General features: G+C 71.9%; 169 protein-coding genes, 1 tRNA gene and 2 pseudogenes (1 of these 172 only partly in view). 100 read left to right on the top strand and 72 right to left on the bottom strand.

The genetic code is table 11. The features are described from left to right. The 4 genes from WMF27_RS25395 to WMF27_RS25380 all read left to right on the top strand — a co-directional run. Positions 1-155 carry the end of a DNA-processing protein DprA gene (locus WMF27_RS25395; RefSeq protein ID WP_437766303.1) on the top strand. 817 nt of this gene lie to the left of the window's left edge, so only the last 155 of its 972 coding nucleotides appear in the window; its start codon lies off the left edge, out of view; its stop codon occupies positions 153-155. A gap of 127 nt (positions 156-282) precedes the next feature. After that, positions 283-2,877: a type I DNA topoisomerase gene (topA, locus tag WMF27_RS25390; protein ID WP_437766304.1), complete on the top strand. Its 2,595-nt coding sequence runs from the start codon at positions 283-285 to the stop codon at positions 2,875-2,877. Positions 2,878-2,914: 37 nt separating this feature from the next. After that, the gene (gene trmFO / locus WMF27_RS25385; RefSeq protein WP_437766305.1) at positions 2,915-4,348 is read left to right on the top strand and encodes a methylenetetrahydrofolate--tRNA-(uracil(54)-C(5))-methyltransferase (FADH(2)-oxidizing) TrmFO; all 1,434 of its coding nucleotides are present in this window, start codon (positions 2,915-2,917) and stop codon (positions 4,346-4,348) included. A gap of 157 nt (positions 4,349-4,505) precedes the next feature. Continuing rightward, positions 4,506-5,993: a DUF2330 domain-containing protein gene (locus WMF27_RS25380; protein ID WP_437766306.1), complete on the top strand. Its 1,488-nt coding sequence runs from the start codon at positions 4,506-4,508 to the stop codon at positions 5,991-5,993. Between the two features lie 7 nt (positions 5,994-6,000). Here the strand turns inward: WMF27_RS25380 and WMF27_RS25375 are convergent, their stop codons facing one another. The 5 genes from WMF27_RS25375 to WMF27_RS25355 form a co-directional block, all read right to left on the bottom strand. Then, entirely contained in the window at positions 6,001-6,324 is a 324-nt protein-coding gene (locus WMF27_RS25375) for a YetF domain-containing protein (protein WP_437766307.1), read from the bottom strand. Further along, positions 6,278-8,176 carry a serine/threonine-protein kinase gene (locus WMF27_RS25370; RefSeq protein ID WP_437766308.1) on the bottom strand — a complete coding sequence of 633 codons (1,899 nt, stop codon included), beginning with the start codon at positions 8,174-8,176 and terminating at the stop codon, positions 6,278-6,280. The genes WMF27_RS25375 and WMF27_RS25370 overlap by 47 nt, the downstream gene beginning before the upstream one ends. A gap of 198 nt (positions 8,177-8,374) precedes the next feature. Then, positions 8,375-8,776, bottom strand: a complete 402-nt coding sequence (locus tag WMF27_RS25365; protein ID WP_437766309.1) for a hypothetical protein — start codon at positions 8,774-8,776, stop codon at positions 8,375-8,377. 346 nt (positions 8,777-9,122) lie between these two features. Beyond that, complete coding sequence (locus tag WMF27_RS25360; protein ID WP_437943034.1) at positions 9,123-14,147, bottom strand: HAMP domain-containing protein; 5,025 nt, start codon at positions 14,145-14,147, stop codon at positions 9,123-9,125. Between the two features lie 523 nt (positions 14,148-14,670). Further along, positions 14,671-15,267, bottom strand: coding sequence for a hypothetical protein (locus WMF27_RS25355; protein WP_437766311.1), 597 nt, complete (start codon positions 15,265-15,267; stop codon positions 14,671-14,673). 779 nt (positions 15,268-16,046) lie between these two features. Between WMF27_RS25355 and WMF27_RS25350 the strand changes: the two genes are divergently transcribed. Beyond that, positions 16,047-16,970 carry a CBS domain-containing protein gene (locus tag WMF27_RS25350; RefSeq protein WP_437766312.1) on the top strand — a complete coding sequence of 308 codons (924 nt, stop codon included), beginning with the start codon at positions 16,047-16,049 and terminating at the stop codon, positions 16,968-16,970. 92 nt (positions 16,971-17,062) lie between these two features. Here WMF27_RS25350 and WMF27_RS25345 read toward each other — a convergent pair whose 3' ends face one another. From WMF27_RS25345 to WMF27_RS25330, 4 genes are all read right to left on the bottom strand, one after another. Continuing rightward, positions 17,063-17,611 (bottom strand): hypothetical protein, encoded by a 549-nt coding sequence (locus WMF27_RS25345; RefSeq protein WP_012237734.1) that lies wholly within the window; start codon positions 17,609-17,611, stop codon positions 17,063-17,065. 10 nt (positions 17,612-17,621) lie between these two features. Next, a complete protein-coding gene (locus WMF27_RS25340) occupies positions 17,622-18,128 on the bottom strand; it encodes a YtxH domain-containing protein (RefSeq protein ID WP_437766313.1) in 507 nt (168 codons plus the stop codon). A 379-nt stretch (positions 18,129-18,507) separates the two neighbouring features. Further along, a complete protein-coding gene (locus WMF27_RS25335; RefSeq protein ID WP_437766314.1) occupies positions 18,508-19,080 on the bottom strand; it encodes an OmpA family protein in 573 nt (190 codons plus the stop codon). A gap of 126 nt (positions 19,081-19,206) precedes the next feature. Continuing rightward, complete coding sequence (locus WMF27_RS25330; protein ID WP_437766315.1) at positions 19,207-21,744, bottom strand: PAS domain S-box protein; 2,538 nt, start codon at positions 21,742-21,744, stop codon at positions 19,207-19,209. Positions 21,745-22,047: 303 nt separating this feature from the next. Here WMF27_RS25330 and WMF27_RS25325 point away from each other — a divergent pair, with 303 nt between their 5' ends. After that, on the top strand, positions 22,048-22,551 hold the full coding sequence (locus WMF27_RS25325) for a hypothetical protein (RefSeq protein WP_437766316.1): 504 nt from the start codon (positions 22,048-22,050) through the stop codon (positions 22,549-22,551). A gap of 8 nt (positions 22,552-22,559) precedes the next feature. On the opposite strand, the gene mug is transcribed toward WMF27_RS25325, so the two are convergent. Beyond that, positions 22,560-23,072, bottom strand: coding sequence for a G/U mismatch-specific DNA glycosylase (gene mug, locus WMF27_RS25320; protein ID WP_437769806.1), 513 nt, complete (start codon positions 23,070-23,072; stop codon positions 22,560-22,562). 332 nt (positions 23,073-23,404) lie between these two features. On the opposite strand from mug, the gene WMF27_RS25315 reads away from it, so the two are divergent. From WMF27_RS25315 to WMF27_RS25275, 9 genes are all read left to right on the top strand, one after another. Next, positions 23,405-26,587: a hypothetical protein gene (locus WMF27_RS25315; protein WP_437766317.1), complete on the top strand. Its 3,183-nt coding sequence runs from the start codon at positions 23,405-23,407 to the stop codon at positions 26,585-26,587. 163 nt (positions 26,588-26,750) lie between these two features. Continuing rightward, the gene (locus WMF27_RS25310) at positions 26,751-28,193 is read left to right on the top strand and encodes a sigma 54-interacting transcriptional regulator (RefSeq protein ID WP_437766318.1); all 1,443 of its coding nucleotides are present in this window, start codon (positions 26,751-26,753) and stop codon (positions 28,191-28,193) included. A 59-nt stretch (positions 28,194-28,252) separates the two neighbouring features. Further along, complete coding sequence (locus WMF27_RS25305; RefSeq protein WP_437766319.1) at positions 28,253-31,468, top strand: hypothetical protein; 3,216 nt, start codon at positions 28,253-28,255, stop codon at positions 31,466-31,468. A 989-nt stretch (positions 31,469-32,457) separates the two neighbouring features. Beyond that, positions 32,458-33,336 (top strand): hypothetical protein, encoded by an 879-nt coding sequence (locus WMF27_RS25300; protein ID WP_437766320.1) that lies wholly within the window; start codon positions 32,458-32,460, stop codon positions 33,334-33,336. 19 nt (positions 33,337-33,355) lie between these two features. After that, positions 33,356-36,688, top strand: coding sequence for a hypothetical protein (locus WMF27_RS25295; RefSeq protein WP_437766321.1), 3,333 nt, complete (start codon positions 33,356-33,358; stop codon positions 36,686-36,688). Between the two features lie 58 nt (positions 36,689-36,746). Further along, positions 36,747-37,349 carry a hypothetical protein gene (locus WMF27_RS25290; RefSeq protein WP_437766322.1) on the top strand — a complete coding sequence of 201 codons (603 nt, stop codon included), beginning with the start codon at positions 36,747-36,749 and terminating at the stop codon, positions 37,347-37,349. Positions 37,350-37,486: 137 nt separating this feature from the next. Continuing rightward, complete coding sequence (locus WMF27_RS25285) at positions 37,487-38,410, top strand: MYXO-CTERM sorting domain-containing protein (RefSeq protein WP_437766323.1); 924 nt, start codon at positions 37,487-37,489, stop codon at positions 38,408-38,410. Between the two features lie 211 nt (positions 38,411-38,621). Further along, complete coding sequence (locus WMF27_RS25280) at positions 38,622-40,091, top strand: alpha-amylase family glycosyl hydrolase (RefSeq protein ID WP_437766324.1); 1,470 nt, start codon at positions 38,622-38,624, stop codon at positions 40,089-40,091. A 44-nt stretch (positions 40,092-40,135) separates the two neighbouring features. Next, on the top strand, positions 40,136-40,978 hold the full coding sequence (locus WMF27_RS25275; RefSeq protein WP_437766325.1) for a glutathione S-transferase family protein: 843 nt from the start codon (positions 40,136-40,138) through the stop codon (positions 40,976-40,978). Between the two features lie 50 nt (positions 40,979-41,028). Here WMF27_RS25275 and WMF27_RS25270 read toward each other — a convergent pair whose 3' ends face one another. Further along, positions 41,029-42,069 (bottom strand): phosphatase domain-containing protein, encoded by a 1,041-nt coding sequence (locus WMF27_RS25270; RefSeq protein ID WP_437766326.1) that lies wholly within the window; start codon positions 42,067-42,069, stop codon positions 41,029-41,031. A gap of 487 nt (positions 42,070-42,556) precedes the next feature. Between WMF27_RS25270 and WMF27_RS25265 the strand changes: the two genes are divergently transcribed. Together WMF27_RS25265 and thpR are read left to right on the top strand one after the other, a co-directional pair. After that, positions 42,557-42,784, top strand: a complete 228-nt coding sequence (locus WMF27_RS25265; protein ID WP_437766327.1) for a M2 family metallopeptidase — start codon at positions 42,557-42,559, stop codon at positions 42,782-42,784. Between the two features lie 27 nt (positions 42,785-42,811). Next, the gene (thpR, locus tag WMF27_RS25260) at positions 42,812-43,399 is read left to right on the top strand and encodes an RNA 2',3'-cyclic phosphodiesterase (protein WP_437766328.1); all 588 of its coding nucleotides are present in this window, start codon (positions 42,812-42,814) and stop codon (positions 43,397-43,399) included. Between the two features lie 64 nt (positions 43,400-43,463). On the opposite strand, the gene norR is transcribed toward thpR, so the two are convergent. Then, positions 43,464-45,041, bottom strand: coding sequence for a nitric oxide reductase transcriptional regulator NorR (norR, locus tag WMF27_RS25255; protein ID WP_437766329.1), 1,578 nt, complete (start codon positions 45,039-45,041; stop codon positions 43,464-43,466). A 331-nt stretch (positions 45,042-45,372) separates the two neighbouring features. On the opposite strand from norR, the gene WMF27_RS25250 reads away from it, so the two are divergent. Next, complete coding sequence (locus tag WMF27_RS25250; RefSeq protein ID WP_437766330.1) at positions 45,373-45,831, top strand: globin domain-containing protein; 459 nt, start codon at positions 45,373-45,375, stop codon at positions 45,829-45,831. 28 nt (positions 45,832-45,859) lie between these two features. On the opposite strand, the gene WMF27_RS25245 is transcribed toward WMF27_RS25250, so the two are convergent. Further along, positions 45,860-46,273 (bottom strand): secondary thiamine-phosphate synthase enzyme YjbQ, encoded by a 414-nt coding sequence (locus tag WMF27_RS25245; protein ID WP_437766331.1) that lies wholly within the window; start codon positions 46,271-46,273, stop codon positions 45,860-45,862. 64 nt (positions 46,274-46,337) lie between these two features. After that, positions 46,338-46,925 carry a pyridoxamine 5'-phosphate oxidase gene (gene pdxH / locus WMF27_RS25240; protein ID WP_437766332.1) on the bottom strand — a complete coding sequence of 196 codons (588 nt, stop codon included), beginning with the start codon at positions 46,923-46,925 and terminating at the stop codon, positions 46,338-46,340. 212 nt (positions 46,926-47,137) lie between these two features. On the opposite strand from pdxH, the gene WMF27_RS25235 reads away from it, so the two are divergent. The 9 genes from WMF27_RS25235 (at position 47,138) to WMF27_RS25195 (ending at position 60,047) form a co-directional block, all read left to right on the top strand. Next, entirely contained in the window at positions 47,138-48,688 is a 1,551-nt protein-coding gene (locus tag WMF27_RS25235; protein WP_437766333.1) for a serine/threonine-protein kinase, read from the top strand. 29 nt (positions 48,689-48,717) lie between these two features. Further along, positions 48,718-49,860 carry a hypothetical protein gene (locus WMF27_RS25230; RefSeq protein WP_437943033.1) on the top strand — a complete coding sequence of 381 codons (1,143 nt, stop codon included), beginning with the start codon at positions 48,718-48,720 and terminating at the stop codon, positions 49,858-49,860. Positions 49,861-50,772: 912 nt separating this feature from the next. Next, positions 50,773-52,266: a PQQ-dependent sugar dehydrogenase gene (locus WMF27_RS25225; RefSeq protein WP_437766335.1), complete on the top strand. Its 1,494-nt coding sequence runs from the start codon at positions 50,773-50,775 to the stop codon at positions 52,264-52,266. Positions 52,267-52,511: 245 nt separating this feature from the next. Further along, positions 52,512-52,703 carry a hypothetical protein gene (locus tag WMF27_RS25220; protein ID WP_044965791.1) on the top strand — a complete coding sequence of 64 codons (192 nt, stop codon included), beginning with the start codon at positions 52,512-52,514 and terminating at the stop codon, positions 52,701-52,703. Positions 52,704-52,744: 41 nt separating this feature from the next. After that, positions 52,745-54,931 carry a hypothetical protein gene (locus WMF27_RS25215; protein WP_437766336.1) on the top strand — a complete coding sequence of 729 codons (2,187 nt, stop codon included), beginning with the start codon at positions 52,745-52,747 and terminating at the stop codon, positions 54,929-54,931. 157 nt (positions 54,932-55,088) lie between these two features. After that, complete coding sequence (locus WMF27_RS25210) at positions 55,089-56,597, top strand: FAD-binding oxidoreductase (RefSeq protein WP_437766337.1); 1,509 nt, start codon at positions 55,089-55,091, stop codon at positions 56,595-56,597. Positions 56,598-56,601: 4 nt separating this feature from the next. Then, positions 56,602-57,141 (top strand): crossover junction endodeoxyribonuclease RuvC, encoded by a 540-nt coding sequence (ruvC, locus tag WMF27_RS25205; RefSeq protein WP_437739495.1) that lies wholly within the window; start codon positions 56,602-56,604, stop codon positions 57,139-57,141. Between the two features lie 295 nt (positions 57,142-57,436). Continuing rightward, on the top strand, positions 57,437-58,135 hold the full coding sequence (locus tag WMF27_RS25200) for a LolA family protein (RefSeq protein ID WP_437766338.1): 699 nt from the start codon (positions 57,437-57,439) through the stop codon (positions 58,133-58,135). 340 nt (positions 58,136-58,475) lie between these two features. Beyond that, a complete protein-coding gene (locus WMF27_RS25195) occupies positions 58,476-60,047 on the top strand; it encodes a PrsW family glutamic-type intramembrane protease (RefSeq protein WP_437766339.1) in 1,572 nt (523 codons plus the stop codon). Between the two features lie 8 nt (positions 60,048-60,055). Here WMF27_RS25195 and WMF27_RS25190 read toward each other — a convergent pair whose 3' ends face one another. Further along, a complete protein-coding gene (locus tag WMF27_RS25190) occupies positions 60,056-60,625 on the bottom strand; it encodes a serine O-acetyltransferase (protein ID WP_437766340.1) in 570 nt (189 codons plus the stop codon). A 238-nt stretch (positions 60,626-60,863) separates the two neighbouring features. Between WMF27_RS25190 and WMF27_RS25185 the strand changes: the two genes are divergently transcribed. From WMF27_RS25185 to WMF27_RS25160, 6 genes are all read left to right on the top strand, one after another. After that, positions 60,864-61,571 carry a response regulator gene (locus WMF27_RS25185; RefSeq protein ID WP_437766341.1) on the top strand — a complete coding sequence of 236 codons (708 nt, stop codon included), beginning with the start codon at positions 60,864-60,866 and terminating at the stop codon, positions 61,569-61,571. Between the two features lie 177 nt (positions 61,572-61,748). Then, positions 61,749-62,519, top strand: coding sequence for an energy transducer TonB (locus WMF27_RS25180; RefSeq protein ID WP_437766342.1), 771 nt, complete (start codon positions 61,749-61,751; stop codon positions 62,517-62,519). 57 nt (positions 62,520-62,576) lie between these two features. Beyond that, on the top strand, positions 62,577-63,287 hold the full coding sequence (locus tag WMF27_RS25175) for a MotA/TolQ/ExbB proton channel family protein (protein ID WP_437766343.1): 711 nt from the start codon (positions 62,577-62,579) through the stop codon (positions 63,285-63,287). Beyond that, a complete protein-coding gene (locus WMF27_RS25170) occupies positions 63,238-63,699 on the top strand; it encodes an ExbD/TolR family protein (RefSeq protein WP_437766344.1) in 462 nt (153 codons plus the stop codon). Before WMF27_RS25175 ends, WMF27_RS25170 begins: the two co-directional genes overlap by 50 nt. A 4-nt stretch (positions 63,700-63,703) precedes the next feature. Continuing rightward, the gene (locus WMF27_RS25165) at positions 63,704-64,141 is read left to right on the top strand and encodes an ExbD/TolR family protein (protein WP_437766345.1); all 438 of its coding nucleotides are present in this window, start codon (positions 63,704-63,706) and stop codon (positions 64,139-64,141) included. A gap of 237 nt (positions 64,142-64,378) precedes the next feature. Next, a complete protein-coding gene (locus WMF27_RS25160) occupies positions 64,379-67,276 on the top strand; it encodes a carboxypeptidase regulatory-like domain-containing protein (RefSeq protein WP_437766346.1) in 2,898 nt (965 codons plus the stop codon). On the opposite strand, the gene WMF27_RS25155 is transcribed toward WMF27_RS25160, so the two are convergent. Then, positions 67,266-67,616, bottom strand: a complete 351-nt coding sequence (locus WMF27_RS25155; protein WP_437766347.1) for a hypothetical protein — start codon at positions 67,614-67,616, stop codon at positions 67,266-67,268. The genes WMF27_RS25160 and WMF27_RS25155 overlap by 11 nt on opposite strands. Before the next feature lie 10 nt (positions 67,617-67,626). On the opposite strand from WMF27_RS25155, the gene WMF27_RS25150 reads away from it, so the two are divergent. Next, on the top strand, positions 67,627-68,781 hold the full coding sequence (locus WMF27_RS25150) for a T9SS C-terminal target domain-containing protein (protein ID WP_437766348.1): 1,155 nt from the start codon (positions 67,627-67,629) through the stop codon (positions 68,779-68,781). A gap of 129 nt (positions 68,782-68,910) precedes the next feature. Here the strand turns inward: WMF27_RS25150 and WMF27_RS25145 are convergent, their stop codons facing one another. Further along, positions 68,911-69,558, bottom strand: coding sequence for a hypothetical protein (locus WMF27_RS25145; RefSeq protein WP_437707773.1), 648 nt, complete (start codon positions 69,556-69,558; stop codon positions 68,911-68,913). A 206-nt stretch (positions 69,559-69,764) separates the two neighbouring features. Here WMF27_RS25145 and WMF27_RS25140 point away from each other — a divergent pair, with 206 nt between their 5' ends. Both WMF27_RS25140 and WMF27_RS25135 read left to right on the top strand, forming a co-directional pair. Further along, entirely contained in the window at positions 69,765-71,153 is a 1,389-nt protein-coding gene (locus WMF27_RS25140; protein WP_437766349.1) for a sigma 54-interacting transcriptional regulator, read from the top strand. A 958-nt stretch (positions 71,154-72,111) separates the two neighbouring features. Further along, the gene (locus WMF27_RS25135; protein ID WP_437766350.1) at positions 72,112-73,416 is read left to right on the top strand and encodes a GRAS family protein; all 1,305 of its coding nucleotides are present in this window, start codon (positions 72,112-72,114) and stop codon (positions 73,414-73,416) included. Between the two features lie 119 nt (positions 73,417-73,535). Here the strand turns inward: WMF27_RS25135 and WMF27_RS25130 are convergent, their stop codons facing one another. The 4 genes from WMF27_RS25130 to gltB form a co-directional block, all read right to left on the bottom strand. Continuing rightward, the gene (locus WMF27_RS25130) at positions 73,536-73,946 is read right to left on the bottom strand and encodes a hypothetical protein (RefSeq protein WP_437766351.1); all 411 of its coding nucleotides are present in this window, start codon (positions 73,944-73,946) and stop codon (positions 73,536-73,538) included. A gap of 159 nt (positions 73,947-74,105) precedes the next feature. Then, positions 74,106-75,101: an MDR/zinc-dependent alcohol dehydrogenase-like family protein gene (locus tag WMF27_RS25125; protein WP_437766352.1), complete on the bottom strand. Its 996-nt coding sequence runs from the start codon at positions 75,099-75,101 to the stop codon at positions 74,106-74,108. 9 nt (positions 75,102-75,110) lie between these two features. Beyond that, positions 75,111-76,550 carry a glutamate synthase subunit beta gene (locus WMF27_RS25120; RefSeq protein WP_437766353.1) on the bottom strand — a complete coding sequence of 480 codons (1,440 nt, stop codon included), beginning with the start codon at positions 76,548-76,550 and terminating at the stop codon, positions 75,111-75,113. After that, on the bottom strand, positions 76,543-81,150 hold the full coding sequence (gltB, locus tag WMF27_RS25115) for a glutamate synthase large subunit (RefSeq protein ID WP_437766354.1): 4,608 nt from the start codon (positions 81,148-81,150) through the stop codon (positions 76,543-76,545). The genes WMF27_RS25120 and gltB overlap by 8 nt, the downstream gene beginning before the upstream one ends. A 229-nt stretch (positions 81,151-81,379) precedes the next feature. Between gltB and WMF27_RS25110 the strand changes: the two genes are divergently transcribed. Further along, positions 81,380-82,219: a metallophosphoesterase family protein gene (locus tag WMF27_RS25110; RefSeq protein WP_437766355.1), complete on the top strand. Its 840-nt coding sequence runs from the start codon at positions 81,380-81,382 to the stop codon at positions 82,217-82,219. Continuing rightward, the gene (locus tag WMF27_RS25105; RefSeq protein ID WP_437766356.1) at positions 82,220-82,960 is read left to right on the top strand and encodes a 4'-phosphopantetheinyl transferase family protein; all 741 of its coding nucleotides are present in this window, start codon (positions 82,220-82,222) and stop codon (positions 82,958-82,960) included. 28 nt (positions 82,961-82,988) lie between these two features. Here WMF27_RS25105 and WMF27_RS25100 read toward each other — a convergent pair whose 3' ends face one another. After that, complete coding sequence (locus tag WMF27_RS25100) at positions 82,989-84,608, bottom strand: metallophosphoesterase (protein WP_437766357.1); 1,620 nt, start codon at positions 84,606-84,608, stop codon at positions 82,989-82,991. Positions 84,609-84,874: 266 nt separating this feature from the next. Here WMF27_RS25100 and WMF27_RS25095 point away from each other — a divergent pair, with 266 nt between their 5' ends. The 5 genes from WMF27_RS25095 (at position 84,875) to WMF27_RS25075 (ending at position 91,048) form a co-directional block, all read left to right on the top strand. Beyond that, positions 84,875-86,113: a YncE family protein gene (locus WMF27_RS25095; protein WP_437766358.1), complete on the top strand. Its 1,239-nt coding sequence runs from the start codon at positions 84,875-84,877 to the stop codon at positions 86,111-86,113. Beyond that, a complete protein-coding gene (locus WMF27_RS25090; RefSeq protein ID WP_437766359.1) occupies positions 86,110-86,865 on the top strand; it encodes a c-type cytochrome in 756 nt (251 codons plus the stop codon). The genes WMF27_RS25095 and WMF27_RS25090 overlap by 4 nt, the downstream gene beginning before the upstream one ends. Continuing rightward, positions 86,862-87,494 carry an endonuclease III domain-containing protein gene (locus WMF27_RS25085; protein ID WP_437766360.1) on the top strand — a complete coding sequence of 211 codons (633 nt, stop codon included), beginning with the start codon at positions 86,862-86,864 and terminating at the stop codon, positions 87,492-87,494. The genes WMF27_RS25090 and WMF27_RS25085 overlap by 4 nt, the downstream gene beginning before the upstream one ends. A 226-nt stretch (positions 87,495-87,720) precedes the next feature. After that, positions 87,721-88,782, top strand: coding sequence for a 3-oxoacyl-ACP synthase III family protein (locus tag WMF27_RS25080; RefSeq protein ID WP_012237684.1), 1,062 nt, complete (start codon positions 87,721-87,723; stop codon positions 88,780-88,782). A 640-nt stretch (positions 88,783-89,422) separates the two neighbouring features. After that, the gene (locus WMF27_RS25075; RefSeq protein ID WP_437766361.1) at positions 89,423-91,048 is read left to right on the top strand and encodes a protein kinase domain-containing protein; all 1,626 of its coding nucleotides are present in this window, start codon (positions 89,423-89,425) and stop codon (positions 91,046-91,048) included. 76 nt (positions 91,049-91,124) lie between these two features. Here WMF27_RS25075 and WMF27_RS25070 read toward each other — a convergent pair whose 3' ends face one another. Further along, complete coding sequence (locus WMF27_RS25070; protein WP_437766362.1) at positions 91,125-91,994, bottom strand: BON domain-containing protein; 870 nt, start codon at positions 91,992-91,994, stop codon at positions 91,125-91,127. Between the two features lie 208 nt (positions 91,995-92,202). Between WMF27_RS25070 and WMF27_RS25065 the strand changes: the two genes are divergently transcribed. Then, positions 92,203-93,918 carry a MutS-related protein gene (locus WMF27_RS25065; protein ID WP_437766363.1) on the top strand — a complete coding sequence of 572 codons (1,716 nt, stop codon included), beginning with the start codon at positions 92,203-92,205 and terminating at the stop codon, positions 93,916-93,918. 49 nt (positions 93,919-93,967) lie between these two features. Continuing rightward, positions 93,968-94,951 (top strand): aldo/keto reductase, encoded by a 984-nt coding sequence (locus WMF27_RS25060; RefSeq protein WP_437766364.1) that lies wholly within the window; start codon positions 93,968-93,970, stop codon positions 94,949-94,951. Between the two features lie 25 nt (positions 94,952-94,976). Here the strand turns inward: WMF27_RS25060 and WMF27_RS25055 are convergent, their stop codons facing one another. After that, entirely contained in the window at positions 94,977-95,336 is a 360-nt protein-coding gene (locus WMF27_RS25055) for a phage holin family protein (protein ID WP_437766365.1), read from the bottom strand. Positions 95,337-95,485: 149 nt separating this feature from the next. After that, positions 95,486-96,838 carry an argininosuccinate synthase gene (argG, locus tag WMF27_RS25050; protein ID WP_437766366.1) on the bottom strand — a complete coding sequence of 451 codons (1,353 nt, stop codon included), beginning with the start codon at positions 96,836-96,838 and terminating at the stop codon, positions 95,486-95,488. A gap of 202 nt (positions 96,839-97,040) precedes the next feature. On the opposite strand from argG, the gene WMF27_RS25045 reads away from it, so the two are divergent. Continuing rightward, positions 97,041-97,904, top strand: coding sequence for a GNAT family N-acetyltransferase (locus tag WMF27_RS25045; protein ID WP_437766367.1), 864 nt, complete (start codon positions 97,041-97,043; stop codon positions 97,902-97,904). A 245-nt stretch (positions 97,905-98,149) separates the two neighbouring features. Here WMF27_RS25045 and WMF27_RS25040 read toward each other — a convergent pair whose 3' ends face one another. The 3 genes from WMF27_RS25040 to WMF27_RS25030 form a co-directional block, all read right to left on the bottom strand. Further along, complete coding sequence (locus tag WMF27_RS25040; protein WP_437766368.1) at positions 98,150-100,303, bottom strand: anthranilate synthase component I; 2,154 nt, start codon at positions 100,301-100,303, stop codon at positions 98,150-98,152. A 91-nt stretch (positions 100,304-100,394) separates the two neighbouring features. After that, positions 100,395-102,584, bottom strand: a complete 2,190-nt coding sequence (locus WMF27_RS25035) for a chorismate-binding protein (RefSeq protein WP_437766369.1) — start codon at positions 102,582-102,584, stop codon at positions 100,395-100,397. A gap of 97 nt (positions 102,585-102,681) precedes the next feature. After that, positions 102,682-103,962, bottom strand: coding sequence for an isochorismate synthase (locus WMF27_RS25030; RefSeq protein WP_437766370.1), 1,281 nt, complete (start codon positions 103,960-103,962; stop codon positions 102,682-102,684). A 700-nt stretch (positions 103,963-104,662) separates the two neighbouring features. Here WMF27_RS25030 and WMF27_RS25025 point away from each other — a divergent pair. From WMF27_RS25025 to WMF27_RS25015, 3 genes are all read left to right on the top strand, one after another. Then, entirely contained in the window at positions 104,663-106,066 is a 1,404-nt protein-coding gene (locus WMF27_RS25025) for an ABC transporter substrate-binding protein (RefSeq protein WP_437766371.1), read from the top strand. A 123-nt stretch (positions 106,067-106,189) separates the two neighbouring features. Then, positions 106,190-107,122 carry a carbohydrate ABC transporter permease gene (locus WMF27_RS25020; protein WP_437766372.1) on the top strand — a complete coding sequence of 311 codons (933 nt, stop codon included), beginning with the start codon at positions 106,190-106,192 and terminating at the stop codon, positions 107,120-107,122. 1 nt (position 107,123) lies between these two features. Next, complete coding sequence (locus tag WMF27_RS25015) at positions 107,124-108,002, top strand: carbohydrate ABC transporter permease (RefSeq protein WP_437766373.1); 879 nt, start codon at positions 107,124-107,126, stop codon at positions 108,000-108,002. A 28-nt stretch (positions 108,003-108,030) separates the two neighbouring features. Here WMF27_RS25015 and WMF27_RS25010 read toward each other — a convergent pair whose 3' ends face one another. The 3 genes from WMF27_RS25010 to WMF27_RS25000 are packed head-to-tail and all read right to left on the bottom strand — an operon-like array spanning position 108,031 to position 109,648. Continuing rightward, entirely contained in the window at positions 108,031-108,567 is a 537-nt protein-coding gene (locus WMF27_RS25010; RefSeq protein WP_437292931.1) for a hypothetical protein, read from the bottom strand. After that, positions 108,564-109,271, bottom strand: a complete 708-nt coding sequence (locus WMF27_RS25005) for a DUF4166 domain-containing protein (RefSeq protein WP_437766374.1) — start codon at positions 109,269-109,271, stop codon at positions 108,564-108,566. The genes WMF27_RS25010 and WMF27_RS25005 overlap by 4 nt, the downstream gene beginning before the upstream one ends. Beyond that, positions 109,271-109,648 (bottom strand): hypothetical protein, encoded by a 378-nt coding sequence (locus WMF27_RS25000; protein ID WP_437766375.1) that lies wholly within the window; start codon positions 109,646-109,648, stop codon positions 109,271-109,273. Before WMF27_RS25000 ends, WMF27_RS25005 begins: the two co-directional genes overlap by 1 nt. A gap of 367 nt (positions 109,649-110,015) precedes the next feature. Here WMF27_RS25000 and WMF27_RS24995 point away from each other — a divergent pair, with 367 nt between their 5' ends. The 5 genes from WMF27_RS24995 to WMF27_RS24975 all read left to right on the top strand — a co-directional run bounded on the left by WMF27_RS24995 (position 110,016) and on the right by WMF27_RS24975 (position 116,319). Beyond that, the gene (locus WMF27_RS24995; RefSeq protein WP_437766376.1) at positions 110,016-111,095 is read left to right on the top strand and encodes a hypothetical protein; all 1,080 of its coding nucleotides are present in this window, start codon (positions 110,016-110,018) and stop codon (positions 111,093-111,095) included. 59 nt (positions 111,096-111,154) lie between these two features. Continuing rightward, positions 111,155-111,814 carry an RNA polymerase sigma factor gene (locus WMF27_RS24990; RefSeq protein WP_437766377.1) on the top strand — a complete coding sequence of 220 codons (660 nt, stop codon included), beginning with the start codon at positions 111,155-111,157 and terminating at the stop codon, positions 111,812-111,814. Continuing rightward, positions 111,811-112,965, top strand: coding sequence for a hypothetical protein (locus tag WMF27_RS24985; RefSeq protein ID WP_437766378.1), 1,155 nt, complete (start codon positions 111,811-111,813; stop codon positions 112,963-112,965). Before WMF27_RS24990 ends, WMF27_RS24985 begins: the two co-directional genes overlap by 4 nt. Before the next feature lie 534 nt (positions 112,966-113,499). Then, a complete protein-coding gene (locus tag WMF27_RS24980; RefSeq protein ID WP_437766379.1) occupies positions 113,500-115,425 on the top strand; it encodes a hypothetical protein in 1,926 nt (641 codons plus the stop codon). A gap of 264 nt (positions 115,426-115,689) precedes the next feature. Further along, positions 115,690-116,319, top strand: coding sequence for a hypothetical protein (locus WMF27_RS24975; protein ID WP_437943032.1), 630 nt, complete (start codon positions 115,690-115,692; stop codon positions 116,317-116,319). Positions 116,320-116,392: 73 nt separating this feature from the next. Here WMF27_RS24975 and WMF27_RS24970 read toward each other — a convergent pair whose 3' ends face one another. From WMF27_RS24970 to WMF27_RS24960, 3 genes are read right to left on the bottom strand one after another with little or no spacing between them, the layout of a single operon-like run. Further along, positions 116,393-121,321, bottom strand: a complete 4,929-nt coding sequence (locus tag WMF27_RS24970; protein WP_437943031.1) for a translocation/assembly module TamB domain-containing protein — start codon at positions 121,319-121,321, stop codon at positions 116,393-116,395. Positions 121,322-121,326: 5 nt separating this feature from the next. Continuing rightward, positions 121,327-121,695: a hypothetical protein gene (locus WMF27_RS24965; protein ID WP_437766382.1), complete on the bottom strand. Its 369-nt coding sequence runs from the start codon at positions 121,693-121,695 to the stop codon at positions 121,327-121,329. A gap of 21 nt (positions 121,696-121,716) precedes the next feature. Further along, positions 121,717-121,881, bottom strand: coding sequence for a DUF1328 family protein (locus WMF27_RS24960; RefSeq protein WP_012237660.1), 165 nt, complete (start codon positions 121,879-121,881; stop codon positions 121,717-121,719). Between the two features lie 427 nt (positions 121,882-122,308). On the opposite strand from WMF27_RS24960, the gene WMF27_RS24955 reads away from it, so the two are divergent. Then, entirely contained in the window at positions 122,309-123,616 is a 1,308-nt protein-coding gene (locus tag WMF27_RS24955) for a DUF362 domain-containing protein (protein ID WP_437766383.1), read from the top strand. Between the two features lie 46 nt (positions 123,617-123,662). On the opposite strand, the gene WMF27_RS24950 is transcribed toward WMF27_RS24955, so the two are convergent. The 3 genes from WMF27_RS24950 to WMF27_RS24940 form a co-directional block, all read right to left on the bottom strand. Next, positions 123,663-124,247 carry a Uma2 family endonuclease gene (locus tag WMF27_RS24950; RefSeq protein ID WP_437766384.1) on the bottom strand — a complete coding sequence of 195 codons (585 nt, stop codon included), beginning with the start codon at positions 124,245-124,247 and terminating at the stop codon, positions 123,663-123,665. A 107-nt stretch (positions 124,248-124,354) separates the two neighbouring features. After that, positions 124,355-124,789: a hypothetical protein gene (locus WMF27_RS24945; protein ID WP_437766385.1), complete on the bottom strand. Its 435-nt coding sequence runs from the start codon at positions 124,787-124,789 to the stop codon at positions 124,355-124,357. Positions 124,790-125,172: 383 nt separating this feature from the next. Continuing rightward, positions 125,173-127,224: a B12-binding domain-containing radical SAM protein gene (locus tag WMF27_RS24940; RefSeq protein ID WP_437766386.1), complete on the bottom strand. Its 2,052-nt coding sequence runs from the start codon at positions 127,222-127,224 to the stop codon at positions 125,173-125,175. A gap of 405 nt (positions 127,225-127,629) precedes the next feature. On the opposite strand from WMF27_RS24940, the gene WMF27_RS24935 reads away from it, so the two are divergent. The 3 genes from WMF27_RS24935 to WMF27_RS24925 all read left to right on the top strand — a co-directional run bounded on the left by WMF27_RS24935 (position 127,630) and on the right by WMF27_RS24925 (position 130,705). Next, positions 127,630-128,112, top strand: a complete 483-nt coding sequence (locus WMF27_RS24935) for a DUF6484 domain-containing protein (RefSeq protein ID WP_437769807.1) — start codon at positions 127,630-127,632, stop codon at positions 128,110-128,112. Positions 128,113-128,163: 51 nt separating this feature from the next. Then, the gene (locus tag WMF27_RS24930; RefSeq protein ID WP_437766387.1) at positions 128,164-129,195 is read left to right on the top strand and encodes a synaptic vesicle VAT-1 family membrane protein; all 1,032 of its coding nucleotides are present in this window, start codon (positions 128,164-128,166) and stop codon (positions 129,193-129,195) included. 556 nt (positions 129,196-129,751) lie between these two features. Continuing rightward, positions 129,752-130,705, top strand: a complete 954-nt coding sequence (locus WMF27_RS24925; protein WP_437766388.1) for a hypothetical protein — start codon at positions 129,752-129,754, stop codon at positions 130,703-130,705. A gap of 91 nt (positions 130,706-130,796) precedes the next feature. On the opposite strand, the gene WMF27_RS24920 is transcribed toward WMF27_RS24925, so the two are convergent. The 3 genes from WMF27_RS24920 to WMF27_RS24910 form a co-directional block, all read right to left on the bottom strand. Beyond that, entirely contained in the window at positions 130,797-131,291 is a 495-nt protein-coding gene (locus WMF27_RS24920) for a hypothetical protein (RefSeq protein WP_437766389.1), read from the bottom strand. A gap of 252 nt (positions 131,292-131,543) precedes the next feature. Continuing rightward, positions 131,544-132,278 carry a sigma-70 family RNA polymerase sigma factor gene (locus tag WMF27_RS24915; RefSeq protein WP_437766390.1) on the bottom strand — a complete coding sequence of 245 codons (735 nt, stop codon included), beginning with the start codon at positions 132,276-132,278 and terminating at the stop codon, positions 131,544-131,546. Further along, entirely contained in the window at positions 132,275-132,583 is a 309-nt protein-coding gene (locus WMF27_RS24910; protein ID WP_437766391.1) for a hypothetical protein, read from the bottom strand. Before WMF27_RS24910 ends, WMF27_RS24915 begins: the two co-directional genes overlap by 4 nt. 167 nt (positions 132,584-132,750) lie before the next feature. Between WMF27_RS24910 and WMF27_RS24905 the strand changes: the two genes are divergently transcribed. The 4 genes from WMF27_RS24905 to WMF27_RS24890 all read left to right on the top strand — a co-directional run bounded on the left by WMF27_RS24905 (position 132,751) and on the right by WMF27_RS24890 (position 136,448). Next, a complete protein-coding gene (locus WMF27_RS24905; RefSeq protein ID WP_437766392.1) occupies positions 132,751-134,319 on the top strand; it encodes a protein kinase domain-containing protein in 1,569 nt (522 codons plus the stop codon). 79 nt (positions 134,320-134,398) lie between these two features. Then, positions 134,399-134,707, top strand: coding sequence for a hypothetical protein (locus WMF27_RS24900; RefSeq protein ID WP_437766393.1), 309 nt, complete (start codon positions 134,399-134,401; stop codon positions 134,705-134,707). Next, positions 134,704-135,825 carry an AAA family ATPase gene (locus WMF27_RS24895; protein WP_437766394.1) on the top strand — a complete coding sequence of 374 codons (1,122 nt, stop codon included), beginning with the start codon at positions 134,704-134,706 and terminating at the stop codon, positions 135,823-135,825. Before WMF27_RS24900 ends, WMF27_RS24895 begins: the two co-directional genes overlap by 4 nt. Further along, entirely contained in the window at positions 135,822-136,448 is a 627-nt protein-coding gene (locus WMF27_RS24890; protein WP_437766395.1) for a hypothetical protein, read from the top strand. Before WMF27_RS24895 ends, WMF27_RS24890 begins: the two co-directional genes overlap by 4 nt. A gap of 171 nt (positions 136,449-136,619) precedes the next feature. Here the strand turns inward: WMF27_RS24890 and WMF27_RS24885 are convergent. From WMF27_RS24885 to WMF27_RS24875, 3 genes are all read right to left on the bottom strand, one after another. Further along, a tRNA-Thr gene (locus tag WMF27_RS24885) sits at positions 136,620-136,691 on the bottom strand. 48 nt (positions 136,692-136,739) lie between these two features. Beyond that, positions 136,740-137,699 carry an alpha/beta fold hydrolase gene (locus WMF27_RS24880; RefSeq protein ID WP_437766396.1) on the bottom strand — a complete coding sequence of 320 codons (960 nt, stop codon included), beginning with the start codon at positions 137,697-137,699 and terminating at the stop codon, positions 136,740-136,742. Between the two features lie 125 nt (positions 137,700-137,824). Continuing rightward, positions 137,825-138,604, bottom strand: a complete 780-nt coding sequence (locus WMF27_RS24875) for a peroxiredoxin (protein WP_437766397.1) — start codon at positions 138,602-138,604, stop codon at positions 137,825-137,827. Positions 138,605-138,684: 80 nt separating this feature from the next. Between WMF27_RS24875 and deoC the strand changes: the two genes are divergently transcribed. The 3 genes from deoC (at position 138,685) to WMF27_RS24860 (ending at position 142,200) form a co-directional block, all read left to right on the top strand. Further along, positions 138,685-139,638 (top strand): deoxyribose-phosphate aldolase, encoded by a 954-nt coding sequence (gene deoC / locus WMF27_RS24870; protein ID WP_437766398.1) that lies wholly within the window; start codon positions 138,685-138,687, stop codon positions 139,636-139,638. 64 nt (positions 139,639-139,702) lie between these two features. Beyond that, positions 139,703-141,229, top strand: a complete 1,527-nt coding sequence (locus WMF27_RS24865) for an aldehyde dehydrogenase family protein (RefSeq protein ID WP_437766399.1) — start codon at positions 139,703-139,705, stop codon at positions 141,227-141,229. A gap of 131 nt (positions 141,230-141,360) precedes the next feature. Further along, on the top strand, positions 141,361-142,200 hold the full coding sequence (locus WMF27_RS24860) for an aldehyde dehydrogenase family protein (protein WP_437769808.1): 840 nt from the start codon (positions 141,361-141,363) through the stop codon (positions 142,198-142,200). 80 nt (positions 142,201-142,280) lie between these two features. Here WMF27_RS24860 and fmt read toward each other — a convergent pair whose 3' ends face one another. Both fmt and WMF27_RS24850 read right to left on the bottom strand, forming a co-directional pair. Next, entirely contained in the window at positions 142,281-143,216 is a 936-nt protein-coding gene (gene fmt / locus WMF27_RS24855; protein WP_437766400.1) for a methionyl-tRNA formyltransferase, read from the bottom strand. Positions 143,217-143,294: 78 nt separating this feature from the next. Further along, the gene (locus tag WMF27_RS24850) at positions 143,295-144,128 is read right to left on the bottom strand and encodes a formylglycine-generating enzyme family protein (RefSeq protein WP_437766401.1); all 834 of its coding nucleotides are present in this window, start codon (positions 144,126-144,128) and stop codon (positions 143,295-143,297) included. Positions 144,129-144,571: 443 nt separating this feature from the next. Here WMF27_RS24850 and lon point away from each other — a divergent pair, with 443 nt between their 5' ends. Next, on the top strand, positions 144,572-147,025 hold the full coding sequence (lon, locus tag WMF27_RS24845; RefSeq protein ID WP_437766402.1) for an endopeptidase La: 2,454 nt from the start codon (positions 144,572-144,574) through the stop codon (positions 147,023-147,025). A 285-nt stretch (positions 147,026-147,310) separates the two neighbouring features. Beyond that, a complete protein-coding gene (locus tag WMF27_RS24840; protein WP_437766403.1) occupies positions 147,311-148,471 on the top strand; it encodes an FHA domain-containing protein in 1,161 nt (386 codons plus the stop codon). A 245-nt stretch (positions 148,472-148,716) separates the two neighbouring features. Here WMF27_RS24840 and WMF27_RS24835 read toward each other — a convergent pair whose 3' ends face one another. Then, positions 148,717-149,769, bottom strand: coding sequence for a hypothetical protein (locus tag WMF27_RS24835; RefSeq protein ID WP_437943030.1), 1,053 nt, complete (start codon positions 149,767-149,769; stop codon positions 148,717-148,719). A 119-nt stretch (positions 149,770-149,888) separates the two neighbouring features. Beyond that, positions 149,889-150,599 carry a hypothetical protein gene (locus tag WMF27_RS24830; protein WP_437766405.1) on the bottom strand — a complete coding sequence of 237 codons (711 nt, stop codon included), beginning with the start codon at positions 150,597-150,599 and terminating at the stop codon, positions 149,889-149,891. Positions 150,600-150,746: 147 nt separating this feature from the next. Between WMF27_RS24830 and WMF27_RS24825 the strand changes: the two genes are divergently transcribed. Beyond that, entirely contained in the window at positions 150,747-151,457 is a 711-nt protein-coding gene (locus tag WMF27_RS24825) for a hypothetical protein (RefSeq protein ID WP_437766406.1), read from the top strand. Between the two features lie 64 nt (positions 151,458-151,521). On the opposite strand, the gene tssG is transcribed toward WMF27_RS24825, so the two are convergent. The 5 genes from tssG to WMF27_RS24800 form a co-directional block, all read right to left on the bottom strand. After that, entirely contained in the window at positions 151,522-152,655 is a 1,134-nt protein-coding gene (tssG, locus tag WMF27_RS24820) for a type VI secretion system baseplate subunit TssG (protein WP_437766407.1), read from the bottom strand. Beyond that, positions 152,619-154,388, bottom strand: coding sequence for a type VI secretion system baseplate subunit TssF (gene tssF / locus WMF27_RS24815; protein ID WP_437766408.1), 1,770 nt, complete (start codon positions 154,386-154,388; stop codon positions 152,619-152,621). Before tssF ends, tssG begins: the two co-directional genes overlap by 37 nt. Positions 154,389-154,461: 73 nt before the next feature. Next, positions 154,462-154,881 (bottom strand): type VI secretion system baseplate subunit TssE, encoded by a 420-nt coding sequence (gene tssE, locus WMF27_RS24810; protein WP_012237628.1) that lies wholly within the window; start codon positions 154,879-154,881, stop codon positions 154,462-154,464. Between the two features lie 46 nt (positions 154,882-154,927). After that, the gene (tssD, locus tag WMF27_RS24805; protein WP_437766409.1) at positions 154,928-155,413 is read right to left on the bottom strand and encodes a type VI secretion system tube protein TssD; all 486 of its coding nucleotides are present in this window, start codon (positions 155,411-155,413) and stop codon (positions 154,928-154,930) included. 138 nt (positions 155,414-155,551) lie between these two features. After that, positions 155,552-156,064: an Hcp family type VI secretion system effector gene (locus WMF27_RS24800; protein WP_437292882.1), complete on the bottom strand. Its 513-nt coding sequence runs from the start codon at positions 156,062-156,064 to the stop codon at positions 155,552-155,554. Positions 156,065-156,606: 542 nt separating this feature from the next. Here WMF27_RS24800 and WMF27_RS24795 point away from each other — a divergent pair. Next, complete coding sequence (locus tag WMF27_RS24795; RefSeq protein WP_437766410.1) at positions 156,607-157,524, top strand: hypothetical protein; 918 nt, start codon at positions 156,607-156,609, stop codon at positions 157,522-157,524. A 298-nt stretch (positions 157,525-157,822) separates the two neighbouring features. Here WMF27_RS24795 and WMF27_RS24790 read toward each other — a convergent pair whose 3' ends face one another. Both WMF27_RS24790 and WMF27_RS24785 read right to left on the bottom strand, forming a co-directional pair. Continuing rightward, positions 157,823-158,515 (bottom strand): hypothetical protein, encoded by a 693-nt coding sequence (locus WMF27_RS24790; RefSeq protein ID WP_437766411.1) that lies wholly within the window; start codon positions 158,513-158,515, stop codon positions 157,823-157,825. A gap of 90 nt (positions 158,516-158,605) precedes the next feature. Continuing rightward, a complete protein-coding gene (locus WMF27_RS24785; protein WP_437766412.1) occupies positions 158,606-159,898 on the bottom strand; it encodes a type VI secretion system-associated FHA domain protein in 1,293 nt (430 codons plus the stop codon). A 225-nt stretch (positions 159,899-160,123) separates the two neighbouring features. Here WMF27_RS24785 and WMF27_RS24780 point away from each other — a divergent pair, with 225 nt between their 5' ends. From WMF27_RS24780 to WMF27_RS24730, 11 genes are all read left to right on the top strand, one after another. Then, entirely contained in the window at positions 160,124-162,010 is a 1,887-nt protein-coding gene (locus tag WMF27_RS24780; protein ID WP_437769809.1) for a transglycosylase SLT domain-containing protein, read from the top strand. 36 nt (positions 162,011-162,046) lie between these two features. Beyond that, entirely contained in the window at positions 162,047-164,752 is a 2,706-nt protein-coding gene (gene tssH / locus WMF27_RS24775; protein ID WP_437766413.1) for a type VI secretion system ATPase TssH, read from the top strand. Positions 164,753-164,878: 126 nt separating this feature from the next. After that, positions 164,879-165,637: a type VI secretion system lipoprotein TssJ gene (tssJ, locus tag WMF27_RS24770; protein WP_437766414.1), complete on the top strand. Its 759-nt coding sequence runs from the start codon at positions 164,879-164,881 to the stop codon at positions 165,635-165,637. Positions 165,638-165,818: 181 nt separating this feature from the next. After that, entirely contained in the window at positions 165,819-167,180 is a 1,362-nt protein-coding gene (gene tssK / locus WMF27_RS24765; RefSeq protein WP_437766415.1) for a type VI secretion system baseplate subunit TssK, read from the top strand. 34 nt (positions 167,181-167,214) lie between these two features. Beyond that, a complete protein-coding gene (locus WMF27_RS24760) occupies positions 167,215-167,892 on the top strand; it encodes a DotU family type IV/VI secretion system protein (protein ID WP_437274698.1) in 678 nt (225 codons plus the stop codon). Positions 167,893-167,933: 41 nt separating this feature from the next. Next, positions 167,934-171,650, top strand: a complete 3,717-nt coding sequence (gene tssM, locus WMF27_RS24755; protein WP_437766416.1) for a type VI secretion system membrane subunit TssM — start codon at positions 167,934-167,936, stop codon at positions 171,648-171,650. Positions 171,651-171,995: 345 nt separating this feature from the next. Further along, positions 171,996-172,970 carry a type VI secretion system-associated protein TagF gene (tagF, locus tag WMF27_RS24750; protein WP_437766417.1) on the top strand — a complete coding sequence of 325 codons (975 nt, stop codon included), beginning with the start codon at positions 171,996-171,998 and terminating at the stop codon, positions 172,968-172,970. Positions 172,971-173,138: 168 nt separating this feature from the next. Next, the gene (gene tssA / locus WMF27_RS24745) at positions 173,139-174,818 is read left to right on the top strand and encodes a type VI secretion system protein TssA (protein ID WP_437943029.1); all 1,680 of its coding nucleotides are present in this window, start codon (positions 173,139-173,141) and stop codon (positions 174,816-174,818) included. 162 nt (positions 174,819-174,980) lie between these two features. Beyond that, positions 174,981-175,472: a type VI secretion system contractile sheath small subunit gene (gene tssB, locus WMF27_RS24740; protein ID WP_061619036.1), complete on the top strand. Its 492-nt coding sequence runs from the start codon at positions 174,981-174,983 to the stop codon at positions 175,470-175,472. Between the two features lie 3 nt (positions 175,473-175,475). Then, positions 175,476-176,960, top strand: a complete 1,485-nt coding sequence (gene tssC / locus WMF27_RS24735; RefSeq protein WP_437766419.1) for a type VI secretion system contractile sheath large subunit — start codon at positions 175,476-175,478, stop codon at positions 176,958-176,960. 152 nt (positions 176,961-177,112) lie between these two features. Then, positions 177,113-177,703: a TIGR00730 family Rossman fold protein gene (locus WMF27_RS24730; RefSeq protein WP_437766420.1), complete on the top strand. Its 591-nt coding sequence runs from the start codon at positions 177,113-177,115 to the stop codon at positions 177,701-177,703. Between the two features lie 36 nt (positions 177,704-177,739). Here the strand turns inward: WMF27_RS24730 and WMF27_RS24725 are convergent, their stop codons facing one another. Next, a complete protein-coding gene (locus tag WMF27_RS24725) occupies positions 177,740-178,300 on the bottom strand; it encodes a helix-turn-helix domain-containing protein (RefSeq protein ID WP_437766421.1) in 561 nt (186 codons plus the stop codon). A gap of 90 nt (positions 178,301-178,390) precedes the next feature. Between WMF27_RS24725 and WMF27_RS24720 the strand changes: the two genes are divergently transcribed. The 4 genes from WMF27_RS24720 (at position 178,391) to WMF27_RS24705 (ending at position 182,088) form a co-directional block, all read left to right on the top strand. After that, positions 178,391-179,203 carry an SDR family NAD(P)-dependent oxidoreductase gene (locus WMF27_RS24720; protein ID WP_437766422.1) on the top strand — a complete coding sequence of 271 codons (813 nt, stop codon included), beginning with the start codon at positions 178,391-178,393 and terminating at the stop codon, positions 179,201-179,203. Continuing rightward, a complete protein-coding gene (locus WMF27_RS24715) occupies positions 179,200-180,225 on the top strand; it encodes an S-adenosylmethionine:tRNA ribosyltransferase-isomerase (protein WP_437766423.1) in 1,026 nt (341 codons plus the stop codon). Before WMF27_RS24720 ends, WMF27_RS24715 begins: the two co-directional genes overlap by 4 nt. 213 nt (positions 180,226-180,438) lie before the next feature. Continuing rightward, positions 180,439-180,996: a chlorite dismutase family protein gene (locus tag WMF27_RS24710; RefSeq protein WP_437766424.1), complete on the top strand. Its 558-nt coding sequence runs from the start codon at positions 180,439-180,441 to the stop codon at positions 180,994-180,996. Positions 180,997-181,212: 216 nt separating this feature from the next. After that, positions 181,213-182,088, top strand: a complete 876-nt coding sequence (locus WMF27_RS24705; protein ID WP_437766425.1) for a peptidoglycan recognition protein family protein — start codon at positions 181,213-181,215, stop codon at positions 182,086-182,088. 175 nt (positions 182,089-182,263) lie between these two features. On the opposite strand, the gene WMF27_RS24700 is transcribed toward WMF27_RS24705, so the two are convergent. After that, positions 182,264-183,886 carry a hypothetical protein gene (locus WMF27_RS24700; protein ID WP_437766426.1) on the bottom strand — a complete coding sequence of 541 codons (1,623 nt, stop codon included), beginning with the start codon at positions 183,884-183,886 and terminating at the stop codon, positions 182,264-182,266. A gap of 364 nt (positions 183,887-184,250) precedes the next feature. On the opposite strand from WMF27_RS24700, the gene WMF27_RS24695 reads away from it, so the two are divergent. From WMF27_RS24695 to argC, 6 genes are all read left to right on the top strand, one after another. Further along, the gene (locus WMF27_RS24695; protein ID WP_437766427.1) at positions 184,251-184,898 is read left to right on the top strand and encodes a TetR/AcrR family transcriptional regulator; all 648 of its coding nucleotides are present in this window, start codon (positions 184,251-184,253) and stop codon (positions 184,896-184,898) included. A gap of 98 nt (positions 184,899-184,996) precedes the next feature. Beyond that, positions 184,997-186,535: an FAD-dependent monooxygenase gene (locus WMF27_RS24690; RefSeq protein WP_437766428.1), complete on the top strand. Its 1,539-nt coding sequence runs from the start codon at positions 184,997-184,999 to the stop codon at positions 186,533-186,535. Between the two features lie 47 nt (positions 186,536-186,582). Beyond that, positions 186,583-186,984 (top strand): group II truncated hemoglobin, encoded by a 402-nt coding sequence (locus tag WMF27_RS24685; protein ID WP_437766429.1) that lies wholly within the window; start codon positions 186,583-186,585, stop codon positions 186,982-186,984. A 220-nt stretch (positions 186,985-187,204) separates the two neighbouring features. Then, positions 187,205-190,246: a hypothetical protein gene (locus tag WMF27_RS24680; RefSeq protein WP_437766430.1), complete on the top strand. Its 3,042-nt coding sequence runs from the start codon at positions 187,205-187,207 to the stop codon at positions 190,244-190,246. An 18-nt stretch (positions 190,247-190,264) separates the two neighbouring features. Beyond that, positions 190,265-190,435 (top strand): hypothetical protein, encoded by a 171-nt coding sequence (locus tag WMF27_RS24675; RefSeq protein WP_437766431.1) that lies wholly within the window; start codon positions 190,265-190,267, stop codon positions 190,433-190,435. Positions 190,436-190,489: 54 nt separating this feature from the next. Then, positions 190,490-191,440, top strand: coding sequence for an N-acetyl-gamma-glutamyl-phosphate reductase (argC, locus tag WMF27_RS24670; protein ID WP_437766432.1), 951 nt, complete (start codon positions 190,490-190,492; stop codon positions 191,438-191,440). A 22-nt stretch (positions 191,441-191,462) separates the two neighbouring features. Here the strand turns inward: argC and WMF27_RS24665 are convergent, their stop codons facing one another. Then, positions 191,463-192,431: a LysR family transcriptional regulator gene (locus WMF27_RS24665; protein WP_437766433.1), complete on the bottom strand. Its 969-nt coding sequence runs from the start codon at positions 192,429-192,431 to the stop codon at positions 191,463-191,465. 76 nt (positions 192,432-192,507) lie between these two features. Between WMF27_RS24665 and WMF27_RS24660 the strand changes: the two genes are divergently transcribed. Next, the gene (locus WMF27_RS24660; RefSeq protein ID WP_437766434.1) at positions 192,508-193,176 is read left to right on the top strand and encodes a glutathione binding-like protein; all 669 of its coding nucleotides are present in this window, start codon (positions 192,508-192,510) and stop codon (positions 193,174-193,176) included. 163 nt (positions 193,177-193,339) lie between these two features. Beyond that, the gene (locus WMF27_RS24655; RefSeq protein ID WP_437766435.1) at positions 193,340-194,890 is read left to right on the top strand and encodes a hypothetical protein; all 1,551 of its coding nucleotides are present in this window, start codon (positions 193,340-193,342) and stop codon (positions 194,888-194,890) included. A gap of 68 nt (positions 194,891-194,958) precedes the next feature. Here WMF27_RS24655 and WMF27_RS24650 read toward each other — a convergent pair whose 3' ends face one another. Together WMF27_RS24650 and WMF27_RS24645 are read right to left on the bottom strand one after the other, a co-directional pair. Continuing rightward, complete coding sequence (locus WMF27_RS24650; RefSeq protein WP_437766436.1) at positions 194,959-196,122, bottom strand: PAS domain-containing protein; 1,164 nt, start codon at positions 196,120-196,122, stop codon at positions 194,959-194,961. A gap of 227 nt (positions 196,123-196,349) precedes the next feature. Then, on the bottom strand, positions 196,350-197,180 hold the full coding sequence (locus tag WMF27_RS24645; protein WP_437766437.1) for a hypothetical protein: 831 nt from the start codon (positions 197,178-197,180) through the stop codon (positions 196,350-196,352). 147 nt (positions 197,181-197,327) lie between these two features. Between WMF27_RS24645 and WMF27_RS24640 the strand changes: the two genes are divergently transcribed. After that, a complete protein-coding gene (locus tag WMF27_RS24640; RefSeq protein ID WP_437766438.1) occupies positions 197,328-198,230 on the top strand; it encodes a nucleoside hydrolase in 903 nt (300 codons plus the stop codon). A 19-nt stretch (positions 198,231-198,249) separates the two neighbouring features. Here WMF27_RS24640 and WMF27_RS24635 read toward each other — a convergent pair whose 3' ends face one another. The 8 genes and pseudogenes from WMF27_RS24635 to WMF27_RS24600 form a co-directional block, all read right to left on the bottom strand. Beyond that, entirely contained in the window at positions 198,250-198,948 is a 699-nt protein-coding gene (locus WMF27_RS24635; RefSeq protein WP_437766439.1) for a transcriptional regulator, read from the bottom strand. Between the two features lie 233 nt (positions 198,949-199,181). Next, a pseudogene (locus tag WMF27_RS24630) lies at positions 199,182-199,604 on the bottom strand (phosphotransferase); the annotation flags it as partial. 114 nt (positions 199,605-199,718) lie between these two features. Further along, on the bottom strand, positions 199,719-200,933 hold the full coding sequence (locus WMF27_RS24625) for an efflux RND transporter periplasmic adaptor subunit (RefSeq protein WP_437766440.1): 1,215 nt from the start codon (positions 200,931-200,933) through the stop codon (positions 199,719-199,721). A gap of 3 nt (positions 200,934-200,936) precedes the next feature. Further along, on the bottom strand, positions 200,937-203,333 hold the full coding sequence (locus WMF27_RS24620; protein WP_437766441.1) for an ABC transporter permease: 2,397 nt from the start codon (positions 203,331-203,333) through the stop codon (positions 200,937-200,939). Continuing rightward, positions 203,333-204,094, bottom strand: coding sequence for an ABC transporter ATP-binding protein (locus WMF27_RS24615; protein ID WP_437766442.1), 762 nt, complete (start codon positions 204,092-204,094; stop codon positions 203,333-203,335). Before WMF27_RS24615 ends, WMF27_RS24620 begins: the two co-directional genes overlap by 1 nt. 131 nt (positions 204,095-204,225) lie before the next feature. Beyond that, positions 204,226-206,235, bottom strand: a complete 2,010-nt coding sequence (locus WMF27_RS24610; protein WP_437943028.1) for a PAS domain-containing hybrid sensor histidine kinase/response regulator — start codon at positions 206,233-206,235, stop codon at positions 204,226-204,228. Beyond that, entirely contained in the window at positions 206,225-207,355 is a 1,131-nt protein-coding gene (locus WMF27_RS24605; protein WP_437943027.1) for a hybrid sensor histidine kinase/response regulator, read from the bottom strand. Before WMF27_RS24605 ends, WMF27_RS24610 begins: the two co-directional genes overlap by 11 nt. A 114-nt stretch (positions 207,356-207,469) precedes the next feature. Beyond that, entirely contained in the window at positions 207,470-208,816 is a 1,347-nt protein-coding gene (locus WMF27_RS24600) for an adenylate/guanylate cyclase domain-containing protein (protein ID WP_437766445.1), read from the bottom strand. A gap of 377 nt (positions 208,817-209,193) precedes the next feature. On the opposite strand from WMF27_RS24600, the gene WMF27_RS24595 reads away from it, so the two are divergent. Next, complete coding sequence (locus tag WMF27_RS24595; RefSeq protein WP_437766446.1) at positions 209,194-209,709, top strand: Hsp20/alpha crystallin family protein; 516 nt, start codon at positions 209,194-209,196, stop codon at positions 209,707-209,709. Between the two features lie 25 nt (positions 209,710-209,734). Here WMF27_RS24595 and WMF27_RS24590 read toward each other — a convergent pair whose 3' ends face one another. Next, complete coding sequence (locus WMF27_RS24590) at positions 209,735-210,097, bottom strand: hypothetical protein (protein ID WP_437766447.1); 363 nt, start codon at positions 210,095-210,097, stop codon at positions 209,735-209,737. Between the two features lie 415 nt (positions 210,098-210,512). Between WMF27_RS24590 and WMF27_RS24585 the strand changes: the two genes are divergently transcribed. Genes WMF27_RS24585 through WMF27_RS24575 form a run of 3 tightly spaced genes read left to right on the top strand, consistent with a single transcriptional unit; the run spans position 210,513 to position 216,258 of the window. After that, the gene (locus WMF27_RS24585; protein ID WP_437766448.1) at positions 210,513-212,225 is read left to right on the top strand and encodes a serine/threonine-protein kinase; all 1,713 of its coding nucleotides are present in this window, start codon (positions 210,513-210,515) and stop codon (positions 212,223-212,225) included. A gap of 2 nt (positions 212,226-212,227) precedes the next feature. Then, the gene (locus WMF27_RS24580) at positions 212,228-215,011 is read left to right on the top strand and encodes an FG-GAP repeat domain-containing protein (protein WP_437943026.1); all 2,784 of its coding nucleotides are present in this window, start codon (positions 212,228-212,230) and stop codon (positions 215,009-215,011) included. Further along, positions 215,008-216,258 carry a PEGA domain-containing protein gene (locus WMF27_RS24575; RefSeq protein WP_437766450.1) on the top strand — a complete coding sequence of 417 codons (1,251 nt, stop codon included), beginning with the start codon at positions 215,008-215,010 and terminating at the stop codon, positions 216,256-216,258. Before WMF27_RS24580 ends, WMF27_RS24575 begins: the two co-directional genes overlap by 4 nt. 162 nt (positions 216,259-216,420) lie before the next feature. Here the strand turns inward: WMF27_RS24575 and WMF27_RS24570 are convergent, their stop codons facing one another. Both WMF27_RS24570 and WMF27_RS24565 read right to left on the bottom strand, forming a co-directional pair. Further along, positions 216,421-222,804 (bottom strand): DUF4215 domain-containing protein, encoded by a 6,384-nt coding sequence (locus WMF27_RS24570; protein WP_437766451.1) that lies wholly within the window; start codon positions 222,802-222,804, stop codon positions 216,421-216,423. 367 nt (positions 222,805-223,171) lie between these two features. Next, entirely contained in the window at positions 223,172-224,068 is an 897-nt protein-coding gene (locus tag WMF27_RS24565; RefSeq protein ID WP_437766452.1) for an SDR family oxidoreductase, read from the bottom strand. A 329-nt stretch (positions 224,069-224,397) separates the two neighbouring features. On the opposite strand from WMF27_RS24565, the gene WMF27_RS24560 reads away from it, so the two are divergent. The 3 genes and pseudogenes from WMF27_RS24560 (at position 224,398) to cobT (ending at position 226,993) form a co-directional block, all read left to right on the top strand. After that, entirely contained in the window at positions 224,398-224,565 is a 168-nt protein-coding gene (locus WMF27_RS24560) for a hypothetical protein (RefSeq protein WP_437766453.1), read from the top strand. Positions 224,566-224,581: 16 nt separating this feature from the next. Continuing rightward, a pseudogene (locus WMF27_RS24555) lies at positions 224,582-224,959 on the top strand (cyclohexanone monooxygenase); the annotation flags it as partial. Positions 224,960-225,145: 186 nt separating this feature from the next. Beyond that, positions 225,146-226,993, top strand: a complete 1,848-nt coding sequence (cobT, locus tag WMF27_RS24550) for a nicotinate-nucleotide--dimethylbenzimidazole phosphoribosyltransferase (protein ID WP_437766454.1) — start codon at positions 225,146-225,148, stop codon at positions 226,991-226,993. On the opposite strand, the gene WMF27_RS24545 is transcribed toward cobT, so the two are convergent. Both WMF27_RS24545 and WMF27_RS24540 read right to left on the bottom strand, forming a co-directional pair. After that, entirely contained in the window at positions 226,945-227,910 is a 966-nt protein-coding gene (locus tag WMF27_RS24545) for a hypothetical protein (protein ID WP_437766455.1), read from the bottom strand. The genes cobT and WMF27_RS24545 overlap by 49 nt on opposite strands. A 457-nt stretch (positions 227,911-228,367) precedes the next feature. Further along, positions 228,368-230,275, bottom strand: a complete 1,908-nt coding sequence (locus WMF27_RS24540; protein ID WP_437766456.1) for a c-type cytochrome — start codon at positions 230,273-230,275, stop codon at positions 228,368-228,370. Positions 230,276-230,686 lie beyond the last annotated feature (411 nt).

Genomic DNA, 230,686 nt, shown 5'->3' with positions numbered 1-230,686 from the left:
TCGACGCCCTGGACGCCCGGCCGGCGCACGTGGATGAGGTCTGCGAGAGGACGGGGCTTCCGCCCAGACGCGCCGTGGAGGCACTCTTGACGTTGACGCTCCAGGCCGTAGTAGTAGAGGGGCCCGCCGGGTTGTTTCGGCGGGCTCTTCGTTGAAGGGGCGCGTCGGCTCACCCTGCCCAGTGCGGTTTCGGGTGGCCGCCTCCTCGCGGGGGGGCCTCCCTCGCACCGAAGGGCGCCCTTCAATCCTCACAAGCCCGATCTCGTTGCTCAGAAGGTGGTGATGGCCAAGACGCTCGTCATCGTGGAGTCGCCGGCGAAGGCGAAGACCATCAAGAAATATCTCGGCAACGGGTACGAGGTGTTCGCCTCGAAGGGGCACGTCAAGGACCTGCCAAAGAAGCAGAACGCCGTCGACGTGCAGAACGATTTTGCCGAGACCTACGAGGTCATCGAGGGCAAGGAGAAGGTCCTGGAGGAGCTGAAGTCCGCCGCGAAGAGGGCGGACGAGGTGCTCCTGGCGACCGACCCCGATCGCGAAGGGGAGGCGATCGCGTTCCACATCTCGGAGGAGATCAAGAACCCGAAGCTGAAGGTGGCGCGGGTCGAGTTCCACGAGATCACGAAGAAGGGGGTCGACCACGGCGTCCACAACCCCCGCAAGCTCGACGAGAACCTGTACGACGCGCAGCGTGCGCGGCGCGTGCTCGACCGCATCGTCGGCTACGACGTCTCGGCGCTCGTCTGGTCGAAGCTCGCGTTCGGCCTCTCGGCGGGGCGGGTGCAGTCGGTCGCGCTGCGGCTCATCGTGGACCGCGAGCGCGAGGTCGAGGCGTTCGTCCCGGAGGAGTACTGGAACATCGCGGTCGGCCTCGGCGCGGCGAGCCCGCCGCAGCGCGCCCCGTTCGTCGCGAAGCTCGCCTCCGCCGACGGCAAGAAGCTCGAGGTGACGAACGGCGAGGTCGCCGGGAAGGTGCGCGCCGACCTCGAGACCGCCCGCTACAAGGTGGCGAAGGTCGTGCGGCGCGAGCAGAAGCGCAACCCGCCCGCCCCGTACACCACCTCGAAGCTCCAGCAGGACGCGACGAACTACCTGCACTTCGGCGCCAAGCGGACGATGCAGATCGCCCAGGCGCTCTACGAGGGCATCGACCTCAAGCGCGACGGCGGCCCGGTCGGCCTCATCACGTACATGCGTACCGACTCGACGCGCGTCAGCGACGACGCGGTCGCCGAGGTGCGGGGCGTGGTCGCGAAGCGGTACGGCAAGGAGTTCGTCCCCGAGCGCCCGAACGTCTACAAGTCGAAGAAGAACGCGCAGGACGCGCACGAGGCGATCCGGCCGACGAGCGTCGAGATCCACCCGGACTCGATCAAGAAGTACCTCAAGGACGAGCAGTACAAGCTGTACAAGCTCATCTGGAACCGCTTCGTCGCCTCGCAGATGACCCCGGCCGTGTACGACCGCACGACGGTCGAGATCGACGTCGCGCCGACGGTCGCGGCGCCCGCGTACCGGAGCTACCTCGCCCGGGCGACCGGGCGGATCCTCAAGTTCGCCGGCTGGCTGCAGGTGACCGAGGGCCAGCAGGAGTTCGCCGGCGAGGAGGAGAGCGCAGGCGCCGCCGCGGAGGGCGGCGCCGCAGCGCCGGCGCCCGAGGCGACCGCCGCCGAGGCGGAGCGCGCGGCGCCGGGGCCGTCGGCCGAGGAGGACTCGGAGGCGCTCCTGCCCGACATGAAGGAGGGCGAGGCGCTCGCCGTGTTGCCCCCGGGGGTCATCACCGACCAGAAGTTCACGCAGCCGCCGCCCCGCTACAACGAGGGCTCGCTCGTGCGCGAGCTGGAGAAGCGCGGCATCGGCCGCCCGTCGACGTACGCCGAGATCATCAGCAAGGTGCAGCAGCGCGCGTACGTCGAGAAGCGGGACGGCGGCGCCTTCCAGCCGACGCTCCTCGGGAAGTTCGTGGTCGACGGCCTCGTCCGGTCGAACCTCGACATCATGGATCCGAACTTCACGGCGCAGATGGAGGAGGAGCTCGACGCCGTCGGCGCCGGCAGCCTGAAGCGCGAGCAGCTGCTCAAGACCTTCTACAAGAAGTTCAGGGAGCAGCTCGACAAGTCGAAGAAGCTCGCGCCGTGGAAGCCCGAGGCGGAGAAGACCGACATCGTCTGCGACGAGTGCGGGTCGATGATGCTCAAGAAGTGGGGCAAGAACGGCTGGTTCTTGAGCTGCGAGCGCTACCCGAAGTGCAAGGCGACGCGCGACCTGTCCGACGCGCGGGGGACCGCCGCCGTCCGCGAGACCGACATCTCGTGCGACAAGTGCGGGAAGCCGATGATCATCAAGACGGGCCGCTTCGGCGACTTCCTGTCCTGCACGGGGTACCCGGCCTGCAAGAACACGCGCCCGATTCCGCTCGGCGTCGCGTGCCCGAGCTGCGGCGGCGATCTCATCGAGATCCGGCCCCGCAAGAAGGGCGGGCGCACCTTCTACGGCTGCTCCAACTGGAACGCCGAGCAGAAGTGCGAGTTCAAGCTCTGGCAGAAGCCGGTGCCGGTCCCGTGCCCGCAGTGCGGCGCGAAGTTCGTCACCCGCACCGCCGGCAAGAAGGCGATGCTCGTCTGCGCGACGAAGGACTGCGGCTTCAAGCAGGAGATCGTCGAGGGGGAAGGGGAGGACGGCGCCGCCACCCCGGACGCCGCGGCGGTCGCCGCGGCGGTCGTCGCGAGCGCCGCCCCGGCGCCGGCCGTCCGGCCCGCGCCGGCGGAGCCCACGCCGGCCGTCCGGCCCGAGGCCGCGCCGCAAGGGGCCGGCGCGGCCCCCGGGGCCCCCGAAAAGCCCGCGCGGGCCGTGCGCGCCCGCCGCACGGCGAGCTAGGAAGCCCGCAAGACCCCCCCCCACCTAGGTGAGCTGTATGAACGGAGCGGAGAGCCCGCACGACGTCGTCGTCGTCGGAGGCGGCCTGGCCGGTTGCGAGGCGGCGTACCAGCTCGCGCAGCGCGGGCTGCGCGTGCGCCTCGTCGAGATGAAACCTCACCGGCGCACGCCTGCGCAGACGAGCGATCGGCTGGCCGAGCTCGTGTGCTCGAACTCGCTACGCGGCGCCGCGCTGAGCAACGCGGTGGGGCTCCTCAAGGAGGAGCTCCGGCGCGTGGGCTCGCTCGCCTTGCGGTGCGCCGACGAGACCTCGGTGCCGGCCGGCGGCGCGCTGGCGGTCGACCGCGAGCGGTTCGCCGAGGCGATGACGCGGGCGATCGAGGCCCACCCCCGGATCACCGTCGAGCACCGGGAGGTGACGGAGATCCCCGCCGACCGGCCCGTGATCCTCGCGACGGGGCCGCTCACCTCCGACGCCCTCGCGGCGAGCCTCGCCGCGGCCGTCGGCGCCGAGCACCTCGCCTACTACGACGCGATCGCGCCGATCGTCAGCGCCGACTCGATCGACTGGTCGCGCGTGTGGAAGCAGTCGCGCTACGGCAAGGGGGGCGCCGTCCGCGGCGACCGGGCCGCGCAGCGGGAGCAAACCGCGCAGCCGGAGCGGGCCGCGCCGCCGGAGGACGCGGCCGAGCGCCGCGACGACGCCGAGGCCGGCGACGAGGCGTACGTGAACTGCCCCTTCGACGAGGCGCAGTACAAGGCGTTCGTCCAGGCCCTCGTCGCGTCGGAGAAGGTGGAGGCCCGCGCCTTCGAGGAGGTGCGCTACTTCGAGGGGTGCCTGCCCTGCGAGGTGATGGCGGCGCGCGGCGAGCAGACGCTCGCGTTCGGGCCGATGAAGCCGGTGGGGCTCACCGATCCGCGCACCGGCCGGCGCCCCTACGCGGTGCTCCAGCTGCGCCCGGAGGACGAGGCGGCGACGGCGTACAACCTGGTCGGCTTCCAGACGCGCATGAAGTACGCCGAGCAGCTGCGGGTGTTCCGGATGGTGCCCGGCCTCGAGGAGGCCGAGTTCCTCCGCATGGGCTCCGTGCACCGCAACACCTTCGTCGACGCGCCGGCGCTCCTCGGCCCCGCGATGGAGCTCCGCGCGCTGCCGGGCGTGCACCTGGCCGGCCAGATCGCGGGCGTCGAGGGCTACGTGGAGAGCGCCGCGGCCGGGTTCGTGTGCGCGATCCTCCTCGCGCAGCAGCTGCGGAACGAGCCGCTCCGGCCGCCGCCGCCCACGACGGCCCTCGGCGGCATCCTCATGCACCTCGGCAGGAAGCAGCCCACGTATCAGCCGTCCAACATCACCTGGGCGCACATCGCGCCGCTCGATCCGGCGCACGGCAAGCTGCGCAAGCGCGCCCGCTACGAGGTGATGGCCGAGCGCGCCCTCCGCGACCTCGACGCGTGGTGGGCCGCGGGCTGACGGCGGCTCACCGCGCTCTCGCATGGCGAGCGGCGCGCCAATCGTGCGCAGGCTGCCCGCCGCGCGCAGGCTCGGATAGCCTGGCGGTGGTGCGCCGCGCGCCGCCCGCGCGCTTCGAGAGCCCGCCCGCGCGGACCCGCGCCCATGGAGGTAGCCGATGAAACTTCGCTTGTTCGCGCTCCTTGCGCTCGCCGTTCCTTCCGCGACGCTCCTGTCGCCGCGCGAGGCGCTCGCCTGCGGCGGGTGCTTCGCCCCGCCCACCGAGACGACGGTCGTCAACGCGCACCGGATGGTGCTCTCCGTGTCGCCCGTCCAGTCGGTGCTCTGGGATCAGATCCAGTACTCGGGCGATCCGAGCGCGTTCGGGTGGGTGCTCCCGGTGAAGCGCGGGGCGATCCTCGAGGAAGGCTCGGATGCCTGGTTCGAGACGCTCGACGCGGCCACGTCGGTGCGCATCACGGCGCCGAGCTCCACCTGCGCCCGTAGCGGCGGGGGCTGCGGCTCGGACCTCAGCTCCGCGGACGCGGCGGGGGAGGCGTTCGGCGGCGATGACGTCGTGGTGCTCCACCGCGGCACCGTCGGCCCGTACAACACCGTGACGCTCGCCACCGATACGCCCGGCGCGCTGAACGCGTGGTTCGACGAGAACGGCTTCAACGTCGATGCGTCGACGCGGCCGATCCTCGACGCCTATGTCGACGAGGGCTTCGACTTCATCGCCATCAGGCTCCAGCCGGGCAAGGACGTGAAGGAGATGACGCCGGTGCGGGTCGTCACGCCGGGGGCGAACCCCGCGCTCCCGCTCCGGATGGTCGCCGCCGGGACGGGCGCGAACGTCGCGATCACCCTCTTCACCATCAGCGAGGCGCGGCTCGCCCCCGAGGGGTTCGCGGCCGCGGCGGTCCCCATCGACCTCCTCGCGTGGGACTTCGCCTCGCAGGAGTCGAACTACGGCGTGCTCCGCGAGAAGGCGATCGCGGCGTCCGACGGCGGCCGCGCGTTCCTCACCCCCTACGCGCAGCAGGGCTCGCTGTTCTCGCCCGTGTCGAGCCCCGCGGCGCCGTTCGGCGTGCGCTACACCACGAGCGGCTCGACCACCCCGGTCGACACGATCGCCGCCGCGTTCGCCCAGCAGGGGCTCGCCAACGGCGAGACCGGCGAGGTCCAGGACGCCGCGTGCGCCGTGCGCTTCGCCGAGATCGCGACCGAGAGCCGCGCCGTGGCGAACCCGTGCCCGGCCGGCGTCCCGCTGTCCGATCCGCGCTGCGGGGAGGTCGCCTCCGACCAGATCGACGCGCGCGAGCTCGCGTGCGGGGCGCTCGACGACCTCGCGATCGCGATGGTCGGCCTGCACCCGAAGGACGTCTGGCTGACGCGTCTCGAGGCGAACCTGCCGCGCGCCGCGCTCGACACGGACCTCGTCCTGAGCCCCGCGCCGCAGGAGCGAGTCGACAACTGGCTGCGCGCCCGCGTCAGCGTCCACGCCGACGTGCTCTGCGGCGCGGCGATCCCGGTCCTCGACGGCGACCGCCCCTCGCGGACCCGCGGGCAGGGCACGCTCGTGGGCATGACGCTCGGCGCCCTCGCCCTCGCGGCGGCGATCGCCCGACGCGGCGCGCGCCGCCTCGCCTCCCGCCCCGCCTGACCGGCGCTCACACGCCTTCGTCCCGCGTCCTGGCCCGGGCGACGGGCAGGGCGTGGCCCTGCTCCGGGACGATGGTGAGCGCGCCGTCCGCCTCCAGGATGGCCCATCGCACCTGGGAGAGGTGCTCCAGCCCGCTCTTGTGCATCTCGGACAGGATCTCCTCCGGCTGGATCCGCTCGCGATTGCACGCCTCCTCCAGGATACGGCCCTTCGCGACCAGCACCGTGGGCGAGCCGTCGATGACCTCGGACGCCGCCCCGCCCGCAGGGCCGGTATCCGGGCCGCTACGGCGCCGCTGGAGCGCTCGAAGAGCCCTCCGCCGCGCCGGCATCCGCGGCCGGCGGCCCCTCCTCGGTGGTCGCCGGCCGGTGGACGCCCGGCTCCTTCTCGGCCGTCCCGGCGTCATCGTAGACCTCCACGGCGCTCGTCGGCGCCTCGGCGGCCGGCGGGCAGGCCGCTTCCCCGCCTTCCCGGCCTCCGCCAGCCGGACAGGCGGCGCTCCCCGGCGCCTGCGCCGAGCCGGCGGAGACCGGCTGCGCAGGCGAGGCCGGCGCCTCCGCGCCCGCGCTGGGCCCGGACGACCCGGGCGGCGCGCTCGCCGCCGGCGCCGGCGGCTTCCCGGCCGCGGCCGGCGCGCTCGCCGCCGGCGCCGCGATCGCAGCCCGCGTGGCGGCCGCGACCGGCGCCTGAGGCGCGGGGACCGCGGCCTTCGGCGCGCGCGCCGGGCGCGACGTCGTGGGTACGACCGGCGGCGCCGCGCTCTCCTGCGCCGCGCCGGCCGGACGGGACGCCTCGAGCGCTGGCGGCGCCGGAGACGGCGCCGCGGCGACCATCGCCACGGGCTGGACCAGCGGCGCCGGCGTCGGCTCGCCCGCGCGACCCGCCGTGCCCAGCGCGACGCTCCACACCCCCGCTCCCGCCAGGGCCACGAGCCCGGCCGCCGCGACGCCGCGGAGCGGAAAGCGCTCCCGCCACGACGACCGCGGCGACGGAGACGCCGCCCCCGGCAGATTCACCATCGCGGTCGCCTCGGACCACGCGCGCTCCCCGCTCTCCTCGATCCCCTTGCGCTCCGCCGTCCCCGGCGCGCCGTGACCCGCCGCCGCCGCCCCCGGCGCCCTCTGCGCGGCCGTCACGGGCTGCTGCAGCTCCAGGGAGTCGTCCGCGCGGCGCGAGTGCAGCGTCGGCGCGGAGCTCACCGCAGTCAGCCGCGGCGACGGCGACGGGATCTGGCTGGCCCGCTCGTCCAGCCATTGCGCGCGGAGCGACGCGCCGCACACGTCCTCCGAGACTCCCCTCGAGACGAGCCACGCCGCGAGCGCGCTGCCCAGCTCGCGCATGCTCCCCCAGCGATCCGCCGGATCCTTGCGCAGCCCGCGCTCGATGATCGACCACAGCGCCGGATCCGAGCCGCACCGCTCGACGAGCGAGCGCACCGGATCCTGGACGATCGCGCGCAGCGTCCCGAACCCGTGCTCCCCGGCATACGGCGTCTCGCCCGCGATCGCCTCGTACAGCATCGTGCAGAGCGCCCAGATGTCCGCGCGATGATCGATGTGGCCTTGTCCCAGCGCCTGCTCCGGCGGCATGTACTGCGGAGTCCCGATCACGGCCGCGCCCGTCGATCCGGACTCGGGCTCGGTCCACGTCACCTTCGCGATCCCGAAATCGACGACCTTGGGCCTTATCCGCCCGTCGCCCTGATGCGCGAGCATCACGTTGTCCGGCTTGAGATCCCGGTGAACGACGCCCCGCTCGTGGGCCGCGTGCATCGCGCTCGCGACCGGCAGCAGGACCGCGAGCGCCACCTCGGGATCGAGCCGGTGCTCGCGGCAGAGCACGTCCCGGAGGGCCTCGCCCTCCAGGAGCTCCATCACGATGTACGGGGTGCCGCCCGCGGTCTTGCCGAGATCGAAGACACGCACGATCCCGGGGTGGCTGAGCTTCGCCGCGGCCCGCGCCTCGCGCAGCAGGCGCTCGGCGATCGCGGGAGAGCGCATCTCCGGCCGCAGCACCTTGATGGCCACATTGGCCTCGAGCGCCGTGTTCGTGGCGACCCAGACAGACCCCATCGCGCCCTCTCCCGCTTTGCCGAGGAGCTGGTACTTCTCGCCCACCACCGTGCCCACCTCGAAGCATTCGCCTGAGGTGTGCTCGAACGCCTGGGTCATGTTGCTCGACATGCGCTCTCCTGCCGTCTGCTCCGGCCATGCGCCGCTCGCCACGCAACGGCACGCGCCGAGTCTGGAGCATCGCGTGTGCCAGGCGATCGGCTCGGGGAGCTCCTGAAACCCTGCGCGGGCGCGCCAGCGGCAGCGCGCCAGCGGCAGCGCGCCTCAGCGAGGCAAGTTGCCACGTGCCTTCCGCCTTCCCGCGACCGCTCAGATGAAGCTGTCGTAAGGACGCCGCTGCGAGCTCTCGCTCCGGACGTCCTCGGCGCCCGCATACTCGAGGATCAATTCCAGGATCTCTGCGTCTCGCTCGGAGGAAGCATTTACGCCCACGAGGATCGCACCCTGTCGCAGGCCGCTGTCGTAGATGCTCGCCCGGTGCTCGGGAATGCCGGCGCTGACGAGCGCGTCGACGAGCCCGCCGGCCGCGCCGCGCGCGCCAGCCCCGGCGAGCGCGGCCCCGATGGGCCCCGCCGCCACGAGCCCCAGGCCAGGGAACGCCACGCTCGCGCCGAGCCCCACGAGCGCGGCCGAGACCGCCCCCGCCGTTCCGTCGCTCCCCGCGTCGCCCATGACAAGGCTGATGGTGTCACGCGTGTATCCGCAGCTCATCACGCGCTCAACCGACCTCTCGGCGTCCGACCACGTCCTGACAAGACCGGTCACCAGCTTTGGCCTCACCTACAGCTCCTTTCCTGATGAACGTCCTCGCGCGCGTGCCCTGCCTGTATTCTGGAAACCCACATCGCCACAGCAGGCGACAGCAGGCGGCATGCCAAATGAAAATGCGGGAAATGCTCGGTACTCTGCGCCGTCGATCGCCCGTGTGCCGCGCAAGAGCTTGCGCAGGTGCGCCACACGGAGGCGTCATTGCAGCACGGACGAAACCGCCGGGCGTGCTCGGGGGCGATCGCAGGGCGTGGTGTGGAGAGCGGCGGTGACGGGAGATGAAGCGAGCTCAGCGATGCAGCCATATGCGGAGCTGCGCCAGCAGCTGCTCCGTGTCGACCGGCTTCGATGTGTAGTCGGTCGCGCCCGCCTCCAGGCACTTCTCCCGGTCGCCTTTCATCGCCCTCGCCGTGACGGCGATGATCGGTAGCGTCTGGAATGCCGGCTGTTTGCGGATTGCGCGGATCGTGTCGTATCCGTCCATCTCCGGCATCATGATGTCCATGAGCACGACGTCGATGCCGCTCGTGCTCCCCAGGCGCTCGATGGCGGCCTTCCCCGTCTCGGCGGTGAGGGTGGTCATCCCGTAGCTCTCGAGGACGGTCTTCAGCGCATAGATGTTGCGGAAATCGTCATCGACGATCAGCGCACACTTGCCGGAGAGCGCGGCGGCCGACTCGTGGAGCTGCTCCACGATGCGCCGCGCCGGCTCCGGCAGATCCGAGAGCCGGCGGTGCAGCGCGAGCGTAACCTCGTCGAGCAGGCGCTCTCTCGACTGGACGTGCTTCACGGGCAGCTTCTGCGCGAGCCGGGAGAGCTGCGCCTCGCCGTCCCCGGCGACGCCGGCCGGCGCGTACACGATGACCGTGAGATCGGCGAGGCGCCCTGCGCGATCGAGGCGCTCGATGAGCTCGAGGCCGGGCATGTCCGGCAGGTGCAGCTCGATCACGATCGCGTCGAACGCCTCGCGATCGAGCGCGTCGAGCGCCTCCTGGGCCGTCGTCGCGCTTTTGACCGTGACCGCCGCGTCCCCGAGCAGCTCGGTCGCCGGGGCGAAGGAGGCCCCGTCCGGCGCGACGACGAGCAGCCGGCGCCGCGGCGAGCCGATCAGCCCGGCGAGCCGCGCGAACGCCTCGTCGAGCGCCGTCCTGCTGCTGAGCGGCTTGTTGAGCAGGCCCACCGCGCCCATCCGCCGCGCGCGGCTCCGCTCCTCCTCCGTCTCTGTCGTGATCACCTGGACCGGGATGTGCCGCGCCGAGAGATCGCGCTTCAGGCAGTCGAGCACGCGCCACCCGTCGACGTCGGGCATGTTGATGTCCAGCGTGATCGCCGCGGGCCGGATCTCTCGCACCAGCGAGAGCGCGATCGCGCTGCGGAGCGCGACGACCGCCTTGAAGCCGTGCTCCCGCGCGACATCCACGAGGAAGCGGGCGAACACGGTGTCGTTCTCCACGATCAGGATCGCGCGGTCGCCGGGGCGGACGCTCTCGCTGTCGTCGATGATCTGGACGTCCGCGCTCGCGGACGTGCGATCCGACGGCCGGCTGCTGTGGACGGCATCATCGATGGACGGCGGCGCGTCGAGGACGTGAGTCGGCTGCCGCCGCGCCGCCCGCACGGGCCGGAAGGTGCGCGGCAGGTAGAGCGTGAACGTGCTGCCGCGGCCCGGCGCGCTGACCAGCGTGAGATCGCCGCCGAGCATCCCCGCGATCTCCCGGCTGATCGCGAGCCCGAGCCCGGTGCCGCCGTACTTGCGGCTCGTGCTGCCGTCCGCCTGCTGGAACGCCTCGAAGACGATCTGCTGCTTGTCCGGCGCAATCCCGATCCCTGTGTCATGGACGGAGAGCGCGATCACCGCGTCGGCGCGGTTGAGCACTTCGTTCTCACCGCTCCAGCCGCCGCGGGCCACTGTCACCTCCAGGACCACCTTGCCGCGCTCGGTGAACTTGAAGGCGTTGGAGAGCAGGTTCTTGATCACCTGCTGAAGCCGCTTCGCGTCGGTGAACATCGACGCCGGCAGCGTCGACGAGAAGGAGAGCTCGAAATCGAGCTTCTTCGCCTCGGCGACGTGCCGGAACGTGCGGCGCACGTAGTCCGACAGGTCCGTGAAGCCGATCTCTCCGACGTCGACCACGACGGTGCCCGACTCGATCTTCGTGAGATCGAGGATGTCGTTGATGAGCCCGAGGAGATCGGTGCCTGACGCGTGGATCGTCTTCGCGTACTCGACCTGCCTCGCGGTGAGGTTCTGGTCGTTGTTCCTGGAGAGCTGGTCCGACAGGATGAGCAGGCTGTTCAGCGGGGTCCTGAGCTCATGGGACATGTTGGCCATGAACTCCGACTTGTACTTGGACGTGAGGGCGAGCTGGCGCGCCTTCTCCTCGAGGGCCTGGCGGGCCTGCTCGACCTCGTGGTTCTTCCGCTCGACCTCGACGTTCTGCTCCGCCAGGAGCCGCGCCTTCTCGCCGAGCGCGGCGTTCGTCTCCTGGAGCTCCTCCTGCTGGCTCTGGAGCTCGCGCGCCAGCGACTGGGACTGCTTGAGCAGGTCCTCGGTGCGCATATTGGCCTCGATCGTGTTGAGCACGATGCCGATCGACTCGGTGAGCTGGTCGAGGAACGCCTGGTGGGTCGGGCTGAAGCGCTCGAGCGACGCGAGCTCGATGACGGCCTTCACCTGCCCCTCGAAGAGCACGGGCATCACGATGATGTTGACCGGGGGCGCGTCGCCGAGGCCGCTCGTGATCGTGATGTAATCGGGGGGGGCGTTGACGAGGAGGATCTTCTCCTTCTCGAGCGCGCACTGCCCGACGAGCCCCTCGCCCAGCTTGAACTGGTTGTCGACGTGCTTGCGCTCCTTGAACGCGTAGCTCGCGAGCAGCTTCAGGACAGGCTCCTCGCCGGAGGCATCCATGATGTAAAAGACGCCCTGCTGCGCCGTGACGACGGTGGCGAGCTCGGACAGGATCCTCCGGCCGACGGTGAGCAGATCCTTCTGCCCCTGGAGCATGCGCGAGAACTTGGCGAGGTTGCTCTTGAGCCAGTCCGTCTCGCTGTTCTTCAGCGTCGTGTCCTTGAGGTTCCGGATCATCTCGTTGATGTTGTCCTTCAGCGCGGCGACCTCGCCCTGCGCCTCGACCTTGATGGACCGGGTGAGATCGCCCTTGGTCACGGCGGTGGCGACCTCGGCGATCGCGCGCACCTGCGTGGTGAGGTTCGCCGCGAGCTGGTTCACGTTGTCGGTGAGGTCCTTCCACGTGCCGGCCGCGCCGGGCACGCTCGCCTGCCCGCCGAGCTTGCCCTCGACGCCGACCTCGCGCGCCACCGTCGTCACCTGATCCGCGAACGTCGCGAGCGTCTCGATCATGCCGTTGATGGTGTCCGCGAGCGCGGCGATCTCCCCCTTGGCGTCGACGACCAGCTTGCGCTTGAGATCGCCGTTGGCGACCGCGGTCACGACCTTGGCGATGCCGCGCACCTGGTTCGTCAGGTTGCCGGCCATCGAGTTCACGTTGTCGGTGAGGTCCTTCCATGTGCCTGCGACGCCGCGGACGTCGGCCTGCCCGCCGAGCTTGCCCTCGGTGCCGACCTCGCGGGCGACGCGGGTGACCTCGGAGGCGAAGGAGCGGAGCTGATCGACCATCGTGTTGATGGTGTTCTTGAGCTCCAGGATCTCTCCCTTCACGTCGACCGTGATCTTCTCGGAGAGATCGCCGTTGGCGACGGCGGTGGTGACGGCGGCGATGTTGCGCACTTGGGAGGTGAGGTTGCCGGCCATCGAGTTGACGGAGTCGGTGAGGTCCTTCCATGTGCCTGCGACGCCGCGGACGTCGGCCTGCCCGCCGAGCTTGCCCTCGGTGCCGACCTCGCGGGCGACGCGGGTGACCTCGGAGGCGAAGGAGTTGAGCTGGTCCACCATCGTGTTGATGGTGTTCTTGAGCTCCAGGATCTCGCCCTTGACGTCGACGGTGATCTTCTTCGAGAGATCGCCCTTGGCGACGGCGGTGGTGACGGTCGCGATGTTGCGCACCTGGGCCGTGAGGTTCGACGCCATCGAGTTGACGGAGTCGGTGAGGTCCTTCCATGTGCCTGCGACGCCGCGGACGTCGGCCTGCCCGCCGAGCTTGCCCTCGGTGCCGACCTCGCGGGCGACGCGGGTGACCTCGGAGGCGAAGGAGTTGAGCTGATCGACCATCGTGTTGATGGTGTTCTTGAGCTCGAGGATCTCGCCCTTGACGTCGACGGTGATCTTCTTCGAGAGATCGCCGTTGGCGACGGCGGTGGTGACGGCGGCGATGTTGCGCACCTGGGAGGTGAGGTTGCCGGCCATCGAGTTGACGGAGTCGGTGAGGTCCTTCCATGTGCCTGCGACGCCGCGGACGTCTGCCTGCCCGCCGAGCTTGCCCTCGGTGCCGACCTCGCGGGCGACGCGGGTGACCTCGGAGGCGAAGGAGCGGAGCTGATCGACCATCGTGTTGATGGTGTCCTTGAGCTCGAGGATCTCTCCCTTCACGTCGACGGTGATCTTCTTCGAGAGATCGCCCGTGGCGACGGCGGTGGTGACGGCGGCGATGTTGCGCACCTGGGAGGTGAGGTTGCCGGCCATCGAGTTGACGGAGTCGGTGAGGTCCTTCCAGCTGCCGGCGACGCCGCGGACGTCGGCCTGCCCGCCGAGCTTGCCCTCGGTGCCGACCTCGCGGGCGACGCGGATGACCTCGGAGGCGAAGGAGCCGAGCTGCTCGACCATCGTGTTGACGGTCTTGGCGGTCCGGAGGAACTCGCCGTCGAGCGGCCTGCCGTCCACCTCGAGGGCCATCGTCTGCGAGAGATCGCCCTTGGCCACGGCGCCGATGACGCGCGCCGTCTCGGCGGTGGGGTGGACGAGATCGCCGATCAGCGCGTTGATGCACGCGATCTCGTCGGCCCATGCGCCGCTCACCTCGCCGATGAAGGCGCGCTGGGAGAGCTTGCCCTCCTTGCCCACCGCGCGGCTCAGGCGGGCGAGCTCCTTCGCGAGCTTCTCGTTGCGCTCGACGACGTCGTTGAACGTATCGGCGATCTTCCCGTCGAGCCCGAGCCAGTGGACGGGCAGCCGCACCGAGAAATCGCCCTTCTTCAGGCCCGTCAGCGACATCAGCAGCGTCCGCCGGTCGAGCTCGTCGCTCTCGAGCGGCGCGGCGGCGCGGGGGCGCTCGGCCGGGCGGGCCTTCCTCGCGGCGCCGTGCTGCAGCCCATCCCCGGACGCGGCCTTCTTGCTCTTGCCATTGCCGGCTCTCGCCTTGCGGGCCGCCTTGTCGAGGTCGCTTCGCTGCTCCATGCCGCTGTTCTCCTGGCCCCGCCCGCGGGCAGGACCGATCGGTCAATAAGGGAAATGAGCGCGCGCCCCGGGCGCGGAGGGGCCCAGGGGCGCAGGAGGCCATCGGACCCGGCGCCCCGGCGTGATCCCAGGGCGCCGCGCGAGAGGACGGCAGGAGGACAGGCCCTCTCGCGTGGATGGCGGCCTCATCGGTCGAGGCTGCGCTGGGGCTCCGCGCGACGCTTCCCGCAGGCGAGGAGCGGGGCCCTCGCTGCCAGGCCGCGAGGCGGCCGCCGGGGGCCCCTCGGGTTCAGGCTTCATGGCACGTCGGCCATGCGCTTCTGCTCCCACCGCGCAGCAGCATGGGCTCGTATTACTAGCAGGCGCTCAGCTGGGCAAGCTTCGCGCCACGCGCAGCACGCAGCGCGCGCGTGCGGCGCGCAAGGCGCGCGTGCGGCGCGCAAGGCGCGCGTGCGGCCGCGGCGGGACAACGCGGGAAAGAAGGGCCCCCGCGCCGACGCGGCGGCCCTCCGGGGCCGGCGCCTCAGGCCACGTCGGATTTGGGCGAGCGGCGCTTCGTCGGGAGATCGTTCGGCTTGTTGCGCGGCGTGATGATGCTGTAACGCCCTGCCTCTCCCACCCTCTCGTGGACGCCCGACTCCATGGCATCTCTCGCGGTCCTGAGCGGCGGCAGCCATCGCGACACGTTCGCGAGGCACGAGGTGCGCTCGGGAAAGGGAGAGTGACGGGGCGGCGGCCTCTCGGTCGCTCCGCGCAGCGGCCGCTCCGACGCCGCGTCGTGCATCCGCTCTTCGGCGGCGTCATGCGGCCGCTCCGGCGGCCCGTCATACGGCCGTTCCACGGCGGTGTCATACGGCCGCTCCGCGGCGGCGTCGCACGGCCGCTCCGGCGTCGCGCCGTGCGTCCGCTCCGAGGGGGAGCCGTGCGGCGGTGCGAACGGGGCGGCGCTCTGCGCAGGGAGCGTGCCGGAGGAACTGCGCCGCTTCGCGGTCGTCGCGGCGATCCGGTGCCGGAGATCCTCGACGTGCTTCGCGAGCCGCTCGGTCTCCTGCGTGAGCCGCGTGAAATCCTCCTCGGTGAGCCGAGTGAAATCATCGACCTGGCTTCTGCGCTCTGACATAAACGATCCTTTGCCGCGTCTCTTCAGCCGATCTCGACGCCCCGTCGGCTCCGCTGCTCATCGCCTGTCATCGCCTGTGCACACCGCATGCCGCGCCGCTCGGGTCGGTCGCACGCACCCGGCGGGGGTCGAGCGACGCTGGCGCGGATCGCCGCAATGGGGCGCGCCTGCCTCCATCCGTCCTCGCGAGCTCTGGTCGGCGAGCGGCGGAGATCGGACTGGGCACGCGGGGGCGGGTGCGGCGGCACGCCCTGTGCCGTGGGGACGCCGCACACACGATGGATGAGCCCGGCGCGCCTCGCTCGGTCACAGCCCTCTCCGCCGCTCTCCAGAGCGCGGCGGGGAGGCCCGTGTCCTTGAGGCTCCACGCCACGGAGGCGCGCGCGGCGCGGGTGCGCTGGTGAAGGAGTGGACGCATGCAGAACTCGAACGTTGAATCGCTCGGCGCCCGGCTGGGGAGCCCGGATATGGCGCCGTGACGGTGTGCGCCCACGATGTAGCGGAACGCCACACCGCGGCATTCAGGCGACGTGTGATGAGCCCGGCATCCGCTGCGTCCCTCGGAATGGCTCCGCGCGCCGCCCCCTCGCAAGCGAGGCGCAGGAAAACGGCATGTGATTTGCAATAAAATCAGAAAAATCTGGGACAAGTGCCCGTCAGCCGAGCGGTCGATCGCGCGACGAGGTGTTCGCCACGCCCCGGGGGAGGGGGCAGTGGCACGTCGGAACTGCGCCTCCCGCCATGTGCAGGTGCCTGCGGGAACCCAGGAGCAAGACACCATGAAGTCGGTCATCAGGATCACGCGGCTCGGCGGTGTTGATGTGTTTGCGCATGCGGCGTTCGGCCTGCTGCTCCCGATCGGGGCGCTCCAGTGGGGGGCGCGGTACGGCTGGAGCGGCGCGCTCTTCGGCTGCGCGCTGGGCGCGGCGCTGCTCGGGTGCGTGGGGCTCCAGGCGCTCGTGCGTGGGATCGTGGCCAGGCAGCTCGGGCTGAGGCTGCGGGAGATCCAGCTCTCGCCGCTCGGCCCGATCGTCAGCCGCTCACGTCCTGCTGCGGGACGGGCGCAGGGCGGCGCGCTCGGCCTGGCGGCGAACGTGGCCCTCGCGGCGCTCTTCGCGCTGGCCGTCGAGGCCCAGCGCGGGGTGGGCGAGCTCGGGTGGATCTCGGTCCTCAAGGCCGCCGAGGCGCCCTCGCGCGAGGCCGCGGTCGTGTGGATCGCCAGCGCCAACCTGGGGATCGCCCTGCTCGGCCTGCTGCCGGCGTTGCCGCTCGAGGGGGGGCGCGCGCTGCGCGAGGCGCTCTCGCCGCTCACCGGCGCCTGGCTCGCGACGTCGATGACGGCGGCGCTCGGGCAAGCGGCGGCGGCGGCGCTGTTCTTCATGGGCCTGTTCGGCGGTCAGCTCGTCGTGGCCGCGCTGTCGGCGCTCTTCTTCGTGGAGGCGCGGCGGGAGTGGCGCGCGGCGCAGGCGGCGATGGCGCCCGCGGCGCCGCCCGAAGAGCCTCCGAGCGAGGGCAGGGCGGTCCAGCTGTGGCCTGGCGAGCTCGTGGGCGACGCCGCGCGGCGGATGCTCGCGAGCCAGGAGCCGGACTGCCCGGTCGTCTACGAGGACCGCGTGATCGGGGTCGTGACGCGCACGGACGTCATGCGCGCGCTGGCCGGGGGCTCGGCGGGATGCCCGGCCCCCTCCGGGATCGCGAGGTAACGGGCGAGGGTGATTCGGACACAACGACGCTCGAGCGAAGCGCCCCGCCAACCCGGAGAGGGGGGCGGGGCGCTTGTCGGCAACCGCGAAGCTCAATCGCCTCGAACGAAATTGAGCTTGAAGGAGACCACGAGCACGAGCGCGTCCTGACTGATGCGGCGCTTGCCCCAGGCGACCCCGATGTGCAGCCCCTCGATCGGATCGAGGTTGGAGGGGAGCCCCACGGTGTGCGTGAGCGTCTTCGTGAAGTTCCACTCAGGCCGCTTGTTCGCGAGCGCCGCGTTGACCGCCTTCATGACGGTGTGGTCGAGGATCGAGGGGATGCCGCGGATGTCCGCCTCCTCGAGCTCGACGTTGAACGCCAGGACGCTCCCCTTGTTCCTCTCGATGATCTCGGGGCAAATCAGCACCTTGAGCTCATCGAGCCGGATGGTGGGGTTGACGCCCGCGATGGACCACTGGAGCTCCGCCGGGCAGGTGACCCGCAAGCCCAGGTCGTCGGCCAGGGCAATCTCGGTCGCCTTGCCCAGGTACAGCCAGCGATCGGTCGTCTCGTCGTCGTCCAGGTGGATCTTCACCGGGAGGAACTCGCCCAGGATCTGCGCGAGATCCTCCCGGGTGATGATGGCTTCGAGCCACACGGCCAGCGCCTCAGCTCAGGTGATGGCCGCTCTCGCCGCCGTGGGACAGCCCAGCTCCCTCGATGCCGTAATGCGAGTTCGCGGAGCTCGCGTCGGACGGCGCGACCGCGCCCTTCACCGCGTCGACCGCGCTGCCGACCTTGTCCTGGACCTTGCGCTCGGCCTGCTCGACCCCGCGGGTCGCCTGGCGCTTCAGGCCGTCGAGGCGGGTCAGGAGCTCGCGGCGCAGCGCCTCGCCCGACGTCGGCGAGAGCAGCAGGGCCACGCCCGCGCCCACCGCGAGGCCGGCGCCGAAGAGGCCGATCGCCGTGAGCGGGCTCCGCTTGCGCGAGAGTCCGACCCAGCCGAGCACGTCGTCGAAGCCGAGCGCCCCGACCGTGGCGGCGACGCCGGCGACCGCCTTCGCGACGTCGAACGCCGTCGTCCTGGCCGCCGTCGCGGCGACGCCCGCGCCGGACGCCGCCGACTCGACCACACCCTTCGCAGTCCCCACCGCGCTGTTCATTCGGTTCGTCATGGCTCTTGTCTCCTCGTGACGGACATGACATCCGCCGGTTCGTGTCGGGAAACCATTGCAGGGCCCGGACCAACCGAGAGCTTGCGCCCGGAGCGCCTGTCCCCGGGGCCGCGGCGCGCCGCCGTGGCGCTTGCGTGACGAAACGCCACAGCTGTCGTGACGCGCCTCGGGCGCGACACGCGCCGTGAACCGTGAACCGTGAACCGTGAACCGTGAAGACGAGCGCCGGTGAACCAAGGGCCGCGGCGCGCGGCGCCGTCACCAACGGAAGAGGTGGGGTTGGAGGAGGAGAGCCGCCCTGCCGAGAGGGAGAGCGCCAGCTGCAGCGCCGCTCCGGCAGGGCTCCGAGCCGCGTCCGCGGAGCGGGCGAGCGCGCGCGTCACCGGGGGGCATGGGCGACGCCGATCAGCGCGACGTCGACCCTGCGATCATAGCCATAGGAGTACATCGGTTGAGCTCCGACCGCCCCGGCGGCGCCGGTCGCGCGCGTCGTGATGCGATCCGCGGGGATGCCCTCCTCCACGAGGATCTCCTTCACCCGCGCGGCGCGGCGGAGCGAGAGATCCTGGTTGTACGCCGCGGTGCCGCGCGGATCGGCGCGGCCGACGAGCTCTATCCTCGCGCCCTTCAGGCTCGATGCGCGCAGGCAGTCGACGAGCGCCCGGAGCTCCACGTGCTCCTGCGGGAGCGGCTCGGAGGAGTCGAAGGCGAAGCTCGTCTTGGGAAGGCGGCAGACGTCGGCGATGTCGGCCCCGAGGGTGAGGTCGATGAATCGATCTTCGCCTTCCCTGAGATCGGGCCATTCAACCTTGTAGACTCCATCCGGGCCCGGGTTCGGCAACCTCGGCTCAGGCCGAGCCTGCTCCGGGGGAGGCGCCGCGGCGCACGCGGTGAACAGCGAGAGCGCAAGCGCGCCCAGGCAGAGCCTGGGCAGGTTGGACATCGACAGCATGGGAACCCTCCTTTCGAGGTCGGCCGCGATAAGCCGCCTTGTGTTTCGAGGAGGTCGTTCAAGCTCCGTGCCTGTCCGGCGAGCGAGGCGCGTCGCCGCGCGCCACGCCCCGCGCTCGAGGCGGGCTCATCCGGGGGATGAAGGCTCTCTGGCCTCGATCTTGGGCCAGGTGAACCGGAAGGTGGCGCCGGCGCCGACGGCGGACTCGACCCAGGCGCGCCCGCCCTTGCTCTGGACGATCTTCTGCACGACCGACAGGCCGATGCCGGTGCCCTCGACCTTGTCGCGCGCCTTCAGCGTCTGAAAGATGCCCCAGATGCGGTCGTGGTACTCGGGCGCGATGCCCGCCCCGTTGTCGGAGACCGAGAACTCCCAGAACGGCCCGGCGTTGCGCGCGCTGATGCGGACCTCCGGATCGGTGCCCCCGGCGTGCTTCAGCGCGTTGCCGATCAGGTTCAAAAACGTCTGCTGGAGCGGAGCGCGCTCCGTGACGAGGACGGGCATGTCGGGGGCGATCTCCACGCGCGTCTCCGGCGGGGGCGCGAGCAGCTCGATGACCTCCCGGAGGAGCTTGCCCACGTCGATCGCCTCGGGCTTCTCGCGGGCGCGGCCCGCCCGCGAGTAGCTCAGGATCCCGTCGATGAGGTTCTCGAGCCGGTGGACGCGCCCGCGCAGCAGATCGAGCTGCTTGCGGCTCTCCGCCGTCATCTTGTCGTTCAGGTCCTCCTCGATCCACTGCGAGAGGTTGGCGATGCCCCTGAGCGGCGCCTTGAGGTCGTGGCTCGTGACGTACGCGAACTGATCGAGCTCCTTGTTGCTGCGCTCGAGCGCCTGGACGAGCCGCTGCCGCTCCTCCTCGGCGCGCTTCTGATCGTCGATGTCCGTGTACGTGCCGAACCAGCGGACGATGCGGCCCGACCCGTCGCGCGCGGCGACCGCCCGGCCGATGAACCAGCGGTACACGCCGTCCGCGCGCCGGAGCCGGCACTGGCTCTCGTACGGCTCGCCCGTGCGGAGCGCCTCCCGGAAGGCCTCGATCGCCCGCTCGTGCTCGTCGGCGTGGATGATCCGGCTCCAGCCCTCGCCGCCGGTGTCCTCCGCGGTGAGCCCGGTGTAGTCGTACCAGCGCCGGTTGAAGTACTCGTGGTGGCCGTCCGGGCGGTTCGTCCACACGAGCTGCGGCATCGTCTCGGCGAGCAGCCGGAACTGCGCCTCGCTGTGCTTCAGCTCCTCCGCGAGCGTCTCGACCTCCTTGCGCACGGTGACCTCGCGCTCGAAGAGGAGGGCGTTGTCGACGCTGAGGGCGGCGCGCCGGGCGAGCTCCTCGGCGAACTGCACGTCGACCTTCGTGTAATGCCGGCCCGACTCGGCGTGCGCGAGCGTGATCGCGCCGAGGACGCGGCCGCGCGCCGCCAGCGGCACGACCAGGTACGACCGGAGGCCGAGCTCGCGCGCCATCCGGAGGTGCTCCTCGTCCCGCGCGTTCTCGACGAGCAGGGAGTCCGGGATCTCGGACGCCCACTCGACCTCGCCCGTCCGCAGCACCTTCGGCACACCGCGGCTCGCCGCGGGATCGACAGGATAGCTCTGCTCGATCCGGCGGACGAGCTCCGCCTTCCGAGGGTCGGTGTGCTGGACGGCGACGCGCTGGATCGCGCCGTCCTGGCCCTGGATGTCCACGGCGCACCAGTCGGCGAGCAGCGGGACGACGAGCCGGGCCAGCTGCCCGAGCGTCTCGCGGAAGTCGAGCGAGGACGAGAGGATCTCGCCCGCGCCGGCGAGGAGGCTGACGTTGGCCTCGGCGCGCTTGCGCTCGCTGATGTCGAGCACGTAGGTGAGGTTGCGCCGCTGCGTCTCGATGCGGGCGGACCCGACGAGGACCGCCACGCGCTTGCCGTCCTTGCGGATGTACTCCTTCTCGAACTGCCTCGTGACGCCGTGGAGGCTCAGCTCGTTGATCGCGTCGTGGTGGACATGCTCGTACTCCGGCGGGGAGAGCTCCTGCCAGCTGAGAAGCCCCGCCCTGAGGTCCTCGCGGGTGTAGCCGATCATCGAGAGGAAGCAGTCGTTCGCCTCGATGACGCGCCCCTCGTAGTCGCTGAAGAGCAGGCCCATCATGCTGGTGTCCATGATGCGCCGGAACACCTCGTCGCTCGCCTGGCGCTCCAGCTGGCGGAGCGCGGCCTCCTGCCGCTTGATCTGCTCGGCCCTCCGGTGCAGCTCGACGAAGACCGCCACCTTCGCGCGGAGGATGTCGGGATTGAACGGCTTGACGACATAATCGACCGCGCCCTCGCGGTAGCCGCGATACCGTCGGTCCTCGTCCTCCGGCAGCCCCGAGATGAAGATAATCGGCGTGTGCCTCGCCCGATCGAGCCCCCTCACGCGGGCGGCCGTCTCGAAGCCGTCGATTCCGCGCATCTTCACGTCCATGAGGATCAGCGCGAACTCCTCGCGGTTGAGGTGCTCCAGCGCCTCCTCGCCGGATTGCGCGGTGACGAGCCGCTGGCGCAGCGGATCGAGCACGGCCTCGAGGGCGAGGAGGTTCGCGCGGTGATCGTCGACGAGCAGGATGCTCGCCACGGGCTCGGACGGGAGGGGAGCGCCCGGCTGGACCGAGGACTTCACCTGAAGCGGGCTCAGCCCTGGCTTTCGGTCGGGCATGACGAAGACGGTTAACGGCGCCAGGACCTTCTGGCAAGCGAAAGCGGCGCGCGCGGCGAGGGCCATTCTCCGCCATTCTCCTGCTCGAAGCGGGTATCTCCGGCTCGCCGCGGCACCTCCAGCGCGCAGCGACAACGCCGCCAGCGCGCAGCGACAACGCCGCGTGGGATCGGGCTCCGCGCCGCCACGCTGTGGCGATCCGTCACGCGCGCCGAACGGAGCGGACCGTCGTGGATGCGACGCCGCGGCCGGCGGCGCATGGCTGGCATGGGGCCTGCTGGACGTGCCGCAGAGGGAGCACGTATGCGATTCGGACTCAAGCTGGCTTCATTCGTGGGAGCGCTCGCGGGCGCGCTGCCGTCGCCGGCGGCGGCGGCCGACGGAGCGGGGCTCTTCGCGCTCCCGCCGAGCCGGCTCGACGCGGCGGACGGCGCGGGGGTGCCGACCTCCGCGCCGCCTGTGATGTCCGGAGCGACGTTCGTCCATCGGATGGCGCGCGCGATGATGGCCGTGCTGTCGCCGCCTCCGTCGGAGCTCCGCGTGGCGCCCCTCGTGGGCCGAGGCGGCGGCGGAGGGCTCCGCCTCGTCCTGCCCGTGTGCGAGGACGGCTGTTCGCGTTACGCGTCCCGCGCCGTCCTCCTCGTCGCGCAGAGCGCGCCCGACTCGCCGTTCGCGTGGCTCGCCGCGGTGACCAACCGCGGCGGGCGATCGCCCGAGGGGCCGCCCGGCCTCGCGGCCGTCCGGGAAGAGGCCCGCCGCGCGCGCGCGAAGGTGCCTCAGGAAGAGGCGAGCGCGCTGCCCGAGTAGGCGCCCGCTCACCGCGAGGCCCGGGTCGACGTGACCGCCTCGTGGAGGGCGCGGAACATCGCCGCGAGCCTGTCCGGCTGGTAGCTGGCGTTGAGCCCGCTGGGGTTCGGCAGCACCCAGAGCCGCGTTGCGCCGAGCGTCTCTGGCTGGGGGCCGGGCGCGGCCCGGGGCCTGCCGAAGGCGCCTCGATAGGCGCCGATCCCGAGCACGGCGAGGAAGCGAGGGCGGTAGCGCCGCACCGTGGTCTCGAGCCGCCGCCCGCCCGCGGCGAGCTCCTCGGCGGACAGCTCGTCCGCCGACGCGGTCGCGCGCTCGACCACGTTGGTGATCCCGACCCCCAGCTCGAGCAGCTCGCGCTCCTCGGACGGGGAGAGCACGCGATCGGTGAATCCGCCGGCGTGCAGCGCCGGCCAGAACCGGTTGCCGGGGCGGGCGAAGTTGTGCCCGACGGCGGCGCTGTAGAGGCCCGGGTTGATGCCGCAGAAGAGGACGTCGAGGTCCGGGGCGATGACGTCCGGCACCGTCTTGCCGGCGGCGGCGACGAGCTCGTCGCGGGTGGGTCGTCGGGGGCGGGGAGGGGAGTGCACAGGCCTTCCGGGCGGGCGCAGGGCGCCGCGGGCAGTGGTCGAATTGGAACATGAAGGCGGGAAGGCGGGAAGAAAACCTCAATGATTTTCCCGCCTTCCCGTCTTCATGTGGACTCTCTCCGGGTAACGTCGACCACTGCCCGAGGGCGAGGAGCGCTGGAGCCGGGAACGGCGGGCGCGCCCGCCGGGGGGGAGGGCGCGGGGGCGAGGACGTGGATCGACGCTGGACGGGGGCGCGACAACGGATACCGTCGTGCTTTCCCCGGATGCTGGCGCGCTCGCTCGGTCTGATCTCGGCTCTCCTCGCGGCCGCCTGCGCGCGTGCGCTCGAGCCGAGCCCCGCGAGCGGCGCGGGGGCTGCGCGGGCCGCGCGTGCGCCGGGCGCGATCGGCTCCGCCAGCGCTGCCCCGCCGGGGGCGCGCTATTTCCAGGCGCTCTCCGAGGGCGTGTTCCGGGCAACGCACGACGGACCGGCCGCGGCCGTCGCGGCGCGCGTCGTCACGGAGGGCGCGCGGCTCGAGCTCGGCGGAGACGGGCGCGTCGCCGCGGCGGCGTGGGAGGCCGATCTGTGGGCGTCCGGCGAGCCCGTCGTCGGATCGCTCGCGATCGCGCCCCACCTCGGCGGGGGCTTCCTGCACTGGACCCGGCGCAGGGCGTTCCGCTCGCGCGGCTTCACGGGGCCGCTCGCGGAGGTGGCGCTCGGCGGCGGCGGCGGCGCGGTGCGGGGCGCCCGCAACGGCCTGCGAGGCGTCGTGGTCTTCACGGAGCGGGGGCCGCGGGAGCTCCTGCCGGGCGAGGCTCGGGGCCGGGCCCTCGACATGCCGGCCATCCAGGATCTGGCCGCGCTGGACGCCGCGCGCGCGGCGCGCCTCGACGTCTTCGGCCGCGCCGCGACCACGGCGGACGGCGGCAGGACGTGGCTCGACGCCGGCCAGCGGCTCGGGCTCGCCACGCGCGCCCTGAGCGTCGCCCCGGACGCGCTCTCGCTCGACACGGCGCTCGGGCGCGTGGCCGTCCTCCCGGACGGCTCGCTCGGCCGGCCCGACGGCGACCTCCGCTCGAGCTGGCCGAGCGGGTCGTTCCAGCTGCTCTTCGCGGGCGCCCAGGCCGCCTCGCGCGACGCCCCCGTCCTCGACGATCTCGCGCCGCTCGCGGCGGCCGTCTCCGCGGGCGCGCTCTTGCCCGACGGGACCGCGCTCGGGGTGTTCGAGGGCGGCGTCGCGCGGATCGACGTGAGCGCGGGCGCGGTGCGCGAGCGGTTCTCCGGCTGGCTCCCGGACGGGCTGGGCTGCGCGCCGGTGCCCGCGAAGGACGGGCCGCTCTTCCTCTGCGTGTGGGACGATTACGACGGCTACGGCAGCTACGTCCTGCGCTCCGAGCGCGGCGAGGCGCCGCGGATGGAGCGCGCCTTCAGCGACGAGGGGTTCTTCGTGGCCGACGACGGCGGCGCGCTCGGCTACGTCGGCGGCTGCGCTGCGTCGCCGCGGGTCGCCAGCGACGAGGAGCGAGATCGCCGCTACGGCGAGGTCGTGATCCACCCGAGGATCTGCGTGCGGCGCGGCCCGGACGACTGGGTCGAGCACGCGGTCGAGCTCGGCGAGTCGCAGGCGCTGGTCGGCTGGGCGCCGCGCCGGGACGGGAGCGCGATCGCGCTGCTGACGGGCGAGCGCGACGCGCGGCTGCCAGCGCCCGCCGGGGCGCCGCGGGGCCGCGACGAGGGGGGTGCGCGGGTCGTGGAGCTCCGCGGGCACCTCCCCGGCTGGTACTGGACGCCGCCCCCGCGCGACGGGACACGGGTGCTCGTCGACAGGCGCTTCCGCGCGCGCGAGGACGGCGGGGTCGACGGGTGGCTGTCGTCGGTCGAGTGGTCCGATGCCGTCGGGCAGGGGAGCCAGGGCGTCACGATCGCGGACGACGGGACGGTCTCGCCGCACGCCCTGCCGCCCGATCCGGCGGGGATGGTGGTGACCGGCGACCACGGCGTGCTCGTCACGGCCGGCGCGGAGCTCTACGAGACGCTCGATCACGGCCGCACGTGGCGCGCCGCCGGGCGCTCGCCGGTGCCCCCGCCGTCGTTCCAGGGCGGGTGCTCCGCGCTCGGCTGTGCGTTGAGCGGCGTGGTGCGGCTCGGCTGGGGCGCGGGCGAGCCGTCGCCGGCCATCGCCGCCGCGCCGGGCCCCGGCTGCGGGGCGGCGGAGGCCGGCCGCGCGGGCGCCGCCGGGGCGGACGCGGCGGCTTGCGCGGGCGGCGTCGGCCGGATCGACGAGCCGCCGGAGGCGCTGCCGTCGCTCTCCTGTGCGCCGATCGAGCTGCCGGCGCTGCGCCCGCGCGCCGCGCTCGAGGCTGGCCCGGAGCGATGGACCGTGCCGACGTCGTATGGCGAGGCGCTCGATGTCGTCGCCGACGCGCCGGCGCCTGGGCGCGCCGCGCGGCCGGCCGAGGAGGCGCCGCCCGCCGAGGAGGCCGCGCCCGAGGAGGCGCCGCCCGGCGGCGCGGCGTCGGGCAAGGGCGGCGCCGCGCCGGGAAAGCGAGGCCCGAAGGTCGCGGCGGTCCGGACGCACAGCGTGCTCTACCTCCCGCCGTTCGATCTGCGCGGCGAGGCGCTGCGGCTGAACGCGACCGAGCTCGCGCCGAGCGGCGGGAAGCGCGGCGCGTCGATCCCGCTGCTCGCTGCGAGCGGCGAGGTCGGGCTGCTCGTCCTCGCCGCCGAGGGGGGTGAGCTGCTGCTCGGCCCGCAGGGCGCGCGGGCGTTCCCGGCGTTCGAGCCGCGCCGAGGTTACGCGGACACCGCGCCGGGGCGGGCCCCGGGTCTCCTGCTCGGTCCGGGCCGCGCGCTCGTGCTCGGCGAGCTCCGGCGCCGCGTGGCCGTCGAGGAGCACACGCCGGAGCCCCGGCGGCCTGCGCGCCTCGTGGCGCTCGACCGCGAGGAGCTCCGGGGCCGGCCGATGACCCTCGCGTGGCGCGACGACGGCGAGGCCGGCGTGCTGGTGCTCGACGGCGCGGCCCCCGAGATCGCGGGCGCGGCGGTGCTGGACCGCATGGGGGGGACCGTGGGCGAGGTGGTCGCGCTCGCGCCCTGGGCGACGCTGACCGCCGCCAGCGACGCGCGCTGCCGCGCCCAGCGGGGCGCGTGGCGCGCGCTCGTGGCGCTCGACCCGGAGCGCGCGCTGCGCCTCGATCCGAGGGCGCTGCCCGCGATCGCGCTCGGGAACCAGGGCCTCGCGCAGGTGCGCTGGGGGCGCGAGCGCGTCTGCCTCGAAGCGCTGCACCTCGCCGCCTCCGACTCGAGGCGGCGCGCTGAGCGCGCGGAGGACGCGGCGCTGATCGCGCGGTGGACGGCCGCGCGGGGGCAGGGGGCCGGCGCCGGCGCAGGACAGGGCGCCCTGCGAGCGCAGGCGACGACGCAGCGCCTCGTGTGCTCCGTGGGCGCGCGGCCCGAGGGCGGCTGAGGCGCGGCGTGGATGTGGGTCAGCCGCTCCGAAGACCCCTCCGCGAGCACGATCGGCTCGGACGAATGATGCGCCCGGCGGACGGATAGGTTGGTACCATCACCATGTCCAAATGCACGGCGACGGGACAGAGCGGTCGAAGGACATCGACAGTACAGCGTCAATGCAATTTCGTGCTCCGTTCTTCCGGCAGAGCAGCGCCGGGGCGGGGCTCGTGTTGCTCTATGCCGACAACTACGAGCAATTTCGTCCTGCGTACCCCGTGCTCGAGCAAGGCTCGGTCCTCGGCCGCGATCCGACCGCGGATGTGTCCGTGCCGACGCGCAGCGCTTCGCGCCATCATGCCCGGATCGAGCGGCGGGGCGGCGTCTGGCGGCTGACCGACCTCGGCGGCCGCAACGGCACGCTCTGCAACGGCGAGTTCGTCACGGAGGCGCCCATCGCGCACCTCGACCAGGTCCGGGTCGGCGACGCCATCTTCAAGTTCGTCGAGCGCGACGTCGAGAGCTACGCCCGCTACCGCATCGACGGGGCCTACGTCGAGGCGCCGGGCTCGCAGGAGGGGCCGCCGAGCTTCTCGATGGGGCGGATCGTGGGCGGCTACCGGACCCGGACCCTCGCCCGCAGCCTGTACGAGATCGCGCGCAGCGAGCTCTCGGTGCTGATCCGCGGTGAGAGCGGGACGGGAAAGGAGATCTTCGCCCAGCAGCTCCACGACTGGAGCGGCCGGCGCGGCCCGTTCCTGGCCGTCAACTGCGCCGCCATCCCCGTCGCCCTCGTCGAGGGGGAGCTCTTCGGGCACCGGCGCGGCGCGTTCTCGGGCGCCGACCGCGACAGGGCGGGCCTCCTCCGCGCGGCCCACGAGGGCACGCTCTTCCTCGACGAGATCGGGGACATGCCGGCGGAGGCCCAGGCGAAGCTCCTCCGGGTGATCCAGTCGAAGGAGTTCACGCCGCTCGGCGGGACGCAGGCCGAGCGGATCGACGTGCGGATCGTCGCCGCCACGCACCGCGATCTCGACAAGCTCCAGCAGACGGGCGCCTTCCGCGCCGATCTGTTCGGTCGCCTGAACGAGCACAGCGTGACCCTGCCCCCCCTCCGCGAGCGCAAGGAAGACATGTTCTTGCTCTGCACCGCGCTCGCGGCGCGCCACGGCCGGTCCGAGATCCGGCCCAGCATGGTCTCCATGGCGGCCCTGCTCCACCACGATTTCCCCTACAACGTGCGGGAGCTCGAGGCGCTCCTGAAGCGCTGGGCCGCCGCGGATCGCGGCGCCGAGTTCGGCATCCAGGATCTCAGCGACAGCATCCGCGATCGGATGAAGACGTACGGGGCCCGGGGCGCTTCCCTCGCGGGCCCGCTCGCGGAGGATTCCCGCGCCACGGTCTACCCGCAGTACGACGAGGAGCCGGCGGAGGACGTCGCGTCCGCGCCGGGCGGGCCGCTGCCGCCGAGGACCGCCCCGGAGGAGAGCGTGCTCCGGGAGCTCCTGGCGAGGCACCAGGGCAACGTCGCCGCCGTGGCGCGCGTGCTGGGGAGGGATCGCGTGCAGGTGCACCGCTGGATGAGGCGGTACAACCTCAAGGCCGACGCGTTTCGCGGGTAGCATCGCGCTCGGCGCCGCGCAGAGCGGCACGACTCGCGCCCGCCGAGGCCCGCACCCGCATGACCGCCGAAGACGTCGTGGCTCCTCTCCTCGCCGCGCTCGCGCTCGCGGCGTGCGGCGCGGCCGAGCCGGCGACCGCGCCGCCCGGCGCGGCCGAACCGCCTCCCCGCGCTCCCGCGACCGTCGCGCTCGGCCCGGCCCGGTACGTCGCGCAGCCCCACCTCGGCCTGATCGAACGCGTGGTCATCGACGGCCGGGAGGTCGACAGGGTGATCGTCAACGGCCAGCGCGCCGAGCTGCACGGCCTCGAGCGGCTCGAGCCGCTGGGCGCGGACCGCGTGGCGCTCGCCGGCGGCGCGGTGTTCCCCGCGTGGGCCCGGCCCGGCGCGCGCGCGGTCGGCGTCGCGCGCGTCGCGCGCTACCTGTTCTGGAGCGGCGGCGACCTCTACGCCGCCGAGAGCTTCGGCGGGGAGCTCCGCAAGCTCGCGACCCTGCCGGGCGACGTCGCCGGCGCGTTCCCGTGGCTCGACGGCATCGGGCTGCTCACCGCGGCCGGGAGCTTCGTCGTCCAGGGCGCGAGCGGCGCGCTGCGGCCGCTCGGCTCGCCGTCCCTCGTCGCGGCCGCGGCGGCCAGCGAGCGCCGCGCGCTCGTCCTGACCGTCTTCGGGCGCGCGCTCCTCACGCTGGACGCGGGCGCTTCGTACCGCGACGTCACGGCGGAGCTCGGCGATGCGATCGCGCTCGACGTCCGCGGCGAGGAGATCGTCGCCTCGCTGGCCTTCGGCCTCGAGCGCGCCGTCGAGCCGAGCGGTCGCCTCGGCGAGCCCCGCGCGCGGCGCGCGCCGCCGGCGGACGGCATCGATCCCGGGTGGCTCGGCCGCTCGCCCTTCGAGCAGCTCGCGGACGCCGTCGCCTCGGGCCTGCCGCTCGCCGACGGCGGGGCCGCGCTCGCCGTGGACGGCCTCATCGGCCGCGTCGACCTCGCCACCGGCCGCGCCTCGTCCGTCGCGCCGCTCCCGCCGGGCAGCGGCGAGTGCGCGCCGTTCCGCGCGGGCGACGCGCTGCTCGCCGTCTGCGCCGGCCCGGAGCGCGCGAGCGTCGTCGACCTCTCCAGCGACGCGCGCGCGCTCCGCGTCGAGCGCTCGTTCGAGCTCCTGCCCGAGCCGGCGCGGGCGACCGATCGCTTCGTCGGCGTCGACGGCGAGGCGCTCGGTTACGTCGGGCCATGCGAGGGGCCGCCGAGGCCGCGGATCGATCTCCGCGCGCTCTCTCAAGGGGCGATCGCCGGCGACGCGACGCAACAGAGCGCGGTGTTCTGCGTGCGGCGCGGGCCGGGGGACTGGGTCGAGCACCGCCTCGACGCGGCGGACGCAAGCGACGTCCTCGCCTGGATCCCGCGCCGCGGCGGGGGTGCGGTCGCCCTCATCGCGCGCCCCGGCACGTTCCTGCCGGACGGCGAGCGCGTCGAGGTGCGCGGCGCGCTGCGCGTCGTGCGGATCGCGCGGGGCGAGCCGCCGCTCCTCTGGCCTCCGTACGGCGAGGAGCGGGCGGAGCTGCTCTCGCGCGCGCTCGCCGTGCGCGCGGACGACGCCATCGAGGGCTGGCTCCCCGTGCACGGCTACGCGGCCGATCCCGCGCCGATCACGATCGACCCCGCCGGCCGGCTGCGCCGCCACGCCGTGCCGGCGCGCGCGCGCTCGATCGCGGCGTCGGGCCCCTTCGCGCTCGCCGAGACCGAGGACGGCGGGCTCTTCGAGACGATCGATCGAGGACAGCGGTGGGCGCCCGTCGCGCCGCCGCCCGGCGGCGGGGCCGCGCGCCTCGACGCCTGCTCGGCGGTGGGCTGCAGCCTCGGCACGCTCCTCCGGCTCGGGTGGGCGTCGGCCCCGCGCTCTGGCGGCGGCGGCGGCGTCGGAGGCCGCGCCGCGCCGCCGCCCGGCGCGGCGGTGGCGGAGCCGCCCCCTGCGCCACCCCGGCCCGACCGCGACAGGGCGGCGCGGCCCCCGGCGCCGCCGCCCCTCGCGCGGCTCGCCTGCACCTTCGCGGGGCCGCTCGACGCCGCGCGCGTGCCGGAGTCGTCCGGGTTCGGCGCCGTCGCCGCGCCGCCCTCGCGCATGGCGGGCACGCTGCGGCTCGGCACCCTCGGGATGCTGGCGCTGCCGTCGTTCAACGTCGGCCTGCCGGGCAGCGTTGCCCGGTCGGGCAGCGGCGGCCTGCCGGGCGCCTCCTTGGCCGACGCGGAGCTCGCCTGGATCGCGCCGCTCGACCTGCGCGCCGAGATCCGCCGCGCCACCGTACCGCTCGCGAGCGCCGGGCTCCAGCTCGCGTACCGGCCGTACGAGGCGCCGATCGGGCTCGTCATCGATCGCGACGGTCGCGTGGCCCCGGTCGCGGCCGGCCCGGCGGAGGTGTGCCTCGCCGGCCTGCTGGACGCCGCGCGCGTCACGCGGCCGATCGGCGGCTGCGCCCCCCAGCCCGCGGTGGGCGTCGATCTCGGCGATCGGGCGGTGTTCCTGAGCCCGCGGCACGACGGCCTCGCGGTGAGCTCGGTCGATCTCCGCGGCGCGCGCGGCGAGGCTCCTCTCGCGCGGCCCGCGGGCGGCGGGCCGCCTCCGGCGATCCGGGAGCTCCACGTGCAGCGCACCGCGCGCGCGACGGCGGCGCAGCGGGCGCGCTTCGCCTTCGGCGCAGGCGCTCGCGCGGGCGCGCCCGTCTTCGTGGCGGTGGCCGGAGACGGCGGCGCGGTGCTCTCGGCGGTCGACCCCGTGCTCGGCACCCTGGGGCCCGAGGAGGCCCTCGCCCCGCTCGGCGCGCTCGGCGCGGGCGGCGACCCCGCGTGCGCGCCGCGCGCCGGAGAGGCGCGCGTGGTCCTGTCGTTCGACACGGAGATCGGCCTCGTGCCCGGCGCGCTGCCGGGGATCACCGCGGCCGGGACGGCCGGCGTCGCGGTGATTCGGTGGTCGCGCGAGCGCGCGTGCCTCGACGCCGTCGAGCTCGTCGTGCGCGACGAGCGCTACGAGGGCGGCCTCGGCTTCCACGAGCCGCCCGGCGCCGTGAAGAAGCTCATCGCGCGCTTCGCGGGGCCGACGCCCGCGGCGCCGCTCGGCGCGCACGGCGGGCCCGTCGATCGGCGCGGGCGCGGCGGGCTTGGCCCCGCGGCGGCGCGGCGGAGCGAGCCGGCGCAGGGCGCCGGCGGCGGCACGCTCGTGCTCGTCCTGTACGGCCAGGAGAGCCGGCAGCCGGTGCAGTGCAAGGCGGTCGTGGGCGGGCGCTGAGGCGCGTGCGCCAGCGGCGAGCGCGACGAGGTGCTCGCCGAAACCTCCGAAGAGCCAGCCGACGAAGCAGGCGTCCGGCGCTGCGGTACCCCACGGATCGTGTGCACCGAAAACGGCACCCACAACGTGGTTGCTATCGGCGCCGGGGGAATCTCGGCGCTCAAAGGCTACTTCATAGGACCAATCTGCAAGGCGCCGTAGGACTGAATATGAGCGAAAAAGATAGGGAAGGAAACGCGCCGGGCTCCGGCACGGAGGGAATGGGCGTCGCTTCGGCTCCGCGCGAGTCGCGACCGAGCGGAGCGCCAAGGAGCTCGCGACCGCCCTCGCGTGCGCCGGCAACATCATGGCTCTGCTCGCGGCGCCGCGGGTCCTTGCTCGCGTGTGCTCCGGGGCAAGGCGTCTGTCTGCTCGAGACGAGATCGCGAAGGCGATGATCACGTTGATCGAGCGAGAAATTAGCCGCCAAGGCGCCAAGGACGCCAAGGACGCCAAGAACAAACCACAATCTTGGCGTCCTTGGCGCGCTTGGCGGTTCAAATTCCTGTTCTTTTCTGGGGTTTCAACCCGTTTGTCGTTCTAGGCTGGTAGGACACAGCCGTCCGGTGGTCGCGGCACGGTCGTGAGCCCTAACGAGACCGCAATGCGCCGGTCCCGGTGAGGCGGCGTACCTCCGCGAGACCACCGTGCGGTGGTCCCGGCAAGGCGGCGGACCTCCACGAGACCGCCGCGCGGTCGTCCCGGCAAGGTGGCGGATCTCCACGAGACCACCGCGGGGTGGTCCCGGCAAGGTGGCGGACCCTCGCGAGACCGCCGTGCTGCGGTCGCCGCCGCGCCGTCCGCCATCGCTCGGCTGCGCCGGGCCATGCATGCGGTGCGGTGTGCGCAGGCGGAAGGCGCGCCCTGGCTGCTCGCACGGAACCTCTTCCCGGCCCCCTCGCCCAGCGCGTACTTTACAGTCGAGGACGCGCACCCAGCGAGGAGATGCGATGCCGAGAGCACCCGCAAAGAAGCAGCCCGCCGGCAAGAACAGCGACAAGAACAACCAGAAGACGCCCGCCGCGGCGCCTGACCGCGAAGGCGCCGCGCCCGCGCTCCCGGGCTCGGCCGAGGCAGCCGCCGAGTTCATGGAAGAAGCGCGGCGCATCCCCGCGCGCGAGATCCGCCCGCTCCGCGCGGACGTCGCGCTCGTCCACCACAACGTCCGCGCGGGGCTCGACGCGGTGGGGCCGCACGAGGCCGAGCTGCTGAAGCTGCCCGCTCCCTTCGACCTCGGCGCGATGAAGTCGCTCGGCCGGCTCGCCCTCGGCCTGGTCTATGCCGCGGCGCAGGTGGACCGCTCGTCGCCGGGCACCACGAAGAAGCTCCTCCAGCGCGCGCACGAGCTCCGCGACCTCCTGCTCAGCGCGGCGGTGGCCCTCATGAAGGCGGGCGTCCTGCCGGCCCAGCGCGTGAAGAAGATCATGGCAGGCAGCGGCGCGCGCGACATGGTGCAGGACTGCGTGGATCTCGCCCAGCTCTTCCGCGATCACGCCGCGCAGGTCAAAGGCAAGACCGCGATCACCAGGGCGCAGATCGACGAGACCGCGGCCACCGGCGATGAGCTCCTCTCGCTCCTCAAGCCCAAGGGGGCCAAGGCCAAGGCGCCGGAGCCCGTGAAGAGCGCGGTGGAGGCGCGCGATCGGCTCTGGACGCTCCTCGGCCGGCGTCACGAAGAGCAGCTCCGCCGCGCCGGCATGTGGCTGTGGATCGGCGAGGTCGACGCGCACGTGCCGCCGCTGCTCGCGCGCACCGCGCGCAAGGCGAAGAAGCCGAACGGCAGCGGCGCGTCCGGCAGCGACCGAGGCGGCGCGCCGGACGAGGGCTGATCCCGGTGCGGGCCAGGAAGTGACGCCCCGCGCGCTCGTCGCTGTCCTCGCCGCCGTCCTCGCCGCGTGCAGCGCCGCCCCGGAGCGCCCTCCGCGCCCTGCGCAGCCGCGGGCCGCGGCGCTCGCCGACCCGCTCCCGCTCTCGCCCGCGCGCTACGTCCTCACCGAGGACCTCGGCGTCCTCCTCGACGCCGCCGCCGGGGCCGGCGAACGCGCGCCCGCGCCCCGCCCGGAGCCCGCGCTCTTCGAAGGGCGCCGCGTGCGCCTCGATGGCGGCGTCGTGCTCGCCGACGCCCCCGCGGCCGAGCTGCTCCGCGGGTTCCGGTCGATCCCGGCGCGCCTCGGGGGCGGGTTCCTCCTGTGGTCCGAGGGCCGCGTCTACCGCGCCGCCGACTTCCTCGGCGGGCTCACGCCCATCGCCGACGTCGGCGCCCCCGGCGGCGCGCGGCCGTACCTCGACGCGATCCTCCTGCGCAGCGATCGGGGGCTCCTCGAGATCGATCCCTCCACGCTCGCCGTTCGCCGCTTCGGCGCCGCGGGCGTGGTCGACGCGGTGGCCGTCGACGCGCGCCGCGCGGCGCGCCTCGACCTGTTCGGCCGCGCCTCGGTCACCCTCGACGGGGGCGCCACCTGGATCGACGTGCTCGAGACGCGCGGGCTCGCCACGTCGCTCCTCGAGGAGCAGGACGGCGGCAGCGCTGTCGCGCTCCTCGGTCCGCTGGGCGGCGCCGCGCTCCGCGTGAGCGCCGCCGGCCTCGTACCCGCGGCGCCCGCGCCGCCGCAGGCCGGGCCGAGCGCCTCGCTCTCGCTCCCGCCTGCGCGGGACCCCTCGCTCGGCGCCTCCTCGGTCCGCGCGCTCGCTCCAGCGGGGCTCGCGCTGGCCGCGGCGACCGGCGCGCTCCTCCCGGGCGGCCGGTTGCTCGTCGCTCGCGACGGCGGCCTCGTCGTGTTCGCGGCGGCGACCGCCCAGCCCCTCGCGGAGGCGGAGATCGAGAGCCTCGACCCGAGCTATGCGCGCTGCCAGCCGTTCCGGTCGGGCGGCGACGTCTTGCTCGCGTGCGCGCACGAGGCCGCCCAGGTGCTCCGGCTCGAGACGACGCTCTCCGCGCCACGCCTGGAGGCCACGTTCCCGCCCCGCAACCGAGGCCCCGATCCGATCGCGAGCCCGCCGGGCGCGTTCGTCGGCGACGATCGCGGTCGCCTCGCCTTCATCGGCCGGTGCGGCAGCGTCCCCCCTGGGCTCCACGACTTTCCGGAGAGCCCGGGAGACGCCGGCCCGACGGACGACGAGGCGCCGTGGCTCCCGCGCTTCGCGCGGCTTTCGCCGGACGAGCCGCGAGAGGACGCCGCGCGCCGCGAGCCCGCGGAGGAAGGCGTTGCGCGCGTGTGCGTGCGCGTCGGCGGCGGCCGCTGGGTCGAGCGCCGGATCGAGGGCGAGGACGCCGACCGCCTCTACCGCTGGATCGCCGGCGAGCGCGGGACCGTCACCGCGCTCGTGCTGGAGGCGCCGGAGGGGCCGCGGCCGCGGGCCTCCGAGGAAGAAGAGGAAGAAGAGGAGGAAGAGAGCCGGACCCCCGAGGGCGAGGAGGAGGACGGCGCGCCGCGGGGATCGCCTCCCGGCCCCCCCGCGCGCGGGCGCGACCGTCGTCCTGCGGGTCCGCCCGAGGGCGTCCGCGTGGTCCGCGTGCGCGATCGCGACCCGGCGCTCGCGGGCGGCGCCTTCCCGGCGCTCGCGGGCGGCGCCTTCCCGGGGTCCGCCGGCGCCGCATCGCCGCGCCTCGTCGACACCGATTTCTGGGAGGACGACGACGGCGCCGTGCGCGGCTGGCTGCACCTGCCCGAGGAGGCCGACGGCGTCTCGCCCGCCCGCGAGGCGCTGCCGGAGGCGGGCTCACCCGCGCGCGCCCGTCGCGCGGCGCGGCTGCTCTCGCGCCGCCGCGGCGGCCGCATCGCCGGCCTGCGCATCGACGCGCGCGGCGGTGTCACGGTCTTTCCCCTCCCGGCCGGCGTCCAGAACGTCGTCGTCGGCGGGCGGTTCGCGCTCGCCGCCACCGGCGACGACCCGCCGGCCTTCTTCGAGTCGACCGACGGCGGCCGCTCGTGGCGCCCGGCCGAGGGCCCGCCCGCACGCCAGATCGAGCCTCCCTTCGACGAGGGCGCCCCCTTCGCCTGCTCCCCGATCGGCTGCGCGATGGGCGAGCACGGCCTCGTCCGCCTCGGCTGGGGCGGCCCTCCGCCCTCGCCGCGCAGCGCGCCGCCGCCCTTCGCTCCTGCGGTGAACCCGGCGCTCCGCGCCGCGTCTCCGCCGCTCGTCTTCTGCCGCCTCGACGACGACCCCTCGTCCTTCCCGCCGCCGTCGGCCGCCCCGGCGCCGCCCCCCTCGGGTCGCCGCGCTCCCCGGGGCACGCCCGCGGCAGGGGGCGAGCCCGCGGCGGCCCGCCCGCCCGGCGGCGCGCCCCCCGTCGTCTCGCTGTCGACCGCCCCGTCCTCGCCCCTGGGTGCGTTTCGCGACGGCACCTTCACCGCGAGCGTGCTCCTGCCGTTCGCGCGCGCCGGAGCGCCGCGCCGCCTGTCGCTCCGCGACGGCTCGCTCGGCGCGGCGTCCGGCGACATCGTCCCCGTGCTGCTCGCGCCCGGCGCCAGGGCGCCCGCGGATCTGCTGCTGCTGTTCGACGCGAGCGGCCCGCACGGGCGGCGCGGCCTCCGCGTGCGCGCGGGCGCCGAGCCCCCGGCGCTCCTGCCGTTCGACCACGCCGGCACGATCGCCGCCGCGGTCGAGCTGCCGGGCGGCGAGCTGCTCGCCCTCGACGCCGGGAGGCGCAGCTTCGTCGTCGCCGTGCGGCAGGGCGCCTTCCCGGCGTTCGGGCTCGCGCGTGTCCCCGAGCTCGCGGGCGCCCGCCTCACCCTGGGCCGCCGGCTCGACGCCCCTTTCGTGGCCCTCGTCGGCTACTCCGTCGCTTCCGGGGAGGTGGTCGCGGGGCCGATCGACGTCGCCCGTGGCCAGATCGGTCCGCTCGAGCCGCTCGGGACCCTCGCGTCGCTCGCGGAGGTGGGCGCCGGCGGCTGCGGCGGCGCGCGACCGTCGCACCGGTTCATCGCCGAGCTGCCCGCCGCGCTGCGGGTGGCCTCGAGGAGCGGGGCGCCGCTGTTCGAGGGGGACGCCCCCGCGTCCGCGCTGCTCTCCGGCGGCGGCGGCGCCCTGTGCGTCGAGGCGATCGAGATCCGCGCCGCGGCCCGGGGCGGGCTGGACCTCGGTGTGGTCTTCGGCCCCGACGGCGCCGCCGCGCTCCGCGACGGCGGGGGCGGCGGCGGCGTGAGGCTCCGCTGCGAGCTCATACGAAACCGGCCATGACGGGCGGCGAGCATCCGGAGATTCCGCGTCGGCGGGCCTCTCGTGCTAGGGTCCGCCAATGCCCGCCCTTCGATCCTTGGCTCTGCCGATCGCGGTGGCCGCGTCGATGCTCGCGCTGAACGCATGCTCTGAGCGGCCCACCAGCTTCCCCGATCGCGACGGTGTCATCGCCGCCCAGGCCGAGTGGTGCTCCGCGCTCGCCAAGCTCCAGCGCACCGGTGCGTCCTGGGAGCACCTCAACGCGTGCAAGGCCGCCTACCCGACCTCGTCGCCCACGTACCTCCGCGCGATGACGAGCTGCTTCTCGCGCCGCATGGAGGCCGCCACCGAGAGCTCGCCGGACCGGAGCCAGATCATCCTGGAGTGCAACGACGAGGTGGCCGTCAAGCTCAACCCGGACGAGCCCACGGCGGCGCCGGTCATCGAGTCCCGCTGCGCGCGCATGGCCCGCTGCGAGCGGGTGCCCGTCCCCGCGTGCAAGAGCGCGTTCAGCAAGCTCGAGGGGGCCCAGCGCGCGATGTTCACCACCATCTACAACGCCGCCGGCCGCTACGAGATCGTCGACTGCCTCGAGAACGCGAGCTGCACCGACAACGAGGAGGCGGGCCGCCAGGCCTGTTACAAGCCCACCTCCGACGCGCTGCTCTGGTTCCCGGACTGAGCCCCGCGCGCTCGCGGTCGTCGCCTCGTCCACGCTGGCGGTGATCTTCTCGTCCACGTCGCCGGTCCTCTTCGTCCGCGCCGCCGGCCCTCTCGTCCGCGTCTCGTTGCCACGAAATCCCTGGTAGCGTGCCGCGCATGCGAACCGCCCGATCTCGAACCGGTCCCCTGTCTCAGCTCGGCGCGCGGCGTCCGCGCGCCGAGCGTCCCCACGCCCGCCCCGCCGCGACCCGGCCCGGCGCGGCGCGCCGCCTCTTCCTCGCCGCGCGCGTCGTCGCCGCCGCGCTCGCGCTGATCGGGGCGTGGCTGCCCGCGAGCGCCGCGCACGCGGCGGGCACCGTCACCATCGTCGACCGCTCGCCCAAGGAGGACAGCGGCCGATGGAAGCTCAAGATGACGATGAACTACGGAGGGATGCCGCACCTCGGGCACATCCCGATGCTGTTCTCGTTCACGCCGACGATGCACTACGAGCGAGCGCTCACCGACAAGTCGCCCGAGACCCCGGTCCTCGTCCGCATCCCGCTCCAGAACCAGCAGTCGATCAACGAGAGCATGGACGTCGGCTTCTCCGACGGCAGCGGCAAGGTCTTCGCGATCACCAAGTTCGACTTCGTCCTCCGGCGCGATCGTGGCTTCGAGGCCGGCGAGTACGAGCTCGTGATCAAGCGCGCGAGCGACGGCGTGCAGATGGGGCAGAAGCAGAAGATCACCCTGCAGGGCGACAACCCCGTCATCGATCGCCGCGCGATCGTCTTCAGCGGCGAGAAGAAAAAGAAGGACGAGAAGGCGGACAAGGCCGAGGCCGGGAAGAGCGACGAGCCCGCCCAGGATGAGGCGTCCGAGGGCGCGCCCGCGGAGGGCGCCGACGAGGCGGAGGCGCCCGTCGACGACGCGCCGCCGGACGAGGCGCCGCCGCCGGTGGAGCCCAAGCAGGGCGGCTGCGGCTGCCGGCTCTCGCCCGACGAGGCCGCGACGCCCCTCGCCCTGCCGCTCGTCGCCCTCGGCGCGGCCGCCGCGCTCGCGCGAAGGCGCGGCGAGCGCCGCGCGCGCCGCGCCTGACGGCGCCCGCGCCGCGAGCGCCCGCGCCGCGAGCGCCCGGGATCGGGCGAGGCGGCCTCTGTGCTGGACGTTTCGCGCGCGGCCTGGGCCGGCCGCGCCTGCAGCACATCGTGATCGCGCTTGCAGGGACCACCCGAGCGCGCAGACAATCCCCGGCCGACGCCCGCTGTCCGCGACTCCCTCGCGGGCCCCGCCGTCCCCAATCCAATCGATGAGCTCCCTAGTCCCTGCCCACCAGCACCCCCTGCTGTACGCGATCTTCGTGCGCGTGTGGCTCCACGAGCTCTCGCGCGCCGCCAAGGCCAGGGTGACGCTCGCCAGCGTGCCCGACGCGGCGCTCGACCGGCTCGCCGCGCTCGGGGTCGACTACGTGCACCTGATGGGCGTCTGGACGCTCGGCGAGGAGGGCCCGCGCCGCTCGCTCACCGATCCCGACCTGCGCGCCGAGTACGACCGCGTGCTGCCGGACTGGACCGAGGCCGACGTGGCCGGCTCCCCGTTCGCTGTCGCGCGCTACGAGGTGAACCCCGCGTTCGGCGGCGACGCCGGCCTCGCGGATCTGCGCCGGCGCCTCGCGGCGCGGGGCATCGGGGTCATCCTCGACTTCGTGCCCAACCACGTCGCGCGCGATCACCACTGGGTGAAGGAGAAGCCCGAGTTCTTCATCGCCGGCGACGACGGCGCCCCGCTCAGCGGGCGCGACCCCTACATCCCGCCGTGGCCCGACACGGCCCAGCTCGACTACCGCCTCGCGGCGACGCGCGCCGCGTCCGTCGAGGCGCTCCGCGGCGTCGCGTCGCGGTGCGACGGCGTCCGCTGCGACATGGCGGTGCTGGTGCTCGACGACGTCTTCCGGCGCACGTGGTCCAAGCGCCCGCCGGTGGAGCGAAAGGCCGAGGCCACCGGCGAGTTCTGGGCCGAGGCCATCGACGCCGTCCGCCGCGACCACCCGAGCTTCGTCTTCATCGCCGAGGCCTTCTGGGACCTGGAGTGGCGCCTGCAGATGCTCGGGTTCGACTACACCTTCGACAAGAGCCTTTACGATCGGCTGAGCCACGCCTCCGCGTCGTCGGTCCGCGGCCACCTCGCGGCGACGCCCGACTACCAGCGGCGGAGCGTCCGCTTCATCGAGCACCACGACGAGCCGCGCATCGCCGCCGTGCTCCCCCCGGATCGGCGCCGGGCCGCCGAGTTCATCGCGGCGACGGTGCCCGGGATGCGGTTCATCCACCACGGCCAGCTCGAGGGGCGGACGGTGCGCGCCTCGCTGCACCTCGCCCGCGCCCCCGAGGAGCCGGTCGATCAGGCCTGCCTCGCCTTCCACGAGCGGCTGCTCGCGGCCGTGCGCCGCCCCATCCTGCGCACCGGGAGCTTCGCCACGCTCACCGCGCGCGGGCCGGGCGCCGACGCGTTCGTCGCCTACCGGTGGGAGCCGCTCCCGGCCTGCGGCGCGCCCCGGAGCGCGGCGCCCCTCGTGGCCGTGATCAACTTCGCCCCGTCGCGCAGCGGGTGCCGCATCCCGCTCGACATCGCCGGCATCGCCGGCCGCAAGGTCCTGCTCGCCGACCTCATGACCGGCAACGAGCACCCGCGTGACGGCGACGAGCTCGTCGATCTGTCGCGCGGCCTCGGCGTCGAGCTCCCCGCGTACGGCATCCACCTCTTCGAGATCCGGCACTGAGGCGCGCTTCGCGCCCGGGTCGTCCAGGGCTCTTGGAGATCCTGATGTCCGATCCTGGCGCGGGCGCGCCCCTCCGCCTCATCACCATTCCCTGGAGCCACTTCTGCGAGAAGGCGCGGTGGGCGCTCGATCGCGCCGGCGCGCGGTACCGGGAGGACGCCTACCTCCCGCTCGCCCACGCGCTCCCTTCGCTGAGGGCCGGCGGGCGCCGCTCCGTCCCGGTGCTCGTCTCGCCGGCGGGCGTGCTCGCCGACTCGACCGACATCCTGCGCTACGCCGACACGCTCGTGCCGCCGGAGCGCGCGCTCTTCTTCCAGGGTCCCCGCGAGCCCGACGCGGGCCGCGCCGAGGTCGAGGCGCTCGAGCAGCGCTTCGACGCCGACCTCGGCCCCGCGACCCGCCGCGTCGCGTACTTTCACCTCCTGCCCGACGCGGAGGGCGCGTTCGCCCTGATGGGCGGGTCGTTCCGCTCGCTCGAGGGCGCCGGCGCGGCGCCGCCCTGGTGGTTCGGGCGCGGCACCTTCCGCGCTTACTACCCGGTCGCGCGGGCGGTCATGAAGCGCGTCATGCGCATCGACGCCGCGTCCGCCGAGCGCTCGCGAGGCAAGCTCCGCGCGGTCTTCGACGCGGTGAACGAGCGCCTGCGCGACGGGCGCCCGTACCTCGTCGGAGACCGCTTCTCGGCCGCCGATCTCACCTTCGCCGCGCTCGCCGCGCCGCTGCTCGCGCCCGAGCACCACCCGTCGCCGCTCCCGCCGCCCTCCGAGCTGCCGCCCGAGCTCCGCGCGCTCGCCGAAGGGCTCCGCGGCGAGCCGGCCGGCGCCTTTGCCCTGCGCATGTACCGCGAGCACCGGCGCGCGAGGCCCGGGCGAAGCGCCGGCGGGTGACGCTCGACGCCGCCCGGCCGCGGGCCGGCGCGCTCGCGCGAGCGGCGCGCTCACGCGAGCGCCGGCACGCCCGCGATGAGATCCCGCGCCGCAGGCCCTGCCTTCAGCGGGTCGCGGTGCGCGCCGAAGTGCCGCGCGTGATCCCGGATCGCGCCGATCGCGGCCTCGGGGGCGAGGCCGTGCCGGGCGCGCAGCCACGCTGCCAGCACGACGCCCGCGCGGCCCGCGCCGGACGCGCAGTGCACGACGGCGGGCGCGCCGCTCGACTCGGCGCGCCTGAGGGCGTCGAGCGCGCGCTCCAGCGCGCCGGGCGAGGGGAGCGCGCCGCCGTCGAGCGGCACGTGCGTCACCCGGAGGAACTCGCGCTGGTAGCGGCCAAGGAGCGGGATCCGGTGGAGCGCCAGCTCTCCCTCGTCGAGCAGGCAGAGCACCTCGCGCATCCCGTGCCGCGCCATGAAGGCGAGCCACGCCTCGACGGGCGCGTCGCTCGGATCCGGGTGAGCTGCCGGGCTCGGCGGCGCGACCACGGACGAGCGGATCCCGGAAGCCGACCAGCTCGCCGTCCCGAAGCCGGGCCGCTCCGCGCCGTGGACGATCCGGTCGAGCGGCGACGCGGGCGCGAAGTTGAAGGGGGCCGGCGTCGCCTGCTCGTGCGCGCTCCGGTAGAACAGCTCGAACTCCGCGACCGACGCCTCGAGCTCGGGGTCGTCGATGGAGCCTGGCCGCACGCGCCGCACCTCGGCGATGGCCTCGGCCGCCGGCCTGCCGAGCGACACGAGGCGGCACGCCAGCACGACGCCGGTGCGCCCGACGCCGCCCTCCCCGTGGACGGCGATCGGCCGCGGCGCCCGGTCGAGGAACGCCACGGCGCGGAGGAGGTCCACGCTCGGGATGCGCGTGAAGTCGGCGAGCGGGCAATGCAGGTGGATGAGCGGGCCCACCGCCGCAGGCGGCGGCGCCCGACGCGAGAGCGACACCAGGCTGCGGAAGCCGAGCTCCGCGAGCTCCTCGACCGCCTGGGGCGCGTGGGGATAGGCCATGCCGGCGAGCTCGCCGGGGATCACGAACGAGAAATTTTCGAGCTCACTCATGGCCATCGCTCAGTGCGCAGGAGGTCGTGGCGCGCGCCTCGGGGTGGGGCATCCGTCTGCACCTCACCTCGAGGTCGCAGCTCGTCGCAGCGCTTCGCCGCCTCGCGCTGCGAGGCGACCGGGAGCGGCTGCTCCGGGCCGTCGGGCGGCGGCCGCTCGTCCGTCCTGCGGGCGAGCGGGGCGCCGGGCGGGCGGCGGCGGCGAGGCCGAGGACCGCCGAGAGCGTGGGCCTGGGCGCAAGGGCATTCCTCATGGTGGGTGAGCATTGTAACGGCAGTTCACCGCCGCATGGCAGCCGTCACCGCGGGGCGGTTCGCCCAGGTAGCGCCGACCCGCGCGAATCGCGGACGGTACGGGTGAATCGCGGACGGCGCGGGGAGCTGGATGGTGCGGCTGACTCCGGAGGGGCGGCTCGCCGGGGCCGCGCCCCGACGATCGCACGTCGCTCCTGGTTCCCTCGGCACGGTCCGGCGTGTATGAAGGGCCCGTGGTCCGCTTTGCCCTCGCCCCGACGGCCATCGCGCGTCCGCTGATGCTCGTCGCGCTCGGGCTGGGCGCGGCGCGCAGCGGCGCCATGCGCTCGCTCGGCGCGAGCCGCCCGCGGCGGGCGGTGACGGGGGAGACCGCGGCCGATCCGGGCGCCCTGCTGGAGTGCTTCGAGCCGCTCCGGAGGTGGCTCGAGGAGCAGAACGAGCGTGAAGTCTGTGGGTGGTAACTGAGCGTGGGTGAGCGTAGGTGAGCTGTGCGCGTCTTCGTCGCCGTTGATCCGGGAGCCGAGCTCCTCGCCAAGGTCGGAGATCTCCTGCGGGAGATCTCGCCGCGGGCTCCGTCCGCCAAGTGGGTGGAGCCTGCCGGGCTGCATATCACGCTCGCCTTCATGGGCGAGATCGGAGAGGAGCGCCTGCCGCTCGTCATCGCCGCGGCCGGGAGCGTCGCCGCGTTCCACAGGCCGCTCACGTTGCGCATCGAGAAGGGCGGCGCGTTCGGAACGCGGCGTCGCCCGCGCGTGCTCTGGCTCGGCGTGGGCGGCGCGGTAGGCGCCCTCACCGCGATCCACCGCGACCTGGAGCAGACGCTCTCGATGTCGACGGGCTACGTCCCCGAGGACCGGCCGTTCGAGCCGCACCTCACCCTCGCCCGCTCGCGCGATCCGCGCGGCGATCCGGCGCTCGACGCCTGCGCTCAGGCGGTCGGCAGCGTCGACTTCGGCGAGACGCGGATCGAGGAGATCATCGTCTACCAGAGCGAGCTGACGCCGAAGGGGGCGCGCTACACGGCGCTCGCGCGCGTGCCGCTCGAAGGGATCGGCGCCCCCGAGCCGGCGCGCTGAGCGTCGTCTCCGTGGAGGCGCTGCGCTCCGTCCCTCGAGGAGGACGGCGTCTCGCTCGGGCTCCTCAGCGCTTGCGCGGCCCGGCCGGAGGGATGAGCCCGAGGCGCACCGCCTCCTTGTAGGTGAACGATCGGCTCAGCCCGAGCAGCCGTCCGGCCGTCGCCGCGTTGCCGCCTGCTGCCCGGAACGCTCGGGCGAACGCCTCGCGGCGGGCCCTCTCGAGCGCCTCTGCCAGCGGCTCCACGGGCTGCCCCAGCGGCGCGTCCGCGAGCCGCAGCCGCTCCCCGGGGAGCTCGATCCGCGGGGCGAGCGGGCGCTCCGGCGCGGCGCCGTCGATGTCGTCGAGATCCTCGCGCCGCACGATGAGCGCCCTGCCGGCCGCGCTCTTGCCCTCCGCGATCGTCCGGCGAAGCACGGCGCGCTCCACGGCGTTCTTCAGCTCGCGGACGTTGCCCGGCCACGCTCCCTGCGCGAGCGCGCCCAGCGCCGCCTCGGTGAAGCCCACCCGCCCCGCGCCGAGCTCGGCCGCGAGCTCGGCGGCGAAGCGCTCGCAGAGGGCGGGGATGTCCTCGCGCCGCTCGCGCAGGGGCGGCACGCAGATCGGGTAGACCCAGAGCCGATGGAACAGATCGGCGCGAAAGCGCCCCTCGGCGACCTCCCGCCGGAGATCGCGGTTCGTGGCCGCGACGACCCGCGCGTCGACGCGGCGCGCCCGGTCCTCGCCCACGGGCTGGATCTCCCCCTCCTGCAGCGCGCGCAGGAGCTGCGCCTGGGCCGAGAGCGGGAGCTCGCCGATCTCGTCGAGGAAGATCGTCCCGCCGTGCGCCGCCTCGAACCTGCCAGCGCGCGCGGCCGTGGCGCCGGTGAACGCGCCTCTCCTGTGGCCGAAGAGCTCCGATTCGACGAGCTGCGCGGGGAGCGCCGCGCAGTTGACGATCACGAGCGCCCGGCTCGCCCGGGGCGATCGCTCGTGCAGCGCGCGGGCGACGAGCTCTTTCCCCACGCCCGTCTCGCCCGTGACGAGCACCGGCACCGACAGCGGGGCGAGCACCGCGATCTCGCGCTCGATCCGCTGCATCCCGGCCGGGCGGCTCGCCGGCGCGCTGCGGCTCGACGCCGGGCCGATCGCGCGGCGCGCCTCCGGGCTGGCGTCGAGCGACCCGGCGCCGGCGTCGAGCCGCAGCGCGCCGGCGCAGAGCCCCGCGAACACGCGCGCGTCCTCGTCGCGCAGGCCGCGGAGGCCGTGGGGATCGCAGGCGTCCAGCGTCAGCAGCCCGGCGAGGCGGCCCTGCACGTGCAGCGGCACGGCCATGCAGGCGTGGATCGGATGGATCTCTCCGGGGTTACCGAGCAGCCAGCCGCTGTAGGGGTCAGGCTCGCTCGGGTCGAGGAACCGGATCGGCCCGGCCGCCTGCGTCGCCCTGTGGAGCCGCGGGTGCTCCGCGGGCCGGAAGCTCATCCCCAGGGCGGCCGGCGACAGCCCGATCTGCGCGGCGACGCCGACCGAGCCGTCCTCCGCCGCCGTGAGCACCGAGAGCGCGTCCGCCGCCGTCACCCGCGCGAGCGCGCGCAGGATCCGCTGCAGCGCCTCGTCGCGGGCGGGCGCTTCGGACAGGCTGAGCACGGCGTCGAGCAGGGTCACGCGGGTTCCTCGAGGAGACGGAGGCGACGGAGGTTTCCTGTCGGAGACACCGGCAGGAGACACCGTGGGGTGCAGCGGAGCAAGGCGCGCGTCGGGGCGGCGCGCGGGTGGGCGCCGCCGGAGCGGCAGCCCTCGGCAGCCGGCGGCGGTTTCCCACGGGAAACCGCCGCCCGTCGCCGGGCGCGCCGACCCGGCGAGGATCGGCGCGATCCTCGGAGAAACGCCCCTGGCACGGCCCGTGCGAACGTTAACGTTCTGGCGCGCGCCGATGGGCGAATCGACCGCCGACGACGGGTAGCACGGGCACGGCGCCCGTGCCTGGAGGTTTGTCATGGGATTGAACGTTGGCTTGCTGCGGGAGAGCTTCGAGCTCGTGATCGAGAGGGCGCCCGACCTCACGCACCGTTTCTACGGGATCCTGTTCTCTCGGTATCCGCAGGTGAAGCCGCTCTTCGGGCGCAATAGCCAGGAGCAGCAGGAGAAGATGCTCACCGAGGCGCTCGCCGCGGTCATCGACCGGCTGGAGGACGCGTCGTGGCTCGAGGAGAAGCTCATGGCGATGGGGGCAAAGCACGTCGACTACGGCGTCACGGACGCGATGTACCCCTGGGTCGCCGACGCGTTGATCTCCGCGATGGCCGAGGCCGCGGCCGCGGACTGGTCCCCGGCGCACCAGGATGCGTGGGCCGACGCGCTCGGCGCGATCGCCTCGCTCATGCAGCGCGGGGCGAGGGAGTACGGCGGCGCGAGGCCCGACGCGCCGCCCCCCGCGGCGCACGCGGGCGGCTAGCTCTACCGCGGGAAGTCGGCCGGCGGCGTCACTCCCCCATCGCCTTCACGACGACGCGCTTGCGCCGGCCGCCGTCGAACTCCGCGTAGAAGATCTGCTGCCAGGGCCCGAGATCGAGCTTCCCCGCGGTGATGGGCACGATCACCTGGTGGTGCACGAGGATCGATTTGAGGTGAGCGTCGCCGTTGTCCTCGCCGGTCCTGTGGTGCTTGTAGTCGGGCCCCTCGGGGGCGAGCTGCTGGAGCCACGCCCAGATGTCCTCCCAGAGGCCCGGCTCGTGGTCGTTCACGAACACGCCTGCGGTGATGTGCATGGCGCTCACGAGGACCATGCCCTCCTGGATGTCGCTCGCGGCGACGACGGCCGCGACGCGCTCGGTGACGTTGATGAGCTCGCGCCTGGCCTTCGTCTCGAAGTAGAAATAGTCGGTCTTCGACTTCATGGCTTCTCCCCGGCGCGGGTCACGGAGCGTGACGGAGCGCCTGTGATCGACGATCGCGCCGCGTTCAGGGATAGAGCCGCTCGACGCGCCAGCCGTCGCCGTGGCGGACGTACACCACGCGGTCGTGCAGGCGGTTCTCCTGGCCGTACCAGAACTCGACGCGCTCCGGCACCACCCGGTAGCCGCCCCAGAACTCCGGCCGAGGCACCGGCCGGCCCTCGAAGCGGCGCTCGATCTCGCGCACCCGATCGAGGAGCGCCTCGCGCGAGGGCAGCGGCGCGCTCTGCCGGGACGCCCACGCGCCGATCTGGCTGCCCCGCCCGCGGGTCTCGAAGTAGGCGTCCGACTCCGCGTCGCTGACCCGCTCGATCCGCCCCTCGACGCGGATCTGCTCCGCGGCCTTCGCCCAGTGGATGCACAGCGCGGCGAACGGGTTCGCCGCGAGATCCGTCGACTTGCGGCTCTCGTAGTTGGTGAAGAACACGAACCCGCGATCGTCGATGCCCTTCAGCAGCACCATCCGCGCCGAGGGGCGCCCGGACGCGTCCGCCGTGGCCAGCGTCATGGCGGTCGCGTCGGTCGGTTCGGTGGTTTGCCGCTGCTCGAGGAGCTCGCGCGCGAGGACGAACGGATCGGTCGGCTCGGTGATCATGGTGAAACGGTGCTCATGGTGAAATTGCGTCATGCATATACAAGCAGAGCGCGCCGCTGGCGAATCCGCGATGCGCGCGAGCTCGGGTGGCCGTTGGCCGGGTGGCAATGGCGGCGCGGCGGCTTCCCTCGCCCTCGCTGATTTCCGGCAAAGCTCGCGTTGTCGCGCACGCGCTGTTTTGATACTAGCGGAGGGGCGGAGCGAGGGCGTGCATGGTCGTACCGGTGAGCGTGGGGGACGTCCTCGCGGAGAAATACGAGGTCGAGCGCGTCCTCGGTGAAGGCGGGATGGGCGTGGTCGTCGCCGCCCGCCATCTCCTGCTCGGCGAGCGGGTCGCCATCAAGTTCCTGCGGCCCCAGGCCCGCGAGCGCGCGGACCTCGTCGCCCGCTTCCTGCGCGAGGGGCAGGTCGCGGCGCGGATCCGGAGCGAGCACGTGACGCGCGTGTACGACGTCGGCACGCTCGCGCACGGCGAGCCTTACCTCGTGATGGAGTACCTCGAGGGGACCGACCTCAAGGCCGTCCTGCTCGATCGCGGGCCGCTCCCGGTCGCGCTCGCCTGCGACTACCTGCTCCAGGCGTGCGACGCGCTCGCGGAGGCGCATGCGCTCGGCATCATCCATCGGGACCTGAAGCCGGGCAACCTGTTCCTGACCCAGCGGGCCGACGGCAGCCCGCTCATCAAGGTCATCGACTTCGGCATCTCCAAGATGGCCCTCGCGGCGGAGGCGACCGCGCCCAAGGCGCACGACATGACCGAGAGCTCGACGATGCTGGGCTCGCCGTTCTACATGGCGCCCGAGCAGATGGTCTCCTCGAAGAGCGTCGATGTGCGGGCCGACATCTGGTCGATGGGCGCCATGCTCTATCAGCTGCTCACGGGCGCCGTCCCCTTCCGGGGCGACTCCCCGATGGCCATCTACGACCGCATCCTGGAGGGGCCGCCTCGGCTCGACACGCAGCGGCCCGACGTGCCCGAGCGCCTCGGCTGGGTGGTCCAGCGCTGCCTCCAGAAGAGCCCTGCCGATCGCTTCGGCAACATCGCCGAGCTCGCCGCCGAGCTCGCTCGGTTCGCGCCGCCGCACGCGCAGCACCTGGCCGATCGCGCCGCGCGCGTGCTGCAGATCCGCCTCGACGCGGGCGCCGAGGCGGGCCGCGCGCCTGGGCCGCCCCGGCGCTCGAGCTCCACGTCGCCAGGGCCCGCCGGCGGGAGGCCGTCGTCCAGCGACCCGGATGGGAAGGGCGTGGCGGCCAGCTCCGCGTGGGCTGGCGCGCCCACGGCGCTCCTCTCGGACGGCGCGGCGACGGATCGCTCCTGGGGCGGCACGCGCGCCTCGTCGGGCCAGGGCGGCGGGGCGCGCGCCCTGGGGATCGCGGCGGCCCTCGCGGCGGCGCTCGTGGGCGCCGCGGGGCTCGCCTGGCTCGTGTGGTTCGCGCTCCGCGTCCCCGCGTCGGGTGTGGCGCCGCTCGCCGCGTCGGCGCCCTCGGAGGCGCCGCTTTCGCCGGAGGCACCCTCGCGCGACGCGGCGGCGCCCGCGGCCGATCTGGCTGCGGGCAAGGCGGCCGAGCTCCTCGACGGCGGCCCTGCGCCGCCGCCTCAAGCGCCCGTGTCCGAGGTCGCTACCGCGCGGCCGACCGCGAGCGGGCCTGCTGCGCCGCGGCCGCCGGGGTCGTCGAAGGGCGCGCGGCCGTCGGGGCGGCCCCCGCCGCCGACCCGCCCCACATCGACCGCGCCGCAAGACTTCTTTTCCGATCCGCGATGACGTCCCGTGAGCCCAGGAGAGGTGCCGTCTTGCTTTCCCATCGTCGTCTCTCGAGCTCCTGTCCGGCGTCCGGCTGCCCTGCTGCGGTCTCCCGCGCGCCGCTCTCCGGGTCGGGTCGCCGTCGAGCGGTGGCGCTCCTGTCGGCGCTCGTTGCGCTCGCCTCGCGCGCGCCGGCCGCGGGCGCCGCCGAGCCGACCCGGGAGGAGCGCGCCGCCGCGGTCGCGCTGTTCGACGAGGGCCGCGCGCTGATGGCCGCGGGGAACCACGCCGAGGCCTGTCCGAAGTTCGCCGAGAGCCATGCGATCGACCCGGGCATCGGCACCCTCTTCAACCTCTCCGACTGCTACGAGCGCACCGGCAAGCTCGCGACGGCGTGGATCGGCTTCCGCGACGTCGCGGCCGCCTCGCTCTCGGCCGGGCAGACGGAGCGCGAGCGGGTGGCGCGCGCCCGGGCCGCCGCGCTCGAGCCGCGGCTCTCCCGCCTGCAGATCGTGGTCCCGCCGGCGGCGTCGATCGCGGGGCTGGGCCTCACGCGGGACGGGGTCGCTGTGGGCAGGGCGCTCTGGGGGACGGCGGTGCCGCTCGACCCGGGCGAGCATCGGATCGCCGCCGCCGCGCCTGGGTACGAGCCGTGGGAGCTGAAGGTCACGATCGACAAGCCGGGCGTGGTGAGCGTCACGGTGCCGGCGCTCGAGCGCGCCACGGAGCCGGCCTCCGCCCCGGGATCGAGCGGCGCGCCGCCGCCTCCGGTCCGTCCGCCGGCGAGCGACCCGCCTTCGGCGCAGGGCGGGACCATCCGCAAGCCGCTCGGCATGGTGGGGGTCGGGCTCGGCGTGGTCGGGCTCGGCGTCGGCACGGCGCTCGGCTTCATGGCGAAATCGACGTTCGACAAGGCCACCGACGGCGGCCATTGCGACGAGGCGGGCCGCTGCGTCGATCAGACGGGCCTCGATCTGCGCGACGACGCGGTGGCGAAGGGCAACATCGGGACGGCGGTGTTCATCGCGGGCGCGGCCCTCGCCGTGGGCGGGGCGATCCTCTGGATCACCGCGCCGTCTGCGCCTGACGCCGCGGCGGCGTCCGCGCGCGGCCGCGGGCCGACGGCCTACGCCCCCTGGAGCGCGCGCGTCGGCCTGGGCCCCGGGAGCGTGTGGATCGCGGGCACTCTCTGAGCGGAGCGCCACAGGAGCAGGAGGGGCGTCGTCGCGGCGGGGGAGCTCGCGGGACGCCCTACGGCGTCCCGCGTCGAGCCGGGTGAGCCGACTGGCACCGATGACAGAGGAGAGCCGGAGTGAGCGAGGGCGCCCGGAGATACCGGCGTTCAGCGCGGCGCCTCGATTGACACGGATCCCCTCTCCGACAGGGCGCCGTGCGGCGAGCTGACCGATGATGCCGAGTCGGCCGGCATCGATTGCGGTGCACGGGTCAACCACAGCACGTCTCTCCGCCGGGGCTCGTCCGGCGCGGTGAGCCAGGCGCCGTCGCGCCATGGCGCGGCGCGGCTGGCCTGCTGGTGACGCTGCGCGCCGGCCAGCGAGCGCCGGCGGCGAGGGCGCGGCGAGCGATGATCCGTCGCAGGCGATGATCAGAAGGGGCCTGGACGGGAATATAGCCCCGGCCCCGAGTGGACCTCGGGGACTCGCACGTACCGCCCTGTTTCAAATATTCACCTCGACGAGTGAGCAGCGCATCGATGGCCCACGCTGGCGTGCGCCAGGCGCATTTCATCTGAACGGCTGATCAAATCATGGGCAATGCCGCTCGACACCGCTCGAGGGGTGCTGTTCTCCCATGGCTCGATGGCGGTGGCGACCGGGCGAGCGAGCCTGTCGAATGCCCTTGAGCCCACCGGCCCTGGGGAGAAGAGGGCCGCCGGCGCCTCCGAGCTCGCATCGCGCAAACGTGCGCCGTCGGCCGACCAGCCGAGCGCGTGTTGACGTCCTGCAGGCATGATCCGTCACCTGCTTACCCCGGGCTCCGATGTCCTGTTCTTTCGCTCGGCGGTAGTTCATGAGTGCGCCACGGCGCTTGTCATGTATAGAATGCGTCTCATGACGAAACAGCGTTCAACCTTGGCTTTGTGGATGACCTTCGCGCTGGGTGGCGGCGCGTGTCTCGCGCTGGGCGCCGGTGCGTGCAGCGACGACGGGGCGACCAGCTCTGGCGACACCGCGACGAGCGGGGGAAGCCAGGGCTCCTCCGGCTCGCAGACGGGCACGGGGGCCGGCGCTGGCTCCGCCTCCAGCTCCGGCGCAGGCGCCGGCTCTGCTTCCGGCTCCGGCTCTGGTTCCGGCGCCGGCGCCGGCGGTGGCAGCAGCACCACGTCGTCGTCCGGGGCCACCACGGGACAGGGCGGCTCTGGCGCCGGCGGCGGCGACCCGGTGGCGTGTGATGCCAGCGCGGCGCCCGACGTCGGGAAGCTGGCGCTCGCTTCGGTCGTCGCCGGCGTGGACAAGCTGGTTTACGCCGCTCAGCCGAAGGGGTCGAGCGACTGGTATCTCGTGCTGCAGACCGGGCAGATCCGCGTGTTCTCCGGCGGCCAGCTGCGCAGCGGGGCCTTCCTCGACGTGAGCAATCAGATCTTGCTCAGCTCCGGGGGCTTCGACGACGAACGCGGGCTCATCAGCATGGCGTTCCCGCCCGATTACGCGACGAGCGGCAAGTTCTACATCATGATGACGGCGACCACGGGCACGAACATGAACCGTGACATGGTGGTCGAGTACAAGCGGTCCAGCGATCCTTACGTGGCGGACGCAAACTCGGCGAAGACGATCGTGCGGCTCGACGCGTCCGCGGTGAATCACAACGGCGGCCATATCGTGTTCGGGCCCGACGGCATGCTCTACGTCGGCACGGGCGACGGGGGCGGGTCCTGCAACAGCGACAAGCCTGGCGGGTCGCAGGACCCGGCCTCGCTGTTCGGCAAGATCCTGCGCCTCGATCCGAATGCTGCCGAGCCGTACGCCGCGGCCGGCAATCCCTTCGACGGCACGGCGTCGCGGGTCTGGCACTATGGTCTGCGCAACCCGTATACCTTCACCTTCGACCGGGGGACGGGCGACCTCTTCATCGGCGATGTCGGCCAGGATAGCTACGAGGAGGTCGACTACGTTCCTGCCGGCACCTCGGGGCTGAACTTCGGCTGGCCGAAGTGGGAAGGCACCCACGCGGATACCTGTCAGGGGCGCACCATGCGCACGGGCGATACGCACACCCCGCCCATCGCCGACATGGATCGGCGGCAGAGCGCGACAGGGCCGTACCGCGACTACAAGTCGGTCGTCAGCGGATTCGTGTACCGGGGCAGCCAGGTGCCGCAGCTCCGGGGCGTCTACCTGTTCGGCGACTACACCGGCGGGAAAATGGGCGCGCTCATGCAGTGCGGGGCGCAGACGTCGCCCATCACGGTCATCAACAAGAACCCCGATCCGAACGCGCCGAACGCTCCGGCATTCGCGCGTCAGGGCAGCCTGCCGACCTTCAACGCGCTCACCGCGATCGTCGAGGACAACGACGGCGAGCAATACTTCGTCGCGAACCGCAACAGCCTGGTGAAGATCGTTCCCGGGACCTGACCAGCCCGCCCAGGGCGCGGGCGCCGGAATCTCGCGCCCGGCCCTGGATCCAGCGCGCGAGCTCCCGCACGCTTCTGCATGTTCTTGCACGTGGGCGGCCACGCGCGCCCGCTCCGCCTCCGCCGACGCAGCCAACCCCGCGCCGCCGCCGTCGCGCCGCCTCCGATGGCAGCGGACGGCGCGCCCCCCTTCCGAGCGCCCAGCGGATGTGCTTCGCTTGCCCCCGCTCGTTCAGGAGGAGTCCCATGAAGAATGTCTTGACAGTGCTTGTTGCGCTCGGCGCCCTGTGTCTCTTCGGCTGCGAGGGCAAGCCCCAGGCGACGCCCGAGGCGAAGCCCGCGGCCACGACCGAGGCGGCGAAGCCCGCGCCCAAGGCCGAGCCGGAGAAGGCGGCGCCGGCCGAGACCGCGAAGCCGGCGAGCACCGGCGGCTGGTGATCGGCGCGGCGGCTCGGCCCGCTGCCCTGCGGCGCAGGCGCATGGCCGCGGTCCGCCTCGCGCTCACGCTCTCGCTCGGCCTGGCCGCCGCGGCGTGCGACGGCCGCCCTGCGCCCCCGGTCCACGGCGGCGGCCCCGATCCGGACCCGCTCGAGCCGCTGCGGCGCTTCGAGGCGGCGCGCCGAGCGGAGGCCGATTTCTCCCGCGCGCCCGGCTCCGACCGGCTGTTCGGGCCCGACCCGATCGCGCTCCGCCCCGTGGGTCCGCTCGGCCGCCCCGCCGCGCCGGGCGCGCCCGCGCTGCTCTCTCCGCTCCGGGGCCGCGACGCGCTCGTCCTGCTCGACGCGTCGCTTCGCGAGCTCTCCCGCGCCCCCGCGCCGGCCTCGCCGACGGGGGTCGCGGTCACGCCCACCGGCGAGGTCTTCGCGAGCGGCGAGGCGTCGCCCTCGCTCTTCCGCTATGCCGTCCGCGGCGCCTCGCTCGAGCCCGCGGGGCGCATCGAGCTCGCGGGCCTCCACGGCGTCCGGGACGTCGCGGCCGGCCCCGAGGGCCTCCTTTACGCGCTCGACGAGCGCGCCGGCACCCTCGTCACGCTGCGGCCCGGTCACACCGGCGCGGACGGGCGCATCGAGGTCGAGCGCTGGGACGAGCCGATCGGCGCTGGCCCGTTCCGCGTCATGCGCCTCGCGCATCACCTGATCGTCGATTGCCTCCTCGACCAGACGCTCGTCGTGCTCCCGGTCGGCGCCGACGGCCGCCCGCTCCCGGGCGGCGCGGCGCGCGTCCGCCACGACGGCCCGATCTGGAGCTTCGACGCGCTCGAGACGGGCGGCGCCGCGGGCGGGCTCCTGCTCGCGGCTGGCGGGGTCGAGGATCACCCGCTCGACCGGACCGGCGGCTCGTTCGGATACATCGACTCGTTCGTCTTCCTCTACCGCGTCGCGGCCGGCGCCCGGCCCGAGGTGACGCGGCTCTCGGCCGTGAACGTCTCGGAGCTCGGCGTCCTCACCCCGAAGGCCGTCGCGCTCTCGGCGATCCCCGGGTCGAGCGGCGTGCGCTTGATCGCGACCGGCTACGGCGGCGATCGCCGGGCCGAGCTCCTCTTCCGCTTCCGCGCCACGGACGCCGGCCTCGCGAGCGCGCCGGAGGTCTCCACCCGCCCGCTTTCCCCCGGCGTGGCCGCCATGGCCGCGCTGGGCGGCGGCGCCTTCGCCTATGCGAACCCGTTGCTCGACGCGTGGCTGCTCGACGCGGGCGACGGCGCGGTCGTGAAGCAGCCGGTCCGGGACGGCGGCGAGGACGCCCGCTCCGACGAGATCCGTCTCGGCGAGGCGCTCTTCTTCACCTCGCTGATGGCCCCGTGGAACAAGGCCGACGGCCCGCTCAGCCGGTTCACGTGCGAGACGTGTCACTTCGAGGGCTACGTCGACGGCCGCACGCACCACACGGGTCGAGGCGACGTGCGCGCCACGACCAAGCCGCTGCTCGGTCTGTTCAACAACCGACCTCACTTCTCCCGCGCCCTCGATCCGGATCTCACCGCGGTGGCGGACAACGAGTTCCGCGTCGCCGGCGCGCTGAGCGGCCACGACCCATGGTTCTCGATCTCGAGCGAGGGCGCGCCGTGGCTCGCCGATCTCGGGCTCGCCGACGCCGGGCGCGACGCGCGGCCGCCCGAGGCGCTCCGCCGCGCGCTCATGAGCTTCCTCATGGCGTTCTCGCACCGCGCGAACCCCGCCGTCCTCGGCCGAACGAGCTTCACCCCGCTCGAGCGCGACGGCGCCCGGGTGTTCCGGGACCGCTGCGCTCGCTGCCACGCGCCGGTGCTCCGCAGCGACGACCCCGGCTCCGCGGCCCCGCTCGAGCGCTGGGAGGCGCTCGTGCTCGCGCCCGAGGGCCCGATCGTGTGGGGGAGGGCCGGCTACGAGAAGACCGGCGTCGTGCCGTACGTGCACGAGGACGGCGCGCGGGTGCCGTCGCTCCGGCGGCTCTACAAGAAGCGGCCCTACTTCACGAACGGCTCCGCGAAGACGCTGCGCGATGTGCTCGAGCGGGCGCGCTTCGAGGACACGGGAGGCCGCGCCGCCGCCGATCACCGCAGCACGGCCGCCGCCGCCGCCGCTGCGCCGGGCGCCTTCTTCCACGACGGCGCGCCCGCGGGCGAGGGCCTCGTCGCGCTGGACGCCGGCGCGATCGAGGCGCTCCTCGCCTTCCTCGATCTGCTCTGATCGCGCGGCGCGCCCGCTCGCCCGCGGGCAGGCAGACCGTGGGCGCGCCGCGCGGAGCGCGCGTGTCCGCGTGGACCCGATCCCGGCGGCGGCGAGCCCTGAGCCCGCCCGCGCGGATCCCCCAGCATCGCCGTGCGATCCGCGGTAAATGGGGGAGATGCGACAGCACCCCACGTTCCCCCGCCCGTCCGCGTCGGCCATCGACAAGGCGCGCCGGCTCCTCGAGCGCGCGCTCGGGCCGTCGAAGGTCATCACGTCGGCCGACGGGTGCGCGGCCTACGGGAGTGACGAGTCCGATCAGCCGCCGGTGAGCCCGGACGCGGTCGTGCTCGCGTCCTCGGCGGCCGACATCGAGAAGGCGGTGCGGGCGGCGAGCGAGGCGGAGGTGCCGGTCGTGCCGCGCGCCGCTGGCAGCGGCAAGTCGGGCGGCGCGGTGCCGGTCGGGGGCGGGATCGTCATCGCCACGATCGGCATGAACTCCATCAAGGAGATCAGCCGCGAGGAGCAGATCGCGGTCGTCGAGCCGGGCGTCATCCTCGCCGACCTGCACGCGGCCGTCGAGGCCGAGGGGCTCTTCTACCCGCCCGATCCGAACTCGCTCAAGATGTGCGCGCTCGGCGGCAACATCGCCGAGAACGCGGCCGGCCCGCGCGCCTTCAAGTACGGCGCGACGCGCGAGTACGTGCTCGGGCTCGACGCGATCCTCATCGACGGCACGCGCCTCCGCACCGGCCGGCGCACCGTGAAGGGCGTGACGGGGTACGACGTCACGGCGCTGCTCGTCGGCAGCGAGGGCACGCTGGCGATCACGACGGAGGCGACGCTCCGGCTCATCGCGAAGCCCCCGTCGGTCATGACGCTGCTCTGCCTGTTCCCGGACGTGCGCGCCAGCGGGCGCGCGGTGAGCGCCCTGGTCGCCGCCGGCGTCGTCCCGCGCTGCCTCGAGCTGCTCGATCGCCCCACGCTCGACGCGGTGCGCGCGCGCGGCGTCGGGGTCGACGAGCGCGCGGGCGCGATGCTGATCATCGAGGTCGACGGCGAGCCCGCGGACTGCGAGGTCCAGGCCGAGCGGGTGGGGGAGGTCTGCATGGATGCCGGGGCGCTCGACGTGCTCGTCGCGCAGGACGAGGCGCAGCGCGAGCGGCTCTGGGAGGCGCGCCGCCAGCTCTCGCCCACGACGCGCGCCATGGCGCGCTACAAGATCTCGGAGGACGTCGTGGTCCCGCGCGACAAGATCCCGGCGCTGCTCGACGAGGTCGCGGAGATCTCGGCGGCGACCGGCGTCCGCATGCTGACGTACGGCCACGCCGGGGACGGCAACCTCCACGTCAACCTGCTCTGGAACGACCCGGATCTCGTCCCCCAGGTGGAGACGGCGCTGTCGCGCCTGTTCCGCGCGGTGATCGCCATGCGCGGCACGCTGAGCGGCGAGCACGGCATCGGGACGTCGAAGGCGGACTTCCTCGCGCTCGAGCAGTCGCCGGAGCTCATCGCGATCGAGCGCAAGATCAAGGCGGTGTTCGACCCGAAGGGCCTGCTCAACCCGCACAAGATCTTCCCGCGGCGGACGCTCGAGGCGGCCGAGCGGGGCGAGCGAGACGGGGGGCCCGAGCGCGCGCCGGGCTTCCCGACCCACGTCGTGGCGCCCTCGCACGGGGCCTGCTGAGCCGATGCGGGTCCTCGGCATCGATCCCGGCTCGCGCCACCTCGGCTGGGGCCTGCTCGTGCGGCACGGCACGCGCATCGAGCACGTCGCGCACGGCGTCATCGACATCGACACGAGCGGGACGTTCGCCGCCCGGCTCGTGGAGATCGACGACGAGCTCGGCAAGGTGATCGCGTCGCTCGCGCCCGACGCGGCCGCGGTGGAGAGCCTGTTCTTCGCCAAGGACGCGCAGAGCGCGGCGAAGCTCGGCCACGCGCGCGGGGTCGTGCTGCTGCGGCTGGCGCGCGCGGGCGTGCCGATCTCGGAGTATCCGCCGGCGCTGGTGAAGCGGACCATCGTCGGCCGGGGCGCGGCCGAGAAGGCGCAGGTCGCGCAGGTGATGACCGCGGTCCTGCGCCTCGCCGCGCCCCCGCGGCCGGACGCTGCCGACGCGCTGGCCATCGCGATGACCCACCTCAGCGCCGCGGGCTTCGCGGCCGCGCTGGCGGCGTCGGGCGCGCCCGCCCCGCGCCGCGCCCGGCCGCGGCGGGCGCGCCTCGGGTGAGCGTGGGCCGGCGCGGCTCCCTGGTTGCGCATGGGGACGAAAGGCGCGGCGCCTCGGTGGACTGCGTGACTGGGGGCCGGCGGGCGCGGCCATGGCGGTCCTGGCGCACATCCCGTGTGCTATGGAGCCTGCATCGGACGCTCCCGCGCCGCGTCCAACATGAAAATGTGCGGCGCGCCCCGGCTTCAGCGAGGGGGCGGCTGCCAGGGCACGGAACCGGCGGCGCCCCGCCGGCGCCCCCGTCGCCGACGAGCGGGGGCGAGACGCCTCTGGACATCAAAGGAGATCGGGAAGGATGACGCGAACCTCACTCAACCGCCTCGCCGCCGCGTGCCTCATCGGGCTGACGGCGCCCCTCACGGTCGTGCTCGCGACGCTCGCGACCGCCGGCGAGTCCCAGGCCGCGGGTCCCACCGCCGAAGAGCTCGGCAGGCGCGTCCAGCAGTTCTACGACTCCACGAAGACCTTCAAGGCGAGCTTCACCCAGACCTACACGATCAAGGTCCAGGACGTGAAGAAGGTCTCCACCGGCAAGGTGACCTTCGAGAAGCCGGGCAAGATGAGCTGGATCTACGACGCGCCGAACGGAAACCGCGTCGTCTCCGACGGCATCACGATCAAGGTCTACGAGAAGGACAACGAGCAGATGTTCGAGACCGCGGTGAAGGGCTCTCAGTATCCGGCGGCGCTCGCGTTCTTGATGGGCAAGGGGCAGCTCACGAAGGATTTCTCGCTGCGTCTGCTCGATCCTGCGCAGATGAAGTTCGAGGGCGGCTATGTCCTCGAGGGGACGCCGAGGGAGGCGACCCCTGCGTATCAGAAGATGCTCCTCTACGTGGACGGGCAGACCAACCAGGTCCGCCGCGTGCTGATCCTCGACGCGCAGGGCAACCGGAACCGGTTCGATTTCTCGTCGCCGGTCGTGAATCAGCCGGTCGGGAAGGCCGAGTTCGATTTCACGCCTCCGCCGGGCACCCGCGTCGTCCGCCCCTGACGTCCTCCCGCCGCGTTCCCGGCGCGGAGAAGCCGCTGCCGCGTTACCCCGCCGACCCCCGACAGCTCACGGAACCCGTGGAAGCGGAGCGTCACAGCCTCCGCGCTCCTCGCCGGCAGCGCGCCGCGGCGAAGCTGCTTGGATATATGCCCGGCGCGTCCGTGCCGTGGTAGAAATATTCCGTGATACTTCGATCCCACGGGCGTGAGCGACAGCTCCGAGGCTGGCGTCGCCCGCCGCGGATCGTCACCGCTGCTTTCGGCTCCACGCGCGCGGCGGGGATTCGCCTCGGCTGAACGGTCACCCGCTGTCACGAGGCTTTCGCGAGAGCGCTCGATCCATGAACAACCCCCACGGACATCGTCCCGATTCCCCCGGCGTGCCGCAGCAACCCCGGCCGGCGGAGCGCTTGAGCGAGCGCGCGCAGGGCCCTTCGGGGTATCCGGCGCAAGGTGCGGGGCAGAGCTCCATGGGGCAACCGCCGCACGGGCAGCAGGGCCACGGGCAGGCGCCGCAGGGGTACGCGCACGCGCAGCCAGCGCAGGGCTACGGGCAGGGGCACGTATATCCCCACCAGGGGCCGCAGGGCTATGCGCAAGGGCCGCAGGGGCACGCGCATTCGCAAGGGCCGCAGGGCTATGCGCAAGGGCCGCAGGGGCCGCAGGGCCACGCGTACGCGCAGGGGCCGCAGGGGCACGCGTACCCGCTGGCACCCCAGGGCTACGCGCGGGGGCAGCAGGGGCACGCGTACGCGCATCACCACGCAGGCTACCCGCCGGCCGTTCGGAGGTTCGACCCGGACCGGCGGCTGCGCATCGCCGGGCTGTGGCTGTGGGCCATCGGCCTCATCGCGGGCGCGGTCCTCAACGTGCTCTTCACGCTCCTCGGCGTCATCGAGTCCGGGGGGAGCATGCTGAGCGCCATGCTCGTCGGGGCGCTCTTCGCGTTCCCACCGCTCGTCCTTTACCTGTTCGTCCCGATGATCATCGATCGGTACGATCCCGAGCCGTGGTGGTGCCTGCTGATGGCGTTCCTCTGGGGCGCGCTCGCGGCGACCGGCTTCTCGATCCTGATCAACACGGGCGTCCACATCGGCGTCTCAAGCAGCTTCGGCGAGCCGGCCGGCGAGCTCGTCAGCGCATCGGTCAGCGCGCCGTTCGCAGAGGAGCTCTTCAAGGGGCTCGGCGTGTTCGGCTTCTTCTACTTCCTGCGCCGGGAGTTCGACGGGATCGTCGACGGCATCATCTACGCCACGTTCTGCGCGCTCGGCTTCGCCGCGGTGGAGAACGTGCTCTATTACGCGCGCGCCTCGATGCAGGGCAGCGACGTCCTCGCCGGCACGTTCGTCCTGCGGGGCGTCTTCACGCCCTGGCTCCACCCGCTGTTCACGTCGATGACCGGCATCGGCTTCGGGCTCGCCCGGGAGTCGTCGAAGACGTGGGTTCGCGCGGTGGCCCCGATCGGCGGCTACCTGCTCGGCGTCGCGCTGCACGCGGTGTGGAACTTCCTCCCCACCGCGCTGGGGCGCGCGATGGGCGACATCTTCATGCCGTGGCTCCTGCTCTGGCTGTGCTTCGTCGCGTCGTTCTTCGGGATCATCGTGGCGCTCGTGATCCGCAAGGGCTGGGTGATCCGGGATCATCTGCGCGACGAGGTGGCGCTCGGCATGCTCACCCAGGACGAGCTCGAGCTCGTCTGCTCGCCGATCGGCCGGCTCCGGTGCACCCTGGGCTGGCGCGGCGCCACGGGGCGGAGCTTCATCCGGGCCGGCGCGCGGCTCGCGCTCAGCAAGTGGCACACGGCGCGCGCGCTGCAGGGCCGGAACCGCACCCTGAGCGCCGATTTCATCGGCCCGCTCCGGCAAGAGATCGCGCAGCTCCGGCAAGAGCTCCTCGTCCGGGCGCCTCGATAGAGCGGCGGTCAGCTCTGAGAGGTGTTGGTCCCGTCCGCGGCCGGGCGCGCGGCGCGGTCCTCGCGCCGCTGCACGGGCTTCGCGGGGATGCCCACGACCGTGGTGTTCGGCGCGACATCGTGCACGACCACGGCGTTGGCGCCGATCCTGGCGCCGTCACCGACCGTGACCCCGCCGACGATCTTCGCCCCCGCGCCGATGAAGAGGTCGCTCCCGAGCACCGGTGTCTGCCGCCGATCGGCGCCGATGGTCACCTGGTGCTCGATGAGCACGTTCGATCCGCCGCGGACGTTGCCGTTGATGACAACGCCGTTCGAGTGGATGAGCACGAACCCGGGCCCGAAGTCCGCGCCGCGCCCGATCACGCAGCCGCCGGCCAGGTTGGTCGCCTTGTTGAGCACCATCTCGAGCACCGGCATCCGGTGCGCTCGCGCCGCCTGCGTGAACCTGTAGAGGACCATCGCCGCCGTGCCGTCGGTCGCCAGCGTCTTCAGGAGAGTCGGCAGTGGATCGCCGCCGTAGCACCATGTGGCCTTCTGGCGCACGTCGGCCGCGATGAGTCGCAAAGTCCGCAGCATCCCGGCGAGATTAGCGCATCTCGCCCCGCCCGTGCGACCTTTCGCCGCGTGCCCGCGGGGCACCTCCCTCGTCGCGCGCCGCGCCCGCGTGACCTTTCGCCGTGCCTGCGCTCCCCTGCTACAGCCCGCCGTGCGTCCGCCGCGCCTGCGTGCCAGCGCGGTCTTTTCGCCGCCGCACCGCCCTGTTGCCATCCGGTCATCGGGCCGTCACATCGCTCGGGTACACGCGCTCTTCACCATGGCGCGGATTTTGGTCATCGAGGACGAGCCGGCGCTCCAGAAGGTGCTCGATTACAACCTCAGGCAAGCCGGGCATGAGGTGCTCCTCGCGGGGCAGGGCGGTGAGGGGGTCCGGATGGTCGTGGACCAGCGGCCCGATCTCGTCTTGCTCGATCTCATGCTGCCCGACGTCCCCGGGACCGAGGTGTGCCGTGCTCTCCAGCAGAGCGATGGCGCCCAGCGGATCCCCGTGATGATCGTGTCGGCGCGCGGGGACGAGGTCGACCGCATCGTCGGCTTCGAGCTCGGCGCCGTCGACTACATCGTCAAACCGTTCAGCGTGCGGGAGCTCGTGCTGCGCGTGCAAGCCGTGCTCCGCCGCGCGAAGTCCTCCGGGGACGGGGAGCGGAGCATCGAGTTCGGGTGCCTGCGGATCGACGAGGGCGCTCACCGCGTGTGGGTCGAGCGCGAGGAGGTCGAGCTGACGCTCCTCGAGTTCAAGCTCCTCGTCGCGCTGTACGAGGCGCGCGAGCGCGTGCAGACGCGCACCGCGCTCCTCGACGGCGTCTGGGGCATCGACGTGAGCATCACGACGAGGACCGTGGACACCCACGTCAAGCGGCTTCGCGACAAGCTGCGCCGCGCCGGCGACTATATCCAGACCGTCCGCGGTATCGGCTATCGATTCGCCGCTTCGCCCGATCTCCCCGAGAGCCGCAGCGCCTGAGCGGCCTGCCGGGCGAGCACGACAATCGTTGCCCCACCGTCACCGGGCCGCAACGACAGCCAGTGTACCGTGCAGACGGTGATTCACATGCTGGGCGACCTTGTTGAAGCCTGCCGGTCCCTCTCATGAGGTCCGGCGGAGCTCCGGTGTCGTCGCCGGCGTGTGCCGGGAGCCTCGATGCATCTTGAGACGTGGAATGCTGGGGAGGCCGATCCTGAGCGGGCGAAGCGGCTCGCGATCGGGGTTGCGGCTGGGCTCCTGCTGTTCGCTGCCATCGCGCTCGCCGCCGCCCGCCTGAGCGGCGCGATCGCGCCCCCTCCGCCCGAGGAGGAGGTCGTCGAGGTCAAGCTCGCCACCCAGCTCCCCGAGGCGCCCCCCGTGGCCCCGGCGCCCGCGCCCCCGCCGCCAGCGGCGGAGGCTCCGGCGCCTCGCCCCGCGGCGCCCCGGCGCCCGGCGCTCGTCGCGCCGACCGCGGTGCCCAGCGAGGCGCCGGCGGAGGCGGACCCGAGCCAGGCCAAGGCGAGCGACGACGACACCTACGGTGAGCCGGGAGGCGTACCGGGCGGCGTGCCTGGCGGCGTCCCCGGCGGCGCGGGGACGGCCGCCGTGGCTGCGCCCGCGCCGCCGCCACCGCCGCCCCCGCCTCCGCAGCCGAAAGGGCCGATTCACCTCCCCGAGAACGCCTCGCCGCCTGTCGCGCTCTCCAATTCGCTCCCTCCCATCCCCGAGGCGGCGCGGAGCGCGGGGATAGAGGCCACCGTGGTCGTCAGGTTCGTGGTGACCGAGACCGGCGAGGTCACGAACGTCACCATCGTCCGTGGCCATCCGCTGTTCGACGACGTGGTGCTCGCGACGGTGAAGACGTGGCGCTACCGGCCGGCGATCCACGAGGGGAGGCCGGTGTCGACCTTCAAGACGGTCCGGATCCCGTTCAAGGCGAAGAGATGACGTCGAGCGCGCGGCCGCGGACGCGGCCTCTCGCCCGAGGAACGAAGGAGGTTAACCATGATGCAGTTTGATCTCGGGCACATCTGGGCGAGCATGGGGCTTTTGAGCAAGCTCGTCGCGTTCGCCCTCGTGCTCATGGCGCTGGCGAGCGTCGCCGTCGTGGTGGAGCGGCTCATCGCGCTCGCGCGTCAGGCGTCGGAGACACGGCGCTTCGCCAGGGAGGCGCGCCCCGTGATGGAGGCCTGGGACACCGCGCGGCTCGTCTCGATCGCCGACGGGTACGGACGCTCCGCGCTCGCCCGGCTCGTCGGTGCGGCCGTGCGTCGCTTCCAGCGCGCCGTCGAGGCCGGCGAGGGCGGCGTGCCGCCGGTGGAGCTCGCGCGCCGCGAGGTGTCGCGGCGCCGGGAGGCGATCTCCGCCGACCTGCGCCGCGGCCTCTCGGTGCTCGCGACGGTCGGCTCGGTGGCCCCGTTCGTCGGGCTGCTCGGCACCGTCATCGGCATCATCACCGCCTTCCAGACCATCGCCTCGACCGGCTCGGGCGGCCTCGGCGCCGTGAGCGCCGGCATCTCCGAGGCGCTCATCGTCACCGCGCTCGGGCTCGCGGTCGCCATCCCGGCGGTGCTTTGCTTCAACTACCTCACCACCCGGATCGCCGCTGTGGAGCTCGCGCTCGAGCGCAGCGCGGGTGAGCTCATCGACGAGATGGAGAACGAACATGGGCGTTCGAGCGGAGAGCAGTCGCTCGGGTCGGCAGCAGCCGCCTGAGCCGGAGATCAACGTCACGCCGCTCGTCGACGTGGTGCTCGTGCTCCTCATCATCTTCATGGTGATCGCGCCCCAGATGGAGCACGGCGAGCGGGTCGAGCTCCCGGCGGTGTTTCAGCCGGATCCGAGGTCGAAATCGAAGCTCGACCCGATCTACGTGACGATCACCGGCGCAGGAGCCGTGTTCCTCGAGAAGGAGGCCGTCGCCGACCTCGGCGCGCTCGGCGAGCGGCTGCGGGCCATCCGCGCTGCCGAGCCGGAGCGCCGGGTGGTCATCAAGGGCGACTCCTCGGTGAGGTACGGCCGCGTGCGGGAGACCTTCGCGCTGTGCCAGGAGGTCGGGTTCGCCGGGATCTCGCTGCAGGTGAGCCAGCGGGGCGGCGGGGCGTCCGCGGAGCCGGAGGAGGGATAGCGCCGTGGGGATGAGCGTTCCGCAGGGCGGGGGCAAGAAGGGCGGTGTCGCGCCGAGCATGAACGTGACGCCGCTCGTCGACGTGGTGCTCGTGCTCCTCATCATCTTCATGGTCGTGACGCCGCTGCTCGCCAAGCAGTTCTGGCTGAATCTGCCCAAGAAGGACGATACCGCGAAGCTCGCGCCGCCTCCCGTCGACGCCGACAAGCCCGTGGTGCTCACGGTGGATCAGCGCGGCGTCCTCCGCATCAACCAGGCCGAGGTGCAGCGCGGCGAGCTGAAGGAGCGGCTCGCGCGCATCTTCGCGGCGCGCTCGGACAACGTTCTTTACTTCGACGCGGATGACGAGGCCGTCTACGCGGTCGCCGTGGAGGCCATGGACGCCGCGCGCATGGGCGGGGCCAAGACGATCGCCGTCCTGACGGAGAAGCCCGCGCGCTGAGCCAGGGCAGAGGCCCGATGAGGTGAAGTCGAGGCGCGCGGGAGCCGCCGCCGCGTCGCTCGAGCGCGCGAGCGCGGCGGGGTGCACGGGAGAGGGCGCGGGTTGGCCCTCTGCTCTCCTCATCAGACGGGCGCGCGTGCGCCCGGCCATCGAATCGAGAGTCGCGCCCGGGCTCGGAGCGCGCGGAGGGACAGGTGCATGAGTCGCAGAAGGATCTCGGGGGTAGTCGCAGCGCTGGTGACATCGCTTTGCTTGGGGGCCACGGCCTTCGCGCAGGGCGACCCCGGAGCCGCTGCGCCGCAGCCGGACGGCGCGGCGCCTCAGGCCGGCGGCCCTGCGGCGGAGGACGTCGGGGGGCTCGACGAGCCGAGCCCGTCGCGCCCGCCGCCCGAGGGGAAAGGCGTCGTGTGGGGCGTCGTCACGGACACCGCCACGAAAGAGCCCTTGCTCGACGCCCAGGTCTCCGTCGTGGGGACGAAGCTCAAGGCGATCGCCGACCTCGACGGGCGGTATCGCCTGGCGCTCCCGCCGGGCACCCATCAGCTGCGGGTCTGGTACGAGGCGTACAAGCCGCAGCGCGTGCAGGACGTACGGGTTACCGCAGGGCAGGTGGTCCAGGTCGATGTCGGCCTCGATCCCGATCAGCAGACCGAGGAGGTCATCGAGGTCGAGTTCGAGCCGGAGCGGGCGAGCGTCGCGGCGCAGCTGCTCATCCGGAAGAACGCGGCCCACGTGGGCGACGCCGTCGGCGCGAAGGAGATCGCGAAGACACCCGATCGCAACGCCGCCGAGGCCGCGAAGCGCATCGTCGGCGCGACCGTGGTGGACAGCAGGTACGTCTACGTCCGCGGCCTGGGCGAGCGCTACACGAACGCGCTCCTCAACGGCGCCCCGCTGCCGAGCCCCGAGCCCGACCGGCAGGCCGTCCCGCTGGACCTCTTTCCGTCGCTGGTCCTCAGCGACATCACCGTCGTCAAGACGTTCACGCCCGATCTTCCCGGCGACTTCGCGGGCGGCTCGGTCCAGGTCAACACGCGCGAGCTCCCGACCAAATTCCTCTTCCAGGCGTCCCTGTCGCTCGGGTTGAACAGCCAGGCGACGTTCCGGGATCGCCTGAGCTACGCCGGCTCGGGCACCGACTGGCTCGGGATCGACGGCGGCGCGCGCGCGCTCCCCGGCGAGATCCCCGACTACAAGGTGGTGCGGCTCGGCCCCAAGCCCGGCGGCGGCACCATCACGAGGGACGAGATGACGGCCTATGGGCGGGCGATCAACTCGTCAATGGCGACGACACGGTCGTTCACCCCGCCGAACGGGAGCGGCAGCGTGGTCGTCGGCGACACCCTGAAGCTCGGCGGCGAGCAGCGCCTCGGTTACATCGCCACCCTGAGCTATGGCCGGAAGTTCGGTCCGCGCGCCAAAGAGCGCGCCAGCACCTTCGAGCCCGATCCTGTGAGCGGCGAGCCCGTGCGCAAGAGCGATACCAGCACCGGAAGCATCCGTGATCAGGTTTCCTGGGGCACCTTCGCCAGCGTCACCTACAACCCGGACCAGAACCACAAGGTGACGATCACCGGACTCCACAGCCGCTCGTCGGAGGACCTGGCCAGCGAGATCAACGGGAACCCTACAGACGGCAGCAGCGCGTTTCGCGACACCCAGCAGCGGTTCATCTCGCGCGCCCTCTCGTTGGGTCAGCTCCAGGGAGAGCATCGCTTCGGTGCGCTGGACGGCGGTAGCGTCGACTGGAAGGCGTCCATCTCCCACGCGTCCTCGGACGAGCCCGATACGAGGGAGACCGTCTACATCAGGGACGACACGAGCGGAGCCTACGCGTGGGACGAGGGCACGCTGAGCGGCGCCCATTTCTTCAGCGACATGACCGACACGAACTACGGCGGGCAGCTCTCCTATACCCAGCCTCTCGTCCGTGGGGACGCGCCGACCCGGCTGAAGTTGGGCGGTCTGTTCAACCTTCGAGAGCGCGAGTTCAACGTGCGCCGGTTTCGGTTCAAGCAGCGCCCTGGCTCGGATCCGACGATCCTGCGCCGGGAGCCGGGCCAGCTGTTCTCCGATGAGAACGTCGGCGCGGCGCTCGAGCTGGAGGAGATCACGCGCGAGACCGACTCCTACACGGCGAACAGCGATCTCTACGCAGGCTACGTGATGACCGACGCCGCCATCACACGATGGCTCCGCGCGGTGCTCGGCGCCCGGATCGAGGCCTCCACGCTGTCGCTGAGGGCGTTCGACAGGTACTCCTCGGCGAACCCCGAGATCAAGACCGAGAGTGACAAGGTCGATCTCCTGCCTGCGGCCAACGTCATCGTCAAGGCGAGCTCGATCTCGAATGTCAGGCTCGGCGTGTCCAAGACGGTGGCTCGACCCCAGCTTCGCGAGCTCAGCCCGACCTTGTACCAGGAGGGATACAGCGGGAGAGAGGCGCAAGGCAATCCGGACCTCGGGCGGACGAGCATCGTGAACGCCGATCTCCGCTTCGAGATCTTCCCGACGGCCGGCGAGGTGGTCGCGGTCAGCGTCTTTTATAAGCGCTTCCAGGACCCGATCGAGGAGATCATCTTCCCGAACGGCGGCAGAGGCAGGCTCAGCTACGTGAACGGAGACGCCGGTCATGTCGCCGGGGTCGAGCTCGAGGTCAGGAAGGGCCTGGGCTTCATCACCCCGCTCCTGAAGGAGGTCACGGCGCTTGGAAACCTCACGTTCGTGCGGTCGGAGGTGACGGTCGATCCAGAGAACACCGCGGGAGGGGTCACCATCCAGAGCAACCCGACACACCCGCTCCAGGGACAATCTCCCTTCGTCGTCAACCTGGGACTCGACTATGCCAGAGAGTCGACCGGCACGAGCGCCCGGCTCCTCTACAACGTGTTCGGCGCCCGGCTCAAGCGGGTGGGCGCCAGAGGGCTGGAGGACGAGTACGAGCAGCCGCGGCACCAGATCGATCTGACCGTGGCCCAGCGCCTCGGCGAGCACGTCGAGCTGAAGCTGGCCGGTGAGAACCTCATCGATGCGCCCGTCCGCGTCACCCAGGGGAAAGCGGATGATGAGGACAAGATCATCAGCCAGCACAGCGTTGGGACGACTGTGACGTTGAGCGCGGCGTTCAGCTACTGAGCACCTGCCATGCAATCGTCACGCGGCGCTCGTCGCGAGTTTTCCTACATGCGCCATGTTGGGGCAGGAGGTAGAATAAATTGCGTACATTCAAATTGGGCTTGGTTTGCGCCTCGGCGCTGTCCGTCGCGGCGTTGGCTGCGTGCGGCGATGACGACTCGATCTCCCCGTCCTCGACCAGCACCTCGTCCGCGAGCAGCTCCGCCAGCGGCGGTGATGGTGGCGGCGACGGCGGCAGCGGCGGTGGTGGTGGTGGTGGTGGCGACGTCAGCGCCGATTGCTCCTCCCCGGTGGAGGTCAGCGAGGCGATCACCGCCAGCACGAAGTGGACCGCCGACAAGTGCTACCTCATGAAGGGGATCCTCTTCGTCGAGCGCGGCGCGACCCTGACCATCGAGCCCGGCACGAAGATCATGGGCGAGAAGGTGAGCCTCGCCACGCTCGTCGTGAAGCCCGGCGCCAAGATCAACGCCAAGGGCACGGCGAGCAAGCCCATCGTTTTCACGAGCCAGGGCGAGAAGGGCGATCGCGCCGCCGGCGACTGGGGCGGCGTCATCCTGCTCGGCGAGGCGCCCGTCAACGTCGAAGGCGGCAAGGCCAGCGTCGAAGGCATCACCGGCGAAGGCACCGAGTACGGCGGCGACAAGCCGGCGGACAGCAGCGGTGTCCTCGAGTACGTGCGCATCGAATACAGCGGGATCCTCCTCTCCCAGGACAACGAGGTCAACGGCCTCACCTTCGCCGGCGTGGGCTCCGGGACGACCGTCGATCACGTGATGGTGCACCACACGCTCGACGATTGCTTCGAGTTCTTCGGCGGCACCGTCAACGCGAAGCACCTCATCTGCGCGCAGAACGGCGACGACGGCTTCGACTTTGATCTCGGCTACACCGGAAAGCTCCAGTTCCTCGCGCTCCAGCAGGATCCGTCCGTCGCCGACGAGACGAACGGCTTCGAGGGCGACAACGACGCCGACTCGTCGGCCAACACGCCCCTCAGCGAGCCGACGATCTACAACGCGACCCTGTGCGGCAAGAACAAGGACGTCGACAAGCAGCAGTACGGCATGCTGCTCCGCCGCTCGACGAAGGCCCACATCTTCAACACCATCGTGACCGGCTTCGAGGCAGGGGTGGATCTCCGTAACGAGCTCACCGAGGTCGAGCTCGCGAGCTCGATCTTCTTCGGCAACATCGAGGCGAACATCGCCTACGAAGAGACCGACACCGCGGCGGCGACCGAGTCGAAGCTCGACGACGACGACGACGCTGGCACGGACGAGGTCGCGTGGTTCGAGGGCGAGGCGACCAACAGCACCGAGGATCCCGGGCTCGCCGACTGCTTCGCCGCCACGCCCGACTTCCGGCCTGAGGCCACGCTCACCGAGAACGCGGCGACCCCGCCGGATGACGGCTTCTTCGACGTGGAGGCGAAATACATCGGCGCCTTCAAGGCCGAGGACACCTGGGCGACGGGCGCCTGGGTCTCGTTCGACGCGGACTGACGCGGCGCCGTCCGCGCCGGCCCATCGCGGATGCGGCGGGCGGACCGGATCCGTGGCGAGAGAAATGACGAAGGCCGGCTCTTCAGCCGGCCTTTATCGTCTCTGGCGTCACGACTCCGCCGCAGGCGCTCAGCGCACCCGCGGCGTAAACCCGGACACACTGCTGCGATGCTCGCTGCATACGCCTCGCGCGTCCGCGGTCTCCTTGAATGACACCCTTCCGCACACCTCGCAGATGCACAGGTGTGCGCGATAGAACTCCCGGTCGAGCAGGATGTCGGCGGCGAGCAAGCTGAGCACAATGTCGCCGAGGAAGTCGATCTCGCGCGGCGAGGCGACCCAGACGGGACGGCCGCCGACCGCCGCCCGGCGGACCCTGCCCCCGTAGATCGCCGCGTTCAGGAAGCGATCGTCGGCGACGGGCGCGATCAGCCCCCGGAGGGCCGTGATGACGCGCCCGCGGGCCTTGTGGATGAGCTCCTCGAGGTTGCTGCCGCCGTCGGCCCGGGGATCGAGCATGACGGGCGTCGCGCCGGGCTCGCGCACGATCTGGGGGCGCTTCATCAGGCCCGGGGTCACGAGGTGGTCCACGAACCAGTCCTGGAGGTCCTTGGGCGTCCACTCGGACGCCGGCCACTCCAGGAACTCGAGAGCGCCGCGGAGGCCGCTGATGCTCTGGAGACCGGGGTGGGTGGGGAGGCTCGGCAGGGTGCGGGATGTGTGCAGACGCCGGGACGAGCGGCGGCTCGCCTCCTCGATGTTGCGGCCGGATCCCATGTTCACCTCGAGGGCGGACCCCCGGTCCCGATGGATGCGAGCTCTTGCGGAGGCCACCATGCCGAGGGAACAAGCACAACTTGTGCCGAACCTGGCGAACGGGGCGAGCTGGATTTGCTGGGAGTTCTGCCCGGAGAGCCTTCGCAGGCTGTTGGGATGGCCGGCCACTGGCCGGCCAGGTTCTTCAACGGGTAAGATTGCGCCCGATGGACCACTCCACCGTCCGCGTCTCGGTTTCACCGGAGCCCTCGGTCGCCGAGCCTGTCCCCGGCATCGTCCTGATCTTCTCGGGGGATCAACCGCGCTGCGCTCCCATCCCGCTGGATCGTGGCTCCGTGGTGGTGGGTCGCGGAGGCGTCGGCGGCGTGCCGCTCATGGACGACTCGCTCATGTCGCGGCGACACGCCCGCATCGCGTACGACGGCGGCGCCTGGACTGTGGAGGACCTCGGCAGCACCAACGGGACGTCGGTCAACGGCGAGCCGATCCGCGGCGAGGTGCGGAGGGACGCGATCCAGGTCGTCGGCGCGGGGACGTCGGTGTTCCTCGCGCTCAGCGACATCCGGAGCTTCGCGCGCGGGGCCGTGCGCCTCGAAAAGGAGAGCGTCCTCGGGCCGAGGCTGCAGCTGATTTACGACACGATCCTCCGCGCCGCGGCCGGGGGAGACAGCCTCCTCGTGACGGGCGAGAGCGGCACGGGCAAAGAGCTCGCGGCGCGCGCCTACCACGAGGCGGGGCCGCAGGCGCGCGGCCCGTTCGTCGCTGTCAACTGCGCGGCCATCCCGGAGGGCCTGGCGGAGCGGCTCCTCTTCGGCGCCAGGCGCGGCGCTTACTCCGGCGCGACGCACGACACCGACGGCTATGTGCAGGCCGCCCACGGAGGCACGCTCTTCCTCGACGAGGTGGCGGAGCTCGACGCGGCCGTCCAGGCGAAGCTGCTGCGGACGATCGACACCCGGCAGGTCCTCGAGCTCGGCGCGGTCGCGCCCCGCCCGGTGCAGATCCGGATCTGCGCGGCGACACACGACCTCCGCGCCCGCGTCGCCCAGGGCCGCTTCCGGGATGATCTCTACTACCGTATCGGCCGGCCCGAGGTCCGGCTCCCGCCCCTCCGCGAGCGGACCGAGGAGATCCCGTGGCTGTTCGCGCAATGCGCAAAGGCGGTCGGCGCGGCCGCTCAAAGCGCGCCGCCGACGATCCATCATTCGATGATCATCGCGTGCGCGATGCGCCGATGGCCGGGGAATCTGCGCGAGTTCGTCGGCGAGGCGCGGCGCGCCGTGACGCGCGCGCTCGACGAGGGGCGGCGCACGGTCGAGGCCAAGGATCTGGATCCGCTCGCCGGCGTCGGGCTGAGCCCGGAGTCGATCGAGCCGCAGGCCCGGCCGGTGGCGAGCGATGTTCGACCGGCGCGCGCAGGACAGGCGCCGCCCGAAGACGAGATCGCCGAGGCGCTTCGCCTCGAGCGAGGCAATGTGTCTCGCGCGGCCATCAGGCTCGGAGTGCACAGGAATCGAATTCGACGCTGGCTCGAGAAGAATGGCGTCGATCGCTCCCACTTCGCCGAGGGAAGCGACCTGTCCGATAACGACTGAACCGCTGGCGCCCGCCGTCGCATGCACAGGTGCAGGAGTGCGTCAATGGCGCCGCCGCGTCGCTGGAGAGCGCTCGTCTTCCGGCTGCGTCGCGATGACGAAGTCGCTCCCGGCGTAGGCTGCTGAGCCCGAGGGGGCGGTCGTTCCATACATCACCTCCAGCAAACGCGCTGCGCCTTCCGAAGGCCTGAAGCCCGTCGCGCGCTGTTTATCGGGCGAAGGAGCGCCCGATCGTCGCAGGGTTGCCTCCATCTGGCGACGTAACGTGGGCTCGATCGACCGAACGCCCATGTATAGGGACTTTACAGAGCTGAATATGCGGGTTGTAATGTTGTGTGTAAGCCCCGTCCCCCGCGATGTGCTGTCACGACCACGGTCAATTCAACGAGCCCGGCGCGCGCTCGCCAGGTCGGAGCCCACGATGCGCCCTGAAGAGACCACCGGTGAAGTGTGCCCTGGCCTGCGCGTCGCGCGGCCTGCGTCATCGAGGCCGCGCTCCTCGAGACCCGCGCGCGCCGGGGCCGGCGGGGCTTCCGCCTGCGGCGCGATCTCGCGCGCCTCGCGGGACGCCTACGAGTGCCTACGTCTGTCGCCAAAAGACAGGCTCGGACGGCGCGCGGAACACGAGGACGGGGGCGCGACGCACAATGACGATCTTGGACTTGACCGGGCGGGCGGCTTCATCGATGTACAGAGAGTTGTCTGTCGGGTCTCCCTGCGAGCTCAAGCCCCGTCGCGTCACGGGCGGGCGCCGCGCTTCGCGGCCTCGCCGCGGGCGCGCGGCCGCCGAACGCCTGCCCCTTGCTCGCCGTCGGGCTCTCCCTCAGCGACATCTGCAAACATTGAAACCCCTGGCTCCTGCGAGGTGGTCGACGTCATGCGTTCTCGCCTGAAATCGGCTGCCCGCGGAGAGCCCAGCCAGGACGGCGGGCTGCCTGGTTGAACAGCCCTGGACACCATGAACGCGATCCGTAGACACGTATCGGCCGAAGAGGCGCCTCTTAGCCTACGAGCGCACATCGAGGGGCCCACAAGCTCGACCGCGTCCAGCCCAGGGCAGCAGCCGAGCTCGGGGACCCGCCAAACCCACTCGCGTCGCCGCCCGTTCCTGAGCCGCCTCCTGGCGGCGGGCGAGGCGATCGACGCGGGGGATACCGAGCGCGCGAGGGCCCTCCTCGAGGGCATCCTGCGGGCCGAGCCCGATACGGGGGACGCGTCCGAACGCATCTCTGGCGTGTTTGGCCGGGCGCTGCTCGCCCGCCTGGACGGAGATCGCTCCGGCGACGGGAATCTGTACCTGCGCAGCGCTGGGCCGCGGGACATGCTCGCGGCGTTTCAGCTGCTCGTGCACGCGACGCCGCTCATCCGGTTCGGCTACCTCAGCGCGAACGCGGCCATCGTCGAGGCGTTCCAGGACGAAGGGGAGATCCACGTCATCGACATCGGTGTTGGCGGCGGTACGCAGTGGCCATTCCTGCTACACCGGCTGGCGACGCGGCCCGGCGGGCCGCCGCGGGTCCGGCTGACCGGCATCGATCTGCCGTGCCGGGGCCCTGATCCCGAGCAGCGGCTGCGCTGGGCGGGCGCGTTCATCGGGGGGTGGGCGGAGCGCCTGAAGGTCCCCTTCGAGTTCCACGGCGTCGCGTCCTCGGTGGAGCGCGTCGACTGGAGCCGTATCGCGTCCCGCTCCACTGCGCCCATCGCGGTCAATGCGGCGTTCGCATTGCACCACGTGCCGGATGCCTCGGTGCACGCCACCGCGAACCGCGACACCATCCTCACGAGGATCCGCGCGCTGTCGCCGCGTGTGCTGACGCTCGTCGAGCCGGATGTGGAGCACAACGCGCACCAGTTCCTCCCGCGGCTGTCGGAGGCGATCGGCCACTACTACGCGGTATTCCAGGCGCTCGAGGCGCTGCTCCCGCCGCACATCGCCGCGCGGGAGACCATCGAGCAGGTCTTCTTCGGGCAGGAGGTGATGAACGTGGTGGTGGGCGAGGGGGCCGCGCGGGTCGAGCGGCACGAGCGCCGGGGCGCCTGGCAGCGCCGCCTCCGCATGAACGGCTTCGAGCCGCTCCGCGTCTCGCCGCACGAGTCGCTTGTCCGCGGAGCGCTCCGCCTGAGCCAGGGGTTCGACGTCCGGAGCGACGAGCCCGCGCTCCTGCTCATGCGCAACGGCGTGTCCATCGTGGCGGCGTCGGCGTGGCGTCCGCGGCAGCTCCCGCCGCCATCGCGGTTCATGTCCGGCCTGTTCCGCCGCTAGGAGCGCGGCACAGCGCAGGTGAGCCCATAACGCACGAATCTGCGCCTCTCTACCAACAACCGCTTCCAACAACCGCTTCCCTGTCCGGATCACCTCCGGACGCGAGCGGCTCCTCGCCCTCAGCGCCTCAGGAGGGCGAATGCCACCCAGAGCGCCAGCGCGCCGAGCGCGAGGCAGGCGAGGGCGATCCACAGGGCGCGGCGCTTGTACATTGCGATTTCCTGGAGGTCGCGCCGGTACTCCGGCGTGCGACCGCCCTCGGCCGCGGACCGGGGGGGGTGGAGCGGGAGAGGGCTCAGCCCTTCGCGCCTGACGAGCTCGAACAGCACCGAGCCGCGCGCCTGGGCCCGCGCGAGCTGCCCCAGCAGCTCACGGCGACAATGAAGGCAAAACGTCGATGCATCCTCTTCGATGCCGACGAGGTCGAGCTCCCGCAGCCGCTGCTGCTCCCAGCGCTCCCTGGCTTGCCGGGCCTCGTTGTGCGCGTCCTCTCGGCGGTCGTCGTGGTGCGGGCTATCCTTCTCGCTCATCGCAGCTCCTGATAGGGGGCGCGGCCTGCGTCCCCTAGAAGGATCTATTCCGGCCAGCCGCGAGAAATTCTCACGCAATGCGCCTGGCGACCATGCCGCGCTGGCCGCAAGCCACCCGGACAAGCAGCCGACAGCCGGCGAGCGGCGAGCTCACCGAGCTCAGCGGGTGACGAGCACCTTGAGGGCGCCGGGCGCGGCGGCGGCCGCCAGCGCCTCTGCGGCGCGCTCCAGCGGGAGCCGCGCCGACACGAGGGAGCGGACATCGACGGTCCGGGCCTCGAGGGCGCGCAGCGCTGGCCCGAACAGCCCGCAGCGCGACCCGACGACGGTGATCTCGTTGATGACGAGCTCCGCGAGGTGGACGCTGGAGAGCCCGGCCACCGTGCTCTTGAGCACGAGCGTGCCCCTGGGCCGGGTCGCGCGGACGGCCCTCACGAACCCCTCGGCGGTGCCGGTGGCCTCGACCACCAGCTCGGCCGGATCTCCGGCCCAGGCGTCCAGGGGCGGCGAGGCGCCGGCGTCGGCCTGGCCCGAGGGCTCCGGGCGAACGAGCTCGGTCGCGATGCCCTGCGCGCGCAGCAGGGCGAGCTTCTCCTCGTGTTTGCCGACCGCGAGGACGCGGGCGCCAGCCTGGTGGAGCACCTGCGCGATGAGCAGGCCGAGCTTCCCGTCGCCGAACACGAGCGCCGACGCGCCCGGCGACACACGCACCTGCTCCAGGATCGCGAACGCCGCCGCGAGCGGCTCCGCGAACACCGCCTCCTCGTCGTCGACCCCGTCGGCCACGGCGTGGAGGTTCGCCACGGGCACCGCGACGCGCTCCGCCAGCGCGCCGTCGGCGCCGACGATGCCCATGACCGTGCGTGCCGGGCAGTGCCTGCCCAGCCCGCGCGCGCAGCTCTCGCAGCGGCCGCACGCGAAGTTGATCTCGCCCACCACGCGGCGGCCGCGCCAGGCGGCCGGGCCCTCCACGACGTCGCCGACGAACTCGTGCCCGAGCGTGCCGTGGAAGCCCATGTAACCTTGGATGATCTCGAGATCCGTGTTGCAGATCCCGGCGCACCGCACCTCGACCACGGCCATGCCGGCCGTGGTCGAGGGGGGGTCGCGGTCGATGACGCGCGCGGCCGTTCCGTCCCAGACCAGCGCTCGCACGATCGAGCTCTAGCCCGCCGCGAGCGCCAGCCGGCGCTTCGCCGGCTGCATCAGGTACGCGTCGACCGCGTCCGCGGCCTTGCGCCCCTCCGCGATGGCCCAGACGACGAGGCTCTGGCCGCGCGACATGTCGCCGGCGGCGAAGACGCCCTCCACGCTGGTGCGCCCGCCGTGGACCTTCACGTTACCGCGCTGGTCCATCTCGACGCCGAGCTGCTCGAGCAGCCCCTCGCGCTCGGAGCCGACGAAGCCCATCGCGAGCAGGACGAGCTCGCACGGGATCTCGAACTCGCTCCCCGGGACCGGCACGAACTTCCCGCCTTCCAGCTTCACCCGCGTCGCCTGGAGCGCGCGGACGTGCCCGTGCTCGTCCCCGAGGAACGCGGTGGTCGACACCGACCAGTCGCGCTCGCCGCCCTCCTCGTGCGAGGACGAGGTGCGGAGGATGAGCGGCCACGCGGGCCACGGGTTCGTCAGCGAGCGCTGCTCGGGGGGGCGGGGGAGGAGCTCGAGCTGCGTCACGTGCGCCGCGCGGTGGCGGTGGCTCGTGCCGAGGCAGTCGGAGCCGGTGTCGCCGCCGCCGATGACGACCACCCGCTTGTCCGTGGCGAAGATCGCCTCGCTGTCGGGGATCACGTCGCCGGCGACCCGCTTGTTCTGCTGGGTCAGGAAATCCATCGCGAAATGGACGCCCTTCAGCTCCCGGCCGGGCACCGGCAGGTCGCGCGGCCGGCGCGCCCCGCCGCACAGCACGACGGCGTCGTACTGCTCGCGCAGGGCGTCGCCGGTGATGTCGACGCCGCAGTGGACGCCCGTGCGGAACGTCACCCCCTCGGCCTGCATCTGCTCCATGCGCCGGTCGATGAGGTGCTTCTCCATCTTGAAGTCGGGGATGCCGTACCGGAGCAGGCCGCCGATGCGATCGTCGCGCTCGAAGAGCGTCACGTCGTGGCCCTTGCGCGCGAGCTGCTGGGCAGCAGCGAGCCCGGCGGGCCCCGAGCCGATCACCGCGACCTTCTTGCCCGTGCGCTGCTTCGCGATGACCGGCGCCACCAGGTTCCGGTCGAACGCGCGATCCGCGATCGCGCGCTCGACGTTCTTGATGGTGACCGGCTTGCCCTCGATGTTCAGCACGCACCCCGCCTCGCAAGGCGCGGGGCACACGCGCCCGGTGAACTCGGGGAAGTTGTTCGTCGCGTCGAGCGACGCGATCGCCTCGGGGAGGCGATCGCGGAACATGTGATCGTTCCAGTCGGGGATCAGGTTCCCGAGCGGACACCCGTCGTGACAGAACGGGATGCCGCAGTCCATGCACCGCGCTGCCTGATCGCGCAGCTCGGCGTCGGGGACCGGGAGCTCGAACTCCTGCCAGTCGTTCAAACGCTCCGAGACGGGCCGCTTCTTGATGTCGACCCGCTGGATCTCGAGGAAGCCTCGTACCTTACCCATGGGCGGCCGACCTCTCTCCCGTGCTCAGGGGACCCGCGTTGGCGGGGATGTAACGTCCAGTGGAAACATAGGGGGTGGAAGGAGAAAGGAGAGACACGAGCCTGTCGGACCCGTCCGCCCCGTTCGTCGCGGGCGACGCCGCGGCCTCCAGGGCGCGGCGGTACTCGCTCGGGACGACCTTCACGAACTTCGACAGGACGGCCTGCCAGGACTCGAGCAGCTCGATCGCCTTCCGGCTGCCCGTGCGCCGCACGTGCTCCTCGAGCAGCGCCCGCACCGACTCGGCGTCGGCGGCGGTCATCGTCTCGAGCTGCACCATCTCCTTGTTGCAGCGCGCCTCGAAGAGCGCGTCCTCGTCGAAGACGTAGGCGAGCCCGCCGCTCATGCCGGCCCCGAAGTTGCGGCCGGTGGTGCCGAGGATGATCACGGTGCCGCCCGTCATGTACTCGCAGCCGTGGTCGCCCACGCCCTCGACGACGGTGGTGGCCCCGCTGTTCCGGACCGCGAAGCGCTCGCCCGCGCGGCCGTTGAAGAACGCGCGGCCGCCCGTCGCGCCGTACAGCACGACGTTGCCCACGATGACCTGATCGTCCGGCCGGAACGGCGCCTCGCGCGGCGGCCGCACCGCGACCACGCCGCCCGAGAGGCCCTTGCCGACGTAGTCGTTCGCGTCGCCCTCGAGCTCGAGCGTCATGCCCCGCGAGGCGAAGGCGCCGAAGCTCTGGCCGGCGCTGCCGGCGCACTTGACCACGATGCTGTCCTCGGGGAGCCCGGCGCTGCCGTGGCGGCGCGCGATCTCGCCGCTCAGCATCGCGCCGAGCGTCCGATCCGAGTTCTTGACGCGGGTCTCGATGACGACGGGAGCCCCGCCGTCGATCGTCGCGCGCGCCTTCTCGATCAGCTTGAGGTCGAGCACCCGGTCGAGCTTGTGGTCCTGCAGCTCCACGCAGTGGGTCGGGCTCGTGAGCGCCTCCTTCGGGCGGTACAGCACCTCGGAGCAGTCGATCTTCCTCGCCTTCGGGTGGAGCCCGGCGCTCCGCTGCACGATGCAGTCGGAGCGCCCGACCATCTCGGTCAGCGTGCGGAAGCCCAGGCGCGCCATGATCTGCCGGAGCTCCTCGGCCACGTAGAAGAAGAAGTTGATGACGTGCTCCGGCGCGCCTGTGAACTTCTTGCGGAGCTCGGGGTCCTGCGTGGCGATGCCGACCGGGCAGGTGTTGAGGTGGCACTTGCGCATCATGATGCAGCCGGTCGAGACCAGCGGCGCCGTGGAGAAGCCGAACTCCTCGGCGCCGAGCAGCGCGGCGAACGCGACGTCGCGGCCCGTCATCAGCTTGCCGTCGGTCTGCACGATGGCGCGGCCGCGGAGCCCGTTCATCACGAGCACCTGGTGCGCCTCGGCGAGGCCGAGCTCCCACGCGACGCCCGCGTGGTGGATCGACGTGAGCGGGGAGGCGCCGGTGCCGCCCGAGTCGCCGCTGATCAGCACCACGTCGGCGTGCGCCTTCACGACGCCCGCGGCGATGGTGCCGACGCCCGCCTCGGCGACGAGCTTCACGCTGATGCGCGCCTTCGAGTTGATGTTCTTCAGGTCGAAGATGAGCTGCGCGAGATCCTCGATCGAGTAGATGTCGTGGTGCGGCGGCGGCGAGATCAGCGTCACGCCGGGCGTCGAGTGGCGCACCTTCGCGATCACCGCGTCGACCTTGTGGCCCGGGAGCTGGCCGCCCTCGCCGGGCTTGGCCCCCTGCGCCATCTTGATCTGCAGCTCGTCGGCGTTCACGAGGTACTCGGCCGTGACGCCGAACCGCGCCGAGGCGACCTGCTTCACAGCGCTCCGCTTCGAGTCGCCGTTCGGCAGCCGGAGGAAGCGCACCGGGTCCTCGCCGCCCTCGCCGGTGTTCGACCGCGCGCCGATCCGGTTCATCGCGATCGCGAGCGTCTCGTGCGCCTCCTTCGAGATGCTCCCGAAGGACATGGCGCCCGTGGCGAAGCGCTTCACGATCGAGGCGGCGGGCTCGACCTCCTCGAGCGGCACCGGCGGGCCCGCGGGCCTGAAGTCCCACAGCCCGCGGAGCGACATCGGGTGCTCCTGCTGCTCGTTGATGATGGAGGCGTACTCGGCGTAGCTCTTCGCGTCGTCGAGGCGGACCGCCCGCTGGAGCGAGGCGATCGACTGCGGCGTCCAGAGGTGCCGCTCGCCGGACACGCGGAAGTGGTGGTGGCCGCCGACGTCGAGGTGCGCGCGCGCCCGCTCGCCGTACGCCGCGTGGTGGCGCGCGAGCGCCTCCTCCGCGATCTCGCGCAGCCCGACGCCGCGGACGCGCGACGCCGTGCCGGTGAAGTACGCGTCGATGACGAGCTGATCGATGCCGATCGCCTCGAAGATCTGCGCGCCCTGGTAGCTGGAGAGCGCGCTGATCCCCATCTTCGACATGATCTTCAGGATGCCCTTCTTGAGCCCCTTCACGTAGCGCGAGCCCGCCGCGGTCGGCGAGAGGTCGGCGCCGAGGGTCTTGTCGCGGCACATCGCCGCGATCGACTCGAACGCGAGGTACGGGTTCACCGCGCCGGCGCCGTAGCCGATGAGCAGCGCCATGTGGCCGACCTCGCGCGCCTCGCCGGTCTCGACGATGATGCCCGCGCGCGTGCGCGCCCCCTCGTTGATGAGGTGGTGGTGCACGGCGCCCACCGCGAGCAGGCTCGGGATGGGGGCGAGCGTCTCGTCGATGCCGCGGTCGCTGAGGATGAGGATGCTCGCGCCGTCGGCGATCGCGCGGCTCGCGTCCTTGCAGAGCTTCGCGAGCGCGGCGCGCAGGTTGTCCTCCGGGTCGCCGTCGACCGGGAAGTACATGGGCAGCGTGGCCGCGCGGAAGTCGGGGAAGACGTTCTTCCGCAGCTTCGACAGGTCGTCCTGCGTGAGGATCGGGTGCGGCAGCTCGAGCATCCGGCACTGGCGGGGCGTCTCCTCGAGGAGGTTGCCCTCGCCGCCGACGCAGCTCACGAGCGACATCACGATCTCCTCGCGGAGCGGGTCGATCGGCGGGTTCGTGACCTGCGCGAACAGCTGCTTGAAGTAGCGGAAGAGCAGCTGGGGCTTCTCGGAGAGCACGGCGAGCGGGATGTCGATGCCCATCGAGCCCACCGGCTCCTCGCCGAGGGTCGCCATCGGCCCGAGGATCATCCGCAGGTCCTCCTCGGTGTAGCCGAAGGCCTGCTGCAGGCCCCGGAGGTCCGCGTGCGGGATGGTGTAGAGGCTCGGCACGTCCTCGAGGGCGCGCAGATCGATCTTGTTCTCGGCGACCCACGCCGCGTAGGGCTTCTGCGTCGCGACGCGGCGCTTGATCTCGTCGTCGCTGACGACGCGACCCTCGGTCGTGTCGACGAGGAACATCTTGCCCGGCTGGAGGCGCCCCTTCTGGATCACGCGCGCCGGCTCGATGTCGAGGACGCCGAACTCGCTCGCGAGCACGACGAGCCCGTCGCTCGTCACGACGTACTTCGCGGGGCGCAGCCCGTTCCGGTCGAGCGTCGCGCCGATCAGCCGTCCGTCCGTGAAGCACAGCGCCGCGGGGCCGTCCCACGGCTCGATCAGACAGCCGTGGTACTCGTAGAACGCCTTCTTCTCGGCCGACATGTCCGGGTCGAGCGCCCAGGCCTCGGGCACGAGCATCATCATCACGTGGGGCAGCGAGCGGCCGCTCGCGAGCAGGAAGTCGACCACGTTGTCGAGCGCGGACGAGTCGGAGCCGCCCGGGCGGATGATCGGCTTGAAGTCCTCGATCGCGTTCGCGAAGACATCGCTCTTCAGCAGCGCCTCGCGCGCCGACATCCACGCGGTGTTGCCGCGCACGGTGTTGATCTCGCCGTTGTGCGCGATGACCCGGTACGGGTGCGCGCGCTCCCACGTGGGGAAGGTGTTCGTGGAGAAGCGCGAGTGCACCATCGCGAGCCGCGACACGGTGCGCTTGTCGGACAGATCGGGGTAGAACGCCGCGACCTGCTCCGCGAGCATCAGGCCCTTGTAGACGACCGTCCGCGACGAGCACGACGTGATGTAGAAGTCGTCGGCGTTGGCGGCGCGGCCGGCGCGCTTGCGGATCGCATAGAGGACCTGCTCGAAGGACTGGCGAGGCGCGACCCTGCCGATGAACAGCTGGCGGATCGCGGGGCGCGAGTCGCGCGCGATCGGGCCGAGCGCCGCGTCGTCGATGGGGACGTCACGCCAGCCGAGGACGCGCTGTCCGTGGTGCACGACCGCGGCCTCGAGGATCGCCTCGCACTGGCGGCGCCGCGACGGGAGCTGGGAGAAGAACGCCGTCGCGACGGCGTAGTCGCCGGGAGCGGGCAGCGCGATGCCAAGGGCGGCCAGGGACGTGGCGTACAGCTCGTGCGGGATCTGGAGGAGGACGCCCGCGCCATCGCCGGTGCAGGGGTCGCAGCCAGCGGCGCCGCGATGGGTTAGATTTTCGAGGATCTCGAGCGCTTGGCAAACGACCTCGTGCGTCGCTTCACGGCGGAGCGTGGCGACGAATCCGAGACCGCATGCGTCGTGTTCGAAAGCCGGATCGTAAAGACCTTGTCGTTGGGGCAGAGGCATGGTGCTGACTTCACACGCGCGTAGCACAGGTGGCACAGGGATTGGAGCCCTAGTTTAATGCGGCGCGCCAGGAGCCGCGGAACCGGGCCCAAAATGGGGGAGGGGTGTCGCCTTGACGGTGGGCCGCCGCGCCCGGCGGCGGCGCTCGGCAGTGGACGCCCGTCGTCGGCCGTGGTGTGGGTGGGGGCGGCCGGCTCGCCGGGCCGGCCCCCGGCGGCGCGGTATTCGGATGAAGCTCTTCGCCCTCAGCGATCTCCACGTCGGGTATGCGGAGAACCGGTGGGCCATCGAGCGCATGACGCCGCGGCCGAGCGACTGGCTCATCCTCGCCGGTGATCTCGGGGAGACGGAGCAGCACCTCCTCTACGTCCTCGAGACCCTGGGTCCGCGGTTCAAGCGGCTCGTGTGGGCGCCGGGGAACCACGAGCTCTATACGATGCCGAGTGAGCGCGGCGGTCCGCGCGGCCAGGCCCGGTACGAGCGGCTGGTCGAGCTGTGTCGGAGCCGCGGCGTGCTCACGCCGGAAGACCCCTACGTGCTCTGGGACGGCGAGGGCGGACCGCACGTGCTGGCGCCGATGTTCCTGCTCTACGACTACAGCTTCCGGTCGGACGGCGTGCCCGAGCGCGACGCGGTGGCGTGGGCCATGGAGAGCGGCGTGCTCTGCAGCGACGAGGAGCTGCTCGACCCGGCCCCCTACGCGAGCCGGCCGGAGTGGTGCCGGGCCCGCCTCGCCGCGACGGAGGCCCGCCTCGGCGCGCTCGAGGGGCGCCCCACGGTGCTCATCAACCACTTCCCGCTGCGCGAAGAGCTCGTGCGGCTGCGGCACATCCCGCGCTTCTCGATCTGGTGCGGGACGCGGCGCACGCACGACTGGCACACGCGGTTCCGCGCGCGGGTGGTCGTGTCAGGGCACCTCCACATCCCCCGCACCGACTGGATCGACGGTGTTCGTTTCGAGGAGGTGTCGTTCGGATACCCGCGCCAGCGGCCCATCGAGCGCAGCGCCGACAGCTGCCTTCGGGAGATCCTGCCGGGCCCTGCTGGCGCGGCGCCGCCGGGGATGTAGATGCTCACGATCGGCCCCGGCGCCGCGCACCTCTGGTACGTCTTCTGCGACTCGGCGCGCGACGAGGCGTTGCTCGAGGCGTACCACCGGCTGATGGCGCCTGACGAGGCGGCGCAGCAGGCGCGCTTCCTGTTCGCCGAGAACCGGCACGAGTACCTGCTCACCCGCGCCCTCGTGCGCACGGTCCTCTCGAAGTACGCGGACGTCGCGCCCGAGGCGTGGTCGTTCGTCCGGAACGAGTTTGGCCGCCCGCAGATCGCCGGACCTCCGGGGGTGCCGCCGATCCGGTTCAACCTGTCGAACACGCGGGGGCTGATCGCCTGCCTGGTCGCGCTGGATCGCGACGTGGGCGTCGACGTCGAGGACACCGAGCGCGCGAGCGGCGCCGTGGACATCGCCGATCGCTTCTTCTCGCCGGGCGAGGTGAGGGCCCTGCGCGCGCTGCCGCCGGAGAGGCAGCGCGCGCGCTTCTTCGAGTACTGGACGCTCAAGGAGTCGTACATCAAGGCGCGCGGGATGGGGCTCGCGATCCCGCTCGACCAGTTCTCGTTCCACCTGGACGACGGACCGGCGATCGGCATCTCGTTCGATCCGCGGCTCGGCGACGACCGCTCGGCCTGGCAGTTCGCGCTCTACCAGCCCTCGGCGCGGCACACGATGGCCGCCGCGATCCGCAGCGGGGGCGGACCCCCGCTGTCGATCGAGCTGCGGGAGACGGTGCCGCTGCGCGACGGCGGATGAGCGACGGCTGGGGCCGCCCGCGCGGTCGTCAGTCGGGCCGCGCGATCGAGAGCTCGACGTTGCGCCACGAGGGCTCTCCGCGGCCGTCGTCGCCGAAGCCGGAGGTGACGTCCACGACGGCTCGGCGGCGCCCTTCGGCGGCGATCGGGTCGTCGTCGACGGCGTAGTCGAGGGCGGCGCCCCGGATGGCGACGAAGCCGTTGTCCTCGTCCCAGATCTCGATGACGCGGACCTGATGGGGGTAGTCGGCGAGCGCGGAGGTCTCGAGCTCCCAGTACGCGTGCCCGCCGGCTGGCGAGACCCGGGTCACCCGGTGCACGTGGGTGTGTCCGGCGAGGTGGAGCAGGACGTTGTCGTAGCCGCCGACGAGCGACTGCCACGCCTCGACGTCGATCGCGCCGGGCACGGCGGGGGTGCCCGTCGCGGCGAAGGAGCCGTCCCCGAGCGAGCGCGACGCGTGGTGGGACGTGAGGATGACCCACCTGCGCTCGCGCTTCGCGCGGTCGAGCGCGGGACGGATGAACCGATCGACGTCGTCCTGGAGGATCACGCCGTTCGGCCCGCCCGTCTCGGCGGCCGAATCGAGCACGATGACGCGAAGGGGCGTGTCCTTCATGTCGAACTCGTAGAACGCTTTGCCGTACGCGCGCTCGTCGGGCCCGATCCCGTGCCCGTCGCCGGTCGCCGCGACCCGATCGAGCAGCTCGGGGCCGCTCAGCAGCGCTCTCTTCGGGTCGGGGACGACCTCGCCCGTGATCACCGGAGCGCCGGGGAGAGACCAGTCGCGCGTCCCGCCGTCCGACCAGCTCCCCGTCGCGAGCTCGGCGCGCGTGTGCACCGGGAAGTTCCCCTGGTGCAGGACATCGTGGTTGCCGGTCACCCATCGCCAGGGCACGAGCAGCCCCTCGGCGAAGAACGGATCCTTGGGATCGTTGTCGGGGCCTGGCACGGGGTCGTCGTCAGCGCCCGAGTCGCACTCGACGCGCTCGGCGCCGTCGAGGATGGCCGAGAACCACGCGATCTCGTTCGTCTGCGCGCTGTCGGCGTTGTCGCCGCCGAGCAGGACGAAGTCGATCGGCGTGCTCCGATGGAGCGCGTTGATCGTGCGGACGGCGGCGTTGAGGATCCGGCACTCGTGCCCTTCCTGCGGGCGGAACGCCGACGCGAACACGCCGGGCGAGTCGAAGAGCGCCAGCCGAGTGGGCGACTCGTCGTCTGTGAGCTGGGTGTCGGCGAGGTGGACGAACCTCGTCAGGAGCGTCGGCCGCGCGCCGCGCGGCGGTGGAGGGGTGTCGTCGAGCGTCGCCGGGGCGAGCGGCTGCCCCGGCCCGCTCTCGAGCTCGCCGTAGCCCTCCGCGAGCATCTGCTCGATCTCCGCCGGGACAGCGGGGTTCCTGTCCGGTGGATCGGCCACCGCGGCGCGCGGCGCCCAGGTGCGAGCGGTCGTCAGCGGCGGCGCGTCGCGGAGCGCTGGCAGCGGTACCGGCGCAGACAGCAGCGCCGGAGCGACGGACTCCTCCCCGGCACACGCCGCGAGCGCAAGGGACGCAAGGACGAAGCGCGCCGCGGGGCGACCCGGGCGCGCTCGCGCGATCCACCGCCGACCGGGCTCGAATGTTGCGATGCCCACCGCTCGTGTCTGGCTCATCGCTTCCATACATGACAACACCACAGCGCCCGATCAAGAAATGTTCGCTCGGGCGGTAGCGCTGCCGTTGGGGTCGGCGCCGACCGAGGAAGAGAGAGCGCAGAACGCGCGTAGTGCGCCCCACGTCGCGCAGCGCGGCGCCGCGGAGCATCATGTCGAGGCGCACGAGCGAGCCGAGCCATGGTAGGGCGGAGCCGCGGCCGGCGCGCCGGCGGCTGCTAGGATGCGGCGCGTCCGAGCCGGAGGCGCTCGTCTCGAGGTCATCTATGGTCATTTCGCGATTCCTGGGTTGCGCGCTCGCGGCGGCGACGCTGGTGAGCTGCAGCGAGCCCGAGCCCATCATCGAATACCGCTACAGCGCCTACGAGGGCGACGCGTATCCGGACCGACTCCCTGAGATCACGATTCCGGAGGGCGGGATGGGCGTGGTGAGCGATAGCCTCTCCGATACGATCTCTCTTGTCTCGCTCGCGACCGGGGAGCGGTTCGGCGTCCACCCCGTCGGCCGCGATCCCGTGACGATCGACGGGCCTCACCATGTGGCCGTGGACGCCGCGGGCGGCGCCGTCTACGTCGCGCTGTCGTACCCTGACGTCGCCGGCGCGATCGGCCCCCACGCGGTGCACGGCGGGAGCGTGGTGGCGGGCTACGTCCAGAAGCTCGCGCTCGACGATCTGCGCATCCTCGGGCAGGTGCGCGTCGAGGCCAACCCGGGCGATATCGTGATCTCGGAGGACGGCAAGCGCGTGGTCGTCTCTCATTTCGATCTGAAACGCGTGCTCAGCAACCCGGGCGACGCCGAGGCGGCGCGCTCGTCCCTCGCGGTGATCGATCCCGAGGAGGTCCTGCTCTCGGGATCGCCCGATCCGGTGTTCATCCCGGTCTGCATGGCCGCCCACGGCATCGCCCTCTCGCGCCCGGACGGCGCCCGCGCCTACGTCGCTTGTTACGGCGAGGACGTGCTCGCGATCGTCGACCTGACGGACCCTTCCGCCGAGGTGAAGCGCGTGCCTGTGGGGTCTACCTCCAGCCCGTCGCCCCACGCCAACAACTACGGACCCTACGCGGCCGTCATGTCGCCCGATGGGAAGACCATCGCCGTGAGCAGCACGGAGAGCAGGGACGTGCGCTTCTTCGATGTCGCGTCGGAGACGTTCGACGATTCCCGGAAGATCCTCACGATCGGCGCGCCCTACTTCCCCTCGTGGACCCCCGACGGGAGCGCCATCTATGTGCCGACCCAGGTGCCCGACACCATCGTGCGGATCGGCGTGACCCCGGACGACGATGGCGTCGTCACCCGGAACATCGCCGACGAATGCATGCGGCCGCACCTCGCGCAGCTCGACGAGGAGCACGGGCTCTTCGTCGTCTGCGAGGGCGATCGGAGCACGACGCCCGGCAGGGTGCTCCGGCTCGCTCCAGAGACGCTGGAGACGCTGAGCGACACGGAGGTGGGCCTCTATCCCGACGGGCTCGCGCGCGTCGCGCCGGAGGCGCCGTGAGGGCGCCCCCGAGCCTTGCGGCCGCGCTCGCGTGCGCGGCGCTGCTCTGCGGCTGTCCGGGCGATCCCGAGACGAAGGTCGTCGACGCGACGGCCGTCGACCACGGCGCGGCGCTCTTCCGGGACCCGTCGATCGCGGAGACGCGCTTCAATCGCTATTCCTGCGCGACGTGCCATGAAGCTGTCGCCGGCGACGCGGGCGACGCCATGCTCCCGGGCGCCCCGCTGGCCGGCGCCGTCGAGCGCCCGCGTTACTGGGGCGGGCAAGAGGTCGAGCTCCTCGGCGCGATCAACCATTGCCTCTACTACTTCATGACGAAGGACCTGCCCTGGACGGCCGACGACGACGCTGCGCAGGCCATCTATGCCTACCTGGAGTCGCTGCCCAGCGATGGCGGAGCGGCCGAGGCCGTCCCCTTCACGCCGGTCTACGAGCTGAGCCAGATCCCGGCTGGCGACGCGGCCGCGGGCGGGCGCATCCACGAGCGCGCCTGCGCCTCGTGTCACGGGCGCGCCCATTCGGGGGAAGGCCGGCTCGTGGCGCGGGCGCCGGCGCTGCCCGACCAGACGCTGGAGGAGCACCCGCTCGGCGAGTACACGGAGGCCGACCGGCGGCTGGTCTTCATCGAGAAGGTCCGGCACGGCGGGTTCGTCGGCTACGGCGGGCAGATGCCGCCGTTCTCCCGCGAGGTCCTCTCCGATGAGGAGCTCGGCGATCTGCTCTCGTTCTACGGGCTGCCCTGGCCTCCGTGAAGCGCGCCGAGAAAGCCGCGAGGATCGCCGAGATCCTCGACCGATTGTACCCGGCCCCGCCCATTCCGCTGGCCCACGACGATCCGTATTCGCTGCTCGTCGCGGTGATGCTCAGCGCCCAGACGACGGACAAGATGGTCAACGCGGTGATGCCGGCGCTCCTCGCGCGCGCCCGGACGCCGGCGGCCATGGCGGCGGTGCCCACCGAGGAGATCGCCCAGCTCATCCGGAGGATCGGGTTCGCGCCCACCAAGGCGCGGCACCTGAAGGCGCTGAGCGAGCGGATCGCGACCGAGCACGGCGGCGTCGTCCCCGCCTCGTTCGAGGCCCTCGAGGCCCTGCCGGGGGTCGGTCACAAGACGGCCTCGGTGGTCATGGCACAGGCCTTCGGCCACCCCGCCTTCCCGGTCGATACCCACATTCACCGGCTCGCGTTCCGCTGGGGGCTGTCGTCCGGAAAGGACGTCGTCGAGACGGAGCGCGACCTGAAGCGCACGTTCCCACCCGAGCAGTGGAACAAGCTCCACCTGCAGCTCATCTACTTCGGCCGCGAGCACTGCCCGGCGCTGCGCCACGACATGACCGGCTGCCCCATCTGCAGCTGGGCCGCGCGCGCGCACCGACGATGACCGCGGCGCCCGGCGGCCGCCGAAGATGGGGGCGGGTACAATGCCGCCAGCGAGGCCGGCAGCGTATCGAGGCGGCGCGTTTCCGTCAAGCAGGGTGCAACGTCCCGGCGATTTCACGCGCGTGACCACCCGCCGCCGCGCTGCGGCGCGAGGCGGCCGCGCGAGGTCGTGTGCGGGTGTGCGGTTCCCGGTCGCGGCGCGCCTGCGGTTCGGGTAAGGCACCTCTGTGACAAAGATTGGATTTGAGATCATCGGGACGGGCCACTACGTGCCCGGAGAACCTGTCACCAACGACGACCTCGCGCGGGTGATCACGACCTCCGACGAGTGGATCTACCAGCGCTCCGGTATCCGCCAGCGCCATTACGCGCCGGACGGCGTGGGGGTGAGCGATCTCGCGTGCGAAGCGGCGAAGCGCGCGATCGCGTCGGCGCGCATCGCGCCGTCGGAGATAGATTACATCCTCTTTGCCACGATGACGCCGGACTATATTTTTCCCGGCTCCGGGGCGCTGCTCGGCGCGAAGCTGGGCATTCCAGGCGTCCCCGCGCTCGACATCCGGCAGCAGTGTGCCGCGATGCTGTTCGGCCTCCAGACGATCGACGGGCTGATCCAGACCGGGGCGGCCAAGACCATCCTGTTCGTGGGCGCAGAGGCGCACGCCGGCTTCATGCCCTGGGAGGACTGGGGAGCGCTCGACCCGAAGAATGGCCGATCCGCGACGCCGGAGGCGCGGGCGCACGCCGACCGCCACCGGAACCTCGCCGTCCTGTTCGGGGACGGGTCGGGCGCGCTCGTCCTCCGCGCGACCGATCGGGACGCGGGTCTGCGCGGCAACAAGATCTGCTCCGATGGACGCTTCGCCGAGCTCCTCTTCGTGCCGGGCGGCGGCTTCCGCTCGCGCCCGTACTGGAAGCCGACGTCGTTCGACGAGGACCTGCATATCCCCCGCATGGATGGCCGCGAGCTCTTCAAGTTCGCGGTGACCAAGCTCCCGGCGACCGCGCGGGAGCTCTGCGCCTCTCAGGGCCTCGCGATCGAGCAGATCGACGTGTTCCTGGCGCACCAGGCGAACGGCCGGATCAACGAGCACATTCGCAAGGACCTCGGCGTGCCCGTCGAGAAGCTCCCGAGCAACATCGATCGATTCGGCAACACGAGCGGCGCCACCGTGCCCATCCTCATCGACGAGGAGATGCGCGCCGGAAGGGTGAAGAAAGGGCAACTCGCCATGGTGCTCGCGCTCGGGACCGGCGTCCACTGGGGATGCGCGCTCTGGAAGCTCTGAGCGGCTGAGCGGCGGCGCCTCGCTCGCAGGCGCCACCGTCCTCCTCGTCATCGTCGTCGTCATCGAGCCGCGGTCGCGCCTGGCGTATTGCGTCCGGCGCGGAACGCTGCGGAAATTTCGTGCGATCGTGTCGCGACGGATTGCGCGTGGCGTATCCCTTGTTACGTTTCCATCAACGCCCGCAGCAGACCCCGTGTTTGCAGTGCGATCGACCTGGCGACTTGGCGCGGGCGCTACCGGGAAGGGAGTCACCTCAGGGCTCGGCTGCACGGCCCCTCCCGGGCCAGCGGCGGATTGCGCACGAAGCACCTGACGCGCAGCAGGCGAAGCGCAGCAGGTAGAGCGCAGCGCGGGACCTACCCGCAGGGGTGCGGTATTCGCGAGTGCGCGTGGATGCGTGTGAATGCGCGTCAATGCGCGTCAATGCGCGTAATGCGCGTGAATGCGCGTGAATGCGTGAGCGTATGTGTTCGGATGTCGTCTCTTGCCGCTCCTGCTCATACGGTTGTGGGCCATTCACTTCATTGGAGCATGTTTTCTTTGATGGCGAGGACGCAAACTCTTCGCATTGACTCGGACGCGCAATTATCGGATTTTGCACACTGAGGTGAGTGTGATCGGAGAACACGGAGCGTCGATCTTGAGAGACACACCGACCCAGCTTGGGCTCGGCCGGTATCGTCCCATCGCGAAGCTCGGCCGCGGCGGGATGGCAGACGTCTTCCTCGCGATGGCTCACGGGCCCGCCTCGGTGAACAAGCTGGTCGTCGTCAAGCGTCTCCGCAGCTCCGGGGACGAGGAGGATCGCCAGGTCCTCATGTTCATGGACGAGGCCAAGCTCTCGGCTCGCATGAACCACCCGAATGTCGTCCAGACCTACGAGGTCGGCAGCGATCGGGACGGCTACTTCATTGTGATGGAGTACCTGGAGGGCCAGCCGCTGAAGCGCGTCATGAAGGCGGCTGTCGAGCGGGAGTCCGGCACGGGCGGGCTCGTCCGCGGCACGTGGATCCGGATCGTGGCCGAGGTGCTGCGCGGGCTCCATTACGCGCATGAGCTCTGCGATTTCGACGGTCGGCCTCTCGGCATCGTGCATCGCGACGTCTCGCCTCACAACGTCTTCATCACGTACGACGGCGCGGTGAAGCTCGTGGATTTCGGCGTGGCCAAGGCCGTCGTCAACGCCTCCAGCACCGAGAGCGGGACCTTCAAGGGCAAGCTGACGTATATGGCGCCCGAGCAGGTCACGGCGGGCAAGACGGTGGACCGCCGGGCGGACATCTTCGCGGTCGGCGTCGTGCTCTGGGAGCTGCTCGCCGGGCGGCGGCTGTTCGAGGGCGATCAGATCACCGTGATGCACCAGCTCCTGCTGGGGAAGATACCGCGGCTCTCCACCGTCGTTCCGGGGATCCCCATCGCGCTCGATCAGATCGCCGCGAAGGCCCTTGATCGCGAGCCATCGAAGCGCTTCGCGACGGCGCAGGAGATGTGCGATGTGCTCGAGAACTACCTTCAATGGTCGGGCGAGGACGTCCGCAGCGAGTTCCTCGGCGCCTGCATGCGGGGGATCTTCGCCGAGAGCCGGGCCTCCATACGCCAGCAGATCAAGGCGCAGATCGAGCGGGTGGCCAGCGCGTCGCTGCTGAGCGACGCCTCCAGCCAGGTGACGATGAGCGGCATCGGCGTCGCGATGGCTCCCTCGTGCTCCGGCTCGGGCAGCAGGCTCCCCTATGTCGGGGAGTCCAGCCGGTCGGGCGTCGAGCGCGTGTCGGGCCTCGAGCGGGCGTCGGGCGCCGAGCGGCCCAGGACCCCCGTGAGCGACTCGGTGAGCCTGCGAGCGACAACGTCGGGGCCCGTGTCGACCTCGAAGCGCGGCTACCTGATCGGCGCGTCCGCCCTGACCGCGCTGGTCGCGCTGGTCGGCGGCGCGCTTCACGTCGCGAACCAGCGCGCGGCCGCCCTCGATGCTCCTGCGGCCGCGGTCGCTTCGCACGGCGCCGAGGCCGGGGAGACCGTCGAGAAGAAGCCCGAGGAGGGCCCGAGGGCGAGCGTGACGATCTCGAGCGATCCGCCCGACGCGACCGTGAGCTGGAAGGGACAGACGCTCGGCAAGACGCCGCTCAAGACCGAGCTGCCCGTGGGCACGCAGGTCGTGGTCGTGTCGAGGTCCGACTGCTTCGATGAGACGCTCATGCTGGCGCTCTCACCCGCGGAGGCCGTGGAGCGCTCGGTCAAGCTCCGCCCCAAGGACTTCGCACGCCAGTGATCCGGGGGTGCATCCGCCCGTCCTCAGCGACCGGATGCACCTCCGTGACGACGGCTAGGCCGGCGACCTCATGGCGTCATGAGCCGTGATGGAGGTTGGCGATCACCTTGGTGACGCCGTCGGCGTCCAGCGCCTCCTTCACCGCCTCGGTTGCCTCCTTCACGCTGGCGACGTTGCCTTGCAGCGTGACCACGCCGTCGCGCACCGTGACGTGCAGCTTCTTCACCGCGTCGTGATCGCTGTCCGCGAGCTTGCCGCCGACCGCGTTGCGGAGCATCTCGTCGGACGGGCGCGCGCCGGTCCGCTTCGCCTCCTTCGTGGCGATGACCGAGCCGTCGCGGCCGAAGGTGACCTTGTAGTCGTTGTCCTTCGCTGCCTTCGTCCACTCTTCGCGCTCCATCGCGGCGGCATTTCCGTCCTGCTTCTTGGCTCCCTCGGCCTGGCCTTGTTGTGCGGGCTGCGGCGTGGCTTTGTCCTTGGGCGCGGCAGGCGGCGCCGACTGCGGGCGCGCGCCCTGGTTGTCCTTGAGCGCGCCGGTCTGCTCGCCGGCCCTGTTCATCTGATCGTTGGCATCGCGGCCCGCCTGGCGCCCGCGCTCGGCGAGCTGCTCTGCCTTCTCGCGCGTCTCCTGGCCGAGCTGCTGACCCTCCCGGGCGAGCTGCTCTGCCTTGTCACCCGCGCGCCCGGCCTGCTCTCGCGCCTCCTGGCCGAGCTCCTTGCCCTCCTGGGCGAGCTGCTCCGCCTTTTCTCCCACGCGCCCGGCCTGCTCGCGCAGGTCTTTGGTGGGCGTCTGGTTCGGGCCCGGAGGCGGTTCGCCTCTCCTGATCGTCTGGTCCCCGGGCTCGCGGACCGCTCCTTCAGCTCTCTCGCTCTCGCTCCTGCAGGACGTGCCGGCGAGCGCGAGCGCGAGGATGGTTGGGCCGGAGAACCAGCGTATTCTGCTCATCGTGCAGCGATAGCTCATGGTGCATCTCCAGGTGCACACCGAGGCAGACGTCGTGCCAGGAACTCGGTCGTTCCCGGCCGCCCGGGAACAACGGCGCGCCGCGCGTGTCGACGGGGGCATGCCGAGACCCTCCCTGGCCACCGCGCGGCGGCGGCACCGGACACCGGACGAGCGCTCCGGCCCGGCGCATCGTAGTAGGCTCGAGGTCGTGAGCGCGGCGCCGCCGGAACCCGTCCTGCCAGACGCCCCGCCCGGACAGCGCTCCGCGCCCGATCTCCTCTCGCACCGGCCGGCGCTCCGGGTCGACGCGCGGGCGGTCAAGGAGTCGCTGGCGTTCGCGTTCGCGGGCGGCGCGCCAGCGGGGGCGTTCGATCGGCACGTCGAGTCGGCGTCGCTGCCCGCGTCGACGTGGGATCCAGCCCGCTTCGCGCAGCACGTCTTCCTGCGCGAGCTCATCGTGGGCTGCCTCCATTTCACGAGCGAAGGCCGCGCCTACATCCCGAGCCCGGCGCTGCTGGGCCGCGCCCTCTCCCAGCCGCCGAGCGATCGCGACACCGTCGAGCTCCGGCGCGCGATCTTCCGGGAGCTCACCGGGTCGGAGGCGCAGCGCCGCGATCTCGAGCGCGCCTACGCGGCGCTGCGCCGCTGGGTGGCCCAGATCGAGACGATCCCCATCTCTCGCGGCGAAGGCAGCCGGCGCCGGCTCGACATCCTCGCCGCCGCCAAGGGCGCGTTCGACGCGCTCGCCGGTGGGTTCGCGGGCGCGCGCTCGGGCCTGTCGCGGCTCTCGGCGTTCGGCGCGGCCGTGCGCGAGAGCGAGGCGTACCGCCGCCTCGCGGATCTGCTCGCGTACGACGAGGAGATCGCGACGCTGGATGTCCGGATCCGCGTCGGCTCCGACGGCCATGTCCGCGATCTGCGCGCCCTGTCGATCCGCGAGAACAGCGAGAACCGCTTCTACCAGTCGCCGCTCGGGCGCCTGGTCACGAAGCTCGTGATGCTGTGGAGGGGGTACCGGTTCAGCGACGACGAGCTGCTCGCCCGCCACGTCAACAGCGTGTTCGACGGCATCGAGGACGATCTCGTCGCGCTCGTCCAGCTGCTCGGAGATCTCGAGTTCTACCTCGCCGGCCTCGCGCTGCGCGACCGCGCCCGCGCGGCCGGGCTCTCCGTCTGTCTGCCCGAGCTCGTCTCGCCGGGCTCCTCCGACGGCGCGCACGGCGCGCGCGGCGGGAGCCCTGGGCGCGAGCTCAAGGGGCTGTTCAACCCGCTGCTCTTGGCGAGCTCGGTGAGCGCGGTCCCGTGCGACATCGCGACCGATCACCACGACACGACCGTCATCGTGACCGGGCCGAACTCGGGGGGGAAGACCCGGCTGCTCGAGGCGCTCTCGCTGGCCCAGATGATGGGGCAGGCGGGCTTCTTCGTGCCGGCCGCGGAGGCGCGCCTCTCGCCGTGCCACGGGCTCTTCGTGTCGCTGATCGAGCAGGCGCAGGCCGATCAGAGCGAGGGCCGCCTCGGGATGGAGCTGCTCCGCATCAGGTCGCTGTTCGAGGCGATGCAGGTCGGCGACATGGTGGTGCTCGACGAGCTCTGCTCGGGCACGAACCCGTCGGAGGGCGAGGAGATCTTCCAGCTCGTGATCTCGCTCCTCTCGGAGCTCCGCCCTCAGGCCTTCATCACGACGCACTTCCTCGAGCTCGCGGCGCGGCTCGAGCGGGAGCGGCCGGTCGATCGGCTCGTGTTCCTGCAGGTCGAGCTCGACGCGCAGCAGTGGCCGACATACCAGTTCGTCGATGGGGTCGCCCGGACGTCGCTCGCGCACCGGACGGCGGCGCGGCTCGGGGTCACGCGCGAGGAGCTCGTCGCGCTCGTCGAGCGCAGCAAGCGCGCGCACCGCCGCCGCGGGGCCGAGCCCGCCTGAGCGCGGCCACGCTCGCCGTGGCGGGGGAAATCTGGTTGTATGCGCCGCCATGGAGTATCGATCTCTTGGCAGGACGGGTTTCCGCGTCTCCTCGGTGAGCTTCGGGGCCTGGGCGATCGGGGGCACCTGGGGCGACGTCGACGACAAGGAGTCGCTCGCGGCGTTGCACCGGGCCGCCGATCGAGGCGTGAATTTCTTCGACACCGCGGACGTGTACGGGGACGGCCGGAGCGAGCGGCTGCTCGCGCGGCTCAGGCGCGAGCGGCGCGAGGAGATCGTCGTCGCGACGAAGGCGGGCCGGCGGCTGAGCCCGCACACGGCGGCCAGCTACGACGAGGGGAACCTCACGGCCTTCATCGAGCGCAGCCTGAAGAACCTCGAGACGGACGCGCTCGACCTCGTCCAGCTGCACTGCCCGCCGACGGACGTCTATTATCGGCCCGAGGTGTTCGACGCCCTCGATAGGCTCGTGAAGGCGGGCAAGATCCGGTTTTACGGCGTCAGCGTCGAGCGGGTGGAAGAGGCGCTCAAGGCCATCGAGTACCCCGGCGTGCAGTCGGTGCAGATCATCTACAACGTCCTCCGGCAGCGCCCGGCCGAGCTCTTCTTCCCCGAGGCGAAGCGCCGGCAGGTCGGGGTCCTGGCGCGACTGCCGCTCTCCTCGGGGCTGCTCACCGGAAAGATGAGCGCGGCGACCCGGTTCGCGGCCGACGATCACCGCAATTTCAACCGCGAGGGCGCCGCGTTCGACAAGGGCGAGACGTTCTCGGGCGTCGACTACGACCTGGGCCTCGAGGTCGTCGAGGAGCTCCGCCCGCTCGTGCCCGCCGGCGTGAGCATGGGCGCGTGGACGATGCGCTGGATCCTGATGCAGGACGCGGTGACGTGCGTGATCCCCGGCGCGAAGCGGCCCGAGCAGGTGGACGAGAACGCGAGCGCGGCGGACCTGCCGCCCGTGCCGCAGGAGACGATGGCGAAGCTCCGCGAGATCTACGACCGGCGGCTCCGGCCTCGGGTTCACCAGCTCTGGTAGGGGCCCGGGCGAGGGCTGCGAGGGCTCACAAGATGCGCGGCAACAGCCATCCCGCGAACGAGATGAGGGCCGCCGTGCCGAAGAGCGGCCCTAGCCCCCGGATCTCGAAATCGTCGATGAGCTTGTCGGTGGCGTAGAGCAGCACCGAGTTCACGACGAGGCCGAAGAAGAGATACGCCAGGCCCAGCGTGAGGATGGCGGCCGGCAGGAGCGCCACCGCGACCAGGAACTTCACGAGCCAGCCGAGCAGCAGGTTGAGGACGGTGAACACGGCGGCGACGACGAGCGCCGTCTGGGTCTTTCGGATCCGCACGCCGGGCAGGATCTTCGTTCCGACGAGGACCGCGAGGCCCGCGGCGAGTGCCTGGATGATGAGCGCCTTCATGACCACCTCCCTGGGCCGGCACCGCTCGGGCGGGCCGGCGTTCGCACCTTCCTCGTGACCCAGGCGGGTGCCGGGCGCAACCTCGTCCGGCGCGTCGCGAGCGGAGCCGGCGCGCGGCCTCCGCTCAGCCTCAGCGGCGCCGCCCCGGCTCACTCCTTCGGCTTGTCGCCGCCGAGCAGCTCGCCGATGGCCGGGGCGCCGCCCGGGCCGAGGGCCTGCGTGCTCTCGATGAGGTGGATCAGGAACTGGCGGTTGTCCGTCACCGAGAGGTTCTGGAGCTCGAGCGCGCCGATGCGGTCCTCGGGGGTGAAATAGGCCTCCTCGACCTTCTCCATCGAGAGCTTGTGCGGCGCATAGGCCATGTAGTCGGCGCGCGTGCTCAGGATGTTGTAATCGTCGCCGCGGCGCAGCTCGAGCGTCACCTCGCCGGTCACGCCGGGGGCGATCCAGCGCGAGAGCGCGTCCTTCAGCATCATGGCCTCGGGGTCGTACCACTTGCCCTCGTAGAGCAGACGCCCGAGGCGCCTGCCCTGGGTGAAGTACACGTCGAGGGTGTTCTCGTTGTGAATGGCGGACAGGAGCCGCTCGTAGACGGCGTGGAGCAGGGCCATGCCCGGCGCCTCGTAGATGCCGCGGCTCTTCGCGTCGATCACCCGGTTCTCGATCTGGTCGCTCATGCCGAGCCCGTGGCGCCCGCCGATCCGGTTGCACTCGACGAACAGCTCGAACAGGGAGCCGAAGCGCTTGCCGTCGATCGTCGCCGGGACGCCGCGCTCGAACCCGAGCGTCACCGTCTCGGCCTCGATGGCGACCTCCGGCCGGAAGGAGGCGACGCCCATGATGGGCTGGACGATCTTGATCCCGGTGTTCAGGTGCTCGAGGTCCTTCGCCTCGTGCGTCGCGCCGAGCACGTTGGCGTCGGTGCTGTACGCCTTCTCCGTCCCCATGCGGTAGGGCAGCCCGTGGCGCTCGAGGTACTCGCTCATCTCCTTGCGCCCGCCGAGCTCTTCCACGAACCTCGGATCGAGCCAGGGCTTGTAGATCTTGAGCGAGGGGTCGACGAAGATGCCATAGCGGTAGAACCGCTGGATGTCGTTGCCCTTGTGCGTGCTGCCGTCGCCGAAGACGTGGACGTCGTCGTCGCGCATCGCGCGGACGATCGCGGTCGTGGTCACCGCGCGGCCGAGCGGCGTGGTGTTGAAGTACTTCTTGCCGCCCGTCGAGAGGTGGAAGGCGCCGCACTGGATGGCGAGGATGCCCTCGCGGACGAGCGCCTCGCGACAGTCCACCAGCTTGGCGGAGACCGCGCCGTGCTGCAGGGCGATCGGCGGGATGTCGCCGGGGGAGTCCTCGTCCGGCTGCGCCAGATCGGCGGTGTACGCGTGCACCTTGAGCCCGTTGCGCGAGAGCCACGCCACCGCGCAGCGCGTGTCGAGGCCGCCCGAGAACGCGATGCCGAGGTGGGTGCCCGCCGGGGGGAGTGAACGGAAGATCCTGCTCATGGCGGCGCAGCATAATCGCAACACCCGCGAGCGCGCGAGCAGAGATCGCGGGGCGGCGGAGGCGCGTGACGGTGCGTGTGCGCGCGCGCGAGCGCGACGTCAGAGGCTCCGCCCGCCCCGCTCCGCCGGGACGGCGCGGCCGCGCGCTGGCTCGCACGAAACGGCGCAGACCGGGCCTCATCGGACTAGGATGGAGGACACCGTGTCACGCGAGCTCTGCTCGCACATGAGGTGCAAGTCCATGCCGAAGCTGTCGTACGCCGAGATCGCCCGGATCGAGGAGCGCCGGCTGGCGGTCGGCGTCGCCGCCGTGGTCGCCTGCGCGGAGCCCATCGCGGGCGGGTGGATGGCCTTTGATGGAGAGGGCTCCTGGGGAAACTTCGCCGTCGGGCTCGGGCTCGATGGGCCTGTCTCCGGCGAGGAGCTCGATCACCTCGTGGCGTTCTACGCGGCGCGCGGCGTGGAGCCGCAGATACAGGTCTGCCCCTTCGCGCACGGATCGCTGGTGCGCGGCCTCGCCGATCGAGGGTTCGTGCTGCGCGAGTTCGAGAACGTGCTGGCGCGCGAGCTCGCGCCGGACGAGGACCTCCGCGCGCTGGCGTCGTATGGCGGCCCCGGGGAGCTGGAGATCGCGCGCATCGATCCGGGCGACGAGGCGCAGGTCCGGGTGTTCATCGAGATCGCGACGAGCGGCTTCCGGCCCGCGGACGCGCCGATCTCGCCGGTGCTCTTCGAGATCACGCGCCGCGTGGTCGCGCACCCCGGATGCGACTCGTACCTGGCGCTCGTGAACGGCGAGCCCGCCGGCGGCGGCAGCGTGGAGATCTCCGGCGAGGGCGCCGCGCTCTTCGGCGCCTCGGTGCTCCCCCGGTTCCGCGAGCGCGGCATCCAGCAGGCGCTCATCGCCCGCCGCCTGGAGCGGGTGCGCGAGCAGGGTCGCCTGCTGGCGTGCATCAGCGCGAGCCCCGGCATCCCCACGGAGCGCAACGCGATGCGGCTCGGCTTCTTCATGGCGTACAGCAAGGGGATCTTCACGCGGCGGGAGCGCCCAGAGGCGCCTGCCTGAGCCGCTCCCGGGCGCCCCGGGCCTCGTCGAGGGCGGCGCACATTTCAGGTGTGCAGCACTGTTCGTGCAGAACCGAAATGAACGCCCAGGACATCCATGCGAAATGCCCAACCCTGACGGAAGTACGCCGTGGCACGCCTCATGCTGATATTCCGGTTCAGCGTCGCTGGTGTGGCCTTTCCCCCCCAAGGCCCCGGCGGCGCTTTTTCATTTCGCCGCCAGCGCCCTGCTTTACCGCTCGGCCGTCACCGCCCGCCGCCTCGCTGCAGCTCGGTCACCGCGTTCCTCACGAGCCGGAGCCCCACGTTGTCGTCCTGCGACAGGATCGACTCCGGATGGAACTGAACGGCCGCGAGCGGCAGCTCCGTGTGCTCGATCGCCATCACGACCCCATCCTCGGTCTCGGCCGTGACCTTCAGCGACGCAGGGAGCGCGTCGCGCAACGCGTAGAGCGAGTGGTAGCGCCCCGCGCGGAACTCGCGCGGCAGCCCCTCGAAGAGGCGCCCGCCGAGCACGCGCACCTGCGAGGCCTTGCCGTGCATCGGGTAGTCGAGGACGCCGAGCTTGCCGCCGAAGTGCTCGACCATCCCCTGCAGGCCGAGGCAGACGCCGAAGACGGGCAGCCGGCGCTGGAGCAGCGCCGCGAGCGTGCCCGAGAGATCGAAATCGCTCGGCGTGCCAGGGCCGGGCGAGAGCACCACGAGGTCGGGAGCGTAGGCGTCGAGCTCCTCGTGAGGGAAGCCGGCGCGGAGCGTCATCACCTCGGCGCCCGTCTGCCGGAGGTAGTTGGCCAGCGTGTGCACGAAGGAGTCCTGGTGATCCACGAGGAGGACCTTGCGCGTGCCGCCAGGCACCGGGTGGATGGCCGCCGGAGGCGGCGTGGCGATGCCGCGAGGCCTCCGGATCGCGTCGAGGAGCGCCGACGCCTTCACCTGGGTCTCGCGCTCCTCCTCGTCGGGATCGGAGTCGAAGAGCAGCGTCGCGCCGACCCGGACCTGGGCCACGCCGTCCTTGACCCGGATCGTGCGCAGCGTGAGCCCCGTGTTCATGCTGCCGTCGAAGCCGACGATGCCGACCGCCGCCCCGTACCACGCGCGCGGCGAGCGCTCGTGATCCTCGATGAACTGCATGGCCCAGGCTTTCGGCGCCCCCGTGACCGTGACCGCCCACGTGTGCGCCAGGAACGCGTCGAGCGCGTCGAAGCCGTCGCGCAGGCGGCCCTCGATGTGATCGACCGTGTGGATCAGCCGCGAGTACATCTCGATCTGCCGGCGCCCGATCACCCGGACGCTCCCCGGCACGCAGATGCGGGACTTGTCGTTGCGATCGACGTCGGTGCACATCGTGAGCTCCGACTCGTCCTTCGCGGACGCGAGCAGGCGCGCGATCTGCGCGGCGTCGGCGATCGGGTCGCTGCCGCGCGGGATCGTGCCCGAGATGGGGCAGGTCTCGACGCGATTGCCCTCGACGCGGACGTACATCTCGGGCGAGGCGCCGATCAGGTACTCGGCGTTGCCGAGGTTCATCAGGAAGCCGTAGGGCGCCGGGTTGCGCTCGCGCAGGCGGTAAAACAGCTCGGTGGGCGCGACCGGGCACGGCTCGTAGAGCGTCTGCCCCGGCACGACCTCGAAGAGATCGCCCCGCTTGAAGGACTCGCGCGCCAGCCGGACGAGCTCGGCGTACTCGCCGGGCGCGTACTCGTTCTGGGGCGCGCGGTCGGCGCCGACGTAGGCGTGCGTCGCGCCCTCGCGCGGCAGCCCTTCGGTCGAGCGATCGCCGAACTTCAGCTCGTAGCGCGTGCGCGTCGCGCGCTCGCGGCGGTGGTCGACGGCGATGATCTCGTCGGGGAGGTAGAGGACGAGATCCCGCTGATCCGCCGGGCGCTCCAGGCGGAGGCGGATGGGCTCGAACTGGAAGGCGAGATCGTACGCGAACGCGCCGTAGAGCCCGAAGAGCGGGTCGCCGGGCACCCCGAAGAGCTCGATGAGCCGGCGCAGCACCGAGAAGATGGACGGCTGCCGGCTGCGCAGCTCCTCCGGCACCCGCTCGCCCGGCGGCCGGACCGCGCCGGCGACCTCGTCGGCGCGCCGCTCGAGGGCCGCGACCGCGTCGAGATCACGGAGGGCCTCGTCGATGGCCGGCAGCAGCACGCGCCCGCGCTCGTTCAGCGCCGTGAACCGGAAGTCGCGGCCCCGGGAGACGAGCACGAGCGGCGGATCGACGAAGCCGATGTCCCAGCGCGTGTACCGGCCCGGGACCTCGTAGCTGGACGCCAGGACCACGCCGAGGTGGCTGTCGAGCGCCTCGACGATGGGCTGGATGGCGCCGTCGACGGCGAGGTCCTCGACCGTCCGCCGCACCGCGACGCCCCTCCGTGTAATGTTGCTCTCTCGTTTCACGACCGCGTCTCCTTGTGTACGATGAGTATACGCGGTGCGGCATGAACGCCGTACCGGCATCTTCGCCGCGTGCGTCGTTCCGTCGGGCGCGTCATCCGCGCTGCGCGCTCGTGGCGCGCGCGTCCCGCGCGGGCGCACGGCCCCCGTCCGCGGCGCGCTCCGCGAGGTAGATGGCGCGGAGCAGGGGGAAGCTCTTGACGAGGACCTCCTCGTACTCGGCCTCCGCGCTCGACTCCGCGACCACCGCGCCGCCGCTGCCGAAGCTGAGCCCCCGGCCGTCGGCGACGAGGGTCCGTATGGCGATGTTCATGTCCATGGGGCCCTCGTACGCGAGGTACCCGATCGAGCCCGTGTACACGCCCCGCGTGCGCCGCTCCAGCGCGTCGATGATCGAGATCGTCCGGTGCTTCGGCGCGCCGGTGATGGACCCGCCGGGGAAGCACGCGTCGAGCGCGTCGAGCGCGCCCTTCCCCTCGCGCAGCGCGCCCGTGACCACCGAGGAGAGCTGGAGCAGGGTCGCGTGCTCCGTGATCCGCTGGAGCGCCTCGACGTCGATCGAGCCCATGGCGCAGACGCGGCTGAGGTCGTTGCGGACGAGGTCGGTGATCATGAGGAGCTCGGAGCGGTCCTTGTCGCTGGTCGCGAGATCGCGGCGCAGGGCCAGGGTCTCTTCCTCGGTGGCGCCCTTCGGCCGCGTCCCCTTGATGGGCTCGCTGCGCACCCGCCGCCCCCGGTCGACCGCCAGGAACCGCTCCGGCGAGGACGAGAGCACAGCGCCCTCCGGCAGCCTGAGGAACGCCGAGAACTGCGCGGGGTTCGTGCGGCGCAGGACGCGGTAGAGGGCGAACGGATCCAGCGAGGTCGGCACGTGGAACTCGTTCGTGAGGCACACCTCGTACGTCTCGCCCTCGCGGATCTCGCGGAGGATGGCCCCGATGGCGTCGAGGTGCTCCCGGCGCGAGAGGCGCGGCGCGTGCGCGATCCGGTCGGCGAAGCCCTCCGGGACGGGCGGCAGGAGCGGCTCCGAGAGCGCCGGGAGGCCGTGGAGGCGCGCCGCGATCTCGTCCAGCCACGGTCCGGACGGGGGCGACGCAGGCTCGTCGGCGTCGATCGCGTCGATCGCGTCGATCGCGCACGCGTAGACCGTGCGCTCGACGTGGTCGAAGGCCAGGAGCCGCCGCGCGATCATCATCGCGCTGTCCGGGAGCGCGCGGCGCGGGTGGGCGGACGCGCCGAAGCCGAGGTGCTCCTTGAGCTCGTAGCCGAGGTAGCCCACGAGGCCACCGGTGAAGTGGAAGGGCAGGTCGCTCGGATCGACCGACACCGACGCGAGCTCCCGCCGGAGCGCGGCGAACGGGCTCCCCTCGGACGTGGTCGAGGTGGGGACGCCCCCGGGGCCGCCGGCGCTCCACCGCGTCACGGCGGCCCCGCGGCTCTCGATGGCCTCGGTCGCGCTCCCCATGAACGAGAAGCGCCCGTCACGGCCGGTCGCGCTCGAGTCGAGCCAGAACGCGTAAGGGGCCGCGGCGAAGAGCCCGGCGAAGGCCCGCTCGGGATCGACCCACGGGAGCCGGAGGTGACGCACGCGCCCGCGTCGCCGCGCGCCCGCCGGCGCGCAACCGCCCAGCGCGCCCGCGGAGAGGCCCGGCGCGCGTGGGCTCCGGCGGAGCGCCGCGCCCCTCCTGTCGCGCGGCGTGCTCATGGCGATATTTCTGAAGTTGCTGATGATCCTCTTGCCGTGCTCGGTGCCGATCGACTCGGGGTGAAACTGCACGCCGTAGAACGGCCGGTCCTTGATCTTGAGGGCCATGATGAGCCCGTCGCCGCGCGTGCGCGCGGTCACCTGGATCTCCGCCGGCAGCTCGCCGTCGCCGACGATGAGCGAGTGGTAGCGCACCACCCGGAACGGGCTGGGCACGCCCTCGAAGAGCCCGGCGCCGTCGTGCTCGATCTCCACGATCTTGCCGTGCATGACCCGCGGGGCGTGCTGGACGCGCCCGCCGAAGCGCGCGGCGAGCCCCTGGTGGCCAAGGCAGACGCCGAGGATCGGCGTCCCGGCGAGGGCCTCGATCACCTCGGCGCAGACGCCGAAATCGGCCCGTCGCTCCGGGCGGCCGGGGCCGGGCGAGATGACGATGCTGTCGAGCTCCAGGCCCTCGATCTCGGCGAGCGAGAGGCTGTCGTTCTTGACGATGATCGGCTCCTCGCCGCTCACCTCCCAGAGGTACTGCCCGAGGATGTGGGTGTACGAGTCGTAGTTGTCGATGAGGAGTGTCTTCACGGCGAAGCTCGCCTCGGGGCCCGCATCGAGGCCGTCGATGCAGGCGAGCCGGCGCGGATCCCGGCTCGGGTGAGGCGCCCCGGCGGCGGGCGCGGCATCAGGGGCGGATGATGGCCGCGAGCATGGCCTGGAGCTTGAGCTGCGTCTCGACCAGCTCGGCCTCCGGGCTCGAGCCCGCGACGACCCCGACGCCCGCGACCATCCGCGCGCGCGCGCCGTCGACCGTGGCGCTGCGGATGCCGATGAACCAGTCGCCGTCGCCGCGGGCGTCGACCCAGCCCACGAGCCCCGCGTAGAGCCCGCGCCGGATGCCCTCGTGCGCGCCCAGCCAGGCCTCCGCCGCCTGGCGCGGCGTGCCGCACACGGCGGGCGTCGGGTGAAGCCGCGCGGCGAGCGTGAGGGCGTCCGGCGCCGCCTCCGCGAGCTGGCCGTGGATCGGGGTGCCGAGGTGCATCACGTTGCGCAGGCTCAGGATCGACGGCTCGCTGGGGACCTCGAGCGACGCGCACTCGGGCGCGAGCGCGGCGGCCACGGCGTCGACCACGAAGCGGTGCTCGCGCTGGTCCTTGGTCGAGCGCCGCAGGACCTCGGCGAACCGGCGGTCGGCGTCGACGTCGGCGGAGACCGCGTAGGTGCCGGCGAGGGGGTGCGAGGAGACGGCGCGCCCGCGGCGCGAGAGCAGGAGCTCGGGGCTCGCGCCGAGGAAGCCGTCGACGTGGAAGATCGCGCACGAGGGGTAGAGCGCGGTCAGGCGGTGCAGGACCTCCTCGACGACGATGGGGCGGTTCGCCTCGACGTCGACCGCGCGGGCCAGCACGACCTTGGAGAGGGCCCCCTGCTGGATGTCGGCCACCGCGCGCGCGACGCGCCCGCACCACTCCTCGTGCGGGAGCGCCGAGCGGAGCGTGAAGCTGTCGGGCGAGCGCCGGTGGCCCTCGGCCCGCTCCAGGTGCGGCGCCGGGGCGGCGCCCTCGCCGATGGTCGTGACCCACGCGGTCCCGTCGGGGGCCGCGCCGACGATCTGGGCCGGCACGACGAGCGCGGCCGGCTCCGTCCGGTCGAACGGCAGGGCGCCGAGCGCCACCGGGCCGCAGCCCGGGCGTCCCACGGCGTCGGCGGCCTCGATCGACGCGAGCGCCTCCTTCACCCACGCCACGCCGCCCTCGATGCCGTGCGGCAGCTCCAGGCGGGCGGCGACCCCGTGCGCGACCAGCTGGGTGCCGGGGTGCAGCCAGACGCGCGCGCCGTCTCCCATGAGCGACGAAATGCCGCCGGGCAGCTTCGCGAGCGTGTCGGCGTCGAGCCGGAAGGTGCGGGCGACGAGCCGCGCCGCCTGGCGGGGGGCGTCGGCCGAGGAGGAGAACGTCAGGGGAGTCATGCACCGCCGTGCGCAGGCCGGTTCGGGCTCGTCCTGCTCGGCAGGACCAGCCTGGAGCCAGCAGGCCACGAGCCCGCGGCACCGTGCCGGATCGCGAGCGCCGGCCACGCAGCGTGGGCTCTACCGCCTCCGGAAAGGCTCCGCAAGCGCAAAGCAGCCCACGTTCAGGGCGCGCGCGACGCGCGTCTACCGCTGAATCTCCGCTGAAATTGCGCTTCCAGGCGAGGTGGTGGCGTCGGCGCGCGGGCGCGCACGCATTGCGCGCGTTGTCTCCGCGCGACGCAAGCGCATCGCGCTTCGTCTCCCCTCATCTCGACGCCAGCGCGCGTCGTGTTGCGTCTCGCCGCCAGCGCTGGTGTCGCGTCTCGCCGCCAGCGCGCATCGCGCTTCGCGCCACGCGCCTTCGCCATGGGCTGTGTGCGGCGCGCCGCGCGCCGCCTGCTGCGCTGCGCTGCGCTGCCAGCGATCAGAGCCGTGCCGAGCGGCGCGCGCTCCGTCCCGTCTGTGATCGACGGCTCTTTCCTGGGCTTTTTATCCCCGGAGAGGCGGCACGATCGCTTGCCCCCGAGCGCGCATCTGGTCGATGCTGCCGCGGGCACTCGCCCTTCGGGGCGCGGGCGTGAGCGGCGCATCTCGATAGCTCTGCCGGCCACCGGGAATGCGAAAATCCTCTAGAACAGAGCTCAGAAAGGATCCTGCGATGGACCCCACTCGGCAGCATGATCTCCGCGCATGGCGAACCGCAGCGCTGCTCCTCTTCGTCGTCGGGCTGTGCGCCTGCCGCGGAGACAAGAGCCCGCCAGCCCGCGAGAACCCCCCTGGAGCCGCCGCCACGACGGCGGCCGCGGTGTCGGAGGCGCCGGGCGAGAAGGCGATCAAGGCGCAGCCCCCCGCCGTGCCGAACGCCGCCGAGGCGAAGCGATACGCCGGCAGCAAGCTCAAGTATTACAGCGAGCCGGTGGGCGTGGGCGCCGAGCTCGACAGGGTGATGATCCAGCAGTTCAAGAAGGACACCGGCATCGAGGTGACGATCATCCCCCGTCCCAAGGACGCGACCGAGACCTACTCCGTCTACCAGCGCCTCTTCCAGGCGCAGTCCGGGGACATCGACGTCATGATGCTGGACGTCATCTGGCCCGGCGCCTTCGCGCAGAACCTCGTCGATCTGAGCGAGAAGCTCGGCGAGGCGGCGAAGCAGCACGTCGAGAGCATCGTCCAGAACAACACGGTCGACGGCAAGCTCGTGGCGATGCCGTGGTTCACCGACTTCGGGCTGCTCTACTACCGCACCGATCTTCTGGAGAAGTACGGGTATCAGAAGCCGCCGGAGACGTGGGACGAGCTGGAGCAGATGGCGAAGAAGATCCAGGACGGCGAGCGGGCGGCGAGCCCGAACTTCCTCGGCTTCGTCTGGCAGGGCAAGGCCTACGAGGGGCTGACCTGCAACGCGCTGGAGTGGATCGCCTCCCACGGCGGCGGCGCGATCATCGAGGAGGGCAAGATCACCGTGAACAACCCGCATGCCCAGAAGGCGCTCGCGCGCGCCAGGGGCTGGGTGGGCTCGATCTCCTCCGCCGGCGTGACGAGCTACGAGGAAGAGGACGCGCGCAACGCGTTCCAGGGCGGCAACGCCGCCTTCATGCGCAACTGGCCTTATGCCTACGCGGCGGGCAACGCCGAGCGGTCGCCGATCAAGGGCAAGTTCGCGGCGGGCCCGCTGCCGCACGAGCCCGGACAGAAGAGCGCGGGCACCATCGGCGGATGGCAGCTCGCGGTGTCGAAGTTCTCGCCGAACAAGGACGCGGCGATCGAGCTCGTCCGCTACATGACGAGCCCCGAGGCGCAGCGGTTCCGCGCGACCGCGGGCTCCTTCCTCCCGACGATCCGCTCGGTGCAGCAGGACCCGGAGGTGGTGAAGTCGCTGCCCTTCCTGGCGAGCGCGAAGGACATCGCGCTCGTGCCGCGCCCCTCGAACAGCACCGGCGCCCGGTACAACGAGGCGTCGATCGCCTTCTTCCAGGGGGTGAGCCAGGTCCTGCAGGGCAAGGAGCCGAAGGCGGTGCTCGGGCAGGTGGAGCAGCGGCTCACGCGCGCGCTTCGCTGACGCCGCACACCGCACGCCGCACGCCGCCCTCGCGCGCCTCTCCCTACCGGTGGCGCGGCGCGCGGCGCGCGGCGCGGCCCACGAGATCTCCCGGCCACACCACCTCGCGAGAACGGATATCCCATGAGCATGCCGGCGAACCCAGCGGCCACGAGCGCGGGGGCCCCTTCCGACCACCCGTCGCTCGACGCGCGGCGACAGCGGCGCGCCTGGCTGTTCCTCCTGCCGACGCTCGCGGTCGTCGCGTTCATCGCCCTCTACCCCCTCGCCGAGACGTTCTACCTGAGCTTCACGAACGCGCGCCTCGGCACCGGGGAGCCGGCCAGGATCATCGGGGCGCAGAACTACGTCGATCTCGTGCAGGACAGCTACTTCCACGACGCGGTCCTGCTCACGGTGCTCTTCACCGTCGTCACCGTGCTCGGCGAGCTCGTCCTCGGGCTCGGCGTCGCGCTCGTCGTCGACTCCCGGTTCAAGGGGCGCTCGGCGGTGCGCGCGGCCATGCTCATCCCCTGGGCCATACCGACCGTCATCTCGGCCCAGATGTGGAAGTGGATGTACAACGACGTCTACGGCGTCTTCAACGACCTGCTCGTCAACCAGCTCGGCGTCCTGGACCGCAACGTCGCCTTCCTCGCCGATCCTGCGGTGTCGTTCTGGGCCGTGGCGCTCATCGACGTCTGGAAGACGACGCCGTTCATGGCGCTCCTCCTCCTCGCCGGGCTGCAGCTCATCCCGCACGATCTCTACGAGGCCGCGCGGGTCGACGGCGCGACGGCGCTCCAGCAGTTCACCCGGATCACGCTGCCGCTCCTCAGGCCCGCGATGCTGGTCGCGCTCATCTTCCGCACGCTCGACGCGCTCCGGGTGTTCGACGTCTTCTTCGTCATGTTCGGCAACCGGCCGGACATGCAGACCATGGCGACGTACGCCCAGCAGACCCTCGTCAGCGTCTCGGACATCGGCTACGGCTCGGCGATCTCGGTCGCGCTCTTCCTCATCATCGCGGTCTTCATCACGATCTATCTCGCGGTGTTCCGCGCCGAGGAGGTGTGAGATGAGCGGCGCTTCGCGCGGCGCATGGCGGCGCCGTTCGCTGGGACAGGGCGCCTTGCGGGTCCTGCTCTACCTGCTCGTCGCCGCGGTGCTCGTGTTCACCGTCTTCCCGTTCGTCTGGGCGTTCGTCTCCTCCATCAAGCCCGACGACGAGCTCTTCACGACCCCGGTCCGCTACTGGCCCGGCCGCGCGACGCTCGACAACTACCGCCTCGTGCTGGCGAACGGCGAGTTCCAGACGGCGCTCCTGAACAGCGTGATCGTCGCCGTCTCGGTCACCGCGGTGTCGCTCGCCGTGGGCTCGTTGGCCGCCTACGCGCTGGGGAGGTTCCGCTTCCGAGGGCGCAGCCTCGTGCTCTACGTGGTCCTGGGGATGACCATCTTTCCGCAGATCGCCGTCCTCGGCGCCCTGTTCCAGATGATCAACTTCTTCAAGCTGTACAACCAGCTCCCCGCGCTGATCCTGACATACCTCATCTTCACGCTCCCCTTCACGGTGTGGGTGCTCACCGGCTTCATGAAGGCGATCCCGCGCGAGATCGAGGAGGCGGCCTACGTCGACGGCGCGACGCACTGGCAGGTGTTCACCCGGGTCATGCTGCCGCTCTCGGTCCCCGGGATGGCGACGACGGGCATCCTCGCCTTCATCGCCGCCTGGAACGAGTTCCTGTTCGCGCTCTCCTTCACCCAGACGCCGGACAAGCGCACCGTGACCTACGCGATCCAGGCGTTCTCGACGACGAGCAGCGGGCTCTACGAGATCCCCTGGGGGCAGACCATGGCGGCCTCCATCGTCGTGACCGTGCCGCTCGTGGTGCTGACGCTGGTCTTCCAGCGGCGGATCCTCGCGGGGCTCACGGCGGGCGCGGTGAAGGGCTGAAGGCGCGCCGGGCGGCGCGGGCAGCGGCTCACGCGCGCCCCCACGGGAAGCGCAGCCAGCGAGGCCCGCAGGCTGCGCCGAGGTCGCGCAGCCCCGAGAGCAGCACGCCTGCGGCCATGAGCGGCAGGATCACGCGGAGCGAGAGCGGCGCGTCCCAGCGGGAAAAGCCGGTGGGGCCGCGCGCCCAGCGCCAGATCTCGGGGACGAGGTGGGCGAGCGCGCCGCCGTAAATGATGCCCATCACGGCGTGCATCACCCGCTCTCCCGGGTAGACGCCGCCGAGCGGCCTCCGGACCGTGTCCTCGACGACGAAATCGCGGAGCGTGATCGCGATCTCCGCGAGGAGCAGCGCCGCGAGGGCCCACGCGGCGAGCCCCTCCCAGCGCACGAACGGCAAGGAGGCGAAGAGCACCGCGTACAGGAGATCGCGCGCGCCGTGGAGGACGAGCTCGGGCGCCGTGCCCGGCACGCCGCCGGGCAGGCGCGCCCGCCACTCGTGGTAATAGAGCGTGTCGAAGGCGCCGAGCGCGCCCTGCACGGCGAGGAGCACGAGCGCCGTGATCACGCGCGGGGCTCCGGCGCACGGGGCTCCGGCGCTGGCAACGCGGTCGGTTCCGGCGTGGACCCGCCGGCGCGCGCAGGGGGCGCCTCGCCGCCCGCCTCGTTCGCCACGCGCCCCTCGTACGCGACGAGCAGCCCGGCGACCGGCGCGAAGATCCGCACGTCGACGTGGACCTCGTCCTGGAGCGGGCCGGCCCGCCCCTCGATCCGCGGGGCGAGCCACCGGGGCAGCGGCAGGCCGAGGCGGCGGAGCCCGAGCGTCGACCGCACCTGCTCGAACACGAGCGCTCCGCCCTCGGCGCGGAGCCGGAACCAGCACTGGACGAGGCCGAGCCCCTCCACCAGGAGATCACCCGCGCGCCACTGCGAGGAGAAGAGCGGGCGAACCCCGAAGGTGCGGAGCCACCGCTCGCCGTCGCCCGCCGGCTCGACGGCGAGCGTCACGGCCACGTCCTCGGCCGCCTCCGGCATGCGCAGCAGGCCGGCGACCAGGCGCGCCGCGAGCCCCCGGCCGCGCCGCACGCGGAAGCGACCGCGAGCGCGCACGCCGCCCGCGTGGAGGCGCTGCACCGGCGGCGCGAGCGCGGCCCACGCGGCGCCGAGGAGGGCAGGGTAGAGAGCAGGCGCTGGAACACCCCGCGCCGCGCTCGAGCGGGACGCGGGATCTCCCCTGGGTCGAGCGTCCTGCGCCCCGGCGGCGTCGGGCATCAGGCGTCCTCTGGGAGCATCTCGCGCGGCACCGCAGGGCTCCTCGGGGCGACGGCCGCGTCGGCGAGATCGCGGATCTTGAGGATGATCGTGTCGTCTGCGTCGCTCCGCGTCTCCTCGCAGTACGACCGGATCTGCCAGAGCAGCTTGCGGGTGCGCCGCAGCTCGAAGACGAGCCATCGGGTCTCCGGCTTCGCCTCCTGGGGGTGGCGCTCCAGCTCGACCTCGATCTCGCGGATGCGCTCCTCGATCTGCTCTCCGGTCGGGAGGATGCGGCCGTTTCCGTGACAGTCCTTGCACAGATAGGGGCCAGAGTCCGTGTTGATCTCGCCTTCGCCATAACAGCTCGCGCACGTCACCAGCTCGTAGGAGTTCATGGGGCGCACTCTATCCGATCCTGTGCCGTGCTCGCGACCGGCGTCGCCGTCGTTGCGTCGGTCGCGCGTCGCGCCACGGGCGCGGCGGCGTCGTGCTCTCCGGCGTGGCAGGCGGCGACGCCTCCGCCATGGAACGCGCGCCGTCGCGACCGGCGCCTCCCGCAGGCGCCGGGGGCCTGGCCGTCTGGCTGTCTCGCCCTCGCGGCGATTTCGCCCAAGGCCACAGGTCTCTGCGCGTCCTAATTCCGCTTGCGCCGTTCCTTGCGGTAATGGGAGGCATCCTGTGACCTGCCCTCATCCCTCGCGTCGGGGCGCGCTGTGCGTCCTGGCCGTGTGCGCCTTTTCCCTCGGTTGGCCGAGCGTCGTCGTGGCCGCCCCGCTCCCGCGGCTCGCGGTCCAGCGGGCGCCCGCTGCCGCCGACTGCCCGGACGCGCCGTCGCTCGCCATCGCGGTCGAACGCGTGATGGAGAGGCGGGCTCTCGACCCCGTGGGCACCGCCGGCGCTCCCGCGGGCGCCGGCGACACGCCGGCGAACGCGGGCGGCGCCCCTCCCGGCGACACGCCGGCGAACGCGGGCGGCGCCCCTCCTCCCGGCGACACGCCGGCGAACGCGGATGGGGCAGCCGAGCTCGAGGTCCGCTTTCTCCGCGATGGCGCCACCTACACCGCCGTCCTTCAGGCAGGTGGTCGCACCCGGCAGCTCTCGTCCGAGGTAGGGGCGTCCTGCGGCGAGCTCGTCGAGGCGGTGGCGCTGACCATCGCCATCCTGCTCGACAGCGATCCGCCCGCGCCGGCTCCTGTCGCGCCTGCGCCCGCGCCAGCCCCGGCCCCTGTCGCGCCCGCGGCGGCTCCTGCTCCTGTCGTGCCCGCGCCGCCGCGTCCTCCGCCACGGGCGGCGCGCGGGGACGTCTCGATGGAGCTCGGCGCCGCGCAGACCGTGGGCATGCTGGATCCCTTCCGGGCGGCCGCGATGGCCGATGTCTCCCTGCGGCGCCGCGCGTGGTCCGCAGGCGTCGGTGGGGTATGGCTGCCCCCCCAGGACACCGAGCTCGCGCCGGGCGTCGTCTCCCTCGGGCTCGCCGCCGCCACGGCGCGCGGCTGCGCGACGATCGCCGGCGCTCTCGACGGCCTCCGGCTCTCGGCCTGCGCGGCGGCGATGCTGGGCGCCGTTTACGGCTCAGGCAAGGGGTTCGCCCCGGACCGCGAGGCCTCCGCGCCCTGGTTCGCCCTCGGCGGCTCGGCCGTCGCGGAAGGGACCCTCCTCGGCTCCAGCGCGCTGGGCTGGTCCGCGCGCGCGACGCTCCTCGCGCCGGTCGCGCGGGCGCGCTTCACGGTCGAGCGCCGCGCGGGCGGCGAGGCCGGCGCGCCCCTGACGCAGGAGGTGGCGCTCGACCCCTCCCCGGTCGGGCTGCTCGTCGGCCTGAGCGCCCGCGTGTCGATTTTTTGATGGCGAACCACGGGACCCGCCACGGAGGTGATGGGCATGGCGAAAAGCGGCAGGACAGGATGACCTTCGGAGAGGTCTATGCGCAGCACTTCCGGTTCGTGTGGCGGTCGCTGCGACGCCTCGGCGTGCCCGAGAGCGACGTCGCCGACGCGGTCCAGGACGTGTTCCTGGTCGTCCATCGGCGGTTGTCCGGATTCGAGGGTCGGTCGAAGATTACAACCTGGCTCTACAGCATCTGCTTTCACGCCGCCCGTGACCGGCGGAAGCTCGCGCATATGAGGCGGCGCGCTCACGACGACGAGCCGCTGCTCGACTGCGCCGACGACCGGGCCGACGTCGGCGCGGAGGCGGAGCGGCGGCAGGCGATCACGCTGCTCGAGGCGATCCTCGACGAGCTGCCCCTCGAGCAGCGCGCCGTGTTCACGCTCTTCGAGCTCGACGGCATGGGCGGCGAGGAGGTCGCCGAGCTGCTCGACGTCCCGCTGGGGACCGTTTACTCGCGCCTCCGCCTCGCCCGCGATGCGTTTCGCCGCGCCGTCGCGCGCCTGAAGGCGCGCGACGAGTTCCACGTGGGCGGGCCCCGGGTCATGCGGTCGCAGCCCGTGTTGAAGGCGGCCGTCGAGGCCGCGCCGGTGCCCGAGGGGCATCCCTCGGTCGTCCTTCCGCTGCCGGAGGTGGAGCGGCAACCCGTCTGGAAGCGCGCGGGAGGGGAGCGATGAGCGATCCGGTGCGCTGGCTCGACGCCGAGGCGAACGCGCTCGAGATGGAGCGCGAGCTCCTGCGCGCAGCGCCGTCGGCGGACCCGCCCGACGGGGCGCAGGAGCAAGTGTGGGCCGCGATGGCCGCGCAGATCGGCCTCGCCGGAGCCGCCGCGCTCGGAGGGGCTCAAGGCGCCGCGGGAGGGGCGCTCCCGGCGAACGTGGGCGGCACGGCGAGCGCGGGCGGCGCGGCGAGCGCGGGTGGCGCGGCGAGCGCGGCCGCGGGCGCTGGCGAGATCGCCGCGGCCGTGTCCGCGGGCAAGGTGGTGTCCGCTGCGGCGGGCGCCGGCGCTGCCGGCTCGGCGGTCACCGGCGGCGCGGCCGCAGCGGCGGGCGCTGCGGGTATCCTGAAGGCGATGCTGTTCGGCGCCGCCTGCGGGGGCCTGATCGTCGCCGGCTATGTCGTCGTGGCCCCATCGAGCGAGGCGCCGCCGGCTCGGATCGTCGAGACCGCAGAGGTCGTCGCGGCGCCGGCATCCGCGCCGGTTTCTCCGCCTGCGGATCGTGGGCCTACCGCGCAGGCCGAGCCGCCGCCTGTCGAGCCGCCGCCTGTCGAGCCGCCGCGGCCTGTCGAGCTGGCGCCGCCTGCCGAGCCGCCGCATGTCGAGGCGCCGCTGCGATCGAGGCCGCTTCCGCCGGCCGAGGCACCACTGCCGGACAGGTCACCCGCGCGGACCGGCTCCCGCGCGGCCGCGACGCCCGCGAGCCCGGGCGCGCCGCTCTCGGAGCGCGCCGCGAGCGCGTCGCCCGCGGCCGGGGCGGACGTCCTCGAAGCGGCGCCCGTGCCGGAGGCGACGGGCGCTGCGGTCGGCGCGGAGGGCGCGTCCAGCCCGGCGCTGCGGGAGAGCCGGCTGCGCGAGGAGCTGACGCTCCTCGGCGACGCGCGCGCGGCGCTCCGGCGCGGTGACGCCTCCGGCGCGCTGAGGATCGCGGAGCAGGCGCGCCTCCGCTTCCCCGGCGGCGCGCTGGCGCAGGAGCGCGAGGCGCTCACCATCGAGGCGCTCTGGCAGAGCGGCGATCGCGCGGCGGCCGCGCAGCGCGCATCGGCGTTCCTCCTCGCCTATCCGTCGAGCCCGCACGTCCCTCGCCTCCGCTCCTTCACCACTCACTAGACCGGGGGGCAGAAGTCCTGACAGGGATCTGCCTCGCGAGCCGAGCGAGAGTTCAACGCAAAGACGCAAAGACGCAAAGACGCAAAAATACACGAGAATTTTCTCTTTTTTTGCGCCTTTGCGCCTTTGCGCCTTTGCGTTGAATTCTCTCTCTCTCTCTGCGGACTTCTGGTGGACGGCATTTGAGTGGAGCGCTCCCGCTTCGGAGACGGACCCATCTCTACGCTTTCGGTGCTCAGCGCGCTTGAGTGCGCTTCCGCGCCGAAAACGCCGATCTGGACCCGTCTCCTGTGCGGGAGAGCCCCGCGCTGCGATCTGCGGGGGACGATCCGGGGGGAGGGGCGTGAACGGGGGCTGTCCGCGTCGTTTGGGGCCAGGTGGCTTTTTTGAAATGGGAAGCGGAGCGGGCGTCCCTTCACGTTTGGTCACTGCCGGTGTTGGACGGCGCGTCACGGCACCGCGCAAGGAGGAATTATGTCTTCGAGGCTATCAAGAGCACTGTCGCCCTTTCTCGTTCTGAGCGCCGTCTCGCTCGTGGCATGTCAAGTCGACGTCTCCCTCGGCGGGCCCGGCGGGAGCTCCAGCTCCAGCTCGGGAATCGGCGGCAGCGATGGTACCGGGGGTAGCGGCGGCAGCGGTGTTACCGGGGGTGGCGGCGGCAGCGATGGTACCGGGGGTGGCGTCTGGACCCCGCCGGAGTTCACGCCGGACAAGGTCGATCTCCTCTTCGTGGTCGATAACTCCGTCTCGATGGCGGACAAGCAGGAAGTGATGCGCCTGGCGCTCGCCGACTTCGTCGATGGCTTGGCCAACCCGCTCTGCGTGGATCCGACCGGTGTTGCTCCGGGCGTCCGGCCTCCGAGCGGGTTGAGCGCATGCCCCGCTGGCACGTTGCGCGTGCGCACCCCGGTGCAGGACATGCACATCGGCGTCATCAGCAGCAGCCTCGGCGGCCACGGGTCGAGCGCCTGCAGTCCGGCCGCGTCCCCTTCGACCGCCGACATGGCCCGCCTCCTCGCGCGCTCCGACCCGTCGACGGGGGTGAACGACCTGCCGACCTACCAGGACAAGGGCTTCCTCGTGTGGGACCCGACCGGAAGCCACGTCCCCGCGGGAGACTCCGATCCGGTGGCGCTCGCCGGGAAGCTCGGCGACATCGTGCAAGGGGTCGGGCAAGCCGGGTGCGGCTTCGAGGCGCCGCTGGAGAGCTTCTATCGCTTCCTCGTCGATCCCGAGCCGTACGCGACGATCGGTCTCGTGAACGACAGCGCCGAACCGGCAGGGATCGACAGGACGCTCCTGGCGCAGCGGAAGGCCTTCCTCCGGCCGGACTCGCTCCTGCTCATCGTGATGCTCTCCGACGAGAACGACTGCTCGATCAGGGACGAAGGCAAGAACTACCTCGTCGCCGAGGTGGGACAGGGCTTCAGGATGTGGCGGCCGCGGAGCGAGTGCGCCACCGACCCGAACCATTCGTGCTGCAGGTCCTGCTCCCAGAAACAGGACGGTTGCCCCGTGGATCCGGCCTGCACCGGCCCCGATGGCAGCCCCGCCAGGCTCACCGCGGCGGAAGACCCGGTGAACAGCCGGTGCTGGGACCAGAAGCGCCGCTTCGGGTTCGACTTCCTCTACCCGGTCGATCGGTACACCCGGGCGCTCACGGAGCCCATGGTGGTGTCGAGGAGCGGAGAGCTCGTGCCGAACCCGATCTTCTCGGATCTGGACCCGAGCGACGACAACACCCGGACCCGAGGGCCGCAGCACGTCGTGTTCACCGGCGTCGTCGGTGTGCCGTGGCAGGACCTCGCGCGCCAGAACGCGATCGGCGAGCCCGATCTCCTGGGCGGCCTGAACCAGTTCGGCCAGTCGGTCGGCGGGCTCAAGAGCGCCGCCGAGCTCGCCGACCCGCCGTCCGGCACGACCCTCAGCAGCACCTGGGAAGCTGTCCTCGGCGATCCGGCGAACTACATCCTGCCCGCGGATCCGCTCATGATCGAGTCGGCGGCGCCCCGCTCGGGCGATAACCCGATCACCGGTGAGCCGCTCGTCCACCCGAACGTCTCGGGCTGGAACGCGATCAACGGCCGTGAGTACACGATCCCGGAGGGGAGCACTGGAGATCTCCAGTACGCCTGCATCTTCCCCCTCTTCGAGGAGCGCAACTGCGACGGTACGGCCCAGTCGTGCGATTGCAGGGAGATCGCCGGCTGGCGCAGCAACAGCCCGCTGTGCAAGCCGGAAGGCGCGAACAATCCGGGGGACTTCGGGGCGCGTTCCACGATTCAGGACCACGCCAAGGCCTATCCCGGCCTCCGCGAGCTGCAGCTGATCCGGAGCCTGGGGGAGCGCGGGGTCGCAGGGTCGATCTGCCCGGCGCAGCTGGCCGACACTTCGTCGCCTGACTACGGCTATCGGCCGATCATGAACGCCGTGCTCGACCGGCTCTCCACCGCGCTCTGACGCGTCGACGCCCCCATCGACGCGGCCCCGCCCAGGGGCGGCGCACGAAATGCATGCGCCGCCCCTGGGCTCGCGGGGGAAACGACCTCCGCGCGCTCCCGCGGATCCTCCCGTCAAGCCGTTGGCACAACCGCGACACAGCAAGACACCGCGATCGCGGTGCCCGCGCCGAGGACCGTGCGCTCCGCCCGAATTGCGCCCGCCTCCCGTGGCACCGAAGGTGCTTCAATGGCGCGTTCGGACAAACGCAACGCGGAGGTTCTGATGCGCCACAAAGGGATGGGTCTCTTGCTGATCGTGATCGGGCTCGTGGGCTGCCACAGGGACGGCGGCGGCGACACCGGAGGGCCGCCGGATCCGCCCGGATCAGAGACGTGCGGCGGGTTCCTCGGGACCGCTTGTCCCGACGGGCTCGCCTGCGTCGACGACCCGAGCGACGACTGCGACCCCGAGCACGGCGGCGCGGACTGTCCCGGCATGTGCGTCGAGGACCCGCCGACGACGATGTGCGGGGGATTCGCGGGTTTCCCGTGTCCCGACGGGCTCGAGTGCGTCGACGATCCGAGCGACGACTGCGACCCGGAGCGCGGCGGGGCGGACTGCGGCGGCATCTGCGTGGAACCGGCGCCCAAGCCGCCGTTTTGCGGGGGGTTCGCGGGGATCGAGTGCCCCGAGGGGCTCGTGTGCATCGACGATCCGAGCGATGACTGCGACCCGAAGCACGGCGGGGCGGACTGCGGCGGCATCTGCGTGGTGCCCGAGCCCCGGCCGCAGGCGTGCGGCGGCATCGCGGCGCGCCCGTGCCCCGAGGGGCTCGTGTGCATCGACGATCCGGGCGACGACTGCAGCCCGCCGATCGGCGCCGACTGCGGCGGCATCTGCGTCGCGCGCTGAGCCGGCGCAACCGGTGCCGAGGGGGGGCGCGCCGCCCTGACGACGAACGAGCGCGCCCGCAGCGCGACGGCGCTCAGTAGCGGTGCTTCCAGAGCAGGTCGAGGCTCGTCGCCGGGTTCGCGCCGGTGGCCATCGCCGCCCGCAGGGACCAGTCCCGGCGGAAGCGCCACTCGAGGCTCACCTCGGTGCGCGCCTGCGCGCCGGTGTTGCCGCCCCCGGACCCTGGCCCCTGTCCTTGCCCCGTCGGCCCCGCCTCGTAGGTCGCGCTCGCGGTCACCTGCTGCCCGAGCTGGTAGCCCACGGTCGTCTTCAGCGCGCCTTCTTCGGTCGTGCCCAGCCTCGTCTCGAAGTTCCGGAGCGGACCGATGCTCTGGAGGATCATGTTGATCTGCGCGGACGCGATCCCGGTCCCCACGCTGGCCGCGACCCCGCCGGCGGCGCTGCCGCCGCCCGACCCGGGTTGCGCGGTGGACGTGCCGCCCGCCAGCGTCCCTTCCGCGAACTCCCTGCCGAGCAGGAGCTCGGCGATCACCTCGTTCTCCGGGCGCGGCGGCTCCGAACGGAAGGTGATCTTGTCCTCGGTGATCGGGTTGAGCTGCCCCACATAGTCGATGAAGATGCGCGTCCCCTCCGGCGTGTCGTGGTACGCCGTCACGTTCAGGAACGGATTCGACGGATCCCCCTGCAGGGCGACCACGCCAGGCTCGATCTCGAACTCCTTGCCGAGCACCTCGAGCCTGCCCGACACGATGTTCACGTTGCCCCGGATCTCGGTCTCTCCCGCGATCTTGATGCGGAGGGGGTGCGCCCGATCCCCCGACAGCGAGGCCCGCACCATGTCGCCCTCGACGCCGATCCTGCCCAGGTGGACCTCCATGGTGATCGGCGTGCCGCCCGCGCTCCCCTTCGCCTGCTCGGACGGCTCGGCCGGCGCTCGGCGCGCCTCGTAGTCCTGCTGGCTGAGCGGCGCCGACGTCGTGATGGTCGGGTTCTCGCCGAGGGGCTGTACGCTCCGCCCGATCGTCGGCGGCAGCGTCAGATCGAGCGAGGGCACGTCGACGCGGACGGCGATCTCCTCGGCCCGCTTCTCCGCCGCGAGCGCCACCCGGCCGCGCACCTCGCCCATCGGGACGCCCTCCAGCGCGATCGGGAGGGCCCGGCCGCTGGGGATCGAGAGCTCGGCGCGGGCGTTCCGGAACGCGAGCCCTTCCATCTGGAGGGTCGCGTTCCCGCGGATCTGGCCGTTGCCTGCGTCGGCGCGGAGGTCGTCGACGCGGAGCTCGCCGGAGGGGCTCGCGGCGACGCGGAACGAGGCGTTCTCGAACGGCTGGCCGATCGTGGCCACCTGGACGACGCCGTCCTCGAGGCGCATCTCGCCGGAGAAGCCCGCCTGCGCGCCGAGCCCGAGCCGCACCTCGCCGTCGAGCACGCCGTCGAGCCGGTTCACCGAGCCCTGCACGAACGGCTCCAGCGCCCTCAGGCGGAAGCGATCGACCGCGAGTGACACCGAGGCGTTCCTGTCGTCGGTGAGCGTCGGGATCACGTTCGCCTCCCACACCATGGGCGCCTGGGCCTTGGCCTCGAGCCGGCCGCCGTCGCGCCCCTCGAGCCGCACGCTGGCCACGGCCGCGGTGCGCCCCGCGCCGCCCGGCGGCCCGATGTCGAGCGACGCCTCGGCGGTCTCGTACCGCGTGTCGGGGCCGAGCGTGAGGCCCGGGAACTGAAGGTGCGCCCTGACCTCGGGCGCGGCCTCGAACAGCCCGCGCACGGAGATCTCGCCGCGCGCCTCGCCGCCGATCTGCATGTCGGCGAGGACGGGGACCTCCGCGAGCGGCAGATCCGCGATCTTCGCCTCGAGGCTGCCGTTGCTGAAGCGCCGAGCGGAAGGGGTCCCGCCGAGGAGGGCGGCGGCGTCCGCGCCCAGCTTCGCCTTCGCCGTCAGGTAGGTGATCGGTCCGCGGAACGCGTACGCGTCGAGCACGGCGTCGCGCCCGTCATAGGCGAGCAGCGTGTCGAGCCGGACCTTCCCGAAGAGCGAGGGGCCGGCCGTGCCGCTCACGTTCGTGGCCATCGCGCGGGCCACGAGCCGGGGCTCGGTGAGCTTTCCCGCGAAGTACACGTCGAGCCCCGCGGAGCCGGAGAGCACCGGCGTCCGCTGCCCGAAGGCGGCCAGCTCGGTGAGCTCGTTGAGCCGGCGGCGCGGCACGCGGAGGTGCGCGGCGATCGACGTCCGCGGGAGCGCCGTGGCCGGATCGGCGAGGAGCGCCGGCAGATCGGCGTCGAGCGCGGCCGAGAGCTCCGCCACGAGCTGGCGATCGAACACCGACAGCGTGACGTGGGCGTCGCCGGTCTTCGCGTCGAGATCCCCCGCGATCCGCGCGTCGAGCTTCCTCGACACCCACGCCGGCGCGCCCGTCTGCGCGTCGATCGGCCCGGCCGCGCGCAGGCCCTCCGTGCGGACAAGGAGGCTCCGCACCGACGGGAGCCGCTCTCCCGCCTCGCGCGCCACCGCGAGGCGCGCGGTGAGCCGGCCCGCGAGCTCGCTCAGCGCGAGCGGGACCGGCGAACCCTGCGCCAGGCACCCGAGCTGCCAGGCGTCGGCGTCCATGCGGGCCGAGCCGGTGACGGTCTGCCAGGTGCGCGCCGAGAGGAGCGGCCCGCGCAGCCTCGCCGCGCTCCCGTCGACAAGCACGCGCGCGATGGCGCCGTGGCACTCCGGCGGGGGTGGCGTCTTCTGCTGCGGCGCCGCGTCGAAGGCCGTGGTCAACGTCGGGTCGGGCGTCGCGCCCCGGCGCTGGGCCTCCCGCGCCTGCGCGGGCGGCGGCTCGGGCGGCGCGAGCAGCCGGACCAGGCCGTCCGCCTTCAGCGCCTCCCCGTCGAGGCGCGCCGTCACGTTCATCGAGAGCCGCGGCGCCACGCCCGGGACCGAGCCGTCCTCGAGCTCGATCTGGACGCGCCCCGCGCGGCGCGCCCCCCGGCCGTGCACCGACACGTCGAGGTTGGCGAGGCCTCCTATCCCGCGCGGCGCGCCGGTGATGTCGGCGATGCGCGCGAGGTCGATCGCGGTGCCGCGGAGGTCGCCCTCGATCTCGTCCCCGGTGAGCGAGAGGCTCCCCTCGATCTCCCCCACGCCGTCGCCGCGCAGCGCGAGCCCGCGGACGGCGATCCCGCGGTCCCACGCGACGCGGGCGGCCTGCGCGGTCACCTCGTCCTGCCCGCGCGCCACCTCCACGCGGAGCTGCCGCGCCTCGCTCCGCGGCAGATCGAGGCGGGCCGAGGCCGTGATCTGGCGCTCCGCGCTGGCCAGCGACACGCGGACGTGCGGCGCCGTGACGGGCCCCGCGGCGCTCGCCGCCACGCTGCGGAACGCGTACTGCTGAGCGCGGAGGTCGGCTCCGCGGAACACGCCGTCGATCGTGAGCTTGTCGAGCGGCCCCCTGGCCCTGGCCCGGACCTCGCCGCGCCCGAGCTGCAGATCGGACCCGACGCGGAGCCCGGCGACGCGCACGGTCGCCCTGGCGTCGAGCGCCTCGTCCCTGAGCGCTCCCTCGACGTGGAGCGCGGCGCTGCCGTGGATGCCGCGCGGGACGCGCTGCACCGCGCTGAGCGACGGGATCTCGCTCTGCGCCGCGAACTCGATCACCCCCTCCTTCGAGCGGGTGACGCTGGCCTCGATGGGCGCGCCGGGCTCGTGGATCGTCGCCGCGGCCCGCAGCGCGCCGCGCTCGAGGGTCGCGCGCGCCTCGGTCGCCGGCACGCGCTGCCCCGCGACGACGAACGGCTCCGTCCTGGCCTCGGCGACGATGCGCGGCCCGCCCTCCTCGTCGAGGTGGATCTCCCCTCGGGCCTCCGCGCTCACCCGCGCCGCGGGCGCTGCCCCGACGAAGGCGCGCGGGTCGAGCTCCGAGATCCGCACCTCGGCGGTGATGCGCTTCGGATCGAGCGCGTCGAGCCGGGCGCTGGCGGTGACCTCGCCGGTCACGGCGTCGCTCGCGACGAGCGGATCGAGGACCGCGACGCGCGCCGTGACGGCGAGGTCCGAGAGCGCTCCGTCGGCCGTCACCAGCACCGAGAGCGGCCGGGCGAGCGGCGCGCTCGGATCGATCGCGAGGGCTGCCTCGGGCGTCACGCGCGCGGACGAGACCCGCGCCGTGAGGTGCTCGTCCTTCAGGGTCCCCTCGGCCGTGAGCGGGATCGCGCCGACGCTCCCTTCGAGCTTCGCGGTGAGCTCCATCGGCGCGTCCGCGGGCACGCTGACGCTCCCGGAGATGCTGGTCGCCTCGACCGGGACCGGCAGCAGGCGCCGCTCCGTGATGCGCACGCGCTCGAGCGCGTACCGGCTCCGGTCCGCGACGACGACGCCGCCGGCGAGGTCCTCGATCGTGGCGTCGATGGGGCTCCCTGGCGCGACGGTGCCGTGGACCGCCGCGCGATCGAGCACGACGCGCGACAGCTCGAGGCGGAGCGGCCGCGCAGGCTCGGCGGGCGGCTCCTCAGGCGGCGACGGCGTCGGCGTGAACGCCTCGGCCAGGGTGAGCGCGCCTTGCTCGTCCTGCTCGAGCAGCACGTCCGCGTCCGCGACCCGGACGAGCGGGATCGTGACGGCGAGGTCGCCGTCGCCGAGGAGGAGCTCCGTCGCGATCGAGAGCGCGTTGAAGTCCGCGTGGACGCCGCTGGCGCGCAGGAGCTCGGTTCCGTTCGGGTGGCTCACCGTCACCCTGGAGATGTCGGCGGTGAAGAGGCCGAGGTGGTCGACGTGCTCGATCTCGATCCGCCCCTCGAGGGTGGACCGCAGGGTGTCGTTGACGAGCTGCCTTATCAGGTTGCGGGTCGACCCGGCGTTCAGGTGGATGACGGCGCCGAACGCCGCCGCGGCGACGAAGACGCCGCCCAGGCCGATCACGCTGGCCGACACCGCGGCCGCGCGGGCCAGCGCCCGGCGAAAGCGGCCTTGCCGGACGCCGGCGCCGGGCGCGGGAGGGACGGCGGGAGTCTCTGGCATATCGCCTAGGGATCGCTCCGAGCGTGCGGGAAATCGTGGCCGGGGACCTCGTGAGGCGGCGGCGCCGGGATCTCCTGCGTGGGCGCGGGCGCAGGCACCTCGGGCTGGTGCCTCGTCCCCGGATCTCCTCCGGGCTGCGCCGTCCCCGGGAGCTGGATCTCGCGGTCCGGCGACGTGCGACCGGGCGAGCCGGGGGTCGCCGGCGTCGCTGGCGTCGCCGGCGTCGCCGGCGTCTCGCCGGGGGGGCTCGCCGCCGGCTGCGGCGCGCCGGGCTTCCAGGGTTCACCGTTCGGCGCGATGTTCGGCGCGCTGTTCAACGTGCTGTTCAACGTGCTGTTCAACGTACCGTTCCGCGGTTGCGACGCGTTCTTCATGGCCTCCACCCTGTCTCCGGATCATGCCGGCATGCGGCGCCCGAGCGCGAGCGAAATCACGGCGAGCACCAGGAACGCGACGAACAGGATCTTCGCGATCGACGCGGCGCTGGCGGCGATCCCGCCGAAGCCGAAGATTGCGGCGATGATCGCGATGATGAAGAAGGTGACAGTCCAGCCGAGCATGATGTCCTCCAAGGGGGTCTCAGGGGTCGATCCGTTGTCTTCGTGGGGACGACCTCAACGTGGTTCCTGATGGCGGCTGTTGGCCGCGGTTCCTTGCTGTTCCCTGACGTGGCCAGTTGCAGCCCCCGTGCCGCCCGGCGGCAGAGGCTGTCGGCCGGCGCGTTCTCCGCGGCGCGAGGCGGGCAGCGCCGAGATCGGCCCAGCCGCTTCCGTCCGGGCGCGCGTGCGGCGCCTCGCGCCTGGGGCAAGATGCCTCGATCGTGACAGGGTGGACCTGCGCGTGCGCGGAGCGCGGAACAGGGGCCTCGGGCGAGCGCGCGCCTGCGCCGCGCTGCTCCCTGCCGGCAGCGTCTGCACGGAGGCTCCACGCGGACGCCCTGCAACTTCCCGGAACGGGCGACTCCGGACAGGCTATAAGAACCCCGCCATGCCGAAATCGAAGGTCGCTGTGATCCGCACGTCGCCTGCGACGGTGCTCTCGGACTACCACCGGCTGATGAACCTGGCCGGTTACCAGGATGTGGTCGCCAAGGACGCCGACACGGCGCTCAAGGTGAACATCTCCTGGCACTTCTTCTACCCGAGCTCATCCACGACGCCCTGGCAGCTCGAGGGGGTCATCCGGGCGATGACGCAGGACGGGTACTCGAAGGACCTGATCCACGCCTGCCACAACCGCACGGTCGTCATCGACGCCCACCTCGGCGAGCGCGAGAACAAGCAGATCGACGTCGTGCAGGCGCACGGCCTGCGCAACGTCCACCTCTACGAAGGGGAGGAGTGGATCCCGATCGGGGACGCGGTCGGCGATCTGCGGAAGAAGTTCCTCTGTCTGAACGAGGTGTACCCGAAGGGGTTCTCGATCCCGAAGCGCTTCATCGGGGAGAACATCATCCACCTGCCGACGGTGAAGACCCACATCTTCACGACGACGACGGGCGCGATGAAGAACGCGTTCGGCGGCCTCTTGAACGAGCACCGGCACTGGACGCACCCGGTGATCCACGAGACGCTCGTGGATCTCCTGATGATCCAGAAGAAGATCCACCGCGGGGTCTTCGCGGTGATGGACGGGACCTTCGCGGGCGACGGCCCGGGGCCGCGCTGCATGGTGCCGCACGTGAAGAACGTGCTGCTCGCGTCCTCGGACCAGGTGGCGATCGACGCCGTGGCGGCGAAGCTGATGGGGTTCGACCCGCTGCGCGATCTCAAGTTCGTGCGGCTGGCGCACGACCTCGGCCTCGGGACGGGCGACGTGCGCGACATCGAGCTCGTGGGCGACGTGGACGCGGCGAACGAGCAGTGGAACTTCGATGGACCGTTCAAGGAGATGACGTTCGCCTCGCGCAACCAGCACCGCATCTACTGGGGTCCCCTGAAGAAGCCGATCGAGTGGTCGCTCAAGACGTGGCTCGCCCCCTGGGCCTACGTGGCGTCGGTCACGTATCACGACATGTTCTGGTACCCGCGCTATGCGAAGGAGAAGATGGCCCCCGTGCTGGAGAGCCCGTGGGGGCGCCTCTTCGCGAACTGGGGCAAGGTGCAGCCCGACGCGGAGGGGCAGGGCTACCCGGAGGTCGGCGAGGCCAGCCACGAGCTCGTCCGGAGCGGGGTGAAGCACTTCCTGGAGGGCATGCGCCTCGTGGGGATGGCGGTCGCGGAGTCGCCGGAGCTCATGGTCCGCAAGCGGGCGCGCGCGCAGGCGGCCAGCGGGGGCGGGGCGGCGGCGGTGTAATCCTGGAGCGGCGGCTCCGCGCCGGCCGAGCGCCGAGCGGAGCCGCTCAACCGCCCGTGGGCCGAGCGAAGACCTTGAGGTAGAGCTCGTCCACTGCCAGGTCGCAGCCGATCGACGCGATCTGGAGCCGCTCGCCCAGTCCGAGCACGCGGAGCAGCCAGGTTCCGTCCGGCTGGCGACGGAAGTGCTCGACCTCCACCTGCTTCTGGGACAGCAGGATGTAATCGGCGATGGATGGAATGCCCCGATACAGGGCGAATTTGCCGCCGCGGTCGTAGCTCTCCGAGGAGTCGGAGAGCACCTCGAAGACGGCTGTGGGGTTGAGCAGGGTGTCGCGGTGTTCGTCCTCGAACAGGGGCTGGCCGCAGACGACCGAGGCGTCCGGGTAGACGTAGCGGCCCGTCGTCACGTTCTTGATCCGCAGGTCGGACGCGTGCGCCTCGCAGGGACGCGCTCGCAGCGCGCCGCGGAGCTCACCCACCACGTTGGCCGCGATGAGGCTGTGCTCGCGCGTGCCGCCCGACATCGCGAACACCTCGCCGCCAGCGTACTCGTGCTTCACCTCGGAGGAGCGCTCGAGCGCGAGGTACTCCTCCGGAGACAGCTTCGCGTGGGGCGCCTTCTGGGCCATGCCGGATTCTACCATGCCCTCCCGAGGACAGGCCGCCAGCGGGAGCGGAGGCGGTAGAGCGCCGGGTGGGCGGCCCCAGGAGCGCCGCCCGCGACCCGCCGCGCCGGTCAGCCGACGCCGCCGCCCATGGCCGTGCCGTCCGATCGATAACACGCGTAATAATAGCCGAGCTGCCCCGGTATCCCCGTCTCCGTGTAGCTCGCCGTCAGGTAGTACGTCATCGCCCAGCCCCACTGGCCGAGCGAGTACGAGTAGCCGTAGGACCAGCTCCCGCTCGTCGAGTGCACGTAGAACTTCGAGACGCCGTTGAGCGGACCGCTGTACATCGTGCCGATCGTCGCTCCGCCGGGCTGGTTGCGGAGCGTCAGGGACTGGGCGCAGGCGGCGTTCACCGCGCCGTTCGTCACCGCCTGCTCGGCGACGGCGGTCTGCTCGTCGACCTCCGCGTCGTCCCCCAGCTCCGATGAGGAGTCCACGTCGACGACACACCCCGCGAGCGCGAGCACAGAACCAAGGATTGCGAATGCGTTGAAACTTTTCATTCGTTGATGCCTTTGAACTCCACCGCGTGACGACCCGCACGCGGCTTCCCCAAGAAAGCGCGCCGACGGCGCATGTCCTATCGACTCCCGGAGCCTCCTCCTGTGCTTCGCTGGCTCGGGGGCTCGGGGGCGACGGACCTCCAACGAAGGAATTTAACCTATCGTGAAGGCTTGTGGGAAGCCCATTTGATCCGTCGTTGATGCATCGATTCATCGCGTGTGCGACGACAGGCCGCTTTCACCTCACGTCGGACGACATCGCCGTCGCGGCGCGCGGCCAGGCACGCAAGCCACCGATGCCATCGTCCGCGGATCCGCGCCTCGACGCGCGACGGCGAGCCATCGCGTGATGCGTCGATCGCCGTTCCTGCGCGGGCCGAGGCTCAGCGTGCCGCGCTGGTCGCGTGCGACGGCCGTCGCCCCGACGTCACGGCCGGCGCGGCGCCCGCGACGAACCTGACGCGCACCGGCCTCGGCCGGAGCGGCGGCAACGACCGGGCGAGCCGCTCGTAGGCGTCGCGCCCCACGCGCCGCTCCTCGTGGACGAGCGTCGCCCAGATCTCCGCCTCGCGCGCCTCCGCGTGCTCGGCGGCGCGCGGATCGAAGCGCAGCCCGCGCTCGATGGTGCTGGCTCCGGGGATGCCGTCGTCGGGGCGGCGCGCCGCGCGATCGCGGAAGACGCCGGGACCGAAGCGGTCGTACTGGAGGATGGTGTGCGCGGTCGACACGGCGCCGGCCCACGGATAGCTGCGCAACGTCCAGCCGCGCGACAGGTCGGAGAGCCGCGCGTCGACGTCGGCGCGCTCGGCGTCGGTCTTCCACGGCTCCCGCGGGACGAAGAACAGGCCGAGCCCGAGCTCGTCGCCCTCGATCGCGAACACCTCGTCGATCCCGAAGCGCTCCGGGGTCTGCGCGACGAGCGAGCCGTGCGTCAGCCCGAACTCGCCGACGATGTAGACCGCGAGCGCCTCCCGCCGCGCGCGCAGGAAGTCGAGCGTCTCGACGGCCTCGGCGTGCGTCTCGGTGGGGAAGTCCGTGAAGCACATCGCCTCGGCGGCCACGCCCGCGGAGGCGAGGTGGTCGATGACGTCGGAGACGACCTCGACGGGCGCGCCCTTGTCGATGAGGCCGAGGACGCGCGGCGACGCGGACTCGACGCCGAGCGCGCACGCGACGGCGCCCGCGCGGCGCAGCACGTCCGCGCGCTCCCTGGTCAGGTACTTCTCCGGCTTGAGGTCGGTGGCCCACCGCACGTCGAGGCCGGCGTCGAGGATCGCCTGCGCCATTTTCACGAGCGTCTTCGGCGCGACCGAGTCCTGCGACAGGTAGAAGTGGCGTGTGCCGTGCCGCGCGCCCAGGGCCGCGAGGTGCGCCACGATGGTCTCGACGGCGCGCTCGCGGTACGCCGCCGTGCCGACCTCCGCGAGCCCGTAATGGCAGAAGGTGCATTTGCCCCAGTAGCAGCCCCGCGTCGGGTCGTACGGGAGCACGAGCGCCGGCGCGAGGTACGCCTCGAGGGGGAGCCCATCGAAGTCGGGCGCGGGGAGCGCCTTCAGGTCCTCCATGCCGTGACCGGACGTCCAGCGCGCGCCCATCAGGCGATCGCGTACCACCACGTTCGGCACGTCCCGGAGCGGCCGGCCCTCGTCGAGCGCGCGCGCGAGCGCGAGGAGGGTGTGCTCGCCCTCGAACAGGCACGCCGAGTCGAACGGGCCGAGGGCGCGCGCGAGCCGCTCGCCCGACAGCCGGAGGAGCAGCTGCGTGACGCCGGGGCCGCCGCACGTGACGTGCGCGCCGGGCAGCGCCTCCTTGATCTTGTGCGCGAACGCGTACGCGGGCTGGAGCTGGCCCGGGAAGCACACGGAGAGGCCCACGATGTCGGCGCGCGCGTCGCGGAGCCGGGGCACGAGCGTCCGCTGCACCCAGGCGTCGAAGGGGTCGTGCTCCGGCCGGCTCGACCGGGCGATCTCGTCCATCGACGTGAGGCCGAACGGCGTGCGGTACGCCGTGAAGTCGAGCTTGAGCGGGTGGTGTGTGGCGGACACGACGCCGAGCGCCGCGTCGAGCGTCGCGACCGCGCGGGCGTAGGCGTCCGGATCGTAGAAGGCGCCAGGGGAGCGGAGCGTGGCCTTGGCGAGGTCCACCGCCTCCGGGACGGCGTGCGCGTCGCCGCGCGCGCGGGCGAGGACGAGGTACTCGAGCTGGTCTGTGTGCGCGAGCGAGGCGCGGCGGTCGAGCTCCCCGAGGCGCGCCTCGAGGCGGTCGCGGAGGTCGGCCATGCGCTCGGGCGTGAGGAGCGCGTCGAAGGCCTCGACGTTCGCGTCGACGGGCAGGACCTCCACGCCGTTCGCGCGGAGGAAGCCGGTCAGCATTGGCACCGCGAGGTACGGGGCCGTGGGGTCGCAGGTCGGCGGATAGACAAGCGCGATGCGCATTCGGGGCGGCGGTCTAGCACACCTGGGGGGCGGAGCGTGGGGGCGCCGCCAGGTGGGCCAGTCCCGGGAAGGCCTGTGCGGAAAGCTCGACTCGACCCCCTCCCGAGGGTCGCCTCGTTTCAGCGAGAAATACCGGAGAGCGCTCTGGTAACGTGGAGAACAAGGGGAGAAACGTGGCGGTGAACTGAGGCCGATGGAGGGGATCGCGGGCGCTTCGGGGATGAGGGGGAGCAGAGGAGCAGGGCAATGAGGGACGATGGACGGGCACCGGCGGCGGAGCCGAGCGGCGAGGAAATCCTGATCGAGGAGGGGGAAGGGGAGGCGGCGGTCGCTTGCGGGGAGGGGGCGGACGAGCGTGAGGTGGACGGGGGAGCGATCGAGGGCGTGGAGGGGCTCCTCGAGCTGGTGGTCGCGGCGCACGAGGAGCGCGTCCGGGCGGAGGCTGAGAAGGCTGGGCCGATCGACGGGGTCGTGGTGGGGCGGATCGTCGGGTTCGGAGACAACGGCGAGCCGCTCGTGGAGGCTGCGATCCTCGGAGATGGGGCGCGTGGGGGCATTGCGGCGCGGGCGATGACGGCGCTCGGGCCGGAGGACGAGGGGCGGGAGGTGGCGCTGCTGTTCGAGGGGGGGCGGCGCGACAGGCCGGTGGTGATGGGGCGGATGCACGTGGCGGGGGAGAGCGCGAGCGCCGTCGAGCGCACTGGGGCGACGGCGACCGCGGACGGCGAGCGGCTGGTGTTCACCGCGGAGAAGGAGATCGTGCTCCAGTGCGGCAAGGCCAGCATCACGCTGACGCGCGCCGGGAAGATCTTGATTCGGGGCGCTTACCTGCTTACCCGGTCCTCCGGCGTGAACCGGATCCAGGGGGGCTCGGTGCAGATCAACTGAGCTCCGCGGCGTCCGAGCCGCGGTGAGGCCACGTCGGCAGAGGAGGTGTCCATGCGCAAGATCGTCGTCCACGAGCCCGGCAGCCACGACAAGCTCCGCGTCGAGGAGCACCCCGATCCGAGCCCTGGGCGCGGCGAGGTGCTCGTCGACGTGCAGGCGGCGGGCGTCAACTACGCCGACTGCGTCGTCCGGATGGGCCTTTACGAGTCGGCGAAGAAGTACGTCGGCTGGCCGATCACGCCCGGCTTCGAGTTCTCCGGCACCGTCGCCGCGCTCGGCGAGGGCGTCTCCGATCTGGCGCCCGGGGCGCCCGTCTTCGGCGTGACGCGCTTCGGCGGCTACGCCTCGCGCGTCGCGGTCCCACGACACCAGGTCTTCCCGCTGCCGGCGCGGCTCACACCGGAGGAGGCGGCCGGCTTCCCCGCGGTGTTCATGACGGCGTACTACGCGCTCTTCGAGCTCGTGCGGCTGCGGCCGGGCATGTCCTTGCTCGTGCACTCGGCCGCCGGCGGCGTCGGCAGCGCGCTCGTGCAGCTCGGCAAGATCGCGGGCTGCCGGGTGGTCGGCGTGGTGGGCGCGGCGCACAAGGTCGAGGCGGCGAGGCGCCTCGGCGCCGACGCGGTGATCGACAAGAGCTGCGAGCCGCTGTGGGCGGCGGCGGAGCGGCTCGCGCCCGAGGGATACGACGTGGTCCTCGACGCGAACGGGGTCGAGACGCTGCGGCAGAGCTACCGGCACGTGGCCTCGGCCGGCAAGCTCGTCGTGTACGGCTTCCACACGATGCTTCCGCGGCAGGGCGGCCGCCCGAGCTATCCGAAGCTCGCTGTCGACTTCCTCCGGATGCCGCGCTTCAACCCGCTCGATCTCTGCAACGACAACAAGAGCGTGCTGGCCTTCAACCTCTCGTACCTGTTCAATAAGACGGAGATCCTGCGCGAGGCGATGGAGCGGCTCGTGGGCTGGGTGGAGGACGGGCGCCTCTCGGCGCCGCCGGTGAAGACGTTCCCGCTGGAGAGAGCGGGCGAGGCGCACCGGGCGATTGAGTCGGGCAGCACCGTGGGCAAGCTGGTGCTGACGATGTAGCGGTGGCTGCTCTCCGCCGCGTCGAGCGGGTTACCGCTGGCAGCGGCCCCCACATAGCCTCCCCGAGGCTGTCGAGAGGCTTCCGGGAGAGCTGAAGCTCTGGGCGGAGGCTGTCGAGAGGCTCCCGGGAGAGCTGAAGCTCTGGGCGGAGGCTGTCGAGAGGCTCCCGGGAGAGCTGAAGCTCTGGGCGGAGGCTGTCGGAGGCCGCCGGGAGAGCTGAAGCTCTGGGCGGAGGCTGCCGAGAGCTGCCGAGAGCCCGGCTGGCCTCTTTTTCTCGTAGTAGCGGACCTCCGCGCACGCAGGACCCGTGCCCGCCGGAGCCGCAAAGAAATCGACAGACCCATGTCGATTTCCGTGACCCGACCGGGGTCGCGCTCCCGATTGATCTCTTCGACGGGACGGAAGGACGCCGGGCGACGGATCCCCTTCGCGCGACGCGCTCGGTCCCGGTGGCCCTGGTCCATCGTTCGCTCGCGCTGCCTGCGCGGCGCGGCGGCGGCTCGGGTCGAACGCAACCAACAGACTCCCTTTTCGAGGAGATTTCAGGAGGAGAGATATGCCTGCTGTGACGAAGTCGAAGAAGCGCTCCGTGACCGCTGCCGCCTCTGGAGAGCCGTCGTACGCTCCGCCCATCTACGATCCCGCGGCTGGCAAGAAGGCGCTCGAGGCGCTCGCCCCGGAGCTCGACCGCCTCGCCGAGGCCGAGCTCATCACCGTGAGGATCGATGTCGAGGCGGCCACGTATGCGGCGCTCGGCGTCGTCGGGTTCGTGTCCTCTCCCGACGTGCGCGCGCGCTTCGCGCGGCTACCCCGGGAGGAGTTCGACGTCACGCACATCGACGAGCTGGAGCTCGCGTGTTTCGCCGCGCTGCACGCGCTCGCGGAGGCCCGGGCCGCCGGCGCGCTCGAGACGGAGGCGCGGCTGCCGGTCGCGCTGGTCACCGAGGGGCTGGAGGTCGAGGCGCGCATGCAGGCGCTGTGCGAGTACCAGCTCGCGGACGACCCTGCGATCAAGCCGGAGCTCGACCGGCTGCGGCCGGGCACCGGGCACCGCGACCTCGCGAACGATCTGCTCGGCTACGCGCGGATCTACGAGCTGCGCGCCGACGTCGTGAAGGCGGACCGGAAGCACTACCGGCCCGACGACGCGGCGCGCGCGCGGGAGCTGGCCGGGGCGATGATCCAGAAGCTCTCGACGGCGATGACGCCGAGGGCCCGGCAGGCCTTCGACCGGTACGTGCGGGTCTGGACGCTGCTCTGCCTGCGCTACGACGAGGTGCGGGCGGCAGCGCTGTGGCTGTGGCGGAAGAGCTCGCGCACCCAGGAGCGGTTCCCGTCGCTGTTCGCGGTGGGCAGGCCCAACTCGGCCCGGTCGTCGAGGAAGGAGGCGCCGAAGGGAGGCGAGGGGGACGGGCGCGGTGATGGCGGAGGCGGTGGTGGGAGTGGCAGCGGAGAGGAGCCGGGGGCGACTCCTGTCGTCCCGGAGCTCGTGACGGAGGCCTCTGGCTGAGCTGGTGCCGAGGCGCTGCGCTGCGCGCACCCTGGCCTCTGGGCGGAGAGTGTGCTCTAGCGCAGCGCTCGCTCACCCAGGCGGATAGGGTTCATCCCTCTGGCGGCTGGGCTTTTGCAGCTTCGAGCGCAGCCACATCGGCGAGGTCCTGTGGCCTCCCTGCCGCGCGCTTGTTTCGCAGCAGATCGGCGAGGCCGAGGAACGGGCAGAGGAGATCCGGCGCAAGCGCGATCTCGACGCGGTTCGGCCACGCTTCTTCGAAGTGGAGCCCGCTCGTGTGGGTGAGCACGTCGATGCGCTGCGGGGGAATGCCGATCTGCAGCCCCACGCCCGGTGTCTCGAGGTCGCGCTCGACGAGGCCCTGGAGAGGCGCGCCGAAGGCGCGCAGAGCCACCATGACACGCGGCGCGTTGTCCTTGGTCGCATCGACCCAGACGTCGAGGTCCTTGGTCGCCCGCGGGCGGCCGTGGAGCGCGACGGCGTACCCGCCCACGATGAGGAAGCGCGCCTCAGCTGCGGATAACTCGTACAATAGATCGCGAAAGTCCGGGCTCAGCGGGGGGAGCATCGGGGTGGGCAAGGGCATGCATCTCCTGGCTCAGCGCCCACGCGGCAAGGACGCGCTCGGCCGGCGACATCTGCGCCCAGAAACGAGCGTCGGCGTCGGCTTCGCCTTCCGGGTCGTTCCGGAAGATCCGTGTTTGCCAGTTTGCCCGCGCGAGCCGCCGTGCTTGGGCGTCCTGCATGCGTCAAGCGTACCTCACGCACGCGCGGCGTGCGAAGGCGGATGGTCGCTGGCTAGCCTGCGTTTTCAGGATGACGATGGGAGCTCCTGGGCTCACCCCGATGTCGCGCCAGCCAACCCCACCCGATCCGGCGCGGCGGCGCCGCCCTGCGCGCGCTCCCGGTCCGCTCGCAGCGCGGCGGCGAACCGCTTCTGGGCCTCCGCGCTGCGCCGCTTCGCGGTCCGCTCCGAGCAGCCGAGCGCCGCGCCGATCGCCTGCCAGGTCCGCTCCTCGACGTGGCGGAGCACGAGGACGCGCCGCTCCTCGTCCGGGAGCCGCGACAGGGCGGCCTCCACCGCGCGGATGGCGCGGTCGTACGCGGCGCGGAGCCGCTCGCCCTCCTCGCCCTGCGCCGTCAGCGCGCGGCCGACGAGGCCGAGCACCGCGGCGGCCGCGACCTGGTCGGCCATCCCGTCGGCCTGCGCGGTCGTCTCGGCGTCGCCGTCGGCGAGCACGTCGCTCGTGTCCTGCGCCGCCTCGGCGGCGTCGTAGCCGTCCTCGCGGGCGGCGCGCCAGTGCTTCGACTCCTGCTGCAGCGCGTCCGACAGCGCGCCGTCGACGCGCCGCCAGGCGTAGACCTGGAAGGGGACGCCGCGGGCGGGATCGTAGCCGAGCGCGGCCTCGTGGAGCGCCTGGACCGCGGCGGAGCGGAGATCGTCGGCCACGTAGTGCGCGCGCGTCCGCCGGAGGAAGTGACCGCAGAGCTTCTCGACGAGCGGCACGGACTCCGCGACGAGCGCCTGCTGGTCGGGGCGGAGGGGCCTCCGCGGCCGATCGCCGTGGCTCATCGGGCGCCGCCTTGCCCTCGCCGCTTGGCTGCGCCCGCCTTCGCCGCGAGCCGCTGCGCCGCCTCGGCCAGCGCCGCGGGCTCGCGCCGGTCGACCTCGCCGCTCGCGGCGGGGGGCGTGCGCGGGCGGAGCCGGTCGACGAGCGGGGCCGCCACGGGATGCGTCGCGAGGAAGCGCGCGGTCAGCGCGCGCAGCGCCTCGAGATCCTCGGCGGGCAGGAGATCGGCGTACGGCGCGACGGCGTGGGCGACGCGGGCCTCGAGGGTCGGATCGCCGTCATCGGGGTCGGGGCGGGGGCTCGACATCGGGCTCCGGGGGCGCGCTGCCCGCGGGCGCTGCATGCGCTCGGCGCGCTTCGCGCGATCGACACCCGACGCTACCGTTCCCAGGGAGGGCCAACAAGGGCAGAGAAGCGAGGAGGGCCGGGCGCTCTTTCGCTATCGTCGGCTGCTGCGAGGTAGGGTGTCGCGAGGTGACGAGCGTCGATGAGCCGTTGAGCCCCGGGGCGCTGTTCCAGGGGCGCTTCCTGATCGAGCGCCTCCTCGGACGCGGCGGCATGGGCGAGGTCTGGGCCGCCCTCGACACGGCGCTGGAGCGGCCGGTGGCGATCAAGATCATCCACCGCGCCCTCGCGGGGGAGGCGCGTTACGCCGAGCGTTTCCTCCGGGAGACGAAGCTCGCCGCGCGGGTCGCGCACCCGAACATCGTGCGGCTGTACGACGCCGGCAGGGCCGCGGACGGGCGGCTCTTCATGGTGATGGAGCGCGCCTCGGGCGTGCCGCTGCGGGAGATCATTGCGGGCGGCGCGCGGCTCGATCCGGTGCGCGCGCTCCACTACGCGATCCAGATCGCGGACGCGCTCTCGACGGCGCACGAGGCCGACCTCGTGCACCGCGACGTGAAGCCCGAGAACGTCCTGGTGAGCGACGGCGTGCGCGCGCGGCTCGTCGACTTCGGCGTGGCGAAGGACGCGCGGGGCGTGGGCCTCGGGCTGACAGGGCAAGGGAGGGCGGTCGGGACGTCGCGTTACATGGCCCCGGAGCAGGTCGCCGGGGGCGCCGTGGACGCGCGCGCGGATCTGTATGCGCTCGGCGTGGTCATGTACGAGATGCTGGCGGGGGCGCACCCGTATGCGGTGCTCGACGAGGCGTCGGGCATCGGGGAGACGGAGATCCAGGCGGCGCACGTGCACCTGGAAGCGACGCCCCTGCCGGAGGTGCTCCCGGGGTGTCCGGAGGCGCTCTGGAGCGCGGTGGCCAGGTGCCTTGCCAAGCGGCCCGAAGCGCGGTTTGCGCGGGCGGCGGAGCTCGCGGCGGCGCTGCGCGAGGTGGCGCGGACCGCGGTGACGGCGGAGAGGGCGCTGGACGACGCGGGCGCGCGGCAGCTCCTGAGCGAGGCGGCGGACGCGGCGAGGGAGCGGGCGATCCGCAAGCGCGCGGGGGCGCTTCGGGCGGAGAGCGCGGAGAGCGCGGCGCAGCTGGTGGCGGCGCTGCCGGGGCAGGGGGTGATGCCGGGGAGCGCGGCGCCGGGCGCGGATGCGCGGAGCAGGCTGGCGATGGCGCAGAGGTTCAGGGTGGAACCGGCGTGGGGGCTGGGGGCGGCGAGCGCGGGGAAGGGGACCCGGAGCGAGGACGCAGCTGCCGGGCAGCCACTGCAGGGGCCGGTGCTGCCGGCGGCAGGGGGTGAAGTGGCGCGGCCGGCGCCGGGGGAGGGCGCGAGCGTGATCGAAGCCGGCGCGGGAACCAGCCTGCGGGTGTGCACGGAGCGATGGGAGGGGGCGGCTGCTCCTGTGACAGGAGCGGGGACGCGGGTGAGCACGGAGCGATGGGACGGGGCGGCGGCCATCACTGCGGCGGTGTCAGGAGCAGAGCGGCTGGCGAGGACGGAGCCCTGGGATGCGGCAAGGGCTGGCGCGCGGTCGTCGGGAGCGCGCGCGGCGTCTCCGCGGACCAGGTGGGGGCTCGTCGTGCTCGTCGTGCTCGCGCTCGGCGTGGCCATGGCGCTGATTGCCGCGGTGATGCTGGGTCTCGCCCCGGCGTGACGCAGCGCCGCTGGCGGGCTGTGGTGCGAGAGTCCAGGCTCCACATCCGCGATTCCTGGCGTACTCTTCGCGTCCGCCCATGCCCAGCAAGCGCCAGGTGTTCGACCTCCTGTCCCGTGACGAGCTCGCGGAGCTCGCCGGCTGCCACGATCTGCTCGTCCGGGAGGGGCGCTCCAAGGCCCAGCTCGCCGACGCGCTCGTCGGCCCGGGGCGCTTCCGTGGTGCCGAGCCCCGGCCTGAAGTCCTCCGGGATGAACCGAGCCGGCGCGGCTTCGAGCGACTGCATGCCTTGCCCCGTCTTCCGGAGCGGCTCGACCTGCGGACGGAGAATGTCGTGCACGCACTTCAGGGCAGGCGAGCGGCTGACGCCCACGTGGAGCTGCGATGATTCACACCTTCTACGCTCGGAACTACGGCTGCCTGGTCGATACCGAGGCCTCGCTGACCCCGCTTCATGCGTTCATCGGCCCGAACGATAGCGGCAAGAGCACACTGCTGCACGGCATGCGGACCCTGGTGCAGTTCGCCGGATCCCACTTTCAGCAGGATAAGGGTAGATGGAAGCCGTTTGATCCCTACCTTCCCACACAGCTTCCATCCCATGAACTACCTCAAACCCCGCACGACGTCCTGCTCGAGTGCGGGGTCGACGGGGGCTGGTACGCTATCAAAACGGGGCTGCGAGGTCTGGAAGAGCGTACCGGCGAGCGGCGCAGCAGCGATACGTCTCTATATCATGGCCGTTCGAGTGTTCCTCGGCGCAGGACCTGGTTCAGCACCGCACCGCGGGACGCACCGCAGGAAGGCAAACATCCGTCCGAACAGCAGATCCTGAGCCAGATTCATCAGGCGAGGCTCGTTCGCTTCGACCCTGATGCGCTGCGTGAGCCAAGCGGTCTGATCCCCGAAACGCAGCCGGTCGGCTTCCTTGACGACCGGGGTCATGGCCTGGCCGGCATCTACTTCGCCATCCGCAACCGCAACGACGATGCTTTTTCCCGCATCGTCGACGACGTTCGCCGCCACTTCCCGACGATCAAAGGCCTTCGTGTCAAGGTCGTGACGAGCAGCGAGGTCGTCCTGGAGGTCGAGCTCGTGAATGGCGCGCGGGTGGAAGCCGCTCGGCTCAGCGAGGGCCTCCTCTACTATCTCGCGTTTGCCGCGCTCCGCTACTTGGAGCCGGTCTCGCTCCTGCTCGTGGAAGAGCCCGAGAACGGCCTGCATCCGGCGCGCATCGCCGAGGTCATACGCATCCTCCGTGCCATCGTCGAGGAGAGCGGCACACAGATCATCATGGCGACCCATAGCCCGCTCGTCGTGAACGAGCTCAAGCCCGACGAGGTGTCCGTCGTCACCCGCACCGCCGAGGAGGGGACCCGGGTAAAGCGCATCAAGGATACGCCCGATTTCGAAGAGCGCTCCAAGGTCTACGCGCTCGGCGAGCTGTGGATCGCCTATGCCAACGGCGAGGACGAGGCGCCGCTCCTCGAGGGAACCGAGCCTTGATCCGCGTCATTCTCGCCGGTGAGGGAAAGAACGAGCTCGGCGGTTTCGCAGCCGAGCCAAGCTTCCGCGACGACAACCCCGAGCCCGGTGTGGTGGAGGCGCTGCTGCGGCAGGTCCGTCCCGAGGGGTGGAAGGTCGTGGACGCCATCCTCTGGAAGAGCATCCCCAAGCTCCGCGTGGGTATCGGTGGAAAGGGCGAGGAGCTCAACGTCCAGCGCGCGTTCCACCACGCCAAGAAGCGTGGGTGCGAGGTCTTTGCGTTCACGCGCGATCGCGACAAGGCCAAGTTCGCCCACCGCGAGGACGGCATCGAACGGGCGATCGAAGGGCTGGGGAGTCCCGCGGACCAGCAGCCGGCTGTCGTTGGCGGTGTTGCCATCGAGAAGCTGGAGTCGTGGCTGGTGGCCGTTGCCGGCCACCATGGCTCCGAAGCGATGCGCAGGCCGCACGAGAGGCTCGCCGAGCTGGGCATGAACGAGAAGGACACCGCCGCCATGGTGCGCCTCGTGGAGGAGAACGGCCTGGCCAACATCCCTGCTGACGCTCACTCGTTGCGGCGATGGATCGAGCGCGCGCGCCGGGCGCTCGGCGGATCCGCATCGATGCGCGTCGATTCTGCATGAGCTCGTACGGCCTGCGGGGACCCACCGGCTCAACCGGTGGATCATCCAGGCGCCGATGCGGCTCGTGGACCATGTTCCCGAGCAGGGGAGTTCTCTGCGCGGCGCGCACAGAGCACCCAGCGCGTCACCTGCTCACCCACAGGGTGAACGAACACGCTGGCATTCACTTTGAGCCACCTTCGAGATTTGAACTCGAGACCTACGGTTTACGAAACCGTTGCTCTACCACTGAGCTAAGGTGGCACGCCTCTCGTCGAGGAGGCGCGCAGATTACCCACTCGCCCCGCCGAGTCAAGCTCTTTTATTTTCGTCCTCGAGCGATCCGGCTTCGCTCGCTGCCGCCGCTGCTTCGGCCGCTTCGGCGCCCTCCCTGATCCCCGCGCCCGCCGCGCCCCCGGCGTCTCCTCCCGCGGCGAAGAACTCGCCCAGCCGCTCCGCCAGCTCCGCCGCCGCCGACCAGTGCATCATGTGCCCGGCCTCCGGCAGCTCGACGTGCTCCGCGCGCTCGAGCCTCGCCACCCGCTCCGCTTCGTCCTCCGGGTGCCACCCCGTCGGCCCGCCGCTCACGAGCAGCGTCGGGCACGCGATGCGCTCCAGGAACGTCATGAACGCCTCCACCTGGAACAGCAGCGGCGAGGTCGTCCGGTGCATCGGATCGTACGCCCACGCGAGGCCGCCGTCCGGCGCTTCCCGCGTGAGCAGCGGCGCGCGCGTCGCCAGCACGTCGCGCGGCACGCGCGGGTGGTTCGCCACGAGCCGCGCGATCGCGTCCTGCATCGACGAGAGCTTCCGCGGCGCGCGATCGAGCTCCGCCATCTGGCGCAGCCACGCCTCGACGCGCGCGACGGCGACCTCGGGGCCGCTCGCCGGCGGCCCCATGCCTTCGAGCAGCGCCAGGCGCTCGACGCGGCCGGGGCACGCGCCCGCGTAGTACACGGCGACCGCGCCGCCCATCGAGTGGCCCACCACGCCGAGGCGCGCCGGCGCGAGCGCGTCCACGAGCGCCGCGACGTCGGCGATGTAGTCGGGGAAGTAGTAGTAGCTGCCCGCGCCGACGCGGGCGCTCCGGCCGAACCCGCGCAGGTCCGGCGCGACGACGTCGTGCCCCGCCCGCGCGAGCGGCTCGGCCACGAGGTCCCACGTGCTCCCGGCGTCGAGGAAGCCGTGGAGCAGCAGCAGCGTGAGGCCCGTCGGCCGCGCGTGGTCGTCGCGGAAGCGATGGACGCAGAGATCCAACCCGTTGGTGTTCAAAAATTCCGACGACCTACGCACCACGCGCGCGCTCCCGTCTGCAGATCTCCCGTCAGCCCTCCGCGCGGCCCGCGCGGTCCGCGCGCGACCCGCCGGCGCTCCTGCGCCGGGTGCGCGCGCGGGCGTCACCGCCTCGCCGGCGAACCTTTCGCCGGCGGACCTTTCGCCGGGGGCGCCGCGGGGGCCGCCGGGGGCAGCACCGTCCCCGTCGCGACCGGCGCGGCCGTGGCCGGATCCACCGCTCCCGCAGGCGCCGCCGGGGGCGCCGCCCCGGTGGCGGCCGGCGCCGCGGTGTCCGCCCCGGCCGGCGCTGCGCTGCCCGACGGCGCCGGCGCGACCGGGAGCGCGGCGCCCGTGAGCTGCGCGGCGTCCTTCAGCACCTCGTCCGCGTGCACGCCGGGATCCACGTCCGGATAGACCTTCGCGACCTTGCCGTCCGGATCGACGAGGAACGTCACGCGCGCCGTCGTCCCGAGCCGCATCGGCACGCCGAACGCAGTGGCCCACGTGTGATCTGTGTCGACCAGGATCGGGAACGGCAGCTTGTGCTCGACCGCGAACGCCTCGTGCGACTCGCGGGTGTCGGAGGACACGCCGAAGACCTGCACGTTGGCCTGCTTGAAGCGATCCCACGCGTCGCGGAACGCGCACGCCTCCTCGGTGCAGCCCGGCGTCCCGTCCTTCGGATAGAAGTACACGACCACGGCCCGACCCCGCTGGTCGGACAGCCGCTGGATCGCGCCGTGCTGATCGGCGGCGAAGACGTCGGGCGCCGTCGCGCCGACCGGAAGAAGCCCTTGTCCACCATCGGGTCGCTCGGCCGCGCCACACCCGAGCAGCGAGGCAAAGGCAAAGACGACAGCAAGTACGACAAAAACGACGGCAATCGGGAAGCGTCTCTTCATCTCAGAGCGGCACGTTAGCATGCACTCGGTGGGATCGATCCGAAGCTTCTGGTACGTTCCCGCGCCAGGAGACGAGGCCGATGGCGATCTTCGGAAACGACGGCGGCGCCGCGCCCGGCGTGGTGCGCCAGGGCAGGGAGGTTACCTACCCCGATTTCTCTTCGCCCACCGTGGATAAGGTCATGGTCGAAGAGCGCGCAGCCGGGCTCGGCAAAAGGAGCATCAAGGGCCCCGCCAAGGTCGCCGGCCTCAAGCTCGCCATCTCGATGATGGACCTCACCACCCTCGAGGGGAAAGACTCCCCGGGAAAAGTTGAGCAGCTCTGTCAGAAGGCGCTCCGGCCCCACGAGCGCGCGGACATCCCTTCCTGTGCGGCGGTGTGCGTCTATCCCAAGCTCGTCGCCGTGGCGAAGCGAGCGGTCTCGGGCTCGACCGTCAAGGTGGCCAGTGTGGCGACCGCCTTCCCGAGCGGCCTGTCCACGCTCGCCGTCAAGCTCGCCGACGTCCGCCAGGCGGTCGAGCTCGGCGCCGACGAGATCGACATGGTGATCGACCGCGGCGCGATGCTCTCCGGCGCGTACGGCGCGGTGTACGACGAGATCGCCGCGACCAAGGAGGCGTGCGGGCACGCGCACCTCAAGGTGATCCTGGAGACGGGCGAGCTCGGGACCTACGATCGCGTCCGCAAGGCGAGCCGCATCGCGATGCTCGCGGGCGCCGACTTCATCAAGACCTCGACCGGGAAGATCACGCCGGCGGCGACGCCTCCGGTGACGCTGGTGATGCTGGAGGCGATCCGCGATCACGCGCAGGCGACCGGGCGGCGCGTCGGGATGAAGCCGGCCGGCGGGATCCGCACGGCGAAGCAGGCGCTCCACTACCTCGTGCTGGTCAAGGAGACCCTCGGCGACGCCTGGCTCACGAGCGACCTGTTCCGCTTCGGCGCGTCGACGCTCCTCAACGACGTGCTCATGCAGCTCGAGAAGGAGCGGACGGGCGCCTACCAGAGCGGGGACTATTTCAGCAAGGACTGACCGGGCCGCGAGGGCGGGTCCGCGTCGGTGTTCAACCCGCGGTCGCGGGCGTAAAGTGCGCCGCATGAGCGACAACAGCACCGCCGCGGCTGGCGGCGACGGGGGCTCGCCCCGGGACGCGACCGCGGCGCGCGACGCGGCCGTCGTGTTCGGCGACGCCTGGCGCTACGCGCCGGCGCCCGAGGGGCGCGACCACGTGAAGATCGCGCCGCGGTACGAGCTCTTCATCGGCGGCGCGTGGCGCGCTCCGGCCTCGGGCCGCTACCTCGACAGCATCAGCCCGTCGACCGAGGAGAAGCTCTGCGAGTTCGCCGAGGCCTCGGAGCAGGACGTCGATCTCGCCGTGCAGGCGGCGCGGGCCGCGTACGAGAAGCACTGGTCGCGCATGCGCCCGCTCGAGCGCGGCAAGTACATCTACCGCATCGCCCGGGCCCTCCAGGAGAAGGCGCGCGAGCTCGCCGTCGTCGAGTCGCTCGACGGGGGCAAGCCCATCAAGGAGTCCCGCGACGTCGATCTCCCGCTCGCGGCCGCGCATTTCTTCTACCACGCGGGCTGGGCGGACAAGCTCGAGCACGCCTTTCCCGGGCGCGATCCTCGGCCGCTCGGCGTCGCGGGTCAGGTCATCCCGTGGAACTTCCCGCTGCTCATGGCGGCGTGGAAGCTCGCCCCGGCGCTCGCGGCGGGCAACACGTGCGTGCTCAAGCCCGCCGAGACGACGCCGCTCACCGCGCTGCTCCTCGCGAAGATCATCGAGGAGGCCGATCTCCCGCACGGCGTCGTCAACGTGGTCACGGGCGCGGGCGCGACGGGCGCGGCGGTCGTCGGCCACCCCGGCGTCGACAAGGTCGCGTTCACCGGGTCGACCGAGGTCGGCAAGCGCATCCAGCGCGCGCTCGCCGGCACCGGGAAGCGGCTCACCCTCGAGCTCGGCGGCAAGGCCGCGAACATCGTGTTCGAGGACGCGCCGCTCGATCAGGCCGTCGAGGGGATCATCGGCGGCATCTTCTTCAACCAGGGCCACGTCTGCTGCGCGGGCTCGCGCCTCCTGGTCGAGGAGAGCGTCCACGACGCCCTCCTCTTCAAGCTGCGCGAGCGCATGGGGACCCTGCGCGTCGGCGATCCGCTCGACAAGAACACGGACGTGGGCGCCATCAACTCGCGGGCGCAGCTCGCGAAGATCGAGGAGCTCGTGGCGGCGGGGGAGCGCGAGGGGGCCGCGCGCTTCTCGGTGAGCTGCGCGCTCCCGCAGCGGGGCTACTGGTTCGCGCCGACGCTCTTCACGGGCGTCGCGCAGTCGCACCGGATCGCGCGCGAGGAGATCTTCGGCCCGGTGCTCTCGATCTTGACCTTTCGCACGCCCGAGGAGGCGATCGAGAAGGCGAACAACACGATGTACGGGCTGTCGGCGGGCGTCTGGACCAGCAAGGGCTCGAAGAGCTTCTGGGTCGCGCAGCGACTCCGCGCCGGCGTCGTCTGGGCGAACACCTTCAACAAGTTCGATCCCAGCGCGCCGTTCGGCGGCTACAAGGAGAGCGGCTTCGGCCGCGAGGGCGGGCGCCAGGGGCTGCTCGCCTACCTCGAGGTGGACTGATGGCGCTCGGCGACCAGGACAGCGGCGGCGACGAGGGGCGCACGTCGATCGGCGAGCGCGCCGGCGCGGCCGCGCTCGACGCTCCTCCGGGCGAGGCGCGCGCGCGGGTCGGCGTGCGCAAGGCGTACAAGATGTTCGTGGGCGGCGCGTTCGTGCGCTCGGAGTCCGGGAGGTACACGCAGGTGCGCGATCACGGAGGCGCGGGCGCGGTCGAGAACATCCCGCGCGCCTCGCGCAAGGACGGGCGCGACGCCGTGCTCGCGGCGGCCGGCGCGCTCGGCGGCTGGTCGGCGCGCGCCGCGTACAACCGCGGGCAGATCCTCTACCGCCTCGCCGAGATGCTCGAGGCGCGGCGCGCGGAGCTCGCGGCCTCGCTCGAGCGCGGCGGGCAGGGCGCAGGCGCGGCCGAGCGCGAGGTCCTGGCGGCGATCGATCGCGCGGTCGCTTATGCGGGCTGGGCCGACAAGTACCAGAGCCTCTTCGCGAGCCTGAACCCCGTGTCCGGCCCGCACTTCACCTTCACGGTGCCCGAGCCGATGGGGGTCGTCGTCATCGCGGCGCCGCCGCGGCCGGCGCTGCTCGGCCTCGCGGGCGCTCTCCTGCCGGTGATCACCGCCGGCAACACCTGCGTCGTGCTCGCGAGCGAGGCGGATCCGCGCACGGCGCTCGTCCTCGGCGAGGCGCTCGCCACGAGCGATCTCCCGGGCGGCGTCGTCAACGTCCTCACCGGCCAGCTCGCGGAGGTGCTGCCGCACCTCGCCGCGCACATGGACGTCGCCGCGCTCGATCTGCACGGCGTGGACGTGGCGCTGACGAAGCGCCTCGAGGAGGCGGCCGCGGCCAGCGTCAAGCGGGTGCGCGCCCGATCGCTCGGCGAGGCGGAGTGGTTCGACGACAGGGCGGCGACGTCCCCCCGCTGGATCGAGCGGTTCGTCGAGATGAAGACGATCTGGCACCCGGCCGGGCCGTGACGCGGGCGGCGCTCAACGACCGGGCGCCGTGACGCGGGCGGCGCTCATCGACGGCGCGCCGTGAACGGCGCCCGGAGCGCTCATCGACCGAGCACCATCCCGGTCTGGAGCGTCCGCCCGGCGACGAGGTCCGCCGCCGCGAGCGGCTTCCGCCCCTCGGCCTGGGCTCGCACGATCTGGATCGCGCCCGCGCCGCAGGCGACGATCACGACGCTGCGGCCGGCCATCACCACGGTCCCCGGCGGCGCGCCGGCCTGGTCGGCCTCGCTCTCGACACGCGCGGCCAGCACCTTGAGCGCCTTGCCGTCGATCGTCGTGAAGGCGCCTGGCCACGAGGTCATCCCCCGGATGTGGTCGTGGATCTGCCGGGCGCTCCGCTCCCACCGGATGCGCCCGTCTTCCTTCTTCAGGAGCGCCGCGTGCGTCGCCGCCTCGTGGTCCTGCGGCGTCAGCGCGAGCTCGCCGTCCACCGCGCGGCGGAGGTCCTCGCGCACGACGCGCGCGGCGAGCGCCCCGAGATCGATCGCGAGCTCGTCGGCGGTCGTGTCCGGGCCGATCGGCGTCCGGCGCACCGCGTAGACCGGCCCCGTGTCCATGCCCTCGTCCATCTGCATCAGCGAGATGCCCGTCTCGGTCTCGCCCCCGACGATCGCCCAGGTGATCGGCGCGGCGCCGCGGTAGCGCGGCAGGATCGACGCGTGCAGGTTCATGCAGCCGCGCCGCGGCGCCTCGAGCACCGCCTTCGGCAGGATGCGCCCGTAGGCGATCACCAGCGCGACGTCCGCGCCGGCGCCCGCGACCCACGCGGCGAACTCGGGCGTGCGGACCTTCTCGGGCTGCAGCACGGGCACGCCGAGCTCCAGCGCCTTCACCTTCACCGGCGGCGCCTTCAGCTCGAGCCCGCGACCGGCCGGCCGATCCGGCTGACAGACGACGCCGACGACGTCCGCGATCGACGCGAGCGCCTCGAGCGACGGCACGGCGATGGCGGGGGTACCGAAGAACAGGGCGCGCACGCCCTGGCTTCTAGCAGGACATGCGCCCGTCGTGCCGCCTTCTTCGCTCGCGGCGAGCGCCGCCGTGGAGGCTCGGCCTCAGGGCCCGGGCGCTCGGCGCCCGCCGCGCTCTTCGTCCGCCTCGCGCGCCGCCGCGCCGCGCGAAGGGAGAGCCGAGCGCGGATCGGCGCAGCAGCGGAAGCCGGTCTCGTAGAACACGAACTTCGGATCGTGCGCGTCGTTCGTCCCGCGGCAGCCCGTCCACGGCTTGGCCCAGAAGCCGCCCATGAGCGCGCCTGGCCACCGGCGGCCGCGGCGCGAGGCGACCCACTCCTCGACGTTGCCCATCATGTCGAAGACGCCGAAGGTCGAGGCGCACCCGGGATGGGAGCCGCTCGGCGCGCCCTGCCAGAGCCGCTCGACCTCGCGCTGCGCCGCCTCGCCGGAGGCGCCGAGCTTCCGCTCGTCGACCGGCCGCCAGGCCTTGCCGCTGTTGCAGACCGCCTTGTCCACGCGCCAGCCGTAGGCGAGGGGACGCCGCTCGGGGCCCTCGCACGCGAGCTCCCACTCCTGCTCGGCGCACACCCGCTTGCCGCGCGCGGCGCACCACGCGGTCGCCGTCTCGAACGACTGCATGACGAGCGGCTTCGCCCCCCGCTGGTTCGGCGCCTCGAACTGGTCCATGCACACGGAGATCTCGGTCGACGGCCCCTCCTCGGCCGTGATGTCCTCCCAGTACGCGAAGCAGTGGGTCGCCTTGCCGCTCTTGACCGGCTCCACGCAGACGTGCTGCACCTCGTCGCGGTGCGTGCCGGTGACGAGCCGCATGTCCGCCGGGCACGCCGGGCTGGGCCCAGGATCGAGCGACGGCGCCGCCGGAAGGCCGAGCATCGCGATCGCGAGCGCGCCGAGGCCGAGCAGGGGATCGATCATCGTTCAGCGAGGGCCAGGGTGTCGCTCCGTGCCGGGCGCAGCCTCGGCCTCGCCGCGGCGCGCGGCAAGGCCGAGGCGCGCCTCCTCGGCGCGCCTCGTTGACCCGGCCGCCGAGGTTCCTGCGCCGCGTCGCGCGCGCCAGGAGGTGACGAGCGTGACGAGCGAGCGCTGCAGGTCGGAGTCGGAGCTGACCACCCGCAGCGTATCCTCATTCAAAAAAATGGCCAGGGCTGTGGCACGCGGCATGCGCCGTGTCTATGGTGAGTTCCCGTAGCCTCGCGGGCTGTCTTCCACCAAGAGCTGCCAGCAGGGCTCCGCGTTGCACCATCCGCATCCGTCTGGATGCAAGCCAAGATGACCGGGGCGCGCGGTGGCCGCGCGGCCCGGCTGCGTGTTGATGAAGGGGTTTACCTCCCCCGGTCGGGTGCCTAGAGGAGATCGCCATGTCCGAGAAAAAGAACCCGCCGATGCCGCCGCGCTCCGAGGAAGAGGTCGTCTTCGGCGACGAGCTGCCGGTTCTGCCGATCCGCAATGCGGTGCTGTTCCCGGGCGCCGTCGCGCCCTTCGATGTCGGCCGCGAGAAGTCGGTCGCGCTGGTGGAGGATGTCGACAATCTCCCCGGCCCGGTCATCGCGATCTTCGCCCAGCGCGATCCGTCGACCGACGATCCCGGGGCGGAGGACCTGTACCCGATGGGCTGCGCCGCGCGCGTGCTGAAGGCGCTGAAGCACAGCTCGGGCAACTACTCGTTGATCTTGCAGGGCCTCACGCGGATCAGGCTCGATAGCGTCACGGCCCACACGCCGTACCTGCGCGCCAAGATCCGCCGCATGGACGAGCCGGCGACGGAGGACGTCGAGGCGGAGGCGCTGGCGATGAGCCTGCGCGACATCGCGAAGCAGGTCATCCAGCTGATGCCGGAGCTCCCGCGCGAGGCGGGCTCGCTCATCGACTCCATCCAGGCGCCCGGCGCGCTCGCCGATCTCGTCGCGGCGAACCTCGACGCTCCGGTCGAGGAGAAGGCGCAGCTCATCGAGACGATCGACGTCAAGGAGCGCATCCGCAAGGTGCTGCGGCTGCTCACGCGGCAGCTCGAGATCCTGAAGATGCGCGAGCGCATCAACTCCCAGATCAAGGAGGAGATGGGCAAGAACCAGCGCGAGTACGTGCTGCGCCAGCAGCTCAAGGCCATCAAGGAGGAGCTCGGCGAGGACGACGGCGATCAGGGCGATCTCGACGGGCTCGAGGATCGCATCGCGAAGGCGAACCTGCCGACCGAGGCGGAGACCGTCGCGAAGAAGCAGCTGAAGCGCCTGCGCACGATGCAGGTCGGGTCGGCCGAGTACACCGTGGTGCGGACGTACCTCGACTGGATCCTCGACGTGCCCTGGACGCAGTCGACGCAGGACAACCTCGACATCGGCAGCGTCCGCAAGGTGCTCGACGAGGACCACTACGGCCTGGAGAAGGTCAAGAAGCGCATCCTCGAGTACCTGGCGGTCCGGAAGCTGAAGCAGGACAAGAAGGGCCCGATCCTCTGCCTGCTCGGGCCTCCCGGCGTCGGCAAGACGTCGCTCGGCCGGAGCATCGCGCGCGCCCTCGGCCGCAAGTTCCACCGGGTCTCGCTCGGCGGCGTGCACGACGAGGCGGCGATCCGCGGCCATCGGCGCACCTACGTCGGCGCGCTCCCTGGCCAGATCATCCAGGGCATGAAGAAGTCGGGGATGATCAACCCGGTCTTCATGATGGATGAGGTCGACAAGATCGGGCACGACTTCCGCGGCGATCCGTCGGCGGCGCTGCTCGAGGTGCTCGATCCGGAGCAGAACAACACGTTCGCGGATCACTACCTGGAGATCCCGTACGACCTGTCGCACGTGATGTTCGTCGCGACCGCGAACGTGGCGGATCCGATCCCGCCGCCCCTCCGCGACCGCATGGAGATCCTCGAGATCCCCGGCTACACGCGGAAGGAGAAGCTCGCGATCGCGCGGCAGCACCTGCTCCCGAAGCAGCTGTCGGAGCACGGGCTCACGACCGAGCAGCTGGAGGTCACGGACAAGGCGCTGGAGGAGATCATCGATCACTACACGCGCGAGGCCGGCGTCCGGTCGCTCGAGCGGCAGATCGCGGGTGTCATCCGCGGCGTGGCGGTGAAGGTCGCCGAGGGCGACACGCAGAAGCGGCGCGTCGACAACGAGGACGACCTGCACGAGTTCCTCGGCCCGGCGAAGTACACGAGCGAGGTCGCGGAGCGCACCGCCGAGAGCGGCGTCGCGACGGGCCTCGCGTGGACGAGCGTCGGCGGCGAGATCCTCTTCATCGAGGCGACGCGGATGTACGGCACGGGCAAGCTCCAGCTGACCGGCCAGCTCGGCGACGTGATGAAGGAGTCGGCGCAGGCGGCGCTGTCGTTCGTGCGCAGCAACGCGTCGAGGTACAGCATCGCGAAGGACTTCCTCGAGAAGAGCGATCTGCACATCCACATCCCCGCCGGCGCGATGCCCAAGGACGGGCCGAGCGCGGGCGTGACGATGTTCACGGCGCTCGTCTCGCTCCTCACCGGGATCAAGGTCCGCCACGACGTCGCGATGACGGGCGAGATCACGCTCCGCGGTCGCGTGCTCCCGATCGGCGGCCTGAAGGAGAAGGTGCTGGCGGCGCACCGCGCCGGCATCAAGCGCATCATCGTCCCCGAGCGCAACCGGGCGGATCTCGAGGAGGTCCCGAAGGAGGTCGTGGACGAGCTGCAGTTCTTCTTCGTCAGCCGGATGGAGCAGGTCCTGGAGGCCGCGCTCGAGCGGCTGCCCGAGCCCGCGCCCGCGACCGAGGAGTCGAAGGACGGCGAGAAGAAGGAGATCGAGAAGTCGGAGAAGAGCTCGATCGCCAGCAACTGATGACGGCCGTCGCCAGCGATCGCTGAGCGACCTGTCTCCAAGGCGCCGCGCGGCTCGAACGCGCGGCGCCTTTTTTCGTGTCTCTTCTCGTGAAGACGCCCCGCGCGGCGGCGACGGACGCCTCTCCTCTCGGCGAGCTTGGCGCGCTCGCGCGCCGGCGCGTGGCAGCGGCGTCGCCTGCGCAGGCGCAGCGCGCGCCGAGCTGCGCGGCGGGCTCGCGCGCTCTCGCCAAGGCGCGGCTTTCGCCTCGACGGGTGTCAAGCGAATCGGTAGCCTCGAGATCGCATGAGGCCGTGTCCGAACTGCGCGTGGATGCTCAAGGAGACCGACGCTGCCTGCTCGATGTGCGGTACGAGCGTGGCGGGCGCAGCGCCTGGAGCCTCCGTTCCGGTCGCGCCTCCGCCGGTGCAGGCGGGGGCTGGCGCCTATGCTCCGCCTGGCCCGCCGGGTTATCCAGGGCAGCCAGCCGTCTCGGGTTATGGCGGCGCGGCGTCGCCAGGCTACGCGGCAGGGGGCGCTCAGGGCGCCTATCCGCCTCCTCCTCAGGCGTACGGGGTGGGCGGGGGCGGGCTCTCGGTGCCGGCGTCGCCGGGCGGCAGCGTCGCCTTCTCGGCGGTGGGTGGGGAAGCTCCCTTTCCGGTCTCTCCCTGGGCCCGAGCGGCTCCCTCCGCGGGGCTCACGTCGCAGCCGGCGTCTCCTCCGATGAACGCGCCGGGCGTGCCGCCGGTCCAGCCGGCGCTCGGGGCGCCGGGCCCGGGCATGGTGCCCGGCGCGTCCCTGGGTGGCGCGATGGGGCAGCAGCCCGTGGCGCCGGCGCCGGTCTTCGGCGCGCCTCCGCAGATGGTCGCGCCCCCGCCGATGGTCGTGCCGGCGGGGGCGTCTGGGCTGGTCGCGCCGCCGATGGTGCAGCCGGGCGCGGTGGCGCCGCCGCCGATGGTGCAGCCGGGCGTGGTGGCGCCGCCGCCGATGATGGTGCAGGGGGGTGCGGTCGCGCCGCCGCAGATGGTGCAGGGCGGGGTGCCGGCGGTCGCTCAGGCCAGGGCGCCTGCGATCGTCGCGCCGCCGATCGTCCAGGGCGCGGTCTCGGGCGCGGTGCCGCAGGTGTCGGCGCAGCCCGCGCGTGTCCTCGTCGGCTTCATCGTGACGTTCCAGAACGATCCCGGAGGCAGCTTCTGGCCGATCTACAGCGGCCGGACGCAGGTGGGGCGCGCCGGGGCGGACCCCGCGACGGAGATCGGGCTCGCGGATGCGAGCGCCTCCTCACGGCACGCGTCGATCCACGCGGATCCGACGACGGGTCAGGTCTTCATCGAGGACGACGGCTCGCGCAACGGCACCTTCGTCAACGAGCAGCGCCTCGGACAGGGCGAGCGCCGGCAGCTGCGCGACAACGACCGGCTGCGCCTCGGGAGCACGACGTTCGTGGTGAAGGTGCTGGTCGCCTGAGCGGAGGCGGACGTCACGTGGCACCGATGACGTGATGCCGCGTCCCCTGAGTTGGCCCCAGGTACGGAGAGCTTGCCGAGCCGCTCGGCACCCTGCGAGGGGGCCTATCGGGGCGCGTGGGCGGGGCTCGTGCGAGCTGATGAGGCTGGTATCGAGGGAAGGAGTGAGCGCCAGCTTCGAATCGGGGGTGTCGTCCAGCGGGTGCGAGTCTCGCCCGGCCAAGATCACGCCCGACCAGTCGGAAGCTACTCTCCGCCAGCGCCGCCCGAGCCGCCAGCACCGCCCGAGCCGCCAGCCCCTGCAGCGCTTCCGGTGGTGGTGCTCGCGCTGTTGCTGTCCGACGTCTGGCACTTGAGGAAGCCGCTGGTGTCCTGTCGACACGTCGTTCCTGTCGCGCAGTCTTGATTCCCAGCACAGGACTGGCCATCGTCACAACGCTTCTCGCAGAGCGTGCCCCCGCAGTCGATGTCGGTCTCCAGTCCGTCCTTCTGACCGTTGGAGCAGAGCGGCGCAGGCGGCGGGATGACGCAGTCGAAGTACTCGACCACAACAGGGTCTGTCTCGACCCTCTTCTCTCTCTTCTCGTTCACCTCTATCGCCCCGCTCTGCGGGTGGTAGATGCGGAGCTTGATAGAGCCCGCGAAATCGCCCGTCGTATCCGGGCCGGCATCCGGCGGGGGCTGGTTGCCCGCGTTCGCCTCGAGCACGGCTCGAGGCTGCAACCTGTCTTGTCCTTCGATCGCGCACTCCTGGATGTCGACGCGATTGAAGTGGTGAGACTTGCCGCCTGCACAACTCACGTCGAGGGTGCTCCTGCCCTCCGGAGTCGTCAGAGTGAGCGTCCTGCCGATCGTGCTATTGTTGTCGGCGCCAGCGTCCGCGCATCCCTCCGCGCCGGCGTCGATATCGGCGCCGGTGCAGGGCACCTTGACGGTCACCGAGTAGCTGAACTCCCCTGAAAACGCGACGGACCCGCACTCCTCGGCCCGAGCGGTCAGGCGCTTGAAAGCCATGCTCTTCGGGGGAAACGCCGCGATGTCGAGCGGCGGATCGAAGACGATCTGACCGCCCGATTTGAGGAAACATACGTCGAGCTTGTCGCGGCTCGCGAAATTGCCGACCGGCCCGTTCCCCTCACCCTTCATCCAGCACTGATCGTCGGTTTCAGTCTGGAATGCGTGGTAGCAGCTGCTCGAATCGTCGAGGAATGTGCAAATGTTCTCGAATTCCTCTGCGCAGCCGGGCACGGAGACGGCTGCGGTCACGGCGAGGATCGGAGCGACGGCGGCGGCGAGCAAGACGTAACGGCGCATGGGCGCAGTCTACGCGTTCTCCCCGAGCGTGGGCCAGCTTCGCAGAGGTCTGCCGACGGCGCGCCGGCGGCGTGCGCCTCCGCTCCGCGCGCCGCCAGCTCCCCTCACAGCTCGGCGTAGGGCCCGGGGACGACGTACGCGTCGTCGTTGGCCGCGTACGTGAAGACGCCCCAGCAGACGAGCTTGTACTTGATGGCGAACGCCATCGCCTCCCTCAGGTTCGCCTTCGGCGCGAGCACGGCGAGGTTCGAGCGGCGGACGCCCCACCAGCCCGGCCCGTGCTGCAGCACCGCGTCGTGGAGATCCTGCGTCGCGTGCTTGGCGTCCTCGAGCACCGCAAGGCGCAGGCGGACGAACGACTTGTCGCGCGCGGGGAAGTCGAACCAGTACAGGTTTGACCTCGCCAGCTTCGGGGTGATGCTCCCGGCGCCCTGCGCCGCGAGGAAGCGGCTGAGATCCTCGGGCGAGAGCTTCTGGGTGACCGGGTGCGTGTCGACGCCGCTGCACGTCTCGGGGCCGATCTTGAACTCACCCAGCGCGAGCGGCGCCTCGGGGCCGTTCTCGGGGGTCAAGAGGTACCGATCGACCGCGGGCAGGTCGTCCGGGTACTCCACGCCGGCGTCGATGCCGCTGCACGCCGGGGCCCCCAGCGCAAGCGCGAAGGCTGCCGCGAGCGCGGGGCGCCGGGGCGCGCGGCGGCCAGGCGCAGGACGCTCGTGGCCCTGGCTCGTGCGGGTGGAGGGGGGGCTCGGCGCGCTCGCCGCCGGTGCTCCGGCGGGCTCGCCCTTGCGACTCGGTTTGCTTTCGTTGGACATGTCTCTCTCGCGGCACGGGGTACCGCCTCGATCGGCAGGCGCAGCGCTGCCCGGGCCGGGCAATCATTCAATGCCAGGCACCCCGAGGGCAAACTCCTCGGCGAACATTTGGCTGGCGTGCCCTCGCTGGCCTAGAGTTCCCCTCCGATGAGGCACCCCGGAATGCCGATGCTCGCGCACGTCCCCGCCTTCCGCGCCCGCCGTCCGCTCGCCGCCGGAGCAGCGGGGCGCGCAGGTGTGGCCTGCGCCGCCGTGGCTGCGATCGCGCTGCTCGCCGGTTGCGGCGGCTCGCCCACCGCCCCCAAGCAGGACGACGTCTTCTACCTCCACGGCGCCGCCGGCGCCCTGAGCAAGGACTCGAGCTTCGAGGTGTACTTCCCGCCGCTCGACGCGCCGGCGACGGACCGTGTGCCGCGCCGGATCGGCGTGGGCCTCATGAACGGCGACGTCCGCATGAGCCGCCCGATGGACTGGAACGTCGGCGGCGCCGACTACACGCCCGAGCGCCGCTTCATCACGTACCAGTCCCCGCGGCAGTTCCTGTTCTCGATCTACGAGCGCATCGACAGCCCCGAGGATCCGTGGCCCGACGTGCTCAAGCGCTACGAGGCGGACCTCGAGGAGCAGGGCGCGGAGATCCTCTCCGGCCGCGCGCCCGTGGCCACGGCGAACACGCAGGGGCGCAGCTACCTCGTCAAGGCGAAGATCCCGTCGAAGCCGATCTCGGACGCCTTCGCCCACGAGATCCTGCTCCGGAGCCCCCGCCGCATCCTGCTCGTGCAGATCGTTCACCACGAGAACGTCGACGCGAACGCCGACGAGATCACGGCCGCGCTGCAGAGCCTCACCGTTTACTGAGCGCAGGGCGGGGCCGCGGGGCGAGCGCCTCCCGGCGGCCCGCGGCGGCGGCGCTCGGCCTGGGTCACATCGGCGGGGGCTCGCCCCGATCGTCGTCGTCCTCGTCGTCGCCGCCCGCGAGGTGCTTGTCGTCGAGGGGGATCGTGATCACGAGCCGCTCCGCCGCAGATCCGCCGATCCACGCGGTGCGCTTGAGCGTCGCGGCGCGCGGCGAGCCGAGCTGGAACCGCGGCGCCTCCTCCGTGTCCACGTGGATCTCGAGCATCACGTCGTGGATGCCCGGCGTGAACGTCTCGATGACGCCGCGGACCAGATCCTGCCGCCGACCCCCGGGCAAGAAGGAGAGGTACTCGTCGTAGCCCACCGGGCCGAGCACGACCTTGTAGCGGCCGGAGCCGTCGAACACGTAGCGCCCCAGGGTCAGGCTCTCGCCCAGCTGATGGTTCATCACGCCGAGCTTGTTCCTGAACGGCTTCTCGATCTTCGTCCAGTGGCCGATGAACTGCTCGATCTTCACGTCGATGTTGCCGAGCATCTCGGACAGCACCGTCTCCAGGTTCCTCGCCGAGCGCGACTTCGAGGCGAGGACCGACGCGTAGCGGAGGAAGAAGAAGCGATCGAGCGGCGTCTCGTAGCCGCGGAAGCCGTCGATGCCGACCGCGCAGAGCATCCGGCGCGAGAAGGGATCGGCGCCCTGCTTGCGGTACGTGACGGGCAAGCGGTACTTCGTCCACGCGCGGTAGAGCAGCGACAGGAGCCGGTGGTGGAAGACGTCGAGGAGCTCGCGGATCGGCTGCGGGCCGCCCTGGTAGTCGGCCTGCGCGATCTGCTCGATGAAGTACGCCGGCAGCGGCGACACCGAGCCGTACAGGGCGAGGAACGTGGTCGAGACGCGGGCGCGCTCCACGCCGTCGGCGGCCTTGACCGGCGCGAGCTCGCTCACGTCGCTCGAGGCGAAGATGAGCGAGGGGTCGCCGCGCAGCCGGATGCGCTCGTCCTGCACCGGCCCGAGCTGGCCCACCGGCGGCGCGGCAGGGAAGAGCCGCTCGAGCAGGTAGATGAGGCGGTAGTACGAGAAGCGTGGCGCGGTATCCGCGAAGCGCCGGAGCGTCTCCAGCGCGACGGGGTCGGCGCTCGCGGCGCCTCTCGGCGCGGCCGGCTTCAGATCAGCGTCAGGCTGCCGCTCTTCGAGTCCCATTTATGCACCACGCGTGTATTCGTGCCGGTGACCGTCAGCTGCGTGAACGAGTTCAGCGAGACGTAGGACCCGAACATCTCGTTCAGGATGCTCGCGAACAGGTACATCTCCCCCTCGCCGACGAACCCGCCCTCGTCGAGCTCGATGTCGACCGCGACGCCGCGCACCGGCGCCCCTCGGTACAGCCGATCCGTCGGCCGCACCCGGATCGCCTTGATCGCGGCCAGGCGGAGCTGGTTCGCGCGCGCCGCCTGACGATCGACGATCGCCTGAAAATTGTAGAGATCGACCGTCGCCCGGAGCACCTCGAGCTCGGTGATCGAGCGGTAGCTCATCGCCATGTGGGCCAGCACGCGCCACTGCAGCTCGCGCCCGAGCGGCGGCGGGAGCGGCGCGGTGACGCCGGTGAGGTTGGTGAAGCTCGCCACCGCGGGTGAGGTCGCCGTCGGCACCCTGAGATCGCCGAGCTTCAGCTGCGCCGGCAGGCGGCGGTTCGTGCTCGTCGCCTCGATGCTGATCACGTCGAACTCGGGGAGGGCCCCCGCGTCCTGCGGGGAGCCGAACGAGAGGTACATGTCGATGCCGTCGCCGATGGCGGCCGGGCGGAGGTGCGCCTGGTAGAAGATCGTCCGCGCGGCGGCCTCGGGATCGAGCTCGTGCTGGAAGCTGAAGAACGAGGGGATCTCGACGCGCTGGCTCGTGCGCCGGGCGATGCCGACGACCTTGTCGATGCTGTGGATCTCGAAGGCCGCGGGCGCCGCGCCCGCCGGGCGGCAGAGGTACTCGTGCTTCGTGGCCTCGGGTTTGATCGGATCGCTCGTGTGCTCGAACAGGTTCACGACCGGCGAGCAAAACAGCCGGATGTTCTCCTTGCCGATCCGCGTCCCCGGCGGGAGCCCGTCCTTGAACTGCAGCAGGAGCGCGAACCGGTCGGAGATCCGCTCCGCCGAGAGCGCCTGCAGGCCGGTCACCTCGAAGAACGCGAACTTCTGCGGGAGCGTGAAGAACTCCTGCAGGAGCCGGAACCCCGGGTAGACCGTCTTCGGGTACGGGATCAGCGACTCTTCGTCGGAGAAGCCGGTGAGCCGCACGGCGCGCGCCGGGAGCGACGCGATCGTCGTGTCGCGCCCCGCGGCGTCCACCGCGGCGAGCGCGACGGTGTCGACGTGCGCCCCGACCCAGAGGCGGAGGTCGTCCTGCAGCCTGCGCTCGCCGTGGATGTAGAAGCGCAGCGAGGAGAGCGACAGGCCCGACAGCGCGGCGCCGCCGGTCAGGCGGAGCTCGATGCGGAGCGTCTGCGCGAGCTGCGCGCCCGTGTCGACGCGCACGTCCTCCACCGCGAGCGGGACGAGCTCGACGTCCTGCGTCGTGCGGAACCGGCACGAGACGCCGTCGACCGGCACCGACCCGACCTCCGCGTGCCGAGCGACGACGAGCTTCTCGCGCACCACGTTCGGGAGCGGCGTGAACTCGATGATCGAGGTCGCCGGGATCTGGCGGAGGTAGTGCGGGAAGAGCAGCGACGCGACCGAGTGGATCACCTCGGGGAGCTCGTCGTCGAGCTTCTGGCGGATCTTGCCGGTCAGGAACGCGACGCCCTCGAGCAGGCGCTCGACGTCGGGGTCCCCGCCCTTCTCCGCGAGCATGGGCGCGATCCCGGGGTAGGCGGCGGCGAACTCGCGCCCCAGGTCCCTCAGGTAGGTGAGCTCGTCCTGGTAGTATTTGTTGAACATCCTCTCGCCACCGCCAGTCGACCGCCGGGGCCGAAGGCTGTCAACCGCCGTGAGCCAGGCCGTCGGGCGGGGGCTACGTCATCCGGACGTTGCCGCTCTGGTCCACTGCAGCGCCGAGCCGGAGCGCCTGCCGCCGGCCATCGGGAAAGTGGATCTGCGCGGTGATCTCGAACTCGAGGACCATCGACTGGACCGTGTCGGTGCGCAGGTGCCGGACCTGCACGTTCTTCAGCCGCGGCTCGTAGGTCTGGATGCAGTTCTTGAGCGAGCGCTGCACCAGGCCGATCGCCTCGGGGAACTCATGCAGGACCTCCGAGACCTCCATGAGGCCGTAGTCCGGGCAGGTCAGCGAGCTCCCCTGGCGGGTGTTCAGCATGTGCCCGAGGTGCGTCAGGATGGCCGACTCGAGGTCGTGATCTCGGTAGGTGTGCCGCTCCGTCGAGTGCGGGTCGGCCGCGTGCGCGATTCGGGTGAGGAGGGAGGCGCCGGCCACGAGGGGATCGTAGCTCAGCTCGCGCCTCGAGCGGAAGCCCGCCCGCTCAGCGCGGGGTGAGCCAGTCGTCTTCCGCGGAGATGCCCCCGTCGTTCCAGGTCCAGACGACCTTCTGGTACGTGAACGCGACCTCCTCCTGCTCGGGCAGGCGCGATTGCCCCGGGTTCCTCACGTTGAGCATGTGGAACTGGATGCTCGAGATGTTCGCGTTCGTGAGCTGGACCGTGAAGACAGGCTTCTCGACGCCGATCGCGATCGACCTGTAGAACTGGAGCTCCCAGCGGGGGATGCTCTCGTTGTGGCTGAGGATGCTGAGGAGGAGCGGCGTGGACCGATCGAGGTCCTTCGTGACGATGAAGGGCTTGTGCATCCGCTTGCCCGTCGGGCGCCCCGTGACCGGGTCGCGCGGCCCCACCAGCGAGTGGAATACCTCGGTGACGAGGATGCTACCTTCTCGCCCCTTCTGGGTGACGGAGCCCCTGATTTCCCCTTGTCTTTCGCCGACGAGTCTGAGGTAGGCGCTGAGGGGCATGCCAACATTCTGAGCTTGCTGCGCGTGATGGCCATGCCTGATTTTGAGGCCCCGCTCTGATGCCCCAACGTCAGGACGACAAACGCAACCGGGCGACCCGAAGGTCGCCCGGTGCGACGAGACCTCAGCAGCTAGGTACTACCCCTGCGGCGTCTCCCAGTCATCGTCCGCCTGACGCGCGCCGTCGCCGTCATCGAACGACCACTCGATCTTCTGGTACGTGAAGGAGACGCGCTCGTACTCCGGCCGATCCTTGGCGCCGTCCCCGCCGCGCGTGTTGTCCATGTGGAAGTCGATGCTCGCGACCGTCGCGTTCGTGAGCTTGACCGTGTAGTGGTTCTGCTCCTTGCCGACGTTCTTCGACGCCGCGGTGCCCGGCGTGTAGAACTTGAGCGTCCACTCCGAGATGCTCTCGTTGTTGACCAGGGCGTTGTAAAGAAGGGGGGTTGCCTTGTCGAGCTCCTTCGTGATCACGAAGGGCTTGTGCTGGCGCTTCCCGCTGGGCAGCCCGGTCGCCGGGTCACGCGGGCTCACGACCTGATGCTGCACCGAGATGACAGCGATCGACTTCTCGCGACCCTTCTGGGTGACCGAGCCATCGATCGGGCCCTGGGTAACGCCCTTCAAAACGAGGTGAGCTTGCAACGCCATGATCAAATGCCTCTTCCTTCAAGAACTCGCCGCCTGGGCTCAGTCTACGCCCCATTGCGCGCTGGCAGACGGTGCGCTCCGTCGGGACTAGGAGTTCAGAGACGCAGAGATAAGACTCTTATCGTATCTCTACCCCTGTCTCTCTCAGGGAGTCCAGAAGGTAACTCCCTCTTTGGGAGCGTCAAGACTTTTGTGTCCCGGAGCAGCGCGGGTTTCTTGGCATTCGGTTCGCTTGGGGTTCACGTCTGGTTCCTGACGCCGCGCAATATTCCGTCACGAAGCCATCGCTTCGATAAGAGGGCGCGGGCGTGTCCATCGCGTTGCGGGCGTGTGGGGAACGCGACCACGCGCGGGGCGGCGGCGTGATCTGGCATGCGCGCGACCGCCGACCCGGAGAGAACGAGGCGGGCTGGCCGGCCAGAGCCGTTGGCCGGCCAGAGCCGTTGGCCGGCCAGAGCCGTTGGCCGGCCAGAGCCGTTGGCCGGCCAGGGCGCTAGGTCGCGAACTCGCCTTGGCGACGCCTTGCATGATACGAAGAGCGCGTGAGCATCGTTCGCTTCGGCTCCGTCGTCGGCTTGGGGCTCGCCGCCGCCCTCACGGGCTGCGGATCGTACCCAGAGCAGCCACACGGCGAGCTCCAGACACGCAAGCAGAATCCGATCCCGGTGTGCACGACCCAGCTGCCGCCTGCGAAGCGCGGGGCAGGCGGCAAGGCGGCCGTCCGCACCCTCGACCCAGACCAGTGGCTGAGCGTCGTCATTCCCGGCTACAGCGAGGAACGAGGGATCGGGCCGACCGACGTCGACTGTACCGGCCACTACGTGTTCGCCAACGAGACCCTGCGCGGCGGCATCTCCAAGTCCGGCTGGCCGCGCAAGATCGACCCCGACGAGGTCGAGATCCGCTCCGGGCCGGAGGGGCTTCGCGCCGTGTGGGTGCGCGTCCTCAAGTTCGAGAACGGCGACGAGGGCGGCCTCGTCGCGCTCGTGCGAGCGGCCGGCGATCGCGCGGACGTCTACGGGGTCGGCAGCTTCCGCGCGCCCGCGAAGGGGACCAAGCTGTCCCCGGTGCGCCTCGGCAACGACAACCTCGTCGTGGCCGAGACGAAGGACTGCCCTGATCCCGACGACTGCCGACAGCGAGCGCACTTCTACCTTGCGCGAAGGGGGCGGCTGATCGAGGCGGCATCCGTCGACCTGGAGCGGACGGCGGTGGTGCCCTCCGTCACCGAGCGCGGGCTCTACGCCCGCTACGTGCTGCGCACCGACGTCTCGTACAAACCGAACGGCATTCAGCTGCTCGAGCAGGTGCGGGTGAAGATCGTGAAGCACGACGACGGCAACCGCGACAGCGACCGCGAGCTCCGCCGCGTCGAGTTCCAGCGATTCCTCCGGGTGGAGCGGGATACGCTCTTCTCATCGAACGATCCGCTCTGGGAGCGCGTCGTCGGCCAGGACTAGAGCGGCGGTCACCCGCTTCGGATACGGGCCCACCTCGACGTTTTCGGTGCTCAGCGCACCAGAGTGCGCTTCCGCGCCGAAAACGCCGATCTGGGCCCGTCTCCTGTGCGGGTGACCGCCGCTCTGCGGCGCTTGCGGGGGGCCGTCGCTCTGCGACGCTCGTACCAGGGGCGGGCGGAAACCGCTGTAGAACGGCGGCCGAGGCCAGGGGGTCGCGGGGGGCGGGCGGCCCCCCCGCTGCTCCAGCGAGCGGAGGGAGGCCCGCCGGAGAGGGGAGGGAGGCCTGGCGGAGAGGCGGCTACCAGCAGAACAGCGCGTTGCCGTAGCCGCAGTTCGGGCGCTGGAGCATCGCGTAGGCGGTGCCGACGGCGAGGCCGCTCAGGAAGCCGGTGACGCCGCCGATCGCGATCTGACCGGCGTTCTCGTGCGGCCGTGTGTCGCCGGGGGCGACGCCGCGGGCGATGGTGGTGACGACCGAGGCGGTGAGGGGGAAGGCCACATTGCCGATGAAGGCGCCGGCGTTGAAGCGGCCAGACGAGTAGCGGAACGTGTCGACCACGAAGATGCCCGTGCCCGCGCCCGTCGCGCCCCAGGAGGCGAACGCGTGCGTCGACGGGCCGCCGAACGACTCGCAGCCCGAGTCGGACACCGCCGCCTTCGTCTCGTCGATCGAGCAGCCGGGGCGCGTCGACTCGAGCGCGCTCTTGATCGGCAGGTCCACGAGCAGCGTCAGCGCGGTCATCGTCATGGCGGGCGCCATGACCGAGAAATGCCAGCGCCCCTTCCAGCCGACCGTGGCCTCGGGATCGCTGTAATAGACACGCGGCATCAGGAAAACGACGGAGCTTCCCAGCACGAGGCTCACGTCCGAGACCGTGGCCCAGTTCTTATCGCGTTGGACCGTCGTCTGCGCGGCCGCCTCGCGCGGGGCGAGGAGGCACGCGGCGACGGCCAGACAACCTGCTGCTACGACTTTCTCCCTGATTCGCATGAACGGCGCCTCGCGTTCGGCCGCGCCTCCGGCGAAGATCGGCGAGCCCAAGGCGCGGCTCGCCGCGCGAAACCCCGCCGTGTTGGGGCGCTAGCGTTTGTTCGGATTCCCAGAGCCGGGGAAGCGGACGATGCTCCGGCCTCCCGACTCGCCGGACGACCCATAGTCCTCCGCGGCGGTCGCAGCGTACGCCCGAGAGAACTGCTCGCCAAATATTTCCCGAAAAGTCTCCTTGTCCTCCCCCGAATAGTCGCCGTGGCGGCGCTCGTAGAGCTTCCAGAGCTCCTCGTACTTGCTCGAGAACAGCCCGCCTTTCTTGCCCGCGCGCTCGAGCTTCTCCTCGAGCGTCTTCGGGGAGAGCTTGACGAGCAGCGATCTCACGCCCCCCATCACGCCGTTCAGGAGCGCGATCTGGTGGCTCATGACATCCACGAAGATCTCGTGGAGGTGCCGCGCGGCGTCCGGGCCCCCGACCGGCGTGAGCAGGACCGTGCCGAGCTCCTTCGCGTCCTGCGCGTTCGCGACCTTGTCCGTCTCCGCGGAGCGATCGCGCGCGAGCACCTCGGCCTCGAACTCCTGATAGCCGTCGCGCAAGCTCACGAAGCACTTCAGGAAGACCTCCATCGTGTCGCGGAGCCGCCGCGCGAAGTTGACGATGCCCGCGACGTCGTCCGGGGGCTTCGCGCCGGGCGCGAGGGCGCCCGCCAGCTCGGAGAGCGCTGCGAACGCCGCGTTCGCGGGGGCCAGCTCGCCGAGCGTGCGGTAGTCCACGCCGTAGTACTGAGAGATCTTCTGAAAATCCCGCTCCGCGAGCACGCTCGGGTGCTCCTCGCCGAGCCGGCGCAAGTAGCTCTGGCGCGCATCGGGCGGAAGGCGCGCGAGGTGATCCCAGATCATCCGGTAGACCGCGGCCCACGCGGTCCGGTACGCCTCCAGGTACGGGACCACCTGACGCAGGTAGGGGTCTTCACCGCCGGGAGCGGCGCGCTTCTGCGGGCTGATCAGCGCGGAGAGGTTGTCTCCGCCGGTGCCGAGCAGCGTGCCGTCGTTCGGGCTCTCGGACTTCAGCGGCGCCTCGATGATCGCGAGCCGGATCTGGATCGGGCCGATCGTGATCTCCGGCTGGCCGGTCACGTCCACCGAGGTGTCGCGCGCCAGCCGGTGCCCCGCGAACATCGTCCCGTTCGTGGAGCCGAGGTCGCGCACGAAGATCCGGCGATCGCGGACGTCCACCGCCGCATGGAACTGGGAGATGTAGGGCCGGTCGATGTGAAGGTCGTTCAGCTGATTCCTGCCGATCCGGACAGGGAAGCGCTCGAACGAAACGTCGAAGCTTTGGTTGGCCTGGGTGTCGGACACGCGGGCCGAGAGCGCCGCCGGCATGGGTGCAGACTAGCAGACCCGCTCCGCCGGACGGGAGTGCCTGACGTCCATCCGCACCATGCGGGCCCGCCAGTCTGCGTGCAGCCCACCCAGAGGCCACCCAGAGGCCACGCCGAGGCCCGAGAGGGCGCCGAGGCCGGCCCGCCCAGCGGCGCGCCAAGCCCGGCTCGCCCGGGCCGGCCGGTTTGTTGACCTGTTTGCCTACATGGTGCGACGTTGAACCACATGCCGATGAGCCTCGTCCACAAGATCCCTCCCCTGGTCTCGGCCCTGGCGTTTGGCTACGGGGTCGGGATGGCGGCGCCCCAGTCGGCGATCACGTCGGTCCAGTCGGCGGTATCGACCTACCAGCTGGGGGCAGCGCGGGCCGCGGCGCCGGTCGGGGCGCTCGCCGCGGCGGCGCCGCCGTACGCGGCGCCGGCGCGCGGGCTCGACGGCCCGGCAGCGCCGCCGGGGGGCGAGTCGCGGGAGCTGTGGCGGCTGCGCGAGGCGGCGGGGCGCGACGCGCGGGAGGGCGCCGCGTGCGAGCTCGATCGGCCGAGCTTCTCGCGGCCGCCGCGCGCGTTCTCGGCCGAAGGCAGCTACGCCGACGACGTGGACGACCTCGACGCGGCCGGCGCCGAGGCGCTCTCGAAGCTGCAGCTGCCCGACCTCCGGCTCGCCGTGTCGCGCCGCACCCTGAAGTACGTCCGCTTCTTCACGCGCACCGACCGCGGGCGGCAGATGTTCGAGACGTGGCTGAAGCGGAGCGGGCGCTACCAGGAGATGATCCAGGCCGAGCTCAGGGAACGACGGCTTCCGGAGGATCTCATCTGGGTGGCCATGATCGAGAGCGGGTTCGACCCGCGGGCGAAATCGCCGGTCGGCGCCGTGGGGCTCTGGCAGTTCATGCCCGCCACCGGCGCGGTCTACGGGCTCCAGCAGACGCGGCACCTCGACCAGCGGAAGAACCCGCGCCTCGCCACGCAGGCGGCGGCGCACCACCTGCGCGATCTCTACCTGCGCTTCGGCAGCTGGGACCTCGCGCTCGCGGCCTACAACATGGGCTACGAGCAGCTGCTCGACCGCATCGATCGCTACGGGACGTCGGACTTCAACGAGCTGGCGCGCCAGGAGGCGATCCCCTCGGAGACGGCCGCGTACGTGCCGAAGATCGGGGCGGCGGCGATCGTGGCGAACAACCTGGAGCGGTTCGGGTTCGATGAGGTCGCGGTGAGCCGGCCGATCGACGCCGCCGAGATCGCGGTGGCCCCGGGGACGCCGCTCAAGACGCTGGCGAAGGCCGCCGGCGTCGGGACCTCGACGCTGCGGAAGCTGAACCCCGACATCCTGGGGGACCGCGTGCCGCCCGGACGGGGAGACTTCCTCGTGATGCTCCCGCCGGACACGCTCGCTCGAGCGCAGGCCGCCCTGCCCGCGATGCTCTCCACGGAGCTGCTCTCCACGGACGGCGCGTCGATCCTCGATCCGGTCGATCTGCTCGGCGGACGCGACTTCGCGCCGCGGAGGGGGAGCCGGGACGACGAGAGCCTGCTCTCGCTGCTCCCGAAGCCGGCGCGGAAGCGAACGGCGGAGGCGGCCGAGAAGGACACGGACGACGACCGGCCTGCCCTCGGCAAGCGGCGCGCGATGCGCGATCCCGTGGCCACGTCCTCGCTCGACGACGGCGCGGAGGGCTCGTCCGACGACGACGCGGTCGACGTCTCGCGCGCCCCGCTGCGGACGCGCGCCGGGCGCGGGCAGCCGCGGTCCGCGCGCGAGGTGATGCTCTATCGCGTCGCGCCCGGCGATACGCTGATCGGCGTGGCGCGGCAGTTCGTCATAGACGTCGAGGACGTCGCGCGCGATAACCGTATTGAGCCGGACCAAAAGCTCCGCGTCGGCGCCCTGCTCAAGCTGCGGATTCGGCCCGACATGGTGGACCGCGTCGCGGCCGGCGAGCCGCTCGCCGCGCAGGAAAAGGACGCCAGCGCCCACGACGCCGCGCCGGCGCCGCGAGGCGACGCCACCCGCGGGGGGGCCAAGCCGGCCGCGCGGGAGCGCGGAGAGGCGAGCGGGGCCGAGGGCCGCGCCCCGGAGGCCGCGGAGAAGAAGCGCAAGGGGCGAGGCTGACGAGGCGCTTTCGGACGAGGGCGCGCCTCGGTTAGCATGCCGCGCATGCAGCTCGTCGACACCAAAGCCATCGTCAAGCGACTCACCAAGAACTGCACCTCTGCCCTCGAGGCGGCGATTGGCCAGTGTGTCAACGCGCGCCACTACGAGGTCACGCTCGAGCACCTGCTCCTCGCGCTGCTCGACGACGCGAACTCCGACATCGCGTTTCTCGTATCCCACTATGATCTCGACCCGTCGCACCTCCGCGCCGCGCTCCAGCGCAGCCTGGAAGAGCTGAGGAAGGGCAACGCCGGGAGGCCCGTGCTCTCGCCGACGATGCTCGAGTGGATGCAGGACGCCTATCTCGTCGGATCCATGGAGTACGGCTACCAGCGGGTCCGGAGCGGCGTGCTCTTCCAGCGCCTCGTCCAGCAGCCGACCCGGTACTCGGTGAGCAGCATCGGCGCGTATCTCGAGGGCATCTCGAAAGACGATCTCAAGAACAACCTCCCCAAGATCGTCTCCGGCTCCAAGGAGGAGGCGGAGGCCGCCGCGGCGGCGGCGGGCGCAGGCGCGCCCGGGGCCGGGAAGCTGCCGGCCGGGATGGCGAGCGCCGGGCCCGATTCGGCGCTGGCGAAGTTCTGCGTCGACTACACGGGGAAGGCGCGCGCGGGGCAGATCGATCCGATCTTCGGCCGCGAGCGGGAGATCCGGCAGGTCATCGATATCCTCGCGCGGCGGCGCAAGAACAACCCGATCATCGTCGGCGACGCGGGCGTCGGGAAGACGGCGCTCGTCGAGGGGCTCGCGCTGCTCATCGTCGAGAGCACGCCGGAGAACCCGAAGGTGCCGCCGCTCCTGCAGGGCGTCGACATCCTCGGGCTCGACATGGGGCTGCTCCAGGCAGGGGCCGGCGTGAAGGGCGAGTTCGAGAACCGGATGAAGCAGGTGATCGCCGAGGTGAAGGGGTCGTCGAAGCCGATCATCCTCTTCATCGACGAGGCGCACACGCTCATCGGCGCGGGCGGCCAGCAAGGCGGCGGCGACGCGGCCAACCTGCTCAAGCCGGCGCTCGCCCGCGGCGAGCTCCGGACGATCGCGGCCACGACGTGGAGCGAGTACAAGAAATACTTCGAGAAGGACGCTGCCCTGGAGCGGCGCTTCCAGCCGGTGAAGGTCGACGAGCCGAGCGAGCCGGCGGCCGTCGTCATGCTCCGGGGGCTCCGGCCGAAGTTCGAGGCGGCCCACAACGTCATCATCCAGGATGAGGCGGTGACCGCGGCCGTGCGGCTGTCGGCGCGCTACCTGACCGGCAGGCAGCTGCCGGACAAGGCGGTCGACCTGCTCGACACCTGCGCGGCCCGGGTGAAGGTCGCGCTGCAGCAGCGCCCCGCCGCGGTCGAGGACGCCGAGATCCTCATCGTGAACACCGAGACCGAGCTCACGGCGCTCGAGCGGGATCGGGACAAGGGCGTCAACATCGATCAGGAGCGGGTCGCGGAGCTCAAGGACAAGCTCGCCAAGGCGAAGGCCGAGCTCGAGTCGGTGCGCGCCGACTACGCGAAGGAGACGGCGGGCACGCAGCGGGTCATCGACGCCCGCAAGAAGATGGACGAGGCCAAGACGAGCGAGGAGCGGGACGCCGCGCGCCGCGACGTGGTGAAGGCCCTCGACGAGCTCAAGCAGAGCCAGGGCGAGGTGCCGCTGATCCGGCCGGACGTCGACGAGGCCATGGTCGCGAGCGTGGTCGCGGCGTGGACGGGCATCCCCGTCGGCAAGATGGTCCAGGACGACGTGAAGGCGCTCCTCGAGATGGAGGGCCGGCTGACCCGGCGGATCAAGGGGCAGACGCACGGCATCGTGAGCATCTCGAAGGAGCTCCGCAGCGCGCGCGCGGGCCTGAAGCCGCTGAGCACGCCGCAGGGCGTGTTCCTGCTCGTGGGGCCCAGCGGCGTCGGCAAGACGGAGACCGCGCTCGGGATCGCCGACCTCATGTTCGGCGGCGAGCGGATGATGACGGTCATCAACATGTCCGAGTTCCAGGAGAAGCACACCGTCTCCCGGCTCATCGGCTCGCCCCCCGGCTACGTCGGCTACGGCGAGGGCGGCATGCTCACCGAGGCCGTGCGCCAGCGGCCCTACACGGTGGTGCTCCTCGACGAGGTCGAGAAGGCCGACCCCGACGTGATGAACCTGTTCTACCAGGTGTTCGACAAGGGCATGCTGAGCGACGGCGAGGGGCGGCTCGTCGACTTCAAGAACACGGTCATCATCCTGACGAGCAACCTCGCGACCGACAAGATCACGAACATGACGGTCGCCGCGCGGGAAGAAGACCCGTCGCGCCGCCTCGACGCGGACGGCGAGTTCATCAAGGAGATCGTCGAGTCGATCAAGCCGACGCTCTCCGCGCACTTCAAGCCGGCGCTGCTCGCGCGCATGACGACGGTGCCGTACCTGCCGATCTCGCCCGACGCGCTCGGCGAGATCACGCGGCTCAAGCTCGACGCGCTCGTCGACCGCCTGCGCAAGAGCCAGCGGATCGAGGCGTCGTACTCGGACGCGCTCGTCGAGACGATCGCGGCGCGCTGCACCGAGGTCGACACGGGGGCGCGCAACATCGACCATATCCTCCGGGCGTCGCTCCTCCCGCTGCTCTCGGTCGCCGTCCTCGAGAAGATGGCGGAGGGGCCGCTCCCGAAGCGGCTCCAGATCGGGGTCGACGCCGAAAAGAACTTCACGATCGCGTTCTCGGACTGAAACGGACTGAAACGGACTGCAACGGACCGATCGGCGCCGCTCGCACACCGAAAGTTGTACTGGCCGCGAGACTCCGCATAAATTGGGCGGAGCATGGTCCCGTTCGCCAAGGTCCTACAGCGTTCGATGTGGATCGGGGAGCCCCGTTCGCCCTCCCCCGCAGGGGAGGGCTCGGCGCGCCAGCCGGGGCCTCGACGTCGGCCGGCGTCGCTCCTCCGCGGGGCGGCCCCGGCGAAGGTCGCGGCGGCCATCGCGGCGGCGACCTTCGCCGTCGGCCTCGGCGCCGCGCTGCCCGCCGCGCTCTCGGGCTGCACGTCCGCGGCGCCGCCGCCCGCGGCCCCCGAGCCGTGCGACGTCCAGATCGTGACGCTCTCGATCTACGCGTCCGACAACATCAACCCCAACGAGAACGGGAACCCCCGGCCCGTGGTCGTGCGGCTCTACCAGCTGAAGAGCAGCGCGCGCATGGAGAACGCGACGTACGACCAGATCCTCCTCAAGGACAAGGAGACGCTCGAGGACGACCTCGCCAAGGTCGACGAGGTCGAGGTCTTCCCGAACGACCTCGTCGAGGTGAAGTTCGAGCGCCTGCCCGACGCGAGCCACCTCGTCGGCGCCGCCCTGTTCCACAGCCCGAAGGGCAACAGCTGGAAGACCTTCTACGAGTTCCCGCTCCCGCCCGGAGAGGCGCAGTGCGGCGGCCGCGAGCCCGACGCAGGTCCGCCCGTGGCCGATCCGCGGGTCGCGTTCTTCATCGACTCGACCAAGATCGACAACGGGGTCGAGTTCGACGAGTCGATGTTCCCCAACGCGAGCGCCGTTCGCCGGCTCAGCCTGCCGAAGAAGGTGGCCGCGCCAGAGGCGCCCGCTCGCCCGGGGAAGTGATCGTCGTGGCGCGCGCAGGTCGTCCTCCCAGCGGCAGTCCGCGCGGCGTGCGCGACGTGACCGCGCGGCCCCCGGCGACGACGAGCGGCCCGACGCGCGCAGCGCAGCGTCGGCGCTCCCCGCGCTCGACCCGCTTTCGCGACGCCGCGCACGGCACATCTGGTAAGACTGGACGGGCGACATGATTCACCCGCGCAAGCCGGTCTGGACCGAGGGGCTCTTCATGACCCCTCAGCACCTGCAGCAAACGGACGCCTACCACGAGACGCTGCTCCATGCGCGCCTCCATGCCGTCGTGGGCTACGACTGGGGCATCACGTCCGCCCAGTTCGACGAGCGCGCGCTCTCTGCCGGGCAGTTCAAGGTCGTCAAATGCCACGGCGTCTTCCCCGACGGCACGCCGTTCTTCATCGGCGATCGCGGCGAGGACCAGGTCGAGGCGCGGCCGCTCGAGGGCGCCTTCCCGGCCGCGTTGAAGACGCTCGACGTCTTCCTCGGCATCCCGAACCTGCGCGAGACCGCCGCGAACATCAGCCTGGACGCGGCGAAGGCGGGCCCCGCCCAGCGGTTCGTGGCCGCCCAGACGACGGTCCCGGACGTGAACTCCGGCCGCAACGAGCAGTCGGTCACCTGGGCCCGCACCAACCTGCGGCTCCTCTTCGGCACCGAGCCGCGCGACGCGTACCAGACCGTGCGCATCGCGCAGCTCGTCCGCGACAGCTCCGGCGCGATCGCCCTGCGGAAGAACTTCATCCCGTCGGTCCTTCGCATCAACACGTCGGACCACATCATGTCCGGCCTCCGCCGCGTGCTCTCGGCGCTCGTCGGCAAGCAGAAGTCGCTCGTCGAGGGGCGGCGCATGCGCAACGCGGCGTCGGTCGACTTCCAGGCCTCCGACCTCACCAAGTTCTGGCTGCTCCACACCCTGAACTCGTACATCCCGATCGTGTCGCACCTCGTCGACCACGGCGGCGCGCACCCGGAGCAGTGTTATGTCGTCCTCGGCTCGCTCATCGGAGAGCTCTGCACCTTTGCGGCCACCGACAGCGATCCGACGACGATCCCCAAGTTCAACTACCTCGAGCTCGATGGCGTCCTCGACCCGATGTTCGACCGGGCGTGGAGGCTCATCAACGAGGTTGTCACGGAGCAGTTCGTGATCGTGCCGCTCGAGAAGCGCGAGGACGGCATGTACCTCGGCAGGTTCGAGGACCCGAAGCTGCCCCGCAGCCACGAGATGTTCCTCGAGGCGAAGGGCACGGACGAGGGCACGCTGCGCGAGCGGCTCCCGCGCCTGCTCAAGATCGGCTCGTGGACGCAGATCGGCCACATCCTGCACTCCGCGACGCCCGGCGTGAACGTCGCCATCGAGTACCGGCCGCCGGGCGCCATCCCGGTCAAGCCGGGGCTCGTCTACCTCCGCGTCAACCAGAACGGCGATTACTGGAACGATATCCTCGGCTCTGGCACGATCGCTATCTACCAGCCGATCGAACCGCAAAAGGTCGATCTCCGGCTGATCGCCGTCCCGGCAGGAAAGTGAACGTGTCAGGCCGCCCCTTCCGGGTGAGGAGCCCATGAGCCTCTCGCAGACGATGTACTTTGTGTGCTCCGACGTGCTCTCGCTGATCCTGCAGCTCAGGAACTCGCGCGACCTCCCGGCGCCCGACATCCTCCAGCGGCGCGTCCTCGGCCTGTTCGACACGATGATGCAGAACGGCCGGGAGGCGCGCATCCCCGAGCAGGACATGATCGACGCGAAGTTCGCGCTCGCGGCCTTCGCTGACGAGGTGATCTTCAACTCGAACTGGCCGGGGAGGACGCAGTGGCTCCAGAACCCGCTGCAGTTCCAGTTCTTCCAGCTGAACACGGCCGGCGACGGGTTCTTCACGAACCTCGACAACCTCTACGGCCAGCGCGGGAGGAACCACGTCGCGCAAATCTACTTCCTCTGCTTGGCCCTCGGCTTCCAGGGGAAATATCGTCTGCGTCAGCAGGAGGGCCTCGGCGCCGTCATCGAGGGCGTGGGCAACCACGTCGCTGTCGCCGAGGGCGGCGGTGAGGCCCTCGCGCCGAACGCGGAGCGCAAGGACGGCGGTGCGAACGCGGTGCGCCGCGAGCTGCCCTACCTGGCCATCGCGCTCGGGCTGCTCGTGCTGGCCGTCCTCGTGGTCATCGTGCTCCGGCTCGTCGTGGCCTCGGACGCGGAGGGCGTGGCCGACCAGATCAAGAAGCTGATCAGCACGGGGACCTAGGCGACTCCGCCGTCCTCTGCTGTTCCCGAGGGAGACTTGCGATGTGGCTGTGGATCCTGAGCGCCCTGTTCCTCACCGCCGTGTGGGGAGTGTGGTTCATGCTGCGCCCGGCGGCAGGGGAGGGGGCCGAGGCGTTCCCGATCGAGATCCCGCTCGTGGCGACGGCGGTCGTCCTCGCCCTGCTCGTCGGGCTGGCGGTCTATAGGCGCATCCGCGCGGCGCGCGCCGCGCGGGCGCTCGAGAAGGCGATCGCGCAGCAGGCGCAGGAGCAGGTGATCAACGCGAAGCCGGAGCGGCGCGCGGAGATCCAGGAGCTCAACCGGCAGATGCAGGAGGGCATCGCCGCGCTCAAGGCCTCGAAGCTCGGCGGGGGCAAGCGGGGCGCCGACGCGCTCTACGTCCTCCCCTGGTACGTGATGGTCGGCCCGCCCGGGGCAGGCAAGACCACCGCCCTCCGGCACTCCGGGCTCGTGTTCCCGTACATCGACCCCGAGCGCACCGGCGTGCGCGGCGTCGGCGGCACCAGGAACTGCGAGTGGTGGTTCACGAACGAGGCGATCCTCCTCGACACCGCCGGCCGGTACACGACCGAGAGCGACGACCACGACGAGTGGATGGCGTTCCTCGAGACCCTGCTGCAGCACCGCGAGCACAAGCCGCTGAACGGCGTCATCGTCGCGGTGAGCCTGAGCGAGCTGCTCGACGCGAGCGACGAGCAGATCGATCAGACCGGCAAGAAGATCCGCGCGCGTATCGACGAGATGCAGCAGACGCTGCACATGGTCCTGCCGGTCTACGTGCTCTTCACGAAGAGCGACCTGGTGGCGGGCTTCACCGAGTACTTCGGCGACCTGAAGAAGAGCGAGCGCGCCCAGGCGTGGGGCGCCACCGTGCGGCTCGACGAGAACAAGGACGAGCCGGGGAAGATCTTCGATCGCGAGTTCGACGTGCTCGTCGAGAAGCTCCACGCGCGCCTGACGAAGCGGCTCATCGGCGAGCGCAACCGCGAGGTGAAGGAGAAGAGCTACCAGTTCCCGCTCGAGTTCGCGGCGGTGAAGCGCAACCTGTCGGACTTCATCGCGGCGGCGTTCGCGCCGAAGGCGGGCGCGGCGCCCACGCCGATCCTGCGCGGGTTCTACTTCACGAGCGGCGTCCAGGAGGGGCGGCCGCTCGACCGCGTGGTCGGGGCGATGGGGCGCGCGTTCGGGCTCCGCGCGGGGCTCGGCGAGGGCGAGGAGGACGCCGCGGTTCCGAAGGAGTCGAAGAGCTTCTTCCTGCACGACGTCTTCACCAACGTCGTCTTCCCGGATCAGGACCTCGCCGCGCGCTCCGAGGCGGAGCTCCGGCGGCGGCGGATGCAGCGGATCCTGGTCGCGGCGGCCGCGGCGCTCGTGGCGCTCCTGTTCCTCCTGCCGGCGGTGATCTCGTACTTCAACAACAAGGCGCTCGTCGCCGAGACCCGGCGCATCTCGGACGAGATCGCGTTCGTGGACTGGTCCGGGCGGAGCGGCGCGCCGCCGAACGTGCGCGCGAACATCGACAAGCTCGATCGGCTGCAGGAGCACGTGGGGCGGCTCGACGGTTACGTCGAGAACACGCCGATCGAGTACGGCTGGTTCATGTTCCAGGGGGACAAGCTGTTCCCGCCGACGATGGGCCAGTACATCATGAGCCTGAAGCAGGGCTTCGTCAGCCCCGCGAAGGCGCAGCTCGAGGCGAAGCTCGAGAAGGTGCGCGAGGGGGAGTTCCTGGACGGCTACAACGCGCTGCGGAGCTACCTCCTGCTCGGCAAGGAGTACCAGGGCCACATGGATGAGCAGGCAGCGCGGTGGCAGACCGGGCGGCTCGTCCAGGTCTGGGCCGACACCCTGAAGCCGTTCACCGATCTGCCCGAGAGCGAGCTGAAGGAGCGGCTCACGCCGCACGTCGCGTACTACATCGACCTCGTGCGGCGGAAGAAGCTCGAGGCCGAGGAGCTGAACGAGCCGCTCATCGCCAGGGCGCGCGCCGACCTGCTGCGGGTCGACCCGACGAAGCGCTACTACGATCAGTTTGTAACGAGCCTGATCGATCAGAAGTACGACGAGTCGGGGCCGAACACGCCGGAGAACCTGAAGTACCCGCCGGTGTCGCTCAACGAGATGTTCGCGGATCGGCCCGAGGTGCTGACCGTCGTCCACAGCGCGCAGAAGAACCGGGGCGGGACGTGGTTCGAGGTGCAGGGGCCCTACACGGCCAAGGGGCACGCGCAGGTGCTCGAGTCGCTGAAGGAGGGGAGGAAGAAGCTCGAGCGAGAGCTCTGGGTGCTCCCCCTGTCGAGCGACGAGAAGCGGCAGGGCGACCAGATCCAGAAGGAGCTCGACCGCGTCCGGCAGGACTACGACAACGCGTACATCGCGCAGTGGGAGGCGTTCTTCCGCGACATCCAGGTCGACGTCCCGAAGACGAACCGGGAGGCGATCCACGAGTTCAGGGTGCTCTCCACGCCCGACTGGCCCTACCGGCGGCTGCTCCAGCGGCTCTCGGACGAGACGCAGTTCGGGAAGGACGAGAAGCCAAGCCTGCTGACGGCGGACGGCGGCCTGCTCGACAGGGCCAAGGACATGATCGCGCAGAAGGTCGACCAGCGGACGGGCGTGCGGATCGACTCGATGCTCACGGGGAACCAGCGCCAGCACTACGATCCGGTGCCCGACAAGTTCGAGTCGATGGCCAGCTTCGGGGTGCCCCAGCCGCCGGCGGGCGAAGGGCAGCCCCCGCCGCCCCCGCCCAAGCTCGGCCAGTACGTGGGCCACCTCGAGCGGCTGGCAGGGGAGATGAGCGTCGTCGAGGACGGGCCGCCGGACGCGGACACCTCGAAGGCCACGGAGGCGTTCCAGGACGCGGTGAAGGAGACCCAGGGGCTGCTGCTCTCGATGGACCAGAACGGGCAGCGGCTGATGGAGCCGCTCCTCATGAACCCCCTCCGGCAGGCGTACAAGGCCGTCGTGCGGCGCGCAGGCGGCGCGGCGAGCGGGATCTGGGAGGTCGAGGTCTGGCCGCACTACCGCGACAAGATCAAGGACCGCTACCCGTTCAACCTCGCGTCGTCACGCGACGCGTCGCTCGAGGACGCGATGGCCTTCTTCAAGCCGAAGGACGGGGTGCTCTGGGGCTTCTACGAGACGTACCTCAAGGGCTTCCACTACCAGGTCGGGCACGAGTTCTTCCCGAAGGCGCACCTCTCGGGGCAGCCGCAGGCGGCGAAGCCGTTCACGCCGTTCAGCGCGAACCTGTACAACTGCCTGAGGCGCTCGAACGAGATCTCCGACGCGCTCTTCGGGAGCAGCGGGGGGGCGGAGCCGAAGGTCGTCTTCCACATCAACATGAAGACGGTCAGCCCGATCGTGAGCGAGGTGGTCTTCGAGGTCGACGGCCAGAAGAGGCTCTATCGCAACGAGAAAGAGTTCTGGCACACCTTCAACTGGCCGGGCGAAGGCGCGAAGGGGGCGAGGATCCAGGTGCGCGGCGCGGGGGGGCTCGACGAGGAGCTCGTGCGCGAAGGGCCGTGGGGGATCTTCCGGCTCTTCGAGGCCGGGACGACCACCGCCCAGAGGGACAACGACGAGCTGTTCACGGTGACCTGGCAGATGACGGCGCCGCCCGTGACCGTGACCATGGAGATCAGGCCGACCCGGGGGAACCACCCGTTCCCGACGAGCTTCTTCCGGGCGACCAACTGCCCTGCCAGCATCGGCGATCGCTTCGGTAAAGGGTGACCTGGGCAGCAACGGAGCCAGCGGGGGAGGGGGTGTCGTGCGGGGGGCCGGCGGGGGGCCCTCCCGCGAACTCGCGCCTTTTGGGGGGCTGTTGCCGTGAGAACGGGGGAGCCGAGACCGGGCGCGAGCCGCTTCGGGGCGGGCCGGCGCTCGGGTTCGCGGGGCCCTCCCCCGCCGGCCCCCCGCACGACACCCCCTCCCCCGCTGGCTCTTTGTGAAAAGGGGGGAGAGAGGGTGAGGGGCGATCCTGGACGGGGGGCGCGCGGCCCCCTCCCCGCACGCTCCCGCCGCAACCGGGAAGGTGGTAGCGCTCGGTGAGCGGTTCGTGGTTCACTCCCAGCAGTCATGTTCTGGCGCCGCAAGAAGGGCCCTGCCGCTCCGCCGCAGATCGGCTGCTTCGGCAAGCTGCCCGCCACGGGCGATTTCATCCGGCTGAACGCCGGTGGCGAGGAGCTCGCGGCCTTCGACCGCTGGCTGGGCGCGTCCATCGATTTCGCCCGGCGCGCCATGGGCGCCCATTTCGATGCGCACTACCAGACGGCCCTGGGCCTCTTCGTCTTCCACGGCGAACCGAAAGGCGACGAGCCGCCCACCCGCGGGCTCGTGGGCGCCTGGGCCGCCAGCGGCGATAACGCCGGGCGGCTCTACCCGATGGTGGTGTTCGGGTCCTACGATTACGATCAACTCGTCTCCGCCGGGCCGTCGCTCCCCATCACCCTGTTCCCCCTCCTCGCCGCCGCCCACGACGCCGCGACGAACGGCAGGACACTGCCCGTCGACGCCTTCCTCCACCGCGTCTCCCAGATCGCGCCGCCGTCGCTCGACGACCCCGACGCGGCGCACGCCGCCTACCGCGCATGGCTGAAGTCCCAGCCGATGAAGGCGCTCTGGGACACCGGCTTCGGCACCGACGCGAGCCGCTTCTGGGTGCTGCAGAACATCCTCGACTCGGTGATCCCATTTCGCGGTCAGGAGCTCCCGAGGACAGGGCTCGCCCTCAGGCTGCCGCTCGGCGCAGGAGACGCGTACGCCGCCGCCGTGTGGATGGACATGACCCGCCGCCTGTCGAAATGGGGACGCACGCTGATGAACGCGTTCTGGACACCACAGCGCACCCTGCTCCTCCACCTCGGTACCCCCCACGTGGGCTCGTTCCGCGAGATGATCGCGCCGACCACCCAGGCCGAGCACATCGCCGACCTCTGCGGACCCCCACGCGTCGAGGAGCACGTTTCCCGACATGCGCTCGGACCAGAGCTCGACGCGCTCATCGCCCGGACCGACCTGTCGCTCGACAGCTTCCTGGAAGCCCTCGGCTGAGCCGGAGGCGCCCCGAGCCGAAGGCACCCGCTCCACCCCGCGCGCGGCCGCTCCGGTGCGCCGCCCGGCTCACCGCGGAAGTCGCCGTGCGGCCGTCGCGCAGCCGTCGTGCAGTCGTCGTCTGATTCGGCGTCCACAACCAGGACGCCTTGATATCCTGCGCGCCCCATGGCCGCTGAAGACGCCATCCAACAAGCCAAAGAGCGGATCGAGGCGCTGTACGCGCCCATCAACGGCGGCGTCGGCGCCGACGTCACCTACGACGAGGCGTTCGAGGGCCTCAAGAACGAGGTCGACAAGCTGCAGTCGCTCGCGGGCGGCAAGGTCGACTGGGGGCGCATCGCGAGCGTCGCCGATGAGCTCCTGAGCGAGAAGTCCAAGGACTTCCGCGTCGCGCTCTACTACGCGGCGGCGAAGTCGCAGGTCGACAAGCTGCCCGGCCTGCTCGACGGGCTCGTGCTCGTGCAAGAGCTGAACAACGCGTTCTGGGACACCATGTATCCCGCGATCAAGCGGCCCAAGGCGCGCGGCAACCTGTGCTCCTGGTTCGGAGACCTCGCGGCAGGGACGCTCGCCGGCATCACCGTCTCCGCCGCGGATCGCGACGTGGTGAACGCCATCGACCAGGTGAGCCGCGCGCTGGACGTCGACCTCGCCGACAAGCTCGGCGACGCGTACGGAGGGCTCGGCCCGCTCCGGAACGCGATGCGCAGCCTCGTCGCGAGCCTGCCCGCAGAGGCGCCGCCGCCGCCGCCACCTCCGCCGCCGCCGCCGCCGCCTCCTCCGCGGGTCGAGCCGCCGAAGGCCGAGGCGCCGCCGGCGGCCACGGTAGCGGCCGCCGCGCCGCCGCCCGCGCCCGCGCCCGTGGCCGCCGCGGGCGATCCGGCGCTCAGCCTCGAGGCGATCGTCGACGAAGACTCCGCGCTCGCCGCCCTCGGCAAGTGCTCGCCCCTGATGGCGCGCGCGGGCGACGCGCTGCGGGCGGCGGATCCGAAGCGGGCGTCCGCGTACCGCATCCTCCGGGTCGGGCTCTGGGTCGACCTCCTCGACGATCCGGGCGCGTCGTCTCCGACGGGCAGCACGGCGATCCCGCCGCCGCCCGAGCACGTGCTGCAGACGCTCCCGGCGCTCACGACCCAGGGGGCGTTCGCCGATCTGCTGCAGGTCGCCGACGAGTACGCGCAGAGCTACCCCCTCTGGCTCGATCCGCACAGGTACGTCGCGAGCGCGCTCGAGCAGCTCGGCGACGACTACGCCGACGCCAAGCGGGCGGTGCTCGTCGAGGTGGGCGCCCTGCTGCTCCGCGCGCCGCTCCTGCCGACCCTCAAGTTCAGCGACGGCACGCCGTTCGCCGACGACGAGACGCAGGCCTGGCTCTCGTCCGAGGTCGCGGCCGCGCTCGGCGGCGCGGGTGCGAGCGGCGTCGCAGCCCCGGCGAGGCCGCGGAGCTACCTCGACAAGCCGCTCTCCGAGGCCCGAGGGCTCGTCGCGAACCAGCAGCCCATCGACGCGATGGCGCTCCTCGAGAAGGCCGCGGCCGCGGCTCCGACGGCGCTGGACCGCTTCCGCGTGAGGCTCGCGATGGCCCAGATCAACATCGACCTGTCCCAGCTCCTCGTGGCGCGGGCGCAGCTCGAGGCGCTGGAGCACCTCGTCGACCACCACCGACTCACCACCTGGCAGCCGGATCTCTGCGCGGAGCTCTACGCCGCGCTCCACACGTGCTACCGGGTCCTGAACCAGGGCTACGAGGCCACCCCCGAGGCCAAGGCGAAGGAGACGCTCTGCTTCGAGCGCGTCTGCCAGCTCGACGCGGCGCTCGCCTTGAAGATGTCGCTGGGGGAGTGAGCCGGATGCCGGGGGGCAGGGGGCCGAGTGGCCGAGTGGCCGCGTGGCAAAGACGGGGATGCGCGTCGCGCCGAGAAGCTTGCCCGAGGGGCGGGGGTTTTGTTCTATGCTCGTTCGGCCTGCGGGCGCTCCGCCCGCTGCTGACGGGGAAAGGAGCCTGCGATGAAAGAGGGATCGGTCGCGCCGAAAGAGCGCGTGAACATCACGTACAAGCCGGCCACCGGGAACGCGAAGGAGGACGTCGAGCTGCCGCTGAAGCTCCTGATGCTCGGCGACTACACGCAGCGGCCGGATCCGCGGCCCCTCGAGGACCGCAAGCCCATCAACGTGGACAAGGACAACTTCCAGAAGGTCATGAGCGAGCAGAAGCTCGCGCTCACCTTCAACGTGAAGGACGTCCTGTCCGAGCAGGAGAACAGCGAGCTCACGGTCAACCTCAAGTTCCGCCGGCTGAGCGACATGGAGCCGGAGGCGATCGCGAACCAGGTGCCGGAGCTCAAGAAGCTGCTCGACCTGCGCGCCGCGCTGACGGCCCTCAAGGGCCCGCTCGGAAACGAGAAGGCGTTCCGCAACAAGATTCAGCAGATCCTGAGCGACCCGGCTCAGCGCAACAAGATCGTGAGCGAGCTCGGGCTCGAGAAGGAAGGGGAGTGAGCGATGGCGACGGAGACACAGGCCGCGGGGAGCGCGGGCGTCCAGACCCTCGAGGGGGGGTCGCTGCTCGACGAGATCCTCGCCGAGACGAAGATGACGCCCGGCGACGAGGGGTACGAGATCGCCAAGCGGGGCGTGCAGGCCTTCATCTCGGAGCTCGTCGCCCCGCGGCGCGAGGGCGAGAAGGTCGACAAGGCCTTCGTCGACGCGCTGATCGCGGAGATCGACGTCAAGCTGTCGCGGCAGATCGACGAGATCCTCCACGACCCGAGCTTCCAGAAGCTCGAGTCCGCGTGGCGCGGCCTCAAGTTCGTCATCGACCGGTGTGACTTCCGCGAGAACGTCAAGGTCGAGATGCTCAACTGCTCCAAGGAGGACCTCCTCGCCGATTTCGAGGACGCCCCCGAGGTGCCGAAGAGCGGGCTCTACAAGATCGTCTACTCGGCCGAGTTCGGGCAGTTCGGCGGCAAGCCGGTCGGCGCGATCATCGCGAACTACGAGTTCGGCCCGGGCCCCCAGGACATCGCGCTCCTCCAGAAGTGCGCCGCGGTCGCGACGATGTCGCACGCGCCCTTCATCGCGGCGGCCGGGCCGCAGTTCTTCGGGCTGAAGGACTTCCAGGGGCTGCCCAACCTGAAGGACCTCAAGGCGCTCTTCGAGGGGCCGCAGTACACGAAGTGGAACGCGTTCCGCGAGACCGAGGACGCGCGCTACGTCGGGCTCGTGATGCCGCGCTTCCTGCTCCGCCTGCCCTTCGGCGCCAACACCGTCCCGGTGAAGGCGTTCAACTACGAGGAGGACGTGGTCGGCAAGCACGACGCGTACTGCTGGGGCAACGCGACGTACGCCTTCGCCACCCGGCTCGCCGACAGCTTCGCCAAGTACCGCTGGTGTCCGAACATCATCGGCCCCCAGGCGGGCGGCTCCGTGGAGAACCTGCCGCTCCACCAGTACGAGGCGATGGGCGAGATCCAGACGAAGGTGCCGACCGAGATCATGCTCACCGAGCGGCGCGAGTTCGAGCTCTCCGAGGAGGGCTTCATCGGGCTCACGTTCCGCAAGGACTCGGACAACGCCTGCTTCTTCTCGGCCAACTCCGCCCAGAAGGCGAAGTTCTTCGGGCAGAGCGACGAGGGCAGGGCGGCCGAGATGAACTACCGGCTCGGCACGCAGCTGCCGTACATGTTCATCATGTGCCGCATCGCGCACTACCTGAAGGTGCTGCAGCGCGAGCAGATCGGTACGTGGAAGGAGCGCGGCGATCTCGAGAAGGAGCTCAACGACTGGATCGGCCAGTACGTCGCCGATCAGGACGTGGTCTCCGCGGCGACCCGCGGGCGCAGGCCGCTCCGCAAGGCGAAGATCATCGTGACCGAGGTGCCGGGGAACGCCGGCTGGTACAAGGTCGACATGCAGGTGCGCCCGCACTTCAAGTACATGGGCGCCTTCTTCACGCTGAGCCTCGTCGGCAAGCTCGACAAGGAGTGATCCGCCGGCCACGGCGCCGCCGCCATGCGGAGGTGCCAGGCCGCGGCGCGGGGGTGCCAGGGCGCGCCGCCGGGGGGAAAGCTACCCTCCACGGCGCGCCGGCCCACCGCTCCCGCTTGGACGAGCTCGCCTGCCGGCGTAGGCTCGGGCCCATGAGAACGCTCTCCAGGATCTGCGTTTACTGCGGGTCGAACCCCGGCGCGTCGCCGGCCTACCGCGAGGCGGCCGTGCGGCTCGGTGAGCTCCTCGCGGCGAGGGGGATCGGGCTCGTGTACGGGGGGGGCCGCGTCGGTCTCATGGGCGTGATCGCCGACGCGGTGCTCGCGCGCGGCGGTGAGGTGATCGGCGTCATCCCGGGGTTCCTCAACCAGCGGGAGGTCGAGCACCGCGGGCTGACGGAGCTGCGCGTGGTCGAGACGATGCACCAGCGCAAGGCAGAGATGGCCGCCCTCGCGGACGCGTTCATCGCCTTACCGGGGGGCGTCGGGACGCTGGAAGAGCTGTTCGAGGCGTGGACATGGACGCAGCTCGGCTCCCAGGACAAGCCGGTCGGGCTGCTCGACGTGGCGGGGTATTACCGCCCGCTGATCGCCTTTCTGGATCACGTCGTGACCGAGCAGTTCATGAAGCCGGCCCACCGCGCCGTGCTGCAGGTCGCCGAGGAGGCGCCGGCCCTCCTGGATCTGCTCGCCGCGTGGCGCCCGGGCGCCGAGCCCAAGTGGATGGCGCCCGGCGAGCGGTAGGCGCCGCGGCGCCGTGGGATGCGCGCCGCTGCCCCTTCAGAGCACGCGCGCGAGGACCACGACCGAGTAGCCGACCGCCGGCTGCTTGCCGGGGTTGTTGTACGAGTGGCGCTGATCGCCGCGGAACACGGCGACGTCGCCGGAGCCGAGCGTGAACCGCTCTCCGCTGACCACGAGCTGGAGCTCCCCCGACTCGCACGTCAGGTACTCGCGGGTGCCCGGGGTGTGCGGGACGCCCGTCATCCGCCCGCCCGGGGGGATCGCGATGCGATCCATCTCCATGCCCGGGATCGGGTCCGGCAGGAGCTTGCGGACGAACGCCTGCCCGGGAGAGCGCGTGGGGAGCGTGTCGCGCGCGTAGAGCCGGCACGTGGCGCGGGGCGCGGAGAGCATCTCCTCGATGGAGACCTGGAGCGCGGCGGCGGCCCGGTGCAGCACGCCGAGCGTCGGGTTCGCCGCGCCGGACTCGAGGTGCGCCCAGGTCGCCCGCGGCACGCCGGCGAGCTTGGCCAGCTGCTGCTGCGTCAGCCCGCGCGCCTCGCGCAGCTGCTTGATGTTCTTGGCGAGCCGCCCCGCGAGCTCCGCGTCCTGGTCCATGCCCGGAGAGTAGCACTCTTCCAGGATATTGGAGCCCGCTCCAACGGGAGAACCCGCGCGGAGTAGGCTGGTGTCGAGGAGGAAGGCACCATGAACGACGAATCGACCGGAAGCGAGGCGCTGATCCAGGCCGAAGGGAGCTCCCACCCGGCGCTCCCCCGCGCCGCGCGGGGCGAGCGGTTCGCGCCGCGGGCGGCGCTGGTCACGGGGGCGAGCCGCGGGCTCGGCGCCGCGCTGGCCAGGGAGCTCGCCCGGCAGGGCGCGAGGGTGGTCCTCGTGGCGCGCGAGCGCGCGCCGCTCGAGGCCGTCGCGGCCGAGATCGCCGCGCAGGGCGGGGAGGCGCACGCGCTCGCGGCGGACATCGGGGACAAGCTCCAGACGCACGCGATCGCGGGCGCGGCGGCGGCGCTGGCCGGGCCGATCGACCTGCTCATCCACAACGCGAGCACGCTCGGCAAGACGCCGCTGCCGATCCTGCTCGACACGGAGTGCGAGGATCTCGGGCGCGTGCTCGAGGTCAACGTGGTCGGCCCGTTCCGCCTGACGAAGGTGGTCGCCGGCGCGATGGCGCTGCGGCGGCGCGGGGTCGTCGTCCACATCAGCTCGGACGCGGCGGTGAACGCCTATCCGCGGTGGGGCGCTTACGGCGCCTCGAAGGCGGCGCTCGATCACCTGAGCCGCACCTGGGCCGCCGAGCTCGAGGGGACGGGCGTCGCGTTCTACGCGGTGGACCCGGGCGAGATGAACACCCGGATGCACGCGGAGGCCATCCCCGACGCCGACCCGAGCACGCTGGCGGATCCAGCGGACGTGGCGAGGCGCATCGTCGCGCTCGTCGGCCGCGCCGGCGAGGTGGCGAGCGGCGCGCGCCTCGAGGCCGCGCGCCTGCAGGAGGCGCCATGAGCCCCGCCGTGTGGCCTCGCGAGAGCCCGCTCGAGGAGCGGCTCCTCCACGTGGACCCGCGAGCGGGGCGCCTGCGCGACGCGCGCATCGCGGATCTGCCCGCGCTCCTCGAGCCGGGCGATCTCCTGGTCGTCAACGACGGCGCCACGCTGCCGGCGTCGCTCCACGGCGCGACCGAGCGCGGCGCGGCGGTCGAGGTGCGCCTCATCGGCGAGCTGTCCGAGGGGCGCTACTCGGCGTTGCTGTTCGGCGCCGGCGACTGGCTCACGCGCACCGAGGAGCGCCCGGCGCCGCCCGCCCTCGGCCCGGGGGACGCGGTGACGTTCGGAGAGGACCTGTCGGCCACGGTCGAGCGCGTGTCTCCGGCCTCGCCGCGCCTCGTCGAGATCGCCTTTCGCGAGCGGGGCGCGCCGCTCTGGTCGGCGCTCTACCGGCGGGGGCGCCCGATCCAGTATGCGTACGTCGCGGGCCCGCTCGCGATCTGGCACACGCAGACGCGCTACGCGAGCCGGCCTCTCTGCGCCGAGCTCCCCTCGGCCGGCCGGCCGCTCGTCTGGGGGCTGCTGCTCGAGCTGATCCGCCGCGGCGTGCGCGTCGCCTCGCTCACGCACGCCGCCGGGATCTCGTCGACGGGCGAGCCGGCCCTCGACGCCCTGCTGCCCTTGCCGGAGCGCTTCGACATCCCGGAAGAGACGGTGGCGGCGGTGCGCGAGGCCAGGGCGCGCGGGCGCCGCGTCATCGCGGTCGGCACGACGGTGACGCGCGCGCTCGAGGGCTGCGCCGCCCAGCACGGGGGTGAGCTCCAGGCCGGCGCGGGGGTCACCGACCTGGTCCTTCACCACGGCTTCCGGCCGAGGGTGGTCGACGGGCTCCTGACCGGCGTGCACGATCCGACAGAGAGCCACTTCCGGCTCCTCGAGGCGTTCGCGCCCGCCTCGCTGCTCCACCGCGCGAACGCCTATGCGGAGGAGGCAGGGTATCTCTGTCACGAGTTCGGCGACTCCTATCTTGTCCTGAGCTGACGCGGGCGACGGAAAATCATCGCGCGGAAACCACGGCGAAACCCCTGTCCGCACATCATCAACGGCGCTGGGTGTCGGGCTCGGCCGGCGCGGCGAGCCCGAGCGCAGCCGCCTTCCCGGGCGCTCTCGTGACGAGAGGGCGTGTGGTAGGGCCGCCCCGCCGTCGGGGGTCGGTGGGATTCGTCCGGCGTTGCCGTCGCCTCGGAGCCATCCATGGAAGGAAATCCGGTTCGGGTCAGCTTCGTCGCAGGTTCCGCCGGGGAGTGGCGGGTCGAGAGGACGGTCCTGGTGCGAGGCGAGGAGATGCCCGCGGCGCCGCGGCTGCAGCGCGTCGAGGGGAGCAGCTTCGTCGCGCCGCCGGGAGCGGCCTGGGTGCTGAGCGGCGTGAGGAGCAACGAGCGTTACGTCGAGCTCGAGGAGAGAAAGCGCCTCGTCGCCCTACAGGAAGACCTGGAGCGGGCGTCGAGCACGCAAGCGGCGCTGATCCCGCTCAGAAAATCGAAGGCGTGGTGGGCGCTCGCGCAGGACGAGCGGCGGGCCATCTTCGAGGCGAGGTCGCGCCATATCAAGATCGGGCTGGAGTACCTGCCGGCCGTGGCGAGGCGGCTCTACCACAGCCGGGATCTCGGCGGCCCGTTCGACTTCCTGACCTGGTTCGAGTTTGCCGAGGGCGACGCCGGCGCCTTCGACGAGCTCGTGGGCAGGCTGCGCGAGACGGAGGAGTGGTCCTACGTGGAGCGGGAGGTCGAGGTGCGGTTGTCGCGCGCATAGTACGGAGTTGCCGAGGGATGCGTTGATGGAGGGGGAACCGTCGCGATCGGGTGCTTCCCTGGAGCTGCGACCCGAACCCCGCGTCCGCTTCGTGCCCACCCTGTTGCCCGCCCGCGCGTCGTGCCCGCGGAATGGGCGGGGCAGCCCTGCGAGATCCGTGATAATCGTTGAGCTCGCCAGCCCCCTTTGGTACCCTCCTCAGCGGAGGCGGTCGCCATGGGGAACGTCGATTTTCTCTGGGATGGCAGGCAACTCCGCGATATGGCGGCGTTCGATAGCTACCTGTCGACGCTCGGCAAGCGGGGCCCCGCGTGGGTGAAGGGCATCGTCATTCACCACACGGAGGGATTCCGCAAATCGTGGAATGGGAACGTCGACATGCCCAATCTCATGGCGATGTACAAGGCCAAGCCCAGGTGGACCGCCGGCCCCCACCTCTTCAATGCGCCGGATGGCATCTGGGTCGGCACGCCTCCGAATCAGGTGGGCATCCACGCCGGGGAGTGGAACGCCCGGACGCTCGGCATCGAGATCGTAGGAAATTACGACAGAGAGACGATGTTGCCGGATCTCCGTAACAGAGCATTTTGCATGATCCGCTCTCTGATGCGGTGGTGCGAATTGCCCTTCAACGACATCACGGCGAACACGGTGCCTGGGCATCGCGAGTGCTCGTGGAAGGACAAGACGACCGGTACGATCATGTATCCGCCTACGTGGGACGGCAAAGGGATCAAGACGTGCCCGGGCCGGAACACCGATATGAACGTATTTCGAACCGACCTGGCCCGCTTTCTGAGGACCTACCGAGCGTCGTCGACCGGAGCCAACGTCTACAACGTGGATGCTCCGTCGCGCCCTCGGAGGATCGTCGGCAAGCTGAACCGCGCAGCGCTGGTCCAGGTCACGAGCTTCACCTACGGTGGCAGCTGGGCGCTGCTCGACTCCAAGATCCCGCGCATGGCGGGCGTGCCCAGCGGCCCCATGTACGTGGCGAAGAGCGACCTTACCGACATCACCGAGTCCCCTGGCGCTTCGAACGCCGTGATCCTCCAGGCCGACGCCTGGTCCACCTCCCTCTGTGGCCGGTGACACCGCCGGAGGGCGCGGATCGCCGCGTGGCGCGATCCGGGGCTCGACGATCGGTGGCGCGTCGGCCGACCCATCTTTGCGATCGTCATCGCCTCGAGGCCTGCTGCACCCCGAGCACGCCGACAAAACGAGGAAGGCGGCCAGGTCGCCCCGGGCGTCCTCCACGCTGTCGCGATCACTCGCAGACGTTCGTCGTCGTGTTGCACGTGGCCGGCGAGGTGCAGCTCGAGTCGTCGTTGCACTCGACGCACGTGCCGGCCGCGGGCCCGCCGCCGCACACCGTCTTGCCGGGCAGGCCGTCGGCGGTGCAGTCGGTGCCCGCCGGCGCCATCGTGAAGCTCGGCATGGCCGGCGTGCCCGTGCACGCGGCGTCCGTCAAGCAGACGGTCGCTGACACCGGGAGATCGGTGACGTCATCGTCCGTCGTGGTGCCGCCGGCGCCGTTGCACACGCGCTGCTGGCAATCGCCCAGCGTCTGCCCGGACGGCACCTCCGTACCCGCTGCATAGTGCTGGCAGGCGCCCGCGCCGTCGCAGGACCCGTTGGTCCCGCACGACGCCGCGCCCGCGTCCGGGCACTCGTTGTCCGGATCGCTTCCGGCCGCGATGGTGCCGCAGGCGCCGTCGACGCCGCCGAGCTTCTTGGCCGCGGAGCACGCCTGGCAGGCGCCGGTGCACGCCGTTTCGCAGCAGACACCGTCAACGCAGCGCGCGCTGGCGCACTCGGCGTTGGTCACGCAGGACGCGCCGTCCGGCTTGGCCGCGCAGGTGCCGTCGCTGCAGAAGCCGGTGGTGCAGTCGCCCGCGACGTCGCACTTCCTCCCGACACCGCACTTGTCGCAGGCCGGAGCGCCCTGAAAGGAGGCGCCGCCGCAGTCGACGTCGGTCTCGTTGCCGTTCTGGTCGGTGTCGATGCAGCTGGGCGTCGCGCACCTGCCGGCCGTGTTGCAGTAGCCGCTCGCGCAGTCGGAATCGAGCGCGCACTCCAGGTCGTCGGCGCAGGGCGCGCAGCCGGAGCCGGCGTCGACGCCGCCGCAGTCGACGTCGGTCTCGCCGCCGTTCAGCGCGCCGTCGGTGCAAGACACGTTCACGCACGTGCGCGTGCCCGTCGGATCGCAGATCTGGGGCGCGGTGCAGTCCGTGTCCGCGAGGCAGTCGATGCAGGCGCCGTTGCTGTCGCAGACCTTGCCGCCGGTGGTGCACCTCGTGCCAGCGGCCTTCGGTGCGCTGCCCGGAGAGCCGCCCGGGCACGTGCCGACGTTGCATTCGTCGTCGGCCGGCTTGTCGGTGTCGTCGCGGATCGACGTCGTGCCGCCGTTGCCGTCGCAGACCTGCCGCTTGCAGTCACCCGCCTCCTGGTCCGCCGTCGTGGGGGTGCCGTCGGGCACGTCGGTCGTGCCGCAGCACCCTGCTTCGCACGTGGCCTTCACGCACTCCGTGGCCGGGGCCGGGCAGTCGCCGATCGTGTCGCACGGGGTCGCGCCGCCGGCGCACGTCATTGAGCCGCCGGAGCCGCCGGAGCCGCCGGAGCCGCCAGAGCCACCGGAGCCGCCGGTGCCACCGGTGCCGTCCGAGCCGCCCGTGCCGCCGGAGCCGCCCATGCCGCCGGTGTCTGACGACGAGCTGGCGCTGCTGCTCGTCGTCGTGCCGCCGCCAGAGCCACCAGCCCCGCCGGCACCGCCCGTGTCGGAGATCTGGCTGCGATCGACGGCGACGATGAACTCGCAGCCGGTCACGCTCACCGTGAGCGCGCCCGCCGCGAGCACCAACGCAGAGAGGAACATCGTTTTCTGGTTCATGCCAACAAGCACATTGGCCAGGGGGCCAGACCTGACCTGGGGCCGAGCCTACCGCAAGAGGCACAAGGATTCGCCGGTTTTCGCTTGCGATCAGGGTCGGCAACGTCCGGCTCCGCTCGCGCCTTCGCCGCGGCGCCGAGCTCCGCGTCAGGCGCGCCGCTCTGAAGGGGGCCGGTTGCGCCTACATCGCGCCACAGCGGAAGAGGACCCGGCCGCCCGGGAGGCATGGATCCAGCGCGGGGCGGACCGCCGATGCCCGAGATGGGAGAGCCCGCGCCGGGCGCCCTGTCCCACCGCGCGACGGGACGCGGCCAATGCGCGCCCTTGACCGTCGCTCGTTCATGAGTAAATAAACATTTACCTGATGCCGGGAGACGAGAAAAAGGAGACGCGGCGGGCGCTCCTCGACGCCGCCGCCGAGGAGTTCGCGCGGCATGGGCCTGACGGGGCCCGCGTGCACGCCATCGTGGGGCGCGCCGGGGTCAACGAGCGCATGATTTACCATCACTTCGGCAGCAAGGACGGCCTCTACCGCGCGGTCCTCGAGGACCAGTGGTCCGGCCTCATGGAGGGGTGGCGGCCGGCGCTCGAGGCGTCGGCGGCGCTCGAGCCGCGCGAGGGGCTCCAGCGCGCGTTCACGAGGTTCTTCCGGCTGCTCCTCTCGCGCCCGATGTGCATGCCGCTCGCGATGCACGAGGCGATGAGCGGCTGGCAGGCCGCGCCGCCCGCGACGCTCGCGATGCTGCCGTCGCAGCTGCGCGATCTCTACGAGCGAGGTCAAGCCGGCGGGGTGTTCCGGCGCGACTGCGAGTTCGAGCTCCTGTATTGCACCGTCGTGGGCGCGCTGGCCGGGATCGGCATCTTCGGGCCGCGCTTCTCGGACCTCCGGGCGCGCCTCTCGTGCGATCTCGAGCTCGCCGCGCGCCTCGGCGAGCAGACCGTGAGCCTCGTGCTGGACGGCGTGACCACGCCTGGATGGGGCGGCCGCGCGGGCACCGGAGAGACCACGTGACGTGAGCCTCGTTCGTCCGTCGCCGCCCACAGGTCGTCGCTGAACCATCGCTGTCAATCGATCGTTGCTCGACAAGGAGCTCGACAAGGAGAACGCGTATGAACGTCGATGTCGTCATCGTGGGCGGCGGTCCGACCGGGTTGATGCTGGCCTGCGAGCTGCGGCTGGCCGGCGTGCGCCCCGTGGTGCTGGAGCGGCTGCCCGAGCCCACGGGGCTCTCCAAGGCGCTCGGCCTCGGCGGGCGCGCCGTGGAGATCCTCGACCACAGGGGCCTTCTCGAGCGCTTCCGCGCGGAGCAGAGCGCCGCGGAGATGACGCGCTTCGTGCACTTCGGCGGGATACCGCTGGCCCTCGGCGGCGACCACGCGCGCGTGTCGAGGCGCTTCCTGAGCATCCATCAGGCGCGCATCGAGGCGCTGCTGGAAGAGCGGGCGCGCGAGCTGACGACGGAGATCCGTCGAGGTCACGAGCTCATCGGGCTGGATCAGGACGGGGAGGGCGCGACGGTCGCCGTCCGAGGCCCGGACGGCGACTACCCGCTTCGGGCGCGCTTCGTTGTGGGGTGTGACGGCGGCCGCAGCGCCGTGCGCAAGCTGTCCGGGATCGGCTTTCCCGGACTCCCGCCCTCCCGGCTCCTGCGCCTCGCCGACGTCACGCTGGCCGAGGGCGCGACGGAGGACGGGCACCTCGTCCTCTCCGGCGGCCGCCGCGTTCGGTTCGGGCTCGGCGGGATCGCCCTGGTTCCCCTGGGAGAGGGCGTGTTTCGCGTGGTCACGTCGGAGCCGTATCCGCCGGACTTCGACCGCGACGCGCCGATGACGCTCGACGAGCTGCAGGCCAGCGTTCGCGCGGCGCTCGGCGAGGATCTGCCCGTCCGCGAGGTGCGGTGGTTGTCTCGGTTCACCGACGCCAGCCGGCAGGCGGATACGTACCGCGCTGGCCGCGTGCTGCTCGTGGGCGACGCGGCGCACATCCATCTCCCCGCCGGCGGGCCGGGCCTCACCACCGGACTGCAGGACGCGGTCAACCTCGGCTGGAAGCTGGCCGCCGAGGTCCACGGCTGGGCGCCGCCGGGGCTCCTCGACACCTACCACGCGGAGCGGCACCCGGAGGGCAAGCGCGTGATCATGCACACCCGGGCGCAGGGCGCGCTGATGATGCGGGACGAGCGCGTCGCCGCGCTGCGCGAGCTGCTCGGCGAGCTGCTCAAGCACGAGCAGAGCCTGCGGTATATCGTCGAGATGCTGGACGCGGCCGACGTCCGTTACGAGATGTCGGCCGAGCCCGGCGAGCAGCATCCGCTGCTCGGGCGATGGGCGCCGGACGTCCCGCTGACCACGCAGGAGGGGGAGACGCGGGTCGCGCAGCTCATGCGCGGGGCCAGGGGCGTGCTGCTCGACCTGACCGGCGGCGCCGCGCTCGGCGGCGTGGCCGCGCCCTGGGGCGATCGCGTGGACGTCGTGAGCGCGCGCTGCGCTGCGCTGCCGCGCCCCGCGGAGGCGCTGCTGATTCGCCCCGACGGCTATGTGGCATGGGCGGCCGCGGCAGGTGAGCCCGAGGCCTCCGCCCATCGCCGGCTGCGCCGCGCGCTCGCCACGTGGTTCGGCGCGGCCTGCGGCAGCTCCGCGGCGGCCTGAGCCAGCGGCGTGCAGCGCCGGCGCAGATCCGGTAGAGGGCATCACCCATGGCCGAGCCGTCCGAGACCCCTTTCGAGCTGCTGGGCGGCGAGCCGGCGGTGCGCCGGCTCGTCGAGCGCTTCTACGACCTCATGGGCCGCGACGAGCCGGCGCTCGCGCGCCTCCACGTCTGCGACGAGGGCGGCCAGGTCGCCCGAGAGAGCCGCGACCGATTCGCGCTCTTCCTGATCGGCTGGCTGGGCGGGCCGCAGGACTACATCGCGGCGCACGGCCACCCGCGGCTGCGGATGCGCCACGCGCGCGTCCCGGTCGATATGGCGATGCGCGACGCCTGGATGCGCTGCATGCGGGCGGCCATGGCCGAGCTCGACGTGCCCGCGCCGCTCCGCGCCTTCCTCGACCAGCGCTTCGCCGAGGTGGCGGACTTCATGCGAAACCGTCCGGGCTGACGGGAAGCGCCGGCCGGCGCGGCGCGGCGCGGCGCGGCGCGGGAGGCGCGCGCGTCTGGACGCCCCCATCGCTCCCCGATTTTCCGTACGATGCGTCGTCCGCTCTCGTGAGGTCGCGCGAGACGCCTGCCGCCAGCGCACGGGGACCCGCTGCGCCACGGCAGGCGTGCGGCGCCTGGAACCCGTGCGGGGAACGATGTCCCAACTCGACGAGCACCCGATGACCAAGCCTACGCCGCCGGACGGAGAGCGCACGCCGCCGCAATCGGAAGCCCTCCCCGGTCACAGGCCGGACCGGCAGGGGCCGGGCAAGGGGGAGCGCAACCCATGGCCATGGGTGAAGCGCTTCTTTCGCGAGGTGGACTGGCCCAGTCGGGTGGTCCTGGGCGTCTCGGGCCTCGTCTTTGGGGCGGTGCCGTTCTTCTGGTCGCCGGAGCGCTTCACTCCGGTCATCGAGGGGCGCGGCGAGCTCGTGGACGCCGCGGTCTCCGCGGTCCCGCTCGCCATGGTCTTCGTCGGGGCCATGGCACCTCAGGCGTTCGTCGTGGGGCGCTTCCTTCGGCGCCTGTCGCGGGATCTACCCCCAGGGGCGGGCTCGAGCCGGCTGAAGCCCATGGGCCGCGGCGGTGTCCTGATCGCCGTCGGCCTGCTGGTGAGCACGTTCGTCACGGTATGGGGGGTGGCCTTGTGGTACGCGGTGCACGGGGATCCGCACACGAGCCCGCAGTACAGGCTTGTCTCCTCGGTCATCGCTGCCCTCATGCTGACGCTCGGCACGCTGCTGACGATCCTGCAGTCGTGGGAGTCCGCCGCGAGGCCTTCGAGGGGCGAGTCCGAGTACAGCACCATCGGTGACCTTCGCGAGCTCGAAGCCATGTGGATCGGGGCGCGGCGCCGCGCGGCCGACCTGAAGCACCCCTCCCCGGGCGATGGCGATGATCCGCGCGGCGCGCACCTCATCGGGCTGTCGCTCTCCGGCGGAGGCATTCGCTCGGCGACCCTGTGCCTCGGCTTCCTGAAAGGACTCGCCACGATCCGGACCAAGAGCGGTGAGGTGATCCTCAAGTACGTCGATTACATGAGCTCCGTGTCCGGCGGAGGCTGGGCGGGGGGCGCGCTCACGGCGCTGACGTCCGGCGTTCACCCGGAGGGGGACGCGGAGCCCCGCTTCAAGCCGCTGGAGGCCGACTCATGGAACCGCCTTTTGGACAGGATCCGCCTGCGAGGCGACTACCTCGTCCCCGGCGGGATCGGCCTCACGGCCAACACGCTCCAGCCCCTCATCATGATCTTCGTCGGCGCGATCGCCAACGCGCTGTCGCTCCTCACGGCCGGGTTCGCGGCGCTCGTTCTCCTCTACCACTCGAGCTCGAGGTCGGGGTTCCTCGCGCGCGCGGTCAAGCGCGGGGTGGCCGAGGTCGTCTCGCGCTTCGATGGAGCGCGATCTCTGTTCTTCACAACGGCTTTTCCGGACCCGGGCACGCTGCCCGGCGCGATCGCGGCAGAGCTCCCTGTGCTGGACATCCTCGTGTTCGTCCTCGCGCTGGCAGGAGGTGTCCTTCTCTTGGCCTTGCTCGTCATGTACGCCGGGATCCTCCTCTCGCGGCCGTCCGTCCACGAGGCGGGGACCTGGGTCGCCGCGCGCGCGGCGCTGCTCGCGGCGCTCACGTGGTGCTCCCTGCTCGCGCTGCGGGCCGATCCCCTGCTCACCCTCCTCGCCCTGTGCGCCGCCCTGGCCCTCGCGCTCGCCGTCCTGCTGAGCCGCCTGAAGCGCGAGCAGCTCCTCGCGGTCATCGGGGTCGCCGTCAGCGGACAGGTGTTCGCGCTCGGCTTCACGGCGCTCTACGAGGTCGTGAAGGGCGTCACGTCGGCATGGGCGAACGTCCTTCGGTGGCTGCTCTTCGCGCCGATCCGGCTCACGCAGTCGATCGACGGGCTCGTCCGCGTGCCTGGCGAGCACGACCCGCTGCACGTCGTCGAGCTGATGGTCGTGGCCGCGCTCAGCCTGGTGTTCATCGGGCTCAGCTTCATGACGTCGAGGAACCATACGGGCCTTCACCGGTTCTGGGCCAACCAGATCCGCCGTGCGTACCTGTCGTTGCCGGGCGACTCCGACCGGCCGGCCAGCGATTCTCCCTCCGCCTGGCCGCTCGCCGCGTTGAGGCCCTCGAGCCCGTCGCGCGTCGAGAGGACGTGCGCGGCGGACCCGGCGCCCTGGAACCTAGGCGGGCCGCACCGCGGCGGGCCGCTCCACGTCGTGACCGCCACGGTCAACACCCCGGGGTCGGATGACCCTGTCCTCTACAAACGGGGCACCGCGCGGTTCGAGTTCAGCCCTTATGCCGTCGGCGGGCCCGCGACCGGGTGGGGGCCGGCAGAGGCCTATGGCGACACGCTCACCCTGGCCCATTCGATCGCCATCAGCGCTGCAGCCGTGAACAGCCAGGGCGGCACGCTGATCCCGCGGTGGGCGCGCGCCGTCCTCACGTTGCTCAACTGCGGTCTCGGCCTCTGGGTCCAGAACCCCCGCTTCGCGAGGTCTGCCGGCGCTCCGCACGTGCTCTTCCGGAGGTGGGCGCACTTCTGGAGCGCCTATCAGTTCAAAGAGATCTTCGCGCGGAACAAGGAGAGCGACACGCTGGTCTTCGTCTCCGACGGCGGTCACCACGACAACCTGGGACTGACCACGCTCGTCGAGCGGGAGTGCGAGCTCATCCTGTGCATCGACGCCAGCGCCGATCCCGAGTGGACGTGCGACGAGCTCGCGAAGGCGGCGCGGATCCTGCGGGTGGACCGCGGGCTCGACTTCGAGCTGACGCGCGAGGACCTCGAGCGCGTTCGCCCGAAGGATCCGCGAGGCACATGGGAGCAGCGCACCCCGCGCACGCCGATCCTGGTGGGGAAGTTCAAGCTGGATCCGGGCGCGAAGACCGAGGCGACCGAGAAGGACAAGGCGACCAAGGAGGTCACGGTCGTCTACGTCAAGGCCGGCCTCTTGCCCGGGCTGCCGCTCGACGTCCAGCGTTATGCGGAGTCTTACCCCGAGTTTCCGCACCAGACGACCGCGGATCAGTTCTTCGACGAAGCGCAGTTCGAGGCGTACCGGCTGCTCGGCGAGGCGCTCGCTCGCGAGGTCGTGCGCACGCTCGACGACGCGACGGGGAGCGCGGGCCAGAGTTGGGCGAGCACCGTGAAGGATCTTCGCCCCGAGCCCAGCGCCGTCGGACCCGGCGACGTCGCCAGCCGCGTCACGCCGGCTTGAGCGCGGCGAGCGTCGGCCGTGGCCGGCGAGCTCGATAGCCCCCCGGTCGCGCTGGTGGCGGTGGGCGGATGCCCGATGTGCTGGACGCTGGGGTCGATCCAGATGGTCAGCGCCAGGGCGCGAGGGGAGCACCTCGAAGAGCCGTGCGACGACGGCGGGGGCGCGTGGGCGCCGCAGCGCCGCCGGTGAGCTGGCGCGAAGCGCTGGTCCCGAGGGCGCGCTCGGCGTATGGACACGACCACCATGCATCGGGTGTTCATCGACGGGCAGGAAGGTACGACCGGGCTCCAGATCCGCGAGCGGCTGCAGGGCCGCCGCGACCTCCAGCTGCTCGAGATCGACCCCGAGCGCCGCAAGGACCCGGCGGCGCGCCGCGCGCTGGTCAACGAGGCGGATGTGCTCATCACGTGCCTGCCCGACGACGCCGCCCGCGAATCCATCGGATGGATCGAGAACCCGAGGACGCGCGTCATCGATCCGAGCACCGCGCACCGCACGGCCGACGGGTGGGTGTACGGCTTCCCGGAGCTCCGCCCCGGCCAGCGCGAGGCCGTCCGCGGCGCGCGGCGCGTCGCCGTGCCCGGGTGCCACGCGACCGGGTTCCTCGCGCTCGTGGTGCCGCTCGTCGACCAGGGGCTCCTGCCCAGGGACGCCCGCGTGATCGCGCACTCGCTCACCGGCTACAGCGGCGGCGGGCGCAAGATGATCCAGGCCTACGAGCAGGCCGACGGGGCGCGCCGCGAGCAGCTCCGCGGCCCGCGCCCGTACGGGCTCACGCTGCAGCACAAGCACCTGCCGGAGATGCGCGCCATCGCGGGCCTCGACAGGGCGCCGCTGTTCCAGCCGGTCGTGGGCGACTTCTACAAGGGCATGCTCGTCTCGGTGCCCCTGTTCGCGGACGCCCTGGCCCGGCCGGCGACGCCCGCCGCGGTCCACGAGCTCTTCACGTCCTATTACGCCGGCGAGCCGTTCATCCGGGTGATGCCGCTCGGCGGCCAGGGCGCGCTGGAGGACGGCTACCTCGGCGCGGTGGAGTGCAACGACACGAACCGGCTCGACGTGTTCGTGTTCGGCAAGCCGGACCAGATCCTGGTCGTGGCGCGCCTCGACAACCTCGGCAAAGGCGCCTCCGGCGCGGCGGTGCAGAACCTGAACCTGATGCTGGGCGCGCCGGAGGCCACAGGCCTCGACTGAGCCCCACCCGGGTCACCCCGGGTCACCCGGCGCGCGTGTAGAGCCGCGGCGCCGAGCTCTCGAGGGCGGCGATCAGGCGCTCCGCGGCGTCGGCCGACGTGCGCCGGAACGCGATCCGCCAGGGCCGGCGGAGCGGGCCGGACGAGAGCCGTTTGGCCAGAAGGTCGCCGCTGCCGAGGTAGCCTTCCGCCACCCATTCGGAGAGCGTCGCGATCCCCATCCCGGCGCGCGCCGCGTCGACCACGGCCTCCGTGAGCGGGAAGCGCAGGAGCTCGATCTTGGGCCGCTGCCGCCCGAAGACGGCGCTCATGAACCAGCGCACCTCGGCCGGCGTCGCGTTCGGCGTGATCAGCGGGCCCTCGCGGAGGTGGTCTCGCGTGAGCGATGCCCGCCCGGCGAGCGGGTGCGAGGTCGAGATCACGAAGATGACCTCGTCCGAGAAGAGCGGCCGCTCCACGAGCGCGCAGCCCGCCTCGCGATCGCTCGGCAGGGACGACGTGGTGAGCAGCGCGACGTCGATGTCCCCCCGGACGAGCGCGGCGACCGGATCGTGGGTGTGCTCGACCGCGAGCACGATCTCGAGGCGGGGCAGCCTGCGCCGGAGGCTCGTCATCGCGGAGGGCAGCCAGCGGTACGCCGTGTAGCACTCGCACACGAGGCGGACGCGCGTCGCCGCGGCGACCGGCGCCGCGACCTCTCGCTCGAGCTCCCGGAGCTGCGCGAGGACGAGCCCGGCCCCCGCGATGAGCCGCTCTCCCGCGGCGGTCGGCGTGACCCCGCGCGCGGTGCGCTCGAAGAGGCGCGCGCCCACGCGGTCCTCCGCCTGGGCGAGCGCCCGGCTCACGGCGGACTGCGTGATGTGCATCGCCGAGGCGGCGCCCGCCGTGCTCCCGGCGGTCGCCAGCGAGAGGACGAGCTCCAGATCGCGGATCTCGAGCTGAGGCCGCGGCCCGATCGCGGGAGGCGCAGAGGGAGATGGTATGCGTGACACGCATAGACCCTATCACGACGATGCGTTGGACGCACAGCCCCGCGAGGCGCACCTTGGGCGCCGTCAGGAGGTTGTCATGAAGCTCTATTTCGCTCCGCTCGCATGTTCTCTCGCCACGCGCATCGCCTTCTACGAGGCCGGCGCGGAGGCCTCGTATGTGGAGGTCGACCTGAAGACGAAGCGGACCTCGGGGGGCGCCGACTACCGTGCGATCCACCCGCTCGGGTTCGTCCCCGCGCTCGAGATCGAAGGAGGCGAGATCCTCGCCGAGAACGCGGCGATCCTTCAGCTCGTGGCGGATCGGTTCCCGGAGGCGGAGCTCGCGCCGCGGGATCCGCTCGGCCGGGCGCGCCTCCAGCAGTGGCTCGGCTTCATCGGGAGCGAGCTCCACAAGGCGGTCTACATGCCGCTCCTGGACAAGACGGCCGCAGCCGAGGTCAAGGCCCATGCGCTGGCCGGGGCGCCGCGCCGCCTCGGCTGGGTGGCGGATCGGCTCGAAGGGCGGGAGTTCCTCCTCGACCGTTTCTCGGTCGCCGACGCGTACCTCTTCGCGGTGCTCAACTGGTCCGTTGTCACGCCGATCGACCTGAAGTCCTGGCCGGCGCTCGCCGCGTACCACGCGCGCCTCCACGGACGTCCGAGCGTGGCGCGCGCCTTCGCCGAGGAGCGGGAGGGCTACTTCCGGGAGCAAGCGCGGCACGCGAAGGCCGCCGAGGCCGTCGACGCGCCGGCGCCGAGCATCTGACTGGCCAATGGCCGCATGGCCGGCCAATGGCCGCATGGCCGGCCAATGGCCGCATGGCCGGCCAATGGCCGCATGGCCGACGGACGCGCGACGTCATGGCGCCCCCCACGAATCCAGCTTTTCACGCGCGACCGGCTCTGATACGAGAGTCATTATGAGACACTTGCGACAACTCTTCGTATGTTCGGTCCTGGCCATTGCTGCGATCCCGGTCGGCTGCACGGCGGACGCGCCGGATGACGCCGAGCAGGAGTCCGAGGTCGGCTCGCTCAGCCTGGCCCTCGTCGGGAACAGCTCCTCGGGCGCGACGTACCGCCTGTCCCAAGCGTGGTTCGATATCTACGGCCCGACGGCGCGGACCATCTACGGAGGTGGCGACACGCCGGCGCTCACGGAGGTGCTGCCGGTCGGCCACTATGACGTGATGCTCCAGCCGGGCTGGGTCCTCGAGCGGTGGACCGGCGGCGGTTATCTGCCCATCTCGGCGTCCCTCACGTCGGTGAACCCGACGTGGGTCGACATCGGCGAAGGTGCGACGTCGACGGTGGCGTTCCAGTTCCGGGCAGACGGCGATGTCATTTCCGTCGGGCATGGAAGGATCGACATCGTCATCGGGGTCGACGACACGCCGCAGTACGAGAACACCTATGTGGCCTGTAGCAACGGCTACGATGACGATCTGGATGGCCGCGCGGATTGCGCCGATCCGGAGTGCCAGGGGCAGCCATTCTGCGTGCCGCCGCGCGAGGACACCGAGTGGGCGTGCAGCAACGGCTACGACGACGACGGAGACGGCCTCGCGGATTGCGCCGATCCGGAGTGCCAGTGGATGCCGCTCTGCTCCCCGTGGCGCGAGGACACCGATGTGGCGTGCAGCAACGGCTACGACGACGACGGGGACGGTCTCGCGGATTGCGCCGATCCGGAGTGCCAGTGGATGCCGTACTGCATGCCGGTGCGCGAGGACACCGACTGGACGTGCAGCAACGGCGCCGACGACGACGGGGACGGTTTCGTGGATTGCTCCGATGCGGACTGCCAGTCGCAGCCGTACTGCATGTCGTGGCGCGAGGACACCGATTGGGCCTGCAGCAACGGCTCCGATGACGATGCGGACGGTCTCACGGATTGCGCCGATCCGGACTGCGTGTGGTTGTCCGTCTGCGCGATGCCGGGCCTCGTCATCGAGGACTTCGAGGACGGCGATTTCCTCCTCTCCGCGCCGTACGCGCGCAGCGCCCCGCCGTTCACGGGGCCGTGGGTGACGTACGACGACGGGACCGTCCCGCCGGTCGACCTGTTGCCCGCTCCGGGGCCTTTCAGCTCGAGGGCGCTCGCGGCGCGCTCCCCCGGGGTGCCGTCCGCGTCGGGCGCTGGCGTGGCGCTGTCCTTCGAGATGTGGCCCGTCGATGTGTCGCCGTTCCAGGGCATCCGCTTCCACATCCGTGGCCAGGGCACGCAGGTTCGCTTCGACGTCGGCACGCTCCTTACGACGCCTGAGGGCGGGCTCTGCTCGGCTTGCTACGACAGCCACGGTATCGACCTCTGGGTCGGACCGGAGTGGGTCACCGTGGAGCTGCGCTGGTGGGATCTGATGCAGCAGGGGTGGGGCACGCTGGTGCCGTTCGAGCCGTGGAGCGTCATGAACCTGAACTGGCGCACGCCCGTGGGACAGCCGCTCGGCATCGAGATCGACGACGTCCAGCTGTTCTGAGCTCGGGCGCCCAGGGAGCAGCGCCAGCGCTGGCGCTGCTCCCGGGTGCCTCGTCCTCCGCTGGCGTGTCAGGCGACGTCGCGGGGGGGCGGCGCCGGGCGCGCGGCCAAGCTCCGCATGCAGTGCATCAGGCCGGCCCGCAGGTTGGCCTTGGTGACGATGGCGCTGAGGTCGAGCCCCAGCGCCACCATCGTCTGCGCCACGGTCGGGCGGATTCCGCAGATGATCCCCTCGGCGCCGAGCAGCTGGATGGCCCGCACGAGCTTGATCAGGTGATCGGCGACCTTCGTGTCCACCATCTGCACGCCGGTGAGGTCGAGGACCGCGAAGCGCGCCCCGCGGCTCGAGATCGCCTCGAGCAGGCTCTCCATCGCGTCGGCCGTCCTCGCGCTGTCGACGACGCCGATCATGGGCAGCGCCAGCACGCCGTCCCATACCTCGATGATCGGCGCCGCGAGCTCCCGGATGACCCGCTGCTGCGCCTCGATCACGTCGAGCTTCGTCTGGAGGGCCTGCTGCGCGCGCTGGCCCTCCGTCACGTCGAGCGAGAACCCGACGACGGTGCTGACGTGCCCCGCTTCCTCCGCGAGGGGGACCATCCAGCTCTCCCATACACAGCCGTGCGCCTCGGCCAGCCCGTGCACCGGGCCGCCGGCCAGCGCGCGCCTGACGGCGCCCCTGGCCTCGCCGTAGAGGTCAAAGATGTTCGCGCCGACGAGCTGTCCAGGTTGATGGCCGGCGGCCTCCAGCCCCTTGCCTTCATGGTAGAGATACGTTCCGTCGGTATCGACGGCCCACATCGCTATCGGAAGCGTGTTGATCAAGGCGCGGAGCATCCTGTCCCGTGCCCTCAGCTCGGTCAGCTCGTCGAGCGCGCCGTCGCCGGCCGGCGCGTCACGGAACGAGCCGTAGACCAGCCCATCCGAGCGCGCGCCGCGCACGACGCAGGCGAGCGGTTTGTAGCTGCGCCCCGCGCTCATGACGCGGCCGTGGACGTGAATGGGGGCCGTGCTCTCACGCACTTGCTCCCACCTCTTGGTGAGCGCGCCGCGATCCTCCGGGTGGAAGAGCTCGGTCAACGGGGTTCCTTGCGCGAGCGCGGGCCCGATCGTCCGGCCCAGCGCGTCGCTCCATCGCAGCAGCGCGCCGTCGCCTCCGGCGACGAACAGCATCTCCGTGGAGTGTGCGATAAAGTCATCCAGCGAGCTCAGTGCTCCGTTTGCGTCAGCCATCGTATTCCCCTCCGCAACCGGACAGGCATACCGGGATTGCGCGTAACAAGGTAGATCGATGACCGCATACGAATAGTAGGGTGCAATCCGCGACGCGCACGAAGGCATGGCCTTACTCCAATCGTCGGAGCGCACGAGGGGGACATACAGCCTGGGATCACGCTCGCCGCGCGATCTCCGGCGATCTGTACGACCGGTACGTACCGGTTCGTCCGCGCCGGAGCGGCTCAGCCGCCGGCGCCGGCGTCGTGGGTCGGAATGCCGAGCAGATAGAGCTTCTTCGCTCTCCCGCCGGTCACTCCCTTTTCCCATCGGTAATCTTCACTCCAGAGCCCGCTCAACAGCTCATCCAGGTCATCGAGCGTGTAGATCCTCGCGTACGAGACCGCTCCGTCCCATGCGAAGCACAGCGGGATGATCGGCACGATATACGTGAAGACGAGCTGCCGCACGGTCATGGGCCTCGCCATGGGCGTGACGAGGAGGCACATCACGAAGTTGATCGGGAGGGCGAGCCACCAGAGAAACGTCGGAGCCCTGTTGTCGCTGATCTCGAAGATACAGATGGGCTGCCTGCTCCGCTGGGCCGACTCCAGTATCTTTCTCGCGTCCTCCGGCCTCATGTGATGAAAGCCGCCGACGATTGTCCTGAGACGCCTGAGACGCCTGAGATCCCTGAGACCAGCCTCGTCGCCGTCGAACTTCGTGGCGTCAACCGGACTCGTCTGGTAAGTTACGTTGATCCCTTCCTGGTTGTTGATGAGCTCCGCCGCCTCCTTGCTCGGGTACAGGTCCGTGAGCGTCAGCTGGATGCCCTCGAACCCGGGCCTCTCGCGCAGGGTCCGCACGACGTCGATCATCGGCCCGCCGCTCCCGGAGCAGAGGTCGATGATGTTCGATGTGCTCGACTCCTTCAATGCTCTGGCGATCAGCTCGACCAGCGCCTCGCGCGTGCCCAGCGCTCTGTGCATGACCACGATGAGGCGTGTCATGCAGGCCCGCAGCCACCCGGGAAACCAGCTGAAATCCTCTATCTCGAACAGGTGTATGCGCTTCATTCGCTCCTCGGGGTCGTGCGGCCTGGCCGCGCGCAGCGGCGCGGGTCGAGCGCTGGCTCCGTCGGGCGGCCGGTCGTCTCTCCGGCTGCCCGCGCGGATCGAGTCTATTCAAGTTTGCTCTGCAGCGCGATGGCATGGAGGTGCGGCGTGAAGCGCATGATCTTCGAGATGGAGACCGCGGACCCGGACGATTTCATGACGCTGCTCTGGCTCGCCGATCACCCCGACGTCGAGCTGCTCGGCGTGCTCGTCACGCCCGGCTCCGAGGATCAGTGCCGGCTGGTCCGCTGGGGGCTGGATCGCTGCGGGCGGGCGGAGGTCCCGATCGGCGCCCTGCACGGCCCAGCGTGGTGGGCGACGAGCGAGGGCAAGAAGGCGCGGGTCTCCGGCTTCCACCAGGCGTGCTACGGCCCCGGCATCCTGGAGCACCCCGTCGGCGAGGTCGCGGGCGGGCCCGCGCTGCTGGCCGAGCTGCTCCGCGAGCCGGACGCCACGGTGCTCGTCGGGGCCGCGCCCAAGAACATCGGCAAGGCGTTTAAGGACGTCCCCGGGCTCCGGCTCGCTCGCTGGGTCCAGCAAGGCGGCTTCGCGGGCGACAACCTGGTCGCCGAGCCGCTCGAGAAGTTCCGCGGGCGCCTCACCTGCCCGAGCTATAACCCCGGCGGCGCGCCCCGGGAGACGCTCGCGCTGCTCGCCTCACCGCAGATCGGAGAGCGGAGGTTCGTCTCGAAGAACGTATGTCACGGGGTCGTCTACACCGAGGCCATGCGCGGCGCGCTGAGCCGCCGGGTCGCGGGGCGATCGCCGCGGAGCGGCCTGACGCGGATGATCGACGCGCTCGATCGGTACCTGGCAGACAAGGGCGTGGGCAAGGCGATGCACGATCTCGTGGCGGCCGCCTGCGCGCTCGACGAGCGCGTCTGCGACTTCGTCGAGGTCGAGATCTACCGCGAGAAGGGCGAGTGGGGGGCGCGCGCCATGGAGGGCACGAACACGCGGATCTCGGTCGGGTTCCACGAGGAGCGCTTCCTCGACGTGCTCGCGCGCTGAGCCGCCGGCGGAGCCCACCTCACCGGGCTGCGCAGGTCTCGCGGAGGGCGCGCGCCCTGTCGATGCACGCGGCGAGGGCGTCCTCGGGCGGCTCGTCCGGGCACGCGGCCTCGAAGGCGCGGATGGCGTCGCGGAGGCCCCCCGCGCCGCCGGCGCCGAGATCGAGCTTGTGCTTGCGATCCTCGTCGTCGTCGTCGCCGCCGACGAGCAGGAGCGTCCCGACGACCGCCCCCACGACGACGACACCCGTGACGACGCCCGCCACGATCACGCCCGTCTTGCCCTCCACGTCCGGCGGCTCCGCGTCCGGGAGCGACGGCGTGCCCGCCGGGATCTGCGGGGCCTCGAGGCCCGCGGCGAGCGCGGTGGTGGCGATGCCGCCCGCGAGCCCCAGGCCGCCGATGACGAGGCTCGACAGCGTGAGCGCGCTCGGCCCCGCGTCCGCGCGCGCGCTCACGCTGGCGGAGAGGCGCACCTGCGCCGCGTTGCACGCGGCGTAAGCGTCGAGGCGGTGGATCTCGAGCGATGCGCGCGGCGCGGTCTCGGGCGGCAGCTTCGCGGCGAGGATGATGTCGTCCGCCGAGCGCCGGAGCGTGAGCGGTGCGAGCGGCTCGGGGGCGGCCGCGGGCGGCGTGGAGGCCTTGCCGCAGCCGGCCAGTCCACACGCGATGAGCAAGAGCGTCGTGCAGGAGAGGGCATGATCGCGCCTTCGGGTCATACAGCCACGCTACGCCGAACGAGCGCGGCTTCGTCGAGCGAAATTGGCCTCGTCGCAGATCGGATCGATTGCCGCCGAGCGGGCTGAGCCTGGATAACAACGTGGTGTGGTCGACGCGCCGGGGAGCGGAAGGTGCGATATGCGAAGGACTGTTGGCCGTCCCGAACGTGAGCTCCACCGCGCGCGCATCGAGATGCCTTTCCGGGCGGCCGGTCTCATGTTTCGTTGGCCCCTCACGGGGTGAATGCCCGCAGCAGCCGAACGCGCTGCGCCCGCAAATAGCGGATGTCCTCTTCGTACAGCGCAGGGTGCCCCGCCGCGATGTGCGCCTGGGATGCGACGTCGCCGGCCGCGGCCCGCGCGCGCATGGAGGCGAGCAGCGCCGCGAGTCGATCGGCCACGGTGTCGAGCAACAGGGGCCCTGGCGGGTAGCCATAAGCGCGGCAGAACCGAGCAGCGCGCAGCGCCTGATCCTCGGGGCTGCCGGCGCTGTCCGGGTTGCTCGGCGCGTGCAGCGGCGCGAAACGGTAGACGGCGTACGCCACGTCCCACACGCGCGGGCCCGGATGAGCTGTGTCGAAATCGATGAAGCCGACGACCCGGCCGCCGCGGACGACACAGTTGTAGGGCGCCGCGCCGGCGCACGGTGTTGACGCCGCCCTTGAAGACCTGCTCGTCGACCATGCAAAGCCCTCTCCGCCGGGGCGCCAGCGCCGCGGTGGCGGAGTCGGCCCCTGTTTCGTCGCTGGTTGCGGAAAAGCGGGTCTCCCCTAACGCACCTCGACCCGCGCGCCGTCGTGGAGCTTGTCGTTCGGGTGCACCACCACGCGGTCGCCCTCGTCGAGGCCGGCGAGCACCTCGGCGGCGCCGCCGCTCCGCCTCCCGATCTCCACGTCGCGCAGCCGGGCGTGGCCGTCGGCCAGGGCGAACACCGCCCAGCGCTCGCCTCGCCGGAAGAGCGCGGTCTGCGGGACCTGGAGCGCGTCGGCCTTCTCCCAGATCACGATGCGGGCATGGACGCGGTAGCCGTCGCCGAGCGCCTTGCGGGCCTCGGGAGGGCCGGAGAAGTCGGCGATCACGTTGACACGCTGCTCCTCGATGCCGAGGGCGGACACCTTGGTGAAGCCGCTCGGCTCGACGAGGCGCACCCGAGCGCCGAGCGGCGCCTCGCCGCCCCAGCGCTCCACGTGGACCTCGGCGCCAGGCCGCACGGCGACGGCGTCGCTGGAGAGGAGGTCGATGACGATCTCGAGCGCGGCGGGATCGCCCAGCTCGAGGATGGGCGCCCCCGCCTGGAGGAGCGCCGCGCTCTCCTGGAAGACGCGCAGCACCGTGCCGTCGACGGGGCTCTGGATGGCCACGCTGGCATCGCCGGCGCCGGTCTTCCTCGCGGGCGCGCCGGGCCCTTCGGGCTTCATGCGCACGAGCGCGGCCTCGGCCGTCTGCAGCTCGAACTGGGTGACACGGGCGCCGAACCGCGCGCTCTCGAGCTCGGCCTGCGCGGCGCGCTCGCGGAACTCGGCGGTCTCCAGCTCGGCGCGGGCGACGCCGCCGCGCTCGTGCAGCGTCCTGACCCGGGCGAGCTCGCTGCGGGCCTGGGCGAGGGCGGTCTCGGCGAGGGCGACGCGCGCCTTCACCTGGGAGACACCGGCGCGGGCGCTCTGGGCGTGGGCCTCGGCCTGGGCGCGGGAACGGGCGTCGAGGAGCGGCGGGTCGATGGGCGCGATCTCGGTGAGCATGGCGCCGAGCTTCACCCGGTCGCCGGGGTGCAGCTCCAGGCGGGGCATCTGGCCGCCCACAGGCGCGGAGATCACGAAGCGGTCCGTGATGCGGGTGCGGCCATCGCCGTCCACCGTGACGACGAGCGGGCGGCGCGTCACCGCGGAGGCCTCCACCAGCGCTGGCTTGGGGAGGAACGCCACCACGATGGCGCCGACGAGCAGCGCCGCGAGCAGGGCATAGGGGATCTTCCGGGCGAGCTTCATGCGTCAGTCCCTGGTCTTGAGCACGCCCACGAGGTCGAGCTGGTCGATGCGGCGGCGCACCACCAGCGCCGAGAGGGCCGCGGAGACGAGCACCACCAGCGCGGCATAGGCGTACGTGGAGGGGTGGATGATCAGCGGGAAGCGGAACATCTCGGTGTCTTCGTAGGCCTGGCACATCGCCCAGGCGAAGTAGTAGCCGAGGCCCATGCCGAGCGGGATGCCGGCCAGCGTGGTCACGCCGAGCTCACCGAGCAGGATCCGGCTGACCTCGGCGCGCGTGAAGCCGAGCACGCGCAGGCTGGCCAGCTCGCGGCTGCGCTCGGCGAGCGCGATGCGCGCCTTGTTGAAGACGACGGCGAACGCGATGATGCTCGAGAAGACGAGCTGGATCGTGCGCATCACCCCGAGGTTCTCGCCCATGATCTTGTCGAAGCTCTCCAGCGCGGCGCGGGTGGTGCTCACCCCGGCGACGGCGGGGGTGCGCTTGAGCTGCGCGTAGACGGCCTCCTCGCCGAGGCGGTCCACGGCGAGGTAGGCGCCGGAGATCACGTCGCCCTCGCCGAGGAGGCGGTTCAGGGCGTCGAGGTCCATGGTGGCGGACGCGCCGACCAGGTCGTCGATGAGGGCGGCGACCGGGACCTGGCGCACCGGGCGGTGGCCCTCGAGGACCTCGACCGTGAGCTCGTCGCCGGGGCGGACGCCGAGCTTGCGGGCGAGGTAGGCGCCGAGGAGGAGGCCCTCGTCGGGGATGGGGACGAAGGCGCCGTGGCGATCGACGGTGCGGTGCAGGCTGGCGTCGGGCGCGGCGCCCGGGGGGCCGGCGGAGCCCCGGGCCAGCCCGAGGATGGCCGTGCGGTGCTCGCGGTGGCCGACGCGCAGGATGACCGGCGCGGCGCGCAGCGGCTCGGCGCGGAGGACGCCGGGCACGCTCGTGAGCTCGGTGAGGGCGGCGCGGGGCACGGCCCGGTAGAAGAAGACCGCCGCGTCCTCGCCCTGCACCAGGTGGAACTGCAGGTTGACCATGTAGTGGGTGGCGTCCTCGCTGAAGCGGCCGACCACCACGATGGAGACGGCGAGGGCCACGCCGGAGGCGGCGAGCAGGGCGCGCAGCGGGCGGCGCGAGACGTTGCGAAGGACCATCCGGGCCGCGGGCGTCATCAGGCGGCCGAGGCCGAGCCGCTCGATCAGCGTGGGCCTGCAGCGCGCTGGCGCCTCGGGGCGCATGGCCTCGGCGGGGGGCAAGCGGGCCGCGCGCAGGACGGCGATCGCGACGCCGATCGTCGCGGCGGCGACGCTGATCAGCGCGCCGAGCGCGGCGGTGCCCGCGGTGACGTGCAGCTCGAGCACGGGGAAGCGGTAGTACGCGGCGTAAAGGCGGGTCATCCCGCCGCCGAGCCACAGCCCCACGCCGACGCCCGCGGCCGCGCCGGCGAGCACCAGCACGAGCGCCATCTCCAGGTAGTGCTGGCCGATGGCCCAGTTGGAGTAGCCGAACGCCTTGAGGGTCGCGATCTGCGTGCGCTGGGTGCTGATCACCCGCGAGACGACGACGTTCAGCAGGAAGGCGGCGACGGCGAGGAAGAGGGAGGGGACGATGGTGCCGGTGGACCGGAGCTGCCGGAACTCGTCCGAGAGGAACTGGTCGGAGATCTGCCGGTCGCGGCCGTGCGCGCTGAGGCCGCCGTAGGGGGCGAGCAGGCGATCGAGGGCGGCGATGACGTCGCCCTCGGAGGCACCCTGGGCGAGGGTGAGGGTCAGGTCGTTGAAGGCGCCGCGCATGTCGAGCGCGGCGCGCAGGGCCTCCGAGCCCATCCACATCACCGCGAAGCGCTCGTCGTCCGGCCAGGGGCTGCTGCCGCTGATCTGGTAGATGTACTCCGGGGAGAGGGCGAGGCCGACGATGCGGAGGCGGCGCTTCCGGCCGTTCACCACCGCCTCCACGCTGTCGCCGGGGCGGAGGCCGCGCTTCTCGGCGAAGGCCTCGCCGAGCAGCACCTCGTCGTCGCGGCCGGGCTCGATGGTGCGGCCCTCGCGCAGGTAGAGGTCGTTGAGCATGGGGCCGCGCCGCTCGGGGATGGAGATGAGCCGCCCGGTGAGGGGCTCGGTGACGCCGTCGAGCGCGAGCGTGACGTCCATGATCACGCGGGTCTGCACCTGCACCACGCCGGGGAGCTCGGCGGCGCGCCGGCCGACCGACTCCGGGGCCCTCCTGGCCCGCGCGAAGACGTGGGCGAAGCGGTACTCCTCGTAGTAGGACGCGCGCGTCAGCTCCAGCGAGTCCAGCGTGCTGCGCGAGGCCACGAACACCGCGACGCCCGCGGCGACCACCATCATGATCGCCAGCGCGGGCCCCCGCATCTGCCAGAGGTCGCGCCAGAGCTTTCGGGTGAGGGCGCGCATCACCAGGCGATCTCCTCCGGGAGGAGCTTCTCGGTGTTGCGGCGCTCGGCGGCGATGCGGCCGTCGGCGATGGAGACCACCCGGTCGGCCATGCCGGCGATGGCCGCGTTGTGGGTGATCACCACCACCGTCGTGCCGATGTCCCGGTTGACGCGGGCGAGCGCCTCCAGGACGACCTTGCCGGTGTGCACGTCGAGGGCGCCGGTGGGCTCGTCGCAGAGCAGCACGTTCGGGCGCTTGGCGACGGCGCGCGCGATGGCGACGCGCTGCTGCTCGCCGCCGGAGAGCTGCGCGGGGAAGTGGTCGAGGCGCTTGCCGAGGCCGACCAGCCCGAGCGCCTCCGCGGCGGGCATGGGATCGCGGGCGATGTCCGTCACCAGGGCGACGTTCTCGCGCGCGGTGAGGCTGGGGATGAGGTTGTAGAACTGAAAGACGAAGCCGACGTGCTCGCGGCGGTAGCGGGTAAGGCCGGCGTCGCCGGCGCTGCTGAGGTCGTCGTCCCGGTAGCGCACCGTGCCCTGTGTGGGCACGTCCAGGCCGCCGAGGATGTTGAGCAGGGTGGATTTGCCGCTGCCGGAGGGGCCGAGCAGGACCACGAGCTCGCCCGGGTAGAGGTCGAGATCGACGCCGCGCAGGGCGCTCACCTCGACCTCGCCCATGCGGTAGATCTTGGTCAGACCGCGGGCGACGAACACCGGCGGGCCCGCCGGGCCAGAAGAGCCGGGGGCTGCGCGCTCGGGAGGGAGATCTGCCTGGGTCATGGCGGTCGAGCTCCGTGCGCGCCATGTTCGCGGATCGGCGGCCCGATCGCCAATAGGCTGGTCAGCGGGCGCAACGGCGGTCGCGTCGGCGCGCTTCGGCGCGCCTCGGCCGGATAGCGCGCCTCGGCGCGCTACGGCCGGAGGAGGAGCTCCTCGAGGACGGTGGTCAGCTCGTCGACCCTCACCGGCTTGGTCAGGTACCGATAGAACCCGGCCTGCTCGGCGCGGCGGGTATCCCGGGCCATCGCCGCCGCGCTGAGCGCGATCACGGGGATGTCGCGCGTCTCCGGCCACTCCTCGAGCTTGCGCATGGCCTCGTAGCCGCTCATCCCGGGGAGGTTGATATCCATGATGACGACCTCGGGCTGACGCGAGCGCGCGAGCTCGATGCCGATCTCGGCGTTCGGCGCGGTGATCAGGTGGACGCGCTCGAACTCGGAGATGAGCTCCTCCATGAACGCGATGTTCGACGGGTTGTCCTCGACGTACAGGACCGAATGGCGGACGCCGCCGGGCGCGGCGAGCGGCGACGCCTCCAGGCGCGCATCCGGCTGCGCCGGGGCGGCGACCGCCGGCGGCTCCTGGTGCGCCGGGAGCTCGATCCAGAACTCGGACCCTTCGCCCGGTATGCTGGCGAAGCCGACGCCGCCGCCCATGAGCTCCGCGAGCCGCTTCGTGATGGCGAGGCCGATCCCGGTCCCCTCGATCGGCCCCGTCTCCTGGCCGGCGCGCTGGAAGGGCTGGAAGATCTTCGCGTGCTGCTCCTGGGGGATGCCGATGCCGTTGTCGATCACGCAGATCTTCACGACCCCGTCCTCGGGCATCGACACCGCGATCGTGGCGCGGCCCCCCCTGCGGCCGTACTTGATCGCGTTCGAGCCGTAGTTCATGAGGATCTGCGCGAAGCGCGTGCGATCCGCCGTGATCTTCGGGAGCTCCGCGGGGAGGGGCGCGAGCGCGATCTCGATCCCGGCGCGCTGGGCCATCGGGTCGAGCGTCGTCTTCACCTCGGCCAGCACCTCGGGGACGTTCACCGGCTCGATCGACACCGTGACGCGGCCCGCCTCGATGCGCGAGAGGTCCAGGATGTCGTCGATGAGCTTGAGCAGGTGCTCGCCGCCCTTGAGGACGTGCTCTATCCGCTCCTTCTGGCGATCGGTGAGCGGCGTCTTCCTGTCGCGGTGCAAGAGCTGCGCGAAGCCCAGGATCGCGTTGAGCGGCGTGCGGAGCTCGTGGCTCATCGAGGCGAGGAACTCGCTCTTCGCGGAGCTCGCGGCCTCGGCGATGCCCCGCGCCTTGCGCAGCTCCTCCTCGCGATGCACGTCGCCGGTCATGTCCCAGAGGGTGCACACCGTCCCGCCCTCGGCCGTGCGGCGCTCGGTCGCGCGCAGGCTGCGCCCGTCGCTCGTGCAGAGATCCAGCGTGCCATCCGGCTCTGCGTGGTAGGCGAGCATCCTCTCGCGGAAGGCGGCCGGAGGCTCGCCGCCGAGGGCGAACAGCCCCGCGGCGAGGCCCTCGCCGACGATCTCGTCATAGCTCCGCCCGATCATGGGGCCGTCCACCCGCGCGCCGAGCCAGTGCCTGTAGACGCTGTTGCAGAGCGCGAGCCGATCCTGCGCGTCGAACACGGCGAACGCGCCCTGGAAGCTCTCCACCGCGCTCCGCAGGAGGTCGCTCGTGCGCTGCGCCACGGCCTCCAGGCGCTTGCGGTCGCTGATGTCGCGGATGGCGCTCGAGAAGAGCGTGCCCCCCTCGGTCGTCAGCGGGCTGAGGCTGATCTCGACCGGGAACTCGCTGCCGTCCCTCCGGCGGCCGAACAGCTCCAGCCCCGACCCCATGGGGCGCGCTTTGGGCGCGGCGATGAACGCCGAGCGGTTCCCGACATGAGACCGCTGGAATCGCTCCGGGAGCAGGATCTCGATCGCCTGCCCGATGAGCCCGCCGCGCGTGTAGCCGAACATCCGCTCGGTCTGGACGTTGACGAACACGATACGTCCGTGCTCGTCGACGACCACCATGGCGTCGGGCGCCGCGTCGATGAGCATGCGGAACGTGCTGTCGTCGATCTGGCGAGCGCCAGGCCCATGGGGCGCCTGCTCGGGTGCTGACAGGCGTTCGACGGAGGAGATCTCATGTGTCATCGGGGAGCCTCACACAGAACACGGCGCCAGGGGCGTTGTCCTCGATCCGGATGTCGCCGCCGTGCGCCTCGACGGCCATCTTGCAGAACGCGAGCCCCAGGCCGCGGCCGGCGCGGTGGAGGGCCGGAGCGTCGCCTCCGAGCTGGACGAAGCGATCGAACACCTGCGCGCGCATCTCGGCGGGGATGCCCGGCCCCGCGTCCGCGACGCGGATCTCCACGTCAGCGCCGCGCTTCGCGGCGCCCACGGTCACCGCGGTACCGGCCGGGGCGTGGAGGATCGCGTTCTCGAGGAGGTTCTCGAGCGTGCGGCGGAGCAGGTCCGGGTCGGCCCTGACGGCGGGCACCTCGACGGTCTCGCGCAGCGAGAGCGACCGGGAGCTCGCGCGCAGGTCGAGCGCGGCGAACACCTCGAGGACGAGCGCGCGGAGATCGACGCTCGCTCGCTCGGGGGCGAGCCTCCCCTCCTCGCTCTTGCTGATGTCGAGCAGGTTGTAGATGAGCCGCAGCAGGGCCCGCGCCTGGTCGCGGACGTGCCGCGCGGAGTCGCGCGCCTGCTCCGAGAGCGCGCGGTCCCGGAGCAGGAACTGCGCGTGCAGGTCCATGCTGCTCACCGGGTTCTTCAGATCGTGCACGACGAACGCCATGAGCCGCTCCTTCTGGAGCTGGAGGCGCATCAGCGCGTCGCGCTGCTGCCGGACGAGCTCGACGTGCTCGCGCAGCTCCGCGCCGAGCCGGCGCAGCCTCAGGGCGGCCTGGACCCGCACGAGCAGCTCCGACGGGCGGATCGGCTTCGTCAGGAAGTCGTCGCCGCCGGCGCGCAGCGCGCTGTCGAACGTGTCGACGTCGCGGAGCGCCGTCAAGAAGACGATCGGCGTGCTCGCGCCCTCGGGCAGGCCGCGGATCCGCGCGCACACGGCGAACCCGTCCATCCCCGGCATCCGCACGTCGAGCAGCACGCAATCGGGCTTGTGGCGCTGGAATTGCTCGATTCCCTCCTCGCCCGTGACGGCGAGCACGACCTCGTAGCCATCGTCCTCGAGCGTGGCCTGCGCCAGGGCGCGGTTCTGCTCGTTGTCATCGACGACCAGCACCCTCGAGCGTGGGTCTTGCTGCTCCATCTGCCTCGGCCTCGCGGGCGAGGTTACACGACGGTCATCGGCCCTACCACAGCGTTGAAGGCTGGGCTCATCCGCTGGACGGCGCCGTGAGCGCGCCTCGGCCGGCGCGCCGCCTCATTTCTCCGTGAGGACCTCGACTCCGGTCCAGTCGGCGGGAGCGCCGTTGGCCATGAGATGAGCGATGCGTTGCTGATAGATCTGGACCGCCTTGTCGTCCGGGTTCTGCGACAGCACGTGAGCGATGCGCACGTTGGCCTCCGCGAACCTGCGGGCGTAGTAGTCGGACAGCGCCTGCTCGAAGAGGGCCTGGGTCTTCCGCTTGCGCTCGATCGTCTCGGGCGGGTCGCCGTCGAACACCTCAAAGACCGAGACGGGCTCTCGCTTGCCCTTGAGCCGCACCCTGTCGAGGAACCGCTGGCCATAGCCGTCCCGCGCGCGCAGCGCCGCCATGGTCTGCTCGCTCACCACGATGGCCACGCCGTACCGAACGGCGAGCCCCTCCAGGCGCGACGCCTGGTTCACCGTATCGGATATCACGGTCGCCTCCATGCGCTCTGCTTCGCCGATGGTGCCCAGCATCACGCTGCCGGTGTGGATGCCGATGCCCATGCCGATCGATGGCAGGCCCACGCTCCGGCGCTCCTCGCTGAACTGCCGCACCGCGCGCTGCATCGCCACGGCCGCGGCCACGGCGTCTTCGGCCTTGCCCGGGAATAGCGCCATGATGGCGTCGCCGATGTACTTGTCGATGAAGCCGCCATGGCGCCTGACGATCGGGCTGAGCCGGCCGAGATAGGCATTGATGAAGGCGAACGCCTCGCCGGGCGTCATGCTCTCCGTGAGGGCGGCGAATCCACGCATGTCGGAGAACAGGACGGTCATCTCGAACGGCACGTGATCTCCGAGCGCGACGTCCACGGCGCTGTCTCGGCCCAGCAGGCCGAGCATCTCGGTCGGCACGAAGCGGGCATAGGCCCGGTTCGTCGCGCGCAGGTCCTCGTTGAGCCGGGCGAGCTCGGCAGTCCGCTCGGCGACGCGGCGCTCGAGGTCGCTGTTGGCCTGCTGCAGGGCGCGCTGCAGGGCGCGCAGGGACAGGTGGGTCGTCACGCGCGCCACGAGCTCGTCGTGCTGAATGGGCTTGGTCACGTAGTCGACGCCCCCGACCTCGAAGCCCTTGACCTTGTGAGTGGTGTCCGTGAGGCTGGTCATGAAGATGACAGGGATGCCCATGGTGGCAGGGCTCTCCTTCAGCCGGCGACAGACGTCGAAGCCGTTCATGTTCGGCATCACGACGTCGAGCAGGATAAGATCGGGACTCTCGCGGCGGAGCAGCGCCAGCGCGCTCTCGCCGTCCTCCGCGGTGAGCGCGTCGATCCCGGCAAGATCGAGGTGCTCGACGAGCACCTGTCGGTTGGCCGGCGTGTCGTCAACGACCAGCACGCGGCGCCTCGACTCGCTCACCTCCGCGCTCCTCCAGCCATCGGGGTTCCCGTTGCAGCGTGATGCCGGGCTGTTCGACCGGTCCGGGACCTTGCGGCTCGTCGCGTGATACGCGGGTCTCGTGTGGCTGTCCAGTGGAGGCGCCCAGCGCGCGCGGACGTCGCTCCTCGCGGCGCCCGCGCCTCGCGAGGTCGTGGCAAGCCGCGCGCCATGGCGGCCACCCAGGATGGCCGAGGCCGTGCAGGGTTCGCGTCAGCGCGCGTCGATTGCGCGACGACATGCCTCTGCGCGCGGTGAGCCGCGGGAGATCGCGCCAGACGGGGGCTGGAACGGAGGGTGCTAGGACGAGGCTAGAGCGAGACGGCGAGCGCGGCGCAATGCGCTGAAAGGAGGCTGTCATGAACATCATCCGTCGCCAGGAGAACAAGCCGGCTCCGTCGGGAGCCTCGTCGGATTCGAGTCCCTGGAACCTCATGCGGGCCATGCTGGAGTGGGATCCCTTCCGCGAGATGGTGCCGATGCTCTCGCGGACGGGGCGCGAGGGCCCGTTCACTCCTGATTTCGATGTCAAGGAGTGCGGGAACGCCTATGTCTTCAAGGCGGACCTGCCGGGCATCCAGGAGAAGGATGTCGATGTGTCGTTCACGGGCAACCGCCTCACCGTGAGCGGGAAGCGCGAGGAGGAGCGGCGCGAGGAGAAGGAGACGTATTACTCGTTCGAGCGCTCCTGCGGCAGCTTCAGCCGGAGCTTCACCCTGCCCGCGGGCGTCGACGCCGAGAAGGCGACGGCCGCTCTGAAGGACGGGGTCCTGACCGTCACCGTGCCCAAGACGCCGGAGACGCAGCCGAGGCGGATCCCGGTGCAGGCCCCTGCGCCGACTGCTGGAAGAGAGCAGGGGACGAGGGCGTCCTGAGCGGGCCACGAGACAAGGCCGCTGCTCAAGGACGTCGTGTCGGCCATGACCCTGCTGAGGCCGTCCTCCGCCGCTTCAGGCGCGTCGGGGTGCGATCGCGCGTGGGCCTGGGGGGCGTATTCGCCCTGCGCAGCGCCAGCGCCGCGAGCAGCGCGCACAGCCACGCGAGGACGTAGGCGGCCGCCGGGGACGACCACGCGAGCCCCGCGTGGAGCGCCGCGAAGAACGAGGCGAAGCCGAGCAGGCCGCGCACGAAGCCCCGGAGCAGGGTCACCGTGGCGGCCGCGCCGTGCCGGGGCAGCGTGAAGCACGGCAGGACGTTGCCGGTGATCGGGATCGCGAGCAGCAGGCCGCTCACGCCCGCCGGCGCGGCGCCAGCGCTGCGCACGATGCACCAGGCCGCCCACCGCGTGGCCGAAGCGGCGCGCCGCCAGCGAGGCGAGCAGCACCGACGCGCCCACCAGCGCGAGCTTCAGCAGCACGAAGGCCCGCGCCTCCGTCGATCGCGCCGCACGACACGCATGGCTCGCGGGGCCTGTAGAGCAACACCCCGTGTAAGACAATGCCAGAGGCTCTCCTGCTCGGCGCCTCGAGGTGGTCAAACCTCCGGCGCGCGCCCCGCGCCTCGCGGGGCGGCGAGGCCGGGCCTCGACGCGGGCGGACGGCGGCGAAGCGACGCTTCGCCCTGCGCCCGCCCGCCGGAGGCCGGAGGCCGGAGCGGAGACAGAGCGCTCGCCGGTTTGCGACGCTCGGGGGCTCTGGGCTGCGCCGGGCTCCCCGTGTACGCTCTCCGTGGCTTCCTCATGTCGACATGCCCTACGTGCCGAACTGAGCATGCGGACGGCGTCGCTGCCTGCGCGACGAACGCCGAGACGTTCGCGGCGGAGCCCGCGCCGCTCGGCGCCGATCCGGAGCTCGCGCCGGGCACGCCGGTCGGCGAGTACCGCGTCGAGGCGAAGATCGGGGCAGGGGGCTTCGGCACGGTCTACCGCGCGATCCACCCCGTCATCGGCAAGGCGGCGGCCATCAAGGTCCTGAGCCGCCAGTGCTCCGCGAACCCGCAGCTCGTCTCCCGCTTCGTCGCGGAGGCGCGGGCCGTGAACCAGATCAGGCACCGCAACATCATCGACATCTTCTCGTTCGGCGCCCTCGAGGACGGCCGGCACTACTACGTGATGGAGCTGCTCGAGGGGATGACCCTCGACGCCTACCGCCGCAAGCGCGGGCGCCTCCCGCCCGCCGAGGCGCTGCCCATCCTCGTCAAGATCGCGCGCGCGCTCGACGCGGCGCACGCGGCGGGCATCGCGCACCGCGACCTCAAGCCCGAGAACGTGTTCCTGGTCTTCGACGAGGACGGCGCGATCTTCCCGAAGCTGCTCGACTTCGGCATCGCCAAGCTGCTCGGCGAGTCCTCGAGCACGGTGCACAAGACGCGGACGGGGCACCTGATCGGGACGCCGCTCTACATGTCCCCCGAGCAGTGCCGCGGCAAGAACGTCGATCACCGGACGGACATCTACTCGTTCGGGATCCTCGCGCACGAGCTGCTCGCCGGCGCGCCGCCGTTCGACGGCGAGAACGCGTTCGACCTCCTGATCAAGCACACGTCGGAGGCGGCGCCCCCTGTATCGACCGTGGCGACGCACCTCTCGCCGGCGCTCGACGCGCCGCTCCTGCGGATGCTCGAGAAGGACCCCGCGAGCCGCCCGGCGTCGCTGATCGAGGCGACCGCGGCGCTCGTGGAGGCCGCGCGCGGCGCGGGGTACGAGCTGCCCGGCGGCCTTCTGCGGGCGAGCGACGCCGCCGTCGGGCGAGACGCCGCCGCGCGGCGCCGCGCGCGCGGCGCGGCGGTGGAGGCGCTGGACGCTGGGCTCGCACCGACGCAGCGCGGCCCCGCCGCGGAAGCGAGCTCGGGGCTGCACGGGAACGAGACGTTGCTGCAGGGATCGCTGCCGAGCAAGCTGGAGAGCACGCCGGCCACGGCGTCGCGGCGGAGGGCGGCGCTCACGGCGGTCGCCGTCCTCGGCGTCGCCGCGGCCGCGGCGCTGACGCTGCACCTCGGGCACAGCGAGCCGGCGGCCGACGCCCCGCGCGCGCCCGCGTCGGCCGCGGCGACGCCGAGGACGGCGGCCGCGCTGGTCGCGCCGGTCCTGCCGGCGTCCGCCGTCGCCGCTGCCACGCCGGAGTCGGCTGCGCTGTCTCCGCCGCTGGAGCCGACCGCCGCAGCCGCTGCGAGCGCCGACGCGGCGCCGCCCGTGGTCGAGCTCCGGATCCAGGCGACGCCGAAGGAGCTCGAGGTGTGGAGCGAGGGCAAGCTCGTCGGCAAGGCGCCGGGGCCGCTGCGCCTGCCGCGCGGGCGCGCCGTGACGCTCACCTTCAAGGCGCCCGGGTACCAGGAGCAGGCGCGGGAGGTCCCGGCCGAGGCGGACGGCGCGATCGCCGTGTCGTTGAAGAGGGCGGCGCCGACCGCGAGGGGCGCCGTCAGGAAGGGCGACCTGGAAAACCCGTTCCAGTGAGCATGCGCGCGCGGTCCGGCTTCAGGCGATACGTGCGGGAGATCGGGGGGGCCGCGGCGCTGCTCGTCGCGGCCGCCGGCTCCGCCGGGTGCGTGGAGCTCGGCGAGATCTCCCCGGGCGTGTGCGGCAACGGCGTCATCGAGCCGTCGCGCAACGAGGACTGCGACTGCTTCGAGGCGCGCGAGCCCTGCGAGGTGGAGACGCGGGATGCGCAGGGCGCGACCTCGACGAGCTGGTGCAACCCGCGCGGAAGCGAGAACGAGTGCCGCTTCGTGTGCGACGACGTGGACCTTGCGTGCCCGAGCGGGTGGGGCTGCGGGGTCGACGGCGTGTGCCGCGTCTCCACGGGCAATTTCAAGCCGCTCGGCGCCGCGCTGCCGCTCGGCGCGCAGCGGCTGATCACGGGTGATCTCGACGGCGACGGCCGCGGCGACCTCGTGGGCGTCGGCTCGACGAGCCTCGAGGCGCTCTATTTCGATGCGAACAGCACGGTGGGGACCCAGGTGTCGATCCCCTCGGCAGGGGACACGCCCGCGCTCGCGCGCCTCACCGACGACGGGACGACGGACATCGCGCTCAGCGTGGGGCCCGGCGTGGCGATCCTGAGCGGCGAGCCGGGCCGCACCTTCGCGCCGGTCCCCGTGCTCGCGTCGGTGTTTCGCCTGGGTTCGCTGCTCGGCGCGGCGTCCGAGACGACGACCCTCCGCGGCGCGCGGCTCTTGCCCGTCGGCAGCACGCGCGAGGACGGACAGACGTGGGTCGCCCTGGTCGTCGGGACCGACACGCGCGGGGCGGCGCCGGAGGATGTCATCGCCGTCGTGCAGGGGGCGGAGAGCGGCCGGCTGTCGTTCATCGATCGGCAGCGCGGGCTGCGCGACGTCGCCGGTCCGCTCGCGAGCGCGGAGCTCGGCGGCGGCCCGCTCCACGAGGTGGTCGTCGCCCTCGCGGACGACTCGGCCGTGCACATCTACTCGCCGGACGACGGCGCGCACACCGCGGTGGCGCTCCCGGCGGGCGCGCGGATCGCGGGCGCGGCCTTCCTCCGGGACGTGAGCGGCGACGGCGTCCTCGATCTGCTCGTGGGCGCCACGTGCGCGCAGCCTGACCCCCGCTTGCCCGCGGGCGCGCCCTGCCACGAGCTCGACGTCGCGGAGGGCGCAGGCGGCGGCGCGTTCGGCGGCATGGCGCCGTACGGCGATCTCTCGTACCCGGCGGGCGACATGAGCTCCGGGCGCTTGCCCGGCTTCGGGGCCCCCGTCGCGATCGGCGATCTCAACGGCGATGGGGTGATCGACATCGTGGACCCCGGCGCCGTGAGGCTCGGAAAGGCCCGGCCGTCTCCTCCCTACCAGGTCGAGTTCGACCGGCTCGCGCCGGCGAACGGCCCGCGCTGGACCAGCGCGGTGATCGCAGACCTGACGGGCAACGGCGCGCCCGACGTCGTCGCCGGCTCCGCCGACGCGACGGATCTGACGTTCTTCACCGGCGTCCCCGGCGCGCAGGCCGCCGATTTCAAGCTCAACGAGCTCAAGATCCCGACGCTGGGCAACGTCTCGAGCTTCGTCGTGGGCGACTTCGACGGCGATCTCCTGCCGGACCTCTTGTTCGCCGAGAGCGCCGGGAGCTCGCTGTCGAGCGCGGAGCACCCGACGCTGGCCGCCTGCTTCGGCCGGTACAGGAAGGCGCCGGAGCCGCCGGTGCGGCTCGGCGCCTTCGAGGGGCTCCTCGACATCGCGGCGGTGCGGCTCCCCGAGCCGGACGACGCCGTGGACGACATCAGCGTGCTCTTCTCGCACGGCGGCGACGTCGCGTTCAGCCTCATCGAGGGCAGCAGCTCGCGGTCGCTGCTGCCGCCGTTGCCGCTCGTCCGCTCGGGCGACGCGCGGCAGGCAGGCGAGCTGCGCGCCGTGAGGAGCATCGCCGGCCGCTTCGGGGGCGATCGGGCCGAGGTCGCCTCGCTGACGATCGCGCCTCCGAGCCCTGGCTCCTCCCGGGGCTCGGCCGAGCTCTGGCTCTTGCCGGCGGTCGACTCGGGTGTGATCGCCATGGGCGACGAGGCCAAGCACCGCGTCTCACTCCCCGCGGAGCTCGTTCCCTCCCGGGGGCCCGCGTGGGCGCTGGATGGGGTCGCCGTCGATCTCGACAGCGATGGAACCGATGAGCTCGTCCTCTCGCTGCCGATCGAGGTCGCGGAGGAGGACGCGGCAGCGGAGCCGGGGACGCCGACCCTGGCCGGCGCGATCACCCTCGTGCGCCGCGGCGCGAGCGGCGCCTTCGAGGCGCCGGAGGCGGCCTTCTCGCCCGCGCTTCACACGCTGTACGGGGGGCTCCGCGCGGGCGACATGGACGGCGACGGGCACGCGGACGTCGTGGGCATCGCGTACGAGCTGGCGCCAGGGACCCGCACGATCACCGCGAGCCGGCTCGCCGTCTTCTGGAACACGGGCGAGGGCGCGCTCGACGCGCCGATCGAGCTCGAGGTACGCGACTCCGGCCTCGAGGACCTGGCGAACGAGGTCACCAGCGCCGACTTCGCCCGCGTGGATGCGGGGGCGGGGAGGTCGCTCGTCGTGCTCACGCGCAGCGCGGCCTACGCGCTCGACGTGTGCGGCGACGGCGCGGCGGGCTGCCATGATCTCGGCCAGCACCAGCTCCGCAAGCTGGACGGCATCCCCGGCGGCTCCGCGATCGCGACGTGCGACGTCCTCGGCGATGGGGTCGACGATCTCGCGGTGCTCAGCGACGGCGCGCTCCGCGTCCACGAAGGAGTCCCGATCCGCCGATGAAGACCTCGCTGTGCGTCGTGCTCATGGCCTTCGCGACGACCGCGCTCGCGCCGAGCGCGGCCTCGGCGGAGGAGGACATCGAGCAGGCGAAGGCGCTCTACAACGCCGGCGCCCAGGCCTACGCGGCGACACGGTACCGCGACGCGGTGCAGTCGTTCGAGGCGGCGTACAGGAAGGCGCCGCGCCCGGCCCTCCTGTTCTCGCTGGCCCAGGCCTACCGGCGCCTGTACGTGGTCGAGCAGAGCCCCGAGGCGCTGCGGGCCGCCATCGCGAACTACCGGCGCTACCTGGAGCAGGTCCCGCAGGGCGGGCGCCGCGCGGACGCGACCGAGGCCCTGAGCGAGCTCGGGGTGATCGCCGCGCGCCTGGAGGCGAGCGCGCCGTCGTCGCCCGCCGCGCCGGAGGCGGCGCCGCCCGACGTCAGGCCGCGGACCCGCATCAACGTCACCTCGCCGACCGCGGGGGCCCGCGTATCCATCGACGGCGGCGCGCTGGCCGACGTGCCGCTGATGGCCGAGGTGCAGCCGGGCAAGCACCGGATCAAGATCACGGCCGACGGCCACGTCGACGAGGAGCGCGAGGTGGTCGCGATCGAGGGGGACATTCTCGGGATCGACCGGGAGCTGCGCGAGCGGCCGGCGCTCCTCCAGGTGAAGGCCCCCGTCGGCGCGCAGGTCACGCTGGACGGGCGCTTCGTCGGCACGACGCCGCTGCCGCTCCTCCAGGTCGCCCCGGGCAAGCGGTTCTTCGTCGCCACGAAGAACGGTTACGGGCCGTTCTCCCGCGAGCTGTCGCTTCGCCGCGGCGAGCGCCTCGTCATCGAGGTGGGCCTCACGAGCTCCTTCCAGCGGAAGATGTCCTATGGCCTCGTCGCGATGGGGGTCCTGTCCGCCGGCGTCGGCGTGCTGACGCTGGCCTCGGGCCTCGAGGAAGAGGACCAGGCGCGCGAGATCGCGGAGAAGCGCGCGTCGCAGGGGATCTCGGAGGAGGAGCTGGGCGACTACCGGGCTCACCTCGACACGCGCGACGAGCTCGCGAACGCGACCGTCGGCCTGTTCGGCACGGCCGCGGCGTTCGCCCTCGGCGGCTTCGTGTTCTACGCGTTCGACACGCCGAACCCGCCGCCGCTGCCCGCGCGCACGGACCCCGCGCCCGCGCGCACGGGCGGCCCGATGCTCGAGCTCTCGGCCGCGCCGATCCTCGGGCCGGGGCTCGGCGGCGCGGGGCTCGTCGGCCGGTTCTGGTGAGGGCACCGAAGAGCCCCGGGCCGCTCAGGGCGGCCATCGCGAGCTAGCGGCGGTATCTGGGAGGAGGTCGACCCGAGCGACGCGCGGCGCGGCGCCGGCGCCGCGGGCCCGCGGGGGAGGCGTCGAACGACGCCTTCGCCCCGCGCGCCCGCCTTCGCTCGATCAGTTGGGGAACCCGTCGAACTGGCAGGTCAGGCTGCAGCCGTCGCCGCCCGTGCGGTTGCCGTCGTCGCACGCCTCGTAGGTGCTCTGCAGCTTGCCGTCGCCGCAGTACGGGCCGTAGACGCAGCCCGGCGCGCACTTGCCGTAGCCGCCGGTGTTGTTGCCGTCGCCGTCGTCGCACTGCTCCGGGCCGTTGCGGATGCCGTCGCCGCAGCGCGGGCCGAGCTGGCAGCGCGGGCCGCACTGGCCGTAGCCGCCGTCGTTCTTGCCGTCGTCGCACTGCTCGCCGGGCTGGACGACGCCGTCGCCGCACTGCCCGCCGAGGCGGCAGTTGTTGCTGCAGCCCGTCGCCTCGTTCGGGGGATCGCACTGCTCGCCCCACTCCTCGTCGACGCGGCGGTCACCGCACTTCGCCGCCGGGCTGCAGTCGGGCATGCAGCTCCCGTAGAAGCCGTCGTTCACGCCGTCGTCGCAGGTCTCGGCGCCGTTGACGCGGCCGTCGCCGCAGTACGGCCCGTACTGGCAGAGCGCATCGCACCCGTCGTATTCGCCGCTGTTCTTGCCCTCGCCGAGATCGCAGTCCTCCTCCACGGGCTGGACGATGCCGTCACCGCAGCGCGGCCCGAGGATGCACGAGGGGCCGCACTTGCCGTACTCGCCGTCGTTGATCCCGTCGTCGCACTCCTCGCCGAACTGCGGCTGGATCACCCCGTCGCCGCAGTGCGCGCCGAGCCGGCAGCTCACGCAGTTCGGGTCGGTCGCGCTGTCGCAGTCCTCGCCCCAGTCCGCGTCGACGCGGTTGTCGCCGCACATCGGCGCCGGCGTGCAGCCCGGCGCGCAGGTGCCGTAGGTGCCGTCGTTCACGCCGTCGTCGCACGCCTCGGCGCCGTTCCTGATGCCGTCGCCGCAGTACGGCCCGTAGTCGCAGGTCGCGGTGCACCCGCCGTATCCGCCGGTGTTCTGCGCGCTGCCGAGATCGCAGTCCTCCTCGCCGGGCTGGACGATGCCGTCGCCGCAGCGCGGCCCGTAGAGGCACGAGAGCCCGCACTGGCCGTACCCGCCGTCGTTGACGCCGTCGTCGCACTCCTCGCCGAGGTTCGGCTGCGTGATCCCGTTGCCGCACTGCGCGGGGAGCCGGCAGCTCACGCAGCTCGGGTCAGCCAGGTTGTCGCACTCCTCGCCCCACTCGGTGTCGACGCGGTTGTCGCCGCACCTCGGGGCCGGCGTGCAGCTCGCGTCGCAGGTGCCGTAAGCGCCGTCGTTGACGCCGTCGTCGCACCCCTCGGCGCCGTTCCTGATGCCGTCGCCGCAGTACGGACCGTAGTTGCAGGTCGCGGTGCACCCGCCGTACCCGCCGGTGTTCTGCGCGCTGCCGAGGTCGCAGCGCTCTTCCTCGGGCTGGACGATGCCGTCGCCGCAGCGCGGCCCGTAGAGGCACGCGAGGCCGCACTGGCCGTACCCGCCGTCGTTGACGCCGTCGTCGCACTCCTCGCCGAGGTCCGGCTGCGTGATCCCGTTGCCGCATTGCGGGGGGAGCTGGCAGTTCAGGCAGTTCGGGTCGGCCGCGTTGTCGCACTCCTCGCCCCACTCGGTGTCGACGCGGTTGTCGCCGCACCTCGGGGCCGGCGTGCAGCTCGCGTCGCAGGTGCCGTAAGCGCCGTCGTTGACGCCGTCGTCGCACCCCTCGGCGCCGTTCCTGATGCCGTCGCCGCAGTACGGGCCGTAGTTGCAGGTCGCGGTGCACCCGCCGTACCCGCCGGTGTTCTGCGCGCTGCCGAGGTCGCAGCGCTCTTCCTCGGGCTGGACGATGCCGTCGCCGCAGCGCGGCCCGTAGAGGCACGAGAGCCCGCACTGGCCGTACCCGCCGTCATTGACGCCGTCGTCGCACTCCTCGCCGAGGTCCCGCTGCGTGGTCCCGTCGCCGCAGTGCTCGCCGCGCTGGCAGCGCACGCAGTTCGGGTCGGTCGCGCTGTCGCACTCCTCGCCCCAGTCGGCGTCGACGCGGTTGTCGCCGCACATCGGCGCCGGCGTGCAGTTCGGGTTGCAGGTGCCGTAGAAGCCGTCGTTGACGCCGTCATCGCACCCCTCGGTGCCGTTCCTGAGGCCGTCGCCGCAGTACGGCCCGATCTGGCACTCGAGCGTGCAGCCGCCGTAGCCGTTCGCCGTGTTGCCGGCGCCGAGATCGCACGCCTCGTACGGCGCGTCGACCGCGCCGTCGCCGCACCGGGGCGGGGCCACGCACCCCGGCGCGCAGGCGTTCGAGGCGTTGGCGTACGCGCTGTTGTTGACCCCGTTGTCGCAGGTCTCCATGCCGTTCCTGACGCCGTCGCCGCAGTACGGACCGAGCTGGCAGTTGTTGCACTGGCCGTAGCCCGTCCCGTTCTCGGTGCCGTCGTCGCACTCCTCGCCCGGCGTCACGACCGGCGGGTCGACCCCGCACTGCGGCGTGCACACCGACGCGCCGGCGCTGAAGCCCGACAGCGTGAGCTGGTAGTTCGACCCGGTGACGTGGCGCTCGGCCTGGAACACCGCGATCTCGTAGACCTTGCCCGGCTCGAGGTTCAGGTCGACCTCGTAGGGGTTGCGGGCGTCTGCCGGGCAGACGTTCTGGTCGCAGGGGGTCACGCGGGCGTCGCCGTTGTCCAGGATGGTCACGCTCTCCTGGAGCTGCCCGTGGATGCCGCCGATGTCCGCGGTCAACGTGTTCTTGATGAACACCCAGACGTCGTCGTCACCGAAGAAGGTGAGCACCGGATCGGCCGCAGCGCCGTTTGGCGTGAACTGGAACCAGTACCGGACCTCGCTCGTGAAGTAGTAGTTGTGCGAGGGGTTGCTCTGCTGCGCCTTCTCCAGCCCGGCGGAGACCAGGTTGTCGAGCACGGGATCGCCGTTCGGCTGGGTGCGATCCACGGGCCAGAACGGGTTCCGCTGGTACACGTACCTGCCGGCGTCCGGGAGCAGCTCGATGGTGGTGACGAGCGTCCTGTTGTACGTCGGGTTGTCCCGGTACCACCACTGGAAGTTGTTCTGCCCCGTGGTCCAGCCGTTCGCGTCGCTCGGCGTGACGAAGCCGGGGCCGAACCTGCTCACGGGCTTGCCGTCGGCGTCGAGGGTCGTCTGGACCGTGCGGTCGGTCTGAATGCCGCTGGCGTTGCTGGGCGCGATCTCGAAATCGAAGTGCCCGACGAGGCTGTCCGTCAGGTTGTTGTCGCACGCGGTGTTGCTGACGCTGCGGTCGTACGAGGTCGGGCACCAGCCGATGAAGTCGCGGATGACCATCGGCAGCCGCATCTCGCTGGACTGAACGGTGCAGGTGTAGCCCGGCTCGATCGTGCACGTCGCGGAGCAGCCGTCGCCGCTCACGGTGTTGCCGTCGTCGCACGCCTCGGTGGTGTCGCCGGGCAGGAGCATGCCGTCGCCGCACTTCGAGATGCACGCGCCGCCGCTGCAGTCCGGCTCGCCCTTGCAGTCCGGCGTGCAGCCGTCGCGCCAGTTGCCGTTGCCGTCGTCGCAGGCCTCGGTGCCCTCGCGGATGGCGTTGCCGCAGACGGAGAAGCCCGTGCAGTCCTGGGGCTCTCCGTCGTCGCAGACGCTCCCGGGCTCGATCCGGCAGTTCTCGTCGCAGCCGTCGTCCGAGAAGGGATTGCCGTCGTCGCACTGCTCGGCGCCGTTCTTGAACCCGTCTCCGCAGACGGTCTTGCAGGGGAACCCGACGCGCGAGCAATCCCACCCATCCTCGATCGTCTGGCAATCGGCGCTGCAGCCGTCCCCGCTCGCCGGGGGCTGCTGCCCGTCGTCGCACACCTCGGTGCCGCTGATCTTGCCGTCGCCGCACACGGGCGGCGCCGGCGGGTTGCAGCGCCCACCGCCCGGCGGGCACGTCCAGCCGACCTCGATCTTGCACTGCGGCGTGCAGCCGTCGCCGCCGACAGGGTTCTCCCCGCCGCCGTCGTCGCACTGCTCGCCGAGCTGCACCGTGCCGTCGCCGCAATAGGTCCTCACGGTGCAGGGCTGGCCGGGCTTGCAGATCCAGCCCTGCTCGAGCCGGCAATCCGCCGTGCAGCCGTCGCCCGACGCGGAGCCGCCGTCGTCGCACTCCTCGCCGTTGTTCACCCGCCCATCGCCGCACTGGAAGACGAGGACGCAGGCGTTGCCGGGCTCTGGGCACACGTACGCCGGGTCCACCGTCTTGCAATCCGCGCTGCAGCCGTCGCCACCCGCGGTGTTGCCGTCGTCGCAGAGCTCGCCGGGGTTCACGACGCCGTCGCCGCACCGGAACAGGAGCACGCAGGGCTGACCCGGGGTCGGGCAGCTGTAGAAGGACTCCTGCCGGCACAGGCTCGAGCAGCCGTCGCCGCCCGCGGTGTTGCCGTCATCGCACTGCTCGCCGGTCTCCTTGAGGCCGTTGCCGCAGGCCGGCAGCCGGGTGCACGGCTGACCGGGGCGGCTGCACTGATACCCCGCCTCGCGCATGCAGTCCGCGCTGCAGCCGTCGCCGCTCACGGTGTTGCCGTCCTCGCACTGCTCGCCGTCGTTCACGCGGCCGTCGCCGCACCAGTAGTTGAGGGTGCAGGGCTGACCCGGCGTCGTGCACGTGTAGATCGGGTCCACCCCGCTGCAGTCGGCGCTGCAGCCGTCGCCGCCCACGGCGTTGCCGTCGTCGCAGACCTCGCCCGGGCTGAGCACGCCGTCGCCGCACCGGATCAAGAACTCGCAGGGCTGGCCCGGGGTCGGGCAGGTGTAGAAGGCCTCCTGCCGGCACAGGCTCGAGCAGCCGTCGCCGCCCGCGGTGTTGCCGTCATCGCACTGCTCACCGGTCTCCCTGAGGCCGTTGCCGCAGACAGGCAGCCGGGTGCACGGCTGGCCGGGGCGGCTGCACTGATACCCCTCCTCGCGCATGCAGGTGGCGCTGCAGCCGTCGCCGCTCCGGGTGTTGCCGTCCTCGCACTGCTCGCCGTCGTTCACGCGGCCGTCGCCGCACCAGTAGAGGCGGGTGCAGGGCTGACCCGGCGTGGGGCACGTGTAGATCGGGTCGATCGCCTTGCAATCCGCGCTGCAGCCGTCGCCGCCCACGGTATTGCCGTCGTCGCAGACCTCGCCCGGGTTGATCGCGCCGTCGCCGCACCAGTAGAGGAGGGTGCAGGGCCGACCCGGGGTCGGGCAGGTGTAGAAGGACTCCTGACGGCACAGGCTCGAGCAGCCGTCGCCGCTCGCGGTGTTGCCGTCGTCGCACTGCTCGCCGCTCTCCAGGGCGCCGTTGCCGCAGACCGGCAGGAGCTCGCACGGCTGCCCGGGCTTCGAGCACACGAAGCCGGGCTCGCGCATGCAGGTCGCGCTGCAGCCGTCGCCGGAGGCGGGCGGGTCGTCGCCGTCCTCGCACTGCTCGCCGTTGTTCACGCGCCCGTCGCCGCAGCGATAGAGGAGGATGCAGGGCTTCCCAGGCTCGGAGCACGCGTAAAGCGGGTCCAGCGTCTTGCAGTCGGCGCTGCAGCCGTCGCCGCCCTGGGCGTTGCCGTCGTCGCAGAGCTCGCCCGGATCCACCGCGCCGTCGCCGCACCGGATCAGGAGCTCGCACGGCTGTCCCGGCGTCGTGCAGACGTAGAAGGACTCCTGTCGGCAGAGGCTCGAACAGCCGTCGCCGCTCGCGGCGTTGCCGTCGTCGCAGAGCTCGCCGGCCTCCTTGACCCCGTTGCCGCAGACCGGCAGGCGCTCGCACGGCTGCCCGGGCTTCGGGCACACGAAGCCCGCCTCCCGCTTGCAGTCCGCGCCGCAGCCGTCGCCGGCCGTCTCGTTGCGGTCGTCGCACTCCTCGGAGCCGTTCACGCGGCCATCGCCGCAGTCGTAGAGCAGCGTGCACGCCTCGCCCGGCCTCGGACAGACGTACGAGGGATCGACGAAGATGCAGTCGGCGCTGCAGCCGTCGCCGTCCGCGGTGTTGCCGTCGTCGCAGAACTCGCCCGGATCGACCACGCCATCGCCGCAGGCGATGGTCAGCACGCACGGCTCGCCGGGCGTCGGACATGCACAATAAGGCTCGATCTCGCACAGACCGGAGCAGCAATCGCCGGGCAGGCTGTTGCCGTCGTCGCACGCCTCGCTGGCCTGGTTGATCTCGCCGTCGCCGCAGGCGGGCTCCTGGGGCAAGAGGCACTCGGGGGGCGGGTCGTCGACGGCGCAGGGATCGGGCCCGCCGCCGCTTCCGCCGCCGCCGGAGGCGACGCCCGAGCCGAAGTCACTGCCGCCGTCGCCGGAGCTGCTGGAGGTCACGCTCCCCGCGCCGCCTACGCCGGGATCGCCCGTGGTGGAGGGCGCGCCCCCTCCACAGGCGGCGACTATTTGCAGCAATCCCACGGCCAAAGGCAGATAAGACGTTCTCAACCTCACGACACACCTCGACGAACACGAGCGGCTGCGCTCGGGCAGAAAGGCCGACGACCCGTCTCCAGGGTAGCCCGGCCGCCCTTCGCGCCCCTAGACGAAAATCACTTCATCCTGCGCCACTCAGCCGCACCCGCAGGGGCGCCCGTTCGCAGCGGAGTCGGCGGAGCACCGCTGACGAATGACGCGCGTTGCGCGACGCAGCGACGGATGGACACGGTGTTTCATTTCAGCTGCTGGTGCACAGGCGCGCGAGCCAGGCTGGCGGCCCGGTTCGGTCTTGACATTCGCGCTGTGACGGGAGCTCGGAGATGGTTCGTGTCCCAGGGAGGCGCCGAGAGCTCCGCGCCCCGCGGATCCCGGCCGCTGCGCGCTATCCGCCGGCTCGCCTGAGCACGCCGCCGAGGCCCATCCACTCGATGTACGCCCGCTGCACGTCCTCGGTCCTGCGGTTGATCTCCTCCGCGGCGCCGTTGCCCAGCGGGTCGAGCACGGTGCGCAGCGGCCGCTCCCCGGCCGGCAGCTCCGCGAGCTTCAGGATCGCGTCCGCGACCTGCTGCGGGTCTGGCGGACCTTGGCGCTTCATCGTCTCGATCACCGGCTTCCACAGCTCCGCGGCGAGCGCGAAGAGGGCGCCATACTCGGCCGCTCGAGCCTCGTCGGCCTGCATCGCGTTGAGCATCACGCCGGTCGTCGGGAACGCGCCCGGCTCGACGATGGCGACGTCGATCCCGAGCGGCGCGAGCTCGTAACTGATGCACTCGGCCATCGCCTCCAGCGCGAACTTGCTCGCGCTGTAATGGCCGAAGAGCGGCGTCGCGACCCGCCCGACGGCGCTGCTCACGTGGACGAGGAGGCCGCTCTTCTGCCGGCGCATCGCGGGCAGCACGGCGCGGTTGACGCGCACGGCGCCGAGGTAGTTCACCTGAAAGGTGGCCTCGGCCTGCGCCACGGTGAACGCCTCGATCGGCCCCTGGGACAGGACGCCCGCGTTGTTGATCACCACGTCGACGCCGCCCGCCTCGTCGAGCACGCGCGCGACGCCCGCGTCGACCGAGGCGTCGCTCGTCACGTCGAGCTCGATCATGCGGAGCGCGAGCCCCTCGCGCGCGGCGAGCTCCGCGAGCTCGGACGCCGGCCCCGCGTTCTTCGACATGATCGCGCGCATCCCGGCGAAGACGCGGTGTCCCGCGCGGGCGAGGGTGACGGCGGTCGCGCGGCCGAAGCCGCTGCTGGATCCTGTGATGAGGGAACGGAGCTCTCTGGTCATTCTCTCGCTCGCTTTCGAAAGGGGAGCAAGGAGCGTATCGCGCGGGATCCCCCGGTGGAACCGGCGAACGGCGATCGTCGGAATGGCCGCGCGCCGAGATAGTTCCATTGGTTCTGGAGCGGCCGACTCGGCGGATGGCCGGGCGGCGCGATCCACCCACGGATTGGCCGCCTTGACCCCTTCGGGTCGAACCGTATAGTCAGCGAGACGGTCGGGCTGCCCACAAATGGTGTCTGCCGGACTGTCGAGCACACGACCGCCGCCCTGCGCGGGTTGTGGACGTGTGCGCCGTGGTTGCATCGTCCAACATCACATCATCGGAGGTTCGAATGGATCACCTGATTCGGCAGATCGCCCAGGACCGTCTCTGGAAGCAGTGGATCGCGGCCAACACGTCCGGTGCGCCGACCCTCGACGCCGGCTGCATCTCGCGGAAGGAAGGCTGTATCTCGAAGAAGGCCGGCTGCATCTCGCGGAAGGCGGGCTGCATCAGTTGACGGAGCCGCCGGGGCCGCGGGCGTCGCCATCGCCGGCTTCCCGAACCTGTTCACGATCACCGGGCCTGGGAGCCCGTCCGTGTTCAGCAATGCGATCGTCTCCATCGAGCAGCACGTGGAATGGATCGCGGACTGCATCGCGTACCTGCGAGAGCGAGGCTTCGCGTGCATCGAGGCCACCGCCGAGGCGGAGGAGGGGTGGGTCGCGCACGCCAACGAGGTGGCCGACGGCACGCTGTATCCGCTGGCCAGCTCCTGGTACGTCGGGGCGAATATCCCCGGCAAGCCGCGCGTCCTCATGCCCTACGCCGGGGGCGTCGGCGCCTACAGAAAGCGGTGCGAGGCGGTCGCGGCACAGGGATACGAGGGGTTCTCCCTGTCGAGGGCAGGGTAGTTGCGGTTAACCGGGGTGGCCCCTCGTGATGGGCGCGATCGTCGCGGAGGCCGAGCGCGGCGGCCCCGCTCGCCCAGCGCCCCATCGGCGCGGCTCGCTGGCTCGAAGGAAGGCGCGCGAGGGGGACCGTCTGCAGCGCACGGCCGCCGGCTGCCCATCGCCTGGCAACTGTGGTAGCTGACCGCCGTGAACGCCACACACGAACCGTCGTACCTGGTCCCGGAGGCCGTCGTCGCCTTCGACGAGGGCGCGCGGCAGGCGGTCTACGACGTCATCGCCCTGCGGCGCGACGTGCGGCATTTCGAGCCGGGGCGCGCGCTCGACCGGGCTGTCCTGCGGCGCATCCTCGAGGCCGCCCACCTGGCGCCCAGCGTGGGATTCTCCCAGCCCTGGGGCTTCGTCGTTGTGCGTGACGAGGCGCAGCGCGCGCGGATCCGCGAGAGCTTCCTTCGTTGCCGTCAGGCGGAGGCTGCCCGTTTTCCGGAGGGCCGGCGCGAGCAGTACCTCTCCTATCGCCTCGAGGGGATCCTCGAGGCGTCGCTCAACCTGTGCGTCGCGGTCGACCTGAGGCCGCGCGGGGAGGCGATCCTGGGCACGATCGTCCAGCCCGAGGCGGTGCGCGCGAGCGCGTGCTGCGCGGTGCAGAACCTCTGGCTCGCCGCGCGCGCCGAGGGCGTCGGCGTCGGCTGGGTCAGCATCGTGGAGCCCGCCGTCCTCCGCGCCGAGCTGCGCCTCCCGCCGGGCGTGGAGCCGATTGCGTACCTCTGCCTGGGCCACCCCGTCGCGTTCCGGCGGCGACCGATGCTGGAAGAGAGCGGCTGGCGAGCGCGGCGCGCGGTCGATGAGGTCGTCCACGAACATGGCATCTGGCAAGACCGCGACGACGCCGGCACGCCCGCGGCGTGCCGCGCCAGCGAGCCGCCGCGCTCATCGCTCCGCACGACGGCGATCCCACCGCTCGCCGCCGCCGCCATGGAGGCCTCCCGTGCGCACCAGGCCACGCTCGGCCTGCCGGCGGGCAGCCTGGGGCGGCTAGAGCAGCTCGCGGCGTGGTGGGCCGGCGTGCGTGGCGAGTTTCCGCTCCCGTTGCCCGCGCCGGGGCTGGCCGTGTTCTGCGCGGATCACGGCGTCGTCGCGGAGGGCGGGAGCGCTCACCCCTCCTCGGCGACGACGGCGAGGCTCGCGGACGTGATGGCCGGGGGCGCGGCGGTCTCGGCGCTGGCGGCCCGCCACGGCGTGCGGCTCGTCGCGGTCGACGTCGGCCTCGCGGGCGATCTCTCGGCGCTGCCGTGCGCGCCTGTCGTCCCGCTGGCGCCGCGGGTGGTGCGGCGTGGCACAGGGAACCTGCGGCGCGAGCCGGCGATGACGCGCGACGAGGTGGCATGCGCGATGGAGGCGGGCGCCGAGATCGCCCGCGCGCTCGCCGCGGACGGCGTCACGCTCGCGGGCGCCGGCGACATCGGCGTCGGCAACACGACCGCGGCGACAGCCGTCCTGTGCGCCCTCACGGGCGCGCCGCCGGCGAGCCTCGCGGGACCGGGCGCCGGCCTCGACGCGGAGGGCGTCGCGCGCCAGGCCGGCGTCGTCACCGACGCGCTCGCGCTTCACGCGCCCGATCCGGCGGACCCCCTCGATGTGCTGGCGAAGGTCGGCGGGCTGGAGATCGCCGCGATGGCCGGCTTCGCGCTCGAGGCCGCGCGGCTGCGCGTGGGCGTCGTCGTCGATGGGCTGACGGCGTACACCGCGGCCCTCTGCGCCGTCAGGATGGCCCCAGCGCTCCGGCCATGGCTCCTCGCGGTGCACCGCTCGACCGAGCCGGCGGCGGCCCTCGCGCTCACCGAGCTCGGTCTCGAGCCGCTCTTCGATCTGGGACTACGGGTGGGCGAGGGGATCGGCGCCGTGCTCGGGCTGCACCTCGTCGGCGCCAGCGTCTCGACGCTGAGCGGGCTCGACCCTCGTCGCGAGCTCGCGCGCGGCGCCGGCGCTCACGGGGTCGTGGCCTCGGGGTCCGTCTCCGGCGCCGGCTCCTTGTAGAACGCCACGTCGTCGATCCACACGCTGAATTGACGGCTCGCTGCGAAGCGGAACTGGATGGCCCAGATCTTCGTCATGTCGACCGCCTCGAACGCCTGGCCCCAGCCGGACTGCTTGAGGCTGGCGAAGGGCACCTTGATTTGAGTCCAGCAGTTCGTCAGCGAGATGGTCTTGGTGAAGTGATCGCTGCATCCGCCGTCAGCATCGGTGCAGATCTCGCCATCCTGCCAGGTCTGTGCGTCGACGATGTCCACGAGAACCTTGTTGTAGGAGCCTCCGTCGGCGTAGGCAAAGAAGGTGACCCCGCTGAACTCGGAGGCGTCGTAGAGGCCCAGCTGGGACGACGAAGGGCTGTTCAGCTGGAAGCCGAAGAGGGCTCCCCAGCTTTCGAACAAGTCGTCGGCCACCACGTGCGCTGCCAGCGTGCTGTCGCCGCGCGGCGATTCGAGGAGGCTCATCACGAATTGCTCGCCCACTCCGGGCGTTTGCGTCCCCTTGCCATCGTTCGCTACGAACCAGAGCCCTCGCCGTGGGTTCGTTTCATCTTTCACTTCGATGATGAAATGGTCGTCATCTTCCATGTCGTCGATCAACGACAGTTCCAGCGTGGGGTCGCCAAGCGGCGGCTCCGGGCATTCACTCCCGGCTCCTCCACCTCCCGTGTCCGTGCCGCCGGTGCCGCCTTCGCCGCCAGCGCCCCCGCCTCCCGCGTCCGTGCCGCCGGTGCCGCCTTCGCCGCCAGCGCCCCCGCCTCCCGCGTCCGTGCCGCCGGTGCCGCCCTCCCCGCCAGCGCCCCCGGTGTTGCCGTGCGCGACCTCGTATAACTTATCGAAGCCGAAGATCTGGGCACATCCAGCCCCGAGCACCGCAATGAGGCACCCGCCGGTCCACCGCGCAAAAGCCAGCTTGCTGTTCATGGTCATGGAAGGGATCTCCGAGAAGCTTCAGCCAATCACGATAGGACGCTGCGTGCCAGAATGGAAGCGCGTCGGTCGCGACGCGAGCCGCCGCGGCGCGGGCTCGAGACAGCGGCTGGCGGCCCCTCGCCGACCCAGCGCTGCTCAGCCTGTCGAATCAAGGCAGCTCGCCTGCGCGGAGCGACCGTTCCCTACATGATATGTCGGCGTGAGGAAGCCTCCGCCATCGCCTGTCGGCGACTCGGTAGCTCTGGCGAGCTCCGTGGCGACAGCCCTGTGGCGTCGACCGTGTCACGGCGCCCCGGGCGCGCTCTTCTCGACCGCGCATTGCAAACCCATGAGCGCTGGAGTCGCGCGGACACACGGCGCGGAGCGATCGAGCGATGTCGATGAACCGACCGCGTTACCGATCGTGGCGCGGCATCACCGGGTGTTGCCGATCGTGGCGCGGCGTCCGTCAACACGCGCCTTCGGCGCGGCGGCCGCGGGCCGCGCCGGCGAGCGCGAGCCCGAGCAGCGCTGCCTGGACGAGGCATGTCTCGACCGCAGGGTAGATGCCGAGCGCGGTGAATCGAGGGAGCGGCAGCCGGTGGAGCGGCAGCAGCCCGCAGAGCTGGAAGGCGGCCACGGCGCGGCCGGCGAGCGGGACGCACAGCAGACACGCGAGCCAGGCGGGAGGGCTCGTCCAGCGGCGCGCGGCCGCCCGGCTCGCGCGGGTGACCAGCGCCGCGCCGGCGGCGAGCAGCGCGAGCGCGATCGACACCCCGGCCACGGCGGGCGGCGCGACGGGGAGCGACACCCCGAGCGCAGCGTCGAGCGCCGAGAACGCCGCGCCGAAGCCGGCCAGCAGCGCGGCCGCGAACACGGCCGCTCGGCCGCCGCGCGACGGGCCGCCATGCAATGGATCGTGCGAGCTCACCTGCCGCGCGCCGCGCCGCTGGCCGAGCACCGCCGCGCCGGCGAGCGCCGCGAGCGCCGCGAGCGCGAGCGAGATCGTCGCGCCTGCCGTGAGCGTTCGCCAGAAGCCTGCCATGTGCGCGAGCGCCGCCGCGACCCAGGCGGCGAGCGCGAGCAGCAGCGCCGCGCCCGACGCGACGTGGACGACACGCCGGCTCCGTGACGGCGCGGCGGCGGCGAGCGCGGCGAGGAACAGCGCCGCAGCGGCGAGCTCGCGCAGCGCCAAGCGGCTCGAGACCTGGGCCACGAGCCGACCTGGCGCGACTCCGGACCGCGCGAGCGCGACCTCGGCGTAGGTCGCGTCGCGCAGGAGCGTGGCCATGCCCGCGTCGAGCGTGTCTGTCGTCGCGCCTGCCGCGAGCGCCGCTCGAAGGGCGAAGGCGCCGTCGCCGAGGTCGTCCGCGAGCGCCTCCTTCACGGTGCGGACGCTCGCCTCGGCCGCGTCGATGCCGTCGAGCTGGGCCGTGCTGAGCGCCTCGCGCGCGTCGGCGAGCCTGCCCTCGCGCAGCGCGGCGCGCCCCCTGTCGAGCGCGGCGCGGGCGATGGAGAGGGGGTGTGACGCGGCCTCGCCGCCATAGGCGACGCGCCGCCGGAGCTCCGCGAGGAGCGCCGCGTGCCGCTCGGCGGGGATCCCGCGCGCGGAGAGCTCGGCGCGCAGGTCCGCGTCGGAGCGGACCGCGAGCTCGACCATGGAGTAGTCCGGCAGATCGAGCGGCCTCGATCTCTCGCCGGGCTCGGGGTGGTGGAGGCCGACGACGTGGAAGGCGAGGTCCCAGCGGTCGCGGGCGGAGAGAAAGGTGAACGGCACCATGGCCGTGCCGCTGACGCCGAATCGAACCGCGGACTCGACACCGACGGGCGCGAGCTGCTCGGCGATGCTCGCGTCGTGGAAGTTCGCCGGGTGCGGGACCAGGCTCGCCGCGCGCCGGGTATCGGCGTGCCCCGTCGGGCCGTGGCAGATGGCGCAGTTCTCCTGGTAGAGGGCCGCGCCGCGCTCCGCGTCGGGCCGCGAGAGCGGCGCCTCCGCCAGCCGGAAGGCGGACGCGACCCGATCACGCGCGCCCCGTGCCGCGATGGCGACCCGATCCGCGGCGACCTTCGCCTCGACGAGCTCGCGCACGCCGACGATGCCCTGCGCGAGGTCGCCCGCCTCGCTCTCGAGCGCGGACGGCTGGATGCGGGTGGCGACCAGGATCGCCTCGCCGAGCAGCGCCAGCTGCTCGTCATACTCGATGACGCTGGTGACAGCGCCGTTCGCGACGCACCCGCCATAGTCCATGGCGACGTAGCCGAGCACATGGACGAGGCGGCGCGCCTCGACCTCGGCCGGCTCCCCCGGATCCGCCAGCGCAGGGCGCTCGCCCAGGAGCAGGACGGCGGCCATGGCGGCCGCGCTGACCGCCGCCATGGCGGTGAGCCCGGCCGTCGTTGCTCGCGGGATACGCGGGAATGGCGAGAATCGCGGGGTGGAGCCGCCCCGCGCCCGCGATCCAGCGCACACCCCCGTCGCGATCATGCGCCCAGGTCCCGCGCGGAAAGTCAGAAATCGCGATGACACGTATCCCTCATACAATCGAAAAAGAGTTCATGCTAGCTTCCCTCGATCGTGCAGCGACCCCGCTGCTCGACGACAATGCTTTGAGGTCCTCACGATAATCCTGCAGCGGGGCGCGCAGGGGCGCCGCACCAGCTGGCCAGGGAGCAGAAAGGCTTTGCAAGACTGACCTGCCGCTGTCGCGCGAGGCGGCTACGGGCGAAGGCCCCGGCGTCCGTTCTCCGTGCGAGCGTCCGAGCAAGAGCAAGCGGACGCGACGGACGC

Origin of the sequence: Sorangium sp. So ce281 (assembly GCF_051527395.1) — a bacterium.
In the GTDB taxonomy this organism is placed as follows: Bacteria; Myxococcota_A; Polyangia; order Polyangiales; family Polyangiaceae; genus Sorangium; species Sorangium cellulosum_B.
This window is presented reverse-complemented; position numbering and strand designations above follow the sequence as displayed.

Coding starts and splice junctions, on each gene's coding strand:
- topA (WP_437766304.1), top strand. CDS start 283: ATGGCCAAGACGCTCGTCATCGTGGAGTCGCCGGCGAAGGCGAAGACC.
- trmFO (WP_437766305.1), top strand. CDS start 2,915: ATGAACGGAGCGGAGAGCCCGCACGACGTCGTCGTCGTCGGAGGCGGC.
- WMF27_RS25380 (WP_437766306.1), top strand. CDS start 4,506: ATGAAACTTCGCTTGTTCGCGCTCCTTGCGCTCGCCGTTCCTTCCGCG.
- WMF27_RS25375 (WP_437766307.1), bottom strand. CDS start 6,324: ATGCCGGCGCGGCGGAGGGCTCTTCGAGCGCTCCAGCGGCGCCGTAGC.
- WMF27_RS25370 (WP_437766308.1), bottom strand. CDS start 8,176: ATGTCGAGCAACATGACCCAGGCGTTCGAGCACACCTCAGGCGAATGC.
- WMF27_RS25365 (WP_437766309.1), bottom strand. CDS start 8,776: ATGAGCTGCGGATACACGCGTGACACCATCAGCCTTGTCATGGGCGAC.
- WMF27_RS25360 (WP_437943034.1), bottom strand. CDS start 14,147: ATGGAGCAGCGAAGCGACCTCGACAAGGCGGCCCGCAAGGCGAGAGCC.
- WMF27_RS25355 (WP_437766311.1), bottom strand. CDS start 15,267: ATGTCAGAGCGCAGAAGCCAGGTCGATGATTTCACTCGGCTCACCGAG.
- WMF27_RS25350 (WP_437766312.1), top strand. CDS start 16,047: ATGAAGTCGGTCATCAGGATCACGCGGCTCGGCGGTGTTGATGTGTTT.
- WMF27_RS25340 (WP_437766313.1), bottom strand. CDS start 18,128: ATGACGAACCGAATGAACAGCGCGGTGGGGACTGCGAAGGGTGTGGTC.
- WMF27_RS25335 (WP_437766314.1), bottom strand. CDS start 19,080: ATGCTGTCGATGTCCAACCTGCCCAGGCTCTGCCTGGGCGCGCTTGCG.
- WMF27_RS25330 (WP_437766315.1), bottom strand. CDS start 21,744: ATGCCCGACCGAAAGCCAGGGCTGAGCCCGCTTCAGGTGAAGTCCTCG.
- WMF27_RS25325 (WP_437766316.1), top strand. CDS start 22,048: ATGCGATTCGGACTCAAGCTGGCTTCATTCGTGGGAGCGCTCGCGGGC.
- WMF27_RS25315 (WP_437766317.1), top strand. CDS start 23,405: ATGCTGGCGCGCTCGCTCGGTCTGATCTCGGCTCTCCTCGCGGCCGCC.
- WMF27_RS25310 (WP_437766318.1), top strand. CDS start 26,751: ATGCAATTTCGTGCTCCGTTCTTCCGGCAGAGCAGCGCCGGGGCGGGG.
- WMF27_RS25305 (WP_437766319.1), top strand. CDS start 28,253: ATGACCGCCGAAGACGTCGTGGCTCCTCTCCTCGCCGCGCTCGCGCTC.
- WMF27_RS25300 (WP_437766320.1), top strand. CDS start 32,458: ATGCCGAGAGCACCCGCAAAGAAGCAGCCCGCCGGCAAGAACAGCGAC.
- WMF27_RS25290 (WP_437766322.1), top strand. CDS start 36,747: ATGCCCGCCCTTCGATCCTTGGCTCTGCCGATCGCGGTGGCCGCGTCG.
- WMF27_RS25285 (WP_437766323.1), top strand. CDS start 37,487: ATGCGAACCGCCCGATCTCGAACCGGTCCCCTGTCTCAGCTCGGCGCG.
- WMF27_RS25280 (WP_437766324.1), top strand. CDS start 38,622: ATGAGCTCCCTAGTCCCTGCCCACCAGCACCCCCTGCTGTACGCGATC.
- WMF27_RS25275 (WP_437766325.1), top strand. CDS start 40,136: ATGTCCGATCCTGGCGCGGGCGCGCCCCTCCGCCTCATCACCATTCCC.
- WMF27_RS25270 (WP_437766326.1), bottom strand. CDS start 42,069: ATGAGTGAGCTCGAAAATTTCTCGTTCGTGATCCCCGGCGAGCTCGCC.
- WMF27_RS25250 (WP_437766330.1), top strand. CDS start 45,373: ATGGGATTGAACGTTGGCTTGCTGCGGGAGAGCTTCGAGCTCGTGATC.
- WMF27_RS25245 (WP_437766331.1), bottom strand. CDS start 46,273: ATGAAGTCGAAGACCGACTATTTCTACTTCGAGACGAAGGCCAGGCGC.
- pdxH (WP_437766332.1), bottom strand. CDS start 46,925: ATGATCACCGAGCCGACCGATCCGTTCGTCCTCGCGCGCGAGCTCCTC.
- WMF27_RS25235 (WP_437766333.1), top strand. CDS start 47,138: ATGGTCGTACCGGTGAGCGTGGGGGACGTCCTCGCGGAGAAATACGAG.
- WMF27_RS25225 (WP_437766335.1), top strand. CDS start 50,773: ATGACCTTCGCGCTGGGTGGCGGCGCGTGTCTCGCGCTGGGCGCCGGT.
- WMF27_RS25220 (WP_044965791.1), top strand. CDS start 52,512: ATGAAGAATGTCTTGACAGTGCTTGTTGCGCTCGGCGCCCTGTGTCTC.
- WMF27_RS25215 (WP_437766336.1), top strand. CDS start 52,745: ATGGCCGCGGTCCGCCTCGCGCTCACGCTCTCGCTCGGCCTGGCCGCC.
- WMF27_RS25210 (WP_437766337.1), top strand. CDS start 55,089: ATGCGACAGCACCCCACGTTCCCCCGCCCGTCCGCGTCGGCCATCGAC.
- ruvC (WP_437739495.1), top strand. CDS start 56,602: ATGCGGGTCCTCGGCATCGATCCCGGCTCGCGCCACCTCGGCTGGGGC.
- WMF27_RS25200 (WP_437766338.1), top strand. CDS start 57,437: ATGACGCGAACCTCACTCAACCGCCTCGCCGCCGCGTGCCTCATCGGG.
- WMF27_RS25195 (WP_437766339.1), top strand. CDS start 58,476: ATGAACAACCCCCACGGACATCGTCCCGATTCCCCCGGCGTGCCGCAG.
- WMF27_RS25190 (WP_437766340.1), bottom strand. CDS start 60,625: ATGCTGCGGACTTTGCGACTCATCGCGGCCGACGTGCGCCAGAAGGCC.
- WMF27_RS25185 (WP_437766341.1), top strand. CDS start 60,864: ATGGCGCGGATTTTGGTCATCGAGGACGAGCCGGCGCTCCAGAAGGTG.
- WMF27_RS25180 (WP_437766342.1), top strand. CDS start 61,749: ATGCATCTTGAGACGTGGAATGCTGGGGAGGCCGATCCTGAGCGGGCG.
- WMF27_RS25175 (WP_437766343.1), top strand. CDS start 62,577: ATGATGCAGTTTGATCTCGGGCACATCTGGGCGAGCATGGGGCTTTTG.
- WMF27_RS25170 (WP_437766344.1), top strand. CDS start 63,238: ATGGGCGTTCGAGCGGAGAGCAGTCGCTCGGGTCGGCAGCAGCCGCCT.
- WMF27_RS25150 (WP_437766348.1), top strand. CDS start 67,627: ATGAAGGGGATCCTCTTCGTCGAGCGCGGCGCGACCCTGACCATCGAG.
- WMF27_RS25145 (WP_437707773.1), bottom strand. CDS start 69,558: ATGGGATCCGGCCGCAACATCGAGGAGGCGAGCCGCCGCTCGTCCCGG.
- WMF27_RS25140 (WP_437766349.1), top strand. CDS start 69,765: ATGGACCACTCCACCGTCCGCGTCTCGGTTTCACCGGAGCCCTCGGTC.
- WMF27_RS25135 (WP_437766350.1), top strand. CDS start 72,112: ATGAACGCGATCCGTAGACACGTATCGGCCGAAGAGGCGCCTCTTAGC.
- WMF27_RS25130 (WP_437766351.1), bottom strand. CDS start 73,946: ATGAGCGAGAAGGATAGCCCGCACCACGACGACCGCCGAGAGGACGCG.
- WMF27_RS25120 (WP_437766353.1), bottom strand. CDS start 76,550: ATGGGTAAGGTACGAGGCTTCCTCGAGATCCAGCGGGTCGACATCAAG.
- gltB (WP_437766354.1), bottom strand. CDS start 81,150: ATGCCTCTGCCCCAACGACAAGGTCTTTACGATCCGGCTTTCGAACAC.
- WMF27_RS25110 (WP_437766355.1), top strand. CDS start 81,380: ATGAAGCTCTTCGCCCTCAGCGATCTCCACGTCGGGTATGCGGAGAAC.
- WMF27_RS25105 (WP_437766356.1), top strand. CDS start 82,220: ATGCTCACGATCGGCCCCGGCGCCGCGCACCTCTGGTACGTCTTCTGC.
- WMF27_RS25100 (WP_437766357.1), bottom strand. CDS start 84,608: ATGAGCCAGACACGAGCGGTGGGCATCGCAACATTCGAGCCCGGTCGG.
- WMF27_RS25095 (WP_437766358.1), top strand. CDS start 84,875: ATGGTCATTTCGCGATTCCTGGGTTGCGCGCTCGCGGCGGCGACGCTG.
- WMF27_RS25070 (WP_437766362.1), bottom strand. CDS start 91,994: ATGAGCAGAATACGCTGGTTCTCCGGCCCAACCATCCTCGCGCTCGCG.
- WMF27_RS25060 (WP_437766364.1), top strand. CDS start 93,968: ATGGAGTATCGATCTCTTGGCAGGACGGGTTTCCGCGTCTCCTCGGTG.
- WMF27_RS25055 (WP_437766365.1), bottom strand. CDS start 95,336: ATGAAGGCGCTCATCATCCAGGCACTCGCCGCGGGCCTCGCGGTCCTC.
- argG (WP_437766366.1), bottom strand. CDS start 96,838: ATGAGCAGGATCTTCCGTTCACTCCCCCCGGCGGGCACCCACCTCGGC.
- WMF27_RS25030 (WP_437766370.1), bottom strand. CDS start 103,962: ATGACTCCCCTGACGTTCTCCTCCTCGGCCGACGCCCCCCGCCAGGCG.
- WMF27_RS25025 (WP_437766371.1), top strand. CDS start 104,663: ATGGACCCCACTCGGCAGCATGATCTCCGCGCATGGCGAACCGCAGCG.
- WMF27_RS25020 (WP_437766372.1), top strand. CDS start 106,190: ATGAGCATGCCGGCGAACCCAGCGGCCACGAGCGCGGGGGCCCCTTCC.
- WMF27_RS25015 (WP_437766373.1), top strand. CDS start 107,124: ATGAGCGGCGCTTCGCGCGGCGCATGGCGGCGCCGTTCGCTGGGACAG.
- WMF27_RS25005 (WP_437766374.1), bottom strand. CDS start 109,271: ATGCCCGACGCCGCCGGGGCGCAGGACGCTCGACCCAGGGGAGATCCC.
- WMF27_RS25000 (WP_437766375.1), bottom strand. CDS start 109,648: ATGAACTCCTACGAGCTGGTGACGTGCGCGAGCTGTTATGGCGAAGGC.
- WMF27_RS24990 (WP_437766377.1), top strand. CDS start 111,155: ATGACCTTCGGAGAGGTCTATGCGCAGCACTTCCGGTTCGTGTGGCGG.
- WMF27_RS24985 (WP_437766378.1), top strand. CDS start 111,811: ATGAGCGATCCGGTGCGCTGGCTCGACGCCGAGGCGAACGCGCTCGAG.
- WMF27_RS24975 (WP_437943032.1), top strand. CDS start 115,690: ATGCGCCACAAAGGGATGGGTCTCTTGCTGATCGTGATCGGGCTCGTG.
- WMF27_RS24970 (WP_437943031.1), bottom strand. CDS start 121,321: ATGCCAGAGACTCCCGCCGTCCCTCCCGCGCCCGGCGCCGGCGTCCGG.
- WMF27_RS24965 (WP_437766382.1), bottom strand. CDS start 121,695: ATGAAGAACGCGTCGCAACCGCGGAACGGTACGTTGAACAGCACGTTG.
- WMF27_RS24960 (WP_012237660.1), bottom strand. CDS start 121,881: ATGCTCGGCTGGACTGTCACCTTCTTCATCATCGCGATCATCGCCGCA.
- WMF27_RS24955 (WP_437766383.1), top strand. CDS start 122,309: ATGCCGAAATCGAAGGTCGCTGTGATCCGCACGTCGCCTGCGACGGTG.
- WMF27_RS24950 (WP_437766384.1), bottom strand. CDS start 124,247: ATGGCCCAGAAGGCGCCCCACGCGAAGCTGTCTCCGGAGGAGTACCTC.
- WMF27_RS24945 (WP_437766385.1), bottom strand. CDS start 124,789: ATGAAAAGTTTCAACGCATTCGCAATCCTTGGTTCTGTGCTCGCGCTC.
- WMF27_RS24940 (WP_437766386.1), bottom strand. CDS start 127,224: ATGCGCATCGCGCTTGTCTATCCGCCGACCTGCGACCCCACGGCCCCG.
- WMF27_RS24930 (WP_437766387.1), top strand. CDS start 128,164: ATGCGCAAGATCGTCGTCCACGAGCCCGGCAGCCACGACAAGCTCCGC.
- WMF27_RS24925 (WP_437766388.1), top strand. CDS start 129,752: ATGCCTGCTGTGACGAAGTCGAAGAAGCGCTCCGTGACCGCTGCCGCC.
- WMF27_RS24920 (WP_437766389.1), bottom strand. CDS start 131,291: ATGCCCTTGCCCACCCCGATGCTCCCCCCGCTGAGCCCGGACTTTCGC.
- WMF27_RS24915 (WP_437766390.1), bottom strand. CDS start 132,278: ATGAGCCACGGCGATCGGCCGCGGAGGCCCCTCCGCCCCGACCAGCAG.
- WMF27_RS24910 (WP_437766391.1), bottom strand. CDS start 132,583: ATGTCGAGCCCCCGCCCCGACCCCGATGACGGCGATCCGACCCTCGAG.
- WMF27_RS24900 (WP_437766393.1), top strand. CDS start 134,399: ATGCCCAGCAAGCGCCAGGTGTTCGACCTCCTGTCCCGTGACGAGCTC.
- WMF27_RS24895 (WP_437766394.1), top strand. CDS start 134,704: ATGATTCACACCTTCTACGCTCGGAACTACGGCTGCCTGGTCGATACC.
- WMF27_RS24875 (WP_437766397.1), bottom strand. CDS start 138,604: ATGAAGAGACGCTTCCCGATTGCCGTCGTTTTTGTCGTACTTGCTGTC.
- deoC (WP_437766398.1), top strand. CDS start 138,685: ATGGCGATCTTCGGAAACGACGGCGGCGCCGCGCCCGGCGTGGTGCGC.
- WMF27_RS24865 (WP_437766399.1), top strand. CDS start 139,703: ATGAGCGACAACAGCACCGCCGCGGCTGGCGGCGACGGGGGCTCGCCC.
- WMF27_RS24860 (WP_437769808.1), top strand. CDS start 141,361: ATGTTCGTGGGCGGCGCGTTCGTGCGCTCGGAGTCCGGGAGGTACACG.
- WMF27_RS24850 (WP_437766401.1), bottom strand. CDS start 144,128: ATGATCGATCCCCTGCTCGGCCTCGGCGCGCTCGCGATCGCGATGCTC.
- lon (WP_437766402.1), top strand. CDS start 144,572: ATGTCCGAGAAAAAGAACCCGCCGATGCCGCCGCGCTCCGAGGAAGAG.
- WMF27_RS24840 (WP_437766403.1), top strand. CDS start 147,311: ATGAGGCCGTGTCCGAACTGCGCGTGGATGCTCAAGGAGACCGACGCT.
- WMF27_RS24830 (WP_437766405.1), bottom strand. CDS start 150,599: ATGTCCAACGAAAGCAAACCGAGTCGCAAGGGCGAGCCCGCCGGAGCA.
- WMF27_RS24825 (WP_437766406.1), top strand. CDS start 150,747: ATGAGGCACCCCGGAATGCCGATGCTCGCGCACGTCCCCGCCTTCCGC.
- tssG (WP_437766407.1), bottom strand. CDS start 152,655: ATGGGACTCGAAGAGCGGCAGCCTGACGCTGATCTGAAGCCGGCCGCG.
- tssF (WP_437766408.1), bottom strand. CDS start 154,388: ATGTTCAACAAATACTACCAGGACGAGCTCACCTACCTGAGGGACCTG.
- tssD (WP_437766409.1), bottom strand. CDS start 155,413: ATGCCCCTCAGCGCCTACCTCAGACTCGTCGGCGAAAGACAAGGGGAA.
- WMF27_RS24800 (WP_437292882.1), bottom strand. CDS start 156,064: ATGGCGTTGCAAGCTCACCTCGTTTTGAAGGGCGTTACCCAGGGCCCG.
- WMF27_RS24790 (WP_437766411.1), bottom strand. CDS start 158,515: ATGCGAATCAGGGAGAAAGTCGTAGCAGCAGGTTGTCTGGCCGTCGCC.
- WMF27_RS24785 (WP_437766412.1), bottom strand. CDS start 159,898: ATGCCGGCGGCGCTCTCGGCCCGCGTGTCCGACACCCAGGCCAACCAA.
- WMF27_RS24780 (WP_437769809.1), top strand. CDS start 160,124: ATGCCGATGAGCCTCGTCCACAAGATCCCTCCCCTGGTCTCGGCCCTG.
- tssH (WP_437766413.1), top strand. CDS start 162,047: ATGCCGCGCATGCAGCTCGTCGACACCAAAGCCATCGTCAAGCGACTC.
- tssJ (WP_437766414.1), top strand. CDS start 164,879: ATGTGGATCGGGGAGCCCCGTTCGCCCTCCCCCGCAGGGGAGGGCTCG.
- tssK (WP_437766415.1), top strand. CDS start 165,819: ATGATTCACCCGCGCAAGCCGGTCTGGACCGAGGGGCTCTTCATGACC.
- WMF27_RS24760 (WP_437274698.1), top strand. CDS start 167,215: ATGAGCCTCTCGCAGACGATGTACTTTGTGTGCTCCGACGTGCTCTCG.
- tssM (WP_437766416.1), top strand. CDS start 167,934: ATGTGGCTGTGGATCCTGAGCGCCCTGTTCCTCACCGCCGTGTGGGGA.
- tagF (WP_437766417.1), top strand. CDS start 171,996: ATGTTCTGGCGCCGCAAGAAGGGCCCTGCCGCTCCGCCGCAGATCGGC.
- tssA (WP_437943029.1), top strand. CDS start 173,139: ATGGCCGCTGAAGACGCCATCCAACAAGCCAAAGAGCGGATCGAGGCG.
- tssB (WP_061619036.1), top strand. CDS start 174,981: ATGAAAGAGGGATCGGTCGCGCCGAAAGAGCGCGTGAACATCACGTAC.
- tssC (WP_437766419.1), top strand. CDS start 175,476: ATGGCGACGGAGACACAGGCCGCGGGGAGCGCGGGCGTCCAGACCCTC.
- WMF27_RS24730 (WP_437766420.1), top strand. CDS start 177,113: ATGAGAACGCTCTCCAGGATCTGCGTTTACTGCGGGTCGAACCCCGGC.
- WMF27_RS24725 (WP_437766421.1), bottom strand. CDS start 178,300: ATGGACCAGGACGCGGAGCTCGCGGGGCGGCTCGCCAAGAACATCAAG.
- WMF27_RS24720 (WP_437766422.1), top strand. CDS start 178,391: ATGAACGACGAATCGACCGGAAGCGAGGCGCTGATCCAGGCCGAAGGG.
- WMF27_RS24715 (WP_437766423.1), top strand. CDS start 179,200: ATGAGCCCCGCCGTGTGGCCTCGCGAGAGCCCGCTCGAGGAGCGGCTC.
- WMF27_RS24710 (WP_437766424.1), top strand. CDS start 180,439: ATGGAAGGAAATCCGGTTCGGGTCAGCTTCGTCGCAGGTTCCGCCGGG.
- WMF27_RS24705 (WP_437766425.1), top strand. CDS start 181,213: ATGGGGAACGTCGATTTTCTCTGGGATGGCAGGCAACTCCGCGATATG.
- WMF27_RS24700 (WP_437766426.1), bottom strand. CDS start 183,886: ATGAACCAGAAAACGATGTTCCTCTCTGCGTTGGTGCTCGCGGCGGGC.
- WMF27_RS24695 (WP_437766427.1), top strand. CDS start 184,251: ATGCCGGGAGACGAGAAAAAGGAGACGCGGCGGGCGCTCCTCGACGCC.
- WMF27_RS24690 (WP_437766428.1), top strand. CDS start 184,997: ATGAACGTCGATGTCGTCATCGTGGGCGGCGGTCCGACCGGGTTGATG.
- WMF27_RS24685 (WP_437766429.1), top strand. CDS start 186,583: ATGGCCGAGCCGTCCGAGACCCCTTTCGAGCTGCTGGGCGGCGAGCCG.
- WMF27_RS24680 (WP_437766430.1), top strand. CDS start 187,205: ATGACCAAGCCTACGCCGCCGGACGGAGAGCGCACGCCGCCGCAATCG.
- argC (WP_437766432.1), top strand. CDS start 190,490: ATGCATCGGGTGTTCATCGACGGGCAGGAAGGTACGACCGGGCTCCAG.
- WMF27_RS24660 (WP_437766434.1), top strand. CDS start 192,508: ATGAAGCTCTATTTCGCTCCGCTCGCATGTTCTCTCGCCACGCGCATC.
- WMF27_RS24650 (WP_437766436.1), bottom strand. CDS start 196,122: ATGGCTGACGCAAACGGAGCACTGAGCTCGCTGGATGACTTTATCGCA.
- WMF27_RS24645 (WP_437766437.1), bottom strand. CDS start 197,180: ATGAAGCGCATACACCTGTTCGAGATAGAGGATTTCAGCTGGTTTCCC.
- WMF27_RS24635 (WP_437766439.1), bottom strand. CDS start 198,948: ATGACCCGAAGGCGCGATCATGCCCTCTCCTGCACGACGCTCTTGCTC.
- WMF27_RS24625 (WP_437766440.1), bottom strand. CDS start 200,933: ATGAAGCTCGCCCGGAAGATCCCCTATGCCCTGCTCGCGGCGCTGCTC.
- WMF27_RS24620 (WP_437766441.1), bottom strand. CDS start 203,333: ATGCGCGCCCTCACCCGAAAGCTCTGGCGCGACCTCTGGCAGATGCGG.
- WMF27_RS24615 (WP_437766442.1), bottom strand. CDS start 204,094: ATGACCCAGGCAGATCTCCCTCCCGAGCGCGCAGCCCCCGGCTCTTCT.
- WMF27_RS24610 (WP_437943028.1), bottom strand. CDS start 206,235: ATGACACATGAGATCTCCTCCGTCGAACGCCTGTCAGCACCCGAGCAG.
- WMF27_RS24605 (WP_437943027.1), bottom strand. CDS start 207,355: ATGGAGCAGCAAGACCCACGCTCGAGGGTGCTGGTCGTCGATGACAAC.
- WMF27_RS24595 (WP_437766446.1), top strand. CDS start 209,194: ATGAACATCATCCGTCGCCAGGAGAACAAGCCGGCTCCGTCGGGAGCC.
- WMF27_RS24585 (WP_437766448.1), top strand. CDS start 210,513: ATGTCGACATGCCCTACGTGCCGAACTGAGCATGCGGACGGCGTCGCT.
- WMF27_RS24580 (WP_437943026.1), top strand. CDS start 212,228: ATGCGCGCGCGGTCCGGCTTCAGGCGATACGTGCGGGAGATCGGGGGG.
- WMF27_RS24575 (WP_437766450.1), top strand. CDS start 215,008: ATGAAGACCTCGCTGTGCGTCGTGCTCATGGCCTTCGCGACGACCGCG.
- WMF27_RS24565 (WP_437766452.1), bottom strand. CDS start 224,068: ATGACCAGAGAGCTCCGTTCCCTCATCACAGGATCCAGCAGCGGCTTC.
- WMF27_RS24560 (WP_437766453.1), top strand. CDS start 224,398: ATGGATCACCTGATTCGGCAGATCGCCCAGGACCGTCTCTGGAAGCAG.
- WMF27_RS24545 (WP_437766455.1), bottom strand. CDS start 227,910: ATGAACAGCAAGCTGGCTTTTGCGCGGTGGACCGGCGGGTGCCTCATT.
- WMF27_RS24540 (WP_437766456.1), bottom strand. CDS start 230,275: ATGGCGGCGGTCAGCGCGGCCGCCATGGCCGCCGTCCTGCTCCTGGGC.